Source organism: Ruegeria sp. CDSC045, from assembly GCF_059610725.1.
The window spans coordinates 1-162,346 of record NZ_JBXWOE010000011.1; the positions used below are offsets into that span (position 1 = coordinate 1).

The window sequence follows — 162,346 nt, forward strand, 5'->3', positions numbered from 1 at the left end:
AGTGTGTCCCAAGCGCCTCAGCAGCGCCGGTGAAGGGGGTTCTAAGCATTACAAACATACACCGCAAGCAGAAAATCCCCGAAACTCGCGAAAATCTTCAGAACTATTATTTAATGAAATAAAACAAATACTTACAAATAGTACCAGGCCCAAATACGGCGACCAACCGCCAAGATGCGTACGGAAAATTGTGTTTCGCACAGGCTTACCGGCAGACTCAGGCCGAGTCGGGCGGAATCGCACCCCGGAATCGGCTCATCAGGGTCGAGATCGGTAGGCGCAAAGCAAGCAAAGCCAAAATCACGGACAAATAGATCAAGGGTTCGATCTGAAATCCTTTGGCCTGCATTACATAATGCACGCCCCCCAGAACTGCTGCCGGATAGACCAAACGCTGAAGCGCGCGCCAGCCCGGGCCAAGCTGCCGTACTGAAAAGTTGTTCGACGTCACGGCCAGTGGCAGCGTCAGAACAAATGCCGCCATACCTACAGTTATATAGGGGCGCTTCAGGATGTCCGCCCAGATCTGCCCGGGGGCCTGCACATCCAATACCAGCCAAACCAAAAGATGCAGACTGATATATATAAATGTCAAAACGCCCAGCGCCCGCCTGAACTTGATCAGGTTCACGCCGACAAACCTGCGCAGGGGCGATATAGCCAGAACAACAATCAAAAACTGCAATGCCAGTTTGCCGTACTTATGCTCAAGAGCCTCAATCGGGTCGGCACCCAAACCTCCGGTCAGCCCTTGATAGAACAGCCAGGGTGCCGGCAGGATCCCCAGCAAATAGACGGCCCAAACAGGGATCCGACGGAATATCTGGTTCAGCGCGCTCATACTCTCAATAATGCTTGGACAGATCCATGCCTTCGTAAAGCCCGGCGACCTCGTCCTCGTAGCCATTGAACATGAGCGTCGGGATGCGCTTGGCAAACAGCCCACCGCCGATTTGGCGCTCCGAGGCCTGCGACCAGCGCGGGTGATCCACATTGGGGTTCACGTTACTATAGAAACCATATTCGCGCGGACCGGCCATGTTCCAGCTTGTCGGTGGCTCAACATCTGACACCGTAATGCGAACGATCGACTTGATGGATTTGAACCCGTATTTCCACGGAACCACCAGACGCAACGGTGCGCCGTTCTGGTTCGGGATCGGCCGGCCATAAATACCAGTGGCCATCAGGGTCAGTGGGTGCATTGCTTCGTCCAGCCGCAGACCTTCACGGTACGGCCAGTCCAGAACCGGATACTGAACACCCGGCATTTCATCTGGACGATAAGCGGTTTCAAAGGCAACGTATTTGGCGCCTTCCTGAACACCGGCCATGTTCAGCAGGTCGGCCAGTTCAAACCCGTTCCAAGGGATCACCATCGACCATGCCTCGACACAGCGAAACCGGTATATCCGTTCTTCGACGGTCATTTCGGACAGGATGTCCTTGAAATTGTAATCGCCGGGCTTGTCCACCAGACCGTCAATCTTGATGCTCCACGGCTCAGTAACAAGAGTATAGGCGTATTTTGCAGGATCTTCTTTCCGCGTACCAAACTCGTAATAATTGTTATAGCCGGTGATCTCTTCCCAGGTATTCGGCTCCAGCACCTCTTGCGCGGCTGCCCCCTGCGCCAGCCCTGCCAATCCGACACCCGCCATCCCGGCCATCATCTGGCGCCGGTTCAGAAACGCCGCCCGGGGGGTGACGTCGGCATGTGTCAATGTGTTGGTCCAGCGATGCGCCATCTAAGTCTCCGTCTTCATGCAACCTCAGAAGTGAGGTAGTCTGCTGATAGCACAGGGCCAAGGAAACAAGCGTCACGATTGAGCGACCGGATTGTAACGTATCCGCGTGCAGCGGCGCTTGCTTGGGTCACCACCTTTACAACGTAGGCCTCAAAAATGCAGGCTGGGCCGCAGGTATTACCAACAAGGGAAAAGATGGACGACCCATCCAACGATTGAAATCCACCAGTGGGAGAAGAAGAATGTGTGACATCTGCGTTATGAATGCCGTCAAAGACAGAATGCTGTCGCGGCGGAGTTTCTTCAAAGCTGCTGCCGCCACGAGCGTTGCGGCTGCGACCACCGGAGCGATTGCACCAGCAGCGCTGGCCGCAGGTCATGGCGGGGTCGAGGACATGACCCATACGCTCAGCCCCGACTTTCCGACCTGGGGAGGCGAACCCGGCATTTCCGCCGAACAGGCGTTCAACTTCGCGGATCACGGCTTTAACCTGTTCAATCTGTCGATCAACGAACATACCGGCACGCATATAGATGCGCCTCTGCATTTTTCCGCGGATGGTATGTCGGTCGATGAGATACCGGTGACTGATCTGGTTGCACCGCTTTGTGTCGTCAATATCGCCGCCCGCGCGGCCGAAGACGCCGACACCCGCGTTACCCCGGACGATCTGAAGGCGTGGATTGCGGCCAACGGAGACATCCCCGACGGCGCTTGCGTAGCGATGCATTCCGGTTGGTCCGGCAAGACCGCCACGGATGGGTTCCGCAATTTCGACGGTGAGGCGCAGCACTATCCCGGGTTTCACGTCGAAGCGGCGCAGATGTTAATGGAAGACACCGGCGCGCGGTCGATTGCGGTGGATACCCTGTCGCTGGATCACGGCATGTCTGCTGATTTCGCCACCCACTATGCCTGGCTGCCCTCGGGTCGGTTTGGCATCGAATGCCTTGCGGGCCTGGATCGGGTTCCGGCCGCGGGGGCCACGCTGGTCATCGGCGCACCGAAACATGCTGGCGGCACCGGAGGTCCGGCACGGATATTCGCATTGGTCTAAAGCCACGATGCACTAGTGATGCAGCATACCTTCAAAGCACGGACCGATGCCCAAACCCATTGCCGAAATCACGCATCGCTACGATACAGCCGCGCCCCGGTGGCGGGACAAGATGCGCGCGCTTGGGTACTATGATGGCTACCTAGAATTCCTGACCTCGGGATTGCCTGTCGCTGACGAAGTGACACATGTGGTCGATATTGGGGCTGGCACTGCGTCCTTCGCCGAGGCCTGGGTAGCGGTCCACGGAAAACCGGCCAGGATAACCTTACTTGAACCCAGCGCGGCGATGATCAGGCAAGGCCAAAAGGCTCTGCGGGCGCGGGGGGTCGAACCAGAACTAGCCCAAGGGGTGCTAGGCAATGTCAATCTAGACCCCGTAGGCGTAGCTCTTGCGGCCCATGTGATTGAACATTGCGCAGATCCGTCCCAAGCCTTGCAAGACATTCACAGACTGCTGCGCCCGGGGGGTCGCCTGTTTTTGGTGGTATCAAAGCCACATTGGTGTAACGCCATCATCTGGTTGCAATGGCGACATAAAACGTTTCAGCGCGCGGAGATCTTAGAGCTGCTAGATGAAGCAGGTTTTGATTGCGAAACGGTCTATTCTTTCCCATCTGGCCCACCCTCTCGGACAAGCCGGGGGTTAGTCGCAAAAAAACGCGGGTAAATTCAAGAATGGACCCACCAGTCAAGCGGGTCCATTCAACAATCAGTTTAGGTTCAATGCACCACGGCATCATCCGGTCGTGGTCGCTCAGACGTGCCCAGCCGATCGCCTATGATCAGGCCCTCGGCCCCGGCGGTGACCGGAATAGACTCACCATCCTTGATCTCACCCGCCAGCAGCGCCTCGGCCAGAGGGTTCTGCAAGGCGCGTTGGATCACGCGTTTCAGCGGGCGAGCACCGAAGACCGGGTCATAGCCCTCGTTGGCCAGCCATTCCTTAGCCCCGTCGTCCAGAACCAGCTCGATCTTCCGCGCGGCCAGACGTTTTTGCAGGCGCGCCATTTGGATATCGACAATGCCATCCATATCACCCCGTTTCAGGCGGTCGAAAATGATCGTTTCGTCCAGACGGTTCAGGAATTCGGGCCGGAAATGCGCCCGGACCGCATCCATCACATCCCGCCGTGCCTGTGCACTGTCGGCACCGTCGGGCAACTGGCTGAGCGCCTGAGAGCCGAGGTTCGAGGTCAGGATGATCAGCGTCTGCTTGAAGTCCACGGTGCGGCCCTGACCATCGGTCAGCACACCATCATCCAGTACCTGCAACAGCACGTTGAACACATCCGGATGCGCCTTTTCGACCTCGTCAAACAGCACGACTTGATAGGGCCTGCGCCGCACGGCTTCGGTCAGCACACCGCCTTCGTCATAACCGACATAGCCCGGTGGGGCGCCGATCAGACGGGCAACCGCGTGTTTCTCCATGAACTCAGACATGTCGATGCGCACCATCGCGTTATCGTCGTCGAACAGGAAGTTCGCCACGGCTTTGGTCAGCTCGGTCTTACCTACACCCGTGGGCCCGAGGAACAGAAACGAGCCCAGCGGGCGGCCTTCGTCGTTCAGGCCCGCACGCGCACGACGTACAGCATTGGCCACAGCAGTGACCGCCGCATCCTGACCGATCACGCGGGAATGCAGATCGTCTTCCATCCGCAGCAGCTTCTCGCGCTCGCCTTCCAGCATCTTCGAGGTTGGGATACCAGTCCAGCGTTCAACCACCGAAGCGATCTGTTCCGGACGCACCGTTTCTTCAGCCATCATCTGGCTGCTTTCGGCATTTTCGGCCTCGGTCAGCTTTTTCTCAAGCTCTGGGATGACGCCGTAAGACAGCTCACCCGCTTTGGCGAGGTTGCCTTCGCGCTTGGCGATTTCCAGATCGGCCCGTGCCTTGTCGAGCTGTTCCTTCAGATCGCGCGCACCAGCCAGCTTGTCACGTTCGGCTTGCCACTGTGCAGTCATCTCGGCGGATTGCTCCTGCAGATCGGCCAGATCCTTTTGCAAGGTTTCCAGACGATCCTTCGATGCCGCATCATCTTCGAGCTTCAGCGCCTGCTCCTCGATCTGCATCTGCAGAATCTGACGATCCAGCTGATCGAGTTCTTCGGGCTTGCTATCCACTTCCATCCGCAAGCGAGCCGACGCTTCATCGACAAGGTCGATAGCTTTATCGGGCAGGAAGCGATCAGTGATGTAGCGATGCGACAGGGTCGCTGCCGACACCAAAGCCGAGTCCGAGATACGCACGCCATGGTGCAACTCGTACTTTTCCTTGATACCGCGCAGGATGCTGATCGTGTCCTCGACAGTCGGTTCCTGAACCACAACCGGCTGGAACCGGCGCGCCAAAGCCGCGTCTTTTTCCACGTATTTGCGATACTCATCCAGCGTGGTTGCACCGATACAATGCAGCTCACCCCGAGCAAGCGCAGGCTTGATCAGGTTGGCAGCATCCATCGCGCCGTCGGATTTGCCCGCGCCCACCAGCGTGTGCATCTCATCAATGAACAAGATGATTTCACCGGCGGCTTCGGTCACTTCGGTCAAAACCGCCTTGAGGCGTTCTTCGAACTCACCACGGTATTTCGCACCTGCGATCAGCGCACCCATGTCGAGCGCGAGCAACTTTTTATCCTTTAGCGATTCCGGCACATCCCCATTGATGATGCGCAGGGCCATACCTTCGGCAATCGCGGTTTTACCGACGCCGGGTTCCCCGATCAGAACCGGGTTGTTCTTGGTGCGGCGCGACAGAACCTGCATCGAGCGGCGGATTTCCTCATCCCGTCCGATGATCGGGTCGATCTTGCCCTCAGCAGCCGCTTCGGTCAGGTCACGCGCGTATTTCTTGAGCGCGTCATAACCATCTTCCGCCGATGCGGTGTCAGCAGTGCGGCCCTTGCGGATGTCATTGATGGCTTCGTTCAGTTTCTGCGCCGTCACCGCGCCATCTTCCAAAGCATCCTTGGCTTTGGATTTCACCATGCACAGCGCCATCAGAATACGTTCAACCGGCACGAAACTATCGCCTGCCTTGGTGGCGATCTTTTCAGCTTCATCCAGAACTTTGGCGGTCTGACCATCCAGATAAACCTGGCCCGCATCGCCGCTGACCTTGGGAATTTTGGCCATGGACGCATCCAGTGCGTTAACGACACGGCTGGGCGCTCCGCCTGCGCGGGTGATCAGATTGCTGGCCAGCCCCTGATCATCGTCCATCAAGGCTTTGAGTATATGTTCAGGGGTCAACCTCTGGTGCCCCTCGCGCATCGCAATCGTTTGCGCTGCCTGCACGAAACCTCGTGCCCGCTCGGTGAACTTGTTCAAGTCCATATTTTGCTCCTTCTCTAAGCGCCCGGTTTTGACGCGCCCGCCTGGCAGCGCGCGTCGGTCTGGGCCTCACATTCAATCTGGGAAATATCTTGCGCGGTTCAAGGGGTCTGCCAACAGAATCCAACCTACCGACGCGGCACAGAATAAACTGTATATCCCCCAGTTTTCGCCACAGAACGCGCACCGTACATATCGACAAGCGATTGCGCCGCATCGCTGCCTGTCGGGCAGGAAACCAGATCGGCGGCGTCATCCAGAAAATCCACGGTAAAGGCGGATTCCCCCGTAACCTGACAGTCATCATCCATCGAACGATAACCGCCAATCAGCCGGAGGTTGTCGTTTGTCGGAGACCTCAGAACTGTATCAGCAGCCTCTTTTTCCAGCGCCATGTCCTGACACCCGGCCAGCATCAGCCCCGCGCAGATTGCGATAGTGGGTTTCGTAAACTGTCTCATTCCGAATTCCGTCCCAGTTGCACAACGCGATAATAGCACAGTCGGAAACCTCTGCCGTGATCTGAATCACGCAAGGCGCGCATGGACAGAAGCGCACGAAACCGTTAGGACGCAGACGTTTGCCAAAAAGGAGCCCCCAATGTCCGATGACCGCCTGATTGTAGCCCTTGATGTCCCCAACGCCCTGGACGGTCTGGCCTTGGCCGAGCGGCTGGGGGACAGTGTCTCATTCTACAAGATCGGCCTGGGAATGCTGACAGGGGGCGGGCTAGCCCTGGCGAACGAGTTAAAGCAGGATCAGGGCAAGCGCATCTTTCTGGACATGAAACTGTTCGACATCGGTAATACGGTGGAAAATGCGGTGCGCGGTCTGGCACAGTTCGATTTGGATTTCCTGACCGTACATGGTGACCCGCACGTGGTGCGGGCCGCCAAAGAGGGTGCGTCTGGCAAAGACCTCAAGATCCTGGCCGTAACCATCCTGACCTCGTTGAACCGGGATGATCTGGATGCCAGCCTGCTGAAGTCGGGCGATGTCCAGGACCTGGTTGTCGAACGCGCGGCCAAAGCGTTGGAGGCGGGTGCCGATGGCGTCATCGCCAGCCCGCAAGAGGCCGCGCTGATCCGTGCCCTGCCCCAAGCCGAAAATCGCTTGATCGTGACACCCGGCGTTCGGCCCGCAGGTGCCGCGTTGGGTGATCAGAAACGGGTCGCAACCCCGGCAACTGCCATCGGTGACGGCGCCGATCACATCGTAGTGGGACGCCCAATCTATCAGGCGCAAGACCCTAAAGCCGCCGCAGAGGCGGTGCTTGCAGAGTTAAATTCCTTATCCCGACACTAGGGCAATCCGGCTAAATCAGGCTAAATTTTCGCAAGAACAACCCGCAAACAGTTGACCTTAGGTCACTTTTCACCCGATCCGCGCCAAATCGTCCCTGTGCCCCAAAACACACATGCAAAACACGAGTTTCCACTGTGTGAACTGGGTTCTATCGAAAAATTCGATTTTGAGAGAATCTAAGTAGGTGATACTCCCCGCGGACCATCTCTTCCTGAGGTCCGTCACCTCCCCCCGCCACTTTGCGGGGGGCCTTCTTTTGGCAGATCTGGTTCCTACCCTCACTGTGCGGGTTTTGCCCGTGGCATGCGAATGATATAGTCACCGAACCTTACGGACCGCATGGAAGACGGGAAAAGAAAATGCCCGGCCTCTGCCGAGATTGCCTGACAGAACTGACGAAGGAACGCCGCTGCCCGGACTGCGGCAGCCCGCGCATCAAAACGCATCCTGAATTGTTTGACCTGTCCATCGCACATATGGATTGCGATGCCTTCTACGCCTCTGTCGAAAAACGGGACAATCCGGAGCTGGCCGACAAACCCGTCATTATCGGGGGCGGCAAGCGCGGTGTTGTGTCTACGGCTTGTTATGTAGCCCGGATTCGCGGCGTCCGTTCGGCAATGCCGATGTTCAAGGCGTTGCAACTATGCCCCGACGCTGTCGTGATCAAACCGCGCATGTCGGTCTATGCCGAGGCTTCGCGCCAAATCAGGTCGATGATGGACGAGCTGACGCCGATTGTTGAACCGCTTTCGCTGGACGAAGCGTTCATGGACCTATCCGGCACGCAACGTCTGCACGGTGCGCCTCCCGCAGTCATGCTTGCACGATTGGTCAAACGGATGAAGGACGAGTTGGGGCTGACCGGGTCAATCGGGCTGTCACATAACAAGTTTCTGGCCAAGGTCGCATCCGATCTGGACAAGCCGCGCGGATTTTCGGTGATCGGCGAGGAAGAGACATCCGCGTTTTTGAACGACAAGCCAGTGCGCCTGATCTGGGGCATAGGCCCTGCGGCGCAGGAATCGCTGGACCGCGCAGGCATACGCTTGTTCTCGGACCTGTTGCGCTGGGACCAAGAGGATCTGACCGCGCGGTTTGGCTCCATGGGCTACCGGCTGTGGCATCTGGCCCGCGGTCAGGACAAGCGCCGGGTTTCGGCACATGAACCGATGAAGTCCATCAGCAACGAAACGACCTTTTTTGAAGATACGGCCAATGCCGACATTCTGGATGGGCACCTTTGGCGGATGGCCGAAAAAGTCTCGGATCGGGCCAAGGCCAAGGGGCTGGCCGGGCGGGTTGTGACGCTCAAGCTGAAACGGGCCAATCACAAACTCATTACGCGACGCGTTTCTCTTCGCGATGCCACGCAGATCGCCGATCGGATCTATCGCACAGCAAGGGCGCTGTTCGATCAGGTTGGTGATCAGGGCCCCTATCGGCTGTTGGGGTGTGGCCTGTCGGATCTGTGCCCCGAGGATCAGGCGGATATTTCAGGGGATCTGCTGGATCCGGATGCCTCGCGCAGATCGCAGGCCGAACGCGCCACGGATGAGATTCGCCGCCGCTTTGGGACGGATGCCATCGTCAAAGGACGTGCCCTGCGCTGAGGTTATTCGGCTGCAAGCTGCAACGATTCACCCCCGATCCGCGTAATATCCATGATGATTTCGCCCAGGGTCTCTTTGAAGGCAGCGAAATTGTCATTCGGCTCGATCCTGCTTTCATCCATATACAGGGATCTGTCGATCTCGATCTGTACAGCATGCTGGTGGCGGCTGGGGCGTCCATAGGTCTGGGTCACATAGGCCCCGGCAAACGGCGTATTTCGGGCCACGCTCAGACCCGCCGAGACGAAAGCGGCCTCTATCTGTTCGACGACCTCTGGCGCTGCAGAGGCACCGAACCGATCCCCCAGCACGATCTCGGGACGTCTGGAATTGACTGTGGACGCAAGGGCCACGGCTTCGTGCGGCATCGAATGACAGTCGATCAGAATCGCCTGCCCGAATTCCTGATGCGATTCTGCCAGCAACGATTTGATCCGGGCATGATAGGGACGCCAACAGGTATCGATTCGCAGACGCGCCTCATCCATGGTCAGCTTACCGCGATAGATTTCTCGACCATTGGCGACCACACGCGGAATCACCCCCAGCCCGGACGCTACCCGCGGGTTATGGCCTTGGCGGCGCGCGCCCTGAATAAGGGCTGGATCCAGCTCTTCTGCGCTGCGGTTCAGATCGACATAGGCGCGTGGCATCATCGCCGAAATCAGTGGCGCACCATGGTCCGCCGCTGATGAAAACAACTGATCCACAAAAGCATCCTCGGAAGAACGAATCACATCTTGGCTGAGAACCGACCGCTTCATCAACCCATTTGGATAGTTTCGACCGCTATGCGGAGAGGAAAAAACCACACAGGACGTGCGCTTGGCAGGCATATCCAGTAGGTAAGCAGCGTTTTGCATGGCGACTCCTTGTTCGCACCAAACATAGACCGGAAAATAGTTCTACCAAACCCCTTGAACCCTTTTGCGACTCCTTTTATAGACCCCGCTACCGGCGCGGGGTTCCGCGCCCCATTTCGTTATGGGGTTGGCCACGCGACGGTTTCATGGGCGGTTAGCTCAGCGGTAGAGCACTTCGTTGACATCGAAGGGGTCACAAGTTCGATCCTTGTACCGCCCACCATGAACTCACTGCTTCGGATTTCCGGGGCACCCGCAAACCCAGGCGCTGGCCACGTCCTTGATGAAGGCGCCGCAGATTGGAGACAGACCCATGAAGGTCAAGAACTCGCTCCGCTCGCTCAAGAACCGGCACCGTGATTGCCGGGTTGTGCGTCGCAAAGGCCGCGTCTACGTGATCAACAAGACGCAGCGTCGGTTCAAAGCTCGTCAGGGCTAAGAACTGCACATACTGAATTCAAAGAACCGCGCCTTCGGGTGCGGTTTTTTTGTCCGGCATTTCAACCAGATGTAATGCGGACGGAACTGCAGGAATTCGCTCAGAAAGTTCGGTTCTAAGATTCAACGTTGTGATAGGGCGATCTCGTGCTACGCTTTCCGTGATTTTATGACGGGAGGTCGGATTGGCCAACGATGATCTGGACAAGATATTCGGAACAACTCTGACCGACATGGTAGCCGATATAGGCCGCAGTGTGGCCCAGGCGGCCGAACAGCTTAGCATTGATCAGCTGAAAGCGCTGAAGAACTATCCCCAGGAACTGCGCGATCTTGGCATCCCGCCGGTCTTTTATCACATGCAGGATGTCGATGTGGAACTGAAGGTCGTCATGGAGATGAGCAGTTCCACCGAAGAAGGCCAACGCAGCAGGATTGGCACCTTTATTTTTGGCCCGAAATTGACTCAGACAGACACGCTCGATTCCAAAAGCGCGTCCACGATGCGAATGCGTTTCGCGCCCGGTCCCGTAGATGAGAGCAGATCTTTGGATGGCAATGATGGCAACTAAGAAAGTCAAAGCCCCCAAAAGAGCGCCCATAGATGTCCGCGTCACCGAGATGCCCGAGGCATTCACCACTCTGCTTCAGTCACTTGAAAACCGCATGACGGCAATGGAGGCGCGCGAAGTCGCGCTGCTCGAGACGATCAACGACCTCCAAGAACGGATCGACGATCTGGAAGAAGGCAGCGGCGGCATGTTGATGGGCGCGGGTAACCCGGTGATGAACCCGATGGCCGAGGGCCGCGCGGCAATGGGAGCGGACGATCCTGACACACAGGTCGTCAACGCTCAGGAATTCTCGCAAGCCCTGGGTGAACAGATCCTCGCCGGGTCTGATGGCAGCAGTGATTTCACCATCGACAACGTCAAAGTCGAAGCGGTTGTTGGGTTGGGTCAGGACGGCACCAAAGCCCAAATCGCGACGAATGCCCGAAAACAGGCGATCAGCCAGAACGCATCCAAGGTCACTTTTTCCGTCAGGAGGCGGACCGCCACGCAAATTATTGAGAAAGACTGAATTAACAGAGGAGATTGGAAATGAGTATCGGGCAGGAACTGCTAAACGTCCCGTTTGCGGAAATGGTTCAAAAGCTTGCGCTTTCCGTTGCCGAGTCGCAGACCGAGTTGGATCGACATTCTACAGATGTCGCCAAATATATGGCCGATCAGAAGATCCAGCTTCCGGACCTGTCCAATCCCAATGGCCCCCCCAAAGAATTCAGTTTGGTTTCCATGGGCTTTCTACCCGCATTCTACGCGGTGCAAGAAGCCGAAATTGAGGTCAAAATGGCGATCTCAATGACTAAGCAAACCGAAAAAGCGGGCAGCGCTTCGGTCAAAGGTGGTTGGGGCCCTGTCGCAGCGCAGGTCAATGCCAGCTATTCCTCGCGCTATGCTTACAGCCAAGAAGGTGCAAGCAGGCTGACCATCAAACTGGCCCCGGCCGATCCTCCGGTCTTGCTGCAGAAATATATGGAAGCTGTCACACAGGTCATGCTGAAAAAAGAACCGGTGTTGACCGACGACCCAGACCCTGAGCCGGCCCCCGCACCTGTCCCGGACCCGTCTCCACCTGAACCTGAAAAAAGACAGAGAAAGCGCTAAGCAGCATCTCTCGATTTTTCAGTTCTTAAATCAACACGACTAGGTCAGCCATGACGGCGTAGCCAGGATCGGCTTTGCCGACCCTCAGGCCCCGCTGTGCAGTACCACTTGGTCGGGGCCAGCGACATGTTGGCGGTGATTTGACCAACTAATTTTGTCGGAATTTCTTGCATCCCCCTGAGAATCGTTTAATTGACCATTTCAGTCGGGTTATTACCCGCGCCGATTTTCAATGTTGGGACACATGATGCTGAAATCCTCTACCTGCGTTGCCGCCGCCCTGACGGCCCTGATCGCGACCTCTGCCGCTGCCGAGGGCGAACTGAACCTTTATTCTTCGCGCCACTACGACACCGACGAACGCCTCTATTCCGATTTCGAAGAGGCCACCGGTATAACCATCAACCGCATCGAAGGCAAAGCGGACGAGCTGATTGCCCGGATGGAAGCCGAGGGCGCGAACTCACCCGCAGATATCTTGCTGACCGTTGATACCTCGCGTCTGGCGCGTGCCAAGAACGCGGGTATCCTGCAGCCGGTCCAAAGCGCGGTTCTGGAAGAACGTATTCCCGCCAACCTGCAGGACGAAGACAACCAGTGGTATGGCTTTTCGCAGCGCGCGCGGATCATCTTCTTTGACAAGGCCGATGTGACCAACCCGCCCGCGTCTTATCTGGATCTGGCCAAGCCCGAATACAAAGGTTTGGTCTGCATCCGGTCGTCCAGTAACACCTATAACCAGACCCTGCTGGCCTCGATCATCACAAACCACGGTGCGGAAACCGCCAAGACCTGGGCCGAAGGCATGGTCGCGAACATGGCGCGTGAACCACAGGGCGGTGACACTGACCAGCTGCGCGGCATTGTTTCGGGTGAATGCGAGATCGCCGTTTCGAACTCCTACTACTTTGCCCGTGCAATGCGTAAAGACGTCAAAGGCCTGAGCGCTGAGATTGACATGATCGGCGTCCAGTTCCCGGCGCAAGAAGCCGAAGGCGCGCACATGAACCTGTCCGGTGCCGGCGTGGCCGCAAATGCCCCGAACAAGGACAACGCGATCAAGTTCCTGGAATACCTCGCCAGCGATCAGGCGCAGGTCTATTTCTCGAACGGCAATGACGAATTCCCGGCGGTCGAAGGCGTCGCCCTTGCGGATAACGTTGCCGCCCTGGGTGAGTACAAAGCCGACGAGATCAACCTGTCCCAGGTCGCCAAGAACATCCCCGAGGCACAGAAGATCTTTAACGAGGCCGGCTGGAAGTAATCTTTCATTCCATCGAGCAGAAGGGCGCAGTTTTCTGCGCCCTTTTCTATTGTGAAGTTATGTTTTCCGGTCAATAATCTCATATATGAAAATGATTCCCATATACGAACTATGCCTGATACCCTATCCGACCGCCTTGCAAACCACCTGAATCAACTTCGCCAAACGCGGGGATGGTCGCTGGATCAGTTGGCGGAACACAGCGGTGTCAGCCGGGCCACTCTGTCGCGCTTGGAAAAGGGGGATGTCAGCCCAACCGCAGAAACTCTGGGCCGGTTATGTGCGGCCTATGGGCTGCCGATGTCGCGTCTATTGATGATGGTCGAGGACAGTTTCGCCCCCCGCGTTCCCTTCGAAAATCAACCCGAATGGCGCGACCCCGAAACAGGCTTTACCCGGCGATCCGTCTCCCCTCCGGCCGCGGGTCTTGGCGGAGAGGTCATGGAAGGCCATCTGCCCCCAGGCGTTGTGATCACCTATGACACGCCGCCAAAACACGGGCAGGAGCATCACCTGATCATGCTGGACGGTGGCCTGACCCTGACCGTGGATGGAACCGCGCATCATCTGACGAGCGGGGATTGCCTGCGCTATCACCTGTCTGGCCCGACACGTTTCGAAACCCACGCCGACCGCGGTGCGCAGTATTTGATGGTGCTGATATGATCTTACGACTGGCGGCCAATGATCTGAACCAAGCCATGAACGATCTGACAGAGATACTGCACGCCTGCGTGCATGACGGGGCGAGTATCGGGTTCATTCAGCCATTTCCGTCGGGCGACGCGCTGCGCTATTGGCAGTCCCATGTCTGGCCAAACATCCAGACCGGCGCGGCCGAGATATTCGTCTATCGTGATGGCGAACGGATTGTCGGCACCGCACAGCTGGTGCCTGCCGCGATGCCCAACCAAGCGCATCGCGCCGACGTGTCCAAGCTGCTTGTTCATCCCCGCGCGCGACGGCGGGGCATTGGGCGGGCGCTTATGGCGGCGGTTGAGGCGCGGGCACGCGAACTGGGGCGGTCCCTTTTGGTGCTGGACACGCGCAGCACGGACCCGTCGCTCCTCCTCTATCAAAGCCTTGGGTTTGAAATTGCCGGAGAGATTCCGAACTACTGCCGCAGCCCGGAAAATGATCGGCTGGAACCAACAACCTTCATGTTCAAAGACCTTAGCTGAGAGGGCGATCAGTCTACGGTGCTAACGGCAGTATAAAGCCGCCGAAACCGCCCCAGCCGTTCAAATAACGCATGCATTTCTACAGGCTCGAACCTGTCCGTCGTCGCAGGTTGCTCGGCCAGATCAGCTATGGTCAGCGCACCGTCAGCACAGGCCGCCAGCCGGGCGGCGCCATAGGCCGGGCCGGATTCCGCCCCCACTGAACGCACTATGGGCTTCTCGGTTACAGCTGAAATCAGACCCAGCAACAGATCAGATCGACTGCCCCCGCCAATCGCTGCAAGCTCTGGCAAACTGTCAATGGTGTCGCCAAAACTCTGTGCAGCATCAGCAAAACAAAAGGCGATTGCCTCGACCACCGAGCGGCAGATCTCGGCACGCGTTGTGGCGTCCTCAAGGCCAAAGAAACAGGCTCGGATATGCGGGTCCCCCAGGGGGCTGCGCTCACCTGTCAGGTAGGGCAGAAATATGGGCACGCGATCACCGCTGACGGTTTCAGCAAGCCCGACAACCTCGGCAGCCGAAAGCCCCAGCTGGTCACCAATCCACGAAATGGGCCTTGCCCCGTTCAGCATCGCCGCCATTTGATACCAGCGGTCGGGCAATGTATGCGCAAACGCATGGACATAGCGTTCGGGGTTGGGCTTGTATTTACGATCCGCAACAAACAACTGACCGGATGTCCCCAACGAGATAAACCCACGTCCAGGTTCGGTTGCGCCCAATGACACCGCACCGGTTGCCGCATCCCCACCTCCGGCCACGACGGGCACGCCGGAGTTCAATCCGGTCTCAGCTGCAGCCTGCGTTGTTACCGTGCCAACGACATTGTGGCCGTCGAACACCTGCGGCAGCCAGTCAACAGCGACATCCGTGGCTTCCGCCATTCCGGTATGCCAGCGGCGTGAAGCCTGGTCGAGCCACATTGTTCCTGCGGCATCGGAAGTATCGGTTGCCAGCTCTCCATGCAGGCGTAGGCCGACATAATCCTTGGGTAGCAGGATATGGGAGAGTCGGGCAAAATTGTGCGGTTCATGCCGTTTCAGCCAAGCAATCTTGGGCGCCGTAAAGCCGGGCAAGGGCAAGACGCCTGCGATGTGACCAACCTGCGGCTGTGCCGCGCGAATGTCGTCGCATTCGCGGACCGCGCGGCTGTCATTCCACAGAATCGCCGGGCGGATAGGGCATTGGTCGCGGTCCAACAGCACGGCCCCGTGCATCTGCCCCGACAATCCGACTGCTTTCACATCCGACAGGGAGATTTCGCCAGCAAGCAGGCCCAACGCATCGCGCGTCGCCTGCCACCAAATCTCCGGGTTCTGCTCGGACCAGCCGGGCTGTGGCGACGACGTCCCGATGCTGACTGACGAGGTCGCAAGAATTCGGCCGGCATCCGCGCAGACAAGTTTGACCGCTGACGTTCCGATGTCGATCCCAAGATACATTCACACCCCTTGCCTTGCATAATTCCGATATCACCGGCCAGGCTATTGATTTTTTTTGCGCGCGCAAAGAATATGTAAAATTATGATAAGATCAAGGTGGACGAACAGACTGGCATGACGAAGATCAGGAACATGGAAGAGTTTGCGGCCCTCAGCGGCATCTCTCGGCCCACCGTATCGAAGTATTTTCAGGATCCGGACAGCGTTCGACCCACAACACGGCTCCGCATCGAAGAGGCGCTTGAGCGCTTCGACTATCGCCCCAACATCTATGCGGTGAACCAGAACCGAAAGCTGACCAAGAATATCGGCATCGTGGTTCCCTATCTTGCCGATCCGTTCTTTGCCGAAATCGCGCGCTATCTGGAACAAAGCTGTATTGCTGCGGGGTATCGCCCGTCGCTGTTCAGCTCGCATGGTGATCCCAAGCTGGAAATCGAAATTCTCGACGGGTTGAAATCCATGAAGCCTGCTGGAGTGCTGCTGGCGCCCTTGGGGCGCACCTCGGATCGGTCAGCGATCGAGAAGTTTTGCGCCAATGTACCGACCGTCCTGTTTGACAGTAATCTCGAAGGCCTGGGCGCGGCCTTTATCGGGTCGGACAATTTCAGTTTCGTCTCACAAACCGTCGAATACATGACCCGCACCGGCGAACCGCCGTCATTTTTTGAGATGCGAACGCCAGCGAACCCCAATGCTAATAAGCGGCGCCACGCCTATATTGAAGTGATGGAACAGCTCGGCTTTGAACCACATGTCATTAGTATCGACGGCCAGGGTTGGGCATTTGAAGAGATTGGCAAACATGGAGCCGCCGGAGTTCTGGAGCGGCAAGAGCTGAAAACGGATTCGGTTTTATGCAGCAACGACCGCCTGGCAATCGGGTTTCTTTCGGCATGTTACGAACAAGGGATTCGGGTCGGTCGCAAGAAAGACTGCGCGTTGCGGGTCGCTTCAAACGATGACCATCCCTTCTCAAGGTTTACCTGCCCGTCTTTGACAACGGCCGCCCATGACTACGACAATGTAGCGGGGCGCAGCGTCGAAACTCTCTTTGAACTCATTGAAAATGGAGGGAAATTTAACGAGAGGACGGAAACACTGTTTCCTGCACGACTTGTTTTGAGAGACTCCGCATGATCAAAAATTAACGCGCGTAAAGTTTTTATTGACGCCGCGACAATTTTCCCCTTACCCTGTCCAAACAACATCCAAGCTCAGGGAGGACAAGGATGTATCTCAAGAACGCACTTCGTGCGGCGACAGCAATGACTTTCGTCGCCACGGCAGCAGCCCAAGCGGATACCTTAACAATAGCGACCGTGAACAACGGCGACATGATCCGGATGCAGGGCTATACCGATAAATTCACCGAAGCGACCGGCATCGATGTCGAGTGGGTTACGTTGGAAGAAAACGTGCTGCGCCAGCGCGTGACAACGGATATCACGACCAAAGGTGGCCAATTCGACATCATGACCATCGGCATGTACGAGACGCCGATCTGGGGCGCGAACGGCTGGCTGGTACCCCTGGACGGGCTGTCGGATGAATACGACGTAGGTGACATCCTGCCCGCCATGTCAGGCGGCCTTAGCCATGATGGAACGCTCTACGCGGCTCCGTTCTACGGCGAAAGCTCGATGATCATGTATCGCACTGACCTGATGGAAAAAGCGGGTATGGAAATGCCGGACGCTCCGACTTGGGAGTTCATCCGCGAAGCGGCTGCTGCGATGACCGATCGCGACGCTGATATCAACGGTATTTGCCTGCGCGGCAAGGCCGGTTGGGGCGAAGGCGGTGCTTTCATCACAGCGATGTCCAATTCCTTTGGTGCGCGCTGGTTTGATGAAGATTGGAAGCCGCAGTTCGATCAGCCTGAATGGGCTGACACGTTGAACTTCTACGTGGGTATGATGAACGAGTCCGGCCCCGCAGGTTACGCCACTAACGGATTTAACGAAAACCTGTCGTTGTTCCAGCAGGGCAAATGCGGCATGTGGATCGACGCAACGGTTGCGGCCTCTTTCGTGACCAACCCGACCGACTCGACAGTCGCGGATAGCGTCGGCTTTGCACTTGCACCCGACACGGGGCTTGGCAAGCGCTCGAATTGGTTGTGGGCGTGGGCTCTGGCAATTCCGGCTGGTACGGAACAAGCAGACTCGGCCAAACAGTTCATCGAGTGGGCAACATCCAAAGACTACATCGAACTCGTAGCCGAAAACGAAGGTTGGGCCAACGTGCCTCCGGGCGCACGTACGTCGCTGTACGAAAATCCGGATTATCAGGCGGTTCCGTTCGCCAAGATGACATTGGACTCGATCCTGTCGGCTGATCCGAACAATCCGACTGTGAAGCCAGTGCCTTACGTTGGTATTCAGTTTGCAGCGATCCCGGAATTCGCAGGTATTGCCACGCAGGTGAGCCAGGAGTTTTCAGCAGTTTATGCCGGGCAGCAAACGGTAGAAGAAGCTCTTGCCAAAGCGCAAGCCTTCACTGCCGAAGAAATGGAAGCCGCAGGCTACTAAGGCCTCCTTCCCAGCGGGCGGACAGAGGTCTGTCCCCCGCTTCACCCTTCCACAACTCGCGTTTTTCTCGCAGGCTGAGCTATGCCTGAACAGAGAGGTTTTGCGTCATGGCTACTCAACATTCCCGATCAGTTGCACGCCTGATGATGGCACCTGCAGTGATCCTGCTTCTTGGCTGGATGCTCGTGCCTCTGACGATGACGCTGTATTTTTCCTTCAAGAAATACCTGCCCCTGCGCGGCGGTGATCTGGGATGGGTCGGCTTGGACAACTACGTCCGGTTCGTCTCCTCCAGTTCCTTCTGGCCCGCGGTTCAGGCCACGCTGATGATCGTCGGCGGCGTGCTTGCCATCACGGTTGTTCTGGGCATCCTTCTGGCAATGCTGCTGGATCAGCCGATGTGGGGCCAAGGCGTTGTCCGCATCCTAGTGATCGCACCGTTCTTTGTGATGCCGACCGTTTCCGCATTGGTCTGGAAGAACATGTTCATGGACCCGGTCAACGGGTTGCTGGCCCATCTGTGGCGCTTTTTCGGGGCTGAGCCAGTTTCCTGGCTATCCGAGGCGTCGATGACGTCAATCATCATGATCGTATCGTGGCAATGGCTGCCATTTGCGACGCTGATCCTGCTGACCGCGATCCAGTCGCTGGACAGTGAACAGTTGGAGGCCGCGGAAATGGACGGCGCGCCGCCGCTCAAGCGCTTTTACCATATCATCCTGCCGCATCTAAGCCGCGCGATCACCATCGTGATCCTGATCCAGACGATTTTCCTGTTGTCGATCTTCGCCGAAATCTTCGTGACCACCGGCGGCGCCTTCGGCACCCGTACACTCACCTACCTGATCTTCCAGCGCGTGCTAGAGGGCCAGAACGTCGGCCTTGGATCAGCCGGAGGTGTCTATGCAATCATCCTTGCCAATATCGTTGCGATCTTCCTGATGCGCATCGTCGGCAAGAACCTGGACGCGTGAGGAGGTAACGATATGAGCCGCTCAGTTACACCCCGTCGCAAGTCGCTTAACACCGCCCTGGCATGGGCCGTTGGGCTGCTGATCTTTTTCCCGATCCTCTGGACCATCCTGACCAGCTTCAAAACCGAAGCACAGGCCATCGCCAGCCCGCCGCTGTTTCTGAACTTTGACTGGACGCTGGAAAACTATGCCATCGTTCAGGAACGCTCGGACTATATGCGGTTCCTGTGGAATTCGGTCATCATCGCGGGTGGTTCGACCATATTGGGCGTGATCATCGCGGTGCCCGCCGCCTGGGCGATGGCCTTTGTGCCATCAAAACGCACCAAGGACATCCTGCTGTGGATGCTGTCCACCAAGATGCTGCCTGCGGTCGGTGTTCTATACCCGATCTACCTGCTGTTCATCCGGCTTGGGCTTTTGGACAGTCGCGCAGGTCTGGTTGTGGTTCTGATGCTGATCAACCTGCCGATCATTGTCTGGATGCTGTACACCTATTTCCGCGAAATCCCCGGCGAGATCCTGGAAGCCGCCCGCATGGACGGGGCAACGCTGAAAGAGGAAATCCTCTATGTGCTGACGCCCATGGCGGTGCCCGGTATCGCCTCGACCATCCTGTTGAACTTTATCCTCGCCTGGAACGAGGCGTTCTGGACCCTCAACCTGACCGCGGTTGACGCGGCACCGCTGACGGCCTTCATCGCCAGCTATTCAAGCCCCGAGGGCCTGTTCTTTGCCAAGCTCAGCGCTGCATCGACCATGGCAATCGCACCAATCCTGATCCTTGGCTGGTTCAGCCAGAAACAACTTGTCCGCGGCCTGACCTTCGGCGCCGTGAAATAAGGAAAACTCCGCATGGGACGCATTCAACTCAAATCCGTGACCAAGAAATTTGGCGACGTTGAAGTCATTCCGCCGCTGGACCTGACCATTCAAGATGGCGAGTTCACTGTCTTCGTCGGCCCCTCGGGCTGTGGTAAATCCACCTTGTTGCGGCTGATTGCCGGGCTGGAGGATATCACCTCGGGCAATATCGACATTGACGGGGCGGATGCCACCGATGTGCCGCCCGCAAAGCGCGGTCTGGCAATGGTGTTCCAATCCTACGCGCTGTACCCGCATATGACGGTGCGCAAGAACATCGCATTCCCGCTACGCATGGCCAAGCTGGATCAGGCCGAGATTGACCGCCGCGTAGAAGGCGCTGCTGATGTCCTGAACCTGACCGATTACCTGGATCGCCGACCGGGCCAACTGTCCGGGGGTCAACGCCAGCGCGTTGCCATTGGCCGCGCCATCGTACGTGAGCCTGCGGCGTTTCTGTTTGACGAGCCACTCTCGAACCTCGACGCCGCCTTGCGCGTTGGAATGCGGCTTGAAATCAGCGAGCTGCACAAGCGCCTTGCAACCACGATGATCTATGTGACCCACGACCAGGTCGAGGCGATGACGATGGCCGACAAGATCGTCGTGCTGCAGGCCGGTGTGATTGAACAGGTCGGCAGCCCGCTCGAGCTGTATAAAACTCCCCGAAACCTATTCGTCGCGGGCTTTATCGGATCACCCAAAATGAACTTCATTGCGGGCGAAGAGGCCGCGAAACATGACGCCCACACGATCGGGGTCCGCCCCGAGCATCTGGAGGTATCCGACAGTTCCGGCACCTGGTCCGGGGTGGTTGGGGTTTCCGAACATCTGGGCTCGGACACGTTCTTCCACATTCACGAAACCGGCCTTGCGGACACGATCACCGTACGAGCGGGGGGTGAAGTTGGCTTCAACCACGGCGACCGCATCTATCTGACGCCACGCGCGGATGTGATCCATCGGTTTGACGCAAAGGGCCTGCGGATCGAATGACACGTCTGGTCGGTAAAACCGCCCTGATTACCGGGGCCGCGCGTGGCATCGGACTGGCCTTTGCCAAAGCCTATGTTGCCGAAGGGGCCCGTGTCGCGCTGGCCGACATTGACGGCGCGCGCGTGCAAGCCGCGGCCGCCGAAATCGGTGAGGCCGCTTTGGCTATCGAGACGGATGTGACCAACCAGCAGAGCATCGATGCCGCGGTGGCAAAGACGGCTTCACATTTCGGTCCCATCGACATTCTGATCAATAACGCTGCCATCTTTACCGCAGCACCCATCATCGAAATCGAGCGTGCCGACTACAACCGCGTCTTTGACATCAATGTCTCGGGCGCCTTGTTCACGATGCAGGCCGTCGCGCGCCACATGATCGAACACGGGACCAAAGGCCGGATCATCAACATGGCATCGCAAGCCGGACGACGGGGCGAGCCTCTGGTCGCCGTCTATTGCGCAAGCAAAGCCGCTATCATTTCGCTTACCCAATCTGCAGGGCTGAACCTGATCCAACACGGCATCAACGTAAATGCCATTGCTCCGGGGGTTGTCGATGGCGAACACTGGGATGGTGTGGACGCCTTTTTTGCAAAGCATGAGGGCAAAGAGCCCGGGCAGAAGAAACGCGAAGTAGCCGCAGCGGTGCCGCACGGACGGATGGGCCGTGCCGAAGACCTGACCGGAATGGCCGTGTTTCTGGCCTCGGACGAGGCGCAGTATATCGTCGCGCAAACCTACAATGTCGACGGCGGGAACTGGATGAGCTGATGAACCCTCTGGCAAACGCAAATCCCCCGGTGCGGCTGCGGCGCGACAGCTTTGCAGATATGCCTGCGACTGTCAGGACACCGAATTACCTGCCCACAGACCTGAAACCCGGCATCGTCCATATCGGGCTGGGCAATTTTCACCGCGCGCATCAGGCCTGGTATATCCACCAGTTGATGCAACAGGGCCAAGCACTGGACTGGGCGATCATCGGGGCCGGTGTCCGCAGCTATGATGCCGAAATGCGAGAGAGGTTGCTGGCGCAGGACTTTCTGACAACACTGATCGAGCTGGACCCAAAGGGAATATCCGCCGAAATTGTCGGAGCCATGATCGACTACCTGCCAATCGAAGAGGGCAATGCGACGCTGATCCGGCAGATGGCCGATCCGTCCATCCGGATTGTGTCGCTTACAGTGACCGAGGGCGGCTATTTTCTGGACGCCAATACCGGCGCGTTCAACGCCGATCACGAAGACATTCGATACGATGCCGCCCATCCAGACCAGCCGCGAACCGCGTTTGGCGCCATTGTTGCAGCTCTTCGACAGCGCAAGAAGGAGGGTTTGAAACCCTTTACCACACTCAGCTGCGACAACCTTCAGGGCAACGGGGTGATCCTGCGAAACTGCATTGTTGGTTTGGCGCGTATGTCTGACCCGAATCTAGCCACATGGATCGACCAATATGGCGCATTTCCCAATTCGATGGTGGATTGCATTGTACCCGCTACGACAGAGCAGGTTGTTTCGCAATGCCACGGACTTGGAATCGATGACCGCGTCCCTGTCTCACATGAAAACTTTCGCCAATGGGTGATCGAGGACAATTTTTGCGCAGGGCGTCCGCCGCTCGAACAAGTCGGTGTCACACTGACCCACGATGTTCATAGCTATGAGACGATGAAACTGCGTATTTTGAACGGCGGTCATCAGCTGCTTGCGAATGTCGGAGAAATCCTGAACGTCCCGACGATTTCACGATGCATGCAGGACTCTGATATCCTGGCGTTTTTCGCTAAAGTTCAGGCAGAAGAAATCCTCCCGCATGTCGCTGCTGTCCCCGGCGCTAAACCAAGTGAATATCTTGATCTGGTCGAAAAGCGATTTGCAAACACCGCCATCCATGACACCACGCGCCGCGTCGCGTTTGACGGATCCTCACGGCATCCCGGTTTCTTGCTGCCTTCGCTGCGTGACGCGGTTGCCTCGGACCCTGCCCCCAGCGGGCTGGCCCTGGCCGAGGCATTCTGGTGCCGGATGTGTGCAGGCAGGCGCGAGGATGGGTCTGAAATTGCGCCAAACGACCCCCATTGGGACGCTCTTCAGCACATCGCGCTGGCGTCCAGAGATGACCCGAAACTGTGGATCGAGCAGGATCAGTATTACGGCGAGATTGGCCGAGATACCCGCTTTGGTCAGGCCTTTTCTTTTTGGCTGACCAAGATCTGGAGACATGGCAGCCGCGCTGCGATAGCAGACTACGTCGCGCAGACCTCCGCGTCAGAGTAACCGGTCAACACACATGGAGATCAGTCGCGGGCCAAAACCGCGCAGTTCCGTGACGTATCACGTGCAAACGCGGCGCAGGGGTTCTGACACTGCAAATTGGCGCGCACCCATAAAAATTGTAGGTGTTCTCATAACGCTGCATCGGCGCCATTGATTTTACTCACGAAAATTGAAGACTTTTGCGCATAAATTTGCGCGATTTGCCCATAACATTGCGCGGTTCGAGAAACGCGCTCAATTGATGGTAGTCACCAAACATCTTCTTCAACTAAAGCCGGGCGTTTCTCAATCAAGAGTAAATTCTTATTGGAAATATTCGGCCCGGATCATAGGGAAGCAGTTCTTTCGAGGGCTTGTGATAGATCCTCGCTTCGAGAATGGATATTCCCGTAATTGCCAAGTGAGCGCGTCCAAACCGACGCGCTCACTTTGCTTGGTATTGCTTGTCACTACGGAGTTAAGAGCGATGTATCACTCTGCGGCAACAGCTTTCTCTTCCAGTACCGGGTAGTCGGTGTACCCTTTTTCATTGCCGCCGTAGAGCGTGGTTGGATCGAGCTCATTCAGAGCGGCGCCTTTCTCCAACCGGTTGACAAGATCAGGATTGGAAATAAACGGCCGGCCAAAGGCCACCAGATCGACGACTCCGGTTTCAACCGCTTCAATCGCCATGTCTCGGTCATAAGCGTTGTTGCCCATTTTCGCACCGTCAAACAGATCATAGAGCATCTTCAGATCGCCACCTTCCGGAATATCGCGGGGGCCGCCGGTCTGTCCCTCCACAAGATGGAGATAGGCCAGCCCATAGCCATTCAGTAATTTGACCGCATGAGTGAATGTCGCCTGCGGGTCGCTGTCGGAGATGTTGTTGGCGTCCGAGAACGGGCTTAGGCGGACACCAACACGGTCGGCGCCCCACACGTCAACAACTGCGTCCATGACCTCTTTCAGAAACCGTGCTCTGTTCTCGACAGGACCGCCGTATTCGTCTTCACGCTTGTTGGACTCGTCCCTCAGGAACTGATCGATAAGGTATCCGTTGGCTGCATGGACCTCGACACCGTCGAAACCGGCCTCCTTGGCGTTTTCTGCGGCCCTCCGGTAGTCGGCAACGATGCCAGCAATTTCTTCGACAGCCAGAGCCCGCGGCTCAGATGTTTCGACGAACTGCTCACCATCAAAGGTCTTGGCCTTGGCGCCGATCGCAGATGGCGCAACAGGGGCACCACCATCCGGCTGTAAGCTGGTATGCGAAATCCGGCCCACATGCCAAAGCTGGATCACGATCTTGCCGCCCTCAGCATGGACGGCCTCAGTCACTTTTCTCCAGCCGTCGATCTGTGCTTCGGAATAAATGCCAGGTGTCCAGGCATAGCCTTTGCCTTGGGGCGAGATTTGCGAAGCTTCCGTGATGATCAATCCAGCACCCGCCCGTTGCACGTAGTACTTGGTCTGCAATTCATGGACGCTGTCATCTTCGGCTCTTGCCCGGTTGCGGGTCAGTGGTGCCATGACAACGCGGTTTTTCAGCTCGATTGCACCAGCTTTGATGCCGGAGAACAGTTTTTTATCAGCCATTGCTGCTTCCTTCTTTGGTAAACTTCGTTCAGATATTATTGAACCAATTAGTCCAATATTAGGGTCACTGTCTCTTGTTTGAGTTTGTGTTAGGTTTCATTTCCTTTTGGTGGCGGGAGGCCTTATGGCGAAATCACCAACCGGGCTTGTTTCAGGGTTTGTGATATCTGATCCGCGGGAACACCCGCCTTGCGCAAAGCTAGTGTGCCGATTGCAAGGGAGGCAAAAGCACGCGCCTTGTCGAGTGCCCGTCCCGGGTCCGAAGGCTCAAGCGCTCTCGCAATAATCTCGTCAATACTCTCCAAATGGTGCCGTCCGAGAGCCGCCACTTCATCATCCTGCGGAGCAAGTTCCGTCAGGCAGTTGATAAGCATGCAGCCGTCACGACCTCCTTGCGGGTTCGCCAAAGCTTCCATTATCGCACCAACGGGATCATCCCCGCCCGCATCTGCAACGTCACGCAGATTTTTCAAACCACGCCTTGAATAGTGCCTGAGGGCTTTGTGAAACAAAGTCTGTTTGTTGACGAACGTTCCATAGAAGCTGGACCGGCTCAAACCCATGGCCTTGGTCAGATCATCCACAGATGCGGTCTCGTAGCCCTTGTGCCAAAAAACGCACAAGGCTTTTTCCAAAGCCTCAGCTTCGTCAAAGGCGCGAGGCCTACCCGGGCCTGCGGGTGATTTGATGTCGCCAACTGCGAGAGTTTCTTTGCTCATGAGCAAGATGTGGAATGGTCGGCCCAGAAATTCAAGGTGGCGGTAGGGAATTTTTGGAATGGTCAGTCCGTATTGTGACCAGAGAAAGGAATTTAGGTCCGTGGAAATGCAAAACCTCCCCGGCGCGTTTGGTGTCACGCTAATCTTAGGATCAGGACTGTTAGTCTTCTTGCGGGAGTGTCAGACGAAGAGGATCGTGTTCCTAGAAAAGAGAGGCCACGCTCGGTACTCGTTTCCAACACTGGACAGAGTGACTGGCGGATTTGTCTAATACGTAGATGTTGATCACTCACAAACCAGAGATTGGTTCGGTAGATCCATGGCCAATGCCCTCAGCTTGTGAGGATTACCACCCCAATGAGTAACAAAGCCTCGAATTCAGAACTGGTTTTATTAGCATCAGTACGGCGGGCCGTTGTAAGCAAACCAACAGTAATTTCAGCGCGCTAGGTTAAAAAAAACGAGGTTAGCTGAAGTTTAATTCGCCCAATGTGAACTTCTTAACTTTGGCTAGAACGATTTCTTGTCAGTATCGTTTCATGAGTTGTTAGTGAGTTCGGTGAGTAAGTAGATGTATTTGCATAGTTTCGAGGGACATTGTAGCGCAGTCAATGACATCCGGATGGATGATTTTGCGCTTGAGTATCCGTTGTTGGACGATGCCGGCGTGCACGCACAATGGCAAAATGGCTCCTGGCAGATCACGCGGATAGCCGATATCTGGACAAGAACCGGGAAGGTACTTTCTTTGCCTTACAAAGGGGCCAACGCCTATCCATCTTTCCAGTTTGCTGAGGATGGAACCCCGCTTCCTTTGATGGAAAAAGTGTTGAAAGCCCTGCCACGTGAAATGACGCCGTGGCAATGCGCATTCTGGTTAACCTCACCCAATTCAGAACTCCGAGGGGAAAGTCCGGCAAATCGCATTCAGACCGGCGATGACTGCATAGTCGATATCGCAGGCGAAGCTGGTGGTCTGATGGCAGCTTAGTGTTAGCTTCTGGTCACTCATACGTCGTACAGCATCTGGCAAATTCGTGTCTCCCTTGCTGTTTCCGCCTCCGGCAAGAATAGCGAGATCAGGGAACTCAACGCAGCACTCTTTAGCGTACTTAGCTGTGGAGCAGAACTTCACGGAACATACCGTTCCGGCTTCGGAGACTGAATACTCTCCAAATACTCAGCAATTTCGATAAGTCTGGAAGGAATACGCGCAACCAAACCGTTGCCCGTATCGAATTCGACAGCAGGGCCGTCATTCAATTCGGTGATTATCGGCATGTCATCGCGTGGTTCTTGTAATTTCAAATAACCGTCCAAGATCGACATGACCTCCAACATGGGCCACACGCCCCCCCGGCGTTCGGAAATCTTTGTTAAATCAGCAGGCTGTGTTTTCAAATCAGTGGCGTCAGGCCCATCTCCTGTCGCATCGACTCCGTGACACCTGGCGCAATGCTCGACAAAAAGGTCTTTCCCAAGGTCCGAAAACTCGTCGGCCGCAGATATCGTTGCAACCGAAGAAATGCCCATGCTTGCAGCGATCATAAAGTACCTCATAAGCTGGAGGTCCTTTGCTAAACGAGAGTTTCTACAACAAAAATGAACCGACATCTTCCTCCGGTCAACGTCGGTCCTTTACCATATAACGTTCGCTATCCTGTGGCCCAAAACCGATTGATGGGGACAGGCAGCAGCGAGCTCAGAACAGCTTCACCATTTAACATTCGGTATTTAGCATGTGACGGTGCTCGGCTCTTTGACATAAATCATATGTCAACTCGCAGTTTGCCAGAATTGGGCTCGGCACGCCAATTCGGCCAGATTATTTTGAGTGACTGCTTACGCATAGCAGACCACGGCGCTTCACAATGCTGGGTCTGCAATAGTCACCTGGTCAAAAAAGGTGCAAATCCAGAACACCGACAAACTGTCAATTTCTGATCTAACGCCAAGATCACTAATCTACTGTTGGATACTTTCTAAGAAGAACAATAAACCCGCTAATTCCCGTGGAGTGGGCGTCAAGACACCCTCGATTTCAACCGGAACTAGGTCTTCCACCATTTCCCCGCCAAACTCCGGCATAACCCGAGCAAGATGGCTGTTTTCCGGGTCGCCGTAGATGTAGCTAAGTGCGCGTGCTTGAGGGAAAATGCCTCCGTTCTTCGCGCTCAATGTTGTCAAATCTGTTGGCGCAACAGAAAGACCGCTGCTTGCCGGGCCACCGCCTCTACCATCCACACCATGACAAGAAGTACAGTTTTCTGAGAAAAAGGCCGCTCCATCAGCGCGAGTGGGCATGACATCGGCGTCAGGATACAGGTCTGAACACGACGCCGTGGCCAGAGCAATAAATCCAGCCGATAATATAACCCACCTTTTAGCGTGCATGCTCTACCCCGGTTTTTAATCAAGCCTACGGTCTATTGTAGCGCATGGCAATGACCGCAACTGCGGTTTGAAAATCGATGAGGGTCAACTTTAAGAAACTCTTACAAGGACTTGGGCATTGCCGCTCACCATGGGCGGTGAAAGCTATTTGTAGACCTTCTATGTCCTGTGGGCATTTCACTTTTGAGAATCTAAGCAAAGTATACGACAATCTGGATTGGGGGATCCAAACATGCTGGAACCCTCTTCCCGAATAGTTTGGCTCGAAGCGATTGGGGCGATCCTGATGATCCTACTCAGATCCGGGCTGTACTTTGCATATGTTTTGCTGGGAAGTTGGGCACCAGTGGCGCTTGTGGCAGCTGTCAACGAGTCAATTTGGGAACACTTAAAGCTGACTTTTAGGCCAGGATTTTTTTGGTCCTGCCTAATGCCGCTTCCACCCCAACTTACAAGAAGGGACGTATTTAGTGCTAAGGGATTTAGCCTCGCAATTACTGCTATTTCGATTGTGACAGTATTCACGGCATACACAGTGATACTTGAGCGCAACTTTTTGGTTTTTGATATTGGACTATTTGTTGCAGCAATTTGCATCGGCCAGATCGTGTCAATTCTGATGCTTGATTATGAAGGTCGAATTCGTGAACTCATCCATGTATTCGGCCTGGTTCTCTTTGGGGTTCAAGTCGTCGCCTATAGTACCTTAGGTCGTGTTGATGAAAGGGATTCACAGCGACCTCTGATCGTTATTCAAGCCGGTATCTGCGATGGAGGCCAGCTTGGCACGAAGTCTAATGCCGGACGAGGAGTGGGCGTTCTTTGAACGGTTCATCCTTTCGGTCCGTGCCCCGAACGGGCGCAAACCTACCAACCATCGCCTTTTTCTTGATGGCGTTTTCTGGATTGCACGTACAGGTGCCCCATGGCGAGACCTGCCTGAGGAGTTTGGGAAGTGGTCGAGTTTCTACCGACAGTTCCGCCGATGGACTCTCGCGGGGCTCTGGGAACAGATCCTGGAAGCCTTGACCGGGAGCAGGATCGTTCCTGACGCTCTTCAGATGGTCGACAGTGCAGTGGTTCGTGCCCATCATCCATTGCCCGGCAGGGCATTGCGCCAGCAATGTCCCGAGAGGGAGGCAGCGGGCGCAAAAGGGGGACTCCGCAACAGGGTTTGGCCGCTCAAAAGGCGGCTTCACGACCAAGATCCACCTCCGGGTAAATGCCGCTGGGCTGCCGATGAGAACTGACATCACAACCCGGCCAGACATCGGACTATCTTGGTTTGATCGGGTTATGGACGACAACCTGCCGGAGCCAGTCGAGCTCCTGGCCGACAAATAGTACGATGCCGACCGTATTCGCACCGAACTGCACAGCCGAAGCATTCGACCGGTGATCCCAATGCGAAAGTCCCGAAAGAGGCGCATTGGGTTGGATTGGCCCCTCTACCGGCTGAGAAACCTGGTCGAGAGATGTTTCAACAAACTGAAGAATGCTCGGCGGGTGGCTACCCGCTATGATAAGACAGCCGAAAGCTTCCTCGGCTTCGTGGATATCACTTCAATCCGCCTCTAGATCCGCCATTTGTCAACATGACCTAGAGCCTCACACATTAAGCCGTGGAAAGACTGCGAAACTGATGCTGAGCGGTTGGACGTCCACAACGGAATTTTGCTGTCAGCATTATGGGACGCAGCATTCGACAAGGGTCTGGTGACTTTCAAGGACGATGGGACGCCTAGGTTTTCGAGTAAACTGTCCGCGCCGGCATTGAGCTCTTTGTCCGGACATTCCAAGCGGATCTCTAGTCTAACTGCTGGGCACAAGGAGAACCTGATCTAGCATCGCGAACAGGTGTTCAATCCTGGAGAAGCTGAAATCTATCATTCGGCACCCGCGTAAGGCGATTTACTCACTTTTCTCTGCACCATTATCGCGAAACATTGCAGGCTTATGAGCAAATCGTGCAAACTTATGGGGTGCGTGAAGGTTTGTGCGCGCCCCTACAAAAATTCAGAAGTCCAGATTTTCGACGCTCAGAGCATTTTTCTGTATGAATTCACGGCGCGGTTCCACGACATCACCCATCAATTTAGTAAACAGGTCATCAGCTTCGAGCATATCATTCACCCGTACCTGCAACAGCGTTCGTGCATCCGGGTCCAACGTGGTTTCCCACAGCTGATCTGGGTTCATCTCGCCCAGTCCCTTATAGCGCTGCAGGGACAGGCCCTTTTCACCCTCTTCCAGAATGGCACGCAACAGGTCCAGCGGACCGTGGATGGCCTGCGACCGGTCGCGGCGGATCAGGGTTGCGGATGTGTTATAGATCTCCTGCAGGCTTTGGGTAAAACTGCCGGTCTTGCGCGCTTCGCCCGAGCGCAGCATCGGGCCATCCAGCGTACGCACCTCTTCAACGCCGCGCAGGATACGAGCCAGGCGGATGCCGTGATCCTGCGTGATCCGACCCTGCCAGCCACGTTCGTATTCCAATGCGATCAGGTCAAGACGGGCTGCGACCTTGTCGGCCACGCCTTGCAGATCGGCATCAACCGCACCGGGGACAAAGGCACCGGCCACGGCGGCCTGTTCCAGAATGTGGCGCGGATAGTGTGTCGGGAATGCATCCAGAACGCGTTTCAGCTGGCGCGCTTCGTCAACCACGCGCGCCAAGTCCTGGCCGGTCAATTCCTCGCCCGAACCCAGTTTCAGCACCGCACCCTCGACGCCCTGATTGATCAGGTAGTCATCCAGTGCCGCCTGATCTTTCAGATACACCTCGGACTTACCGCGCGCGACCTTATAAAGCGGCGGCTGCGCGATATACAGGTATCCGCCTTCGATCAGCTCTGGCATCTGCCGGAAGAAGAAGGTCAACAACAGCGTCCGGATATGTGCGCCATCCACATCCGCATCCGTCATGATAACGATCTTGTGGTAGCGCAGCTTTTCGATATTGAACTCATCGCGGCCAATGCCCGTGCCCAACGCCATTACCAGATTGCCGATTTCCTGGCTCGACAGCATCCGGTCGAACCGTGCACGCTCCACGTTCAGGATTTTCCCACGCAGCGGCAACACGGCCTGTGTCAAACGATCCCGACCTGTCTGAGCCGAGCCGCCAGCCGAGTCCCCCTCGACCAGGAAAACTTCGGTCTTTGACGGGTCCTTCTCGGAACAATCCTTCAGCTTGCCGGCCAGATAGTTCACATCCATCGCCGTTTTGCGGCGGGTCAGTTCACGGGCTTTTCGTGCGGCTTCACGGGCCAGAGCAGCCTCGATGATTTTGCCCACGATGATTTTGGCTTCATTTGGGTTTTCCTCAAACCATTCAGCCAGCTTCTCGTTCACCATCCCTTCGACCGCAGGGCGGACCTCGGAACTGACCAGCTTGTCTTTGGTCTGTGAGGAAAACTTTGGATCCGGTACTTTGACCGACAACACGCAGGTCAGGCCCTCGCGCGCGTCATCGCCGGTAAAGCTGACCTTTTCCCTTTTCGCAATGCCGCTAGATTGGGCATAGTTGTTGATCGTGCGGGTCAGCGCACCCCGGAAACCCGCAATATGAGTACCGCCATCGCGCTGAGGTATGTTGTTGGTAAAGGGAAGAACCGACTCGTGATAGCTGTCATTCCACCACATCGCGATTTCGACACCGATATCGTCCCGCTCACCCTTGATATAGATCGGCTCGGGCATGGCAGACGACTTTGACCGGTCGAGGTATTTGACGAATTCCTTCACGCCGCCCTCATAAAACAGCTCAGTTTCCAGCCGTTCTGCGGGGCGTTCGTCGACCAGGATGATCCGCACACCCGAATTCAGGAAGGCAAGCTCGCGCAGGCGCTTTTCCAGCGTCTCGAACGAGTATTCGAGGTTCGAGAACGTATCAGTCGAGGCCAGAAAGCGCACCTCGGTCCCCGTACGGTCACCACATTCGCCGACCACTTTCAGATGTTCGACGGTTTCGCCCCCTTCGAACCGGGCGACATGTTCTTTGCCCTTGCGCCAGACGCGCAGTTCCAACCAGTTGGACAGCGCATTCACAACCGAAACGCCCACGCCGTGCAGACCACCAGACACCTTGTACGAGTTGCTGTCGAACTTACCGCCCGCATGCAGCTGGGTCATGATGACCTCGGCGGCGGACACGCCTTCTTCGGGATGGATATCCACCGGAATCCCGCGACCGTTGTCGCTGACTGAAACGCTGGAATCGGCGTGAATTTTCACTGTCACATGGTCGGCATGACCGGCCAGAGCTTCGTCAATTCCGTTGTCGACAACCTCATACACCATATGGTGCAGACCCGAGCCGTCATCGGTGTCACCGATATACATGCCGGGGCGCTTTCGAACTGCCTCTAAGCCTTTGAGAACCTTGATTGAATCCGCGCCGTATTCCTGCGGTGCCTGTGCGTCTTCGGACATGCCGTTGGTACCTATATTATTTTGGTAACTTATACGTTCTCTGGTGGGGAATGTCACGCGATCCCCCAATATTTTGTGCCAGAGTTTGGATTTTCAGCCGATCAAAGCTGATCGAGGTCTGCGGCGATATCTGCGGCGATTTCCTTGGCGTTGACGTCGCTGCGTTCAGCGGACAATCGCAGGCCCAACAGGTCGGATTGATAGCGCGCCGCAAGCCGCTCTGGATCGTGGTCAGGACCGATCTCTCGGGCCTGTTGCGCCTGCCTAAACAGCGTTGCAAAACATTGCTTCATCTCAGCCATATGCCGGCTGGCTTTCTGCGCTAGCTGGTGATCCCTGGCCTGCAATTCGGCAAAGGTCTTGGCGAGCATACAGGCCTGCACCGGCGTTTGGCTGGAATCGATCACAATCTGCGGCTGCGTCTTTAACGCGGCCAGCGGCCCGATGTCTTCTGCCAGCGCTGTCAGCCGCGCTACACCGTCCTGCGTGTAACGTTCCAGCGCCAGCGCATAAAGCGCGTCTTTTGATCCGAAGGCCGCATAGAAACTGCCCGGTTTCAACTTCAGCTCGCGCTCCAGATCCTTCAACGACGTCCCGGCCCAGCCATGGCGCCAGAATATGTCGCGGGCCTGCGCGATCAGCGCGTCTCGGTCATAGGTAGGTTTGCGGGGCATCGACATCACCAATTCTTGAACGGTCACTCAAATATATACTTGAGTGATCACTCAAGAAAGACTATTTCCAACTCAGACATCAAAAAATGGAGCATCCACATGGCCGATTTCCCATCCCACGACCTGACCACCGCGCCCGAAGCATCCAAACCTTTGCTGGAAAAATCTCAGGCCGCGTTTGGCCGCCTGCCCGGCCTGCATAAGGTGATGGCCGAAAGCCCGCAGCATCTGGAAGGCTATCAGGTTCTGCACGGCCTCTTCATGCAGACCGATTTCGACAATGACGAAAAAACCGTCGTCTGGCAGACCATCAATGTCGAGAACGAGTGCCACTATTGCGTGCCGGCCCATACCGGCATCGCCAAGATGATGAAGGTGTCGGATGACATCACTGATGCCTTGCGCAACGAAACCGCGCTGCCCAATGCCAAGCTCGAGGCTCTGCGGACGTTCACTTTGCAAATGATGCAGTCCCGCGGCAATCCGACCGATGCGCAGCTGCAAGCCTTCTTTGACGCCGGGTATTCGCACCGTGCCGTGTTGGATGTGGTGCTGGGCCTGGCGCAGAAAACCATGTCGAATTACGTCAACCACATGGCACAAACCCCAGTTGACGAAGTAATGCGCGGCTTCTTGTGGGAACGTAAGGTCAGCGAACCGGCCTAATCGACGACCGAGCCCTCATCGCCTTCGGTGACAACCAGGGTCTGGGCCCGGTCCCCTAATTCCGAAAACAGCTCAGGCCCTGTGCCCGTCATCCAGGCCTGAGCGCCCAGCGCGCAAATCTCATCATAGAGCGCGGCGCGGCGCCCGGCATCCAGATGGGCCGCGACCTCATCCAGCAACACAATCGGCGGTGCCCCGATCATCCCGGCCAAAGCGCGCGCGTTGGACAGGATCAGCGAGACCAGCAGCGCCTTTTGCTCACCGGTCGAGCAATCCTTGGCCGGAACGCCCTTGGCGGCAAAGACGCCGTACAGGTCAGACCGGTGTGGCCCGACCAGTGTGCGCCCCGCCGCCAGATCGCGAAAGCGGCTTTCATTCAGCGCCTCACGCAGATCATCCGCCGTTTCCGGCATCGCACCTTCGGTTTGAACCAGCTCAAGATCAGCCGATGGAAAACCCGTTTCGGCCTGATCCTGTGCTGTGCGCAGATGATCCAGAGCGGCCATGCGCGCCACATGGATGCGATGCCCGGTTTCGGCCATCTGCCCCTCGAGCGCGGCGTACCAATGGGCATCGCGCACCTGTTCTTTCAGCAGCCGGTTGCGTTCGCGCATGGATTTTTCATAAATCAGTGAGGCTTCGGCGTGGGCAGGATCAAAGCTGAGCGCGATGCGATCCAGAAACCGCCGCCGCCCCTCGGCGCCTTCAATCCACAGCCGGTCCATCGACGGGATCAGCCAGACGACCCGCGCCAGCTTGCCCAGATCGATCTGACTGGCGGATTTGCCATCTATCCGAACCTGCCGCGCTGCGCCAGCTTCGGACCAAGTCTCGATCTCATAGCTCTGGCCCTGCGCTTGCAGCAGACCGGACAGCTTCCAGCCCAGCGCCTCGGGCCGACGCGTCATCTCGGCTGCACTGGCCCGCCGCATGCCGCGGCCGGGTGAAAACATCGAAACAGCTTCAAGGATATTGGTCTTACCCGCGCCGTTAGGTCCGTGAATGGCAACCGGACGGCCATCCAGCGACAAACGCGCCAGTTTGTGAGAGCGAAAATGCGAGACCGTCAGTTCGGTCAGGGCCAAGGTCATGACCCCTCTCTTTCCTCAGCGATCAGCCCCCAAAGCCGATCAGACACGCATCGGCATGACCACATAGACCGCGCTCAGGTCATTGCCTTCGCGCATCAGGGTCGGATCACCAGCGGAGTTGAACAGGAACACCGCGTTTTCGCGATCTACCTGAGAAGCAATTTCCAGCAGGTATTTTGCGTTGAAACCGATCTCGAGCCGTTCATCTGAATATGCGACGGCCAATTCTTCCTCGGCTGCACCGCTGTCCGGTGCATTGACCGAAAGAACCAACTTATCCGTGTCCAGCTGTAGCTTGACCGCGCGCGAACGTTCCGACGAGACCGTCGCAACCCGGTCGACGGCCTGCGCAAACTCAGCCGCATCCACTTCCAGTTGCCGCGTGTTGCCCTGCGGGATGACCCGTGTGTAGTCGGGGAATGTGCCGTCGATCACCTTCGAGGTCAGCGTGATATCCGGCGTTGCAAAGCGCACCTTGGTTTCGCTGACGGAAACGGCGATATCCATCTCGTCATCGTCCAACAGCTTGCGCAACTCACCCACTGTTTTGCGCGGCACGATCACGCCGGGCATGTCCGCAGCCCCATCCGGAAGGTCTGCGTCAATGCGCGCCAGACGGTGACCATCGGTGGCCACACAGCGCAGCACCTTGCCGCCTTCGGAGCCATCTGAAACATGCATATAGACGCCATTCAGATAGTACCGCGTCTCTTCGGTTGAGATGGCGAATTTCGATTTGTCGAACAAACGGCGCAGCAATGCTGCCGAAGCCGTAAAGTTCGACTGGTATTCCGACGAGGCCATAACTGGGAAATCTTCTTTCGGCAGAGTCGCCAGAGAGAAGTTCGATCGCCCGGCTTCAACCGTCAGACGACCTGCCGCACTGTCGGCGGTCAGGGTGACCAGCGCGCCATCGGGCAGTTTGCGCACAATCTCGTGCAGGGTTGTGGCGGCAACCGTGGTGGCGCCGGCCTTTTCCACCTGCGCAGGGGCCTTGTCGACCACTTCGATATCCAGATCGGTGGCGCGGAACATGGCCTGATCGCCTTCGGCCTCGATCAGAACATTAGCAAGTATAGGGATCGTGTTGCGCCGTTCGACGACGGATTGGGCCTGGGAAACGGCCTTGAGAAGGGTGCCGCGTTCGATGCTGATCTTCATACCCTTAATTCCTCTGACTTGCGTGCCGAAAATGGGCGGGACTGGCACGTTAGCGCCTCCGCCCTGAGGCACAAGGATTTTTTATGGATTTCTGAGTCGGTTTGCCCGCAGGGTCAAGAGGCGCGTGACCCGGCGGTCACAGTTCATAGCCAACCGTGGACTATTGCGCACAAAAAAACGCCCCGGCCATCAGGATCCGGGGCGCCTGTTTAATGCCTAGAAGATACTCAGGCTTCCAGCGCGCGACGCAGCATTTCCACGTCTTCGGCGATTTGGCCATCGGTTGTCTTCAGTTCTTCGATGCGTTTGACGCCATGCATGACCGTGGTGTGATCGCGTCCGCCAAACCGACGGCCAATCTCGGGCAAAGAGCGGCTGGTCAGCTGTTTGCACAGATACATCGCCACCTGACGCGGGCGCGCATAGGAGCGCAAACGCTTGGGGCCTATAATGTCGCTAAGGCGGATATTGTAATATTCTGACACTTTGCGCTGAATCTCTTCGACGGTAATCTTGCGTTCTGACGCGCGCAGCACGTCCGCCAGGCAATCCTGCGTCAGCTCCATGTCGATCTCTCGCCCGACAAGCGAGGCAAAGGCAAATAGCCGGGTCAAGGCCCCTTCCAAAACACGCACATTGGTCGAGATGCGATGGGCCAGGAATTCCAGCACCCCATCTACGATAGTCACGTCAGGATAGGTGCGGCTGTATTGCTGAACCTTGGTTTGCAGGATGCCCAGACGCAGTTCGTAATCAGTGGGATGCAGATCAACGACCAGACCACATTGCAGGCGTGATTTCACACGGTCCTCCAGGTCCTTGATCTCGCCCGGAGCGCGGTCGGCCGAGATGATGATCTGTTTGTTCTGGTCTACCAGCGCGTTGAAGGTGTGAAAGAACTCTTCCTGAGTCGAATCCTTTCCAGCGATAAACTGGACGTCATCAACCATCAGCACATCGACCGAACGGAACAGGTGTTTGAAGTCCATCATCCGGCGTTCCCGCAGCGCCTGCACAAAGCGGTACATGAACTGTTCCGCCGACAGGTACAGAACATTCAATTCGGGATGTTTGGTCTTTAGTTCCCAAGCGATGGCATGCATCAGGTGGGTTTTACCCAGGCCGACACCGCCATACAGAACCAGCGGGTTAAAAGTCACGGGGCCACCTTCGGACACACGACGCGCGGCGGCATGGGCCAGCTCGTTGGGTTTGCCGACCACAAAGCTGTCAAACGTGAAACGAGAATCCAACGGCGCCGCCTGCAGGGATTCCAACGCATCATTCGCGGTCGCGGATAAAGTCTGCGTTTGCGCTTCCTGAACGCGGGCAGGCGCAGTTGCCACGTCGTTCGAAGGACGTACCGGAGAGTTCGCTGCCACTCGGAACGCGAGGCGCTGTACAGATTCTCCGGCGGTGTTCATCTCATACAGTATAAGATCCGCAAAATTCTGGCTCACATAATTGCCCATAAAGTTCGTCGGAACCGAGAACACCGCTACACCGTCCTGCAGCTCTTGGAATTCAAGAGGCTCGATCCAGGTGGTATAGTTGTTCTTTCCGATCGCCTTGAGCAGTTTGTTACGCAGTAGTCCCCATTTCTCTTGTGTCATTAAGCGCCTCACGCATCCCATTCTTTATTGGCCTGTCGGCCTTATTACTAAGCCCCGGTCGCCCGGATCACGATGTCACTCGCAAAAGGATACCCTGCGCCAAACCGCAGAAGTTTGGCGGGTTTGTCCCTGAAAGTCAGCACAATCCAAACTCGTGACATCCAGCACCTGAATATCCCGAAAAGCGGCCTGCGCTTCGCAATCTTATCTTTAGACAGGGCTCGGATCCTCGGTTACCCCAAGACCCTCAGCAGATCAGCAAACCGGTTTATCCGGATGCCAACATTCGTTCCTCGACCGCTCTGATGCCCGTCAGTACAATCGTAGGAACAGCCTGTCCCCCCAAGCGAGTGAATCGCTGTATCAGTGGTAACAAGAGGCCGACGTCTGCGGCAACGAAACTCTGATATTGACTCGGGTCTTTGTGCGAAAGAATCTCTCGGCAACGTGAAGACGCGGTATTCTGGCAACAGCAAAAGGGCGCCGCGATATGCGACGCCCTTCGGAATAGTTCAGCCATGCTTACGTGACCCTAGGTCACATAAAGACTCAGCCCAGCGATTTAACGCGGGCCGACAGACGGGACATTTTGCGGGAGGCTGTGTTCTTGTGGAAGACGCCCTTTGTGACGCCGCGCATCAGTTCGGGCTGAGCTGCGCGCAGAGCAGCAGTTGCTGCGTCCTTGTCACCGGATGCGATTGCTTCTTCTACTTTGCGCAGATAGGTGCGGATACGCGAACGACGCGCTTTGTTAACGGCGAAACGCTTTTCGTTCTGACGAGCGCGTTTTTTTGCCTGGGGCGAATTTGCCATGTGTCTCTGACCTTTGTTCGGTACGGTTATGTAGTAAGCGCGCCACGGATATCCGCACCGGATCAGAATCACGAGTGTGAGTCGGGCCAAGCGGGCCGCACGCGCATGTATAGCGGCGGTGCATAGCCAAGTTTTCAGGCTTTGCCAAGCCGATTCTTCACTGCTGAACCGCGGGCAAGAAAAAGGCGGGCTCAGCCCGCCTGTTCGATACATATTTCGTGGCCGGTTTACTTGTCCCGGAACTGAGCCGAGCGTTTTTCCAGAAAGGCGGCCATGCCTTCTTTCTGGTCCTCGGTGGCGAACATCGAATGGAACACCCGGCGCTCGAACAACATACCTTCGCTCAACGGCACTTCATAGCTGCGGTTGACCGCCTCTTTTGCCGCCATGGTCGACAGTTGCGATTTCTCGGCAATTTTCTGGGCCACGCCAATGGCTTCTTCGATCAACTTCTTGGCCGGTACAATCCGGCTGACAAGACCAGAACGTTCAGCCTCTTCCGCGTCCATGAAGCGACCGGTCAGATTCATGTCCATCGATTTTGACTTGCCGACGAACCGGGTCAGACGTTGGCTGCCGCCCAGCCCAGCAATAACGCCCAGATTGATTTCAGGCTGGCCAAACTTGGCAGTATCGGCGGCAATGATGAAATCGCACAGCATCGCCAATTCACAGCCACCGCCCAGCGCATAACCCGCAACTGCTGCAATGATAGGTTTGCGGATGGCCGAGATACGATCGTTGGCCTCGGCAAACAGGTTGACAGTGAAGACGTCAACAAAGCTCATCTCGGACATTTCCTTGATGTCCGCACCTGCGGCAAAGGCCTTGTCCGAGCCTGTGATGACGACGCAGCGTACCTTGTCGTTTCCATCCGCCTCTTCCAACGCGGTGCACAATTCACCCAGCAACTGAGTGTTCAGCGCATTCATCGCATCGGGGCGGTTGAGTTTGATGAGGGCGACGTGGTCTTCGATTTCGACGATGATCGTCTCAAAAGCCATGAGTTAGAGCTTCCGGTTGTTCCGTTCAGGTACGATTCCTTACCACGCGAAAAACTTGGATCAAGCTATCTTTGGCATTGCACACAATAGAAGGATGAGCGACCGGACTGGGTGATTCTCTTGATTTCTGCCCCGCAACCCCCTGTCCGGCAGGGCGCACCCTCGCGCCCGTAGACATCAAAGCTGTGCTGAAAATATCCAAGTTCTCCATCGGCTTGCCGGAAATCCCGCAGCGACGATCCACCTGCCTCGATCGCCTCCTGTAGCACTTGACGGATGATCGGAACCAACGCGGCAACGCGGGTAGAAGAAATCTGTCCCGCTTTGCGACGTGGCGACACTCGACCCCGATACAGCGCTTCGCAGACGTAGATATTGCCCAGTCCTGCAACGATTCCCTGATCCAACAGCGCTGATTTGACCGGTGTGTTCTTGCCTTTGAACGCTTCGATTAGATGCTGTTCATGAAAATCATTGCCCAAAGGCTCCGGTCCCAGGACCGATAACAGCTTATGATGCTCGGCGGTTGCCGTAGGTAGCAGGTCCATCGCACCAAACCGACGTGGGTCATTGAAGGTGATCCGGGCACCATTGGCCATGTGGAACACCACATGGTCATGTTTCTCGGGCATGGGATGGGTATGCGCAAATTGGCCCAGCGGATCACCCGAGACCGTCATCCGCCCGGACATGCCCAGATGAATCAGTAGCGTTTCGCCACTGCTAAGATCAGCTAGAATGTACTTGGACCGCCGCCGCAACCGATCGACCCGCTGGCCGGTCAGCCGTTCGGCCATCCGGTCAGGAAACGGCCAGCGCAAATCGGAGCGATTTACATCCGCCTGTTCGATCACGATACCTTCCATCGCCGGGGACAGGCCGCGTCTTACTGTCTCGACCTCGGGCAATTCGGGCATTTCCTGGCTCCTATTCCAAAGGGCCGCATTGTGCCCGGTTCTTATCGCCCTATAACAGAGGCGAAATTCGACAAACGGCAAGGCAAATGTCCGACAAAAGCGACAAGACCACTCATTTCGGGTTCGAAACCGTGCGCGAGGCCGACAAGGCCGGGCGCGTGCAGGGCGTGTTCAACTCGGTCGCCTCAAAATACGATGTGATGAACGATGTCATGTCGATGGGCATTCACCGGATCTGGAAAGACGCAATGATGGACTGGCTGGCCCCGCGCACAGGTCAGCGCCTGCTGGACGTTGCGGGCGGCACCGGCGATATCTCGTTCCGGTTCCTGAAGCGCGCAGGCCGTGGCCATGCCACCGTTTTGGACCTGACCGAGCCGATGCTGATCGAAGGCCGACAGCGGGCCGAGGCGGATCAGATGTCGGACAGTCTGAATTGGGTGGTGGGCGATGCGATGGCCCTGCCGTTCGAGGATAACACCTTTGACGTCTACACGATCTCCTTCGGCATCCGAAACGTGACTCGCCCGCAAGAGGCATTGAACGAGGCCTACCGCGTATTGAAACCCGGCGGCCGCCTGATGGTTTTGGAGTTCAGCCAGTTGCCCAATGACGGGCTGCAGAAACTCTATGACCTCTATAGTTTCAATGTCATCCCGCGCATGGGGAAACTGATCGCCAATGATTATGACAGCTATCAGTATCTGGTCGAATCGATCCGTAATTTCCCGGATCAGGATACTTTCCTGAACATGGTCCGCACCGCCGGGTTCGACAACGCGAAATACCGTAACCTGACCATGGGCATTGCCGCGCTGCATTCCGGCTGGAAAATCTGATGCGCGGCCCTCACAATATCATCCGCTTGATCCGGACCGGCGCGACGCTGGAGCGGACAGGTGCCATGAATGTCGTTCTGGACGCGTTCGAAGCACCACGTGCCCTGCGAGTTCTGGCCCACACCCTGGGCAAACCCTTTCAATGGCTGGGTTACAAAGGCGATCCGTCGATGCCCCCAGCCACCCGTGCCCTCACCGCCCTGGGACCTGCCTATATAAAATTCGGTCAGGTTCTGTCCACGCGGCCCGACGTGGTTGGAGACGAACTGGCAGAACAGCTACGCGTGCTGCAGGACAAACTGCCCCCGTTCTCCAAGGCCGAGGCCATGGCCGAGGTCGAGAAAGAGCTTGGTCAACCCGTCGTCGAGATATTCGATGAGTTCAGCGAGCCGATTGCGGCCGCCTCAATCGCTCAGGTCCACAAGGCCAAGCTGCGCAGCACTGGCGAGGATGTGGCCGTCAAAGTTCTGCGCCCCGGCATCGAACGCGCCTTCCGCAAAGATGTCGACGCATTCTATTTCGCCGCCCGCATCGTGCAACTCTTCGCCCCCAGCGCGCGCCGCCTGCGCCCGATGGAAGTGATCGAACATTTCGACGGCGTTGTCCGGGGTGAGCTGGACCTGCGTCTGGAAAGCTCAGCCGCCTCGGAATATGCCGCTAACACCAAGGACGATGCCGGATTCTGGTTGCCCCCCGTGGTCTGGTCCCTGTCGGCGCGTCGGGTAATGACTCTCAGCTGGGCAGATGGCATCCCGCTGGGCGACAATGGCGCACTGGATGCAGCCGGTCATGACCGCCGCGATCTGGCCGAACGCGTGCTGCGCCTGTTCCTGCTGCATGCTCTGCGCGACGGCTATTTCCACGCTGACATGCACCAGGGTAACCTGAAGGTCGCGGCAAATAGCGATATCATTGCCTATGACTATGGCATCATGGGCCATATCGACGAATACACGCGCCGGGTCTATGCCGAGATTCTCTTTGGCTTTATCCGCCGCGACTACAAGCGCGTGGCCGAGGTGCATTTCGAGGCCGGATATGTCCCTGCCAATCAGGATGTCGACGAATTTGCCCGTGCCCTGCGCGCGGTTGGAGAGCCGATCTTTGGTATGAACGCCACCCATATCTCAATGGGACGGTTGCTCAGCTATCTGTTCGAAGTCACTGAACGCTTCGGCATGGAAACCCGTACCGAGCTGATCCTGCTTCAGCGTACAATGGTTGTGGTCGAAGGCGTCGCGCGCTCACTCGACCCGCAAATGAACATCTGGGAAGTCGCCCGACCCGTGGTCGAAGACTACATCAAACAATCCATCGGCCCCCGCGCCGCACTTCGCGATTTTGGCAAAACGGCAATGGTTCTGGCCCGGTTTGGTCCGAGGCTTCCAGCACTGGTAGAAAACGCATTGATTTCCCAAACCCAAAAGGATGAGCCGACCCGGTCGCGCCTATGGTCCGTTGCCTTGCCCGCCACCATTGGTGCCGCTACCGGCGCGGCCCTCGTCCTATTGCTGACAAGCTTCAGCTAAACCCAATCCCGCCCGCTTCATCTGGCCAAAAATACCTTCGGGGGGAATTGCGCCATAGGTGCGATGGGGGGGCAGACAGCCCCCCTGCTTGGTTCGGTTTCAGAGCAGCTCAAAGGCGATGGCAATGCCCTGACCGCCACCGATGCACATGGTGACCAAACCCTTGGACCCGCCCGTGCGCTCCAGCTCATACAGGGCTTTCAGCGTTATAATCGCACCGGTTGCACCCACCGGATGGCCCAGCGCAATCGCCCCGCCATTCGGGTTTACCTTGGCGGCATCCAAGCCCAGCTCTTTGTTCACGGCCAACGCTTGCGCGGCAAAGGCTTCGTTGCTTTCGATCACATCGAAATCACCCAGCGTCAGGCCCGTCCGCGCCATCAGGTTTTGCACCGCAGGAACCGGACCAATGCCCATCACCTCGGGGCGTACGCCTGCGTGGCCATAGCCCAGAATGCGTGCCTTGGGTTTCAAGCCGGCCTTCTCGGCCGCCTCCGCCGAGGCCAGTACCATCGCCGCCGCACCATCGTTGATGCCCGACGCGTTGCCTGCCGTCACCCGGCCATCCTTGCGGAAGGCAGGACGCAGCCCGGCCAGCGCCTCGGCGGATGTCTGTTTGGGATGCTCGTCGACCATGAAATCGACCATGTCGCGCTTGACCTTGACCTGAACCGGCGTGATCTGGCTTTGGAAATACCCCGCCTCCAGCGCAGCCGCCGCACGGGTTTGGCTGGCCATCGCGAATTCATCCATCTGCTCACGGGTGATCTGGTGCTCATCAGCAACGTTTTCGGCCGTAATGCCCATATGGCCAGTGCCAAACGGGCAGTTCAACGCGCCCAGCATCATATCCATCGAGGTGACATCGCCCATCTTCGCGCCCCAGCGCGCCTGTGGCACGATATACGGACTCCGCGACATGCTTTCGGCGCCACCAGCCACAGCGAATTCGGCGTCGCCCAGCATCAGGGACTGTACCGCCGACACAATCGCCTGCGCACCGGACCCGCACAGACGGTTTACGTTCATCGCGGGCGTTTCAACGGGGATACAGGCCTGCTTGGCCGCGGCGCGTGACAGGTACATGTCGCGTGGTTCGGTATTAATGACATGACCAAACACCACATTGCCGATTTGCTCGGGCGCAACTCCAGATCGCTCCATCGCCGCTTCAGTCACAACGGTCGCCAGATCAATCGGCGCAGTTGAAGCCAAGGCGCCACCAAATGTGCCAATCGCGGTGCGCGCACCATCAAGAATGACGATATCTTTCATGTCTCTTCTCCTCGTGGATTTGCGGGCACTATGCATCCAGCCATTGGAACTGTCCCATAGGACGTACCGTCACAAGCGGAATTGACATGAGGCCACCAAACGCGCATGAGATTCCGTCATGACGGAAAATTCAGACGATATCCTGACGCGCCTGCCCGCCCGCCTGAAAGAGGCCCGCCGCGCCAAAGGCCTGTCGCTGGAAGCTGTGGCCAATCTCAGCGGCGTGTCCCGATCCATGGTCAGCCAGATCGAACGCGGTGAAAGCAGCCCGACGATCTCGACCCTGTGGAACCTGACCCGCGCCCTGCAGGTGGACTTCGCTGGCCTGCTGGAAGAGGCCAATAACGCCGATCAGATCGAAACCCTGCGCAGCGACGAAGTGCCCAGCATCGACAATATGGGCCAGAATTGCCGCATCCGTATCCTCTCCCCGCCCGAAGAGGCCGGTGGCCACGAGGTCTACGATATCCGCTTTGACAGTGATGGCGCGCTGAACAGCCAACCACACGCCCGCGGCGCGCATGAACAGTTGACGGTACTTGAAGGTGCGGTGCGCGTCACCTCGGGCAGTGCCGTCAGCGAACTGAACCAGGGCGACACCGCGCGATACGCGGCGGACGTTCTGCACTCAATTACAGCCAAGAAGCCAGCAAGGGTGTTCCTGATCGTCAAAAACGCATGACACCGGCGTATTTCCGCCTTTACGGAAATTTTTCCTTCATACTGTAATTCCCCTATTTGGGAATTTCATCCGTTATGTTAGACATGCGACTCAGTTGAACGGAGATCGCCATGTCAGATGCATTCCTGACCCATGTCACCGACACCCTCGTGCAGATCGAAGCGGAGGGTCTGTACAAGCGTGAACGAATGATCACCTCGCCCCAGGGCGGCGAAATTACTGTGGGCGACAGGCAGGTCATCAATCTGTGCGCCAACAATTATCTGGGTCTGGCCGATCATCCGGCACTGATCGCCGCCGCCAAAGATGCGATGGAGCCCAAAGGGTTCGGCATGGCCTCGGTCCGGTTTATTTGTGGCACACAGGACATTCACCGTGAGCTGGAACAGAAGCTGGCACAATTCCTGAATAAGGACGATGCGATCCTGTTTGCCGCCTGTTTTGATGCCAATGGAGGGCTGTTTGAGCCATTGTTAGGGCCTGAAGATGCCATCATCTCGGACAGTCTGAACCATGCCTCAATCATCGACGGGATACGGTTGTGCAAGGCCAAACGTTATCGTTATCTGAACAACGACATGAACGATCTGGAGGCCTGGCTGAAGCAGGCACGCGAGGACGGCGCGCGACACATCATGATCGCGACAGACGGTGTGTTTTCGATGGATGGCTATCTGGCTAACTTGCCGAAAATCCGCGAACTGGCGGACAAATATGACGCCATTGTCATGGTCGATGACTGCCATGCCACCGGATTCATGGGTCCGAACGGGGCCGGTACACCGGATCATTTCGGTGTCGCTGTGGATATTCTGACGGGAACCTTGGGCAAGGCACTTGGGGGGGCAATCGGCGGTTATATCGCCGGGCCGCAGCCGGTGATCGACCTGCTGCGGCAGCGGGCGCGGCCCTATCTGTTCTCAAATTCGCTGCCGCCTTCAATCGTTGCTGCCGGGATCGAAGCCATCCGTCTGGTCGAAGAGGGCGACATGCTGCGCGCGCAACTGTTCGGCAACGCCAAGTATTGGCGCGCGGGATTGGAAAAGTTGGGTTTTGATCTTCTACCCGGCGAACACCCGATCATCCCGGTAATGCTGGGCGAAGCACAACTGGCGCAGGACATGGCCGCAAAGCTGTTTGACGAAGGCGTTTATGTTTCGGGTTTTTTCTTCCCCGTCGTCCCGCGCGGTAAGGCACGGATCAGAACGCAGATGAATGCGACGCTGACAAAGGATGAGCTGGACCGTGCGCTGGCCGCCTTTGGCAAGGTCGGCAAAGAGCTGGGGATTATCTGATGCGACCCAATACGATGAAAGCGCTGGAAAAATCCAAGCCCGAGGAGGGGCTGTGGATGGTGCAGGCCCCGGTGCCCGAGATCGGCCCTGATGAAGTGCTGATCCGCATCAACAAGACCGGCATCTGCGGCACCGATATCCACATCTGGAACTGGGACGACTGGGCCGCCGCCACGGTGCCCACCCCGATGATCACCGGCCATGAATTTGCCGGTGAAATCGTTGAGATCGGGCGCAACGTGACCGGGCTTGAGATCGGCCAGCGCTGCTCCGGCGAGGGGCACCTGATCACAACCGACAGCCGCCAAAGCCGCGCTGGCAAGTTCCATCTGGATCCCGGCACGCGCGGAATCGGCGTCAACGAACAGGGTGCCTTTGCGCAATACCTGAAACTACCTGCCTTCAACGTGGTGCCCCTGCCCGATGACATTCCCGACGAAATCGGAGCCATTCTAGACCCGTTGGGGAATGCCGTGCACACCGCACTCAGCTTTGATCTGCTGGGTGAGGATGTGCTGATCACCGGTGCAGGCCCCATCGGCATCATGGCCGCCGCCGTGGCCCGCCATGCAGGCGCGCGGCATGTGGTGATCACCGATATCAATCCGGACCGCTTGACGCTGGCTGCGCATGTCGTGCCAACATTGCGCCCTGTCGATGTGACCAAGGAAGAATTGCAGGACGTGATCGCCGAACTGGGCATGCAGCAGGGTTTTGACGTCGGGCTTGAGATGTCAGGTTCACAAATTGCACTGGACCAGATGGTCGAGGCACTGGTGATGGGCGGCAAGATCGCTCTGCTAGGCATCCCACCTGGAAAATCCCCCGTGGACTGGTCCCGCATCGTATTCAAGGCCATCACCATCAAAGGTGTCTATGGGCGCGAGATGTTCGAGACCTGGTATAAGATGATTGCCATGTTACAAAACGGCTTGGATGTCAGCCGAGTGATCACGCACCGTTTCAAGGTTAATGAATTCGCCAAGGGCTTTGGCGAGATGAAATCAGGTCGATCCGGCAAGGTTGTTCTGGATTGGACCTAACCCTCTGGCGTTAAACGGCTTCACCCCCTAAACAGGAGGGAACTCAGGTGTTTGGAGGCGCAGATGAGCGACAAGGACAACCGGTATCTTGAACGCGGGATCGAGGACACTCTGGTCACGGATTTCGCCGAAACCCACCGCAAGAGCTATGGCGATTTCCTGCAGCTCAAAACCCTACTGAATCTGCAAAAGACGTTTCAGGATCCCGCGCAACCAGATGAGATGCTGTTCATCATCATCCATCAGGTCAGCGAGCTGTGGCTGAAGCTGATGCATCACCAGCTGGTCGAAGTGCGCCGCTTTCTGCAAGAGGACGAATTTGGCCCGGCAATGAAGAATCTCGACCGGGTCAAAGCAATCCAGCGGCAGTTGATTTCCGCGTGGGAAACGCTTCTGACCATGACCCCCGCCGATTACATGACCTTTCGGCAAGCACTTGGCAGCTCCTCGGGATTTCAAAGCTATGGCTATCGTCAGATTGAATTCATTCTGGGCAACAAGGATGCCTCGACCCTGAAGGTTCACCAGCATGATCCCGAAGTCATGGAATTATTGGATGCCGCACTGACCAAGCCTTCGCTTTACGACGAAGTGCTGCACATGCTGGCCCGGCAAGGGTTTGACGTGCCTGATGACCTGCTGAACCGTGACTTTGCACAACCATATTCCGGCGACCCGCGCGTGGTGAAAATCTGGGCTCAGGTGTTTCACAATACCGATCAGTATTGGGACCTCTATGCGCTGGCCGAAAAGCTGATGGACGTTGAATCTCTGTTCCAGCGCTGGCGGTTTGACCATGTCACAGCGGTCGAGAGAGTTATTGGCAACCAGCCAGGTACAGGCGGGTCCAGCGGTGTGTCGTTCCTGCGCAAAGCGCTGGACTTGCGGTTCTTTCACGATCTCTACGATGTGCGCACCGAATTGATGTATAGCGGGCAGGAGTAGGCGATGCTGTATCGTGGTTTCACTCAGACAGAGCTGGAGCAGGAGTATTCTCCCAGTTCGATGGTTGGCGGCGATCTGACACCCTATCTTGAAAGCTACGCCGCGCTGAGTGCGCAGAACCGCGCCCGGATGGAATGCCGGGAAAACCTGCCCTTCGGCGAAACATCTGAACAGGTGCTCGACTTCTTTCCTGCGTCGACGGCCAACGCTCCGCTGCATGTCTTTATTCACGGAGGTTACTGGCAGGCGCTCAGTCAGCGTGAGTCGGCGATGATGGCCCCTACACTGGTGGAAAACGGGCAAGCCTTTGCAACGCTGAACTATACGCTCGCACCTGAGGCCCGACTGGATCAGATGATCAAAGAGTGCCGCGATGCCCTGCTTTGGCTGGGATCACAGGCGACGGCCCTTGGGTTCGATCCGGCGCAGATCACCTTGTCGGGGCACAGCGCCGGGGCACATCTGGCGGCCATGATGATGGCGACTTCAGCCGATGCGCTAGCCCGCGCCGGCTTGCGGGTACGAGAGGTGATTCTGATTAGCGGCGTCTATGATCTTGAACCGATCAGCCTGACGCCGGTGAATGACCCGCTGCAACTGACCCCGGTCGAAATACACGATCTCTCACCCATTCTGCACCTGCCCGCCCCCGGTCCGCGTTACCATATAACCGTCGCCGAGCGCGACACACCCGAATTCATTCGTCAAAGCCGGGACTATGCGGAATTGCTGCGTAAAGGCGGGCATTCTGTCAGTTTTGATCTGCAGAAAGGGATGCAGCATTTCGACATCATCATGCACGCAAGCACGTTCCTGCCGGCTCCTCGGTAATCATAGGTGTTGGGCGATAGAATATTCTGACCTTTGCGTCATGCACTGCGCAAGTCGCCATATCCCTGCATTTGTGGCGGTACCGCAAGTGTCCGGTTTGAGCGCCAATCTGTGAATTTGATTTTATTGCTGCGCGGGCATCATCTTGAACACGGCAGTGCGGCGTAAAGAGCGGCTATTGGTGCCGGGCGCAGCGAGGTTTTGTCAGGCAATTCGCGAGACGCGGACTTTGCTACCGTTAGCCATGGCGCAGAGTTGTGCGAGTTTGATGGTCGCGATGCGCAGAAACCAGACTTTGCAAACTTTGGCCAACGAGCCAATGCGGACAATCAAAACCTTTCTCGGATGTTGCGGTTGCGGCCCGCTTATCCACAACAGCAGTCACCTGACTGAATTGGCGGGCACGGGACAGTTGCGTAGGAACAAAAAACACAGCAATCGCCTTCTAACGGTTTCAAGACTGCCTTGCATGATTTGCATTCATAAAACCACTGGCACGAGTCAGTTGGCATTTTCTCGGTTTCAACGTGCCCACACCGAGGGCAGGTCAAAGTGCTATCCAGCACCACAGTTTGTTTTGTCATTGTCTCACATCTGCATGATTAGATAATCGTTGATTTGAGCCTCATTGAACACGATGACCCATGCCAACGCGGTAGTCGCCGTGTTTCCGACAAGCCACCATTTCAGATTTGCCAACGTCCCGTTTCGATGCGCTACGAACCACGAAACTGCGACCAGCACTGTTGAGATGGCGAGAACATAGTAGCTTGCTGCCGCTATTTTTCCGAATATCGCCAACCAACTGCCACCCAAGCCGAGCAACATCATAGCCATTGGAAGAACACAGCATGTCGCGACCCCCAGAGCGGAAACCGATCCCAGGTGGCTGAGGGTCAAATATTTTTTCATCTTTCGCTCCCTGGGTAGGCGATTTGATTGTGTTGAGGCACTAGCATTCAATGCGTATAACTCCTGTAGTAACTACAGGATCAAGTGGAGGCACTTCACATGATTGCGATAGGCGAGGCTTCCCGGCAATGCGGGGTCGGCATAGAAACTATCCGCTATTACGAACGCGAAGGTATCGTACCAAGACCCGCACGAGCTCTGAACAATCGTCGCCTCTATTCGGCAAGCGATGTTGGAAGACTTCGATTTTTGAAGAAGTGCCGTGACCTGGGGTTTCCTCTATCTGACGCAAAGGCGCTTTTGGAGCTGTCAGAAGGAAGTGCCGAAGACTGCCGATCAGTGAAAGAACTGGCCGAGGCACACATTGCCAGCGTTCAAAGCAAGATTAGTGAGCTCAGACGCCTTGAGTGAGCTTACGGCCAATTGTGATAGCGGAAACGTTCAATGCCCGATGCTGCAAAGACTGAGAACGATGGACGATATCTGACTCTGGCCACTGGACGGAAGCGCAGGATCTGAGATTTAGCCAGATCACGTCAGACCAAGGTCTGTGGTGCGATAACAGATTGTAGTTCATAGTCGATTTCACGATGAGAGCGAAAGTAACTGACCTGACGATTGGCAATTGGTCGCTGTCGCGAGTCTTTCTTGCGGCCAGCATTTTCGTGATGGGTACTGCTACCGCAATCGTCGGGGTCTGGGTGTCAAATCGAATCCAGAACGCAGTCGTGCAAAACTCCGCCAATTCCGCTGCGCTATATATGGAAAGCGTAGTATCCCCGCTCAGCCAGGAATTGGCACATGGCAACCATCTTTCTGAGCAGGCGAGCCTAGCGCTGGACGAGATTTTCATGACCCAGCCAATGCGTGACCGCATTGTCTCCTACAAATTCTGGAAGCAAGGCGGTGTGATTGTACATGCCTCTGATACAGACATCATTGGAAACCGTTTCAATCCAACGGATGACTTAAGGCGGGCGTGGAGCGGTGACATCTCCGGCTCTTTCAAAGAGCTTGATCATGCCGAGAGCGCCGCCGAGGCGGCTTTGGGGATACCACTACTTGAAGTTTACAGCCCCATCCGCGAACTTTGGTCCGGCGAAATCATCGCAGTTGCGGAGTTCTACGAAAGAGCTGATCAGCTTGAGTTAGACTTAGCCAAGGCCAGGCGAACAAGTTGGTTGGTCGTCGGTTCCGCATTTCTGGCAAGTACTATTGTTCTGTATTCCATTGTCGCAATTGGCGACAAAACTATTCGACGACAGGGGGCTCTTCTTAAACAGCGCCTGACAGAAAGTGAGAGGATGGCCGAGCAGAATGCCCGGCTGCGGTCGCGTGTAGTAGATGCGTCAGAAAGATATGCCACGCAAACAGATCGGTTCCTCAAAAATCTCGGTGCCGAACTACATGATGGTCCTGCGCAATACCTGTCGCTCGCCGCCCTTAGACTGGAGGCGGCGTTTTCCAAAGAGTCCGAAAGTTCTAAAGAGGCAGAGGAAATTCAGCAGTCTTTGCAAAAATCTCTGGCTGAAATTCGTGCAATATCGCGAGGGCTTTCTGCGCCAGATATCGACAGCTTGTCACTCGTCGATGTTGTGAAGAGAGCCGTAGAGGATCACGTCGAACACAGCCCGTTGCGACCGGATATTTCACTTTTGGGTAGCCAGGCCCCAGAGTTGTCATTGTCCGACAAGCTGTGCGTTTTTCGGTTCCTTCAGGAGACGCTTTCCAATGCCGCGAGATATGCTCCAGCTTCCAAGTGCACCGTTATCTCTGAGGCGCAGAACGACCGCATAGTTATAAAGGTCAAAGACGACGGGCCTGGTTTTGACAGGTCAGAAGAAACCGCGTTGCGAGACGATGGTGGCCAGGGGCTTATGGGCTTGCGGGATCGGGTCGAGAGTATTGGCGGCAGGTTCGAAGTCGCATCGAGACCGGGTGAGGGCACCACCGTTTCTATGACACTCTTTCCCAGAAAGTTAGGCACATCATGACTACATCTGTCGTAATAGCTGATGATCACCCGATATTCAGGGATGGTTTGCAACGCACGCTGGATGAAGCTGATGGTTTTGAAGTTTTAGCTGCCGGGTCCAGCGCTGAAGATGCAGTATCGCTGGTCGTCACGCATCAGCCGAACATAGCCATTCTTGACCTCTCGATGCCCGGTGGCGGGATAAGCGCAACACGTAAAATTGCGGCAATGGCAAATCCGCCTTTCATTGCAATCTTGACGGTCTCAGAGAACAGCAGCGACGTCGCGGACGCGTTGGAGGCGGGCGCGATAGGGTACATCGTGAAGGGAGTAACCGCGAGCGAATTGACCGCTTCCTTAAGCAGCATCGCCGCAGGTGAAGGGTTCGTTTCTCCGGGCTTGGCCTCGCGGGTACTGCTTCAAATCAACGCTGACACCGGCACCTCTAAGAACAGCAGCATTCTCAATGACCTTACGCATCGTGAGGAAGAAATACTTCGACGTGTAGCCAAAGGACTGAGTAATCGTGAAATCGCTGACGAGTTAGACCTTCAGGAAAAGACCGTGAAGCACTACATGACGGCAATACTGTCCAAGCTTCACGCGCGAAACCGGGTAGAGGCCGCGCTCATTGCCCATGATGTTTGGAACAAGGGAGACTAACAGCGGTCTCTAGTACGAAGATGGCGGCCCCCTCTACAAGAAGCCACCAACGGGTTATCTACTGGAGTTGCAGCTTAGTTGGCAACCGACTGCAACCTTCGGCGATCGGAAGCCGTTGCGTTTCTCTCAACAACAGTCCGGTTGTACGGATCTTTCAGCTCGTAGCGCCCAAACTCGATCTCCTCTTTCCAACCATTGGCATAGTTCACTTCGATATTGTTGCCCTGGCGTTCAATTTTCGTAGGTCGACTTCCAGCAGTGCCGCCTTGCCCAGAAGAGAGCACGTTGTCGATTGAGATACCATTCGCCAAAGACCGAAGCCTTGAGACGTCAGCACCGGTCGCAGGGCGCTCCTCAACAGTTCGGTTCTGAGCATTCTTTCTCTCATACCGCCCGTTTTCGATCTCCTCCTTGGTTCCGTCGGCGTAACGCACTTCAATGCCGTTAGCGTTTGTTTCGACCTTTGTTACACCGGCCGAACCCAAGGGTTTACCACCTGCTTGAGACCGATCCTTCTTTCCGCTGCCCCTATTGGAGCGTTTGGAGTCGTCATCGTCATCATCATCGTCGCGACCACCTTTGCCTGATCCCGAATTGTCGTCACGATCATCATCCCGGTCGTCGTCGCGGTCATCATCTCTGTCGTCATCCCGATCATCATCGCGACCATCCCCGTCGCTTCCCCTGCCGCTCTTGGCAAAGGCATATGATGGTTCAAAATGTAGGCGACCATCGGCATCAAACGCTGGCACATAAGGTGTTGCCGCGATCAACGAAGCCAACGCCGCGGTACTAAGAAGTTGACCCAGCTTTCTTTGAATTTTCATTTTCGCCTCCAATTTTGAGCATCACGCTTCGTGACGTTGGAGGCAGGTTACTTCTGGTTCGGCTTCCCCACATCGGGCTTAGGTCTGACGAATTTCAAGCCGAACGTCTTAGTCAGATCAGTCAAACCAATGGAGTTTTTGCTGAGCCATGTGACCAGTTTAGCGGGAACTAACCCGGTCACCCTTCAGCTCGTCATCAGGTTCGAGGTGAATGACAAAGACAGAACCCGGATACAAACGATCCAATTCTTCCTTGATGTCATTGCATATATCATGCGCCGCGCTGACTGGCATTGTGCCGTCCACAACAAGATGAAACTCCACAAAGATGACGTTTGCGGATCTACGCCCTTTGAGGTCGTGGTACTCCAAGGCTCCGCCGAGATTTGCTTCTATTGCATTAGTAACAGTCTGCAAGTCATGATCCGAAAGGGTCACATCAATCAGTCCATCGACAGACGCCCGAATAACTTTCCAGCCCTCCCACAAGATGTTCAGTGCAACAAGAATTGCCAGGATCGGATCGAGGATCAGCCAGCCGGTGACAAGTGCAAGTATCAGACCTGCGATGACACCAACTGAGGTCATGACATCTGTGAAAATGTGCCGGGAGCTCGCCTCCAATGCAGGCGACCCCTCGCGACTGCCGATTTTGAGCAATAGGTAAGCCCATGCGCCATTCACGCCCGTTGCAACGACACTGACGGCGATTCCAAAAAGAGGCGCATCCTCAAGATGCGGGTTTGGGAGTGCCAGTACAGCTTCTCTGATGATCAAGAACGCCGCCAGAACAATCAATACGCCCTCGACGACAGCGGAAAGATACTCAGCTTTTTTGTGACTAAAGGGGTGGTTTTCATCAGGGGGTTTATTGGCAACCCGAACCGCAAAGTATGCCAGCAACGCCGCAACGACATTCACGGTAGATTCCATTGCGTCCGACAACAACGCCACCGAGCCTGTCAGCCACCTAGCCAACAGTTTCAGAGCCAGTACCGCAATGGATATTGGAATGGATTAAAGAGCGATTATTGGTGTCATTTGACCACAACGCTCAATCAATCATGAACAGAATCTCGGGATATTGCTGAGCTCCGACGTTCAAAACGTAAAACAGGTGGTTGGTGAAAAGGGAATAGGCCCTGCGGCTTCCTACCGGCGATCGACGACAGCATCTGGTCCCCCTGCATGGCGCCAAACGACTGTTACTCTGATGGAAGCACCGCCGACGAAACAGGAACCGCCTTGAGATAGGCGGCAATCGCCAAACGGTCCTCATCGGTGAGGCGAGATGTGTTCTCGATGACCTCCACCATCTCACCACCAGCGCTGTCATAGTCCGGTGTAAAGCCAGATTTGAGGTACTCGGAAATGTCGGCCTCGGACCAATCAAGCTGGTCTGAGGTAAGGCCCGGGACGCGACCCTTCCCGTTTGGATTTGGTGCACCTGTCAGCCAAAGGTCTCGTTTCAGACCACCTAAGCCATTTCGCGGCGTATGGCATTCGGCGCAGTGACCCAACGCCTCCACTAAATACCTGCCATGTCTTTGTTGGTCGGTCAATTCACCTTCGACTACCCAGCCTGGTGTCATGAACAACAGTTTCCATCCCCCCAATCCACGACGAACATTGAAAGGAAAACCGACTTCATGAGAAACGCTTTCGGCTTTGGACGCTGGCAGGGTTCTGAGGAATGCAAGGAGCGAAATAACGTCTTCGGCCGTAATGTTGGCGTAAGATGTATAGGGAAACGCTGGAAAATAGTGCTGCCCTTCGGGTCCGGTCCCATGGATCAAGGCATTGGCCAGATCCAGGGCAGACCAGGACCCAATACCAACTTTTGGGTCACTGGAAATGTTGGGGGCAATGAACGTGCCGAATTCTGTCTCAAACCGGCGACCACCGGAGAGCATGAGCTTGTCCTCACCAACCGCATCCGGCGCTGAATGACAAGATGCGCATCCTGAGGCGTGGAACACGATTTCGCCTCTGGTGAGATCCGGATGCAAACCGTCGAGTTTAGATTGATCCGTTCTTTGTGGTCGGGTCAGCACCAAACCTGCCAACCCAACCAAGAGTGCAACGAAAGCGGTGAAAAGGAAAAACCGCTTCACAGCTATCTACCAATTAATCTTTTGGCGCTCTGTACGCTTTGTGACATGCCGAACAGCTTCCACCCAGATCGCCCATAGCCGCTTTCAGGGCATCAACATCTTGCCCTGCCGCAGCCTGCATCGCAACAGCGGCATCTGCCATAGCCTGCCCTTTCGCACCAACGTCAGCGAAGTTTTCCCAGATCGCAGGCAGCGCTCGGGTGGACGGATCGGATACATTGTCGGATCCTGCGGGCCACATCGCGGATTGGTCGATCTGCGTTAGTACAACAAGGTTGTTTGCAGCCCGTGTTGCGGCCTCGGCATCATAGCCCACCTCGCCTTTGGCCATGCCGCCAAGTGTACCAAGATTGAAGGAATAGAGCTGCATGATTGAGGTCCGAGCTTTCACAGCCGGATTTTCGCTTTCATGGGCGATGGCTGCGCCAATGGCCGCTACAGACAAAATGCCTGCCGCCAAAATTGAGAACTTCTTCATCATGATGTCTCTCCCTGTTCAATACTTCGAATGTTAGCTTGAACGAATTTACTTGTAATTGTTTGTTATTCGCCGCCTCCTGTTAATTTATGAACAACGATAATTGGGATGACATTCGATATGTGCTTGCCGTTGATAGATTCGGTTCGCTGAACTCGGCGGCGGAAGCTTTGCGGGTAACGCATGCGACAGTCCTGCGCAGAGTGGTTGCCTTTGAACAGAGAAGTGGCTGTGCGATTTTTCGGAAGAGCTCTTCTGGATATTCCGCGCTGCCTGAGGCCAGAACAATTCTATCGGCTATGGAAAACGTTGAAGATGCGGTGCTTTCAGTAGAGAGGGCAATCGTAGGCGCGAACCGCTCTCCTGTTGGTCACGTTCGCATCACGTCCACTGACAGTCTTTGCCAGATGGTATTGCCTCAGATTTTGAATGAAATTTCCAAAGAGTACCCAGGGTTGGAACTGACTTTGTTGAGTAGCAACAGCCACCGTGATCTATCCCGGCTGACTGCGGATATCGCTGTGCGCCCATCGATTAAACTTGAGGACGGCCTGGTCGGAGAACGATCAGGTACATTGTCGTTTGGGGTCTATGATGATGGTTCCCCAAATCGTAAATGGATGAGGCTTGACGGCGCGTTGAGCCGCTCTCGGCCTGCCAAGTGGCTAGCAGAAAACGCGAAAACCGAACAAACTACCAACGGAGCAGACAGTTTTTTGGTGCTTCAGCAGATGGCCGCTTCCGGAGCGGGCAAGACATTTTTACCAGAATTCATCGGCGATGCTGACCCCCGCCTTCATAGATCGCACGGCATGAATCCCCAAATCGAAGTTCCGCTCTGGGTCGCAACACTAGAGGAAATCGCGCAGACACCAAGGTTTGCTCTCGTGCAACGGGCCTTGGTTGAACGCATAGCCAAAGCTCTAGCCAACTGAAATCACCCAAAAACAGTTGTAAGCAGTCGCATTATTTGCAGAGCAGCATTACGAGTTCAGTGTTTCAAAGGCCGACTTTCCGATGCAAGGCATTCAACGCGATAGCGGCTTTGGGCTGACTACGGACATTGCCGCGGTCAAGTCGGAAAGCTGCTTTGTCCAGCATCTGAGGCAATTGATCACAGCACGGTGGTGGAGTACGTCTGTCAGACCGGGCGTTCGCAATACTCGCGGCGAAAGTTTCGTGCGAACCCCATTTTGGGTTTGCCGCAATGGTGACGAAAGTCGGCCATAACGTATGTGCCGACCAATATTCCGTCAAGATATGTTTCGAAGGCTGAACTGTCATGTTCTCTAATCCCTGTGCGCTAATCGTGGACCCAAGCAATGCATACGGCTAGCATCGGAGATCACACAGCAAGAAGGGAGAATCACATGTCGAAGTTCACCAACAGAACAGCTGTCCATGGGGTTGCTGCACTCGTAATCTGCTGTTTCGCGGCAATCGTTCAGGCACAATCGGCAGGCGAAGAGATGTCGTTCTTCATCACTAGTGTAGGCAAAGGAGACGGTGCCAATCTAGGCGGCCTCGACGGCGCCGATGCTCATTGTAATGCACTTGCTTCTGCGGTCGGTTCTTCCAAAACTTTTTCGGCCTATCTGAGCACGTCAATGTCCATTGATCGCAGCACCGACCCGATGACAATAACCAACGGTATTTCGGCACGCGACCGAATCGGGGCGGGTCCATGGTACAATGCCAAGGGAGAACTCATCGCCAACAATGTAGAAGACCTACACAGCGACAGCGTGAACATTAGTATTCTGACCGCACTCGATGAAAACGGTAACCCTGTAAATGGGCGTGGTAGTCAGCCGAACAAACATGACATTTTGACCGGCTCCGATTCTGCCGGACATTTCTCGACGGCAGGTGGCGATACGACATGCAGCAACTGGACTTCGAATAGTGAAAACGGGTCCGCGATTGTCGGACATCATGACCGTGTGGGTCTCAATGATGCGCGAAACATGGTGTCTTGGAACTCGTCGCACGGCTCGCGTGGTTGTGGAGAAGAACATCTGCCACGTTCTGGCGGGGCGGGTCTGTTTTATTGCTTCTCAACGGACTGATCAGACAGCGCTGGTGCGTGTGCCACCCGCATTGCCGCTAGTATTCACCAGGTCAATTTTTAGGGGCGCATTCTGGAAGCGCTCGTTGTCGCCATAGTAAGCAATGAGCGCTGTTTCATGCGTCCAGATTGTCCAATCTGGATACACCGAAAGCTCCGTTCGAAATTCGGACTATGACCTTGCCTTGAATGGCCGGTTTGACGAAATAAGTTGCACCGCAGCGATGCGCGTGCAGCAGCTGCTCACCGATGCTGCGTCAGCAATAGCAGCGGTTGAATAAGGCTGCTTTGTCCGCATAGCCGACACCAACCTAGATTTACTTTGCCTCTTGAACCAAGGCTACCCGGTGCGACTTGATGATTAACTTCAAACAAACTCGCGCATAAAGTCAAAGGCTCACGGCAGCTCTCGAAAAGAAAAACAGCGGCCCGGTAGAGCCGCTGTTTTCCGAATTTCAGTTCTGTCCGGATCAATCCAGTGTCCGGGTGACCTCTTCGCGCTCGAAGATTTCGATGACGTCGCCGGCGCGGATATCGTCATAGTTCTCGAATGCCATACCGCATTCCTGACCCGACTGAACCTCGGCCACTTCGTCCTTGAAGCGCTTCAGCGTTTTCAGCGTGCCTTCGTGGATCACCACGTTGTCGCGCAGCAGGCGGACACCTGCGGAACGACGCGCCACGCCTTCTGTAACCAGACAGCCAGCAACCTTGCCAACGCCTGTAACCTTGAAGACTTCGCGGATCTCGGCATAACCGATGAACTTTTCGCGGATCTCGGCGCTCAACAGGCCTGATGCGGCGGCTTTCACGTCGTCGACCAGATCGTAGATCACCGAGTAGTAGCGGATTTCCACGCCCTTTTGGTTCGCGGTGTTCCGGGCTGAAGCATTGGCACGCACGTTGAAGCCCAAGATCGGGGCTCCGGACGCTTCCGCCAAGCCGACATCCGTTTCGGTGATCGCGCCGACGCCTGAATGCAGCACCCGCACGCGCACTTCGTCGTTGCCGATCTTCTCCATCGCCTGAACGATGGCTTCGGCAGAACCTTGCACGTCCGCTTTCATCAGAATTGGCAGTTCGGTGACGTTTTCGTCTTCCTTGGCCTTTTGCATCAGCTGTTCAAGGGTGGTTGCGGCACCGGCGGCGGCGCGTTTGTCCTTGGCGGCCTGTTCACGGTAGGCGGCGATTTCACGCGCCTGCGCTTCAGTCTCGGTCACGTTCAGAACGTCCCCGGCCTCGGGCGTGCCATTCAGACCCAGAACCTCAACCGGAACCGAGGGGCCTGCCTCTTTGACGCGTTCGCCCTTGTCGTTGATCAGTGCACGGACTTTACCGTATTGCTCACCCACAACAAAGATATCGCCCTGACGCAATGTACCGGTTTGAACCAGAACGGTAGCAACAGGTCCACGGCCCACATCCAACTGCGCCTCGATCACGGCACCCTGGGCGGCGCGATTCGGGTTGGCTTTCAGCTCAAGAATTTCGGATTGCAACGCGATGGCTTCCAACAGCTCATCCAGACCCTGACCGGTAATGGCGGACACTTCGACGTCCTGAACCTCACCCGACATTTTCTCAACGATGACTTCGTGCTGCAGCAGATCGGTGCGCACCTTGTCCGGGTTCGCATCCGGCTTGTCGACCTTGTTGATCGCAACGATCATCGGGACACCCGCCGCTTTGGCGTGGTTGATCGCCTCGATCGTCTGCGGCATCACCGCGTCATCCGCAGCAACAACCAGAACCACGATATCCGTGACCTGCGCCCCGCGCGAACGCATCGAGGTAAAGGCCGCGTGACCCGGTGTATCCAGGAAAGACAGCGTTGTGCCGCCATCGGTTTTCACCTGATAAGCGCCAATATGCTGGGTAATACCCCCGGCCTCACCCGCCACAACGCGAGCGTCGCGGATCGCGTCCAGCAACGAGGTCTTACCGTGGTCAACGTGACCCATGATGGTAATGACCGGCGGACGCGACTGCAGATCGCCTTCGCTGTCTTCGATCTCTTTGATGACGTCCTCGACGTCAGAGGCCGAGACGCGCGTGACCTTGTGGCCAAATTCTTCGATGATCAGTTCCGCAGTATCAGCGTCAATGGTCTGGTTCTGCGTGACCATCATGCCCATGTTCATCAGCGATTTGACAACGTCCGCGACACGCTCGGCCATACGGTTGGCCAGCTCGGACACGACAATCGCCTCGGGCAGCTGTACGTCACGGATAACCTTTTCCCGCTCGACAGCGCCGCCCATGGCTTTCTGACGCGCGCGCTCTTGCTTACGCTTCATGGCTGCCATCGAACGCTGGCGGTTGCCTTCACCACCGGTCGCCTGACCCAGAGTCAGCTTGCCTGAACGGCGGTTATCGTCACGGCCCTTGGTGCGCGTGCCGCGCTGTTCACGCTCGCGATCCTGCTTGCGTGGCGTTGCTGCGGGCGCAGGCTTGCTGGCCGGGCTGCGGGCGGCTTTTGGCTCTTCAGGAGTCGGGGTCGCCGCGACACGCTTAGCGGCATCTTCAGCCTCTTTGCGCTTGCGTTCTTCCTCTTCGGCCTTGGCGCGCGCGCGTTCTTCGGCCTCGCGCTGTTCGCGCTCTTTGGCCTCTAGTTCCGCACGGCGACGGGCACGCTCTTCCTCGCGCGCTTTTTCAGCGGCCTGACGCTCGGCGGCCTCTTCGACCTCACGCGCCTTGGCAGCCTGCAGCGCCTTCATCCGGCGCGCCATTTCCACGTCGGAAATCCCGGCTGGACGACGCGACGGATCACCTGATGGCGTAGCTCCACCACCGGTTTTGGCCGCACCCGGCTTGGGGACCACCACGCGTTTGCGTTTGGTTTCCACCACGACATTCTTGGTACGTCCGTGGCTGAAACTTTGTTTCACATTTCCGGGGCGCGCCCCGCCACGAAGACCCAATGTCTTTTTGCCGTCACTATCGCTCATAAAGCTTCTTACCCTTCCGCGCGGCCCTTGCCGCCGTCATCCGTTTCGCGCAAGCCATGCAGGCGCTGCGCTTCCTCTACAACACGTTTGGCGAGTCCGCCAGAGGCCAAGGCCGCATGAATCACGGTTTGGCGCCCAAATGCCGCCCCAAGTTCGTCTGCGGTCAACCAGCCGATGTATTTCCCAAAGTGCGGCGTGCTGAGTTTCGACTTGCCACGCCCCGATCCATCAGAAGCCTGAAGCAATACCTGGGCCTCTTCCCGGTCCAGCATTGCCTTGACCTTTTCATAGCCAGCAACCGCATCACCGGACTTGCGCGCGAGGCTCAAAAGCTCGATCACGCGCCGCGCAATCTGCTTTTCAACCTCATCGGCCAGATCCTTTGACACAGTGACCTGCGCCTTGAACCCCCGCGCGAACAATTTCTTGCCGATGGCTTTGTCCAACGCGCTGCGGTCGGCCGAGACATAAACACCGCGCCCCGGCAGTTTTGCCGCGACATCAGGAAAGACCTGACCGTCTGGCCCGACCACAAAGCGGATCAGCCCATATCTAGGCTGAACCTCGCCAGTGGCAATGCACTTGCGTTCGGGTCCGTCAGACCGATCCTTATGGACGCCACCGCGACCCATGTGCGCCACCCGAAGCCTGCGATCAGGCCTCGGCTTCCTCGTCGGCCGCTACGCCGTCTTCTTCAGCCTGCTCCAGTTCGGCAGGATCAACCCAGCCCAACATGATGCGTGCGGTCATGACCAGATCCTGCGCCTCTTCCAGCGTTATGCCAAAAGGCTCCAGAACGCCGTCATCCTTGATACGCTCACCATCAACTGTGGTCCAACCACCAGCCAGTTCCCAGTCAGCGCAGGTGGCAAAATCTTCCAACGTTTTCACGTCGTCCTTGGCCAGCGCTTCTACCATCTGGGGTGTCAGACCTTCGAATTCAATAAGGCTGTCCTCGACACCCAGCTCACGCGCTGCATCCAGCGCCGCTTTGGCCTGTGCTTCCAGGTGTTCACGCGCACGGGTCTGCAGTTCCTGCGCGGTGCCATCGTCGACGCCGTCAATGACCAACAGCTCGTCAAGCTCGACATAAGCGACTTCTTCCAGGTTGGTAAACCCTTCCGAGACCAGTAGTTGCGCAAAGAACTCGTCCAGATCCAGGCTTTCCATGAACAGGCTGGTGCGGGCTTCGAATTCTTTCTGACGGCGCGCCGATTCTTCGGCCTCGGTCATGATATCAATGTCCAGATTGGTCAGCTGGCTGGCCAAACGCACATTCTGACCGCGACGGCCAATGGCAAGGCTCAGCTGTTCTTCGGGAACCACAACTTCGATCTTGCCCGCTTCTTCATCCAGAACAACCTTGGACACCTCGGCAGGCTGCAGCGCATTCACCAGGAAGGTGGGCTGATCTTCGTTCCATGGAATGATGTCGATCTTTTCACCCTGCAGTTCATTCACGACGGCCTGCACACGGCTGCCGCGCATACCAACGCAGGCACCGACAGGGTCGATCGAGCCGTCATAGGAAATGACAGCGATCTTGGCGCGCGATCCGGGATCACGAGCAACAGCTTTGACCTCGATGATGCCGTCATAGATTTCCGGCACTTCCATCTTGAACAGTTCAGCCATGAATTCAGGCGCGGTGCGCGACAGGAAGATCTGGTGGCCACGAACCTCGCGACGAACTTCCTTGATATAGGCGCGCACACGGTCATTGGGGCGATAGCTTTCGCGGCCAATCTTGTCGTTGCGGCGCAGAACAGCCTCGGCACCGCCCAGATCGACGATGACATTGCCGAACTCTTCGCGCTTGACCGCACCGTTGATGATGGTACCTGCGCGATCCTTGAAGTCTTCGTACTGGCGATCGCGCTCGGCTTCGCGAACCTTTTGCAGAATCACCTGCTTAGCGGATTGCGCCGCGATCCGGCCCATTTCGACCGGAGGCACTTCTTCGACATAGACGCTACCGACTTCCGGCGCTTCCATGTATTGCTTGGCCTGCTCGACGGTCATCTCGGCCTGATAGTTCTCAAGCTCTTCATCCTCAACCACGGTGCGGACGCGGGTAAAGGTCGCTTTACCGGTCTTGCGGTCGATGCTGACGCGAATATCCATCTCGGCGCCGTAGCGGCTTTTGGCGGCACGGGCGAGCGATTCTTCCATCGCTTCGACAACCAGACCGGGGTCGATCATCTTTTCGCGGGCCACGGCCTCGGCGGTCTGCAGCAGCTCCAGCTGGTTGGCTGAGGTGATTGCCATCAGTTCGTCTCCTCTTCGGACCCTTCGGTCTCAATCTCGTCGAAAGCGTTTTCGTTCAGGGCACCGGCGTCCTTGCGCTGGCGCAGCATCTCTTTGATCAGATCATCGGTCAGGACCAGCTTGGCATCGCTTAGCCAGTCAAACTGCAAGCCGATGGTGATCGTCTCATCTCCCTCGGAGATATTGATCAAAACCTCATCACCTTCGGTCCCGGCCAGCTCACCTTTGAAGCGGCGACGGCCGTCGATCAGTTCGGTGGTTTCAATCTTTGCCTCATAGCCCTCGAACATCTCAAAATCCTTGAGACGTGTCAGAGGCCGGTCGATGCCGGGGCTGGACACTTCCAGCGCATAGGCGTCAAGGATCGGATCTTCGACATCCAACGTGGCACTGACTGCGTTCGATATCTCGGCGCAATCATCCACTTCGATGCCACCATCGGGCTTGTCGGCCATGATCTGCAAGGTGGTCTGCTTGCCGCTCATCAGGCGGATACGGACCAGCTCATACCCCAGATCTTCGATCACTGGGGTGATGATCTCGGCCAGTCTCCGATCAATGGCAGCTTTGGCTATCAGTTCGTTTGTCATCAGCTACTCTACCCTGTCAGTCGGGCACAAAAAAACGGGCGCGCGGCCCGTCGAAATTCCCGGTGGAGCCCCAGACCAGAAGTCTGACACGCCGCTGTTGCAACTGCATATACGCAGGGTTTCCCGAGTCTGCAACCCCCGGCAGGAACCCTGACCGGAATTTACGCCAACCACCACCGTTCAGCGATGCGTCCGTCGTCCAGCGCGCGCGCGCCACCGATCTGCTGGGGCATACCAACATGAGCAGCCGCCGCCAGCGCAATATCCGATTCGCTGGGGTGAAGGCGCAGACCGCGCAGCCCATTCAAGCCTTCGGATGATGGCAGGGCAGCAATATCCACATAGCCATCCCGCAATGCTTCGGCCCGGACGCGGGCATCAGGAATGACGATAATCTCAAAAGCATCCGCCCAGCCGGCCTGAGTGCTCTTATAATGGTCAACAACTTTGCGGCCCAGAAAGTGGCGATCATCCTCAGCCCGTTCGACACGGTAGCATCCGGTGCCATTGGCGATCTGCAGCGGTTTGACGCTCTGACCAGCCCGCGGGATGACAAATTGACTTTCGGCCAGCAGGAAAGGCAGGCCGGGATTAGGTTTGGACAGTTCAAGATGCAGCCGGTTAGGGGCCAGCGCTTCGGCGCGCCCGACTTCGGCCAAAACCGCCATCACATCAGCGATATCCAATGCTACGCCGTCGTGGAACACCGCATCATCGCGCAGATCAAACGTCCAGATCCGGGCATCCGTATCGGTCTGCCATCCTGTTGCCAGCTCACCTCGCAAGGTACCGTCCGGTGCGATTTCGGTCAGCGTGTCAAACACCGCCCCCCGTGCAACTTGTTCAAGACTGTCGTCACGCGGCACCGCAAGCCGCAGGGTTCCGCCCGGCTTGGGCGTATTCGCCAGTGACGCACCTGTTGCGGCCAACAGCGCCGCAGCGGCACCTGATGCAAACAACGCGCGGCGGTCAATGCGGGTCATGCTACCCCCTCGGCCACGCGGTTCATAATGCGGACCAGTTCGGCACTGATGCCGGGTTCAGACAGGGCATGGCCCGCCTGACGGACCATCTTCAATTCGACATTCGGCCAGCGCTCGGCCAGGTTCCAAGCAGAATGCGGTGGGCAGATCATGTCATAGCGCCCCTGAACGACATGGCCGGGAATATGAGCGATCCGATCCATCTGCTCCAGAATCTGCCCGTCCTGATCAAGGAAAGCCCGATTGATGAAATAGTGATTCTCAAGCCGGGCAAAGGCGCGCGCATACTCACCCGGGCTTTCTCCGGTGGATCCGTTCGAATGGATTGACGCCAGCGAATTTTCCCAGGCGGACCAGGCCCGTCCGTACAGAACCTCAGTCGCCCGATCCCCTGAGAACAGACGTTTGTTATAGGCCCCAATCGTGTCGGAAAGCTCAGTCTCGGAGAGCAGAGCGGTGAACTTGGACCATTGCTCGGGCCAGAACTTGCCCGCGCCACCACCATAGAACCAGTCCAGCTCGGCCTGCGTTGCCAGAAACACGCCGCGCAATATCAGCCTATTCACCCGGTCGGGATGCGCCTGCGCATAGATCAACGCCAGGGTTGCGCCCCAGCTTCCACCGAAAACGGCCCAATCACTGATGTTCAACAGGGTGCGCAGCCGTTCGATATCGGCCACCAGATGCCAGGTTGTGTTGTCTGTGACCGACGCGTGCGGGCGCGAGCGTCCACAGCCTCTCTGATCAAACAGAATCACCCGAAAGACGTCCGGATCGAAATAGCGCCGCATTGCGGGGCTGCATCCGCCACCTGGGCCTCCGTGCAACACGACCACCGGCAGGCCATCCGGATTGCCGCATTGTTCCATATAGATAAGGTGACCATCGCCCACATCGACCATGCGCTGATCGAACGGGTCGATCGGCGGGTAAAGATATTGCACTGCGCGCTTTTGGTCCGGGTACTTGTCCATTATGGCCCTATATAGTCCTTAAACGTAAAAGAGCATACGGAGACAGGAATGCAAGCGCATCCGAACACGGTAGACCCGTCCGAGATCGCAAAATTCGAGGCGATGGCCGCCGAATGGTGGGACCCGCATGGGAAATTCAAGCCCCTGCATATGCTGAACCCCTGTCGTCTGGATTATATCACACAGCAAATCGCAGGCGAATTTGACCGTGATCTGAAGGCCCCGCGCCCGTTCGAGGGCCTGCGCCTGCTGGATATCGGATGTGGAGGAGGCTTGCTGAGCGAACCCATGGCTCGCCTTGGCGCTGAGGTCGTGGGCGCCGATGCCGCCGAGGGCAACCTGCCCGTCGCCCGCATCCATGCCGAGCAATCGGGGCTTGGGATCGACTATCGCCACACCACTGCCGAGGCTATGGCCGCCGCAGGTGAGCAGTTTGATGTGATTCTGAACATGGAGGTGGTCGAACATGTGGCCGACCCGCTCAGCTTTCTGACAGCCACGCGGGATTTGCTGAAACCAGGCGGACTTGAGATTTGTTCGACCATCAACCGCAACCCGAAATCCTATGCGATGGCTATCTTTGGTGCCGAGGTGATCATGCGCTGGCTGCCGCGCGGCACGCATGAGTGGAACAAGTTCATCACCCCTGACGAGTTGTTCGACCTGTTGCGTCAAGCCGGGTTGGACCCGGTGGACCGCAAGGGTTTCGTGTTCAACCCGATACTATGGAGCTGGTCGATCTCTGACCGGGATTTGAGCGTGAATTATGTGACGGCGAGCGTGAAGCCGGGGTGAACCTATTCCCCCTCCAACTGCAATCGCAAATCCCGCAGCACGGGCAGCGTGCTGCGCACCCGCTCCAGCCCCAGCTCTCCGACCACGCGATTGATCAGCGGCGCAATAGAGGAGATCGCCTGATCCCGAGCACTCCGCCCAGCGGGGCTGATGGCGACCATCTTGCGGCGGGCGTCGTCCCAGTCGGGGCGGATGTGGATATATCCGGCCCATTCCAGCTTGGCCAAGGTATTGGTCATGGCACCTCGGGTCACGTGAAACGTATCGGCTAGCTGTGCCGGGCTGCGTTCGTTGCCGACAAAGACAAGATGGTTCAAAACCGAGAAATGCGAAATTTCCATGCCCCTGGGCAGCACCCGGCTGAGCCGGTTCCGCAATAACTGGTCTGCGGTCAGGATCTCGCTGAACAGCGTGACCGCGAGGGCATTGGTATCGTTTGTCATAGTCCAGATTCTGGATCAGGGGCCGTCAAAGGGACGGACATGTGTCAGCGAAGGCACGCGGCTTCGTGCTTCTGTAACAGAACTATCATCCAAATTGAAAAAGTGAATGCCCTGATCGGTCCCTGCGTCGATGACGACCTCTCCCCATGGGGCAACGACCATGCTGTGACCGTAGGTTTTGCGGGTCTTTCCCCTGGTTTTAGGGTGTTCACCGGTCTGCGCCGGGGCCAACACCCAGCATCCGTTTTCAATCGCCCGCGCCCGCAACAGCGACTTCCAATGGGCCTCACCCGTGACCGGTGAAAAAGCGGCTGGAACCGTCAGAATGCGCGCTCCAGCCTGCGCCAGAGATGCGTATAGTTTGGGGAAGCGGATATCATAACATATACTCAGACCCACCTTGCCGAAATCTGTCTCGGATATGACCGCCCGTGTGCCGGGACGGTAGTTTTTGGACTCGCGAAACGTCTCGGCCTCGGACACCTGCACGTCGAACATATGGATCTTGTCATACCACGCCACGATCTGCCCCTGAGGATCAATCATGAAAGACCGATTGGCAAACCGACCATCCGCATCATGTGTTTTGATCGCCAACGAGCCGATCAATAACCAGATCCCCAGGCTCGCGGCCTGCTCGCGCAGCCCCGCAAGTGTCAGGTCATCTTCTTCGTATTGCAGAATTTCCCGCTGCCGTGTGGACGAGGTGGACACGCAATTCGTCACCTCGGGCGTCAGAACGAACCGCGCACCCTGCCCTGCCGCTTCGGACATCAGGGCGCGCACCATTTTCAGGTTTTCAGCCGGATCATCCGACGAGGTGATCTGAAGCAGGGCGCTCTTCATCAGGCCGCCAGCAAACCGTCCAGCTTGCCCTGACGTTCCAGCTCATACAGGTCGTCGCATCCGCCCACATGCTGCGATCCGATAAAGATCTGGGGTACGGTCCGCTTGCCACCGGCGCGCTGGATCATTTCAGGTTTGCGTTTTGGGTTCCTCAGCACATCGACTTCCTGAAACTCGACGCCCTTCTGATTCAGCAGCCGTTTTGCAGCGTGACAGAAGCCACAGAGCGGCGAGGTATATATTTCTACCGATTTCATATTCCGTACCTTTGGGTTTCGCACAATCCTGGGCGAGTTAGGTATCCTTGGCAACGCGCGCTAGGGTCAACACAAAAATATGATTTGCCCCGGATGCACGACAGACACGTGCACATGAGGTCAATGTTGCGCCTGATGTCATGACATCATCGACCAGCAGAATATCGCGCCCCTGCATCTGCCGAAGCCGCCTGGGATGCGCTGCAATCGCATTCTCCAGCGTTTCCATGCGCTGTGCGGCTGTTTTTCCATCCAAAACAGGCGTTCTTGTCCGTCGGACCAGAAGGTCCGGACAGGCCTCCAACCCGGTTTGCCGCCCCAGATGCTGTGCCAACAGGGCGGATTGGTTGTACCTGCGTTTCAGCAACCGGGACCAATGCAGCGGTACCGGCGCGATCAGCATGTCCTCGCGAAACAAATCCCGACCCGCCAGGGCCATCCAGCGCGCCGCAGGGCGTGCAAGCTCGGGCCGGTCCCCATGTTTCAGAGCCAGAATCAGGGATCGCGCCTTGCCATCATACAAAAGCGCAGACCGCCCATCGCGCCAGGGGCGCGGCGTTTTCATACAGTCATCACATTCGATTCGGTGGCCATCGGCCTCACCCGGCAAGGGCACGCCGCAGCTTTCACATACAGCGCCACCGATAAAGGGCGTTTCACGCCAACAGGAGCCACAGAGGCCGAAATCCGACTCGGTCAAATCACCGCATCCCAGACAGCGCGGGGGATAGATCATCTGGACAGCGGTTTGAATCCGCTGCCACATGCGATAGTTGCGCCCTATGAAACTGCCTGATTCCAACGCACCCTCACTGTTCGACCGCGCAATCCTTGCACGGCGTCGGTCCCGCGCACGGGAAGATGCCTTGTTCTTGCACCGCGCCGCAGTTGACGAGGTTCAGGATCGGCTCGCCTTGGTTAATAAAAGCTTTACGGACCCGGCGATCGTGACCCCTTTTGCGCAAGTCTGGCAGGATGTGTTGCCAATGGCGCGGATCATCCCGGATAACGAGGTGCTGGACCTGACTCCCGGTGCCCATGATCTGGTGATCCATGCCATGGCTCTGCACTGGACCAATGATCCGGTTGGGCAGTTGATCCAGTGTCACCGCGCGCTGCAACCTGATGGGCTGTTGCTGGTGATCTGTCTGGGCGGTGAAACCCTGCGGGAACTGCGCGCCGCACTTGGGCAGGCCGAGGTTGAGGTCACGGGCGGCCTCAGCCCCCGCATCGCGCCTATGGCCGAGCTGCGCGATCTGGGCGGGTTACTGCAACGCGCCGGACTGGCCCTGCCGGTTGCTGATACCGCGCGATTGACGGCGGAATATCGCGATCTGACCCACCTGATGCATGACCTGCGGGCAATGGGTGAAACCAACAGCCTGCAAAACCGCATGAAACACCCCACAAACCGGCAGGTCTTTGCCCGGGCGCAAGACATCTATGCCAATCATTTCAGCACTGATCAAAAACGCCTCAAGGCGACATTCGAGCTGGTCTGCCTAACCGGCTGGTCGCCCGATGAAAGCCAGCCAAAACCGCTGCGTCCGGGCTCGGCCCAGATGCGGCTTGCGGATGCTCTGGGTGCAAGCGAAGGCAAACTGTCCGATTGACGAATACGGAATTCCGGTTATCTCAGCCCGAAGCAAAGACATCTCAGGAAGTGAAACATGTTTGACGCCACACGCCCCGATCATGCCCCGGCGGATCACCCCAAAGTCAAAACGGGCCGCGTCGGCATCCTGCTGGCCAATCTCGGCACCCCCGACGATTACAGCTATTGGCCCATGCGCCGTTATTTGAACGAGTTTCTGTCGGACCAGCGCGTGATCGACTATCCCAAGTGGAAATGGCAGCCAATCCTGCAGGGGATCATCCTGACCAAACGGCCCTTCAGCTCGGGTGAGGCGTACAAGTCGATCTGGAACCACGACAAGGGCGAAAGCCCGCTGATGACGATTACCAAGGACCAGACCGCCAAATTGCGTGACGCGATGCAGGCACGCTATGGCGACAAGGTCATGGTGGAATTCTGCATGCGCTACGGCAACCCATCGACAAAATCAAAAGTCCGGGAAATGGTCGCGGCAGGTTGCGACCGGGTTCTGTTCTTTCCGCTTTACCCGCAATACGCAGGCGCTACGACGGCCACGGCCAATGATCAGTTTTTCCGCGCCCTGATGGATGAAACGTCGCAACCCGCCAGCCGCACCGTGCCCGCCTATTTTGACGAACCCGCCTATATCGACGCATTGGCGGGCTCGGTTAAAAAGGCCTATGCCGCGATGGTGGACAAACCGGACATACTGGTCTGTTCCTACCACGGCATGCCGGAACGCTACCTGCAACAAGGCGACCCCTATCACTGCCAATGCGCAAAAACGACTCGGTTGCTGAAAGAAAGGTTGGGCTGGTCGAACGACCAGCTTGTATCGACCTTCCAGTCACGATTCGGCCCGGAAGAATGGCTCAAGCCATATACGGTCGACCACGTGGCCGAGCTGGCAAAACAGGGTAAGAAGAAGATCGCCGTTATCGCACCAGCGTTTTCCGCCGATTGCATCGAAACGCTGGAAGAGATCAACGAAGAGATCAAAGAGAGTTTCGAGGACGCGGGCGGCGAAAGCTTTACCTATATCCCATGCCTGAACGATGACGAATCGCACATAGCGGCCCTGGGCAAGGTGATCGAGGATAATTTGAAGGGTTGGCTGGACTAAGCCACCCAGTCGACTAGGCGCAAAAAAAGGCGGTGGAAAGCTCCACCGCCTTTTCTTTAGATATCGCTTGTCGAATTAGCTTGCTGCAACAGCTGCGGCAACAACAACCAACAGGATCAGCGGCAGGATGATGCCGTTTGACGAACCCTGAGTTTCTTCAACAACAACAGGTGCTTCAACAACCGGCTCTTCCAGGTTGCCTGCATAAGCGGTCGAAGCAGCAGCAGTCAGTGCAGCGGCGAGAACGAGTTTCTTCATATTAACCTCCAGGATACGCACGGTTCCGTATAGTGAAACCATGCACTCAAGACTTACCTCGTGTTTTTTTCTAATCAGCTATCCAACTGGAATGCAAATGGAAGTTGCGTCACAAGCGGGTACCTGCGCGGAAATGTCGTCAAATTAGCAACACTTGCGTGCCAACCTTGGCCATTGAGAACAGTTCGGCAATATCGTTGTTGAAAAGACCGATGCACCCATTCGAAGATCGACGCCCGATTTTGCGCGTATCATGGGTTCCGTGAATTCGGTAATATTTCCAGCTTAGATATAAAGCATGTGTTCCCAATGGGTTATCCGGACCCGGCGGGATATAGTCTGGCCATTCCGGATTTCTTTTCTTCATCGAAGGTGTTGGCGACCAGCTTGGGCCTTCGACCTTGCGGATCACGCTGGTCCGGCCGCGGCGCGTCAGCTCTTCGGTCAGGGGAACCGACGACGGGTATAGTTTGTACACCGATTGATCGTCAGACCAGTAATGCAGCGCCCGCGATACTGTATCGACAAGGATAGCGCCGTTTTTCGTGTTGGAAAAATAGGGCTGCCAGTCCAGCGCCCTGAAGCCAGAGATGTTACGGCGCACCGCGGGTTCGTCCTCGGGTGCGGGGCGCAGCGGGTCTCCGGGGGTGTATTGGGCAATCGCAGGCGAGGCGACCAGAGCCGAGACACCCGCGACGAATCCGCGTCGGGTTGTATGAGTAATGCTTTTCTTGACCATGATCGCAGGTCCTTTTCACAGAAAATCTAAAAATCCTGTGCATTTTATTGCCAGAATGCTTCAGTCGCAATTGAAACCGGCAGAATCACGCAGAACAAAGCCATTGTGCGTTTGCCCACAGCCTTCTGTCACGCTATGCCGTATGGCAACACAATAATCAGGTCGATCATGACGCGCATCATTTCATTACTGTTTGCTAGCTTTATTGCACTGGCCGCCTGTACGCCGGGTGGATCCCCAACCTATGGGGCAGATGGGCGCCCCCTGCCAACGGTGTACAAGATCCGTGGCAATCCAGAAAAGCTGCAATTCCGGATGTTGGATTCGGTTAACGCCCTCCGCCAGGCATCGGGCCTTCAGCCGGTACAACTGAATGCTCAGCTCAATGCCGCGGCCGCCACCCATTCCAAGGATATGGCGCGACAGAATCGGCCCTGGCACTTTGGCTCGGACGGATCTTCGCCGTTGGATCGGGCGACGCGCGTCGGCTATTACGGCACCTTCCTCGGCGAGGCGATCTCGGAAACCTATGAGACCGAGACCGAAACGCTGGCCGCCTGGATGCAGGAACCCGGACCGCGAAATGTCATCATGGATGCCAAAGCCACTCAGATGGGCTTTGCCTGGCACCAGGAGAACGGCGGGAAAATCTGGTGGACCCTGGAAATGGGAACCGGCGGTTAAAACGCAGAAGCCCCCGAAAACCGGGGGCTTTTTTATTGCCTTTGGGGCAGTTAAGCCGCCTGGACCGACTGCGCCTCGGTCAAAATTGCATAGAGCTTGACCGGATCAGGATTGGCGCGCAGCTTTGCGCAAACCGACGTATTGCGCAGCGTTCTGGACACCAGTGCAAGCGCCTTTAGGTGGTCCACACCTGCCTCTTCCGGGGCAAACAACGCAAAAGCGACATCAACCGGCTGGCGGTCTACCGCACCGAAATCAATCGGCTTTTCCAGCATTACGAAAACGCCAGCCACTTCGGCCAGATCACCCAGCCGCGCATGTGGCAGGGCAACTCCATGACCAACGCCTGTTGGGCCAAGGCTCTCCCGCTCGAGCAGGCCATCCACAACAACCTGCGCGTCAAGACCAAGGGCCCCCTCGGCAACATCGCCGATTTCCTGAAACAACCGCTTCTTGCTGGAAGCGGCGGACAATACACGTACCGCCTCGGGCTTCAGTATGCTCGAAAGCTCCATGATCACGCTCCATGGCCTTGCCCCCGCTTGCGCAGGGGCTTGCCTTGCTATTCTTGCCTGTTACGGATCAATCCAGCCAATGTTGCCGTCCTCACGGCGATACACGACATTCAATCCGTCCTTGTTTTCATTCCGGAACACCAGCACCGGGGCGCCGGCTAGTTCCATCTGCATTACGGCTTCACCAACACTCAACGATGGGATCTTGGTTTCCATCTCAGCCACGATCATCGGCTGCAGCGTTTCAGGTTCATCAGCCGACTCTGATTCGTCAGAGGCGAGGATATAAGAGGAAGCACCAAAGAGTTCAACCGGCTCGGATCGGTCCTTGTGATGGTCCTTGAGGCGGCGCTTATACCGGCGCAACTGCGTTTCCATCTTGTCACAGCAGGCCTCGAATGCTGCGTAGATTTCGATAGCGTGGGCCTTGGCCTGCGCAGTCAGGCCGGTCGAAAGATGCACGGTGGCTTCGCAAACATACTCATGCGCAGAACGGGAAAAGACGACATTGGCGTCGGTCGGGCGCTGGGCATATTTTCCAACAACCTCCCCTAGCTCGGTCTGCACATGGGTCTGCAGCGCCTCGCCGATGTCGATCTGTTTTCCGCTAATTTGGTAACGCATGTGATCTCCTTCACAATTCACACCCATTTTGACGCTGCGTTACGCAGCGCACGTGTTTTTATCGGGTGGGGGATATCGGCATATTCCGCAGTTGCTGAGAAACGTACCCCTTAGCAAAGGTGCACCGCGATCCCGACTGGAACTGAAGAAATGCCATAACCCAATTGAGGCAAGAGACGGCGGCAGAGTCAATCAAAACAGGCGTGTATATACGTGATTTCAGCCATGCGCTGGGCGCAATTCCGCGCAAGCCTATGAAATACGGAAGTTTTCGCCCAAATAGACCCGGCGGACATTTTCGTTCTCGACGACTTCATCCGGCGTACCCGACATCAGCACCTGACCATCATGCAGGATATAGGCCCGGTCCACGATTTCCAGTGTTTCGCGCACGTTATGGTCAGTGATCAGCACGCCGATGCCGCGCTTTTTCAGGTCCGCTACCAGATGGCGGATATCGCCGACGCTGATCGGGTCTACGCCAGCAAATGGCTCGTCCAGCAACAGATATTTCGGATCAGCCGCAAGACAACGGGCAATTTCGACACGGCGACGCTCGCCGCCGGACAATGCCAATGCCGGGGCGCGGCGCAGATGTTCGATCGAAAAATCGGACAACAGCTCTTCCAGCCGCTCTTTCCTGCGATGGCTGTGCTTCACGGTGATGTCCAGAACGGCGGCAATGTTGTCCTCGACACTCATCCCGCGGAAAATCGACATCTCTTGTGGCAGATATCCGATCCCAAGCCGCGCGCGCCTATACATCGGCAGGGTCGTCACGTTTTGGCCGTCAATGGTCACAGTGCCAGCTTCGGGAAAGACAAGCCCGGCGACCGAATAGAACGTTGTGGTCTTGCCTGATCCGTTCGGACCCAACAAGGCAACCACCTCGGACCGGCCCAACGTCATCGAGACTTCGCGTATCACGGTCTTCTTACGGTATGATTTCCGCAATTTCTCGATCCTGAGGCCGGAACCGCCTTCGGCCACAGACAAATTCGGACGCTCCATCAGTTGCTATCCGGATTCAGAATGGTTTTGACGCGGCCAGTCATCTTTGCCGTTCCGGTCGTCAGATTGGCATTCATCTGATCGCCGCTGATAACGCTGGGGCCTTGCGTCAAAAGCACATTTCCGCGCATCACGATTTCGCCCGAGTCGATTGTGTATTCGGCCCAGTCGCCTTCGGCTGCATCAGGCGGGCTGACAAGAACCACATCATTTGTCGCCTCCATCCGCTCGATTCCGGACCTGTCGGCGTTGTAGATGACTAGGACCCGCTCGGCGGTCAGGCGCATCTCACCCTGCACGATCAGGACGTTACCGATAAACTCGGCCGTGCCGTCTTCTTGATTGACGTTTAGAGATTCCGAGGTGACCTCGACCGGCTGGCTTGGATCCGCCTTGGCTGACCCGAAGGCGACCTGCGTTTCCTGTGCCGACGCCGAAAAGGCACCGACCATCAGCGCAAAACTAACAACAGCAAATCGCAAATCAATCACGGCTTATCTTTCTGTTTTTTCAGGCTCGTATACCAGCTTAACACCATCTGTAAAAAGAATATGGACCGGCCCATCCTTTTTTTCGGTTCCAAATGTCATCCGTCCCGCGGAAAAATCTCCGATGATGCCGGTGCCATCGACCTGACCCGGAGTGTCGCCGCGGATTTCATCCAGAGAGGTATTTAGAAGATCAGTTCTGACCTGAATTCCGTCCGTCGTCGTTATCAGGACATCCCCAACAAACGTTGCGGAATTCTTGTCCGGGCGGATCATACCGGAATTTGAATCCATCGTTATGACGCCGCCATTCAACAATCCCAACCGCCCTCTAAATTCGGCAGTCGTGGGCAATGACCCTTCGCGCCCCTGGGTCGCTTGGGCCGCCTGAATTTGAACTTCCTCGCCTTTTCTGGTTGTTCCAAGATAATGGGGTTGGGTCACCACTTGGTCGGCCAGACGTTCATCTATGTCTTTTTGGGTAAACGGAACGGACACGCTGGTTTCGATGCTGCGTGACAGCAGGAAAACCGTCGACAGCAGCACAATGGCTGCCAAAGGCAGCAACACCTTTAGAAATTGCACCATCCGGGAATGTCCGTCCATCGAACGCCCCTCTACCCCAAACCAACGCGCAGGCAATCGTGGATATGTAGCACGCCCAAGGCCTGGCGATCACTGCCCTCCTCGACCACAAACAAAGAGGTGATCTTGCGGTCATTCATGATGGCCACCGCCTCTTCGGCCAACGCGCCGGGCGGGATGGTTGTTGGGTTCTGCGTCATCACCTGCTCGGCCGTTTTGCCCAGCAAGCCCTCCATATGACGCCGCAGATCGCCATCGGTGATGATGCCCACCACCTGACCTTGCGGATCGACAACCCCGGCAACGCCAAAGCCCTTGCGGCTGATCTCGATCAGCGCATCGCTCATGGGTGTTCCGACCGAAACCAGCGGCAACGCATCGCCCTTGTGCATCAGATCCTGCACCGTGCTCAGCTGTGCACCTAGTTTTCCACCGGGATGAAAGGCGCGAAAATCTTCGGGTTTGAAGTTGCGATACTTCATCAACGCTATCGCCAGCGCGTCGCCCATGGCCAAAGTCAACGTCGTGGAAATCGAAGGCACCATGCCATAGCCGCAGGCCTCGCCCAGTGAAGGGATCAAAAGATGCACGTCTGCCTGTTTCATCAGCGTGCTTTCCGGCTTGCTGGACAGGCCAATCAGTGGAATGCCAAAGCGGCGGGTAAAAGCCAGCAGGTTGGCAAGCTCTGGCGCTTCGCCCGAATTCGAGATGGCCAGAACCACATCGCCTTTTGAAACCATGCCCAGATCGCCATGGCTGGCCTCGGCCGGGTGCACGAAATAGGCCGGTGTACCGGTGCTGGCCAGTGTGGCCGCGATCTTGTGCCCGATATGACCCGACTTGCCGATGCCGCTGATGATGATGCGGCCCGAGGCCTGCAAAATCAGCTGAACCGCTTGGGCAAAATGTTCATCCAGACCGTCGGCCAGTACCTCCAGCGCGCGGGCCTCGTCTGTCACCACCTGACGGGCGGTTCTCAGAAATGCTTCGGTATCAGTCATGAGTGCGCAAAAATATCCGTTTCTGGCCAACCGGCGAGATCGAGTTTCGCACGCATCGGCAAGAAGTCAAAACAGGCCTGCGCCATCTCGGTCCGGCCCTCTCGCGCCAGGCGCTTGTTCAACTCCTCCCGCAGGCGGTGCAGATACAGAACATCCGAGGCGGCATAGTCCAGCTGCGCCTCGCTCAACGTTTCGGCGCCCCAATCGCTCATCTGCTGCTGTTTCGAGATATCGACGCCGATCAACTCGTTGCACAGGTTTTTCAGCCCGTGCCGGTCGGTATAGGTGCGCACCAGACGGCTGGCGATCTTGGTGCAATAGACAGGCGCGGCTAACGCACCAAAGGCGTGATACATCGCGGCAATGTCGAAACGGCCAAAATGGAACAGTTTCAGCACATCCGGGTTTTCCAGCATGGCACACAAGTTCGGTGCCTCGGTCTGGCCCTTTTCGACCTGAACGATATGCGAATTGCCATCGCCGCCCGACATCTGGATCACGCAGAGGCGGTCGCGATGCGGGTTTAGACCCATGGTTTCACAGTCAATGGCCACCACCGGCCCCATATCCAACCCGTCCGGCAGGTCGTTTTTGTACAAATAGTTAGCCACCCGAGTATTCCTTTGCGCGGTATCGCCACCGAGATAGGCGCTTTATTCCCTAAACTCAACGCCATCCCTGTACGCCAGCCGGTTGCCGCTGTCGCAATTGGTTAAGACCTAAACGAAGGTTTGGGGTGACAGAGCCTTTAGACTGCGGCAGATATCAATCAATGTTAAGCGTTCTTAGAAACCGGACCTATCGCCACCTGTTGGCCGCGCAGATCGTTGCCCTGACGGGCACTGGGCTGGCCACGGTCGCGCTGGGTCTGTTGGCCTTTGAACTGGCAGGGGATGCGGCCGGGCTGGTGTTGGGCACCGCGATGACCATCAAAATGGTGGCCTATGTCACGGTTGCGCCATTGGCAGCCGCGTTTGCCGAGCGGCTGGACCGGCGCAAGATGTTGGTGGTGCTTGACTTGATCCGTGCGGCTGTCGCGCTGTGTCTGCCTTTTGTGACCGAGGTCTGGCAGGTCTATGTCCTGATTTTCGTGCTGCAATCCGCCTCGGCCGGATTTACCCCTGCATTTCAGGCTACAATCCCCGATGTACTGACAGATGAGCGCGAATACACCCGCGCCCTGTCCCTATCGCGGATGGCATATGATCTGGAGAGCCTGCTAAGCCCCGTATTCGCCGCAGCCCTGTTGTTGTTGGTCAGCTTCAACAGCCTGTTCTGGGGCACCGCCCTGGGATTTGTCGCTTCGGCGCTGCTGGTGGTGTCGGTGGCTTTGCCATCACCCAAACCAAGTAAGCCGCGCGGGATATACGAACGGACAACACGTGGCATACGCATCTATTTGAACACACCCCGGCTGCGGGGCCTTCTTGCCCTGAGTTGGAGCGCGGCGGCACTCAGCTCAATGGTTATCGTCAACACTGTGGTCATCGTGCGATCAGATCTGGGGCTGTCGGAAAGCGCCGTTGCCGCTGCGCTGGCCGGTTTTGGTGGCGGCTCTATGCTTGCCGCTTTTATCCTGCCCCGGATGCTGGACCGGATCGAGGATCGAAAGGTCATGTTGGCCGGCGCCCTTCTGTGCTGCACCACCATGGCCGGGGCCGCCGCGATATTTGCGACAACCCCGCTGTCTTTGGGTCTGTTAATCGTTTTGTGGGCCCTAGCTGGCTTTGGCTATTCCACCACGCTGACTCCGTCTGGCCGCCTGCTGACCCGCTCGGCCCATCCCGAAGACCGCCCCGCCGTCTTTGCGGCCCAATTCACGCTGTCTCATTGCTGTTGGCTGGTGCTGTATCCTCTGGCAGGCGGGCTGATGACCCTGTTTGGGGCCACAACCGCCCTGAGCTTTATGGCGGCGATGTCCTTTCTGGGTATTATCGGTGCGGTCACCCTTTGGCCGCGTTCTGATCTGCATTCGGTGATCCACGACCATCCTGACCTGCCGCGTGACCACCCGCACATGGCCGGCCCGCCACCGCATGCTCATCCCGTCATAATAGACGACCTGCACCCCCGTATCCCGCGTGAGCCTTGAGCCCTGCTGCCGTTTTGCCCTAAACCGGAAAAACAAGACCCGCACCGGAGCGCCAATGGATCAGCTTGACCGCCGCATCATCTCAGTCCTGCAACATAATGCCCGCGAGTCGACCACAAAAATCGCGGCAAAACTGGGCGTTGCCCGGACAACCGTGCATGAACGCATCAGCCGGATGGAAGAACGCGGCATCATTGCCGGCTATTCCGTGATCCTGAACAGCCCCGAAGATGCCCCCCGCGTCCAGGTTGTCGTTCTGCTCGAGGTCCAACAGAAGGAAACCACCCGTATCATCAAGCGGCTCGAGGCCTATCCCGAGGTTAAACTCTGTCTTTCGATCAACGGTGACTTTGACCTGCTGTTGACCGCTGACGCGCCAAGGATCGAGGATCTGGATATTCTCGTTGATGATCTGGCACGAATCCCCGGTGTTCTACGCACCAATACGAGCGTTGTTTTTGGCCGGCGGATTGATCGAATCTGATTGACTGATAACCCTCTGTAAACCAAGGCAAGGCTAGCGTGGCCCGGATTGATCAGAATCCCGGACCGGCAGAATGCCAAATCGCCTATTCATTGTCATAGCATGTGTTGCGTTGCTTCCGGCAGCGCGTCAGAGCTTTGCGGGCGCGGAGGCCCGGATGTCTCAGACATGTGATCAGGCCGCCCGCCGCGCGGCCCTCGCCCAAGACATACCGCTTGATGTTTTGCGTGCCATAACGCGGGTTGAAACTGGCCGCGCGATCAAAGGCCGACTTGAGCCTTGGCCATGGGCAATCAATGTCGAAGGGCGCGGCCATTGGTTCCAATCTGAGCAGGAGGCTAAAGCCTATGTCGCGGATATTTTCCAAGCCGGAAAGCGCAGCTTTGATATCGGGTGCTTTCAAATCAGCTATCGCTGGCACGGGCAGGCCTTTCAGTCGATCGATGCCATGTTCGACCCCGAGACTAACGCCAGCTACGCGGCGCAGTTTCTGAAACAGCTTTACGCCGAACTTGGGTCATGGTCGGCAGCGGCAGGTGCCTACCACTCGCGAACCCCGGCTTTGGCCAAGACCTATTCCAGCCGCTACCAGATTGTTCATGCTCAGCTTGACCCGGGCACGGCGGTGCAAACTGCCCGCATGTCGCGTGATCCCTTCACACAATCCGCCACACCGCTGTTTCCGGTGCAAACGACCCAGTTTCCGACCGGTGCGATGGGCTCTTTGATGCCCGCATCGGACACCCAAACAGCCTTTATCATCTTCAACTAGGAGAATTACGTGCCCAGACTTGACGTCCGCTCCCTGTTTTCTCCGACTGTATTGCTGGCGCTTGCGTTGATGACCGTCATCGTAATGATGATCCTGCCCATGCCGTCCTGGGTCCTGGATGTCGGGCTGGCCACGTCCTTCGCCCTGGCGATCCTGATTTTCACGCTGACCCTGTTTATCGAGCGGCCGCTGGATTTCTCTTCCTTCCCGACCATCCTTCTGGGGTCATTGATGCTCCGGTTGTCGTTGAACGTCTCATCGACCAAGCTGATTATCGGTCAGGGGCACACCGGCCCCAATGCCGCCGGCGATGTGATCGAGGGATTCGCAAGCTTCGTCATGGGCGGCAGCATATTCCTGGGCCTTGTCGTGTTCGGCGTCCTGTTGATCGTGAACTTTATGGTCATCAACAAAGGCGCGGCCCGCATGGCCGAAGTTGGTGCGCGATTTGCCCTGGATGGGATGCCGGGGAAACAGCTGGCCATCGACAGCGATATGTCCGCGGGCGCCATCGATCATCAAGAGGCCAAGGAACGGCGCGAACGGGAACAACAGGAAACCACCTTTTTTGGCTCGCTCGACGGGGCGTCGAAATTCGTCAAAGGAGACGCGGTTGCCGGGCTTTTGATCACCCTGCTGAATCTGGTCATGGGTCTGGTCATGGGCGTGATCGTGCATGGGATGCCGGTGTCATCGGCGTTCGAAACCTACGCCATCCTGACTGTTGGCGATGGCTTAGTCTCGCAGATACCGGCTGTGATCATCTCGATCGCCTCCGCTTTGCTTCTGGCACGTGGTGGCACGCAGGGCGCAACTGACACCGCCATCTTATCGCAACTGGGGCGCCACCCGGCCGCGCTGGGCACTGTTGCCGGTCTGATGGTGCTGTTCGCCCTGGTTCCGGGTCTGCCGTTTCTGCCCTTTATTCTAGGGGCCTGCGTTTTGGGCTACGCCGCCTATGCGGTGCACCGAAAACAGCACCAGCGAGAAACTCCGGCACAAACCGCGTCGACCGAGGCAGACGAAGCGGTATCACAAGCGATTGGCGATATTCTCGACCTCGATGATGTTCACCTGGAATTCGCACCGGATCTGGTCAGCATGGTCCTGAACCAGGGCACCGGACTGGATGCACGCATTGCGAATATGCGGACCTATGTCGCCTCGACCTTTGGATTGATCCTGCCCGATATCCGTCTGACCGATCGGGCCGAGCTGCCGATGGGGACATATGTGATCAAGGTGCACGGCGTGGAACAGGCCCGCGGTGCCCTGAACCCCGATCTGATCTTGGCGCTTGTTCAGGACGGGCACGATCTTTTGCCCGAGGGGAGGGATGTAACCGAACCCGTCTATGGTGCGCCTGCACGTTGGATCCTGCCCAAGGATCAAGAGGCCGCAGCTATGAGCGGCGCTACGATTGTCTCACCCCCGGAAATACTGGCCACGCATCTGCTGGAAATCATCAAACAGAACTTCTCGCGTCTGTTGACGCTGAAGGCGCTACGCAGGCTGCTATCAGAAATGGCCCGGCTCAGCGACCCGGTCCGGGCCGAGGCAAACCGGAAAATGCTAGACGAGTTGATCCCCGACAAGGTTCCAATCGACACGCTTCACGCAGTCCTGCGCCTGTTGCTGGACGAACGGGTTTCGATACGCAATCTGGCGCTTATCCTCGAAAGCATCGCCGAAGCGCGCCTGACCACCACCCAACCCGAGGGGATTTGCGAACTGGTGCGGCAGCGACTTGGGTTCCAGCTTGTGGCTGACATGAAACGCGAAGACGGGTCGATCCCGCTGATCCAGCTGGCACCGGAATGGGAAGACACATTTGCCACCTATCAGGTCGATGCGCCCAATGCCGGGCTGGATGTCGCCCTGCCGCCGAACCTGTTCAACAAGCTTGCGGACGGCGTGGTGGACAGTGTCTCGCATTCCGCCGACCATGGTATCTTTCCTGCGGTCGTGACCTCGACCCGGCGCCGCAGGCTGCTGCGTACGATCATGCATGCGCGCGGCGTGTCCAATCCGGTTTTGTCATTTGAGGAAATCGGGCTCGAGGCGCGGCCCGCACTTGTAGGCACGGTACCCGCATGATCGCCCTCCCACCCGAACTCTTGCCGCACCTGGGCTCTGGGGCCTGGCATTTCTTCGGTGTTTTCCTGCGCGTTTCGGCAATGGTATCCTTGATGCCTGCATTCGGAGAACGCAGCATCCCCACCCGTGTCAAACTTGGCACTGCCGTTGCCTTTACGTTGATCGTGGCGCCGGCAGTGCCGACAAAGGAATTCGATCCCGAATTCCTGTCCATGGTCCAGCTGATCACCACCGAAATTCTTGTCGGAATGGCGCTGGGGATGGCGCTGCGCATCTTTGTTCTGACCCTGCAGACGGCAGGGTCCATCGCCGCACAGGCAACGTCACTCTCGCAAATTCTGGGCGGGGCAGCGGCTGATCCGGTTCCGGCCATGGGCTATCTGCTGACGCTGGCCGGGTTGGCCCTTGCTGTACTACTTGGCCTGCACATCCGTTTGGCAGAGTTCTTGATCCACAGCTACGATCTGTTTCCCACCGGCGCCATGCCCGCAGCTCCGGATTTGTCCCAATGGGGCGTGGAACGGGTCTCGTACAGTTTCAGCCTGGCATTCGCACTGGCGATACCTTTTGTGATTGCCTCTTTGATCTACAACCTTGCGCTTGGTGTCATCAACCGCGCCATGCCACAGCTGATGGTGGCATTTATCGGTGCCCCGGCCATCACGTTTGCGGGGCTGTTCCTGCTGTTCGCCGGTGCGCCTCTGATCCTGTCGGTCTGGTCCGATGCCCTGTTTGATTTCATGCAGAACCCGCTGAAAGATCCGAGATGAGCGGACAGGACGACGACAGCGACAAGTCATACGACCCGACGCCGCAAAAGCTTCTGAAAGCACGGGAAAAGGGTGAGGTCGCCAAGTCAAACGACCTGTCTGTTGTCGCGGCTTATGTCGGGCTGCTCATAGGTTTGCTTTTGGCAGGCAAGATTGGTGTTCAGCATCTGGGAACATTGTTTGTCGTTCTGATCGACCAATCCGACAAGATCGGCACCATGTTGACGGATGGCCCGGCTGACGGTCTGGTGGGAGGGATGCTTGGCAAGGCCGCAATCTCGATGGCAACCATATTTGTTGTTCCCGCCACTGCGGTTCTGCTGAGCCTGATCGCCCAAAAGGCCCTGGTTTTTGCCCCCAGCAAGCTGCAGCCCAAGCTGTCTCGAATTTCTATTCTCTCCAACGCCAAGAACAAATTCGGGCGCGGCGGTCTGTTCGAATTTGCCAAAAGCTTTGCGAAGCTGCTGATTTACTGCGTCTGCCTGTTCATGTTTCTGCGCGCCAACCTGCCCGAGATTCTGACCGCCAGCGCTGCGCCGCCGCAATCGTCGATCGTCTTGATGATGAATCTTTTATTCCGGTTCCTCTTCATCGTCGTCACCATCGCACTGGCCATCGGAGTCGTCGACTATATGTGGCAATACTCCGAACATATGCGCAAAAACCGGATGTCCCGCAAAGAAATTCAGGACGAGACCAAAGACGCCGAAGGCGACCCGCATGTCAAACAACAGCGCCGCCAGCGCGCGCAGGAAATTGCGACAAATCAGATGATGGCCGATGTCCCAACCGCGGATGTGGTCATCGTGAACCCGACCCATTATGCGGTTGCTCTCAAATGGCAGCGGACGGCCGGGTCGGCACCGATCTGCGTGGCGAAAGGCGTCGACCAGATTGCAGCCGCCATCCGCGCCTCGGCGGCCGAGGCCGGGGTTCCGATCCACTCGGATCCCCCCACCGCGCGGGCGCTCCATGCGACCGTCGAAATCGGGAATGAGATCGCCCCCGAACACTATCGCCCTGTCGCTGCGGCCATTCGCTTTGCCGAAGCCATGCGCAAGCGCGCGAAGGACAGAATTTGATGCGGTTTACCGGACTTACCGATCTGAAGCGTTTATCCGACGCGGCCTTCCAAAAAGAGCAACAGACCTTGCGCCCATATATCGAAGCCGAGGCCGAGATTTTGCAAAAACTGAGCCGATTGGACGCACAGCTTCAGCAGACCCTACAAAACAGCGGCCAAGCTGATGGATATCAGGTCACCGGCACTGATGTTCTGTGGCGTGGATGGGAAGAGGCAACCCGACGAAAACTCAATACAGACCTCGCGCGCGTCCGAGCGCAAAAGCTAACCAAGATGCAAGCCTTGCGGAAAGCGTTCGGACGCAAACAGGCCCTAGGACAGCTGATTGAAGAACAACAAAAGGCCCGCCGAGACATGCTTATGAAAAAGCGATCGCGGCAATAAGCGGGCCGAAACAGGCTTCAAGTATCCTGACGGTTAACACTCATGATCAGGACTTGCAGCACGTCATCACCCAAATCCTTCTTGGCGACCTGCAGCAAAGCCTTTCGGACCAAATCCAGATTGTCGGATTCCGTAAAGTTGCCGTTGAAACCACCGGTATTTGCGTGATCGAACAGAACCTGCAGAAACCCATCCCTCAACTTTGGCTCAAACTCATAAATCGTTTCAGCAACGCCGGGTTTGGTTTCCAGGCTCAGCGACATTGTGACCAATGCGGCAATCCGGTCGGACTTCACGACCGGGATCACAAACTGTTTCGTCATCTTCAGATATTCATACTTGCTGGACGTATCCTTTTTGTCCGACTTGGTCTTAGTGGCCTTCTCCTTGGCTTTCTTGGGTTCGGCGGCAGCAGATTTATCCATGTCACCATCTTTGGTTTTTCCAGAAGGAGACATGGCAATTCCCGCACCAATTCCACCGCCCAGGCCAACAAGCAGAAACAATATAGGAAGTAGCTTTTTCATTGTTATACGACCTCAGAACGGCAAAACTGTATCGAGGACCTGCTGGCCGTAACGGGGCTGCTGCACATCCATGATCTGACCGCGGCCACCATAAGACACGCGCGCCGAAGCAATCTTGTCATAGGTGATTTCATTTTTCCGCGAGATATCCTGTGGCCTCACATATCCCGTGACCAATAGCTCTCGGAGTTCGAAATTCACGCGCAGCTCCTGCGAGCCCGATATGGCCAACACACCATTCGGCAAGGCGTCGATGACGGTCGCGGCGACTCTGAGTGTCAGCTTTTCCTTACGCTTGACCGAGCCCTTGCCCTTACTAACCGATGATGAGTCGATCCCAACAGCTTCGTCCAGCGTCGCCCCGTCGGGCAGCCGTTCCAGCGCCCGCTGCGGCAGGCCGAACAGGTCGGGAACCTCAAGGCTTTCTGACCCGCTGCGTGAGCGATTTGTGTCGTTGGATATCTCGGCTTTCTCGTCCAACTCGATGACAACCGTCAGAATATCGCCTTTTTTGATTGCGCGCTGATCTCCCAAAAGCGATTGTTGGCCACCGCTCCATAGCGAGGACCGATCAACATTGCGCTGTGGCTGCGTGTGCAACGGCAAACCCGGCCACAGCATGGCAACATGTTCAGCAGACTCGTCCGCGGGTGTGAAACTTGGCGGTTTTCCCAAATGATCCAGTCGACCACAGGCGGTCAGAGCCAGACATGCCATCATCAACAGTTTTAGTTTTCCGAACATCATTTTACCTCGATTTGACCGTTAGGCCGGATAAAGCCAACAACAGTTGTACGTGACGACAGATTCATGACCCGAATACGGTCGCCGACAGCCCCGCGCCCCAGGGCACGGCCTTCGGCCTTGATCGAAAGGGGACGACGGTCAAAGACCAGAACCACCAGATCATTGCGGTCCACCAGAGCGGGCGGCCCGACATCTGCTGCGCGAACCGGGCGTCCGGGGTAAAGCGCGACGCGTGCTTCCTGACCGATCAAATCATCGGTGTTTGTAACCGCTCCGAGGACAACCTGATCTTTGATCTCAAGATCGGCGGCCGAGATCACCTCTTTGGCGCGTATGGTCCGGATCGGCACCACGATCTCAGCCAAGGCACAAAGCGGGCTGATCGTCACCAGTGCTATGAATAGGGCGCGCATCACCGCACCTGCGTTGTTGCGCCCATCATCTGATCGACGGCCGAGATGACCTTGGCGTTCATCTCATATCCCCGCTGGGCCTCGATCAGTTCGGTGACTTCGCGCACGGCATCGACCGAGCTGTCCTCGAGATATCCCTGCCGCAATGTGCCCATCCCGCCCTCGCCCGGAGTGCCGATGACAGGCGCGCCCGAGGCTTCGGTTTCTTTGAACAGGTTGCTGCCGATCGCCTCCAGCCCTTTGGCATTGGAAAAACTGGCCAGGGTGAATTCACCGAGCAACTGTCCTTCGGCGGTATCATCGAAATAGGCGTAAACCTCACCCGATGCATTGATCGAGATCGACCTTGCATCGTCTGGGATTGTGATCTCTGGCGCGACAGCGAAGCCATCTGAAGTGACGATCAACCCTTCGGCCGAGCGTTTCAGGCTGCCGTCACGGGTAAAGCCAGACTGACCGCTGGGCAACGTCACCTCAAGATAGCCGCGCCCTTCGATTGCGACATCCAAATCGCTGCCAGTGGCCGCCAACGCACCCTGTGCCAGCTGCACGGTGACCGCAGCCGGGCGCACCCCCAGACCCAGTTGTATACCTGTGGGCAAGACGGTGCCGTCATTGGCATTCACCGTCCCAGCGCGCGCCATTTGTTGATAGTGCAGGTCTGCAAACTCGGCGCGGCGCGCGTTGTAGCCTGTGGTATTCATATTCGCCAGGTTGTTCGAGATCGTCTCAACCCGCATCTGCTGAGCGGTCATGCCTGTCGCTGCGATTTTCAGTGCCCGCATATCAATTCCTCCGTTATCAAATCAGCGCATCAGCGCCTTAAGCGCCCCACGCACACGTTCGTCTTCGGTTTCAAGAAAGCTCTGCCCCAACTCATAAGCGCGCTGGATTTCGATCATCCGGGTGACCTGTTCGATCGCGTTCACGTTCGATCCTTCGAGGAATCGGTGCACAATGACCGGCTCCTCCACGGGTTCAATCGCTGCATCTGACCGAAATTGCGTGCTGCCCTCGCGCACCAGGCTCGTGGGATCAGCAACGCGGTAGACGCCGATCTGTCCCAGAACTTGCCCTTCGATACTAAGCGTGCCGTCGCTGCCGACATCAATCGACGCGGCATCCGGCGGAATGAAAACAGGGGCGCCGTTGCTGTCCAGAACCCGGTACCCATCCATGGTAACCAGATCACCCTCGGCACTGGGTGAAAACGCACCCGCCCGTGTCAGCCGGTTGCCGCTGGGGGTTTCGATCATGAAAAACCCGTCGCCTTCGATGGCGAAATCAAATTGCCCGCCGGTTTCGGTCAGAACGCCTTGTTGCAACGAGGTATTGCGTGCCTCTGCCCGCGCCATGGACAAGGACGGATTGCCCGGCGAGGCTTTCACGAACTCGGAAAACACCAAGCCCTGCTGGCGGTAGCCCGTGGTATTGGCATTGGCGATATTATTCGCCACCAACCGCATTTCATTCATCAGCCCCGATTGGCGGGACAAGGTGGTATATGAGGTATCCATCAGCGGCCTCCGGCGATCAGTGGGATGAGGGTTGAGGTGAAGAACGTCACCAGCGTCTGGGTCATGAACCCCATCGAAATCCAGAAAACGATCACGATGGCGACCAGCTTTGGCACGAAGGTCAGCGTCATTTCCTGCACCGAGGTCAGCGCCTGGAACAGACCCACAACCAGACCCGAGACCAGTGCCACCGCCAGGATCGGGACGGATGTGATCACCGCAACCCACAATGCCTGGCGGACGATGTCATAATAGAGACCTTCGCTGAGCATCGATCAGACCGGCATCCGCAGGATTTCCTGATAGGCCTCGACCACTTTGTTGCGCACGATGACGGCGGTTTCGACGGCCAGTTCGGTCTGCGCCAACGCCTGAACCAGCGCGTGCGGATCGGCTTGGCCGGTCATCGCCGCGCCGGACATCTGCTCGGACTGTTTCAATGTTGCGGCAAAGTCCTGAAAGGTTGAGCGCAACCCCTGTGCCATTCCGGCAAGGTCGGGGTCGGGCTGCGTAGCGGGCCGCGCTACGGCATAGCTCTGCGCGGCGGTCAGGGATCGGATATCCATTCTGGTGTCCTTTATTTTCTGAGAAGTTCCATAAGGCTCGACGACATTTGTCGTGTCTGGTCGAACATCTTGAGATTGGCTTCGTAGCTGCGCTGCGCTTCACGCGCGTCAGCGATTTCTATCATCAAATCTACATTGGACCCGCGATAATGGCCGGTCTCATCGGCCAACGCATGGCCGGGGTCATAGATGCGCGACAGGTCGCGACGATCAAGCTTAACGCGCCCGGTCTCGACCATTTGCGCGCCGTCTTTGCTGACCGCTTCAAACGGCACGGTTTTGCGCCGATATCCCGGCGTATCCGCATTCGAGATGTTTTCGGAGACGTGCCGCAAACGGGCCGCCTGCGCGCGCAGGGCGCTGGCCGAGGCGGAAAGGGAATGGGAAAAATCGCTCATCTCTCAGCCCTCCTCACCCGCGACCAAGGCTGGTGCGCAGCATGCCAATCGAGGATTTATAGATCGCCAGCGCGCGATCATGTTGACGCTTGACCTCGACCGCTTTGAGCATTTCTTCCTCAAGAGAAACACCATTTCCGTTGGGATCGCCCGAGGGTGCGGCATCGAACTCGGCCCAGGGCCGGGCAGCGGCGGCGCCGTTCAGATGCCCCGCCCGCGTAGCGGTCATCGCGACCTCACGCCCGGAATTTTCGAAAGCTTTCTGAAAGGCCTCGATATCGCGGGGCTGATAGCCCGGCGTATCCGCATTTGCCATGTTTCGTGCAATGACAGACTGCCGTTGCCCGGCATGGGTTGCCATTACGTACGCTGTCTTAAAGACGTTCAGGTCAGAGAACATCGGGGCTTCTCCCTCGATCAATTTCAATCAAGGCTTAACCCCGATTCCTTTAAAAACCGTTTTCAGAAACCCGTTGGAGAACCCACGATGACCGATCTCGACCCGATGCTTCTGAAATGCGAATTCGACCGTTTGTCTGCCATGCGCCATATGGGCCGCGTGGCCAGTGTTGGGCGCGGCGTCATAGAAATAGAGGGGTTGGAGTGCGTTGCCCGCATCGGCGACAACCTGACCCTGCGGCGGCGCAGCGGCCCGGATCTGGCGGGTGAAGTTCTGCATGTCGAATCGGATCTGATCCACATGTTACCCGCCGCTGCACCCGATGGGGTTTGCCTAGGCGATCGGGTGATTCTAAATCAGACACCGGCATTTTCCCCCGGACTGCACTGGCTGGGCCGGGTCATTGATCCCTTCGGCAAATCGCTGGACGGCAAGCCGTTGCTGCCGGGCACTCAGGAAAGAGATATCCTGCAAAATCCGCCACCTGCCGTTGTCCGCAAACCGCTGGGCGCACGGATGGAAACCGGGCTGAGCATTATGAACACCATGTTACCTGTGGTGCAGGGGCAGCGTATTGGCCTGTTCGCCGGGTCAGGGGTCGGCAAGTCGACCCTGTTGGCCACGCTGGCGCGGTCGATGCAGGCAGACGCGGTTGTGGTCGCTCTGGTCGGCGAACGGGGTCGTGAGGTCAATGAGTTCGTTGAACATGCGCTTGGGGCCAAGGGGTTGGCACGATCTGTGGTTGTGGCGGCAACCTCGGATCAGTCTGCGCTGGCCCGCAGGCGCTGTGCATGGTCGGCACTTTCAGTCGCGGAATTCCTGCGGGATCAGGGGCTGAACGTCCTGTTTCTGGCTGATTCGGTCACCCGCTTTGCCGAGGCGCACCGCGAAATCGCTGTTGCGATGGGTGAGGCCCCCTCTTTGCGCGGGTTCCCACCTTCGGTCACGCCCTTGATCGCTGGTCTTTGCGAACGAACCGGGCCGGGCACGGCTGATCAGGGTGATATCACAGCAGTTTTCAGCGTTCTGGTTGCGGGCTCGGACATGGATGAACCGATAGCGGACATTCTGCGTGGCGTTCTGGACGGGCATATCGTCCTGAGCCGCGGAATCGCCGAGCGCGGCCGTTTCCCCGCCATTGACCTTAGCCGGTCAGTTTCACGCAGCCTGCCGGGAGCTGCCTCCGAGGCGGAAAACCGGATGATCTCGGAAACCCGCAGGCTGGTTGGTAGTTACGAGCAATCCGAGGTTATGATCAAAGCCGGGCTTTATGCCGAGGGGGCAGACCCGTTATTGGATCAGGCAGTCCGGGTTCATGACGAGCTTGATGCCTTTTTCGGCAAGGCCGAGTCGGACGGAATCAGCAACAGTTTCAACCACCTGCAACTGATTCTGCGCCGTGCCGGGGCAGCATTACCGCAGTGAGGAATTCAAGACAGTTTTAAGTGTTAAGCCCACCTTAAGACCTGCCCGGCTACCCCTGTAACTGGGTGATAAAAAGGTGGTGGAGATGGGTGCGCAATCCAATGTGGCGCCAGTCATCATCAAGAAGAAACGTGTGTCAGGTGGCGATGGTCACCATGGTGGCGCGTGGAAAGTCGCATATGCCGACTTTGTCACGGCCATGATGGCGTTCTTCATGTTGATGTGGCTGCTGAATGCAACAACGGAACAACAACGCAAAGGGCTTGCGGATTATTTCTCGCCGACCATTCCCATAAACCCGGTTTCGGGTGGCGGCGATGGGGCCTTTGGCGGCAATAACATGTTCTCTGAGGAAACTCTGGTCATGGACGGGACCGGCGCCAGCAAACGCAGCCCGACGCCCGCGCGACAAGCGCGTGGATCGGTTGGCGTCAGCTCGGACGGCGGCGGAAAAGAAACGGTCGAAGACTTTTCCTCACTGGAATCAGAGCTTATGGGGCGAACCGGCGAAAGCATGGTGTCCGACAAAGTCCTCAAACATATCGTCACCCGCGTGACGGATGAGGGTCTGGTGGTCGAACTCTTTGCCACCAAGGATCAACCTCTGTTCGAATCAGGGACGAACCAACCAACCAATATGCTGCGTGCTCTGACATTGTTGGTGGCCCGATCCTCTGATCTGGTGACAAATGACATGGCGGTCGGAGGGCATGTCGGTTCCTCGCCGGTGGTTCTGGCCAAAAACCCGGCCTGGGATTTGTCTACCTCGCGCGCTCAGCAAGTTCGCCAAATGCTGCAGGACAAGGGTGTGGCACCGCTCAGGTTGGAGCGCGTAACCGGCCATGCCGACCGAAAATTGTCGGATGAAAACCCGATGGCCGCACGCAACAACAGGATCGAGATCATCTTTCTGCGCGGCACCTGAGAATAAAAGGATAGACGGCATTTTACCTGTTAGCGCGCTGTTAAGGCCCAGCGCGTTAGCTGTTGCATCAAGATTTGACGCAACAGAAGGGCGTGCCAATGACAATTTCCTCTTCGCTGAACGCTGGCGTGGCCGCCTTGAAGGCCAACGCAAACCGGCTGGCGACGATCTCGGACAATATCGCGAATTCATCAACCTTCGGGTATAAACGGGTGGAAACTGATTTCCATTCTATGGTCACCTCCGGCCAGGGCGGCAGCTATTCCGCTGGGGGCGTTCGCACCACCAGCCAACGCCTGATCGACCAGCGCGGTTCGCTGGTGACAACCAACAACTCCACCGACCTTGCGGTGCGTGGGCGCGGCATGATGCCTGTACGACCAAGTTCTCAGATCGCGGCCGGTTCGAATGAGATGTTGCTGACCACGACAGGGTCGTTCCGCACCAATGAAGAAGGATATCTGGTCACCGAATCAGGGCTTGTTCTGCTGGGTTGGCGGGCGAATGCGGATGGAACCATCCCTGCGGTTCCGCGTGACACTCCAGCTGCGCTTGAACCCATTCAGCTCAGTGTTAATCAACTGTCGGGCGCACCCACGACGCAGATGAATCTGCGCATGAACCTGCCCGCGACCGCTACGGATGCGGGTTCCCCTGGCGACATGCAACCCTTGTCCGTTGAATATTTCGACAATCTGGGAAAATCCGAAAGCGTTGATATCGAACTCGTCCCTACAGTGCCGGCCACCGGCAGCAGTAACGAATGGACGATGATCATGCGCGATTCAGCCTCGGGCGGCACCATTATCGGTGAATACACCCTGACCTTCACCGATAGCCGAACTGCGGGTGGCACGCTGGCCAGCGTAACTGCGGTCACCGGCGGTGCATATGACCCAGCAACCGGCAGCGTTGTGGTGAACGTGGCCGGCGGCCCAATGGAGATCAATATAGGGGAAATCGGGGATGCCGACGGAATCACGCAACTGTCCGATACATTTGCACCAGTTTCGATCACGCGCGACGGTTCGGCGGTCGGCACCATGACCAGCGTTCAGGTTGACGAAAACGGGTATGTTTATGCGTTCTACGATACCGGCGTCAGCCGACGCATGTACCAGATCCCATTGGCGGATGTTCCGAACCCAAATGGACTGACCGCGCTGGACAGCCAGACCTATGCACCATCCCGGGAAAGCGGGACGTTCTTTCTGTGGAATGCGGGGGACGGGCCAACCGGCGACCTGGTTTCTTTTGCGCGCGAAGAATCCACTACCGATGTGGCGACCGAGCTGACCTCGATGATCCAGACACAGCGGGCTTACTCTTCCAGCGCAAAGGTTATCCAAACGGTGGATGAGATGCTTCAGGAAACAACCAATATCAAACGCTGATCAGGGTTTTGATTCAGGAAAGGGACCTGCAGAATGAATATGTCCACAGCATTGAACAACGCGTTGGGCGGCCTGACCGCCGCCAGTCGCGGTGCGGCGGTTGTGTCCGAAAATATTGCAAACGCATTGACGCCCGGCTACGCGCGCAGGTCTTTGGAACTGGCAACCAACACGATTTCCGGCCACGGCGTGCGTACCGTAGGTGTCATTCGTCATCAGAATCCCGTCCTCACGTCCAACCGCCGGGCCACGGATGCCGATCTGGCCTTCCACACCACCATTTCAGACTTTCACACAAGGTTGGAATCTTTGGTAGGGTCCGCCGATGATCCCGCTTCGCTTGTGGTTCGACTGGCTGATTTTGACAACAGCCTTTTAACAGCGGCAAGCCTGCCGGATTCCAGTGAAAGACTGGACCAGGTTGCGCGCACGGCTCAGGATCTGGCGCGCGGCCTGAACGCAGCATCGGAAGGGTTACGGCAGATGCGGTCCGAAGCTGACCGGACCATTGGCAAACAGGTCGATACCCTGAATCAGACTCTGAAGGACATCGAAGAGCTGAATGCCAAGATCCCGGCCATTAAGTATTCCGGCGCCGATATTGGTGGGCTACTGGATCAACGACAGGTCCTGATTGATCAGGTCAACGAACTGGTTCCTGTAAATGTGATTCAAAGGGACAATGATCAAGTCTCGCTTTATTCTGATGGCGGCTTGATATTGCTGGAAAACACTGCGGCCGAGTTCTCCTTTTCGACAACCGGCGACACCAAGCCCCATATGACCCTAGCAAACGGGTTGTTGTCCGGGCTTGAGCTGAACGGAAACCCTGTCCGCACCAGTGGCGATTTTGCCCAAATTCGCGGTGGTGCCTTGATGGCCCAATTCCAGATTCGGGATGAAATCGCGGTTGAGGCTCAAGTCGATCTGGATGCTGTTGCGCGCGATCTTATCGAAAGATTCGAAACGCCGGGGCTGGATCCGACGGCGCTGGCCACGGATCCGGGCGTGTTCACCGATGATGGCAGCCGGTTTGATCCGGCATCGGTGACGGGATTGGCCTCGCGCATCAGCTTGAACGCAATCGTCGACCCGGACGCCGGGGGAGACAGCTGGAAACTACGCGCCGGGCTGGGGGCAGCCACACCTGGTAGCGCCGGAGATGCCAGCCAGCTGCGCGCCTTCAGTTCAATTCTGAACGACGAACGCCCTGTTGCAGGCTCGGTTTTCGGGGCCGGAAACATGCGCGCCGCCGACATCTCTGAGGCGCTGCTGTCACGGGTTGGCTCGGACGCCCATGTGGCTGATGGGCGGCGGGTGTTTGCAAACAGCGCCAATCTGGAAATGACGGCCATTGAGGCCGAACAGGGCGTCGATACCGATCAGGAATTGCAGCGGCTAATGCAAATTGAACAAGCCTATGCGGCAAATGCCAGACTGGTTTCGGTCGTCGATGAACTTATGGACACATTGTTGAGGCTGTGATGATGAATGTAACCTCTATGGGCGACCTAGCGCGCGGATTGACCCTGAAATCGCGGGCGACTGATATCAAAAATCAGATCGAAACCCTGTCTTATGAGATGTCTTCAGGCAAAGTGCAGGATGTCTCCGGCCATCTGGACGGGGATTATTCCTATCTTCTGGATATGGATCGAAACCTGTCACGCCTGGATGCCTTTCAGGTGGCCACAGCCGAAGCTGGCCTGTTCACCAACGCTATGCAGCTTAGCCTTACAACGGTCAACGACGCGGTGGGGCGCCTGACGTCATCCTTACTGGCATATGGGACCTCCAATCAGGCGGTCACGCATGAGCATGCCTCTGTCCAGGCCAGAAATGAGCTGGATACGGTCATGTCGGCATTGAACACCCGAGCGGGTGGCCGAAGCCTGTTTTCCGGCGTGGATACCGATGTGTCGCCTCTGGCATCTGCGGATACCTTGTTGACCGCGTTAGAGGCTGAGTTGACGGGGCTGACAACACTCACGGACATCACACAAGCTGCGGAAGACTGGTTCAATGATCCTGCGGGTTTCGATGCGGTTATCTATCAGGGCTCAGATACGGCGCTGGCACCGATGAGCATTTCGGAGAATGAAAGTGTCTCTATTCCGATCACTGCGACCGATCCGACGCTCAAAGCCGCGTTGCGGGACATCGCCGTCGCCGCTCTGGTTTCGGACGATAATCTGGGACTTCCCAATGATCTGCGGACGTCCTTGTTTACCCAGTTGGGTGTCGAGCTTGCCAATACGCAGGACGGCACAGTGAACCTGCGGGCGGATGTTGGTTCGGCGGAGGCCCGGATTGAACAAGCCGCCACGCGCAACGCGGCGGCGCGTACAAGCCTGGAATACAGCCGAAACTCTCTGATCGCCGCGGACCCGTATCAAACCGCAGTGCAACTGCAGACTGTCCAATTTCAATTGGAAAGCCTGTATTCTGTCACCGTTCGCAACGCGAACCTATCGTTGGTGAATTTCCTGAGATGAGATTACTTGCCATTCTCCTGATCCTGCTTCCGAGCCTGTCTTTTGCCGGGGCAATCCGGCTGAAGGACCTTGTCGATTTCGACGGGGTGCGCGGCAATGATCTGGTTGGTTATGGTCTTGTGGTCGGATTGAATGGAACCGGCGATGGGCTCAGGAATTCTCCGTTCACCGAAGAGATCATGTCCAATATTCTGGAACGGCTTGGTGTGAACGTGAATGGTGAGGATTTTCGCCCCAAAAACGTCGCCGCTGTTCTTGTGACAGCCAGCCTACCCCCCTTTTCGCGGGTCGGTGGCCAGATTGATGTCACCGTTTCGGCCATCGGCGATTCCAAAAGCTTGCTGGGCGGGACGCTTATTATGACACCGCTGAATGCGGCAGATGGTCAGATCTATGCGGTGGCACAGGGGTCAGTTCTTGCAGGTGGCGCCGTTGCCGAAGGCGATGCGGCTTCGGTCACCCAAGGGGTTCCGACATCCGGCGTGATCCCCTCCGGGGCACGGGTCGAACGTGAAATCGACTTTGAGCTTTCCAATCTGACCCAAATGCGCCTGGCCCTGCGTGAACCGGATTTCACAACCGCCGGTCGGATCGAGCAGGCAATCAATACCGAATTCAAGCGGGCCGTAGCGATCATGCGCGATTCCGGGACGGTCGAACTGAATATTGCAGCGACACAGGCGATCTCGACCGCGCATGCGCTTGGGCGCATTGAAAATATCCTAGTAGAGCCAGAAACAAAGGCGCGAGTAGTAGTCGATCAGCGTTCGGGCACGATTGTCATGGGTCAGGAAGTGCGGATCTCACGCGTGGCAGTCTCGCAGGGCAACCTGACACTGACGGTCGAAGAGGCCCCTATCGCGGTTCAGCCAAACCCGTTCGCACGAGGCGAAACCGTCGTGGTTCCGCGTACCGTAGCCGGTATCGAAGAAGAGGAAGGCACCGGTTTGGCGGAAATTCCCGAGGCCACGACCTTGTCCGAAGTCGTCGCAGGGCTTAACGCTTTGGGTGTCTCACCCCGCGACATGATCGACATCCTGAAAACGATCAAAGCGGCCGGAGCATTACACGCCGAGTTCATCGTTCGATGAAGGGCTATCCCGGCGGTAGGCGCACAGCCCCAAGACCCGCCGGGAATTCACGTCACTTTGATTTCCAACTGTCCAACCATTTGCGGAATCGGTTGCGATGCTCACCGATGGCGTCGCCGGTTGCATACAACCCATCCTCGACACTCTCGATCATCGGATCGATCCGAGCCTGGCGGAACCTGCGCCAGCGCACCCAGATTGCCCAGACAATCGCAAAGAAGACCGTCAGGAAGACGATGTTGAACCAAGGGATCAGACGCGCATCCGGACCATCGACATGTTTGATAAAGACAGCGTTGGGAAAGATCGACATGAACTCATTCCGCCAGCCATAATGCGTCACGGCAACCCAGTCCGGGTCATTTTTGTCCGAGATCGCGTCATTGGCTTCGGTATACAAATTGGCAGTGTCGAATTTGAAATAGGGCGGCCAACCCCAGCTGGTATCTTCGTTGCGATACACAATCGGTTTGCCATTGGCACGTACGGCCTGAATGAACTGTACATCCCGGTTCGACAGACTGGCCGACTGATCATCGGGCTCGGACCAGAAGATCCGGGTCCAGTCGTTCAGGTCCTGCCGTTCTTCATAGGTGTTGACGATCCGAACCACATCCCGTTGCGGCAGAGAATACTGAAGGATTACGGCGACCGTTCCCCAGAAAATCAGAATGAATGCCCATTTCAAATAGGCCATGCTTTACCTCTCACATGTAGTTCACAATGTAGATCAGCGACCCGATCGCTACCCAAGGCACAACATAGACACCCAGGATCAATTTGCGCCGGAAAGAATTGTCATAGACCTGCAGCCCCCGTGCGACAAAGGCTGCCTTGTCTCCGGTTTTGCCCTTTTCGTCCCACCAATGCTCTAGCCTGCGGCGACGCACACTGCGTGAATACAGCGACAGGGCAAAATAGGCCACGGTCTGGATGACCAGCAGGATCAGAAACAGGCGCATCGCTCCGAACATTTCAATCCTTTCCTAACGCGCCCCAGGGACCAACGCGGGCGATAACGGTCTCACTGATCCTGTCTCGACCGCTCATATCCGGCTCATGTCCGAACAGGGCAGCGCGGGCACCCGCCTTGTCCACCTGATACTCACGCGCGAGGAAATCAGCAACATAGGCCTTCTTGGCCTCGGACCAGGATTTGTAGGTGCTATAGAACAGCTCTTTGTGGCAGATGAACATCTGGCGCGGGTCCAGTGGGGCCAATTCGGCCAGCAGCATGTTCACCAGATCACGGTTCGGCGTATCGGCAGCCCGCAGCGTATAGAAATACGCCGAATGATCCGAGGTGATCCGGGGCCACCGCCCGCCATCCGTCGCCCAACGCAATAGCTGCGCCAGCCCATGATAGGCCTCTGGCAACCGATCCGCGTGGGTGCGCGCCAGCCGACGCATATCACTGCGGTTCAGGCCAGTCAGATCGACCCCGGCATCAGCGGCCGCGTCGACGGTCAGGAAGTCCATCTTTTGCTGCAGGATCGCAGCAGCATCCACGCCGCGCGCATTGACGATGGGTTCGACCAGGTCGTTATAGTCCAGGAACTTGGCGATCTGGTTCCGCTGCGACGGGTCAAACGTGTATTTGATGTTCAGATCGTCGGGCTTTTCGCCCATACAGATCGCCGCCGGGTGATCCATGTCTGGAAACAGATACAGCCCGCCGAAATGCGCGGTCCAGAAATTACGCTGTTCAAAGGCAGTGTGGCGCAGGTGGACCGGGTTGCGGGTGACATCGCCGGTTTCCTTGGCCGTTTCGATCATCTTTGCGATCAACACATCATCGAACCAGGCGTCCTCTTCGGTTTTGAACTGCTCGACCATGCCTGCCAGTTGCTGAGCCTTGCGTAGGGTGCCGCCAGCAGTATCGGCCTCAATCTCGATCTTCTGGATGTTGAAAAGATCGCGCGGGGTGCTGAGCTTGATGACCGAGTTCACCAGTTCTCCGGCCACCGCATCGGTGGCGGTCAGAGCGAACAGCTGCGCTTCGTTCATTTCGATGAATTCGCGCAGGATCTCGCGCGAGGTCGAGAATTTGACGTTCAGCAGAGGCGCACGCTTCTGCTCGGTCGTCAGCAGGATGAACTGCCGGTTGACCCCATTGGGGTTGAGGTAGAGTTCGTCCTCCAGCTCAATCCCCACCTCCGGCGAATAGCCCGAGATATCGACATGAAAATCCCTTAGTGCCGTTGTCTTGCCCGCCAGATGCTGCAACGCGCGGTTATACCGCTCGACCAGAGCCGGGCTGGAGATGTGGACGAGATTGCCAAACATCAGGCCTTTTTCGATGAGGCGGATCATTGCACCGCCTCCAACCAAAACTCTTTGGTTTCCATAAGTTTAGCCATTTCAGACTTAATATCTTGAAGCCGCATCCTAGTTAGACGTTCACTTTGTGAGGGCGATAGCTTGTCCTGTATTGCAAGAATAGCATCGATTTTCCGAATGAAGTCAGGAACAGAATCGTCTCTCTTGGGAAGTATGAAATCAACGGATGTATGTACCAATTCCCAAAGATAGTCATGCGTACCTCTTAATCGTCTGCGCAACTCTAAAACAGCTTCATCTATGGTTTTGGTCGCGGCCCCTTGATCTCCAAGATAATAGCTATGCACTTCACCATTACTAATGGTGCCTTCAAAAAAGACATCGTTCGAAAAATGCCAACCCAGCCCCTTAGTACTGGCCTCATCAATTGCCACGATTAATGATCGCAAGTTTTCATTAAGTAATGCTTCTGCCCGATCTTCTTCTCGCTGACGGGCTTCAGCTTCAAAAATAGTGGCTTGAGCAGACATTGAGCGTGCCATGTCTTGAGTGGCTTCGCGTTGCTCCTTCATCTCAAGCCGTGTCAACCGTAGCTCCTCGCGTTGAGCAGAAAGCTCTTGGCTCTGCAACCACACCGTTACGATTATCCAGACGAACGCTAGCGCGCCGGCAAACCCTGCCAGCGTGTCACCAATCTCGTTAGGTCTGGCTACTAAAAAGGCGGAAAATTTCGATTTGCAGTCGTCGGCGGCGGTACAAAACTCCTGCATACCGATCCATAAGCCAAAGAGGAAAATGGCACTAGTTGCGACTACTCCCCAAAACACCGGATGTTTCCAAAAACGGTTCATTCAATAGTCGCCTTCCCCTCCAGATACCGTCGCTTGGCCTCTTCCCTCCGGCCCATCTCGCGGACGGCGTTCTCGATGGCGACCTCGTCGCTCTTGTCGGCATAGCGGAACTCGCTGTCGGCGTAGCGGTTGATCTCTTGTATCACCATCTCGACCGTGATCGGCTGGCGCAGGTCCTCGATCATGGCCTTCTTGGTGTCGTAGTCGCGGAACAGGAACAGGTCGGGGTTTTCCATCCACTCGTCGGGCAGTTCGAAATCCATCGCGCGGACCTTGACCGCATCGGTGATGTTCTTGATCGCGCGGCCGGTGAACCGCTCATCCGCCTGTTGGATCGCCTTGAGATAGTTGCCCATCTTGGCAATCGTGTCCAACTGACCGATATCGCCGGACACCCGGTCATAGACCTGCAATAGAGCCTCTTCATGCGGGCGGGAATGACTTTCGAAACTGGCGGCGACGGCCTTTTTGATCTCCTGTGCGGCATAGGCTTCGTGCTCGCCCAGCGGGATGTCGTGGTTGCGGCCCATCAGCAGGTGCAGGATGTCGATGTAATCCTCGCGCGTCTGCGGCCCGTCGACCAGGAACCGCGCGCCCGCCCGCTGGCGCAGGGCGTCGTCCACATTCTCGGGGTAGTTCGAGAACATGCCAAAGGTGCAGTTGCCCCGAACGACGGTGTTGGCGCCGGCAAAGCTCTCCATCAGCACAGCGGTGATTTCCAGTTGCCCGGCTGACGATTGCCGATCACCGCGCTTGCCCGCCAACTGGTCGATGTCGTCGATGGTGCCAAAGCCGATGACCGAGGGATCGATGATCGAATTGATAAACGCTTTGGCGTTCTGGCCGGATTTGCCCTGATAGCTGTCGATATTGTCGGTGCTCAGGTTCTGATAGCGGAACGGATAGCCGGCGTTCTGGCAATAGTCGTTGATCAGCCCGGCCATCATCTGGATCAGGGTGGTCTTTCCGGTGCCCGGTTTGCCGTCGCCCATGAAAGTAAAGATGAACCCGCCAAGCTCGGCGAACGGGTTCAGGCGGCGGTCGAAATCATAGGCCATCACCATCTTGGCCAGCTTCATCGCCTGATATTTGGCGATGTGGTTGCCGACCACCTCGTTCGGTTTCTTGAACGTCATGGTCAGGGTGGTGGATTTGGCTTTGGACGCTGGCTCGAACCCTCGGATCGTCAGATCATCAGCCTCTATATGCCAGGCGGCGTTCTGGAACGGGGCCAGATGGCCTGCGGACTGGGCGCGCAGGGCGGCCTTGTCCATCAGTTGCTCGGCATAGGCGCTGGTGGCCGCGATCAAATGCGCATCATCGGGCGCGTGTTTGGCGAGGGTTTGGTCCAGCTCCCACAGCGCGCCGTGCAGGGCGAGCTGGCCATTGTCGGTCAGAACTTCTTCGATTTCCCCGACATCAACTGTGGTCTCGCCCAGATGTGAGGACATCAAATAGGCCAGTGCATTGCCGAAACTGTGCGAGGTGATCAGCGCCTCGGCCGTCAGCAGTTCCGAAAACTCAGTTTTTCGCGCTGCAGGCAGGTCTCCGGCCAGATTGGCGCGTTTGAGATCAGCCAGCGGGGTCTGTTCGGCATAGGCTTCAGACACCGCCAGAGCGATGGCGATCGCGCGGCGAATGGCCTGTTGTGTGGTGGCCTGCGGGGGTGAAACCAGCGTATCGCCGTCATCTGACGCCTCGATCCGTTCCACCAGATGCACCCCGTCGGCCCGCACGGTCCGCCGTGTCACCAAACCTGGCGTGGTGGACCGAAACCGCCGACCTGTGGAGACGCCCGGCGACCTCTCAACCGCGGCCTCAACCGCTTTGGCAATCCGCGGCGCGTGCTCGAACCCGTTCAGCAAGGCGGTGGCCGCGGTGTAGTGCTTGCGAATATCGTCTTCGCGCAATTCCATCTGGTCTGACGTCAAACTCATCTCAAAATCGCCTTTACTGTCTTCAATATCTCAACACCTGCCCGGTCTTGCTGACGACGAACTTGCGCACGTCGGCAAAACCCGGCGGGTTGCGCTCGGCCAGTACCTGGAACGGGCGCTGGGGCAGAATGATCGAGCGCTCGGTTTGCGTCGCCCCCGTCTCGGCTCCCTGCCCGCCGAATGGGTCCAGCGCAAAGACCTCGCGGTCTACGGTCCCGAACCAGCCCGAGCGTTCCTGAATCACATCCTCGCTTCGCAGCGCTTCTGTGGTCCAGGCCAAGGCCCAATCCTGACCCGCAGGGGATTTCGCATCCTCCAGCACCTGCCGCAGCGGGCCGGATTGCTCGGTAAAGGCCGAGGAATACATTGGCCCCACATGAATGCGGCGCAGGTGTTTGGGATGCAGGTCGTCGAAATCCTGATCAAAGCCTTTGGCAATGGTCACCAGTTTCAACCCACCCAAGGATTGCGCCATCAGATGCGCCTGCACTTCGGGCCAGCGGCGTTGATCTTTGGGCAGGGCCGTGCGCCCCGAATCCTCCAACTCCATCAGGTAGATGACCGGCAGGTTGATCTGGCTGTCGTACACGGCCCAGTGGATCAGGAACCTGCGCCGCTCGCCCTCATTGCCAATCCAGTGACATTCGGGATCATTACGGGCCCAGAACAGCTCACCCTTCAGCAATTCCTCGTAATAGAGCCTTTGGGACAGCGCGAATTGCAGCTTGGTCGGGATCTCCCGGTCGCTGATGATGGTGCGCACCATGTCGGTTTTCAGCTCATCCTCGGACGGCATGTTCGCCAGATGCACCTGCGCCTGCTGCGCGTCATTGGCCATGGTCAGCAGCTCGGCCGCCACTGGAAAGCCGCTGTCGCGCTTGTCCATGGCGAGGCTGCCAAAGAACCGCCCCGTATCGCGCCCGACCAGCAGGTATTTCATGCTGAGCGCACGGAAGGTATAGAGCAGCCCCGAGAGATAGCGCGACACAATGCGCACCTCTTGTTTGGAAATCGCGCCCTCAGCCTGCATCGTCGCGGCCACGCGCAGGAGGTGAACGGTGATCACCTCAAATTTGCGGAAATAGCGACGCGAGGCGAACGTGTCGGTCAGGCCGACGTGGTCTTGGGTGGGGTTAAGGTCACTCATTCACGTTTGCCTGCGATTGACGCTTCTGTTTTCTTAATAGAACGAGAGCCCACATTACGGCCACGACGCCCGCCAGCATACTGGGAGTGCCAAGCAAAAACGCCAAATGGTAGGATACACGAGCTATGAACATTCCAAAGCTGCCCTGTGCAAACAAAAGCCCGGACAAAAACGCCGCCAAAATAGGCCAAAAAATCATCGCTATACCGAACCAGAGTATTCTGAAGCCGACGACCTTGGGTCTTTGTTGAATTTGTTCAGTCAACGGTTCCGTTCCACAAACGATGAGCCGAATGAGAAAGGCTGGCGACCACAAGAACGACGGCCACCCATCCAAACGGTCCGCCTAGAACGGCGTACATCACTGAGAACACAAGCCAGAAACTGCCGAGAACGATCCACCAAAACCAGTTCTCTGGAGCCACCAGAAATGTAAAAAGCTCCAGCAGTTCCAAGATCAACCCCCATACAAATTCTTATCATGCTTCTCGACAATCGAGGAGAACCGGCGGGCAAAGCGTTCGTCCGCCTTGGCCTTTTTCTCCAGCACGTCGCGGGCAAAGACCATGTGGTCCTCATGCGCCTCGAGCATGTCGGCCATCTTCTGGTTGGTCGCGGTGCCGATCGAGGCCATGGCGGTTTGCGCCTCTTGGTCGGTCTGCACGCCGATCTCGTTGATGCGGTGGGCCACGTCCTGCTGCTGCGCGGTTTTCAGCGATTTGGTCAGGGCGTCATACAGCACCACGCGCTGTTGCGTGTCTGTCTGCAGCTTGTTGATCAGCACCATCTGCGTCGCCGCCTGGTTCTGCAGGGAATCGACCCAGGTCTTGCCCTTTTCGATATAGCGCTCAAGCGTTTGGCTTTTGGCCAGCTTGACCTGCTCTTCCTGAACCTTGGCGTTGTATTGCTTGTTCAGCTCAGCCAGTTCGGTCTCCAACTGGGTGCGCGCGGCGGCGTCCTGTTCGACGCTGATCTTGTTCTCCAGCGTGATGATCGTCGGGTCCATGCCCTGAATTTCGGCGCGCAATGCCTCCAGCTCGGCCACGGTGGCCTCACGGTCGTCCAGCGTGCCGGTCAGGTTGTTTTCAACCTTCACGCGCTGTTCTTCCAGCACCGACAGCTGCCCTTCCAGCAGTTTCACGATCACGTCGGATTTGGCGATCAGGTCCTGCAGCTTGTCATCGATACTGGCTGTGCGCATCCGCTCCTGCCGCATCGATTCAGATTTACCCTTCGAGAAGATACCAACAAACGTCTCCCACCCGGATTTTGAACGCATCTCGTCAAAATCCTTAGAGAATGCGCTGGTGACGTCATCCAGACCCATGATCAGCTCGGCGATATTGGCGTTCATGACTTCGGTATGGGCGTGCACATCTTCCAAAGTGGCGTTCTCGATATCGATATCCGCCTCGGCCGTGCCAATCTTGGCCCGTGCAGCCTCAATCCGCGAGGTCAGCCCTTGGATCTGCGACTGGCTTTCGCGCACTTTCGTCTGTGTTTCTTCAATCAACGCTTCGAATTGCTGGTTCGACATCTCTGCTGTCCCCTGTTTTCTTTATTTACCCAATAAGATAGGGAATGTTATGTTCACTTACATCCCCTTGAGCCCTCAAATCACCGAGACTTTTACAATTTCGTATCGAAAAAGATAGGCCACGCAGGCGAGATATCTGCACTCTGCAACGATGAATTTGATCAAATCTGGATTGATCCTGCCCGCCGAGTGGACATAGACAAATGCGACGCCACCTGTTTGGGTGCGCGCAAACCCTTTTCTGCCGGAGTCCGACCCATGCTGGATACTACGACCGACCTGAAATCCATTCTGAAAAACCCCGATCTGCTGGTGACCAAGGCCTATATCGGCGGCCAGTGGGTCGATGGTGACAATGGGACGTTTTCCGTCACCAACCCTGCACGGGGCGATGTGATCGCCGAGGTCGCCGACCTGAGCCGCGCGCAGGTTGCAGGTGCCATCGCACAGGCCGAGGCCGCGCAAAAGGAATGGGCCAAGCTGACCGGCAAGGAACGCGCCGTGATCCTGCGCCGCTGGTACGATCTGATGATGGAAAACGCCGAGGATCTGGGCAAGATCCTGACCGCCGAACAGGGCAAGCCGCTGGCCGAAGCCGTGGGTGAGATCGGCTATGGTGCCTCGTTCATCGAGTTTTTCGGCGAAGAGGCCAAGCGCGTTTATGGCGAGACTATTCCAGGTCATCAGCGCGACAAACGCATCATGGTGCTGAAGCAGCCCATCGGCGTTGCGGCCTCGATCACGCCCTGGAACTTCCCCAATGCGATGATCACCCGTAAGGCCGGGCCGGCGCTTGCCGCCGGATGCGCCTTTGTCGCCCGGCCTGCCGCCGAGACACCCTTGTCGGCGCTGGTTCTGGGCGCATTGGCCCAGCAGGCAGGCATCCCCGCCGGTGTGTTCAACGTGGTGCCCTCGTCGCGCGCCAGCGAAATCGGCAAGGAATTCTGCGAAAACCCCGGCGTGCGCAAGCTGACCTTTACCGGCTCAACCGAAGTCGGGCGCATCCTGCTGCGGCAGGCGGCGGAACAGGTGATGAAATGCTCGATGGAGCTGGGCGGCAACGCGCCGTTCATCGTATTTGACGATGCCGATCTGGATGCCGCCGTCGAAGGCGCGATGATGTGCAAGTTCCGCAATAACGGCCAAACCTGTGTCTGCGCCAACCGCATCTATGTGCAGGCCGGTGTCTATGACGCGTTTGCTGCCAAGTTGAAGGCCGCGGTCGAGGCTCTGAACGTCGGCGACGGCCTGAACGAAGGCATCACCACTGGACCGTTGATCAATGATGACGCCGTTGCCAAGGTGCAAGAACACATCAAGGACGTAACCGACAAAGGCGGCCAAATCCTGACCGGTGGCCTGCCGCACGATCTGGGCGGCACCTTCTTTGAGCCGACCATTGTCACCGGTGTGACGCAGGACATGCTGGTGGCGCAGGACGAAACCTTTGGCCCGCTGGCACCGCTGTTCAAGTTCGAGGATGAAGACGACGTGATCGCCATGGCCAATGACACGATCTTTGGTCTGGCCTCGTATTTCTATGCCAAAGATCTCAGCCGCGTTTACAAAGTGGCCGAAGCGCTGGAATACGGGATCGTTGGTGTGAACACCGGCATCATCTCAACCGAGTTGGGCCCGTTCGGCGGCGTCAAACAATCCGGCTTGGGCCGCGAAGGCAGCCATCATGGCATGGAAGACTATCTGGAGATGAAATACATCTGCCTGTCGGTCTGATCCGCCCAAACCTTCGCTGTACAGCTGGCCGTAAAGGCAACGCCCCGCGTCTGGAGGAACGCGGGGCGCATGGTGCGGTAATCCAGAGAGGAACGATTACCGCGGCGTGGTGACTGACTGCCTCAGTTTACGGCTTTGGCGTCAACCACATCCTTTTCGATGGCCTTGCTGGACGAAATCTCGATCCGGCGGGCTTTCAGCGCTTCGGGCACTTCGCGCTTGAGATCGATATTCAGCATGCCGTTCTCATGGCTGGCACCGGTGACACGAACGTGGTCGGCAAGGGCAAAACGGCGCTCGAACGCGCGGGTGGCGATGCCGCGGTGCAGATAGCTGCGATCTTTGTCTTCTGCAGTTTTCTTACCGGCGACGACCAACGAATTCTCTTTCACTTCGACCGAAAGATCGGCCTCGGAAAAACCGGCAACTGCAACCGAGATACGATAGGTGTCGACATCGGTTTTTTCGATGTTGTAGGGCGGATAGCTGGGTTGAGCCACATCATTGGTCAGAACGCGATCCATCATGTCAGCGATCTGGTCAAAACCTACGGTGGCGCGGTGCAGCGGTGCAAAGTCAAATGTACGCATATGTCGTATCCTCATGTTTGAGCGATGAACGTAATGCCCTCCGATCGGACGGGCGTTCGATTGTCTCAGGCCCCGTTTGCGGCGGCCCGATACATTTGACATGGGAAACGTTCTGGTCGAGTTCAACCCCCTCCGGAGCTGATGAATTTCGCACCGGTGTCCGACTTGCCTGATCCCACCTGCAATCGCTTTATTGTCGCCTTTGGTTTAGGGGCATCCCGGCGCAGAGTCGCCTTCAGATCGGCCACAATTTCCTGCAATTCCATGCCGAATCCCACTTTCTGCCGACCATCCGTACCAACTGCAGAGACTACTGAAAGTATTTGCCAGCGCGGACCGTTTCGCGCCAACAGGGCCGAACCCGAGGACCCAAAGGTAATGTCGCAGTTGAATGTGATCAGGCCCTGATAGCGCTGCAGGATTTTGCAGGACCGTTCCCGCGTAATCGCATTCGATCGGCCCCGACCATACGATGCAAGACTGACCTCATCTCCCGCCACGCGCCCGTTATGCAACGCAAAGGGATCGGCCACGGAATAGGGGATCGGTTGATCCAGCCGCATCAACGCGACATCAACGCGCACGGCATCGGGCGACAGTTGAGCGAAACGTGTGTAATCCGGATGTGCCGCGATCTGCACCACCTTGCGATCTGCCAACGCAGTTCCGTCGCTTAGCCCTGCCCGAAAGGTTACCTGCCCCGGCCCATAAGGTTGACCGGTTCTTTTGTCCAAGGCGCAATGGGCCGCGGTCAGTACCAGATCCTGTGCGATCAACGTACCCGTACAAAACCCCTCGGAGCCGATATCCAGGCGGCCGACGGCCTCCCAGCCATATAGGTCATCGCGGTCGGTGAGTTTGCGTTTTGCACTTTGCGCCTGGGACATCGTTGTCATCATAGCCAGGCATAAAAACAGGCTTGCCCAAAATCGCATCATGGCCGGACGAACCTGGCGCCAATATGACGGCTTGCCGAATCGCCGGTTTCCGAGCCGCTGAATCCGCGCCCGGCGGACAGTTCACTCCGCAGCAAAGGCAACGAAACCTCGACCGCGGTACCTATGGCCACAGGCTCGCCATTGAATTCCGCCTTGGCCGCCACGACCGAGACGATCCGTGGTCTTTCGCCCTCGAACGCAAATACCGGGGCGCCGGAGGATCCAAACTCGACATCACAGGACAGGACAAGAACCTCGGAAACGCCGGTCACGACCGAGCAGACCTCTTGCAGTGATGGCGCCTCGGCGCGGTCCTTCGCATAGGACACAACCCCAACTTCCTGTCCGCGAACGGGCCGATCGCCGGTATCAAATGGAATGACCGAGGTACTGCGGATTGGCTGCCATAGCTCGATCAGCGCAATATCGCTACCGATCCGGTTGGTCGGGGTTTCGTCGTCGTAAAAGTAATCGGGGTGAATCACCGCCCTGCGCGCCGCACGATAGGCTGATGCCCGACCCAGACGCCAGGCGGCAAGAAATTCGACCTTAGACAGGTCAATACGTTGGCCTGTGGCCTTATCATAAAGACAATGCGCTGCCGTCAGCACCTGGTTCTGCGCAATCAGCGTCGCGGTGCAAAATGCTTCGCCGTCAATATTCAAGCGCCCGACAGCCATCCAGGCCCGCCCGGCATCGGTGGTGTCCAGACTCTTCAGCCCGCTATCCTGCGCCGTTGCAGCCATCGGTATGAGTGCCAGCGCCAAAGCCTTGATCCAGTTTCTCAAGCGGTTCTCCGGCGTTGCTTTCGGCATATGTTCATAGCTGTCAGGTACGGCGAAAATAGGGCATCGACAGTATAGCACGTTTCCCGTTCTACCTGATGCAGCCCTGCATCAGGTAGCTAACGCAGGATCGGCACGGCCGTTCCCACCTCATGACCCTGCTGCATCGCACGCGGCAATGGCCCGCCGGTGGACCAATCCAACAGCTCGACCGTATGCAAAATAGGTATCTGCGTGGCCGAACCGATCTGCATCATGCAACCAATATTGCCTGCAGCGATAACATCGGGGTTCTTAGCCTCAAGCGTCCGAACCTTGCGTTGCTTTAACTGACCCGAGATTTCGGGCTGCATCAGGTTATAGGTCCCGGCGCTGCCACAGCACAGATGGCTGTCTGAAGGCTCTAACACGGTGAAACCCGCGTTCTTCAGCAGGTCTTTGGGATGGTTTTTGATCTTTTGCCCATGCTGCAAAGAACAAGCGGCATGATAGGCGACGGTCATGCCCTTGTGCTGGCCTCCGGGCAGGTCCAGCTGCACCAGCAATTCGCTGATATCCATGGCAATCTCCGAAACCCGCGCGGCATCTGCCGCCAAATCCTCGTTTCGGAACATGTGCCCGTAATCCTTGACGGTCGTACCACAACCCGAGGTGTTGATGACGACGGCATCCAGCCCCTGGCCATCGATCTCATTGGTCCAGGCCTGTATATTGGCCGCCGCCGCTTTGTGGCTGTCAGCCACCTTGCCCATGTGATGGGTCAGCGCACCACAGCATCCCGCGCCTTTGGCCACAACGACTTCGCAGCCCAGCCGGGTCAGCAGGCGAATCGTGGCATCGTTGATATCCGTGTTCAGCGCCTTTTGGGCGCAGCCTGTCATCAGTGCCACGCGCTTTTTCGGCGCTCCTTTAGGGGCAAAGCGTTGCGGGTCATCGTTGCGGCTGACCGGAGGGATATGTTTTGGTGCCATCTCCAGCATCGCCCGCAGCCGCGCATCCGGCATCAGAAACCGAAAGGGACGGCCCAGCTTGGCCCCGATCAGGGCCCAGCGAAACCGCGTCGGATAGGGCAGAATCTGCGCCAGAACCCAACGCAGAAGGCGATCGGTCAGTGGGCGTTTGTAGTTTTGCTCGATATACTCGCGCGCGTGATCGACCAGGTGCATATAGTGAACGCCCGACGGACAGGTGGTCATGCAGGCCAAACAGGACAGGCAGCGGTCGATATGTTTGACGGTTTTCTCATCCGGGACACGCTCATTCTCAAGCATGTCCTTGATCAGGTAGATCCGTCCGCGCGGGCTGTCGAGCTCATCCCCCAGCACCTGATAAGTCGGGCAGGTGGCAGTACAAAAGCCGCAATGAACACAGCTGCGCAGGATCTGGTTCGATCGCTGGATCGCCGGATCCTGCAACTGTTTTTCGGTGAAATCTGTCTGCATTACCCTACCCCATGAGCCCCGGGTTAAACAGCCCTCGGGGGTCGAATTTCGCCCGAATGCCTTTTATTAGAGCCTGTGTAGCTACACTCTCAGGCTGGAACCGGCCCAGCCGCTCGACCATTTCCGCATCGCCGCGCACAAGGGTTGCATGACCAGAAAAAGTGCCAAGACGCGCCCGCAAATCGGTTCCCGCAGGAAGACGCAGCCAGATCAGACCCCCGCCCCAGTCGTAGAGCACCTGTTCAGCCTCGGCCCGCGCCGCGATCATCGGGGCGTCACCGGGTGTGACAGACAGACGCCACACGTCGCCAGTCTTGCCCCGGAACGCGTGAACATCGCGGATCGCCGTCCACAGCGTTGCCGGTTCATCGACATTTGCGATCTGGCCGAACTCAGACAGTTCGGATGTCAGCCTCTCGGTTCTGTAAGCGACGGAATCGGCAAAACCTTCAACTCTAATCAAGGCTTTTTCGCTTTCTGGGTCATAAGCTGCGCCAGTGACCTCGAACGGAGATCTAAGCGCGGCGGACAGCGTTTTTATCGCTACATCTGCATCAGATACGGTCACTGACAGGGTTGCTGTGTGATCCGGTTTGGGCAGGACTTTCAGCGATACTTCGGTCAGCACACCCAACGTTCCCCAGGACCCACACATCAGCTTGACCAGATCATAGCCAGTGACATTCTTCATCACCCGCCCGCCATTTTTGATCACCTGCCCGGTGCCATCGACATATCGCACCCCCAGCAAGAAATCGCGACATGCGCCTGCCTGAATTCGGCGTGGCCCGGAAATGTTAGCAGCAACCACACCGCCGATTGTCGGCTCGCCTTCGGTGTCCAGCAAGCCGCGGTGGTCCATCGGTTCAAAGGCCAGTTGCTGGCCCTCGGCGTCTAATGCGGCCTCAACCTCGGCCAACGGTGTCCCGGCCTGCGCAACCAGCGTCAGGGCACCGGGTTCATACAGTGTGATGCCGGTCAGCCTGCCGGTCTCAATCACTTCGTCAGGCCCCGCGATACCACGGGTGCCGCCGCCGGCGATACGCACGGCGCCTGTCAACCCGGCCACCATCTGGGCCAGTTCAGTTTCTGACGTGGGTTTCATCATATTTCTCTTTGTTAGAGCCTATTTGCAGCCATTTGCGGGTCGCGACGGGATTCGGAGGCATCCAGCGGGAACACTTTGGCGGGGTTCAGCAACCATCCTGGATCGAACACATCCTTAACCGCCATCTGCGCCTCAAGATCGGCAGGGGCATATTGATGATGCATCAGATCGCGCTTTTCAATTCCCACACCGTGCTCGCCGGTCAGGCAACCGCCCTCATCCACACAAAGTTTCAGGATTTCCGCCCCGAACGCCTCACATTTTTCGAGGTCGCCGGGTTTGTTGGCATCAAACAGGATCAAAGGGTGCATGTTCCCGTCGCCGGCATGGAATACATTTCCAACCGGCAGGCCGAACTCATCGCTCAGCTCACCAATCCGGCGCAATACGGCGGGCAGCGCCGATACCGGGATGGTCCCATCCAGGCACATATAGTCGTTCATCTGCCCCATGGCGCCAAAGGCCGATTTGCGGCCCAACCAGATCCGGGCGCTTTCATCCGCCGACTGGCTCTCGCGCAGCTCGACCGGATCGTGGCGTTTTGCAATCTCGACAATCTTGGCCAGCTGGCTGTCGATCTCGGCCTCCGAGCCTTCGACCTCGACAATCAACAATGCTTCGCATTCCGGATACCCGGCATGTGCAAAGTTTTCGCAGGCCTGAATGCACAGGCGATCCATGAACTCAATCGCAACAGGCAAGATACCGGACTTGATGATGTCCGAAACGCATTGGCCTGCGATTTCATTGTCATCAAACCCCATCAGGACGGGCCGTGCGCCTTCTGGCTTGCGCAGGATGCGCAGGGTCGCTTCGGTGACGACGCCCAGTTGCCCTTCGGACCCGCAGATCACCCCCAGCAGGTCAAGACCCGGCGCGTCCAGATGAGCGCCACCGATTTCGACTACGCAGCCATCCATCATCACCAGGGTCACACCCAGCAGGTTGTTCGTGGTCACCCCGTATTTCAGGCAATGCGCCCCGCCGGAATTCATCGCGATATTGCCCGCAATCGCGCAAGCCAGTTGCGACGACGGATCGGGGGCATAAAAGAAATCCTCTTCCTCGACCGCGCCGGTGACACTCAGGTTGGTGCGCCCAGTCTGGACCTTGATGAATCGGTTGTCATAATCAACCTCTAGCACGTCGTTCATCCGGGCCACGCCCAGTATGACGCAATCAGCTGTTGGCAGCGCGCCCCCGGCCAGCGACGTACCCGCACCACGCGGTACCACCGGCACGCCTTCGTCATGGCAAATGCGCAAGATATCCGAGACCTGCTGCGTGGTCGAAGGCAAAACCGCCAGCATCGGCGGGCATCTATAGGCGGTCAAAGCATCACATTCATAGGCGCGTGTCTCGGCCGGGTCATGAATGATCGCGTCGTCCGGCAGAACCCCCGACAGGCGCGCCACCACCGCATCTTTGCGACGCAAGACATCAGGGCTTGGCTTTGGCATTTCCATGGCAGGCTCCTTGGTTTGGTAAAATAATATTACCAATTTGTCAGTATGGCAAGTTCCGACTTCCGGAAGTACTGTCACGGCCATGACCTGGATTGACCGCGCCGCTCTGTTTGCCCCTTTGGATTTTGCCGCCATAACGCTGATGATGGGGGCCTGGCTGTGCCTTGGGTGGATGATCGAAAACCCGTCGCCAAAGAAGCGGTCAGTGGCCTTGATGATGGATGAGTATCGCCGCGACTGGATGCGCGAGATGGTCACCCGTCAGCCAAGGATGTTTGACGCGCAGGTCGTGGCCACGATGCGGCAAGGCAGTACCTTCTTTGCCTCGACCACGATGATTGCCATCGGTGGTGGCCTGGCCCTGCTGGGCAATACCGAGCGTCTGGCCGGAGTCGCCAGTGATCTGGCCATCGGCAGCTTTCCAGCCCTGGTGTGGGAGATCAAGATACTCGCCGTCGTGCTGCTGCTGGCCAATGCCTTTCTGAAATATGTCTGGGCGCATCGTCTGTTCGGCTATTGCGCGGTACTGATGGCCGCGGTCCCGAATGAGCCCGAGGATCCCATCGCCTATCCCCGCGCCACGCAATCGGCCGAGATCTGTGTCACCGCCGCCCGCAGCTTTAACCGCGGGCTGCGCTCTACCTATTTCGCACTGGCCTTGCTTGCATGGTTTTTGGGGCCACTCGCGTTGATCGTCGGCACAGTTATCACTGCAGGCCTGCTTTACCGACGCGAATTCGCCTCGCAATCCCGCGCGATCCTACTGGCACAGGCAGACAATACGCCGTCGTGATCTAATGCCATGGCTGTGGCGTTACTGCGCCGCCTTTAGTTCTTCCTTGTTGCGAGCAGGTTTTCGTGTGGGTCGAAACGAATTTTTTGATCAACGCACAATGAATTGCCGATTTAAGCCCAAAATGCCGATTGCTGCGCCTCAATCCAATGATTACTTATCGTTGGTAACGGCGCTCGTTACTTTTTGGTCGCTCACCAAAACCAATCACGGCGCTGATTTCTGAAGGAATCCTAGAATCCTAACGCTGTGAGCGCTGCACGTGTTGTGTTTCTTGCCTCACCCTTAGGAAGGGGAAAGGCCGCGAAAAAATGATCAAGTGACGCGTCCGGGCGACGCCTGCGGGCGCAATCAGCAAATCTACGGCCGTCTTCTATGTTTCCATTCGCCTGATGGGCCATAGCCGCTAACATATCGATGAGGAAATGCGCGCCGGGTGTGCGTGCAGACAGATCCCCCCAATGCGCGGCCTCTTCCCATTGGCAACTATTGATCCGTGCCCATGCTTTCATACCGTGCATTCCATAGAGCAACGGGTCTAGCGGGCTGAGGCGCGTCGCCAGATCTGCACGTTGGTCAATGTTATCACTGACACCGTTCAACGCTTGCACTAGACCGAGCGAGTAGTGACCCTGCGCATAATTTGGATTTAGCGAAACAGCCTGTTGCAAGTAATGCAACGCGGTATCCAAATCTTGCTGAATCCAATAGCTACGCCCAAGCACAAAATTGGAAAACGGGTCATCGGGGGCCTGTTCCATTGCCCGTTCAGCAGCAGATAAGGCATCCTGAGCGGCAACACCGCGATCGGCGCCGAAACCGGTAAACGCCTTCTGGAAAGAAACGAAAGAAAGCCCGGCATGGGCACGTGCAAAATTGGGCGCACGGGCAAGAGCTTCTTTGAAATATCTGGCAGACAAAGCGTTGTCTTCTTGGGTGAACCGATAAATGTGGTTTAGTCCAAGGTGGAAAAAGCTCCAGGCGTCGAGGGATTCAATATCCTGCCGTCGGGCCTCGGCGGCCTGATGGCGCGGAACATGGAGTTCGACCGCCGCTACTACAGAATTGGTGACATCGGCCTTGATAGAAAAAATGTCATCAATCAGGCCAGTGTAGCGATCAGCCCAGATCACTTGTCCGGAATCCGCAGCAGCAAGCACCGGAGACACGGTCAGATTTGGTCCGTTAATCTCGACGCTACCCGACAGCACATATCTTACATCTAACTGCTCGCGCACACTTTGCGTGTTTGCAACGCTACCGAGTTGGAAACTTGAGGCGCGCGCAATGACCGTCACCCACTTTGTCAGCGACAACGACACAATCAATTCATGTGCAAGGGCCGGAGCGATCACCCTAGCCTGATCTGTTTCTCCAAAGGCCTGAAACGGCAACACGGCAATGGATGGAGCGACCCCTTCATTGATGATCAGCGTCTCTGCGAGGTTTGCGTCGACCTTTTTAGTCACCGGCAATTCGAACCGAAAGCCCTGTCCCCGGATCGTGCGGATGATGCTTTGCGTTTTCCCGTCATCCCCCAAAGCGGCACGGGCAGATCGGATACGGCTTGCAATAGCGGCGTCTGAAATTGGTGCGCCATTCCAGATTTTGGTGACAATTTCGTCCAATGTCGTCACGCGCGAGCCGTTTTGGACCAATAAGCTCAGCAACAGGAAAACTTGCCGTTCAAGATGAACGCCTTGACCGTCCGAATACCGCAATTCAGCGGCAGCGTGGTCCAGCTCAAAATTGCCAAAACAGAATTTCATGAAAGAAATCTATCAGAAGTCGCGGAATTCTACACCATTTCTACAAGCTGTCTGCAAGCTTGTGCGCGAACCATCGGGCAAAGTCAGTACATTAATGCAGAACATCATCCATTCAAAGAGGGGCCAGGAAAGTGATTTACGCAAATATCAACGAAACAATCGGACAAACGCCGGTAGTCCGGATCAACAATCTGGCACCCGATCACGTAGAGCTTTTTGTCAAAGCCGAATTTTTCAACCCCGCAGCATCTGTCAAAGACAGGCTAGCGCTTAGCATTATCGAAGAGGCCGAAAATAGCGGTGCACTAAAACCGGGCCAAACGGTTGTTGAGGCAACCAGCGGCAACACCGGGATTGGTCTGGCGATGGTGTGTGCTGCAAAGGGCTATCCATTGGTGATCGTAATGGCGGACAGTTTTTCCGTCGAACGGCGGCGCCTCATGCGGGTGTTGGGGGCGAAAGTGGTGCTGACACCGCGGGCCGAAAAGGCGATGGGAATGTACAACAAGGCGGTGGAGCTGGCCGAGGCCAACGGTTGGTTTCTGGCCCGTCAATTTGAAACGGACGCGAATGCAAAAGTTCATGAAATGACAACAGGTCCTGAAATTATCGCAGATTTCAAGGACAAGCCGCTGACACACTTTGTAACGGGATTTGGCACAGGAGGGACATTGACCGGAGTCGCGCGCGTGCTGCGTCGCGAGTCACCCGATACCCGGATTATTCTGACCGAACCCGAGAATGCCGGACTCGTAGGAAGTGGGATTGCGCAGGATCGCAATTCTGATGGCAGCCCTGTCGCCGGTCATTCGGCTTGGCAACCACACCCGTTTCAAGGTTGGTCACCTGACTTTATCCCGGCTGTGTTGCAAGAAGCTTTGGACAATGGATCATTTGACGAACTGATGCCTGTCGCCGGTCCTGGCGCGATCAAAATGGCACAGCAGCTTGCCCAGAAAGAGGGCATTCTGACGGGGGTGTCAGGTGGCGGCACGGTTCTGGCAGCACTGCAAGTTGCTAAGACCGCCCCTGAAGGATCCGTTATCTTGGCGATGTTGCCAGATACGGCTGAACGCTATCTTTCGACGCCTTTGTTTGACGACATCGAGGCCGAGATGACCGACGAGGAACGCGCGATTTCCCTGTCCACACCAAGTGCGCAAATGGCGGGCGAGTAATGGACAGAATGCTGCATCAGGAAGAAACACTCGACCCGGAAGACTGGGAGGCCATGCGTGCCACGGCGTACCGCATGGTGGATGAAGCTGTGTCTCGGCTTTCCAATGTGCGCGAATCTCCTGTTTGGCAAAACATGCCAGACAGCGTGCGCGCGACATACAAAGAAGCGCTACCGAGATCGGGAATGCCACTTGATACAGTCTTTGAAGAGATGAAAACCAACTTGCTGCCCTATCCAATGGGTAACATCCATCCCAGGTTTTGGATGTGGTATATGGGTGCCAGCAATTTTACCGGCGCTCTCGGCGACTTTTTAGCTGCCATTCTGGGGTCAAACCTCGGCGGTGGAAATCACGCCGCAGCTCTTATGGACCAGCAAGTAGTGGACTGGCTCAAGACCATGGTCGGGTTCCCGGCTGGTGCAAGTGGAACTTTGACCAGTGGTGGCTCCGTAGCCAACCTGATAGGCCTCACGGTTGCGCGCAACACAGCGCTCGGCCAGAAAACCATCAGGGAACATGGGGTCGGCGGTGCCAAGCTGGCGTTTTATGCGTCCGATCAGGTTCATGGCTGCCATCTGACTGCAATGGAAGTGCTGGGCCTTGGATCAAATTCCCTGCGGTGCCTGCCATCCCGATCAGACTTTACGATGGACGTTACAGCCTTGCGTGCACAGATTGCCGAAGACCGCGCGCATGGCATCCAGCCAGTCGCCATTATCGCAACAGCTGGAACTATCAACACCGGCGCAATTGACGATTTGTCCGCACTCGCAGATGTGTCCCGGCGCGAAGGTCTCTGGCTTCACGTGGACGGTTGCATCGGAGCACTAGCCGCTATTGCTCCTAAAAACGGAGATAAGCTAAACGGTCTGGACAAAGCTGACTCTGTTGCGCTGGACCCACATAAATGGCTGCATGCACCGTTTGAAGTTGGCTGTTGCGTGGTCAAAGACAAATCGCAACATGTTGATACTTTCGCACTTAGCCAGTCATACTTGGAGAAGGAACCACGTGGCGTCGCCGCAGCCGATTGGCTACATGATTTTGGCATTCAGACATCGCGCGGGTTCCGGGCGCTTAAGGTTTGGATGAGCCTGAAGGAGCATGGTGTCGAAAAATTTGGTCGGCTGATCGACCAGAACATCAACCAAGCAGAGTATCTGGCGGATCGCATCCGAGTGGCACAGGATATCGAACTATTGGCCGATCCTATGTTGGACATCGTGTGCTTTCGCATTTGCCTGCCCAATATGACGGAATCCAATCTCGAAGCCCTCAACCGAGAAGTCATGCTGCGACTGCAGGAAGATGGGGTTGCGGCGCTCTCTGACACGAGAGTTGGTTCAACTTATGCGCTGCGCTGCGCCATTTCCAATCACCGAACGCAACTGAGTGATTTTGACATACTTATAGAGCAAATAGAGGAATTGATCCCGACATGCAGATCGACCTTGCCCGATAACGAACCATACTGAAGCTATTGGTTGTGCGAGCAAACTACGTTTCATGTGTTGCTCTGATACTATAGTGATTGCAACTGGTTGCATAGAAGTTGCCCACGTGCTGTTGGCGATCTGGCAGCACTAGGATGTCGGTTTGCTGCCGTGGACAATTCCCCAGCCCTCCGTTTGGAGTCGGATCTACCCGCGTAAAACGCTATGCAGCCAAAAAGAAAACCTTTTTTGGGCCCGCCAAGAGTTTAGGATCGAAACATGCGATATGTGATTCTCTGCACCTTTCTGGCCAGCCCCACCCTAGCCGATCCGCCAACGATCGAGCAGGTCAACGCCTCGTCCAGCGGTGGCAGTTGGCGTTTCGACGTGACGATCCGGCATCCGGACACCGGATGGGATCACTATGCCGATGGCTGGCGTGTGCTGGATATGGATGGGAATGAGCTGGGGATGCGTGTGTTGCATCACCCGCATGAGACGGAACAGCCCTTTACCCGCTCGCTGGGCGGGGTGGCAATTCCGGATGGTACATCGCAGGTCCAGATACAGGCCCGTTGCAGCGTGGATGGCTGGGCGGACGAAACCATTGTTGTGCCGCTGAACTGACCTCAGAACACGCCCAACGCCAGCCCTGCGGCCATCGCCTGCCCCAAGTCGCGGCATGCCTGCAGCGCCTCTTCGGGGATGCGTTTTTCGGCCAGGATCGCCTCGGGCGTTTGTGCATGGGTGCATATGATCAACGGCAACTGAACTTCTTTCAGCCGCCATCCGGTTGCAATTCGGGCCGTCTGTCGTGCCGCATTCTGCCCGTCTGACCCGGCACAGATCATCTGGGCATAGGGGCGACCTTCGATGCGACCAAGAACCGGATAATAACAGCGGTCGTAAAACTCTTTCATCACGCCCGAAATCGCCGCCAGGTTTTCGGGTGCGCAGAAGATATAACCATCTGCGGTCAGCAGATCTTGGGGTCCGGCCCGCTCTGCGGGCTTCAAAACGGTGTCGGCCTCATCGCGCGCGCCTTCGGCTGCAGCTTCGGCCATCTGCCGGGCGCCGCCGGTGCGTGAATGGTAAACGATCAATAGCTGCGCCATGTCAGACCCGGTGATAGGGACCGCCCGACAGGATGGTTGCGGCCCGATAAAGTTGCTCGGCCAGCATCACACGGACCAGCATGTGGGGCCAGACCATGGACCCGAAAGAGATGGAGAAATCCGCCTCGGCGCGCAGATCAGGATCTATTCCGTCGGCACCGCCAATGATCAGCGCCAGATCCTGCCGCCCCGCATCGCGCCAACTGCCCAGCTTTTGGGCAAAATCGGGCGAGGACATCACCCGCCCCCGTTCATCCAGCGTGCAGATTACGGTGCCTTTGGGCAGCGCCTTGCGCAGCAATGTGGCCTCGGCCCCCATCCCTGCGTTTTTCTTGTCTTCGACCTCGATCACCCGCGCAGGCCCAAGGCCCAGCGCGCGGCCGGTCCGATCAAATCGGGTCAGGTAATCATCAAGCAGGGATTTCTCGGGTCCGGCGCGCAATCGCCCGACCGCAACTATGCTGATCCGCATATCTCTCTCGCCTCCGGCCCGTTAATGCAGGCCGGGATAGCGCCTCAGTTCGCCGAGGCGCTGCTGCCCGCAGGCTGCCACATCTTTTCCAGCTGATAGAATTCACGCACTTCGGGGCGGAAGATATGAACGACCACGTCGCCCGTATCGATCAGCACCCAGTCGCCAGCATCCTTGCCTTCGACCTTCGAGGTGAAACCGAATTCCTGCTTGATGCGATCCGTCAGCTTTTCCGCCATGGCCGAGACCTGACGGGTCGACCGACCCGAGGCAATAACCATGTGATCCGCGACGGACGACTTGCCCTGCAGGTTGATCTGCACGACGTCTTCGGCCTTGTCATCGGAAAGTGAGGAAAGGATACGTTCAAGCAGCTTGTCGCTGATTGACTGAGAGTGGGCCATCATGTTGGCCCCATCTTCGGCGGGCAAACCCGCCTGAGTGTGTAGAGACAGGACATAGTCCTCCTTTGCTGCGCGCCATGATATCCCGGCGCCGGGGTACTAATAAGGTAGCAAGGAGATTGCAACATTTCAATGAACACGGGGCGAAAGGGTCGCAACGATTGCTTAGTCGGTGGCAAGCTGTTGCGCATCGGTGTCGTCATTCAGCACGCGCACCTCTCGCTGCGGGAACGGGATCGAGATGCCTTCAGACTTGAATGCGTCCCACAGCGCCAGATAGACATTGCCCCGTATATTGGTCAGCCCTTTGGTCGGATCGCTGATCCAGAATCGCAGCACGTAATCCACGCTGCTGTCGCCGAACCCCGTAATGTGGCAGACCGCGTCATGTCCGCTGCCACTGAGCACACGCTCGACAGATTTAACCGCATGGATGGCCGTTGCCCGCACATTATGGGGGTCATCCGTGTAACTTGTGCCAAATGTCAGATCCAGCCGTACGAACCGGTCCGAATGCGACCAGTTCACCACCTGATTGGTGATCAAATCCTCGTTCGGGATCAGGTATTCGCGCCCATCCCGCGTTACCACCGAGACATAGCGCGCGCCCAGCGCGTTGATCCAGCCAAACGTGTCGCCCAGCGAAATCACATCGCCCGGTTTAATCGACCGATCCATCAGGATGATGATGCCCGAGATCAGATTCGACACCACTTTCTGCAAACCAAAGCCGATGCCGACACCAATGGCCCCCGACAACAGCGCAATACCAGTCAAATCAAAGCCCAGCGTCCGAATGGCGGCCATGAAGACGGCGCCATAGATGACGACCTGTAATCCCTTGGCCAACAAGACCTGCATTGACGGCGAGATATCGTCATTGCGTTTGAGGCCACGTTCAGCAGCACCGGTGCCAAGACGGGCCAGCGTCAACAACACGCCAATCAGCAAAAGCGCCTTGAGGATACCCAACGCCGAGAGGTGCAGATCCCCGATCGAGATCGCCACCCCATCCAGAAACCCAGCGACGTCATCGGTCAAGTTCAGCGCAATCAGCGTCGCATAAGCCCACATTGCCCATTTGAAAATTCGCCGCAGCGTCCGGTTTCGGACCAGACGGGCCACTAACGCAATCGCCAGCCAGGCGGTCGCCAATGTTGCCACCACCCCGATGATATAGCTGCGCGATGGCCAGGTGATCTGCTGCATCACCAGATACAGCATCCAGGACAGCGTGACGAAATAGACAAGCGTCAGACGCTGCATCAGCTGGATCAGCGTGCGCAACCGCCATTTGGGCCAACCAGAGCGGGCACGGGCCCAGGCCTCCCATCGGCCCTGCGTAACCAGCTTCAACACATAGGCCAGCGCCCAGAGACCCAGGATGATGACCAGCTGATGCTGACGCCAGCCCGGTGTAATGACCAGATCGACCAGTCTATCGAATTGCAGGGAAAAGGCCTCGATCATGGTCTGATACAGATCAGACAGCGAACTGGGTATCAGGTCTGGGTTCATGCACGTCTCCTGCTTGCCAGCTTGGACAGCGTTGACGCATGATGCAAGCCCGTCGCCGGATTGCGCCTTGATTGACGGACTGACGCGATATATCTGATGCGCATGAGACTCAATCTGACCCCAGCACCTACGTTGCAAGACCGCACGCGACTGCGTGAACGGTTCTTTGGGGCCGCCCGCACGGTTCTGGCCCGCCTATAAGCGGCGTCCAGCCACTCGCCAGCTAAATCTCAATACATACGGGAGAGGACCGATGTCCCCCAAAACACTCTATGACAAGATCTGGGATGCCCATGTCGCGCACGAAGCCGATGATGGCACCTGCCTGCTGTATATCGACCGCCATCTGGTCCACGAAGTGACCAGCCCGCAGGCGTTCGAAGGCCTGCGTATGGCGGGTCGCCCGGTACGCGCACCGGAAAAGACCATCGCGGTACCGGATCACAACGTGCCCACCACGCCGGATCGCGTGAACGGCATCGAAAACCCCGAATCGCGCATTCAGGTCGAAGCACTGGACAAGAACGCCAAGGATTTCGGCATTCACTATTACCCGGTGAATGACGTTCGCCAGGGCATCGTGCATATCGTCGGACCCGAACAGGGTTGGACCCTGCCCGGCATGACTGTTGTTTGCGGCGACAGCCACACCGCTACCCATGGCGCGTTTGGTGCTCTGGCCCATGGCATCGGCACCTCTGAGGTCGAGCATGTTCTGGCCACGCAAACCCTGATCCAGAAGAAATCCAAGAACATGAAGGTGGAAATCACCGGCACACTGCAGCCGGGCGTGACCGCCAAGGATATCACTCTGGCCGTGATCGGCGAGACCGGTACCGCCGGCGGCACCGGCTATGTCATCGAATATTGCGGCGAAGCGATCCGCAATCTGTCGATGGAAGGCCGCATGACCGTCTGCAACATGGCCATCGAAGGCGGCGCCCGCGCCGGCCTGATCGCCCCGGATGAGACCACGTTCGAATATGTCAAAGGCCGCCCACACGCGCCGAAAGGGGCCCAGTGGGAAGCGGCGATGGACTGGTGGAAAACGCTGTTCACCGACGAAGACGCGCATTTCGACAAGGTCATCACCCTGCGCGGCGAAGACATCGCGCCGGTCGTCACCTGGGGCACCAGCCCCGAGGACGTGCTGCCGATCACTGCATCCGTGCCTCACCCCGAGGATTTCGAAGGCGGCAAAGTCGATGCGGCCCGCCGGTCGATCGAATATATGGGTCTGGAAGCCGGTCAGAAGCTCAGCGACGTTGAAATCGACACCGTCTTTATCGGGTCCTGCACCAACGGCCGCATCGAGGACCTGCGCGCCGCTGCCGAGATTCTGAAGGGCAAAAAGATCAAGGACGGGATGCGGGCGATGGTTGTGCCCGGTTCAGGCCTTGTCCGCGCGCAGGCCGAGGAAGAAGGTCTGGCCGAGATCTTCAAAGAGGCCGGGTTCGAATGGCGTCTGGCGGGATGTTCCATGTGCCTTGCGATGAACCCCGACCAGTTGCAACCGGGCGAGCGCTGCGCCGCGACCTCGAACCGCAACTTCGAAGGCCGTCAGGGCCGTGGCGGGCGCACCCACCTGCTAAGCCCCGCAATGGCTGCCGCAGCGGCAATCACAGGACGGCTGACAGACGTCCGCGAGTTGATGTAAGCTGCCCTCATAACTGGATATTTGAGGGATTTAAGACATGAGTGACTGGATCAAATGGCTCCTGATGGGGCTTCTGTCCATAGTGTTCGGCCTTTTTGTGCTGGGTGCGCCTGCAGTGGCGTCGATTGCCGTAACGGTGGTGACCGGCGTACTGCTGCTGATTTCAGGGGCATTGCAGGTGGTCGGCGGGTTCACCGTCGAGGGCACCGGCAACAAGATCCTGTCGCTTATTATGGGTGCGGTGATGCTGTTTCTGGGCTGGTCCTTCCTGGATCACCCGCTGCAGGGCACCGTGACGCTGGCCACGGTCTGCCTGATCCTGTTCATGGCAGGCGGTATTGCGCGGGTCATTTTGTCGTTCCAGATGAAAGGTACGCAGTATTTCTGGGCGACACTGATCTCGGGCGTGATGTCGATTGTTCTGGCGATGCTCATCTGGCGGTTCGCAGCAACCGATCCCGTCGTGCTGTTGCAACTGCTCGGCATCCTGCTGGGGATCGAAATGGTGTTCAACGGTCTGGGCCTGGTCTTCATGGCGCTCTTCATCAAAGACGCACCCAAAGGCGAAACAACTGAAGCGAAACAAGCTTAAACGCGGGGCATGGGCGCGGCCCTCCCCCGCAGGAGTGTAGACATGGAAAAGTTTGACAAAGTCCACGGGGTGGCCGCCCCGATGCCATTGATCAATATCGACACCGATATGATCATTCCGAAAGTGCACCTGAAAACGATCAAACGATCCGGCCTTGGCGTCGTACTGTTTGACGAGATGCGCTATCATGATCACGGCGGTGAGAATGAAGAGTTCATTCTGAACAAACCCGCTTATAGGCAAACCGAGATTCTGGTGGCCGGCGACAATTTCGGCTGCGGCTCATCGCGCGAACACGCGCCCTGGGCGATCAAGGATTTCGGCATCAAGGTTGTGATCTCGACCAGCTTTGCCGACATCTTCTTCAACAACTGCTTCAAGAACGGTATCCTGCCCATCGTGGTCGAGGAAGAACATCATGCAGTTCTGATGGAAGACGCGCATAGAGGCGAAAACGCCCGCATGACCGTGCATCTGGAAGATCAGCAGATCACCACATCCGATGGTGTCGTGATCGAATTCGAGGTGGATTCTCATCGTAAGCACTGCCTGCTGAACGGTCTGGACGATATTGGCCTGACGATGGAAAAAGACCATCACATCGAGAAATTCGAGGATCATGCGGGCCAGGCACGCCCCTGGGTGTGATTCTGGGAACGAATCTGTTGATACTCAACTTTATGGGGACGCCACGGCGTCCCCATTCGCCTTCTTGGGGTTCTGAACGGCGAAACCACTACATATAGGTCTCGACTTGAAACACACGTCGGATTTGCGTCAAAAATGATGCAATCCCGCACCAGTTGCGCCATCATTTTGCCCAAAATTGAGTGTTTTCTGCCACCTGGCTTGAGCGAAATGTCGCTTATCGCCAATGTCGGCGGGTACAGGCACCCACCATGGCAAAACATTGGTGAGAGATGACATCTGCTGCAACGGTAACGTGGCAGGCACAAGTTGGAATGAAGTCGGCAAAGAATCGGCTAATCCAGTTTGAAAGGGTTCGGATAGTGATTGCGCGCACAACAGGGGCGGCAATTCGGGGAATATTGGTTGCACTTTTGGTGCTGACACCCGCGTTGTACTTGCCCGTATCATCAACGAATGGGACCGAGATTGTCGTCTTTCTCGCCATTCTCGCGTTTTTCCTGACCTTCGCCGAATATAATTCGGCCTTCCCAAGCTTTATTGAATTTCGCGACGCACCACCAGTGAACCGCCTGCGCTTTGTTGGGCTGGTTTCGATGGTCGCTTTCCTGACGCTGATCTGCAAAAACGCCTATTCGCCGACAGAATTGACCTCAGGTTTTTATGTGATCGGGTTGGGCGTCGCCAATGTGGTCGATTTCCCCTATTCACCCGTGCGTCTGATCGTGTTGATGCTGCCTGTCAACGCAAGCGCGCCGCTGATCGAACTTGTTCGTATCGCTGCCAGTGTGGCCTATGTCGCAGCTATGGTCACAATCGCCAGTTTCTACTACGCGGTGAAAATACGTGGTTGGCCCACCGGAAACGGAGCCTTCAACGTCTGGACCAATCTGCCGCTGTTCGATCCGACCAAGGGTGGCGATGTCGTGACCCGTCTGCAGCGTGATGGACGGTTGAACATCTCGATCGGCGTCCTGCTGCCGTTTGTAATCCCGGCTCTGATCAAGATCCTGACCGATTATGTGAGCCCGATCTCGCTGAACAGCCCCCAGACGCTGATCTGGACGTTGAGCGCTTGGGCCTTTCTGCCTGCTAGCATGATCATGCGAGGAATGGCGACACTGCGCATTGCAAACCTGATTGTCGAAAAACGCCGCGCCTATTCTACGACTGAAACAACACAGACCGCATGATTCGTGTTTTTCTGCTGCTTTTGCTGCCATTCGCAGCACAGGCAGAGACGATACGCATAGCCACCTTCAACACCGAACTCAGCCGTAAAGGACCGGGCATTCTGCTGCGCGATATCCGGCGCGGGGATGCGCAGGTTCGTGCTGTGATGCGGGTGTTGATGGAAACCCAACCCGATATCGTTGCCTTGCAGGGCATCGACTGGGATCTCAATGGCGAAACGCTGACCGCATTCGGTGAGGCGCTGCACGACGAGGGGCTGGACTATCCCTATCACTTTACCGCCAAGCCTAATTCAGGAATGGAAACCAGTCTGGATCTGGACGGGGACGGGCAGGCCAATGGACCAAGAGATTCCCAAGGCTATGGCGAGTTCACCGGTCGGGGCGGGCTGGCCATTCTGTCCCGGTTTCCCATAGGCCATGACGTGCAGGATTTCTCGGGAGTACTGTGGCGCGACCTGCCGGGGGCTGATCTGCCGACGGTCGATGGCACGCCATTTCCCTCTGAAGCCGCCCAGCGCATTCAGCGACTGTCCTCGGTGGCACATTGGATCGTACCAATCGAGTCCCCGATCGGCCACCTGAACCTGATGACATTTCACGCGACCCCGCCCGTTTTCGACGGACCCGAGGACCGGAACGGGTTGCGCAATCGTGACGAAATTCGCTTGTGGAACGCTGTGCTGGACGGTGCTCTGGGCCCTGCCCCACTCGGGCCCTTCGTGATTGCTGGGGATGCAAATCTGGACCCCACGCGCGGGGAAGGCCGGAAAGAGGCTATCCAGGGCTTGCTGGCAGACCCGCGGTTGCAGGATGCAAGGCCTGCCACCCCCTCGGGGGCATTGGCCACGGTTGAGTGGAAAGCCGTCGGAGAGATGCGGGTTGATTACGTTCTGCCCTCGGCAGATCTACGCGTTGTGGATGCAGGCATCTTTTGGCCCGACACGGGCGCAGACTTGCGCGCAATCGCCGAACAGGCCAGCCGGCACCGGCTTGTCTGGGTGGACCTGGGACATCGCTAACGCTGGTCAGGCCCGGGCAGTTCTGACCAAGGTCGCGTTTTGCTTGGCTGTTTTCGGGATCCCAGAAGCCATCGCCGCGTCCAAGTCGGTCGTCTGAAATCCTGGGATAAGGTCGTCAAAGAATGCGCCGTCCAAACTATGCGGCAGATCCCATAGATAGCGCATCTCAACCAGATGTGGCGCCAACTTCCAGAAAGGCCGCAGTGCCTGAATCGGCCACCATTTCATGGGGCTGACAGCTATTTCGGCACCGGTCACCCGCGACAAGGATTGCGCAATATCCCGGCCGGTCAGGGTAAACCCGGCATAAGGAACCTCGCAGAAACGGGGAAGGTCCTGGCGGATATCAGCCAACGCAACGGCCGCTCGGGTCAGGTCGGGCAGATAGGCCCAGGCGTGTGGGATATCCGGGCGACCGGGATAAACCATCTTGCCGCGTGCCAAAGGCTTGATCATGACCTGATCGAACCAGTTCCCCGAGGCGCAAGTGTCAATGAAATCACCTGCCCTGAGAAGAATCGTTCTTACCGAGGATTTTCGATAGGCTTCTTCCATCTCAACCCGGATCCTGCCCAGGGGATTATGCGCCGCATGCGGTGTTGCACCCGACCATGGCCCCGGCGTTTGCGCGCCAAAAACATAGACATTGCCGGGAAGGATCACAGTTGCACCGTGATCCGCTGCCGCATTGATCACGTCACGATGCAGTTCGGGGACTTGTCGCGCCCAGTCCGGATAGGCCGGATTCCAGGCATTGACGACAACATCCACCCCTTCGACAGATCGCTTCAGGTCCTGCGTCTTGCGATCAAAGCAGTGTACGGTCCAGCCCGCCTCGCGAAAAGCTATTGCGGCATTGCGTCCAAACCGACCCGTCGCACCCAGAATAAGGACTGTTCCCGTCATATAAGCCTCCTCTTGTCCATCTAATATGAGCCATTCAGTTCAATTCAGGAATTGCCGCCAAACGCAGAACATGTATTCATTTTTGAATGGACAAATCTATCACCCACTCTGACTGGTCTCTGATCCAAAGCTTTCTGGCCGTAGCGGAAACCGGATCTTTGTCTGCCGCTGCCCGGCAGTTGAACCGCAGCCAGCCCACCCTGGGTCGCCAGATCCACGCACTTGAGGATGAGCTTGGCGTCTCGCTGTTTGACAGGCATGCGCGGGGCTTGAAGCTAAGCGAAGTTGGGGCGCAACTTTTCCCGATGGCGCAACAGATGCACGTAGCCATGAACGCGTTCAGCCTAGCGGCCGCAGGCCAGTCTCAGGAATTGGAAGGGTCGGTGCGCATCACCGCGTCGGTCTTTGCCTCTCATCACCTGCTGCCGCCGATTCTGGCCCAAATACGGGCAGAAGAACCCGCGATACAACTGGAACTGGTCGCCACCGATGCCACCGAGAACCTGCTCTACCGCGAGGCCGATATCGCAGTGCGGATGTTTCGGCCGGAACAGATGGACATCATCACGAAACATCTGGGGGAAATCAGACTGTGCTTTTGCGCAAGCCGGTCCTATCTGGATCGTGCCGGCCGCCCCAATTCCCCCGACGATCTGTTGAGCCATGACCTTGTCGGGTTTGATGCGAACGAGCAGATCATTATCGGCATGCGCGAAATGGGCTGGCCGGTGAACCGGGACAGCTTTGCCACACGCTGCGACTTTCAGACTGCCTATTGGGAACTGGTCCGCGCGGGCTGCGGTATCGGTTTTAGCGCCGTGAGAGTTGCCGAGGCCGACCCAGAGGTAGAGGTTTTGGACATAAACGTCGAAATCCCTGCGCTGCCGGTTTGGCTTGCCGCACCGCAGGCGATGCGGCAAACGACACGAATCCGACGAGTCTGGGATATGTTGGCCGAAGGGATAAAGGCCGATCTCTGACCGATTCACACTATCCGTGACGTAGCAAGGGCACGGAAACCCGATTTCCCGTCCGGAACCTGCGTTTAGGCCGGTTCGTCTCATTGACCCGATGCGGCGCAGGCGCTAGGGCCTTTGCTGTCAAACGCAAGGAGATCCTTCATGTCCAACCCCTCGCTCCTCATCCTGCCCGGAGACGGAATTGGCCCCGAAGTCATGGCCGAAGTGCGCCGTATCATCGACTGGTTCGGTGCCAAGCGCGGCCTGGAATTCGACGTGAGCGAGGATCTGGTCGGCGGTGCCGCCTATGACGCCCATGGCAAACCGCTGTCGGACGAAACCATGGCCAAGGCGCAGGAGGCGGACGCAGTTCTGCTGGGTGCTGTTGGTGGACCCAAATACGACGATCTGGATTTTAGCCTCAAGCCCGAGCGCGGCTTGCTACGGCTGCGCAAAGAGATGGACCTGTATTCGAACCTGCGCCCGGCACAATGCTTTGACGCGCTGGCGGATTTCTCGTCGCTGAAGAAAGACATCGTTGCCGGTCTGGATATCATGATCGTGCGCGAGCTGACCTCGGGCGTCTATTTCGGTGAGCCGCGCGGCATCTTCGAGGAAGGCAATGAACGCGTCGGCATCAACACCCAGCGCTATACCGAATCCGAGATCGAACGCGCCGCACGCTCGGCTTTTGAGCTGGCGATGCGCCGGAACAAGAAACTGTGCTCGATGGAAAAGGCCAATGTCATGGAATCCGGCATTCTATGGCGCGAAGTCGTAAACCGGGTCGCTCAGGACTATCCCGAGGTCGAGCTGAGCCACATGTATGCCGACAATGGCGCGATGCAGCTGGTGCGTGCGCCCAAGCAGTTTGATGTGATCGTCACTGACAACCTGTTTGGTGACATCCTGTCGGACTGTGCCGCGATGCTGACCGGTTCACTGGGCATGCTGCCGTCCGCCTCCTTGGGCTCACCAATGGCCAATGGCCGCCCCAAGGCGATGTACGAGCCGGTCCACGGTTCCGCCCCCGATATCGCCGGTCAGGGCAAAGCCAACCCGATCGCCTGTATCCTGAGCTTTGCCATGGCCCTGCGCTACAGCTTCGATCAGGGGGCCGAGGCTGACCGACTGGAAGCTGCGATCGAAAAAGTCCTGGCTGATGGCGTCCGCACCGGCGACCTGCTGGCGGATGAAGGCGTCACGCCGGTTTCCACCACGGAAATGGGCGACGCGATTCTGGCGGCGCTGGACGACAGCCTCTGATCAGAGGTCACACCCGAAAATAGAGGCGGCGCCAGATGCGCCGCCCAACTATAGCCGATGGCGTGGATCACTGGCACGTAGTCTGCTCGGGCTCTTGCCACGGACGACGTTAGTCTGCATTGAGCCCTTCGCAACAAATGCTGCGAACGGAACGAATGGCCGCTATGACGAGTTGGCTAGGAAGCAGTATGAGGTTTACCAAACTCAATGTTCGAAAAGGTTCTGTGTCTTTGGGCGTGGGGATCACCTGAAACACCTATGCAGCGATTAGGTGCATTCTTGATGATGTTGGTGTCTGTTTTTGCCGCCGCAATCACTTTGGGTGCTGTTTCTCAGGCTCTCGACAACACTTGGACCGTCTCAGGAGTAGCCGCAAGTGTATTTGGTGTCGGAGTGATGTCACTCTTACTCCCCACCGGGCTGGCACACGGTCTTGCGGCGGCTTTTCCTCTGATTTTTGATCGTTGGAAGCATAAGCGAAACATGCGATTGGGAGACTATGTGATGCTACAGCTGGATGGACTTAAGTTCTTTTATTCGCTTTTAGGTTGGGCTAGCTCAATTGGATTGGTCGCACTTATTGCGTTTCTGCTAGTGTCCTAGGTCGCATAGCCCGTCTCGTTTCGTCAAACACTGCAGCCATTTGAGGGTTTGTTCCAAATGACCGCAAAGTCCGCATATCAGAAATTGCCATGTTGGTAGCGGCAGAGCAGTTCAGAGATGGAATTCACGTTGATACGGATGCAAATCGCGCATTCTGCACCATGTGCTGTCATTGGCTGACCCTGCGCGCCGACTTTTCCTTGCCTACATCAGTTGCCAAAGATGTTGTTCAGTAGGTTGTTGATCGCATTTTCGAACCCATTGCCCTGATTGCGGCGCTGACGCCTGGGTTGCTCTTGCCGGACGGGCGGATCGGGGGCCAGCATTGGCAGCGGAGAGGGTGTCATCCCCTCGGTCACGCGCACCATCGTCTCTTTCCAAATCTCCGCAGGTAACCCGCCGCCGGTCACGCCGGACAGGGGGGTGTTGTCGTCATAACCCATCCAGACCCCGGCGACGTAATCGGCCGTGAACCCGATGAACCAGGCATCCCGCGCCGCCTGCGTGGTGCCAGTCTTACCTGCCACCTGCCAGCCGGGCAGTTTCGCGCGCCCGCCCGTGCCTTCGGACACGACACGTTCCATCATCCAGGTCAGTTGCTTGGCAGCCTTATCGTTGATCACCCGCTCACCGATGCCGGTGCTCGTCGCCATCAGAGGAGCGTCGTCTCCCAGCAGCTTCAGCTCGGTCAACCCATAGGGCTCAACCGCTGAGCCACCATTCAGGATACCGGCATAGGCCCCCGTCATCTCGATCAGCGTGCTTTCCGATGCGCCCAGCGCCAGCGCGGGTCCCTCGGCCAGATTGCTTTCAATGCCGAACTCACTGGCGACGGTACGGACATTTTCAAGACCGGCAACCTCGGCCACTTTCACGGCCGGGATGTTCAACGAGTTCTTGAGGGCATCAGCAAGCGTGACGCGCCCATAATGCTTGTTGGTGTAGTTCTTGGGGCACCATTGCCCCGAACCGGCGATATTGATGCAATAGGGCTCGTCCACCACCGTATCCAGCGGCGAATAGCCCAGTTCCAGCGCGGTGGCATAAACGAAGGGTTTGAAGGATGATCCGGTTTGCCTCAGCGCCTGTGTGGCCCGGTTGAATGCGCCCGATACGCGGGTCTTGCGCCCGCCGACCATCGCCCGCACGGCCCCATCTGCGGACATCACCACGATGGCAGCTTGCGCCTTGGACCCTTCGCGCACCTTTTCCTCAAAGATGTATTTCAACGCCTCTTCTGCGGATTTCTGCAGGCGCTGGTCCAGCGTGGTTCGGATCACCACATCATCGGTGGTGTCCGAGCCGAAAAAGCTGGGCAATTCCGTGATGACCCAATCGGCAAAATACCCACCGGCGCGTGCAGCCGCAGCCTCGGACAGTTGCGCTGGGTTGCTGCGCGCGCCACTGGCCTGGGCCGAGGACAGATAGCCCTGCGCCTCCATCAGCCCGATCACCAACTGCGCCCGATCCTGCGAGCGTTGCAGGTTGTTTGTCGGCGCATAGCGCGTCGGCGCCACCAGCAGACCGGCCAGCATCGCCGCCTGCGAGGGGCTGACCTCGGCTGCGGAGATTCCGAAATAGCGCTGGCTTGCGGCCTCAAATCCGCGTGCGCCAGATCCCAGGAAGGCGCGGTTCAGATAGATGGTCAGGATTTCATCCTTGGAGTATTTGACCTCCATCGCCATCGCATAGACAGCCTCTTTGCCCTTGCGCCACAGGGATCCCTGACGGCAATCAGCCTCATAGGCGGCCTCAGACTCCCATTCGCTGGGCACATAAGGCACGCCCAGACACAACAGCTTGGCCGTCTGCTGGGTGATCGTCGACCCGCCATGGCCAGACAAAGGCCCGCGTCCTTCGCGCAGGTTGATACGCACAGCGCTAGCGACACCCCGAGGACTGACGCCGAAATGGCGGTAGAATCGCTTGTCCTCGGTGGCGACCACTGCATTTTTCAGATACGGAGAAACCGTGTCCGCGGTGATTACCCCGCCGAACTGATCCCCACGCCAGGCAAAGACTTTGCCATCCCGATCCAACAACGTGACCGACCCGCGCGCGCGCCCGTCTAGCAAAGCATCGACATCAGGCAAAGAGGTATAGACAACCCCGACAGCCAGCGCCAGCAACAGAGCGCCCACAGCGCCCACGCGCCAGCTTACCCCCCAGATCAGGCGCCAGACCCAGCGAAACAACCGGCGAAAAAAGCCACCACCACCGCCGGATTTCCGGCGTGTCTTTCTCCGTGTGCTTTTGCGGGTTGTCGTTTTGCGCGCCGCAGCCTTTTTGCCTGCGGGTTTCGCAGTGCGTTTGGTCGCCGTGGGTTTTCGCCCCTTCGACGCGTATCTTTTGTCCGCCACAAGCGGTGCCTTGCGGCGCCTGGACTCAGTCATGCTCAAACTCTGCCCGGTTATCGTTTTGAGGCACCATACCCTGCTATACCGATGAAGTAGAGGTCTGAATTTCCGGAATACACCCTCTCTAACTCGCCTATAATTTAGTCGATATGCAGAATCTGTGCAAAAATTGTGCACTCACTCACCAATTCCTCCCGAATTTGACCACTGAACCGTTCCTTACACAGCTTCGGCACGCTCTTTTTCTGCAGGTGCAAACACGCCGGACAGACCGGGGAAGCAGAGGGGAACAGCGTGAAACTGATTATTGCAACAATCAAACCGTTCAAGCTCGAGGAGGTGCGCGAGGCACTGACCGACGCGGGCATACGCGGCATGATGGTAACCGAGATCAAGGGCTTCGGCTCGCAATCGGGGCACACGGAAATCTATCGCGGCGCCGAATACGCGGTGAACTTTGTACCCAAGATCAAGCTTGAGATCGTGGTGCCCGCCATGATGGCCGACCAGATCGTAGAAACCATCACCAAATCCGCCAAGACCGGCAAGATCGGCGACGGCAAGATTTTCGTCCTCGACGTTGAGCAGGCCCTGCGCGTGCGGACCGGGGAAACGAACGAAGAGGCGCTGTAAGCGCCCCCACTCAACACTATTCGAGGACTGACAATGAACCTGATGAAATCTCTCATCCCTGCCGCCGCGATCGTCGCGCTGCCGCAGATTGGCCTAGCGCAGGAGGCCGCCACCGGCGAAGCCGCGCTGCACACACAATACATCTTCACCACGCTGCTGTTTCTGATGGCAGGGTTCCTGGTGTTCTTCATGGCCGCCGGCTTTGCCATGCTCGAAGGCGGGCTGGTGCGGTCGAAAAACGTGGCCATGCAGATGATCAAGAACGTGGCGCTGTTTTCGTTTGCCGCGATCATGTACTGGCTGATCGGCTTCAACCTGATGTACCCCGGCGACGGCTGGACCATCGCGGGGTGGGTTGGACCGTTCTTCAAAACCACGGTCCTGGATCCGGTGGGCGTGGGTGCTGACGCCGCGGCATTGGATTATGCTTCGGTTGGTTCGGACTTCTTCTTCCAGCTGGTGTTTGTGGCTGCAACCGCGTCGATCGTATCGGGTGCTGTAGCTGAACGTATCAAACTGTGGCCCTTCCTGGTTTTCGTGATTGTTCTGACCGGCGTCATGTACCCGATCTCAGGCTCGTGGCAGTGGGGCGGCGGCTGGTTGTCCGAGGCTGGTTTCTCGGATTTTGCCGGCTCGACCATCGTGCATTCGGTTGGCGGCTGGGCGGCTCTGGCAGGTGCCCTGATCCTGGGTCCGCGGATTGGCAAGTACAAAGACGGCAAGGTTCATCCGATGCCCGGTTCGAACCTGGCGCTGGCCACTTTGGGGACATTCATCCTGTGGCTGGGGTGGTTCGGCTTCAACGGCGGCTCGCAGCTGGCGATGGGAACCGTGGGTGACGTATCCGACGTGTCGCGGATCTTTGCTAACACCAACATGGCCGCAGCGGCAGGCGCAGTGGCAGCCCTGATCCTGACACAGCTGCTGTACAAAAAGCCTGATCTGACCATGGTGCTGAACGGAGCGCTGGCCGGCCTGGTGTCAATCACTGCGGAACCGCTGGCCCCGACGCTATTCGGCGCGCTGTGGATCGGTGCCGTAGGCGGCATCATCGTGGTCTTTGCGGTTCCGATGCTGGACAAGTTCAAGATCGACGACGTTGTCGGTGCCATCCCGGTTCACCTGTTCGCCGGGATCTGGGGCACCATCGCCGTGATCTTTTACGGCGAAGCCAGCCTGGGTACGCAACTGTTGGGTATCCTCGCCTACGGTCTGTTTACCTTTGTCGGCGCTTTGATCCTGTGGTCGATCCTGAAGGCCACCGTCGGCATTCGAGTCAGCGAAGAGGATGAGATCAACGGCCTGGACATGGCGGAACTGGGCATGGAAGCGTACCCAGAGTTCTCAAAGGGCTGATATCCAACCCAATCCAACAAAAAACCCGGGCGGTGTCGCCCGGGTTTCTTTTTTTTCCGCAGATTTAAACTCCGACGTCGATAATCGCTTTGGCCAGAATCGGAACCGTGTTGGCATTCAGCCCGGCAATGTTCAGACGGCTGTCGCCGACCATGTAGATGCCGTGATCAGCGCGCAGTTGTTCCACCAGTTCCGGTGCCGCGCCCAAGCGCGAGAACATGCCGCGATGCTGGGCGACAAAGCCGAACCGGTCGGAGCCGCTGTGGCGTTGCAGCTCATCGGCCAGTTGCTGGCGCAGCCCCAGCATGGACAAGCGGATCTCTTCCAGCTCGGCCTCCCAATCGGCCCGCAGAACGGGGTCGGTCAGGATCGTGGTGACCACGCGCGCGCCGTGGTCGGGCGGGAATGAATAGTTCTGGCGGTTCAGAAAGGCCAGCGTGCTCTGGTTCAACGCGGTCTGTCCCGCATCTGCGCTGATTGCCATCAATAGGCCCGTGCGTTCACGGTAGACGCCGAAATTCTTGGAACACGACGCCGCGATCAGGCATTCCTTGACCGAAGAAGCAACAAGGCGGGTCGCCTGCGCATCCTCTTCCAGACCGTCGCCAAAACCCTGATAGGCAATGTCGATCATCGCCACGAGGCCAAGCTCGTTGATGGTGGTCACCACTTCCTGCCACTGCACCAGGTTCAGGTTGGCCCCGGTCGGGTTGTGGCAGCAGCCGTGCAATAACACCACGTCGCCCGACTTGGCGGTTTTCAGATCGGCAATCATGCCGTCGAAATCGACGCCACGAGTCTCGCCATCGAAATAGCGGTATGAAACCGCTTCGATCCCCAGGTAATTCAGGATCGACAGATGGTTCGGCCAGGTCGGGTTCGAGACGAACACGCGGGCCGAAGGGTTGGCCATGCGGATCATCTCAAACGCTTGACGGCATGCGCCAGTGCCGCCGGGCGTAGCCACAGCGGCAATGTTGCCACGCGGCACCGATGTGCGCAGGATCAGGTCAATCATCGCATCCGCATAGGCCGGATCACCAGCCAGACCGGTATAGGCCTTGCTTTCCTGCTCTTCCAGAATGCGCTTTTCGGCGGCCTTGACCGCGCGCATCACTGGCGTGATGCCTTCGGCATTCTTGTAGACGCCAACACCCAGGTCGATCTTCTGATCGCGCGGGTCTTCGCGGTACATCTGCATCAGCGCTAGAATCTTGTCGGCAGGTTGCGGTTTGAGATGTTCAAACATCAGGTCTCTCCGGTTGCGACGGGCAGGGTCGGGAAGGCACCCCATTCAGCCCAGGAGCCGTCATAAAGCGAGTGGTCTTTCTTGCCCATGCGCTCGAGCGCAAGGCTGAGAATCGCGGCAGTCACACCCGACCCGCATGAGGTAATCGCCGGTTTCGACAGGTCGACGCCAGCGGCCTCGAAAATGGCGCGGCATTCCTCGGGCGATTTCATCGTGTAATTCTTGTTCAGCAATGTGCCGAAGGGGACGTTTCGTGATCCGGGAATACGACCAGACCGCAGCCCTTCGCGCGGCTCGGGATCGGTACCCGCGAAGCGACCGGCTGCGCGTGCGTCGATGATCTCGTGATCCCCCAGCTTGGCTGCGGCAGATACCTGCGTGACATCACGCACCAGATGGTTCTGAACCCGCACGGTCATGTGGCGGTCGCGGATAACAGGCGGCAGGTCTTCAACCTCTCGCCCCTCGGCCAGCCATTTCGGCAAGCCACCGTCCAGCACGGCAATGTTGTCCTGCCCCATCAGGCGGAACATCCACCAGACCCGCGCAGCCGAGGTCAGCCCCGAGCCGTCATAGACCACCACCTGATGGCCATCCCCCACGCCCATCGCCCGCAGGCGCGACATGAATTTCTCGACCGGAGGCACCATATGCGGCAGGTCCGACCGAAGATCGGCAATATCATCAATGTCAAAGAATCGCGCGCCGGGGATATGGGTCGCGTCATATTCCGCTTTGGCGTCGCGTCCGTGTTGCGGCAGATACCATGATCCGTCCAGGACCCGCAGGTCCGGATCCTTGAGATGGGCCGCAAGCCATTCGGTTGAAACGAGGGTTTTGGGATCGTCCTGCATCAATGCCTCCCCTATGCGCGCTTGGTTTGTCCCTATACGCGCGCGCATGTCTGTTCAAGGCTGGATGGCGGCCTGTACCGCTAACGGGCCCGCCTGAGGCGGAAAAACTGAGCGATCCCGATCAGACTGATCAAAATCCAGAAGGATTCGATCAGCATCGAGGCCAAATTGAAGTTCTCAAACAGCGAATAGACGATCAGAATCGACCCCAACAGGTTTACCACTGGAAAGGCCAGGTCGTCGGAACTCATCATCCGCATCTGCGTGGCGAAATACGCAGCAACCACGATCATCGCCCCGATTGAGCCGATTCCATCCGCGATGGTCAAAGTGTCAAGAAACGCAGTCATGATCAGCCCTTGCCGTTTTCAGGAAACTCGCTGTGTTGCCCATAATGGTGCATGTTCAAAAACGCAGCCCCCTGCGCGCCCGCACGATAGCCATGCGGCAGATCGGCGGCAAAACGCAGCCCCTGTCCAGCGTTTAGCGGCACCCAGGCCTCGCCACGCAGAATTTCAAGCGTACCGGAAAGGACAAAGACCTCTTCGGTCACGCCCGCCGCATGCGCGGGCGACTCGTGGCATTGGTTTGGGGTCAGACTGACGTGAAAGGTTTCGGCCCCTAGCGCGGAATCAAACGGAAAGACGATCTTGACCTCGATGCTGCCCGGAAAAGTCACGGTCTGAAAAACAGAGGGGTCCCCATTCGCGGTTTCAATCAGCGCGCTCAGCGGCAGTTGGAACCCCTTGGCGATCTTCCACAAAGTGGCGATGGTCGGGCTGGATTCGCCACGCTCGATCTGCCCCAGCATGGCTTTGCTGACGCCTGTCATCTCGGCGACTTTGGACAGGCTCAGCCCGGATGCCGCCCGCATGTCCCGTAATTTCAGCGTGATCTCGTCCGGTGCCATGATGATGTCTTTCGAATCCTCTTGTGCGTTATAGCGCACATGTGGTACGTGCGCTATAACGCACAAACCCCAAGACATGCAACCCGAGGCAATAGGGAAACAGCATCATGCCTTTGTACCGATCCAGAACCTCAACCCATGGCCGCAACATGGCCGGTGCCCGTGGCCTGTGGCGCGCGACCGGCATGGGGGATGATGACTTCGGCAAGCCGATCATCGCCATCGTCAACTCGTTCACCCAGTTCGTGCCGGGCCATGTCCACCTGAAGGATCTGGGCCAGATGGTCGCGCGCGAGGTCGAGGCCGCGGGTGGTGTTGCCAAGGAATTCAACACCATCGCGGTGGATGACGGTATCGCCATGGGCCATGACGGGATGTTGTATTCGCTGCCCTCGCGTGAGGTAATCGCGGATTCTGTTGAATATATGGTCAACGCGCACTGTGCTGATGCGATGGTCTGCATCTCGAACTGTGACAAGATCACGCCCGGCATGCTGATGGCCGCGATGCGCCTGAACATCCCCGCCATTTTCGTCTCGGGTGGGCCAATGGAGGCGGGCAAGATCGACATCGCCGATCTGGACGCCAAAAAGATCGACCTCGTGGACGCTATGGTGGCCGCCGCTGACGACAAGTTCACCGATGAGCAGGTTCAGCATATCGAGGAAAACGCCTGCCCGACTTGCGGGTCGTGCTCGGGCATGTTCACCGCCAACTCGATGAACTGTCTGGCCGAGGCGCTGGGTCTGGCGCTGCCGGGCAACGGCTCGACTCTGGCCACACATGCGGACCGCAAAGAGCTGTTCCTTGAAGCCGGTCGCCGGATCGTCGAGATCACCAAACGGCACTATGATCTGGACGAGAAAGGCTTCCTCCCGCGCGAAATCGCCACGTTCGATGCGTTCGAAAACGCAATGAGCCTGGATATCGCCATGGGCGGATCGACCAACACGGTGCTGCATCTGCTGGCCATCGCGCATGAGGGCGAGGTGGATTTCACCATGACCGACATGGACCGTCTCAGCCGTCAGGTGCCCTGCCTGTGCAAAGTCGCACCCAATACCGAAAATGTGCATATGGAAGACGTCCACCGCGCCGGTGGCATCTTCTCAATTCTCGGGGAACTCAGCCGCGCCGGGCTGCTGCACGAGGATTGCAGCACGGTCCATTCCGGCACGATGGGTGAGGCGATTGCCAATTGGGACATCAAGGTGGCCAACAACCCCAAGGCGCAAGACTTGTTCAAGGCCGCGCCGGGCGGTGTGCGCACCACGCAGGCCTTCAGCCAGTCAAACCGGTACAAAGAGCTGGACACCGACCGCGAAGGCGGCGTGATCCGGTCGAAAGAACATGCGTTCAGCCAGGATGGCGGTCTGGCGGTTCTGTTCGGCAATATTGCCCGCGACGGCTGTATCGTGAAAACAGCCGGTGTCGATCCGGCCAGCCTGACCTTCACCGGGTCGGCCTATGTCTGCGAAAGCCAGGATCAGGCTGTGAACGACATTCTGACCAGCAAGGTCAAAGAGGGCGACGTGGTGGTCATCCGCTATGAAGGCCCGCGCGGCGGTCCGGGGATGCAGGAAATGCTGTACCCGACGTCTTACCTGAAATCCAAAGGTCTGGGAAAAGCCTGTGCTTTGCTGACGGATGGACGGTTCTCGGGTGGAACCTCCGGCCTGTCGATCGGCCATGTCTCACCCGAGGCGGCCGAAGGTGGCGAGATCGGACTGGTGCGCCAGGGTGACCGTATTGAGATCGACATCCCCAACCGCTCGATCCATCTGGCAGTCTCAGATGAAGTGCTTGCCGAACGACGCCAGGAGCAGGATGCAAAAGGCTGGATACCGGCAGCGCCCCGCAAGCGCAAAGTCTCAACCGCGCTCAAAGCCTATGCCAAACTGACAACCAGCGCGGCAAAAGGGGCCGTGCGGGAGGTCTAAGACATAAGGGCCGGACACCAAATCAAGTGATCCGGCCCAATCAATTCCCAAAGCGCTCCCGCGCCTTCTGGCGCTATCGGCTTCGGTCTTGGGCCTGGCGCGGCGCATAACGCGGCGCCAGGCCCAACCAGAGGAGATGTTTCGCAAGATACATTGCCGATGGGCGGGAGAAGGTGATTTCCAGCTCAATCCCCAAGCTTGGCGTGGACTTCATCCAGATCAATCTCGGCGATCGGCATCTTGTTGGCCGGATCTTCAAAATCGTATTTGAACAGATCGAAATCTTGTTTGTAGATCTCGTAGACAAGATGCATCGACAGGTCGTCGAAATAGTCCTCGACAGGATGCTTTCGTTTGGGTCCGTGGCCTTCGGATTCGTTGAACCGCGGGATTTCGGACAGGGCCACCTTGTGTGGCGTGTCCAGGTTGCTCAGAACACCTTGCATCCCATCGTTGAACTTCTCGGTCCAGAAGATGCGATCATATCGTCCGCCATTTGCAATAAAGGTCGACACATGGCCAGACATGGCGGACCAGTGGATATCCGGATCCATGGGCCGGCGCCACCTGATCGTGTCACGAGCAAATAACAGGAATCTGCGGAAACTGGCGACCTGGTCGAAATCACCCTGACCGTCCTCTCCGCCAACCTCGATGCCGTAATTGTAGATCAGCGTCGGCACCAGATTGCCGCGATACCGTTTGCCGTTGCGTTGAATTCCACAGATCTTATCAAAAAACGAACTGAGAATTCGCGTGTACGGGTTCCGCACGCAGGTGAAAGAAAAGGAGTTATGATTTCGGACATTTGTCGAAATCGGCTCCTGGCTGGGACCGAACGCCCATTTATGCATCCCGTCCTTGGCATCGTGGATATCGCCGTCAAAAAACCGGCCATGATCCGAAAAATACATGATTTGCCCGATGGTTGAGCATGCACATTTCGGGACAACACGGTAAACCATGCTCTCGCTCTCGGTCATCCATGTACCGGGAAAACCCATTTTCTGCGCCTCCTCAACAGGTCGTAACTCACTATTCGCGCCTGCTTTTGTATCTACAGAACCAAAAATAATCTGTTTATTCAATCGCTCATCATCAGTATCACAGAGGGAACCGGGCAGAAACGGATAACAAAGAACTGAAATGGCAAAAATTGCCTACATTTTGTTGTGCCACAAGGACCCTGACGCAATCATTGCGCAGGCCGAGCAGCTAACCGCCGCTGGCGATTGCATGGCCATACATTTTGACGCCCGCGCAAGTCGCGAGGCCTATGCACGCATTCAGGGCGCTCTTCAGGCCAATTCGAATGTCACTTTTGCAACCAAACGCATCAAATGCGGTTGGGGCGAGTGGTCTTTGGTACAGGCCACATTGAACGCAGTGCAAGCCGCCCTCGAGGCCTTTCCCCGCGCGACGCATTTCTACATGCTGTCAGGGGATTGTATGGCGATCAAAACAGCGGAATACGCGCATCAGTTCCTGAACGACAACGACAGGGATTTTGTCGAAAGCCACGACTTTTTTGCCAGTAACTGGATCAAGACCGGCATGAAAGAAGACCGGCTGATCTATCGCCATTTCTTCAATGAACGCACCCAGAGCAGACGATTCTATACATCCTATGACGTACAGAAAAAACTTGGTCTGACCCGCGAGGTTCCGGCTGACATCCAGGTCATGATCGGCAGTCAGTGGTGGTGTCTGCGCCGTCATACTGTTGAAATGATCTTTGAATTCCTGGCCCAGCGCCCGGACGTAATCCGCTTTTTCTCGACCACCTGGATACCGGATGAGACTTTCTTTCAAACGCTTGTCCGCCACCTTGTTCCCCGTGAAGAGATCGACAATCGAACGCTCACATTCCTGATGTTCTCGGACTACGGAATGCCCGTGACATTCTATAACGACCATTACGACATGCTGTTAGGGCAGGATTTTCTGTTCGCCCGCAAAATCAGCCCCGAGGCACATGAGCTGAAGGACCGGTTGGGCCAGCTCTATTCTGCGGATGGGGTGGATTTTCACATCTCGGATGAAGGCCGCAATCTCCATAGTTTCTTAACCGCAAGAGGGCGCGTCGGACGCCGCCACAAGCAAAGGTTCTGGGAGGCCGGAAATACGCTGGGACCGGACCGCGATGTTTTCCTGATCGTATGCAAGAAATGGCATGTGGCCAAGCGTCTGGTCGATCAGATTAAATCCGAAACCGATATCCCTTGTGTCGAGTATCTGTTCAACGAACAGGATACGGCTCTGCCCGATCTGGGTGGCATCGAAACGACCTTGCTCAAACGGTCCCGCCACCGGCGTGCTCTTGTGCGGATGCTGTTTGACAGTTTCGAAACCGACCGGCTGGTTCTATGCATCGATCCCTCAGATATCGAAATCATTCAGGACTTCTGTGCAGATCAGGTCAAAACCCATGTGCTTGAAGTCGAGTGTGAATATTCCGACGATTACCTGATCGGCCACGCCCGCCGTGTGGGGTTGGCCGGTCAGGACAGCCCGACCGAAACCGTGGCACGGCTTGTCCCAACTTTGCACAACGCGATGGAATACGAATCCGAGTTGATCCGGGGCACCGCGCAGGATCGACATGCACGCCTGCGGGAAACCAGCGACCGGACAGAAAACGAAGACGCCATTGTCCGGTTTCTGAATGTTTCACAGGAACAGGCGCAGGCCATCATGCGATTGGATTATTTGTTTGCAGATTGATGAGCCGGCGGCACCATCAGGTACCGCCGACAGCACGATCAGATGTCGAACTTGACGCCTTGCGCCAGCGGCAGCTCGGCTGAGTAGTTCACGGTGTTGGTCTGACGGCGCATATAGGCCTTCCACGCATCCGAGCCGCTTTCACGCCCGCCACCGGTTTCCTTCTCGCCACCAAATGCGCCACCGATCTCGGCCCCCGATGGCCCGATATTGACATTGGCAATGCCACAATCCGATCCCGCTGCGGTCAGGAATTGCTCGGCCTCGCGCATGTTCAGAGTGAATACGCAAGACGACAGACCTTGCGGTACGTCATTTTGCAATTCGATGGCTTCGTCGAACGCGTCGTACCCCATGACATAGAGGATCGGCGCAAAGGTTTCGGTCTTTACGGTTGCTGTCTGGCCAGGCATCTCGACAATCGCGGGCTGCATATAGACACCGGCGGGGACGTTTTCGGTCACGCGGTCGCCACCAAAGACTGCGCCGCCTTCGGCCTTTGCAGCGTCCAGCGCAGCGGTCATGGCCGCGCCCGAGGCTTCGTCCACCAGCGGACCGATCAAAGTGCCTTCGATCAGCGGATTGCCGATGGGCAGACCGGCATAGGCTTTTTTCAACCGGCTCACCAGCTCCTCGCGGATCGAGTTGTGAACGATCAGACGGCGCAGCGTGGTGCAGCGTTGACCGGCTGTGCCGACAGCAGAAAAGACAATCGCACGCACGGCCATTTCCAGATCGGCCGAAGGGCCCACGATCATCGCGTTATTGCCGCCAAGCTCGAGAATGCATTTCCCGAACCGCTGCGCCACGATGGGGGCTACGGCACGGCCCATCCGTGTGGACCCGGTCGCCGAAATGACCGGCACGTCCTCGCTGGCCACCAGCGCCTCGCCCAGCGCGGCACCTCCGATCAGGGTCTGCAGCAGGTGGTCGGGCGCATCGCCAAATCGGGCCAGTGCACGTTCAAAGATCTTCTGGCAGGCCATCGCGGTCAAAGGCGTCTTTTCAGACGGCTTCCAGATCACCGGATCACCGCAGACCAGCGCCAGCGCGGCATTCCACGACCAGACCGCCACCGGGAAGTTGAAGGCCGAGATCACGCCCACCGGCCCTGCCGGGTGCCACGTTTCCATCATCCGGTGGCCCGGGCGCTCAGATGCGATGGTCAAACCATAAAGCTGGCGCGACAGGCCGACGGCGAAATCGCAGATGTCGATCATCTCCTGCACTTCACCCAGACCTTCCGAGGTGATCTTACCAGCTTCCCAGCTGACCAGCGCACCCAGATCGTCTTTGGCGGCGCGCAATTCCTCGCCCAGCAGGCGGATCAGTTCGCCCCGGCGTGGGGCTGGAACCGTGCGCCACGCCTTGAATGCCGTCTTGGCATTGGCAAACACCGTGCCCATCCCTGACGCAGGCGTTTCATGTACCTCGGCCAGAATGCCGCCATCAATGGGCGAGCGTACAGCCAGCGTGCCGCCCATCAGCTCAGCGGCTGTCAGGTCCAGATTTGCAAGGGTTGTTTGGGCTGTCATAGCGATGTCTTTCATATCTCAGGCCGCCTTGTTCTGTTTGGTTATGTCCCCGGTGCGATAAAGCTGACCGAATTCGGTGTTCAGGAAATCAGACAGGTTCACCTGCTCTTGCCGCACGAACCCTTTGCCGGGCAAAGCACCCGTTCGCATCAGATCAACCACACCCAGAACACCGGCAGCAGTGGTGACCTGAATGGCGCTCCAGACCTGACCATTGAGGGTACGGGCATAAGATTTGTTGATCAGGGATTTCTCGCGCAGAGCCCCATCGATCTTGCCTTTTGCAGTGCAAAAAACCAGAACCACATCCTGATCGGTTCGCGGTAGCGCGGTCTCGAAGATTTCCTTCATCAGGTCGCGACGACGTTCCAATCCAAGATCATTCAGCAGCAAACGCAGAATATCACGGTGTCCCGGGTAGCGGATCGATCGGTACGACACGTCCCGCGCCTTTCCGTCCAGGGTTTCTGGCAACGTGCCCAACCCGCCCGAGGTATTGAAGCATTCATATTCCACCCCGTCATGACCCAAACGCTCGTAATCCTCCAGCGGTGCGGTCTTGACTCGTTCGCCATTCACGATGGCATCGCACGGGTTGCAATATTCGTTGATCAGCCCGTCGGTGGACCATGTCAGATTGTATTTCAGCGCGTTGGTCGGATAGAGCGGCAACGCCCCGACCCGCATATGCAGGCTGTCCAGCGTATCGAACTCGGCAGCCAAGGCCGCGCCGGCGATGCCGACAAAACCCGGTGCCAACCCGCATTGCGGCATAAACGCCGTCTCGCTGTCGGCGGCCAACTCGCGCACTGCGTTGGTGGCGGCAACATCTTCGGTCAGGTCAAAATAATGCGCGCCGGCCGATTTGGCGGCTTTGGCAATCCGTGGGGTCAGGAAAAACGGAGCCGCCGAGATAACCGCATCGAAACCGTTCAGACCCTCAGCCAGCTGCGTTTCATCGCTGACATCAATCTGGCGGGTCGAAACTCCCTGCCGATTCAGCACGGACAACGCCGCCAGATCGCGGTCGGCAACCGTGACAGAATAGTTGGATGAAGATTGCAGCAAAGTCGCGATCATCTGACCGATCTTGCCTGCTCCGATGACACAGATATTCCAGCTCAAAACGCGCCTCCTCTTTCGTTTCAGAAAGTATGAAGGCACAGTTGTTCAATCTGCAGAGGCAATCTTGACGAAAACGTCAAAACTATCGCCATATTGACGGACCTTCCGTCATACCGCCAATACTGGAATCGTCACTGCCTCAGGATTCGGCGTCCAACCCCTCGGTCGACAGGTCATCAAGCCTGGGCATCAGGCGCAACAATTCGCGGGCATAATCCGTCTGGGGGTTGGCGAATAAGTTATTGGTTTCCTGCAACTCGACAATTTGGCCCTGTTTCATCACTGCCACTCGGTCGCACATCTGACGTACCACCGGCAGGTCATGACTGATGAACAGCAGGGTCAGGCCCAGATGTTCCTGCAGGTCCTTCAAGATGTTCAGAATCTGCGCCTGAATGGACACGTCCAGCGCGCTGGTTGGCTCGTCACAAATCAGGAATCGCGGTTGCGTGGCCAGCGCACGTGCAATCGAGATACGTTGCCGCTGTCCGCCCGAGAATTCATGCGGGTATTTCTGCCCGGCCTCATGGCCGAGTCCCACCTGATCCAACAACTCATCGACGCGGCGTTTGATATCTGCACCTTCCATCAACCTGTGATGGCGGATCGGCTCGGCCACGATCTCATCCACCCGCATACGGGGATTGAGCGAGGAATACGGGTCCTGAAAGATCATCTGGATGTTCTTGCGATAGGCATCCAGCGCGGTCCGATTGGTCAGATCGCTCACCACCTGCCCGTCGAATGTAATCGTGCCGCCATCCACAGGGTACAACCCTGCAATCATCCGTGCGACAGTCGACTTGCCCGAGCCGGATTCACCCACAACGCCAAACACCTCGCCTGCGCGGATGTCGAAACTTACCTCGTCAACGGCGGTGAAATAGGTGCGGTCCCAGGGCAACAGGCCTTTGCGCTGCAGGAACTTCTTGGTCAGGTTGCGGATCTCGAACACCGGTTTGCTGGTGTCATTATCCACCTTGGGCCAGTGGCGGGCCATGTCTTCGATGGCAAAGCGTGTCTCGCGTCCACCATAGCTGATCTGGGGAAAGCGATGCAGTTTCAGGGTCGGGCGCGGCACGGCAGCGATCAGCGATTTGGTGTATTCATGGGTGGGCTGCCCCATCACCTGCGCGGTCGGGCCGGTTTCGACAACCTTGCCCGCATACATCACCGTCACCTTGTCCGTCGTGTCCGCGATCACACCCATGTCGTGGGTGATCAGGATGACGCCCACCTGACGTTCCCGCGCCAGTTCTTTGATCAGGTCCAGAATCTGCGCCTGAACCGAGACGTCCAGCGCCGTGGTCGGCTCATCCGCGATGATCACATCCGGTTCGGTACACAAGGCAAGCGCGATGACCACACGCTGCCGCATCCCGCCCGAGAACTGGTGCGGATACTGGTCCAGCCGCGTGTCCGGATCAGGAATGCCAACTCGGTCAATCAGATCGCGCGCGCGTTGGTTCGCCTCGGCATCCGTGCCGCCCAGATGGGCCTGAATGGTCTCGGTCAGTTGTTCGCGCACGGTGAATAACGGGTTCAGCGAGGTCAGCGGGTCCTGAAAGATCATCGAGATCTTTTTGCCGCGCAGCCCCCGCATCGCCTCGGCATCCAGACCACTGATCTGGTCACCGCTCAGCTGGATCGTACCGCTGGCAATACGGCCGGGGCGGTCCAACAATCCCATGATGGCCGCGCCAATGGTGGATTTTCCGGCCCCGGATTCGCCAACCAAGCCGTGGATTTCTCCGGGTTCAACCGACAGGTCCACATGGTCCACGGCTGTGAACAATTTGCGGCGGGTGGGGAATTCGACCGTCAGGTCATTGATCGTCAGAAGGCTCATGAAATCACCGCAGCTTGGGGTTCAGCGCATCGCGCAGCCAGTCGCCCAGCAGGTTCACAGACAGGGCCAGCGCCAACAGGGTGCAGGCCGGGAAGAACAAGATCCACCACTCACCCGAGAACAGGAAGCCCTGCCCGATGCGGATCAGCGTGCCCAATGACGGCTGGGTTGGTGGTGCCCCTACGCCGAGGAAGCTCAACGTGGCTTCGGCAATGATCGCCAGCGCCAGTGAGATCGTGGCTATGACCAGAACCGGGCTGAGTACATTGGGCAGGATGTGGCGGAACATGATCGGGAAAGAACCGCGCCCGATCAGGCGGGCGGCCTGCACGTATTCCTTGTTCTTTTCCACCAACGCAGCACCGCGGACGACCCGGGCAAACTGCACCCAGTCGGACAGGGCAATGGCGATGATCAGTACATAGATCGCCATCTCGTCACGATATTCGGGTGGGGTCACGCCTTTGGCGATGCCAAAGATCAGCATAGCGACCAGAATGGCCGGAAAGGTCAGCTGCACATCTGCGACCCGCATGATCAGCGTCTCGACCCAGCCGCCGAAATAGGCCGCGACCAGCCCCAGAACAACTCCGATGATCAGCGCCAGCAGCACCGCCGCAGCGCCGACAAACAGGGATATGCGCATCCCATAGAGGATGGTCGAGAACACATCGCGCCCCTGATCGTCGGTGCCCAGCAGGAACGTGTCCTGCGTAAAGGCATTCGGCGTGCCCGGCGGTGTAAATCCGTTCATCAGGTTCAGCGTTGCCGGATCAAACGGGTTATGTGGCGCAATCAGCGGGGCCAGTATTGCCGCCAGCACCAGCAGGACCACAACAAATGAGGCAACCATCGCCACGGGTGAATGCCGGAAGGACCATGCGAAATCGCTGTCCCAGAATTGGGCCAGCCGTGATTTGGGCACTTGTCTCGAGGTTTCAGAAGTATCGGTCATGTGGCCCTCGCGTCGACACGCAGGCGCGGGTCAATGGCATAGTACAAAAGATCGACGATCAGATTGATCGACACGAACATGACCGAGATCAGCATCAGATAGGCGGCCATAACAGGGATATCGACAAACTGGATCGCATTTATGAACAGCAGGCCCACACCGGGCCACTGAAACACCGTCTCGGTGATGATGGCAAAGGCGATGATCGAGCCCAGCTGCAACCCGGTGATGGTGATCACCGGCACCAGCGTATTTTTCAGCGCGTGGCGAAAATTGATCACCCGGTCCGACAGCCCACGCGCACGTGCAAAACGGACATAGTCGGCACGCAGGACCTCAAGCATTTCCGACCGCACCAGCCGCATGATCAGCGTCATCTGATACAGGCCCAGCGTGATCGCCGGCAGGATCAGCGCCTTGAGCCCCGAGGTCGTCAGGAACCCCGTGGACCAGCCGCCAATCATAACGGTCTCGCCCCTCCCAAAGCTGGGTAAAAGATCCAACTCGACCGAGAATATATAGATCAGCAATATCCCGATCAGGAAGGTCGGCAAGGAAACCCCAATCAGCGACACGGTCATGATGATATTCGCCGCCACCCCCTGTCGTCGGATCGCTGTGAAAACGCCCAGCGCGATGCCAAGGGTGATGGCCAGAAAGCCCGACACAAAGGCCAGCTCCAATGTCGCGGGGGCGCGCTCGGCTATGATGGTCGAAACCGGTCGGCCTTGCCGGTAGGACACGCCAAAATTGCCCTGCACCGCGCCTTGCAGGAACTTGAAATATTGCACCGGAAACGGCTGATCCAGACCAAGATCGGACCGCAGCCGGTCGATATCGGCCTGCGTACGTTCCTGCCCCAGCATGTTGTCGATCGGATCACCGACAAAGCGGAACATCGAAAAGGCAACCAGACCCACGATCAGCAGCACGATCACGGATTGGAACATCCTTTGGACAATATAAGCGAACATTCGTTTTCCTCGTTGATCGGACTGTCTATGCAGGCCCGGGCGGGGTGGTCAAGATACCGCTAACGCATGCTAGCGTTTTCTGGCCCCGCCCCGGTTTCAGTTCACCGTTACCCAGCGCAGCAGAAAGAAGTTGTCCGGGCGCTGCGTCAGTTCGACATTGCTGCGTGTGCCCCAGACCAGAGGTTGCACATACATCGGCACATAGACCTGTTCGTCCTGAATGATCTGCGTGACCTCATCCAGCATCGCCTGCCGTTTGCCCGCATCCAACTCGGACTGGATCATCGGCAGCAGCTCATCCACCCGCGCGTTCGAAAATCCGCCGAAATTCCAGCTGCCCAGCTTTTTCTCTTCGTTTGGGGTGGCCACAAGGAAGCGCACGGGGTGTTCGGCATCAAATGTACCGGGGCTCCAGCCCAGCAGGTACATATCGTATTTGCCTTCCCTGAGTTCCGGCCAGTAGTTGCGGACCGGCATCGCATCCAGTTCCGCCGTGATCCCGATCTGGGCCAGCATGCTGACGACCGCCTGGCAAACCGCCTCATCATTCAGATAGCGGTCATTGGGGCATTTCAGCCCGAACGAGAAGCCATCCGCATAGCCCGCCTCGGCCAGCAGCGTCTTGGCGGCATCGACATCAAAGGCGGGACGGTCTGCATTCGCCTCGGAATAACCACTCATCGCCGGGCTGACCAGTTGCGAGGCCGCTTCTGCATTCCCCCGCATGATAGTCGCCAGAATGGCATCCACATTCACCGCCTGCGCTACCGCCTTGCGGACGCGCGGGTCACGGAACGGATTCGGTTTGCCCGCATCGTCGGTGTATTTAAGCACCTCAGCCTGATGATCGAACCCCAACATGATGACCCGTGCCTCGATCCCCTGAATGACGTCGACATCCCCGTTTTCCTTCAGGCGCGCCACGTCCTGAATCGGCACCGGGTTGATCATGTCCACATCGCCTGACAACAAGGCTGCAACCGCTGTCGCCGGGTTTTGGATCGGAGTGAACTCAGCACTTGTGATGTTGTGGTCGGCCTGATCCCACCAGCCGTCAAAGGGCTCAAGAACCGTGCGCAGGCCGGGCTCTCGTGCCGCAAGTTTGAAGGCGCCTGTGCCGTTGGCGTTCAGGGTGGCGTAATTCCCGACCTCTTTGTCGGGCACCGCTGCGTCATTGGCCTCGGCCCAGCCCTGATCCATGATCATCCAGTTGGCGATTGAGGATGGGAATAACGGGTTCGGCGCAGTCGTCATGAAATCGACCGTATAGTCGTCGACCACGATCACCTCGCTGATGGGCGCGAACCAGCTGCGGGTGTCTGACGCCTCGCCCGAGGCGCGCTGATAGCTGAATAGAACGTCCTGCGCATCAAAGCTGCTGCCGTCATGGAAGGTCACACCCTCACGCAGGTTAAAGCGCCAACCTTCACCGTCGCCAATCGTCTCCCAGCTGACGGCCAGCGCGGGTTGAACGCTCATGTCCTTGTCGCGACGCACGAGGCCCTCATAGACATTGTTCAGAAACCCCAGAACCGGGGCCGAGTTGACCGCGTGCGGGTCCATCGTCTGCGGGTCAGTGGTCGAGGCCCATTTGAATTCGGCGGCCTGAACGCTGGTGGTGGCCAGCAAGGCCAATGCAATGGCGCTGTTCCTGAGGGTCATGGCGAAATCTCCCTTTGTTGCCCCGCAATGCGGTGTTGCGCTTAACAATAGCGCAAAAGGCAGGGCGCGATACCGCGCCCTGCCAAATCACTGATCTGAATGGCTTAGTTCAGAGTGAAGTATTTGACCTTGGGTTGATCTTCGGCATCCACTTCGATGCCCACACCGTCGGCCATGCCCCAGTTCAGAACCTGGTGATGAATGGGGATGTAAAGCGCTTCGTCCTGCACAACCCGCCAGATGTCGGCGATGTCGGCATTCCGAGCGTCAAGATCGGTATTCGAGGCAAGCGACTTGATCTTCCCGTCCAGCGCATCGTCCTGATAACCGGTGCCGTTCCACGTGCCGATGTCATCTTCGCGTCCATGAACAAGGAAGTTGAAGATGTATTCCGAGTCATATGTCGGCACACCCCAACCCAGCATGTAGAAATCTGTCTTGCCATCGGTGATCAGCGGGAAATGCTGTGCCTTTGGCTTGGCGTCCAGATTCACGGTCACGCCGATCTGGCCCAGCATCCCAACAGCCGCCTGACAGATAGCTTCATCGTTGATGTACCGATCATTCGGGCAGTCCAGCCGAAGCGAGAAGCCATCGCCATAACCTGCCTCTGCCATCAGTTCCTTGGCCTTGGCCAGATCGGTGGAGGATTCGCCGTCCATGTCAGCGGTCCAGCCATTCACGAAGGGAGGTGCGATCATGCCTGCAGGCTGCGACTGGCCGCGCATCACGACCTGCTTGATCGCATCACGGTTAATCGCCATCGACATCGCTTGACGCACCCGCACATCGGCCAGAGGGTTCTTGCCGTCCACGTTATCCGCCTCGATGTCGTCGGCACCCTGGTTCATACCAAAGAAGATCACCCGGTTCTGCGGGGCTTGCTTGACCATCAGACCGTCGACACTATTGACGCGTTCAATGTCCTGCACCGGCATATCCTGGAGGAAGTTCACCTCACCCGACAGCATCGCCGCAACGCGAGTCGCAGCGTTCTGGATCGGGGTATAGATGATCTCGGTCACTTCCATCGGGAACTGGTCGATGCCCCAATAGTTGTCGTTGCGCACCATCACCGTCTTGATGTCAGGCTCGCGGCTTTGAAGAACATAGGGACCCGTTCCGTTGGCATTGGTGGTGGCATAGGTGATTTCGCCACCTTCGAAATCCTGAACATTGACGGTGTCATTCGACTCGGCCCAGCCCTTGTCCAGAATGAACAGGTTTGTCAGGTTCGACGGCAGGATCGGGTTCGGACCATCTGTGACAATCTCGACGGTGAAATCGTCAACTGCACGCACTTCGACGATCGAGCCGATCAGCTCTTTCATGTCGGAATTAGGTTGCTTGGCACGGGTAAAGCTGAACACCACATCTTCGGCGTTGAAGTCCGCACCGTCATGGAATTTCACGCCTTCGCGCAGCTTGAAGACCCAAACATTCGGGTCATCGGCCTTGGGGCCCCACTCGGTCGCCAGCGCGGGCTCGAATGCACCGGTCACGTCGCGGATGATCAGAGGCTCGTAAATCTGGTGTCGCACGGTGTGCGTCGGACCTTCATTCTGCGAATGCGGATCCAGCGTCAGCGCATCACCGGCCCGCGCCCAGCGCAGCGTTTCCGCCGAAGCGCCCGCCGCCATCAGCGCCGTCGCACTTGCAGCGATCATCAGGTTTCTTAGAATCATTTGTAACTCCCCTTTTTGTTAATATCGCCCTTTGGACGACAGACCATTTTTACGGCCTTGGTGGTCCTGATCATCCAGATCATCGTTACAGTTGCAACACCTGATTGAGCATAAAAACGGCAGTTTGGCGGATGCCCCGACGCAAATCTGCCGTGCGCGCATGAACTTACGTAGCGGAAAGCTTACGCCAAACTGTGACCGCTGACCGTCTTACAAGTACGGATTTCCGCAGTTTGCAAAACATGCCTTCCGGTTGATCATTCCGGGAATGAAGCCAAGTTTCGAGCCACTTGCGGTCAAAAAACTGGTCCTTGGACCTTGCCCGAATCCGCTGACCACGGCGCATCGCCATGCTGCAGGTACCCGTCGGCCTGATCTGGGGCAACTTGGACACCTTTGCGCCGGTACAGCAGGCCATGGACTTGCACATTCTTCGACCCGATGCCCAAATGGACACCTTGGCAGGGGTCAGGCACATACCCCGGATTGAGGCCCGCAGGAATTTCAAACTGCGCTTAAAAACATTCTTGATCAGATGTCCCAGTTAACTTCGGGAGAAATCGAAAGATGAAAACATTTACCAGAAGGGCGGCCTTGTTTGCCGGCGGAGGGTTGGCAGGATGGGTTGCGTCACGGTGGCTGGGACCGGACCTTCCTGTCTATGAAGGCACAAGAAGGACATTTGCGGAAACCGGCGACAAAGTGATGAATGACGCCAGCGGACTGTCACCGACACCGATCCACAAACATCTGGTGCTCAGCGATGACCCCGGAGACACGCTGATCGCCGCCATCCGGCAAGAGCTTTCGGAGGCCAAGTCAGAAGGACGCCCGGTCAACATTGGGGCCGCGCGGCATTCCATGGGTGGGCAAGCCATTCCCCGCAACGGCACAGCGATTACATTTGACAATGGATCGGTTCAGATCGACGGTTCAGCCGGGACCTATCTGGCCCATGCCGGAGCCCGCTGGTCACAGGTCATCTCAGCGCTTGATCCCGCAGGCTGGTCCCCCAAAGTCATGCAGTCAAATAATGATTTCGGTGTCGCCGCCACTTATTCGGTCAATGCACATGGCTGGCCGGTTCCCTTTGGGCCGATGGGGACGACGGTCCGGTCGTTGCGCATGATCTTGCCCTCGGGTGAGTTGTTGACCTGTTCGCCCACCGAGAACGCCGAGCTGTTCAATCTGGCGATGGGCGGGTACGGGTTGATCGGCGTGATCGTGGACCTTGAGGTCGAGATGGTTCCAAATTCACGCCTGACGCCGGGTTTCGACATTCTGGAAGCAGGAGCGTTTGCCTCGGCCTTTCGTGCGGCGATTGACGACCCGGCGGTCACAATGGCCTATGGCCGCCTGAATGTTGAACGCGATGCGTTTTTCGAGAAAGCGCTATTGGTGACATATCGCGAAGGCTCGGACCAGTCGGACCTGCCACCAGCGTCCGGGTCGGGGTGGATGTCGCATGCGGCCAGCCGTCTGTACCGGGCTCAACTGGGCAGCGAGCCCTTCAAATCCTTCCGTTGGTGGAATGAAACACGGCTGGGCCCAGCGCTGGGTTCGGGTGAGGCGACGCGGAACACTTTGATCAACGAACCGGTTGTGACTCTGGACGACCGCAACCCGGATCGGACCGACGTCCTGCACGAGTATTTCGTGGGGTTCGATGCGTTCGACGATTTCTTATCAGTGTGTCGCGCGGTAATTCCGGCCTCGTATCAAGAGTTTCTGAACGTAACGCTGCGCTATGTCGCACAGGACGATCAGGCTGTTCTGTCCTATGCAAGCGAACCGCGGATCGCCGCTGTCATGTCGTTCAGCCAGGAGCTGACCGAACGCGGCGAAGCCGATATGGCGCGGATGACCCGGGCGCTGATCGACGGGATCGTGGCGATTGGCGGAACCTATTACCTGCCGTACAGGCCACACGCGACACTGGATCAACTGACTGCAGCCTACTCCAATGCGGAAGGGTTTGCGCAGGCAAAACGAGAGCTTGATCCGCAACTGGTTCTGCGGAACAACCTTTGGGACAGCTATCTGGGGCGTCTATGAGCAACCTTCAAAAACTCTGTCTGATTTACTTTGTCGCGCTGATGATTGCCGCATCGCTGAACTATATTCCCGGCCTGACGGATCAGGATGGTCTGGCCTTTGGCATTTTCGCACTGGATATCTATGACGATGCGCTGCACGTGGCCTCGGCCCTTTGGGCGCTGATCGCCGGGCTGTTGTCACACCGCGCGGCTCGTAGCTTTCTGATCCTGTTCGGGCTGGCTTATCTGGGGGACGGCGTGTTCGGGTTTTTCACCGGTTATGGCTATCTTGATCTGGGTATCTTTACAAACCCATCGGCCGGGCCGGAATTGTCGCTGCCCCGCCTGTTTGCCAACCTGCCGCATCTGGCGCTTGGCGGCGTTGCCGCCTGGGCCGGGCTGCGGGACCGGAGACACACCGCATGAGGTTCCTGCTGTGGTGGACCAAACGGCTGATTCTGGTGTTGATCCTTGCCGGGATCGCGCTGGCTGCTCCGATCCTTTATGTGGAAACAAGCTGTCGTGGCGCGGATCAGCCGCTGGCCTATGCCTCGCTGATCGACCCGGCACATCACCGGGCCGAAACCCGCACGCTGATGACCTATCCCGAATGGCACATTGTCCACGCCTACGAGGATTACGCCGAGGTTCTGCGCACTCAGGACCCCCATGATTACGGGTTCTGGAGCGGCATCACCGGGTTTTGGGGGTCACTCTGCGATCTGAACCGGAACGCCTCGACCCTGGGTGAGGTGGATGGCGCCACCAAACAGATGGTCTATGTGATCGGTGCCAGCTTTTCCGCCGAGCTGGCGCTGAAGGCCGCCTATGAGGAAACCCTCGGTCGGCTGGCCACTGTTTTGCGGGGCTCGCAACGGGCGCCTCTGGATGATCTGTCAGCACAGCAGGCCGCCGCCTATGCCGCGTTTCTGCAACAGGTTCCCTGGTATAAATGGCCCTTCGCCGACGACGCCCAGAGCCTGGTCGAACAAAACAGCGGCAGCCTGCGCGACAGCGAAAGAGCGATTGCGCTGGGTCTGGAATACGGTGCCAAACAGGCCTATGCGGGCGTGATCGAACAGGCTGTTGCGCAGGTCGGCGCTGATGAGCTGACGCTGCGGATGATCATCACCGGCGCCAGTGCAGACAGCCTGTCTGCCTATCCCGGCGTGAAGGTTATCGCGCAAGGCCCAAACGGAGTTGAGATCGAAACGCCGCGCTACCGCACCCTGACCAACCTACTGGCGGAAATGGCCGGCGCTGGGGTCGAGATTGTCGAGATCGCCGGCAATGACGACATTCTGTTCACCGCCCTGTCGGATCAACCAACCGCGCCGGATGCGATCTTTAGCGCCAAACGACAAGGGTTCCGCGACTATCGCCATCTGATACTGGTCAAGGTTCCCGACCTCTCAAAGCGCCTGCGCCAGATCCCGGCGGACGGGCTGACGCTTGAGCATATCCATGACTATTAGATCGCTCCTGACAGCCATCCCCCTTATGGTGCTTGGCTGGCTGTCGGTTCTGATCGTCGTCGCATTGATAACGGATGAGGCCCCGGCCTATGTCGTGGTCTTTCCTTCACAGGGGTTGATGCAAAACCTGCCCGATGACGCCGCGGTCATCGGGACATCCGGGATCAGCGTGACGGTCACATCAGAGAGCAGCGGGTTTGCCCAATCGCTTTACCGTCAAGGGGCACGGCTGGTCCTACCAGCGGGGCTGCCCGGATGCCTTCCGCTTCCGGCGCAGTAACGCCTATCTGCGCAGGTCAGAGCCTATGAAAACTCAGATCAAACCGCGCGCCCTGTGGGACGGGGTGGTTTGCGATGTCTCCGCGATGGGCCGACAGGATGTTGCGGACAATAGCCAGCCCCATCCCGGTGCCGCCGCTTTCCCGGCGGGTTGTAAAGAACGGATCGAACACGCGGTCGGCGTTACCGGGCGATATCCCCGCCCCATTGTCGGACACGGTCAGGATAACCGTGTTTCCAGCCTCTGAGGCGCGCAGATCAACCGCGCTGGCCCCATGATCTTTGGCATTTTGCAGAATATGGCCCAGAACGATCCGCAACCCCTCGGCCGAGATCGGGAATGCGACCTCATCCGCCCCGGACAGGTTTAGCTCAATCGGAAGCGCCCCTGGCAACGCATCGCGCAGGGTGCTTGCCCCGACATATCGGGCCTCGCGCGCGCGGGCGGCATCCCGAAGTGCTGCAAGCTGGGTTTCGATCTGCTGACGCGCCCCGTCGATCTGCGCGATTAGGGCTTTGGAGTCATCGCTGCCATCCGGGGTGTCCTGTAGCATCTCAACCGCCGCGCGGATTGCGGTTACCGGCGATTTCAACTCATGCGTGACGTGATCGGTATAAGACCGGATGGTCGCCTCACGGTCACGCAGCGCCTCGGCCATGGTGACGACCTGAGTTGCGGTCTGGTGAAGCTCTTTGGTGCCGAAATGCCGAATTGGCACGGCGCGGGCTCCGGCCTCTTGCGCCCCGGCATAGGCCTGCAAGGCTTTGATTGGACGCAGCAGCAACCGTACCAGCAACCAGCCCAGCCCCGATGTTGCAAGAAAGATCACTCCGCCCAGAACCAGGGCAGAGTTCCGAAAGCCGAATTCAGGACCCAAATAACGCAGGGCCACCAGCCCCGCGAATGACAGACCCAATGTCCCGACCAGCGCACCGCCCAGCACAAATGCCAATGAAGGTCGCCAGCGCCGGGTCACCCCAGCCTCCTCATCCGGATACCCTGACCATGTACGGTTTCCACCGAGTCCGACAAACCAACCTGCGCAAATTTGTTCCGCAGGTTCCGCAGGTGGCTGTCCAAGGTCCTGTCCGAGACCTGGCTGCGCGCGCCCCAAATCTCGGCAATCAGGGCCGTGCGGGGAACAAGACGACCCGGTGTTTCCATCAACATCACCATGATCTGAAACTCAGTACCGGTCAGGGCAATTTCCGTGTCGTGGCAAGCACAGAGTCTTGCGGTCCGGTCCAAGGTCAAGGGGCCGTGCCGCAGATTTCCCGGCGCCGCCACAATGCGATTGGTGCGCCTTAGGATCACCTTGACCCGCGTCACCAGTTCGCGCGGGCTAAAAGGCTTGGTCACGTAGTCATCGGCCCCAAGCTCCAGCCCCAGAATCCGGTCGACCTCATCATCGCGGGCGGTCAGGAACAGGATCGGGACGTCCGAACGGGTTCGAATTTTCTGGCATACGGCAAAGCCATCCAGTTCGGGCAGGCCAACATCCAGAACGATCAGGTCCGGTTCGTCGCGAAACGTGCTGATTACGGCTTCCTGACCGTTGGCGGCGGTCGAAACGCTGTAGCCAGCGCGTTCCAGCCCCAGACGCACAACTTCACGCAACCGCGGATCATCATCGACAACTAAGATATTCATATACCCGGACCGATACTGCTCAAATCGGCACCATAGCGGGACAGGCGCCACTTTCGAAAGCCCCATTCCTGCCAGCTGTTGATCGGGTCAGCTTCAAAATAGCACAGCGAATTCGGATACCCGTAGCTGATATGCATCCCGGTCATGGGCCCCAAAGAACACAGATAGGCATGGTCCGGTTCGGACAGTTTCAGGTTTCGGGTCGCGATCACATGGGCAAAATTCACAAAACTGGCACAATAGAGGACCAGAACGCTCAGAATGCCGGTTCGCGCGATCAACCAACTATTGGATTTCCTGAACGCTATTTGCCACCCAACCAGCGCCAGACCTGCCGCAACAAGACCCATCCAGATCTGCGCATAGATACGCAGGTAGGTCAGGCCATAGGTGCCGACATATAAATCCAGACGCATCAATGCCGCACCGCACAGAGCCACATTTTGTGCCAGCCACAACACCATCAGCGGTTTCAGCACCCGATTTTCATCCAGAAACGGCCGCGCTGCCAGGGCGAATGCACTGGCTAGCAGCGCCGTTACCAGCAACGGATATGCGCCGCGATGGGCGTAGGTTGCATAGCTCATCCCCTCGGGCAATGAGGCCCCGCCCAGCAGAATCGACAGGTCCAGCACAGTCTGAACACCAATCAGTGCATTGAACATCCAGAGCGCCCGCAGGACCGAACCACCGTTGAGGCCGGGGATCGTCTGAGGGCCTGCGAATGGTCGCGGGTTCAGTCCGCGAAGCGGGTGGTTATCGACAAAAGGCCAGATGATCAGCGCAATCCCTCCCCAGAACAGGGCGCGCTGCAGCAGGTGGCCAAAGGCGATATCCGGGGTGACAAGGGATTGGAATACCGGGTTCGCCTCGGCCAGCAATGTAACAAAAACCATCGTCCCGCCAATCGGCAGACCCCAGTTGCGCAGGAACTGCCGAACCCGCGTCCAGCCGCCTCCGGCATCGCTGACAATCGTGGTTTTCAGGCCGGGTATCGCGCGGACCGGGCCAAGCCAGTTCTTTGGAAGATCAGTCAGAAACCCCAGCGCCAGCAAAAGCAGTTCCAGAACCTGGCCTTTCGGGTGCCTGACCCAGACAATCGCAACGACGAGCCCGGACAAAAGAAACGCGACCGATAATGGTTGAACGAAATCCACGACCGGCAAAACACTCAGCACCAAAACCGCTGCGGGCATAAGCACCCCTTTGCCAGACCGATCCGCGGGCAGGCCGCACAAAAAGACCGCCACAGCAAAGACCGCCAGAGACACACCCGCCTGATGTCCCCAGAACAGGTAATCCGCCAGCGCGACCAGCAAGATAAACCCGATCACGCGCCATGCGCGACCATCAGTGGCAAACGCCGGGGTTGAACCCGGCGGGCCCTTGGTGCCTGAAATCACTGTCTCTTCCGACAGCCACCAAGCGTCCAGCGCCACAGAATTCGGAACTCCAGAAATTATAAGTTGCTGCGCCATTTCTTCCCTCTTGTGTTTTAAGGGACTGGTTTGACCCAAAGGTCGGGAAGCTCGGGTGCAGAAGATCTGCAGAAACTGTGCAGATCGGTGAAATGAGTGTCGGATTTGCAAAGGCTCGCGCGTCCTAGCAGGATGAAACCAACTTCGCGGAGGTAAAAATGATCTATGCAATCTCGATCTATGGTCAGGCGGGTGTGTTCGAAGCGTTGCCACAGGACCGTCAGGACGATGTCATGGCAGGACATACGGTGCTACAGAATGCCCTCAGGCAGCGCGGGGATTTCCTGTCCGTCAAACTGATGCCCCCGACTACGGCTGTCACAGTCGAACCCGCGGCTGCTGAGACTCTGCAACCTATGATCGTCGACGGCCCGTTCGCTGAGACGAAAGAAAGTTTTCTGGGCTTGTATCTGGCCGAGTTCAACGATCTGGATGAGGCGCTTGAACATGCGCGAATGATCTCGTCACCTGTTGCCCGGCTTGAGGTCCGCCCCGCCGCCTGGGCTGGCGGGTCGATGACCTTGGATTGACCGCGTGTCGGATTGGCTAGAGGCCACGTTCTTGCAGCAACGCCCGCAGGCCATCGCTGCCCTGACGCGATATTTCCGGGACATCGACCTTGCCGAAGATGCATTTGCCGAAGCCTGTCTAAAGGCTCTGACCGTATGGCGCAAACAAGGCGCGCCGCGCGATCCGCTGGCTTGGCTTTTGACCACCGCCCGTAATGCCGGGCTGGATGGTTTGCGCAAATCCCAACGCCGCAGCGCAATCCTGACCCGCCACAGGGAAGAATTTCATTCCATGGCTGATGACCCACCAGATCCGGACGAGCTGCGCGACGATGTTCTGCGCCTGCTGTTCATCTGTTGTCACCCGGACCTAAGCCGGCAAGACCAGATTGCGCTGGCCCTAAAAATTGTTGCCGGGTTGCGTGTGGAAGAAATCGCCCGTGGTTTCCTTGTCAGTACAAAGGCAATGGAACAGCGAATTACCCGCGCCAAGAAAAGGATCGCAGGAAGTTCTGTCGCTTTTGAAACACCCACGCCACAGGAGCGGGCTGCGCGTTTGGGCGAAGTGTCTTTGATGATCTACCTGATGTTCAACGAAGGCTGGTCAACCTCGGGTGGCCCGGTGCAAATCCGGCTCAAACTATGCGATGAGGCGATACGTCTGGCCCGGCTGCTGGTTGCCTTGTTCCCGACGATGGCCGAGCAGATTTCACTGCTGGCCCTGTTGCTTCTGCAACATGCCCGTCGTGAAGCACGGCTAGACGATCAAGGTGATCTTGTAGCCCTGGAAGATCAGGACAGGGCCCTTTGGGACAAGGCCAACATCGCCGAAGCGACAGCCCTGATGCAAAAGGCCGAACGGCTGAACCAAGTGGGTGTTTACGGTATTCAGGCCGCAATCGCCGCCGTTCATGCGCATGCCCAATCGACAGAAGATACCGACTGGTCTCTGATCGAGGCGCATTATGCCGCGCTCTATCGCCTCCAGCCCTCGCCGGTCATCCGCCTGAACCAGATCGCCGCCGGGTCCAGGGTTCATGGCCCACGCCGCACGCTTGTTGCGTTGGATGCCGTGGCGAATGATCTGGCGTCTTATCGCTGGTTCCATGCCTTGCGCGCGGCAATGTTGCGAGAGATCGGCGATCTTCCCGCCGCGATCCAGTCCCTTAACCGTGTTCTGAACCTCGGCCCGACGGGACCGGAACGTGTGGCGGTACTGAAAGAAATCGCCGCCTGTGAAAAAGATTTGAACCAGTTGTAGGAAAGGCCGATCCTCACGCGTCCTTTGTTCAGTCCCGCATGCAGCGGGCAATCAAAGGGAGATAAAGATGAGCATTCTGGACATGACCACCGTTGGAAACTCGGGCTGGATCGGGCATTCCGGGCCAGACCAGACCAAGGCCAAGCAATTCTACAAAAATGTGCTGGGCTGGAACATTAACGAGATGCCGATGCAGGACGGGTCAAGCTATGCCGCCGCGGTGGTTGGTGAAACGCCAATCGGAGGGTTCTCGCCCATGCCCGATACGGATGGAAACTGGACGATCTATTTTACGGTTGCTGATGTCGATAACAGCCTAGCAGCCGCAGTTGCACAGGGAGCCTCAGTCTTGCAACACGCCATAGATATGCCCGGGGTCGGCCGGATGGCCACTCTGAACGACCCACAAGGCGCACGGTTTGCGTTGATTACTTATGAAAGCATGGCGTCTTAATCTTGGGCAGACAGGAGAATTCCCATGGAACACACACCGCAAATCGCTCTGCTTGTTACAGCAATCTTTGTGCTTATGAGTATTCCGATGGGAATTCTTGTAGGCATCAGACGATCCCAGACCGGAGTTTTACTGCTGCACGGGGATGACGACGAGCTGCTGCGGCGGATTCGGGCACATGGGAACTTTACTGAATATGTTCCACTGGCCCTGCTGGCTTTGGCGGGGGCGGAGATTGCCGGTGCCTCAGACTGGCTGGTCGGGGGATGCGGTCTTGTGCTGTTGGTGGCTCGCGCCGTGCATTATGTCAGCCTGCGTTCCACCCCCGACGGCAAAGGTCGGGTGATCGGTGCCGCACTGACAACATTGGTGATGCTCGTCTTGTCCCTGTCAATTCTTTGGCAATTGGTGGGATCAGTCTGATGCCAAATGATGAACACCTGAATCAACGTATGCGCCTCGCCCTCGAGGCGCATATTGGAATTTCCGAAATGCGGATGATGGGTGGCACCTGCTTTTTTCTGAACGGCAATATGTTGTGCGGCGCGCGCCGCGACAAAGACGGGTTTGGACGGTTCATGTTCCGTGTCGGCAAGGCCAAAGAGACCGAGGCGCTTTCTAATCCGTTTGCAAACCCGATTGTCCACGGAAAGCGAAAACTCGGTGGGTTTGTCGTTGTAGACGAGGCCAACTGCGATCCGGCTGCGCTGGGTGACTGGCTGAGCCTGTGCCTGGCGCACGCCGCCAGCCTGCCGCCGAAAAGTTGAATATCAGGAGAAGATGATGGATCAGTTCCGCTGCTTTTCGCCCGAGGCCCTTCAGTTTCTTTCTGATCTGCGAGCCAATAACCGACGCGAGTGGTTTCACGCCAACAAACAGATCTATGAGGCCGCGATCAAACAGCCCGCAGAACAATTTGCGGCCCAGATGTCACAGGCGCTGGCTGAAATGACGCACATGCCCCATTCGGCCAAGATCTACCGTATTCATCGAGACGTGCGGTTCTCAAACGACAAGTCACCCTATAATCCTCATCTGCGCATGTCTTTCATACCCGGGGATTGCGGAGATCAGCCCCCGCTTTGGCATTTCGGGCTGTCCCCGGATTGCCTGTCCCTTGGGTGCGGCGTCTTCCAATATGTAAAAGCAGCCCTAGAGAGGTATCGGACCGGCGTAGCAGGACCAGCGGGAAATGATCTCATGGCAATCATCAATGATCTTACGGCCAGGAATGTCAGGATCAGCGAGCCCGAGTTGAAGCGCGGACCGTCAGGCTATGCGAGTGATCACCCCCATCTGGACCTTCTACGCCGCAAGGGGCTTACCGTTTGGACGGATCTTACCGCCCAACCCACCGTAACCCAGGCAGGTCTTAGGGAAGAATGTCTAAATCAATTTCAGCTCTTCCACCCGGTGTTTCGGGCCTTGCAGTCCCTTGGCACCTAGCCGACCTAACACAGGATCATGGTATCCCTTCGCCTTCTTCAACGCCAAGGGTCTCACGTTGAGCGGGCCAGGCAGCGAGGGTGCGTAACCAACATTGCTGCCCGTTTCCTACGGGTTGGCATTATCTATTACGGGTCTGTCACAGTGTTTTTCTCGTACTGCTTGCTTCCACGGTGCTTC

The 162,346-nt window shown here is 57.3% G+C and carries 168 protein-coding genes, 1 tRNA gene and 1 pseudogene; 80 read left to right on the forward strand and 90 right to left on the reverse strand.

Going from position 1 to position 162,346, the window contains the following annotated elements; all coding sequences use genetic code 11:
• Positions 1-217: 217 nt before the first annotated feature.
• Positions 218-841, reverse strand: coding sequence for a protein-methionine-sulfoxide reductase heme-binding subunit MsrQ (gene msrQ / locus AC2FH6_RS17060; protein ID WP_496703156.1), 624 nt, complete (start codon positions 839-841; stop codon positions 218-220).
• Positions 842-845: 4 nt separating this feature from the next.
• Positions 846-1,748 (reverse strand): protein-methionine-sulfoxide reductase catalytic subunit MsrP, encoded by a 903-nt coding sequence (msrP, locus tag AC2FH6_RS17065; RefSeq protein ID WP_282022431.1) that lies wholly within the window; start codon positions 1,746-1,748, stop codon positions 846-848.
• A 242-nt stretch (positions 1,749-1,990) separates the two neighbouring features.
• Between msrP and AC2FH6_RS17070 the strand changes: the two genes are divergently transcribed.
• Together AC2FH6_RS17070 and AC2FH6_RS17075 are read left to right on the forward strand one after the other, a co-directional pair.
• On the forward strand, positions 1,991-2,806 hold the full coding sequence (locus tag AC2FH6_RS17070; RefSeq protein WP_271951861.1) for a cyclase family protein: 816 nt from the start codon (positions 1,991-1,993) through the stop codon (positions 2,804-2,806).
• Between the two features lie 46 nt (positions 2,807-2,852).
• Positions 2,853-3,476, forward strand: coding sequence for a class I SAM-dependent methyltransferase (locus AC2FH6_RS17075; RefSeq protein WP_282022430.1), 624 nt, complete (start codon positions 2,853-2,855; stop codon positions 3,474-3,476).
• A gap of 53 nt (positions 3,477-3,529) precedes the next feature.
• Here AC2FH6_RS17075 and clpB read toward each other — a convergent pair whose 3' ends face one another.
• Together clpB and AC2FH6_RS17085 are read right to left on the reverse strand one after the other, a co-directional pair.
• Positions 3,530-6,148, reverse strand: coding sequence for an ATP-dependent chaperone ClpB (gene clpB / locus AC2FH6_RS17080; protein WP_496703734.1), 2,619 nt, complete (start codon positions 6,146-6,148; stop codon positions 3,530-3,532).
• Positions 6,149-6,273: 125 nt separating this feature from the next.
• On the reverse strand, positions 6,274-6,606 hold the full coding sequence (locus AC2FH6_RS17085) for a hypothetical protein (protein ID WP_142639515.1): 333 nt from the start codon (positions 6,604-6,606) through the stop codon (positions 6,274-6,276).
• A gap of 139 nt (positions 6,607-6,745) precedes the next feature.
• On the opposite strand from AC2FH6_RS17085, the gene pyrF reads away from it, so the two are divergent.
• Entirely contained in the window at positions 6,746-7,450 is a 705-nt protein-coding gene (gene pyrF / locus AC2FH6_RS17090; RefSeq protein WP_496693104.1) for an orotidine-5'-phosphate decarboxylase, read from the forward strand.
• A gap of 359 nt (positions 7,451-7,809) precedes the next feature.
• Complete coding sequence (locus AC2FH6_RS17095) at positions 7,810-9,063, forward strand: DNA polymerase IV (protein WP_496693105.1); 1,254 nt, start codon at positions 7,810-7,812, stop codon at positions 9,061-9,063.
• 2 nt (positions 9,064-9,065) lie between these two features.
• On the opposite strand, the gene AC2FH6_RS17100 is transcribed toward AC2FH6_RS17095, so the two are convergent.
• Positions 9,066-9,926: an N-formylglutamate amidohydrolase gene (locus AC2FH6_RS17100; protein WP_496697479.1), complete on the reverse strand. Its 861-nt coding sequence runs from the start codon at positions 9,924-9,926 to the stop codon at positions 9,066-9,068.
• Between the two features lie 148 nt (positions 9,927-10,074).
• On the opposite strand from AC2FH6_RS17100, the gene AC2FH6_RS17105 reads away from it, so the two are divergent.
• From AC2FH6_RS17105 to AC2FH6_RS17140, 8 genes are all read left to right on the forward strand, one after another.
• A tRNA-Val gene (locus AC2FH6_RS17105) sits at positions 10,075-10,149 on the forward strand.
• A 90-nt stretch (positions 10,150-10,239) separates the two neighbouring features.
• Positions 10,240-10,365, forward strand: a complete 126-nt coding sequence (ykgO, locus tag AC2FH6_RS17110; protein ID WP_008562923.1) for a type B 50S ribosomal protein L36 — start codon at positions 10,240-10,242, stop codon at positions 10,363-10,365.
• A gap of 184 nt (positions 10,366-10,549) precedes the next feature.
• The gene (locus tag AC2FH6_RS17115; RefSeq protein WP_271951870.1) at positions 10,550-10,936 is read left to right on the forward strand and encodes a hypothetical protein; all 387 of its coding nucleotides are present in this window, start codon (positions 10,550-10,552) and stop codon (positions 10,934-10,936) included.
• Positions 10,926-11,447: a hypothetical protein gene (locus AC2FH6_RS17120; protein ID WP_142639525.1), complete on the forward strand. Its 522-nt coding sequence runs from the start codon at positions 10,926-10,928 to the stop codon at positions 11,445-11,447. The genes AC2FH6_RS17115 and AC2FH6_RS17120 overlap by 11 nt, the downstream gene beginning before the upstream one ends.
• A gap of 20 nt (positions 11,448-11,467) precedes the next feature.
• On the forward strand, positions 11,468-12,034 hold the full coding sequence (locus AC2FH6_RS17125; RefSeq protein WP_271951874.1) for a hypothetical protein: 567 nt from the start codon (positions 11,468-11,470) through the stop codon (positions 12,032-12,034).
• 247 nt (positions 12,035-12,281) lie between these two features.
• Positions 12,282-13,298 carry an extracellular solute-binding protein gene (locus tag AC2FH6_RS17130; protein ID WP_496703735.1) on the forward strand — a complete coding sequence of 339 codons (1,017 nt, stop codon included), beginning with the start codon at positions 12,282-12,284 and terminating at the stop codon, positions 13,296-13,298.
• 111 nt (positions 13,299-13,409) lie between these two features.
• A complete protein-coding gene (locus tag AC2FH6_RS17135) occupies positions 13,410-13,964 on the forward strand; it encodes a helix-turn-helix domain-containing protein (protein ID WP_496703736.1) in 555 nt (184 codons plus the stop codon).
• Entirely contained in the window at positions 13,961-14,479 is a 519-nt protein-coding gene (locus tag AC2FH6_RS17140) for a GNAT family N-acetyltransferase (RefSeq protein WP_496703737.1), read from the forward strand. The genes AC2FH6_RS17135 and AC2FH6_RS17140 overlap by 4 nt, the downstream gene beginning before the upstream one ends.
• 8 nt (positions 14,480-14,487) lie before the next feature.
• Here AC2FH6_RS17140 and xylB read toward each other — a convergent pair whose 3' ends face one another.
• The gene (gene xylB, locus AC2FH6_RS17145) at positions 14,488-15,924 is read right to left on the reverse strand and encodes a xylulokinase (RefSeq protein ID WP_496703738.1); all 1,437 of its coding nucleotides are present in this window, start codon (positions 15,922-15,924) and stop codon (positions 14,488-14,490) included.
• A gap of 114 nt (positions 15,925-16,038) precedes the next feature.
• Between xylB and AC2FH6_RS17150 the strand changes: the two genes are divergently transcribed.
• The 7 genes from AC2FH6_RS17150 to AC2FH6_RS17180 all read left to right on the forward strand — a co-directional run bounded on the left by AC2FH6_RS17150 (position 16,039) and on the right by AC2FH6_RS17180 (position 23,573).
• Positions 16,039-17,064, forward strand: a complete 1,026-nt coding sequence (locus AC2FH6_RS17150) for a LacI family DNA-binding transcriptional regulator (RefSeq protein WP_271951883.1) — start codon at positions 16,039-16,041, stop codon at positions 17,062-17,064.
• A gap of 92 nt (positions 17,065-17,156) precedes the next feature.
• Positions 17,157-18,458 carry an ABC transporter substrate-binding protein gene (locus AC2FH6_RS17155; protein WP_271951885.1) on the forward strand — a complete coding sequence of 434 codons (1,302 nt, stop codon included), beginning with the start codon at positions 17,157-17,159 and terminating at the stop codon, positions 18,456-18,458.
• Positions 18,459-18,565: 107 nt separating this feature from the next.
• On the forward strand, positions 18,566-19,432 hold the full coding sequence (locus tag AC2FH6_RS17160) for a carbohydrate ABC transporter permease (RefSeq protein WP_142639539.1): 867 nt from the start codon (positions 18,566-18,568) through the stop codon (positions 19,430-19,432).
• A 12-nt stretch (positions 19,433-19,444) separates the two neighbouring features.
• On the forward strand, positions 19,445-20,275 hold the full coding sequence (locus tag AC2FH6_RS17165) for a carbohydrate ABC transporter permease (protein ID WP_142639541.1): 831 nt from the start codon (positions 19,445-19,447) through the stop codon (positions 20,273-20,275).
• Between the two features lie 12 nt (positions 20,276-20,287).
• Positions 20,288-21,292: an ABC transporter ATP-binding protein gene (locus tag AC2FH6_RS17170; RefSeq protein WP_142639543.1), complete on the forward strand. Its 1,005-nt coding sequence runs from the start codon at positions 20,288-20,290 to the stop codon at positions 21,290-21,292.
• Positions 21,289-22,062 carry an L-iditol 2-dehydrogenase gene (locus AC2FH6_RS17175; RefSeq protein WP_271951890.1) on the forward strand — a complete coding sequence of 258 codons (774 nt, stop codon included), beginning with the start codon at positions 21,289-21,291 and terminating at the stop codon, positions 22,060-22,062. The genes AC2FH6_RS17170 and AC2FH6_RS17175 overlap by 4 nt, the downstream gene beginning before the upstream one ends.
• Entirely contained in the window at positions 22,062-23,573 is a 1,512-nt protein-coding gene (locus AC2FH6_RS17180) for a mannitol dehydrogenase family protein (protein ID WP_496703739.1), read from the forward strand. Before AC2FH6_RS17175 ends, AC2FH6_RS17180 begins: the two co-directional genes overlap by 1 nt.
• A 471-nt stretch (positions 23,574-24,044) precedes the next feature.
• Here the strand turns inward: AC2FH6_RS17180 and AC2FH6_RS17185 are convergent, their stop codons facing one another.
• Together AC2FH6_RS17185 and AC2FH6_RS17190 are read right to left on the reverse strand one after the other, a co-directional pair.
• Positions 24,045-25,151 (reverse strand): alkene reductase, encoded by a 1,107-nt coding sequence (locus tag AC2FH6_RS17185; RefSeq protein WP_496703740.1) that lies wholly within the window; start codon positions 25,149-25,151, stop codon positions 24,045-24,047.
• Between the two features lie 122 nt (positions 25,152-25,273).
• Positions 25,274-25,870 carry a TetR/AcrR family transcriptional regulator gene (locus AC2FH6_RS17190; RefSeq protein WP_496703741.1) on the reverse strand — a complete coding sequence of 199 codons (597 nt, stop codon included), beginning with the start codon at positions 25,868-25,870 and terminating at the stop codon, positions 25,274-25,276.
• A gap of 622 nt (positions 25,871-26,492) precedes the next feature.
• Between AC2FH6_RS17190 and AC2FH6_RS17195 the strand changes: the two genes are divergently transcribed.
• On the forward strand, positions 26,493-26,861 hold the full coding sequence (locus AC2FH6_RS17195) for a hypothetical protein (RefSeq protein ID WP_496703742.1): 369 nt from the start codon (positions 26,493-26,495) through the stop codon (positions 26,859-26,861).
• 140 nt (positions 26,862-27,001) lie between these two features.
• Here AC2FH6_RS17195 and AC2FH6_RS17200 read toward each other — a convergent pair whose 3' ends face one another.
• Positions 27,002-27,484, reverse strand: coding sequence for a c-type cytochrome (locus AC2FH6_RS17200; RefSeq protein WP_496703743.1), 483 nt, complete (start codon positions 27,482-27,484; stop codon positions 27,002-27,004).
• Between the two features lie 351 nt (positions 27,485-27,835).
• Positions 27,836-28,264 carry a c-type cytochrome gene (locus AC2FH6_RS17205; protein ID WP_496703744.1) on the reverse strand — a complete coding sequence of 143 codons (429 nt, stop codon included), beginning with the start codon at positions 28,262-28,264 and terminating at the stop codon, positions 27,836-27,838.
• Positions 28,265-28,496: 232 nt separating this feature from the next.
• Between AC2FH6_RS17205 and AC2FH6_RS17210 the strand changes: the two genes are divergently transcribed.
• The 3 genes and pseudogenes from AC2FH6_RS17210 (at position 28,497) to AC2FH6_RS17220 (ending at position 30,109) form a co-directional block, all read left to right on the forward strand.
• On the forward strand, positions 28,497-29,090 hold the full coding sequence (locus tag AC2FH6_RS17210) for a DUF6512 family protein (RefSeq protein ID WP_496703745.1): 594 nt from the start codon (positions 28,497-28,499) through the stop codon (positions 29,088-29,090).
• Positions 29,035-29,842 (forward strand): annotated as a pseudogene (locus AC2FH6_RS17215) (IS5 family transposase). Before AC2FH6_RS17210 ends, AC2FH6_RS17215 begins: the two are co-directional and overlap by 56 nt.
• 36 nt (positions 29,843-29,878) lie before the next feature.
• Complete coding sequence (locus AC2FH6_RS17220) at positions 29,879-30,109, forward strand: HNH endonuclease (RefSeq protein WP_496703166.1); 231 nt, start codon at positions 29,879-29,881, stop codon at positions 30,107-30,109.
• 171 nt (positions 30,110-30,280) lie between these two features.
• Here AC2FH6_RS17220 and gyrB read toward each other — a convergent pair whose 3' ends face one another.
• Positions 30,281-32,698 (reverse strand): DNA topoisomerase (ATP-hydrolyzing) subunit B, encoded by a 2,418-nt coding sequence (gyrB, locus tag AC2FH6_RS17225; RefSeq protein ID WP_271950736.1) that lies wholly within the window; start codon positions 32,696-32,698, stop codon positions 30,281-30,283.
• A 101-nt stretch (positions 32,699-32,799) separates the two neighbouring features.
• Positions 32,800-33,372 (reverse strand): TetR/AcrR family transcriptional regulator, encoded by a 573-nt coding sequence (locus tag AC2FH6_RS17230; RefSeq protein ID WP_496697438.1) that lies wholly within the window; start codon positions 33,370-33,372, stop codon positions 32,800-32,802.
• A 99-nt stretch (positions 33,373-33,471) separates the two neighbouring features.
• On the opposite strand from AC2FH6_RS17230, the gene AC2FH6_RS17235 reads away from it, so the two are divergent.
• Positions 33,472-34,038 carry a carboxymuconolactone decarboxylase family protein gene (locus tag AC2FH6_RS17235; protein WP_271950739.1) on the forward strand — a complete coding sequence of 189 codons (567 nt, stop codon included), beginning with the start codon at positions 33,472-33,474 and terminating at the stop codon, positions 34,036-34,038.
• Here the strand turns inward: AC2FH6_RS17235 and recF are convergent.
• From recF to mutM, 6 genes are all read right to left on the reverse strand, one after another.
• The gene (gene recF, locus AC2FH6_RS17240) at positions 34,035-35,129 is read right to left on the reverse strand and encodes a DNA replication/repair protein RecF (RefSeq protein ID WP_142638220.1); all 1,095 of its coding nucleotides are present in this window, start codon (positions 35,127-35,129) and stop codon (positions 34,035-34,037) included. The genes AC2FH6_RS17235 and recF overlap by 4 nt on opposite strands.
• Positions 35,130-35,168: 39 nt before the next feature.
• Positions 35,169-36,290 (reverse strand): DNA polymerase III subunit beta, encoded by a 1,122-nt coding sequence (dnaN, locus tag AC2FH6_RS17245; protein ID WP_142638222.1) that lies wholly within the window; start codon positions 36,288-36,290, stop codon positions 35,169-35,171.
• A gap of 227 nt (positions 36,291-36,517) precedes the next feature.
• Positions 36,518-37,903, reverse strand: a complete 1,386-nt coding sequence (dnaA, locus tag AC2FH6_RS17250; protein WP_142638224.1) for a chromosomal replication initiator protein DnaA — start codon at positions 37,901-37,903, stop codon at positions 36,518-36,520.
• A 549-nt stretch (positions 37,904-38,452) separates the two neighbouring features.
• Positions 38,453-38,716, reverse strand: a complete 264-nt coding sequence (gene rpsT / locus AC2FH6_RS17255) for a 30S ribosomal protein S20 (protein ID WP_281973595.1) — start codon at positions 38,714-38,716, stop codon at positions 38,453-38,455.
• Between the two features lie 227 nt (positions 38,717-38,943).
• Positions 38,944-39,720 carry an acryloyl-CoA hydratase gene (acuK, locus tag AC2FH6_RS17260; RefSeq protein WP_142638228.1) on the reverse strand — a complete coding sequence of 259 codons (777 nt, stop codon included), beginning with the start codon at positions 39,718-39,720 and terminating at the stop codon, positions 38,944-38,946.
• 65 nt (positions 39,721-39,785) lie between these two features.
• Positions 39,786-40,637: a bifunctional DNA-formamidopyrimidine glycosylase/DNA-(apurinic or apyrimidinic site) lyase gene (gene mutM, locus AC2FH6_RS17265; protein ID WP_496703746.1), complete on the reverse strand. Its 852-nt coding sequence runs from the start codon at positions 40,635-40,637 to the stop codon at positions 39,786-39,788.
• An 86-nt stretch (positions 40,638-40,723) separates the two neighbouring features.
• Between mutM and ubiE the strand changes: the two genes are divergently transcribed.
• Positions 40,724-41,476 (forward strand): bifunctional demethylmenaquinone methyltransferase/2-methoxy-6-polyprenyl-1,4-benzoquinol methylase UbiE, encoded by a 753-nt coding sequence (ubiE, locus tag AC2FH6_RS17270; RefSeq protein ID WP_496703747.1) that lies wholly within the window; start codon positions 40,724-40,726, stop codon positions 41,474-41,476.
• A complete protein-coding gene (ubiB, locus tag AC2FH6_RS17275; protein ID WP_496703748.1) occupies positions 41,476-43,005 on the forward strand; it encodes a 2-polyprenylphenol 6-hydroxylase in 1,530 nt (509 codons plus the stop codon). The genes ubiE and ubiB overlap by 1 nt, the downstream gene beginning before the upstream one ends.
• Before the next feature lie 99 nt (positions 43,006-43,104).
• On the opposite strand, the gene AC2FH6_RS17280 is transcribed toward ubiB, so the two are convergent.
• Positions 43,105-44,280, reverse strand: coding sequence for an acetyl-CoA C-acyltransferase family protein (locus AC2FH6_RS17280; protein WP_496703749.1), 1,176 nt, complete (start codon positions 44,278-44,280; stop codon positions 43,105-43,107).
• Positions 44,281-44,398: 118 nt separating this feature from the next.
• On the opposite strand from AC2FH6_RS17280, the gene AC2FH6_RS17285 reads away from it, so the two are divergent.
• From AC2FH6_RS17285 to AC2FH6_RS17305, 5 genes are all read left to right on the forward strand, one after another.
• A complete protein-coding gene (locus AC2FH6_RS17285; RefSeq protein WP_271950762.1) occupies positions 44,399-44,962 on the forward strand; it encodes a helix-turn-helix domain-containing protein in 564 nt (187 codons plus the stop codon).
• A 110-nt stretch (positions 44,963-45,072) separates the two neighbouring features.
• Complete coding sequence (locus AC2FH6_RS17290) at positions 45,073-46,257, forward strand: glycine C-acetyltransferase (RefSeq protein ID WP_496703750.1); 1,185 nt, start codon at positions 45,073-45,075, stop codon at positions 46,255-46,257.
• A gap of 14 nt (positions 46,258-46,271) precedes the next feature.
• On the forward strand, positions 46,272-47,300 hold the full coding sequence (gene tdh, locus AC2FH6_RS17295; RefSeq protein WP_496703800.1) for an L-threonine 3-dehydrogenase: 1,029 nt from the start codon (positions 46,272-46,274) through the stop codon (positions 47,298-47,300).
• A gap of 63 nt (positions 47,301-47,363) precedes the next feature.
• A complete protein-coding gene (locus AC2FH6_RS17300) occupies positions 47,364-48,245 on the forward strand; it encodes a tryptophan 2,3-dioxygenase (RefSeq protein WP_142638241.1) in 882 nt (293 codons plus the stop codon).
• Positions 48,246-48,248: 3 nt separating this feature from the next.
• Complete coding sequence (locus tag AC2FH6_RS17305) at positions 48,249-49,076, forward strand: alpha/beta hydrolase (RefSeq protein WP_496689851.1); 828 nt, start codon at positions 48,249-48,251, stop codon at positions 49,074-49,076.
• A gap of 365 nt (positions 49,077-49,441) precedes the next feature.
• Here the strand turns inward: AC2FH6_RS17305 and AC2FH6_RS17310 are convergent, their stop codons facing one another.
• Entirely contained in the window at positions 49,442-49,660 is a 219-nt protein-coding gene (locus tag AC2FH6_RS17310; RefSeq protein ID WP_496690570.1) for a GDCCVxC domain-containing (seleno)protein, read from the reverse strand.
• A 4-nt stretch (positions 49,661-49,664) separates the two neighbouring features.
• Positions 49,665-49,988, reverse strand: coding sequence for a hypothetical protein (locus AC2FH6_RS17315; protein ID WP_142635987.1), 324 nt, complete (start codon positions 49,986-49,988; stop codon positions 49,665-49,667).
• A gap of 99 nt (positions 49,989-50,087) precedes the next feature.
• Here AC2FH6_RS17315 and AC2FH6_RS17320 point away from each other — a divergent pair, with 99 nt between their 5' ends.
• From AC2FH6_RS17320 to AC2FH6_RS17330, 3 genes are all read left to right on the forward strand, one after another.
• Positions 50,088-50,399 (forward strand): MerR family transcriptional regulator, encoded by a 312-nt coding sequence (locus AC2FH6_RS17320; protein WP_496703751.1) that lies wholly within the window; start codon positions 50,088-50,090, stop codon positions 50,397-50,399.
• A 179-nt stretch (positions 50,400-50,578) separates the two neighbouring features.
• A complete protein-coding gene (locus AC2FH6_RS17325) occupies positions 50,579-51,982 on the forward strand; it encodes a sensor histidine kinase (RefSeq protein ID WP_142635991.1) in 1,404 nt (467 codons plus the stop codon).
• Complete coding sequence (locus tag AC2FH6_RS17330; RefSeq protein ID WP_142635993.1) at positions 51,979-52,626, forward strand: response regulator; 648 nt, start codon at positions 51,979-51,981, stop codon at positions 52,624-52,626. The genes AC2FH6_RS17325 and AC2FH6_RS17330 overlap by 4 nt, the downstream gene beginning before the upstream one ends.
• Positions 52,627-52,700: 74 nt before the next feature.
• On the opposite strand, the gene AC2FH6_RS17335 is transcribed toward AC2FH6_RS17330, so the two are convergent.
• From AC2FH6_RS17335 to AC2FH6_RS17350, 4 genes are all read right to left on the reverse strand, one after another.
• Positions 52,701-53,453, reverse strand: coding sequence for a hypothetical protein (locus tag AC2FH6_RS17335; RefSeq protein ID WP_496703752.1), 753 nt, complete (start codon positions 53,451-53,453; stop codon positions 52,701-52,703).
• 159 nt (positions 53,454-53,612) lie between these two features.
• Positions 53,613-54,467: a cation diffusion facilitator family transporter gene (locus AC2FH6_RS17340; RefSeq protein ID WP_496703801.1), complete on the reverse strand. Its 855-nt coding sequence runs from the start codon at positions 54,465-54,467 to the stop codon at positions 53,613-53,615.
• Between the two features lie 191 nt (positions 54,468-54,658).
• Complete coding sequence (locus AC2FH6_RS17345) at positions 54,659-55,567, reverse strand: c-type cytochrome (protein WP_496703753.1); 909 nt, start codon at positions 55,565-55,567, stop codon at positions 54,659-54,661.
• Positions 55,568-55,580: 13 nt separating this feature from the next.
• Complete coding sequence (locus AC2FH6_RS17350) at positions 55,581-56,048, reverse strand: c-type cytochrome (protein ID WP_281973609.1); 468 nt, start codon at positions 56,046-56,048, stop codon at positions 55,581-55,583.
• Between the two features lie 86 nt (positions 56,049-56,134).
• Here AC2FH6_RS17350 and AC2FH6_RS17355 point away from each other — a divergent pair, with 86 nt between their 5' ends.
• Together AC2FH6_RS17355 and AC2FH6_RS17360 are read left to right on the forward strand one after the other, a co-directional pair.
• Positions 56,135-56,980, forward strand: a complete 846-nt coding sequence (locus AC2FH6_RS17355) for a LysR family transcriptional regulator (protein WP_496703754.1) — start codon at positions 56,135-56,137, stop codon at positions 56,978-56,980.
• 435 nt (positions 56,981-57,415) lie between these two features.
• The gene (locus AC2FH6_RS17360; protein WP_496703755.1) at positions 57,416-58,114 is read left to right on the forward strand and encodes a hypothetical protein; all 699 of its coding nucleotides are present in this window, start codon (positions 57,416-57,418) and stop codon (positions 58,112-58,114) included.
• Positions 58,115-58,583: 469 nt separating this feature from the next.
• On the opposite strand, the gene infB is transcribed toward AC2FH6_RS17360, so the two are convergent.
• The 6 genes from infB to pip form a co-directional block, all read right to left on the reverse strand.
• Entirely contained in the window at positions 58,584-61,061 is a 2,478-nt protein-coding gene (gene infB, locus AC2FH6_RS17365; RefSeq protein WP_496692727.1) for a translation initiation factor IF-2, read from the reverse strand.
• An 8-nt stretch (positions 61,062-61,069) separates the two neighbouring features.
• Positions 61,070-61,693 (reverse strand): RNA-binding protein, encoded by a 624-nt coding sequence (locus tag AC2FH6_RS17370; protein ID WP_496703106.1) that lies wholly within the window; start codon positions 61,691-61,693, stop codon positions 61,070-61,072.
• Between the two features lie 22 nt (positions 61,694-61,715).
• A complete protein-coding gene (nusA, locus tag AC2FH6_RS17375; protein ID WP_271950779.1) occupies positions 61,716-63,329 on the reverse strand; it encodes a transcription termination factor NusA in 1,614 nt (537 codons plus the stop codon).
• Complete coding sequence (gene rimP / locus AC2FH6_RS17380; protein WP_496703756.1) at positions 63,329-63,919, reverse strand: ribosome maturation factor RimP; 591 nt, start codon at positions 63,917-63,919, stop codon at positions 63,329-63,331. The genes nusA and rimP overlap by 1 nt, the downstream gene beginning before the upstream one ends.
• 161 nt (positions 63,920-64,080) lie before the next feature.
• Positions 64,081-64,902 (reverse strand): ABC transporter substrate-binding protein, encoded by an 822-nt coding sequence (locus AC2FH6_RS17385; protein ID WP_282022177.1) that lies wholly within the window; start codon positions 64,900-64,902, stop codon positions 64,081-64,083.
• Positions 64,899-65,876: a prolyl aminopeptidase gene (gene pip / locus AC2FH6_RS17390; protein WP_496703757.1), complete on the reverse strand. Its 978-nt coding sequence runs from the start codon at positions 65,874-65,876 to the stop codon at positions 64,899-64,901. The genes AC2FH6_RS17385 and pip overlap by 4 nt, the downstream gene beginning before the upstream one ends.
• Positions 65,877-65,924: 48 nt before the next feature.
• Here pip and ubiG point away from each other — a divergent pair, with 48 nt between their 5' ends.
• Complete coding sequence (ubiG, locus tag AC2FH6_RS17395; RefSeq protein WP_142638267.1) at positions 65,925-66,671, forward strand: bifunctional 2-polyprenyl-6-hydroxyphenol methylase/3-demethylubiquinol 3-O-methyltransferase UbiG; 747 nt, start codon at positions 65,925-65,927, stop codon at positions 66,669-66,671.
• Between the two features lie 2 nt (positions 66,672-66,673).
• On the opposite strand, the gene AC2FH6_RS17400 is transcribed toward ubiG, so the two are convergent.
• From AC2FH6_RS17400 to AC2FH6_RS17415, 4 genes are read right to left on the reverse strand one after another with little or no spacing between them, the layout of a single operon-like run.
• Entirely contained in the window at positions 66,674-67,114 is a 441-nt protein-coding gene (locus AC2FH6_RS17400; protein WP_142638269.1) for a MarR family winged helix-turn-helix transcriptional regulator, read from the reverse strand.
• A 15-nt stretch (positions 67,115-67,129) separates the two neighbouring features.
• Entirely contained in the window at positions 67,130-67,960 is an 831-nt protein-coding gene (locus AC2FH6_RS17405; protein WP_496703758.1) for a carbon-nitrogen hydrolase family protein, read from the reverse strand.
• Entirely contained in the window at positions 67,960-68,217 is a 258-nt protein-coding gene (gene grxC / locus AC2FH6_RS17410; protein ID WP_142638273.1) for a glutaredoxin 3, read from the reverse strand. The genes AC2FH6_RS17405 and grxC overlap by 1 nt, the downstream gene beginning before the upstream one ends.
• Positions 68,218-68,254: 37 nt before the next feature.
• On the reverse strand, positions 68,255-68,983 hold the full coding sequence (locus AC2FH6_RS17415) for a ComF family protein (protein WP_281973580.1): 729 nt from the start codon (positions 68,981-68,983) through the stop codon (positions 68,255-68,257).
• A 16-nt stretch (positions 68,984-68,999) separates the two neighbouring features.
• On the opposite strand from AC2FH6_RS17415, the gene AC2FH6_RS17420 reads away from it, so the two are divergent.
• Positions 69,000-69,830, forward strand: a complete 831-nt coding sequence (locus AC2FH6_RS17420) for a methyltransferase domain-containing protein (RefSeq protein ID WP_496703759.1) — start codon at positions 69,000-69,002, stop codon at positions 69,828-69,830.
• A gap of 57 nt (positions 69,831-69,887) precedes the next feature.
• On the forward strand, positions 69,888-70,937 hold the full coding sequence (gene hemH, locus AC2FH6_RS17425; protein WP_496703760.1) for a ferrochelatase: 1,050 nt from the start codon (positions 69,888-69,890) through the stop codon (positions 70,935-70,937).
• A 75-nt stretch (positions 70,938-71,012) separates the two neighbouring features.
• Here the strand turns inward: hemH and AC2FH6_RS17430 are convergent, their stop codons facing one another.
• Both AC2FH6_RS17430 and AC2FH6_RS17435 read right to left on the reverse strand, forming a co-directional pair.
• A complete protein-coding gene (locus AC2FH6_RS17430) occupies positions 71,013-71,195 on the reverse strand; it encodes a hypothetical protein (RefSeq protein ID WP_142638281.1) in 183 nt (60 codons plus the stop codon).
• Between the two features lie 139 nt (positions 71,196-71,334).
• The gene (locus AC2FH6_RS17435; protein ID WP_281973577.1) at positions 71,335-71,934 is read right to left on the reverse strand and encodes a L,D-transpeptidase; all 600 of its coding nucleotides are present in this window, start codon (positions 71,932-71,934) and stop codon (positions 71,335-71,337) included.
• A gap of 168 nt (positions 71,935-72,102) precedes the next feature.
• Here AC2FH6_RS17435 and dalA point away from each other — a divergent pair, with 168 nt between their 5' ends.
• On the forward strand, positions 72,103-72,618 hold the full coding sequence (gene dalA / locus AC2FH6_RS17440; RefSeq protein WP_142638285.1) for a divisome-associated lipoprotein DalA: 516 nt from the start codon (positions 72,103-72,105) through the stop codon (positions 72,616-72,618).
• Positions 72,619-72,668: 50 nt separating this feature from the next.
• Here the strand turns inward: dalA and AC2FH6_RS17445 are convergent, their stop codons facing one another.
• The 7 genes from AC2FH6_RS17445 to AC2FH6_RS17475 form a co-directional block, all read right to left on the reverse strand.
• Positions 72,669-73,133 carry a PTS sugar transporter subunit IIA gene (locus tag AC2FH6_RS17445; RefSeq protein WP_142638287.1) on the reverse strand — a complete coding sequence of 155 codons (465 nt, stop codon included), beginning with the start codon at positions 73,131-73,133 and terminating at the stop codon, positions 72,669-72,671.
• Positions 73,134-73,193: 60 nt separating this feature from the next.
• On the reverse strand, positions 73,194-73,757 hold the full coding sequence (hpf, locus tag AC2FH6_RS17450; RefSeq protein ID WP_271950796.1) for a ribosome hibernation-promoting factor, HPF/YfiA family: 564 nt from the start codon (positions 73,755-73,757) through the stop codon (positions 73,194-73,196).
• A gap of 252 nt (positions 73,758-74,009) precedes the next feature.
• Complete coding sequence (gene lptB, locus AC2FH6_RS17455; RefSeq protein ID WP_142638291.1) at positions 74,010-74,768, reverse strand: LPS export ABC transporter ATP-binding protein; 759 nt, start codon at positions 74,766-74,768, stop codon at positions 74,010-74,012.
• Positions 74,768-75,220, reverse strand: a complete 453-nt coding sequence (locus AC2FH6_RS17460) for an LptA/OstA family protein (RefSeq protein WP_142638458.1) — start codon at positions 75,218-75,220, stop codon at positions 74,768-74,770. The genes lptB and AC2FH6_RS17460 overlap by 1 nt, the downstream gene beginning before the upstream one ends.
• A gap of 42 nt (positions 75,221-75,262) precedes the next feature.
• Positions 75,263-75,862, reverse strand: coding sequence for an LPS export ABC transporter periplasmic protein LptC (locus tag AC2FH6_RS17465; RefSeq protein ID WP_142638293.1), 600 nt, complete (start codon positions 75,860-75,862; stop codon positions 75,263-75,265).
• An 11-nt stretch (positions 75,863-75,873) separates the two neighbouring features.
• Complete coding sequence (locus AC2FH6_RS17470; protein WP_142638295.1) at positions 75,874-76,842, reverse strand: KpsF/GutQ family sugar-phosphate isomerase; 969 nt, start codon at positions 76,840-76,842, stop codon at positions 75,874-75,876.
• Positions 76,839-77,453 carry a ribonuclease D gene (locus tag AC2FH6_RS17475; RefSeq protein ID WP_496703761.1) on the reverse strand — a complete coding sequence of 205 codons (615 nt, stop codon included), beginning with the start codon at positions 77,451-77,453 and terminating at the stop codon, positions 76,839-76,841. The genes AC2FH6_RS17470 and AC2FH6_RS17475 overlap by 4 nt, the downstream gene beginning before the upstream one ends.
• A 161-nt stretch (positions 77,454-77,614) precedes the next feature.
• On the opposite strand from AC2FH6_RS17475, the gene AC2FH6_RS17480 reads away from it, so the two are divergent.
• From AC2FH6_RS17480 to AC2FH6_RS17510, 7 genes are all read left to right on the forward strand, one after another.
• Positions 77,615-78,934, forward strand: coding sequence for an MFS transporter (locus tag AC2FH6_RS17480; protein WP_496692719.1), 1,320 nt, complete (start codon positions 77,615-77,617; stop codon positions 78,932-78,934).
• Between the two features lie 55 nt (positions 78,935-78,989).
• Positions 78,990-79,418, forward strand: coding sequence for an Lrp/AsnC family transcriptional regulator (locus AC2FH6_RS17485; RefSeq protein WP_142638301.1), 429 nt, complete (start codon positions 78,990-78,992; stop codon positions 79,416-79,418).
• Positions 79,419-79,575: 157 nt separating this feature from the next.
• Positions 79,576-80,190, forward strand: coding sequence for a transglycosylase SLT domain-containing protein (locus AC2FH6_RS17490; RefSeq protein WP_496703762.1), 615 nt, complete (start codon positions 79,576-79,578; stop codon positions 80,188-80,190).
• A 69-nt stretch (positions 80,191-80,259) separates the two neighbouring features.
• Positions 80,260-82,287 carry a flagellar biosynthesis protein FlhA gene (flhA, locus tag AC2FH6_RS17495; RefSeq protein WP_496703802.1) on the forward strand — a complete coding sequence of 676 codons (2,028 nt, stop codon included), beginning with the start codon at positions 80,260-80,262 and terminating at the stop codon, positions 82,285-82,287.
• Entirely contained in the window at positions 82,284-83,057 is a 774-nt protein-coding gene (locus AC2FH6_RS17500) for a flagellar biosynthetic protein FliR (protein ID WP_496703763.1), read from the forward strand. Before flhA ends, AC2FH6_RS17500 begins: the two co-directional genes overlap by 4 nt.
• Positions 83,054-84,139 carry a flagellar type III secretion system protein FlhB gene (gene flhB, locus AC2FH6_RS17505; RefSeq protein ID WP_496703764.1) on the forward strand — a complete coding sequence of 362 codons (1,086 nt, stop codon included), beginning with the start codon at positions 83,054-83,056 and terminating at the stop codon, positions 84,137-84,139. Before AC2FH6_RS17500 ends, flhB begins: the two co-directional genes overlap by 4 nt.
• Positions 84,139-84,525: a hypothetical protein gene (locus AC2FH6_RS17510; RefSeq protein ID WP_496703765.1), complete on the forward strand. Its 387-nt coding sequence runs from the start codon at positions 84,139-84,141 to the stop codon at positions 84,523-84,525. The genes flhB and AC2FH6_RS17510 overlap by 1 nt, the downstream gene beginning before the upstream one ends.
• Before the next feature lie 17 nt (positions 84,526-84,542).
• Here the strand turns inward: AC2FH6_RS17510 and AC2FH6_RS17515 are convergent, their stop codons facing one another.
• Genes AC2FH6_RS17515 through AC2FH6_RS17555 form a run of 9 tightly spaced genes read right to left on the reverse strand, consistent with a single transcriptional unit; the run spans position 84,543 to position 89,093 of the window.
• On the reverse strand, positions 84,543-85,052 hold the full coding sequence (locus AC2FH6_RS17515; RefSeq protein ID WP_271950818.1) for a flagellar basal body-associated protein FliL: 510 nt from the start codon (positions 85,050-85,052) through the stop codon (positions 84,543-84,545).
• 12 nt (positions 85,053-85,064) lie between these two features.
• Positions 85,065-85,796: a flagellar basal body L-ring protein FlgH gene (gene flgH / locus AC2FH6_RS17520; RefSeq protein WP_416383935.1), complete on the reverse strand. Its 732-nt coding sequence runs from the start codon at positions 85,794-85,796 to the stop codon at positions 85,065-85,067.
• Positions 85,796-86,212 carry a flagellar basal body P-ring formation chaperone FlgA gene (gene flgA, locus AC2FH6_RS17525; protein ID WP_496692713.1) on the reverse strand — a complete coding sequence of 139 codons (417 nt, stop codon included), beginning with the start codon at positions 86,210-86,212 and terminating at the stop codon, positions 85,796-85,798. Before flgA ends, flgH begins: the two co-directional genes overlap by 1 nt.
• Entirely contained in the window at positions 86,212-86,997 is a 786-nt protein-coding gene (flgG, locus tag AC2FH6_RS17530) for a flagellar basal-body rod protein FlgG (RefSeq protein ID WP_142638319.1), read from the reverse strand. Before flgG ends, flgA begins: the two co-directional genes overlap by 1 nt.
• 21 nt (positions 86,998-87,018) lie before the next feature.
• Positions 87,019-87,729, reverse strand: coding sequence for a flagellar hook-basal body complex protein (locus tag AC2FH6_RS17535; RefSeq protein ID WP_271950829.1), 711 nt, complete (start codon positions 87,727-87,729; stop codon positions 87,019-87,021).
• Complete coding sequence (locus AC2FH6_RS17540) at positions 87,729-88,001, reverse strand: flagellar biosynthetic protein FliQ (protein WP_496697355.1); 273 nt, start codon at positions 87,999-88,001, stop codon at positions 87,729-87,731. Before AC2FH6_RS17540 ends, AC2FH6_RS17535 begins: the two co-directional genes overlap by 1 nt.
• Before the next feature lie 3 nt (positions 88,002-88,004).
• The gene (gene fliE / locus AC2FH6_RS17545; protein WP_142638325.1) at positions 88,005-88,295 is read right to left on the reverse strand and encodes a flagellar hook-basal body complex protein FliE; all 291 of its coding nucleotides are present in this window, start codon (positions 88,293-88,295) and stop codon (positions 88,005-88,007) included.
• Between the two features lie 11 nt (positions 88,296-88,306).
• On the reverse strand, positions 88,307-88,693 hold the full coding sequence (gene flgC / locus AC2FH6_RS17550) for a flagellar basal body rod protein FlgC (protein ID WP_281973567.1): 387 nt from the start codon (positions 88,691-88,693) through the stop codon (positions 88,307-88,309).
• 13 nt (positions 88,694-88,706) lie between these two features.
• Positions 88,707-89,093 (reverse strand): FlgB family protein, encoded by a 387-nt coding sequence (locus AC2FH6_RS17555; RefSeq protein WP_496703766.1) that lies wholly within the window; start codon positions 89,091-89,093, stop codon positions 88,707-88,709.
• An 87-nt stretch (positions 89,094-89,180) separates the two neighbouring features.
• On the opposite strand from AC2FH6_RS17555, the gene AC2FH6_RS17560 reads away from it, so the two are divergent.
• The 6 genes from AC2FH6_RS17560 (at position 89,181) to AC2FH6_RS17585 (ending at position 96,423) form a co-directional block, all read left to right on the forward strand.
• A complete protein-coding gene (locus AC2FH6_RS17560) occupies positions 89,181-90,518 on the forward strand; it encodes a FliI/YscN family ATPase (protein WP_496703767.1) in 1,338 nt (445 codons plus the stop codon).
• Positions 90,519-90,603: 85 nt separating this feature from the next.
• Positions 90,604-91,443, forward strand: a complete 840-nt coding sequence (locus tag AC2FH6_RS17565) for a flagellar motor protein MotB (RefSeq protein ID WP_496703071.1) — start codon at positions 90,604-90,606, stop codon at positions 91,441-91,443.
• Between the two features lie 98 nt (positions 91,444-91,541).
• Complete coding sequence (locus tag AC2FH6_RS17570; protein ID WP_271950842.1) at positions 91,542-92,837, forward strand: flagellar hook protein FlgE; 1,296 nt, start codon at positions 91,542-91,544, stop codon at positions 92,835-92,837.
• A 33-nt stretch (positions 92,838-92,870) separates the two neighbouring features.
• The gene (flgK, locus tag AC2FH6_RS17575) at positions 92,871-94,322 is read left to right on the forward strand and encodes a flagellar hook-associated protein FlgK (RefSeq protein ID WP_496703768.1); all 1,452 of its coding nucleotides are present in this window, start codon (positions 92,871-92,873) and stop codon (positions 94,320-94,322) included.
• A complete protein-coding gene (locus tag AC2FH6_RS17580) occupies positions 94,322-95,332 on the forward strand; it encodes a flagellin (protein ID WP_496703769.1) in 1,011 nt (336 codons plus the stop codon). The genes flgK and AC2FH6_RS17580 overlap by 1 nt, the downstream gene beginning before the upstream one ends.
• On the forward strand, positions 95,329-96,423 hold the full coding sequence (locus AC2FH6_RS17585) for a flagellar basal body P-ring protein FlgI (RefSeq protein ID WP_496703770.1): 1,095 nt from the start codon (positions 95,329-95,331) through the stop codon (positions 96,421-96,423). The genes AC2FH6_RS17580 and AC2FH6_RS17585 overlap by 4 nt, the downstream gene beginning before the upstream one ends.
• Positions 96,424-96,475: 52 nt before the next feature.
• Here the strand turns inward: AC2FH6_RS17585 and AC2FH6_RS17590 are convergent, their stop codons facing one another.
• The 9 genes from AC2FH6_RS17590 to AC2FH6_RS17630 are packed head-to-tail and all read right to left on the reverse strand — an operon-like array spanning position 96,476 to position 104,175.
• Positions 96,476-97,120, reverse strand: coding sequence for a DUF1523 family protein (locus AC2FH6_RS17590; RefSeq protein WP_496689870.1), 645 nt, complete (start codon positions 97,118-97,120; stop codon positions 96,476-96,478).
• 10 nt (positions 97,121-97,130) lie between these two features.
• Positions 97,131-97,397 (reverse strand): hypothetical protein, encoded by a 267-nt coding sequence (locus AC2FH6_RS17595; RefSeq protein ID WP_496703771.1) that lies wholly within the window; start codon positions 97,395-97,397, stop codon positions 97,131-97,133.
• 1 nt (position 97,398) lies between these two features.
• A complete protein-coding gene (locus tag AC2FH6_RS17600; protein WP_496703772.1) occupies positions 97,399-98,736 on the reverse strand; it encodes a DUF6638 family protein in 1,338 nt (445 codons plus the stop codon).
• Positions 98,733-99,554 (reverse strand): hypothetical protein, encoded by an 822-nt coding sequence (locus AC2FH6_RS17605; protein ID WP_496703773.1) that lies wholly within the window; start codon positions 99,552-99,554, stop codon positions 98,733-98,735. Before AC2FH6_RS17605 ends, AC2FH6_RS17600 begins: the two co-directional genes overlap by 4 nt.
• On the reverse strand, positions 99,551-101,491 hold the full coding sequence (locus AC2FH6_RS17610) for an AAA family ATPase (protein ID WP_496703774.1): 1,941 nt from the start codon (positions 101,489-101,491) through the stop codon (positions 99,551-99,553). The genes AC2FH6_RS17605 and AC2FH6_RS17610 overlap by 4 nt, the downstream gene beginning before the upstream one ends.
• A gap of 22 nt (positions 101,492-101,513) precedes the next feature.
• Positions 101,514-102,638 carry a hypothetical protein gene (locus tag AC2FH6_RS17615; protein ID WP_496703775.1) on the reverse strand — a complete coding sequence of 375 codons (1,125 nt, stop codon included), beginning with the start codon at positions 102,636-102,638 and terminating at the stop codon, positions 101,514-101,516.
• The gene (locus AC2FH6_RS17620; RefSeq protein WP_282022195.1) at positions 102,631-102,903 is read right to left on the reverse strand and encodes a hypothetical protein; all 273 of its coding nucleotides are present in this window, start codon (positions 102,901-102,903) and stop codon (positions 102,631-102,633) included. The genes AC2FH6_RS17615 and AC2FH6_RS17620 overlap by 8 nt, the downstream gene beginning before the upstream one ends.
• On the reverse strand, positions 102,896-103,093 hold the full coding sequence (locus AC2FH6_RS17625) for a hypothetical protein (RefSeq protein WP_496703776.1): 198 nt from the start codon (positions 103,091-103,093) through the stop codon (positions 102,896-102,898). Before AC2FH6_RS17625 ends, AC2FH6_RS17620 begins: the two co-directional genes overlap by 8 nt.
• A gap of 2 nt (positions 103,094-103,095) precedes the next feature.
• A complete protein-coding gene (locus AC2FH6_RS17630) occupies positions 103,096-104,175 on the reverse strand; it encodes a coiled-coil domain-containing protein (RefSeq protein WP_282027276.1) in 1,080 nt (359 codons plus the stop codon).
• Between the two features lie 258 nt (positions 104,176-104,433).
• Here AC2FH6_RS17630 and AC2FH6_RS17635 point away from each other — a divergent pair, with 258 nt between their 5' ends.
• Positions 104,434-105,909, forward strand: a complete 1,476-nt coding sequence (locus tag AC2FH6_RS17635) for an NAD-dependent succinate-semialdehyde dehydrogenase (RefSeq protein ID WP_142638358.1) — start codon at positions 104,434-104,436, stop codon at positions 105,907-105,909.
• A 122-nt stretch (positions 105,910-106,031) separates the two neighbouring features.
• Here the strand turns inward: AC2FH6_RS17635 and AC2FH6_RS17640 are convergent, their stop codons facing one another.
• The 6 genes from AC2FH6_RS17640 to AC2FH6_RS17665 form a co-directional block, all read right to left on the reverse strand.
• Positions 106,032-106,499 (reverse strand): Hsp20 family protein, encoded by a 468-nt coding sequence (locus AC2FH6_RS17640; RefSeq protein WP_142638359.1) that lies wholly within the window; start codon positions 106,497-106,499, stop codon positions 106,032-106,034.
• 122 nt (positions 106,500-106,621) lie between these two features.
• On the reverse strand, positions 106,622-107,386 hold the full coding sequence (locus AC2FH6_RS17645; RefSeq protein ID WP_496703777.1) for a trypsin-like serine peptidase: 765 nt from the start codon (positions 107,384-107,386) through the stop codon (positions 106,622-106,624).
• A gap of 47 nt (positions 107,387-107,433) precedes the next feature.
• Positions 107,434-108,225 (reverse strand): trypsin-like serine peptidase, encoded by a 792-nt coding sequence (locus AC2FH6_RS17650; protein WP_281973552.1) that lies wholly within the window; start codon positions 108,223-108,225, stop codon positions 107,434-107,436.
• A gap of 116 nt (positions 108,226-108,341) precedes the next feature.
• Positions 108,342-109,664 (reverse strand): glycolate oxidase subunit GlcF, encoded by a 1,323-nt coding sequence (gene glcF, locus AC2FH6_RS17655; RefSeq protein WP_496703052.1) that lies wholly within the window; start codon positions 109,662-109,664, stop codon positions 108,342-108,344.
• Positions 109,665-109,668: 4 nt separating this feature from the next.
• Positions 109,669-110,769, reverse strand: a complete 1,101-nt coding sequence (locus AC2FH6_RS17660) for an FAD-binding protein (protein ID WP_496703778.1) — start codon at positions 110,767-110,769, stop codon at positions 109,669-109,671.
• 14 nt (positions 110,770-110,783) lie between these two features.
• Positions 110,784-112,238, reverse strand: coding sequence for an FAD-linked oxidase C-terminal domain-containing protein (locus AC2FH6_RS17665; protein ID WP_496703779.1), 1,455 nt, complete (start codon positions 112,236-112,238; stop codon positions 110,784-110,786).
• An 82-nt stretch (positions 112,239-112,320) separates the two neighbouring features.
• Between AC2FH6_RS17665 and AC2FH6_RS17670 the strand changes: the two genes are divergently transcribed.
• Positions 112,321-113,031 carry a DUF599 domain-containing protein gene (locus tag AC2FH6_RS17670; protein ID WP_496692691.1) on the forward strand — a complete coding sequence of 237 codons (711 nt, stop codon included), beginning with the start codon at positions 112,321-112,323 and terminating at the stop codon, positions 113,029-113,031.
• Between the two features lie 233 nt (positions 113,032-113,264).
• Here the strand turns inward: AC2FH6_RS17670 and AC2FH6_RS17675 are convergent, their stop codons facing one another.
• The gene (locus tag AC2FH6_RS17675) at positions 113,265-114,800 is read right to left on the reverse strand and encodes a winged helix-turn-helix domain-containing protein (RefSeq protein ID WP_496703780.1); all 1,536 of its coding nucleotides are present in this window, start codon (positions 114,798-114,800) and stop codon (positions 113,265-113,267) included.
• Between the two features lie 131 nt (positions 114,801-114,931).
• Here AC2FH6_RS17675 and cysK point away from each other — a divergent pair, with 131 nt between their 5' ends.
• The 3 genes from cysK (at position 114,932) to AC2FH6_RS17690 (ending at position 118,041) form a co-directional block, all read left to right on the forward strand.
• Positions 114,932-115,978: a cysteine synthase A gene (gene cysK, locus AC2FH6_RS17680; RefSeq protein ID WP_496703781.1), complete on the forward strand. Its 1,047-nt coding sequence runs from the start codon at positions 114,932-114,934 to the stop codon at positions 115,976-115,978.
• Complete coding sequence (locus tag AC2FH6_RS17685) at positions 115,978-117,456, forward strand: pyridoxal phosphate-dependent decarboxylase family protein (protein ID WP_496703782.1); 1,479 nt, start codon at positions 115,978-115,980, stop codon at positions 117,454-117,456. The genes cysK and AC2FH6_RS17685 overlap by 1 nt, the downstream gene beginning before the upstream one ends.
• Before the next feature lie 237 nt (positions 117,457-117,693).
• Positions 117,694-118,041, forward strand: a complete 348-nt coding sequence (locus AC2FH6_RS17690) for a hypothetical protein (RefSeq protein WP_142638371.1) — start codon at positions 117,694-117,696, stop codon at positions 118,039-118,041.
• 2 nt (positions 118,042-118,043) lie between these two features.
• Here the strand turns inward: AC2FH6_RS17690 and AC2FH6_RS17695 are convergent, their stop codons facing one another.
• The 4 genes from AC2FH6_RS17695 to AC2FH6_RS17710 form a co-directional block, all read right to left on the reverse strand.
• Entirely contained in the window at positions 118,044-118,529 is a 486-nt protein-coding gene (locus AC2FH6_RS17695) for a flavodoxin family protein (RefSeq protein ID WP_496703783.1), read from the reverse strand.
• Between the two features lies 1 nt (position 118,530).
• The gene (gene rlmH / locus AC2FH6_RS17700; RefSeq protein ID WP_496703039.1) at positions 118,531-119,001 is read right to left on the reverse strand and encodes a 23S rRNA (pseudouridine(1915)-N(3))-methyltransferase RlmH; all 471 of its coding nucleotides are present in this window, start codon (positions 118,999-119,001) and stop codon (positions 118,531-118,533) included.
• A gap of 44 nt (positions 119,002-119,045) precedes the next feature.
• Positions 119,046-119,408 (reverse strand): ribosome silencing factor, encoded by a 363-nt coding sequence (rsfS, locus tag AC2FH6_RS17705; RefSeq protein ID WP_496692685.1) that lies wholly within the window; start codon positions 119,406-119,408, stop codon positions 119,046-119,048.
• Positions 119,409-119,570: 162 nt separating this feature from the next.
• Complete coding sequence (locus tag AC2FH6_RS17710) at positions 119,571-120,923, reverse strand: mechanosensitive ion channel family protein (protein WP_496692684.1); 1,353 nt, start codon at positions 120,921-120,923, stop codon at positions 119,571-119,573.
• 253 nt (positions 120,924-121,176) lie between these two features.
• Here AC2FH6_RS17710 and leuC point away from each other — a divergent pair, with 253 nt between their 5' ends.
• From leuC to AC2FH6_RS17735, 5 genes are all read left to right on the forward strand, one after another.
• Entirely contained in the window at positions 121,177-122,580 is a 1,404-nt protein-coding gene (gene leuC, locus AC2FH6_RS17715; protein WP_496697309.1) for a 3-isopropylmalate dehydratase large subunit, read from the forward strand.
• A gap of 37 nt (positions 122,581-122,617) precedes the next feature.
• Entirely contained in the window at positions 122,618-123,172 is a 555-nt protein-coding gene (locus AC2FH6_RS17720) for an HdeD family acid-resistance protein (protein ID WP_271950915.1), read from the forward strand.
• A 42-nt stretch (positions 123,173-123,214) separates the two neighbouring features.
• Positions 123,215-123,820: a 3-isopropylmalate dehydratase small subunit gene (gene leuD, locus AC2FH6_RS17725; protein ID WP_142638386.1), complete on the forward strand. Its 606-nt coding sequence runs from the start codon at positions 123,215-123,217 to the stop codon at positions 123,818-123,820.
• A 362-nt stretch (positions 123,821-124,182) separates the two neighbouring features.
• On the forward strand, positions 124,183-125,013 hold the full coding sequence (locus tag AC2FH6_RS17730) for a hypothetical protein (RefSeq protein WP_496692682.1): 831 nt from the start codon (positions 124,183-124,185) through the stop codon (positions 125,011-125,013).
• On the forward strand, positions 125,010-126,035 hold the full coding sequence (locus tag AC2FH6_RS17735) for an endonuclease/exonuclease/phosphatase family protein (RefSeq protein WP_496703784.1): 1,026 nt from the start codon (positions 125,010-125,012) through the stop codon (positions 126,033-126,035). Before AC2FH6_RS17730 ends, AC2FH6_RS17735 begins: the two co-directional genes overlap by 4 nt.
• A 6-nt stretch (positions 126,036-126,041) precedes the next feature.
• On the opposite strand, the gene AC2FH6_RS17740 is transcribed toward AC2FH6_RS17735, so the two are convergent.
• Positions 126,042-126,941, reverse strand: a complete 900-nt coding sequence (locus tag AC2FH6_RS17740; RefSeq protein ID WP_496703785.1) for a sugar nucleotide-binding protein — start codon at positions 126,939-126,941, stop codon at positions 126,042-126,044.
• An 86-nt stretch (positions 126,942-127,027) separates the two neighbouring features.
• Between AC2FH6_RS17740 and AC2FH6_RS17745 the strand changes: the two genes are divergently transcribed.
• The 3 genes from AC2FH6_RS17745 (at position 127,028) to AC2FH6_RS17755 (ending at position 129,769) form a co-directional block, all read left to right on the forward strand.
• Positions 127,028-127,921 (forward strand): LysR family transcriptional regulator, encoded by an 894-nt coding sequence (locus AC2FH6_RS17745; RefSeq protein WP_496703786.1) that lies wholly within the window; start codon positions 127,028-127,030, stop codon positions 127,919-127,921.
• A gap of 141 nt (positions 127,922-128,062) precedes the next feature.
• A complete protein-coding gene (gene leuB / locus AC2FH6_RS17750) occupies positions 128,063-129,166 on the forward strand; it encodes a 3-isopropylmalate dehydrogenase (protein WP_142638396.1) in 1,104 nt (367 codons plus the stop codon).
• Between the two features lie 207 nt (positions 129,167-129,373).
• On the forward strand, positions 129,374-129,769 hold the full coding sequence (locus tag AC2FH6_RS17755) for a hypothetical protein (RefSeq protein WP_496703787.1): 396 nt from the start codon (positions 129,374-129,376) through the stop codon (positions 129,767-129,769).
• A 209-nt stretch (positions 129,770-129,978) separates the two neighbouring features.
• Here the strand turns inward: AC2FH6_RS17755 and AC2FH6_RS17760 are convergent, their stop codons facing one another.
• Complete coding sequence (locus AC2FH6_RS17760) at positions 129,979-132,162, reverse strand: transglycosylase domain-containing protein (RefSeq protein ID WP_496703788.1); 2,184 nt, start codon at positions 132,160-132,162, stop codon at positions 129,979-129,981.
• Positions 132,163-132,420: 258 nt separating this feature from the next.
• On the opposite strand from AC2FH6_RS17760, the gene AC2FH6_RS17765 reads away from it, so the two are divergent.
• Positions 132,421-132,759 (forward strand): P-II family nitrogen regulator, encoded by a 339-nt coding sequence (locus tag AC2FH6_RS17765; RefSeq protein WP_496694078.1) that lies wholly within the window; start codon positions 132,421-132,423, stop codon positions 132,757-132,759.
• Between the two features lie 33 nt (positions 132,760-132,792).
• Positions 132,793-134,115 (forward strand): ammonium transporter, encoded by a 1,323-nt coding sequence (locus AC2FH6_RS17770; RefSeq protein WP_281973849.1) that lies wholly within the window; start codon positions 132,793-132,795, stop codon positions 134,113-134,115.
• 64 nt (positions 134,116-134,179) lie between these two features.
• On the opposite strand, the gene AC2FH6_RS17775 is transcribed toward AC2FH6_RS17770, so the two are convergent.
• The 4 genes from AC2FH6_RS17775 to AC2FH6_RS17790 all read right to left on the reverse strand — a co-directional run bounded on the left by AC2FH6_RS17775 (position 134,180) and on the right by AC2FH6_RS17790 (position 137,128).
• Positions 134,180-135,364, reverse strand: a complete 1,185-nt coding sequence (locus tag AC2FH6_RS17775; protein ID WP_496703789.1) for an amino acid aminotransferase — start codon at positions 135,362-135,364, stop codon at positions 134,180-134,182.
• Entirely contained in the window at positions 135,364-136,218 is an 855-nt protein-coding gene (sseA, locus tag AC2FH6_RS17780) for a 3-mercaptopyruvate sulfurtransferase (RefSeq protein WP_496703790.1), read from the reverse strand. The genes AC2FH6_RS17775 and sseA overlap by 1 nt, the downstream gene beginning before the upstream one ends.
• Positions 136,219-136,298: 80 nt before the next feature.
• Entirely contained in the window at positions 136,299-136,568 is a 270-nt protein-coding gene (locus AC2FH6_RS17785; protein WP_496703791.1) for a CBU_0592 family membrane protein, read from the reverse strand.
• 2 nt (positions 136,569-136,570) lie between these two features.
• Positions 136,571-137,128 (reverse strand): helix-turn-helix domain-containing protein, encoded by a 558-nt coding sequence (locus AC2FH6_RS17790; protein WP_142638464.1) that lies wholly within the window; start codon positions 137,126-137,128, stop codon positions 136,571-136,573.
• A gap of 107 nt (positions 137,129-137,235) precedes the next feature.
• Between AC2FH6_RS17790 and ilvD the strand changes: the two genes are divergently transcribed.
• On the forward strand, positions 137,236-139,068 hold the full coding sequence (gene ilvD / locus AC2FH6_RS17795) for a dihydroxy-acid dehydratase (protein WP_496692675.1): 1,833 nt from the start codon (positions 137,236-137,238) through the stop codon (positions 139,066-139,068).
• Between the two features lie 185 nt (positions 139,069-139,253).
• On the opposite strand, the gene AC2FH6_RS17800 is transcribed toward ilvD, so the two are convergent.
• Complete coding sequence (locus AC2FH6_RS17800) at positions 139,254-140,072, reverse strand: sulfotransferase family protein (RefSeq protein WP_142638414.1); 819 nt, start codon at positions 140,070-140,072, stop codon at positions 139,254-139,256.
• Positions 140,073-140,214: 142 nt separating this feature from the next.
• On the opposite strand from AC2FH6_RS17800, the gene AC2FH6_RS17805 reads away from it, so the two are divergent.
• Complete coding sequence (locus AC2FH6_RS17805; protein ID WP_281973851.1) at positions 140,215-141,792, forward strand: DUF5928 domain-containing protein; 1,578 nt, start codon at positions 140,215-140,217, stop codon at positions 141,790-141,792.
• Positions 141,793-141,830: 38 nt separating this feature from the next.
• On the opposite strand, the gene amaB is transcribed toward AC2FH6_RS17805, so the two are convergent.
• From amaB to AC2FH6_RS17840, 7 genes are all read right to left on the reverse strand, one after another.
• Positions 141,831-143,327, reverse strand: a complete 1,497-nt coding sequence (gene amaB, locus AC2FH6_RS17810) for an L-piperidine-6-carboxylate dehydrogenase (protein WP_496703792.1) — start codon at positions 143,325-143,327, stop codon at positions 141,831-141,833.
• An 18-nt stretch (positions 143,328-143,345) separates the two neighbouring features.
• Complete coding sequence (locus tag AC2FH6_RS17815; protein ID WP_496692672.1) at positions 143,346-144,452, reverse strand: saccharopine dehydrogenase family protein; 1,107 nt, start codon at positions 144,450-144,452, stop codon at positions 143,346-143,348.
• Positions 144,453-144,591: 139 nt separating this feature from the next.
• Positions 144,592-146,301, reverse strand: coding sequence for an ABC transporter ATP-binding protein (locus AC2FH6_RS17820; RefSeq protein ID WP_271950949.1), 1,710 nt, complete (start codon positions 146,299-146,301; stop codon positions 144,592-144,594).
• A 4-nt stretch (positions 146,302-146,305) separates the two neighbouring features.
• Entirely contained in the window at positions 146,306-147,256 is a 951-nt protein-coding gene (locus AC2FH6_RS17825; protein WP_271950952.1) for an ABC transporter permease, read from the reverse strand.
• On the reverse strand, positions 147,253-148,230 hold the full coding sequence (locus AC2FH6_RS17830; protein WP_142638424.1) for an ABC transporter permease: 978 nt from the start codon (positions 148,228-148,230) through the stop codon (positions 147,253-147,255). Before AC2FH6_RS17830 ends, AC2FH6_RS17825 begins: the two co-directional genes overlap by 4 nt.
• 96 nt (positions 148,231-148,326) lie before the next feature.
• A complete protein-coding gene (locus tag AC2FH6_RS17835; protein ID WP_496703793.1) occupies positions 148,327-149,892 on the reverse strand; it encodes an ABC transporter substrate-binding protein in 1,566 nt (521 codons plus the stop codon).
• Positions 149,893-149,996: 104 nt separating this feature from the next.
• A complete protein-coding gene (locus AC2FH6_RS17840) occupies positions 149,997-151,577 on the reverse strand; it encodes an ABC transporter substrate-binding protein (RefSeq protein WP_496703794.1) in 1,581 nt (526 codons plus the stop codon).
• 567 nt (positions 151,578-152,144) lie between these two features.
• On the opposite strand from AC2FH6_RS17840, the gene AC2FH6_RS17845 reads away from it, so the two are divergent.
• Genes AC2FH6_RS17845 through AC2FH6_RS17860 form a run of 4 tightly spaced genes read left to right on the forward strand, consistent with a single transcriptional unit; the run spans position 152,145 to position 155,368 of the window.
• Complete coding sequence (locus tag AC2FH6_RS17845) at positions 152,145-153,632, forward strand: FAD-binding oxidoreductase (protein WP_496703795.1); 1,488 nt, start codon at positions 152,145-152,147, stop codon at positions 153,630-153,632.
• Positions 153,629-154,039 carry a hypothetical protein gene (locus tag AC2FH6_RS17850; RefSeq protein ID WP_496692670.1) on the forward strand — a complete coding sequence of 137 codons (411 nt, stop codon included), beginning with the start codon at positions 153,629-153,631 and terminating at the stop codon, positions 154,037-154,039. The genes AC2FH6_RS17845 and AC2FH6_RS17850 overlap by 4 nt, the downstream gene beginning before the upstream one ends.
• A complete protein-coding gene (locus AC2FH6_RS17855; protein ID WP_496703014.1) occupies positions 154,036-155,088 on the forward strand; it encodes a hypothetical protein in 1,053 nt (350 codons plus the stop codon). Before AC2FH6_RS17850 ends, AC2FH6_RS17855 begins: the two co-directional genes overlap by 4 nt.
• Positions 155,078-155,368, forward strand: a complete 291-nt coding sequence (locus tag AC2FH6_RS17860; RefSeq protein WP_496703796.1) for a hypothetical protein — start codon at positions 155,078-155,080, stop codon at positions 155,366-155,368. Before AC2FH6_RS17855 ends, AC2FH6_RS17860 begins: the two co-directional genes overlap by 11 nt.
• A 16-nt stretch (positions 155,369-155,384) precedes the next feature.
• On the opposite strand, the gene AC2FH6_RS17865 is transcribed toward AC2FH6_RS17860, so the two are convergent.
• The 3 genes from AC2FH6_RS17865 to AC2FH6_RS17875 are packed head-to-tail and all read right to left on the reverse strand — an operon-like array spanning position 155,385 to position 158,496.
• On the reverse strand, positions 155,385-156,344 hold the full coding sequence (locus AC2FH6_RS17865) for a sensor histidine kinase (protein ID WP_496692667.1): 960 nt from the start codon (positions 156,342-156,344) through the stop codon (positions 155,385-155,387).
• The gene (locus tag AC2FH6_RS17870; RefSeq protein ID WP_271950973.1) at positions 156,341-157,018 is read right to left on the reverse strand and encodes a response regulator transcription factor; all 678 of its coding nucleotides are present in this window, start codon (positions 157,016-157,018) and stop codon (positions 156,341-156,343) included. The genes AC2FH6_RS17865 and AC2FH6_RS17870 overlap by 4 nt, the downstream gene beginning before the upstream one ends.
• On the reverse strand, positions 157,015-158,496 hold the full coding sequence (locus tag AC2FH6_RS17875) for a DUF4153 domain-containing protein (RefSeq protein WP_496703797.1): 1,482 nt from the start codon (positions 158,494-158,496) through the stop codon (positions 157,015-157,017). The genes AC2FH6_RS17870 and AC2FH6_RS17875 overlap by 4 nt, the downstream gene beginning before the upstream one ends.
• Before the next feature lie 158 nt (positions 158,497-158,654).
• Here AC2FH6_RS17875 and AC2FH6_RS17880 point away from each other — a divergent pair, with 158 nt between their 5' ends.
• The 6 genes from AC2FH6_RS17880 to AC2FH6_RS17905 all read left to right on the forward strand — a co-directional run bounded on the left by AC2FH6_RS17880 (position 158,655) and on the right by AC2FH6_RS17905 (position 162,166).
• On the forward strand, positions 158,655-159,026 hold the full coding sequence (locus AC2FH6_RS17880) for a YciI family protein (protein ID WP_142638441.1): 372 nt from the start codon (positions 158,655-158,657) through the stop codon (positions 159,024-159,026).
• Positions 159,027-159,030: 4 nt separating this feature from the next.
• Entirely contained in the window at positions 159,031-160,266 is a 1,236-nt protein-coding gene (locus AC2FH6_RS17885; protein WP_496703798.1) for an RNA polymerase sigma factor, read from the forward strand.
• Between the two features lie 67 nt (positions 160,267-160,333).
• Positions 160,334-160,720, forward strand: a complete 387-nt coding sequence (locus AC2FH6_RS17890; RefSeq protein ID WP_496703799.1) for a VOC family protein — start codon at positions 160,334-160,336, stop codon at positions 160,718-160,720.
• Between the two features lie 24 nt (positions 160,721-160,744).
• Positions 160,745-161,143 carry an MAPEG family protein gene (locus AC2FH6_RS17895; protein ID WP_496679462.1) on the forward strand — a complete coding sequence of 133 codons (399 nt, stop codon included), beginning with the start codon at positions 160,745-160,747 and terminating at the stop codon, positions 161,141-161,143.
• Positions 161,143-161,487 carry a TfoX/Sxy family protein gene (locus AC2FH6_RS17900; protein ID WP_496679459.1) on the forward strand — a complete coding sequence of 115 codons (345 nt, stop codon included), beginning with the start codon at positions 161,143-161,145 and terminating at the stop codon, positions 161,485-161,487. The genes AC2FH6_RS17895 and AC2FH6_RS17900 overlap by 1 nt, the downstream gene beginning before the upstream one ends.
• A gap of 16 nt (positions 161,488-161,503) precedes the next feature.
• Positions 161,504-162,166, forward strand: a complete 663-nt coding sequence (locus AC2FH6_RS17905) for a DUF2461 domain-containing protein (RefSeq protein ID WP_496692664.1) — start codon at positions 161,504-161,506, stop codon at positions 162,164-162,166.
• Positions 162,167-162,346 lie beyond the last annotated feature (180 nt).

Coding starts and splice junctions, on each gene's coding strand:
- msrQ (WP_496703156.1), bottom strand. CDS start 841: ATGAGCGCGCTGAACCAGATATTCCGTCGGATCCCTGTTTGGGCCGTC.
- msrP (WP_282022431.1), bottom strand. CDS start 1,748: ATGGCGCATCGCTGGACCAACACATTGACACATGCCGACGTCACCCCC.
- AC2FH6_RS17070 (WP_271951861.1), top strand. CDS start 1,991: ATGTGTGACATCTGCGTTATGAATGCCGTCAAAGACAGAATGCTGTCG.
- AC2FH6_RS17075 (WP_282022430.1), top strand. CDS start 2,853: ATGCCCAAACCCATTGCCGAAATCACGCATCGCTACGATACAGCCGCG.
- clpB (WP_496703734.1), bottom strand. CDS start 6,148: ATGGACTTGAACAAGTTCACCGAGCGGGCACGAGGTTTCGTGCAGGCA.
- AC2FH6_RS17085 (WP_142639515.1), bottom strand. CDS start 6,606: ATGAGACAGTTTACGAAACCCACTATCGCAATCTGCGCGGGGCTGATG.
- pyrF (WP_496693104.1), top strand. CDS start 6,746: ATGTCCGATGACCGCCTGATTGTAGCCCTTGATGTCCCCAACGCCCTG.
- AC2FH6_RS17095 (WP_496693105.1), top strand. CDS start 7,810: ATGCCCGGCCTCTGCCGAGATTGCCTGACAGAACTGACGAAGGAACGC.
- AC2FH6_RS17100 (WP_496697479.1), bottom strand. CDS start 9,926: ATGCAAAACGCTGCTTACCTACTGGATATGCCTGCCAAGCGCACGTCC.
- ykgO (WP_008562923.1), top strand. CDS start 10,240: ATGAAGGTCAAGAACTCGCTCCGCTCGCTCAAGAACCGGCACCGTGAT.
- AC2FH6_RS17120 (WP_142639525.1), top strand. CDS start 10,926: ATGGCAACTAAGAAAGTCAAAGCCCCCAAAAGAGCGCCCATAGATGTC.
- AC2FH6_RS17125 (WP_271951874.1), top strand. CDS start 11,468: ATGAGTATCGGGCAGGAACTGCTAAACGTCCCGTTTGCGGAAATGGTT.
- AC2FH6_RS17130 (WP_496703735.1), top strand. CDS start 12,282: ATGCTGAAATCCTCTACCTGCGTTGCCGCCGCCCTGACGGCCCTGATC.
- AC2FH6_RS17135 (WP_496703736.1), top strand. CDS start 13,410: ATGCCTGATACCCTATCCGACCGCCTTGCAAACCACCTGAATCAACTT.
- AC2FH6_RS17140 (WP_496703737.1), top strand. CDS start 13,961: ATGATCTTACGACTGGCGGCCAATGATCTGAACCAAGCCATGAACGAT.
- xylB (WP_496703738.1), bottom strand. CDS start 15,924: ATGTATCTTGGGATCGACATCGGAACGTCAGCGGTCAAACTTGTCTGC.
- AC2FH6_RS17150 (WP_271951883.1), top strand. CDS start 16,039: ATGACGAAGATCAGGAACATGGAAGAGTTTGCGGCCCTCAGCGGCATC.
- AC2FH6_RS17155 (WP_271951885.1), top strand. CDS start 17,157: ATGTATCTCAAGAACGCACTTCGTGCGGCGACAGCAATGACTTTCGTC.
- AC2FH6_RS17160 (WP_142639539.1), top strand. CDS start 18,566: ATGGCTACTCAACATTCCCGATCAGTTGCACGCCTGATGATGGCACCT.
- AC2FH6_RS17165 (WP_142639541.1), top strand. CDS start 19,445: ATGAGCCGCTCAGTTACACCCCGTCGCAAGTCGCTTAACACCGCCCTG.
- AC2FH6_RS17170 (WP_142639543.1), top strand. CDS start 20,288: ATGGGACGCATTCAACTCAAATCCGTGACCAAGAAATTTGGCGACGTT.
- AC2FH6_RS17175 (WP_271951890.1), top strand. CDS start 21,289: ATGACACGTCTGGTCGGTAAAACCGCCCTGATTACCGGGGCCGCGCGT.
- AC2FH6_RS17180 (WP_496703739.1), top strand. CDS start 22,062: ATGAACCCTCTGGCAAACGCAAATCCCCCGGTGCGGCTGCGGCGCGAC.
- AC2FH6_RS17185 (WP_496703740.1), bottom strand. CDS start 25,151: ATGGCTGATAAAAAACTGTTCTCCGGCATCAAAGCTGGTGCAATCGAG.
- AC2FH6_RS17190 (WP_496703741.1), bottom strand. CDS start 25,870: ATGAGCAAAGAAACTCTCGCAGTTGGCGACATCAAATCACCCGCAGGC.
- AC2FH6_RS17195 (WP_496703742.1), top strand. CDS start 26,493: ATGGATGATTTTGCGCTTGAGTATCCGTTGTTGGACGATGCCGGCGTG.
- AC2FH6_RS17200 (WP_496703743.1), bottom strand. CDS start 27,484: ATGTCGGTTCATTTTTGTTGTAGAAACTCTCGTTTAGCAAAGGACCTC.
- AC2FH6_RS17205 (WP_496703744.1), bottom strand. CDS start 28,264: ATGCACGCTAAAAGGTGGGTTATATTATCGGCTGGATTTATTGCTCTG.
- AC2FH6_RS17210 (WP_496703745.1), top strand. CDS start 28,497: ATGCTGGAACCCTCTTCCCGAATAGTTTGGCTCGAAGCGATTGGGGCG.
- gyrB (WP_271950736.1), bottom strand. CDS start 32,698: ATGTCCGAAGACGCACAGGCACCGCAGGAATACGGCGCGGATTCAATC.
- AC2FH6_RS17230 (WP_496697438.1), bottom strand. CDS start 33,372: ATGCCCCGCAAACCTACCTATGACCGAGACGCGCTGATCGCGCAGGCC.
- AC2FH6_RS17235 (WP_271950739.1), top strand. CDS start 33,472: ATGGCCGATTTCCCATCCCACGACCTGACCACCGCGCCCGAAGCATCC.
- recF (WP_142638220.1), bottom strand. CDS start 35,129: ATGACCTTGGCCCTGACCGAACTGACGGTCTCGCATTTTCGCTCTCAC.
- dnaN (WP_142638222.1), bottom strand. CDS start 36,290: ATGAAGATCAGCATCGAACGCGGCACCCTTCTCAAGGCCGTTTCCCAG.
- dnaA (WP_142638224.1), bottom strand. CDS start 37,903: ATGACACAAGAGAAATGGGGACTACTGCGTAACAAACTGCTCAAGGCG.
- rpsT (WP_281973595.1), bottom strand. CDS start 38,716: ATGGCAAATTCGCCCCAGGCAAAAAAACGCGCTCGTCAGAACGAAAAG.
- acuK (WP_142638228.1), bottom strand. CDS start 39,720: ATGGCTTTTGAGACGATCATCGTCGAAATCGAAGACCACGTCGCCCTC.
- mutM (WP_496703746.1), bottom strand. CDS start 40,637: ATGCCCGAATTGCCCGAGGTCGAGACAGTAAGACGCGGCCTGTCCCCG.
- ubiE (WP_496703747.1), top strand. CDS start 40,724: ATGTCCGACAAAAGCGACAAGACCACTCATTTCGGGTTCGAAACCGTG.
- ubiB (WP_496703748.1), top strand. CDS start 41,476: ATGCGCGGCCCTCACAATATCATCCGCTTGATCCGGACCGGCGCGACG.
- AC2FH6_RS17280 (WP_496703749.1), bottom strand. CDS start 44,280: ATGAAAGATATCGTCATTCTTGATGGTGCGCGCACCGCGATTGGCACA.
- AC2FH6_RS17285 (WP_271950762.1), top strand. CDS start 44,399: ATGACGGAAAATTCAGACGATATCCTGACGCGCCTGCCCGCCCGCCTG.
- AC2FH6_RS17290 (WP_496703750.1), top strand. CDS start 45,073: ATGTCAGATGCATTCCTGACCCATGTCACCGACACCCTCGTGCAGATC.
- tdh (WP_496703800.1), top strand. CDS start 46,272: ATGAAAGCGCTGGAAAAATCCAAGCCCGAGGAGGGGCTGTGGATGGTG.
- AC2FH6_RS17300 (WP_142638241.1), top strand. CDS start 47,364: ATGAGCGACAAGGACAACCGGTATCTTGAACGCGGGATCGAGGACACT.
- AC2FH6_RS17305 (WP_496689851.1), top strand. CDS start 48,249: ATGCTGTATCGTGGTTTCACTCAGACAGAGCTGGAGCAGGAGTATTCT.
- AC2FH6_RS17310 (WP_496690570.1), bottom strand. CDS start 49,660: ATGACAAAACAAACTGTGGTGCTGGATAGCACTTTGACCTGCCCTCGG.
- AC2FH6_RS17315 (WP_142635987.1), bottom strand. CDS start 49,988: ATGAAAAAATATTTGACCCTCAGCCACCTGGGATCGGTTTCCGCTCTG.
- AC2FH6_RS17320 (WP_496703751.1), top strand. CDS start 50,088: ATGATTGCGATAGGCGAGGCTTCCCGGCAATGCGGGGTCGGCATAGAA.
- AC2FH6_RS17325 (WP_142635991.1), top strand. CDS start 50,579: ATGAGAGCGAAAGTAACTGACCTGACGATTGGCAATTGGTCGCTGTCG.
- AC2FH6_RS17330 (WP_142635993.1), top strand. CDS start 51,979: ATGACTACATCTGTCGTAATAGCTGATGATCACCCGATATTCAGGGAT.
- AC2FH6_RS17335 (WP_496703752.1), bottom strand. CDS start 53,453: ATGAAAATTCAAAGAAAGCTGGGTCAACTTCTTAGTACCGCGGCGTTG.
- AC2FH6_RS17350 (WP_281973609.1), bottom strand. CDS start 56,048: ATGATGAAGAAGTTCTCAATTTTGGCGGCAGGCATTTTGTCTGTAGCG.
- AC2FH6_RS17355 (WP_496703754.1), top strand. CDS start 56,135: ATGAACAACGATAATTGGGATGACATTCGATATGTGCTTGCCGTTGAT.
- AC2FH6_RS17360 (WP_496703755.1), top strand. CDS start 57,416: ATGTCGAAGTTCACCAACAGAACAGCTGTCCATGGGGTTGCTGCACTC.
- infB (WP_496692727.1), bottom strand. CDS start 61,061: ATGAGCGATAGTGACGGCAAAAAGACATTGGGTCTTCGTGGCGGGGCG.
- AC2FH6_RS17370 (WP_496703106.1), bottom strand. CDS start 61,693: ATGGGTCGCGGTGGCGTCCATAAGGATCGGTCTGACGGACCCGAACGC.
- nusA (WP_271950779.1), bottom strand. CDS start 63,329: ATGGCAATCACCTCAGCCAACCAGCTGGAGCTGCTGCAGACCGCCGAG.
- rimP (WP_496703756.1), bottom strand. CDS start 63,919: ATGACAAACGAACTGATAGCCAAAGCTGCCATTGATCGGAGACTGGCC.
- AC2FH6_RS17385 (WP_282022177.1), bottom strand. CDS start 64,902: ATGACCCGCATTGACCGCCGCGCGTTGTTTGCATCAGGTGCCGCTGCG.
- pip (WP_496703757.1), bottom strand. CDS start 65,876: ATGGACAAGTACCCGGACCAAAAGCGCGCAGTGCAATATCTTTACCCG.
- ubiG (WP_142638267.1), top strand. CDS start 65,925: ATGCAAGCGCATCCGAACACGGTAGACCCGTCCGAGATCGCAAAATTC.
- AC2FH6_RS17400 (WP_142638269.1), bottom strand. CDS start 67,114: ATGACAAACGATACCAATGCCCTCGCGGTCACGCTGTTCAGCGAGATC.
- AC2FH6_RS17405 (WP_496703758.1), bottom strand. CDS start 67,960: ATGAAGAGCGCCCTGCTTCAGATCACCTCGTCGGATGATCCGGCTGAA.
- grxC (WP_142638273.1), bottom strand. CDS start 68,217: ATGAAATCGGTAGAAATATATACCTCGCCGCTCTGTGGCTTCTGTCAC.
- AC2FH6_RS17415 (WP_281973580.1), bottom strand. CDS start 68,983: ATGTGGCAGCGGATTCAAACCGCTGTCCAGATGATCTATCCCCCGCGC.
- AC2FH6_RS17420 (WP_496703759.1), top strand. CDS start 69,000: ATGAAACTGCCTGATTCCAACGCACCCTCACTGTTCGACCGCGCAATC.
- hemH (WP_496703760.1), top strand. CDS start 69,888: ATGTTTGACGCCACACGCCCCGATCATGCCCCGGCGGATCACCCCAAA.
- AC2FH6_RS17430 (WP_142638281.1), bottom strand. CDS start 71,195: ATGAAGAAACTCGTTCTCGCCGCTGCACTGACTGCTGCTGCTTCGACC.
- AC2FH6_RS17435 (WP_281973577.1), bottom strand. CDS start 71,934: ATGGTCAAGAAAAGCATTACTCATACAACCCGACGCGGATTCGTCGCG.
- dalA (WP_142638285.1), top strand. CDS start 72,103: ATGACGCGCATCATTTCATTACTGTTTGCTAGCTTTATTGCACTGGCC.
- AC2FH6_RS17445 (WP_142638287.1), bottom strand. CDS start 73,133: ATGGAGCTTTCGAGCATACTGAAGCCCGAGGCGGTACGTGTATTGTCC.
- hpf (WP_271950796.1), bottom strand. CDS start 73,757: ATGCGTTACCAAATTAGCGGAAAACAGATCGACATCGGCGAGGCGCTG.
- lptB (WP_142638291.1), bottom strand. CDS start 74,768: ATGGAGCGTCCGAATTTGTCTGTGGCCGAAGGCGGTTCCGGCCTCAGG.
- AC2FH6_RS17460 (WP_142638458.1), bottom strand. CDS start 75,220: ATGGTCGGTGCCTTTTCGGCGTCGGCACAGGAAACGCAGGTCGCCTTC.
- AC2FH6_RS17465 (WP_142638293.1), bottom strand. CDS start 75,862: ATGGACGGACATTCCCGGATGGTGCAATTTCTAAAGGTGTTGCTGCCT.
- AC2FH6_RS17470 (WP_142638295.1), bottom strand. CDS start 76,842: ATGACTGATACCGAAGCATTTCTGAGAACCGCCCGTCAGGTGGTGACA.
- AC2FH6_RS17480 (WP_496692719.1), top strand. CDS start 77,615: ATGTTAAGCGTTCTTAGAAACCGGACCTATCGCCACCTGTTGGCCGCG.
- AC2FH6_RS17485 (WP_142638301.1), top strand. CDS start 78,990: ATGGATCAGCTTGACCGCCGCATCATCTCAGTCCTGCAACATAATGCC.
- AC2FH6_RS17490 (WP_496703762.1), top strand. CDS start 79,576: ATGTCTCAGACATGTGATCAGGCCGCCCGCCGCGCGGCCCTCGCCCAA.
- flhA (WP_496703802.1), top strand. CDS start 80,260: ATGACCGTCATCGTAATGATGATCCTGCCCATGCCGTCCTGGGTCCTG.
- AC2FH6_RS17500 (WP_496703763.1), top strand. CDS start 82,284: ATGATCGCCCTCCCACCCGAACTCTTGCCGCACCTGGGCTCTGGGGCC.
- flhB (WP_496703764.1), top strand. CDS start 83,054: ATGAGCGGACAGGACGACGACAGCGACAAGTCATACGACCCGACGCCG.
- AC2FH6_RS17510 (WP_496703765.1), top strand. CDS start 84,139: ATGCGGTTTACCGGACTTACCGATCTGAAGCGTTTATCCGACGCGGCC.
- AC2FH6_RS17515 (WP_271950818.1), bottom strand. CDS start 85,052: ATGAAAAAGCTACTTCCTATATTGTTTCTGCTTGTTGGCCTGGGCGGT.
- flgH (WP_416383935.1), bottom strand. CDS start 85,796: ATGTTCGGAAAACTAAAACTGTTGATGATGGCATGTCTGGCTCTGACC.
- flgA (WP_496692713.1), bottom strand. CDS start 86,212: ATGCGCGCCCTATTCATAGCACTGGTGACGATCAGCCCGCTTTGTGCC.
- flgG (WP_142638319.1), bottom strand. CDS start 86,997: ATGCGGGCACTGAAAATCGCAGCGACAGGCATGACCGCTCAGCAGATG.
- AC2FH6_RS17535 (WP_271950829.1), bottom strand. CDS start 87,729: ATGGATACCTCATATACCACCTTGTCCCGCCAATCGGGGCTGATGAAT.
- AC2FH6_RS17540 (WP_496697355.1), bottom strand. CDS start 88,001: ATGCTCAGCGAAGGTCTCTATTATGACATCGTCCGCCAGGCATTGTGG.
- fliE (WP_142638325.1), bottom strand. CDS start 88,295: ATGGATATCCGATCCCTGACCGCCGCGCAGAGCTATGCCGTAGCGCGG.
- flgC (WP_281973567.1), bottom strand. CDS start 88,693: ATGAGCGATTTTTCCCATTCCCTTTCCGCCTCGGCCAGCGCCCTGCGC.
- AC2FH6_RS17555 (WP_496703766.1), bottom strand. CDS start 89,093: ATGTTCTCTGACCTGAACGTCTTTAAGACAGCGTACGTAATGGCAACC.
- AC2FH6_RS17560 (WP_496703767.1), top strand. CDS start 89,181: ATGACCGATCTCGACCCGATGCTTCTGAAATGCGAATTCGACCGTTTG.
- AC2FH6_RS17565 (WP_496703071.1), top strand. CDS start 90,604: ATGGGTGCGCAATCCAATGTGGCGCCAGTCATCATCAAGAAGAAACGT.
- AC2FH6_RS17570 (WP_271950842.1), top strand. CDS start 91,542: ATGACAATTTCCTCTTCGCTGAACGCTGGCGTGGCCGCCTTGAAGGCC.
- flgK (WP_496703768.1), top strand. CDS start 92,871: ATGAATATGTCCACAGCATTGAACAACGCGTTGGGCGGCCTGACCGCC.
- AC2FH6_RS17580 (WP_496703769.1), top strand. CDS start 94,322: ATGATGAATGTAACCTCTATGGGCGACCTAGCGCGCGGATTGACCCTG.
- AC2FH6_RS17585 (WP_496703770.1), top strand. CDS start 95,329: ATGAGATTACTTGCCATTCTCCTGATCCTGCTTCCGAGCCTGTCTTTT.
- AC2FH6_RS17590 (WP_496689870.1), bottom strand. CDS start 97,120: ATGGCCTATTTGAAATGGGCATTCATTCTGATTTTCTGGGGAACGGTC.
- AC2FH6_RS17595 (WP_496703771.1), bottom strand. CDS start 97,397: ATGTTCGGAGCGATGCGCCTGTTTCTGATCCTGCTGGTCATCCAGACC.
- AC2FH6_RS17600 (WP_496703772.1), bottom strand. CDS start 98,736: ATGATCCGCCTCATCGAAAAAGGCCTGATGTTTGGCAATCTCGTCCAC.
- AC2FH6_RS17605 (WP_496703773.1), bottom strand. CDS start 99,554: ATGAACCGTTTTTGGAAACATCCGGTGTTTTGGGGAGTAGTCGCAACT.
- AC2FH6_RS17610 (WP_496703774.1), bottom strand. CDS start 101,491: ATGAGTTTGACGTCAGACCAGATGGAATTGCGCGAAGACGATATTCGC.
- AC2FH6_RS17615 (WP_496703775.1), bottom strand. CDS start 102,638: ATGAGTGACCTTAACCCCACCCAAGACCACGTCGGCCTGACCGACACG.
- AC2FH6_RS17630 (WP_282027276.1), bottom strand. CDS start 104,175: ATGTCGAACCAGCAATTCGAAGCGTTGATTGAAGAAACACAGACGAAA.
- AC2FH6_RS17635 (WP_142638358.1), top strand. CDS start 104,434: ATGCTGGATACTACGACCGACCTGAAATCCATTCTGAAAAACCCCGAT.
- AC2FH6_RS17640 (WP_142638359.1), bottom strand. CDS start 106,499: ATGCGTACATTTGACTTTGCACCGCTGCACCGCGCCACCGTAGGTTTT.
- AC2FH6_RS17645 (WP_496703777.1), bottom strand. CDS start 107,386: ATGTCCCAGGCGCAAAGTGCAAAACGCAAACTCACCGACCGCGATGAC.
- glcF (WP_496703052.1), bottom strand. CDS start 109,664: ATGCAGACAGATTTCACCGAAAAACAGTTGCAGGATCCGGCGATCCAG.
- AC2FH6_RS17660 (WP_496703778.1), bottom strand. CDS start 110,769: ATGAAACCCACGTCAGAAACTGAACTGGCCCAGATGGTGGCCGGGTTG.
- AC2FH6_RS17665 (WP_496703779.1), bottom strand. CDS start 112,238: ATGGAAATGCCAAAGCCAAGCCCTGATGTCTTGCGTCGCAAAGATGCG.
- AC2FH6_RS17670 (WP_496692691.1), top strand. CDS start 112,321: ATGACCTGGATTGACCGCGCCGCTCTGTTTGCCCCTTTGGATTTTGCC.
- AC2FH6_RS17675 (WP_496703780.1), bottom strand. CDS start 114,800: ATGAAATTCTGTTTTGGCAATTTTGAGCTGGACCACGCTGCCGCTGAA.
- AC2FH6_RS17685 (WP_496703782.1), top strand. CDS start 115,978: ATGGACAGAATGCTGCATCAGGAAGAAACACTCGACCCGGAAGACTGG.
- AC2FH6_RS17690 (WP_142638371.1), top strand. CDS start 117,694: ATGCGATATGTGATTCTCTGCACCTTTCTGGCCAGCCCCACCCTAGCC.
- AC2FH6_RS17695 (WP_496703783.1), bottom strand. CDS start 118,529: ATGGCGCAGCTATTGATCGTTTACCATTCACGCACCGGCGGCGCCCGG.
- rlmH (WP_496703039.1), bottom strand. CDS start 119,001: ATGCGGATCAGCATAGTTGCGGTCGGGCGATTGCGCGCCGGACCCGAG.
- rsfS (WP_496692685.1), bottom strand. CDS start 119,408: ATGATGGCCCACTCTCAGTCAATCAGCGACAAGCTGCTTGAACGTATC.
- AC2FH6_RS17710 (WP_496692684.1), bottom strand. CDS start 120,923: ATGAACCCAGACCTGATACCCAGTTCGCTGTCTGATCTGTATCAGACC.
- leuC (WP_496697309.1), top strand. CDS start 121,177: ATGTCCCCCAAAACACTCTATGACAAGATCTGGGATGCCCATGTCGCG.
- AC2FH6_RS17720 (WP_271950915.1), top strand. CDS start 122,618: ATGAGTGACTGGATCAAATGGCTCCTGATGGGGCTTCTGTCCATAGTG.
- leuD (WP_142638386.1), top strand. CDS start 123,215: ATGGAAAAGTTTGACAAAGTCCACGGGGTGGCCGCCCCGATGCCATTG.
- AC2FH6_RS17735 (WP_496703784.1), top strand. CDS start 125,010: ATGATTCGTGTTTTTCTGCTGCTTTTGCTGCCATTCGCAGCACAGGCA.
- AC2FH6_RS17740 (WP_496703785.1), bottom strand. CDS start 126,941: ATGACGGGAACAGTCCTTATTCTGGGTGCGACGGGTCGGTTTGGACGC.
- AC2FH6_RS17745 (WP_496703786.1), top strand. CDS start 127,028: ATGGACAAATCTATCACCCACTCTGACTGGTCTCTGATCCAAAGCTTT.
- leuB (WP_142638396.1), top strand. CDS start 128,063: ATGTCCAACCCCTCGCTCCTCATCCTGCCCGGAGACGGAATTGGCCCC.
- AC2FH6_RS17755 (WP_496703787.1), top strand. CDS start 129,374: ATGTTCGAAAAGGTTCTGTGTCTTTGGGCGTGGGGATCACCTGAAACA.
- AC2FH6_RS17760 (WP_496703788.1), bottom strand. CDS start 132,162: ATGACTGAGTCCAGGCGCCGCAAGGCACCGCTTGTGGCGGACAAAAGA.
- AC2FH6_RS17770 (WP_281973849.1), top strand. CDS start 132,793: ATGAACCTGATGAAATCTCTCATCCCTGCCGCCGCGATCGTCGCGCTG.
- AC2FH6_RS17775 (WP_496703789.1), bottom strand. CDS start 135,364: ATGTTTGAACATCTCAAACCGCAACCTGCCGACAAGATTCTAGCGCTG.
- sseA (WP_496703790.1), bottom strand. CDS start 136,218: ATGCAGGACGATCCCAAAACCCTCGTTTCAACCGAATGGCTTGCGGCC.
- AC2FH6_RS17785 (WP_496703791.1), bottom strand. CDS start 136,568: ATGACTGCGTTTCTTGACACTTTGACCATCGCGGATGGAATCGGCTCA.
- AC2FH6_RS17790 (WP_142638464.1), bottom strand. CDS start 137,128: ATGGCACCGGACGAGATCACGCTGAAATTACGGGACATGCGGGCGGCA.
- ilvD (WP_496692675.1), top strand. CDS start 137,236: ATGCCTTTGTACCGATCCAGAACCTCAACCCATGGCCGCAACATGGCC.
- AC2FH6_RS17800 (WP_142638414.1), bottom strand. CDS start 140,072: ATGGGTTTTCCCGGTACATGGATGACCGAGAGCGAGAGCATGGTTTAC.
- AC2FH6_RS17805 (WP_281973851.1), top strand. CDS start 140,215: ATGGCAAAAATTGCCTACATTTTGTTGTGCCACAAGGACCCTGACGCA.
- amaB (WP_496703792.1), bottom strand. CDS start 143,327: ATGACAGCCCAAACAACCCTTGCAAATCTGGACCTGACAGCCGCTGAG.
- AC2FH6_RS17820 (WP_271950949.1), bottom strand. CDS start 146,301: ATGAGCCTTCTGACGATCAATGACCTGACGGTCGAATTCCCCACCCGC.
- AC2FH6_RS17825 (WP_271950952.1), bottom strand. CDS start 147,256: ATGACCGATACTTCTGAAACCTCGAGACAAGTGCCCAAATCACGGCTG.
- AC2FH6_RS17830 (WP_142638424.1), bottom strand. CDS start 148,230: ATGTTCGCTTATATTGTCCAAAGGATGTTCCAATCCGTGATCGTGCTG.
- AC2FH6_RS17835 (WP_496703793.1), bottom strand. CDS start 149,892: ATGACCCTCAGGAACAGCGCCATTGCATTGGCCTTGCTGGCCACCACC.
- AC2FH6_RS17840 (WP_496703794.1), bottom strand. CDS start 151,577: ATGATTCTAAGAAACCTGATGATCGCTGCAAGTGCGACGGCGCTGATG.
- AC2FH6_RS17845 (WP_496703795.1), top strand. CDS start 152,145: ATGAAAACATTTACCAGAAGGGCGGCCTTGTTTGCCGGCGGAGGGTTG.
- AC2FH6_RS17850 (WP_496692670.1), top strand. CDS start 153,629: ATGAGCAACCTTCAAAAACTCTGTCTGATTTACTTTGTCGCGCTGATG.
- AC2FH6_RS17855 (WP_496703014.1), top strand. CDS start 154,036: ATGAGGTTCCTGCTGTGGTGGACCAAACGGCTGATTCTGGTGTTGATC.
- AC2FH6_RS17860 (WP_496703796.1), top strand. CDS start 155,078: ATGACTATTAGATCGCTCCTGACAGCCATCCCCCTTATGGTGCTTGGC.
- AC2FH6_RS17870 (WP_271950973.1), bottom strand. CDS start 157,018: ATGAATATCTTAGTTGTCGATGATGATCCGCGGTTGCGTGAAGTTGTG.
- AC2FH6_RS17875 (WP_496703797.1), bottom strand. CDS start 158,496: ATGGCGCAGCAACTTATAATTTCTGGAGTTCCGAATTCTGTGGCGCTG.
- AC2FH6_RS17880 (WP_142638441.1), top strand. CDS start 158,655: ATGATCTATGCAATCTCGATCTATGGTCAGGCGGGTGTGTTCGAAGCG.
- AC2FH6_RS17890 (WP_496703799.1), top strand. CDS start 160,334: ATGAGCATTCTGGACATGACCACCGTTGGAAACTCGGGCTGGATCGGG.
- AC2FH6_RS17895 (WP_496679462.1), top strand. CDS start 160,745: ATGGAACACACACCGCAAATCGCTCTGCTTGTTACAGCAATCTTTGTG.
- AC2FH6_RS17900 (WP_496679459.1), top strand. CDS start 161,143: ATGCCAAATGATGAACACCTGAATCAACGTATGCGCCTCGCCCTCGAG.
- AC2FH6_RS17905 (WP_496692664.1), top strand. CDS start 161,504: ATGGATCAGTTCCGCTGCTTTTCGCCCGAGGCCCTTCAGTTTCTTTCT.